This window comes from Chloroflexota bacterium (assembly GCA_015478725.1).
In the GTDB taxonomy this organism is placed as follows: Bacteria; Chloroflexota; Limnocylindria; order Limnocylindrales; family CSP1-4; genus C-114.
Genome location: JADMIG010000001.1, coordinates 288,358 through 519,043, shown reverse-complemented (window position 1 = coordinate 519,043; position 230,686 = coordinate 288,358). Strand labels below are relative to the sequence as shown.

The 230,686-nt window shown below is 70.8% G+C and carries 216 protein-coding genes, 3 tRNA genes and 1 pseudogene (2 of these 220 running past the window's edge); 94 read left to right on the top strand and 126 right to left on the bottom strand.

The window, feature by feature from the left end; genetic code table 11:
- The 41 genes and pseudogenes from rnc to IVW53_02185 all read left to right on the top strand — a co-directional run.
- Window positions 1-261 carry the end of a ribonuclease III gene (gene rnc / locus IVW53_02385; protein ID MBF6604419.1) on the top strand. Its footprint begins 441 nt before the window's first position, so only the last 261 of its 702 coding nucleotides appear in the window; its start codon lies off the left edge, out of view; it ends in the stop codon at window positions 259-261.
- The gene (smc, locus tag IVW53_02380) at window positions 258-3,944 is read left to right on the top strand and encodes a chromosome segregation protein SMC (GenBank protein ID MBF6604418.1); all 3,687 of its coding nucleotides are present in this window, start codon (window positions 258-260) and stop codon (window positions 3,942-3,944) included. The genes rnc and smc overlap by 4 nt, the downstream gene beginning before the upstream one ends.
- A gap of 6 nt (window positions 3,945-3,950) precedes the next feature.
- Window positions 3,951-5,012 (top strand): signal recognition particle-docking protein FtsY, encoded by a 1,062-nt coding sequence (ftsY, locus tag IVW53_02375; GenBank protein ID MBF6604417.1) that lies wholly within the window; start codon window positions 3,951-3,953, stop codon window positions 5,010-5,012.
- Between the two features lie 110 nt (window positions 5,013-5,122).
- Complete coding sequence (ffh, locus tag IVW53_02370; GenBank protein MBF6604416.1) at window positions 5,123-6,454, top strand: signal recognition particle protein; 1,332 nt, start codon at window positions 5,123-5,125, stop codon at window positions 6,452-6,454.
- A 12-nt stretch (window positions 6,455-6,466) separates the two neighbouring features.
- Entirely contained in the window at window positions 6,467-8,245 is a 1,779-nt protein-coding gene (locus IVW53_02365) for a DUF3352 domain-containing protein (GenBank protein ID MBF6604415.1), read from the top strand.
- Between the two features lie 73 nt (window positions 8,246-8,318).
- Window positions 8,319-8,573 carry a 30S ribosomal protein S16 gene (gene rpsP / locus IVW53_02360; protein MBF6604414.1) on the top strand — a complete coding sequence of 85 codons (255 nt, stop codon included), beginning with the start codon at window positions 8,319-8,321 and terminating at the stop codon, window positions 8,571-8,573.
- Window positions 8,574-8,582: 9 nt separating this feature from the next.
- Window positions 8,583-8,816, top strand: a complete 234-nt coding sequence (locus IVW53_02355; protein ID MBF6604413.1) for a KH domain-containing protein — start codon at window positions 8,583-8,585, stop codon at window positions 8,814-8,816.
- A gap of 17 nt (window positions 8,817-8,833) precedes the next feature.
- Window positions 8,834-9,409 (top strand): 16S rRNA processing protein RimM, encoded by a 576-nt coding sequence (rimM, locus tag IVW53_02350; GenBank protein MBF6604412.1) that lies wholly within the window; start codon window positions 8,834-8,836, stop codon window positions 9,407-9,409.
- Entirely contained in the window at window positions 9,409-10,155 is a 747-nt protein-coding gene (gene trmD, locus IVW53_02345) for a tRNA (guanosine(37)-N1)-methyltransferase TrmD (protein ID MBF6604411.1), read from the top strand. Before rimM ends, trmD begins: the two co-directional genes overlap by 1 nt.
- A gap of 135 nt (window positions 10,156-10,290) precedes the next feature.
- Window positions 10,291-10,710, top strand: coding sequence for a 50S ribosomal protein L19 (rplS, locus tag IVW53_02340; protein ID MBF6604410.1), 420 nt, complete (start codon window positions 10,291-10,293; stop codon window positions 10,708-10,710).
- Between the two features lie 11 nt (window positions 10,711-10,721).
- Window positions 10,722-11,516, top strand: a complete 795-nt coding sequence (locus tag IVW53_02335) for a ribonuclease HII (protein ID MBF6604409.1) — start codon at window positions 10,722-10,724, stop codon at window positions 11,514-11,516.
- A gap of 49 nt (window positions 11,517-11,565) precedes the next feature.
- Entirely contained in the window at window positions 11,566-11,967 is a 402-nt protein-coding gene (locus tag IVW53_02330; protein ID MBF6604408.1) for a YraN family protein, read from the top strand.
- A gap of 228 nt (window positions 11,968-12,195) precedes the next feature.
- Entirely contained in the window at window positions 12,196-13,203 is a 1,008-nt protein-coding gene (rpsB, locus tag IVW53_02325) for a 30S ribosomal protein S2 (GenBank protein ID MBF6604407.1), read from the top strand.
- 119 nt (window positions 13,204-13,322) lie between these two features.
- A complete protein-coding gene (gene tsf, locus IVW53_02320) occupies window positions 13,323-13,922 on the top strand; it encodes a translation elongation factor Ts (protein ID MBF6604406.1) in 600 nt (199 codons plus the stop codon).
- Window positions 13,923-13,993: 71 nt separating this feature from the next.
- Window positions 13,994-14,725, top strand: coding sequence for a UMP kinase (locus IVW53_02315; protein ID MBF6604405.1), 732 nt, complete (start codon window positions 13,994-13,996; stop codon window positions 14,723-14,725).
- Window positions 14,722-15,279, top strand: coding sequence for a ribosome recycling factor (frr, locus tag IVW53_02310; protein MBF6604404.1), 558 nt, complete (start codon window positions 14,722-14,724; stop codon window positions 15,277-15,279). The genes IVW53_02315 and frr overlap by 4 nt, the downstream gene beginning before the upstream one ends.
- Before the next feature lie 203 nt (window positions 15,280-15,482).
- Window positions 15,483-16,136, top strand: a complete 654-nt coding sequence (gene uppS / locus IVW53_02305) for a di-trans,poly-cis-decaprenylcistransferase (protein ID MBF6604403.1) — start codon at window positions 15,483-15,485, stop codon at window positions 16,134-16,136.
- A gap of 17 nt (window positions 16,137-16,153) precedes the next feature.
- Window positions 16,154-16,981, top strand: a complete 828-nt coding sequence (locus IVW53_02300; protein ID MBF6604402.1) for a phosphatidate cytidylyltransferase — start codon at window positions 16,154-16,156, stop codon at window positions 16,979-16,981.
- On the top strand, window positions 16,959-18,212 hold the full coding sequence (locus IVW53_02295; protein ID MBF6604401.1) for a 1-deoxy-D-xylulose-5-phosphate reductoisomerase: 1,254 nt from the start codon (window positions 16,959-16,961) through the stop codon (window positions 18,210-18,212). The genes IVW53_02300 and IVW53_02295 overlap by 23 nt, the downstream gene beginning before the upstream one ends.
- On the top strand, window positions 18,209-19,342 hold the full coding sequence (locus IVW53_02290; protein ID MBF6604400.1) for an RIP metalloprotease: 1,134 nt from the start codon (window positions 18,209-18,211) through the stop codon (window positions 19,340-19,342). Before IVW53_02295 ends, IVW53_02290 begins: the two co-directional genes overlap by 4 nt.
- Complete coding sequence (gene ispG / locus IVW53_02285) at window positions 19,339-20,607, top strand: flavodoxin-dependent (E)-4-hydroxy-3-methylbut-2-enyl-diphosphate synthase (GenBank protein ID MBF6604399.1); 1,269 nt, start codon at window positions 19,339-19,341, stop codon at window positions 20,605-20,607. The genes IVW53_02290 and ispG overlap by 4 nt, the downstream gene beginning before the upstream one ends.
- 143 nt (window positions 20,608-20,750) lie before the next feature.
- The gene (gene nusA, locus IVW53_02280; GenBank protein ID MBF6604398.1) at window positions 20,751-21,995 is read left to right on the top strand and encodes a transcription termination/antitermination protein NusA; all 1,245 of its coding nucleotides are present in this window, start codon (window positions 20,751-20,753) and stop codon (window positions 21,993-21,995) included.
- 131 nt (window positions 21,996-22,126) lie between these two features.
- Complete coding sequence (locus IVW53_02275) at window positions 22,127-22,336, top strand: YlxR family protein (protein ID MBF6604397.1); 210 nt, start codon at window positions 22,127-22,129, stop codon at window positions 22,334-22,336.
- Window positions 22,323-24,233, top strand: coding sequence for a translation initiation factor IF-2 (gene infB, locus IVW53_02270; GenBank protein MBF6604396.1), 1,911 nt, complete (start codon window positions 22,323-22,325; stop codon window positions 24,231-24,233). The genes IVW53_02275 and infB overlap by 14 nt, the downstream gene beginning before the upstream one ends.
- Before the next feature lie 28 nt (window positions 24,234-24,261).
- On the top strand, window positions 24,262-24,795 hold the full coding sequence (rbfA, locus tag IVW53_02265; protein ID MBF6604395.1) for a 30S ribosome-binding factor RbfA: 534 nt from the start codon (window positions 24,262-24,264) through the stop codon (window positions 24,793-24,795).
- Entirely contained in the window at window positions 24,792-25,823 is a 1,032-nt protein-coding gene (locus IVW53_02260) for a DHH family phosphoesterase (GenBank protein ID MBF6604394.1), read from the top strand. Before rbfA ends, IVW53_02260 begins: the two co-directional genes overlap by 4 nt.
- Window positions 25,820-26,776, top strand: a complete 957-nt coding sequence (gene truB / locus IVW53_02255; protein MBF6604393.1) for a tRNA pseudouridine(55) synthase TruB — start codon at window positions 25,820-25,822, stop codon at window positions 26,774-26,776. Before IVW53_02260 ends, truB begins: the two co-directional genes overlap by 4 nt.
- Window positions 26,760-27,551: an FAD synthetase family protein gene (locus IVW53_02250; protein ID MBF6604392.1), complete on the top strand. Its 792-nt coding sequence runs from the start codon at window positions 26,760-26,762 to the stop codon at window positions 27,549-27,551. Before truB ends, IVW53_02250 begins: the two co-directional genes overlap by 17 nt.
- 129 nt (window positions 27,552-27,680) lie before the next feature.
- Window positions 27,681-27,950 carry a 30S ribosomal protein S15 gene (rpsO, locus tag IVW53_02245; GenBank protein MBF6604391.1) on the top strand — a complete coding sequence of 90 codons (270 nt, stop codon included), beginning with the start codon at window positions 27,681-27,683 and terminating at the stop codon, window positions 27,948-27,950.
- 110 nt (window positions 27,951-28,060) lie between these two features.
- Window positions 28,061-28,732 (top strand): annotated as a pseudogene (locus IVW53_02240) (polyribonucleotide nucleotidyltransferase).
- A gap of 486 nt (window positions 28,733-29,218) precedes the next feature.
- On the top strand, window positions 29,219-30,646 hold the full coding sequence (pnp, locus tag IVW53_02235) for a polyribonucleotide nucleotidyltransferase (protein ID MBF6604390.1): 1,428 nt from the start codon (window positions 29,219-29,221) through the stop codon (window positions 30,644-30,646).
- A gap of 108 nt (window positions 30,647-30,754) precedes the next feature.
- Window positions 30,755-31,810, top strand: coding sequence for an aspartate-semialdehyde dehydrogenase (locus IVW53_02230; protein MBF6604389.1), 1,056 nt, complete (start codon window positions 30,755-30,757; stop codon window positions 31,808-31,810).
- Window positions 31,807-32,742 (top strand): uracil-DNA glycosylase, encoded by a 936-nt coding sequence (locus IVW53_02225; protein MBF6604388.1) that lies wholly within the window; start codon window positions 31,807-31,809, stop codon window positions 32,740-32,742. Before IVW53_02230 ends, IVW53_02225 begins: the two co-directional genes overlap by 4 nt.
- Window positions 32,743-32,764: 22 nt before the next feature.
- A complete protein-coding gene (locus IVW53_02220; protein MBF6604387.1) occupies window positions 32,765-34,429 on the top strand; it encodes a ribonuclease J in 1,665 nt (554 codons plus the stop codon).
- A 4-nt stretch (window positions 34,430-34,433) separates the two neighbouring features.
- On the top strand, window positions 34,434-36,749 hold the full coding sequence (locus IVW53_02215) for a DNA translocase FtsK (GenBank protein ID MBF6604386.1): 2,316 nt from the start codon (window positions 34,434-34,436) through the stop codon (window positions 36,747-36,749).
- Window positions 36,750-36,852: 103 nt separating this feature from the next.
- The gene (locus tag IVW53_02210; protein ID MBF6604385.1) at window positions 36,853-38,280 is read left to right on the top strand and encodes a helix-turn-helix domain-containing protein; all 1,428 of its coding nucleotides are present in this window, start codon (window positions 36,853-36,855) and stop codon (window positions 38,278-38,280) included.
- Window positions 38,232-38,819: a CinA family protein gene (locus tag IVW53_02205; protein MBF6604384.1), complete on the top strand. Its 588-nt coding sequence runs from the start codon at window positions 38,232-38,234 to the stop codon at window positions 38,817-38,819. Before IVW53_02210 ends, IVW53_02205 begins: the two co-directional genes overlap by 49 nt.
- On the top strand, window positions 38,816-40,393 hold the full coding sequence (locus tag IVW53_02200) for a hypothetical protein (protein ID MBF6604383.1): 1,578 nt from the start codon (window positions 38,816-38,818) through the stop codon (window positions 40,391-40,393). Before IVW53_02205 ends, IVW53_02200 begins: the two co-directional genes overlap by 4 nt.
- A 90-nt stretch (window positions 40,394-40,483) precedes the next feature.
- On the top strand, window positions 40,484-40,975 hold the full coding sequence (locus tag IVW53_02195; GenBank protein ID MBF6604382.1) for a YajQ family cyclic di-GMP-binding protein: 492 nt from the start codon (window positions 40,484-40,486) through the stop codon (window positions 40,973-40,975).
- 5 nt (window positions 40,976-40,980) lie between these two features.
- Window positions 40,981-42,693 carry a hypothetical protein gene (locus tag IVW53_02190; protein MBF6604381.1) on the top strand — a complete coding sequence of 571 codons (1,713 nt, stop codon included), beginning with the start codon at window positions 40,981-40,983 and terminating at the stop codon, window positions 42,691-42,693.
- A gap of 183 nt (window positions 42,694-42,876) precedes the next feature.
- Window positions 42,877-44,259, top strand: a complete 1,383-nt coding sequence (locus IVW53_02185; protein MBF6604380.1) for an alpha/beta fold hydrolase — start codon at window positions 42,877-42,879, stop codon at window positions 44,257-44,259.
- Window positions 44,260-44,289: 30 nt separating this feature from the next.
- Here IVW53_02185 and IVW53_02180 read toward each other — a convergent pair whose 3' ends face one another.
- On the bottom strand, window positions 44,290-44,787 hold the full coding sequence (locus IVW53_02180) for a hypothetical protein (GenBank protein ID MBF6604379.1): 498 nt from the start codon (window positions 44,785-44,787) through the stop codon (window positions 44,290-44,292).
- Window positions 44,788-44,924: 137 nt separating this feature from the next.
- Between IVW53_02180 and IVW53_02175 the strand changes: the two genes are divergently transcribed.
- The 8 genes from IVW53_02175 to IVW53_02140 all read left to right on the top strand — a co-directional run bounded on the left by IVW53_02175 (window position 44,925) and on the right by IVW53_02140 (window position 48,049).
- Entirely contained in the window at window positions 44,925-45,161 is a 237-nt protein-coding gene (locus IVW53_02175) for a type II toxin-antitoxin system Phd/YefM family antitoxin (GenBank protein ID MBF6604378.1), read from the top strand.
- Window positions 45,158-45,535 (top strand): type II toxin-antitoxin system VapC family toxin, encoded by a 378-nt coding sequence (locus IVW53_02170; GenBank protein MBF6604377.1) that lies wholly within the window; start codon window positions 45,158-45,160, stop codon window positions 45,533-45,535. The genes IVW53_02175 and IVW53_02170 overlap by 4 nt, the downstream gene beginning before the upstream one ends.
- A 189-nt stretch (window positions 45,536-45,724) precedes the next feature.
- A complete protein-coding gene (locus tag IVW53_02165) occupies window positions 45,725-45,964 on the top strand; it encodes a hypothetical protein (GenBank protein MBF6604376.1) in 240 nt (79 codons plus the stop codon).
- A 38-nt stretch (window positions 45,965-46,002) separates the two neighbouring features.
- Entirely contained in the window at window positions 46,003-46,497 is a 495-nt protein-coding gene (locus IVW53_02160) for an RES family NAD+ phosphorylase (GenBank protein ID MBF6604375.1), read from the top strand.
- A 71-nt stretch (window positions 46,498-46,568) separates the two neighbouring features.
- On the top strand, window positions 46,569-46,862 hold the full coding sequence (locus IVW53_02155; GenBank protein ID MBF6604374.1) for a helix-turn-helix domain-containing protein: 294 nt from the start codon (window positions 46,569-46,571) through the stop codon (window positions 46,860-46,862).
- Window positions 46,862-47,335, top strand: a complete 474-nt coding sequence (locus tag IVW53_02150) for a hypothetical protein (GenBank protein MBF6604373.1) — start codon at window positions 46,862-46,864, stop codon at window positions 47,333-47,335. Before IVW53_02155 ends, IVW53_02150 begins: the two co-directional genes overlap by 1 nt.
- Before the next feature lie 130 nt (window positions 47,336-47,465).
- Window positions 47,466-47,708: a ribbon-helix-helix protein, CopG family gene (locus IVW53_02145; GenBank protein ID MBF6604372.1), complete on the top strand. Its 243-nt coding sequence runs from the start codon at window positions 47,466-47,468 to the stop codon at window positions 47,706-47,708.
- A complete protein-coding gene (locus IVW53_02140; protein ID MBF6604371.1) occupies window positions 47,708-48,049 on the top strand; it encodes a type II toxin-antitoxin system PemK/MazF family toxin in 342 nt (113 codons plus the stop codon). The genes IVW53_02145 and IVW53_02140 overlap by 1 nt, the downstream gene beginning before the upstream one ends.
- Before the next feature lie 313 nt (window positions 48,050-48,362).
- On the opposite strand, the gene IVW53_02135 is transcribed toward IVW53_02140, so the two are convergent.
- From IVW53_02135 to IVW53_02120, 4 genes are read right to left on the bottom strand one after another with little or no spacing between them, the layout of a single operon-like run.
- Window positions 48,363-48,746 (bottom strand): type II toxin-antitoxin system death-on-curing family toxin, encoded by a 384-nt coding sequence (locus IVW53_02135; GenBank protein MBF6604370.1) that lies wholly within the window; start codon window positions 48,744-48,746, stop codon window positions 48,363-48,365.
- Window positions 48,743-48,967 (bottom strand): ribbon-helix-helix protein, CopG family, encoded by a 225-nt coding sequence (locus IVW53_02130; GenBank protein ID MBF6604369.1) that lies wholly within the window; start codon window positions 48,965-48,967, stop codon window positions 48,743-48,745. The genes IVW53_02135 and IVW53_02130 overlap by 4 nt, the downstream gene beginning before the upstream one ends.
- Window positions 48,968-48,985: 18 nt before the next feature.
- A complete protein-coding gene (locus IVW53_02125) occupies window positions 48,986-49,462 on the bottom strand; it encodes a DUF2442 domain-containing protein (GenBank protein ID MBF6604368.1) in 477 nt (158 codons plus the stop codon).
- Window positions 49,455-49,688: a DUF4160 domain-containing protein gene (locus IVW53_02120; protein ID MBF6604367.1), complete on the bottom strand. Its 234-nt coding sequence runs from the start codon at window positions 49,686-49,688 to the stop codon at window positions 49,455-49,457. Before IVW53_02120 ends, IVW53_02125 begins: the two co-directional genes overlap by 8 nt.
- A 241-nt stretch (window positions 49,689-49,929) precedes the next feature.
- On the opposite strand from IVW53_02120, the gene IVW53_02115 reads away from it, so the two are divergent.
- The 9 genes from IVW53_02115 to IVW53_02075 all read left to right on the top strand — a co-directional run bounded on the left by IVW53_02115 (window position 49,930) and on the right by IVW53_02075 (window position 59,124).
- Window positions 49,930-52,920 carry a DEAD/DEAH box helicase family protein gene (locus IVW53_02115; protein ID MBF6604366.1) on the top strand — a complete coding sequence of 997 codons (2,991 nt, stop codon included), beginning with the start codon at window positions 49,930-49,932 and terminating at the stop codon, window positions 52,918-52,920.
- Between the two features lie 113 nt (window positions 52,921-53,033).
- The gene (locus IVW53_02110) at window positions 53,034-53,318 is read left to right on the top strand and encodes a DUF1778 domain-containing protein (GenBank protein ID MBF6604365.1); all 285 of its coding nucleotides are present in this window, start codon (window positions 53,034-53,036) and stop codon (window positions 53,316-53,318) included.
- Complete coding sequence (locus tag IVW53_02105) at window positions 53,222-53,881, top strand: GNAT family N-acetyltransferase (protein MBF6604364.1); 660 nt, start codon at window positions 53,222-53,224, stop codon at window positions 53,879-53,881. Before IVW53_02110 ends, IVW53_02105 begins: the two co-directional genes overlap by 97 nt.
- The gene (locus tag IVW53_02100) at window positions 53,874-56,504 is read left to right on the top strand and encodes a site-specific DNA-methyltransferase (GenBank protein ID MBF6604363.1); all 2,631 of its coding nucleotides are present in this window, start codon (window positions 53,874-53,876) and stop codon (window positions 56,502-56,504) included. Before IVW53_02105 ends, IVW53_02100 begins: the two co-directional genes overlap by 8 nt.
- A gap of 60 nt (window positions 56,505-56,564) precedes the next feature.
- The gene (locus tag IVW53_02095) at window positions 56,565-57,500 is read left to right on the top strand and encodes a hypothetical protein (GenBank protein ID MBF6604362.1); all 936 of its coding nucleotides are present in this window, start codon (window positions 56,565-56,567) and stop codon (window positions 57,498-57,500) included.
- A gap of 2 nt (window positions 57,501-57,502) precedes the next feature.
- Window positions 57,503-57,928, top strand: coding sequence for a type II toxin-antitoxin system VapC family toxin (locus tag IVW53_02090; protein MBF6604361.1), 426 nt, complete (start codon window positions 57,503-57,505; stop codon window positions 57,926-57,928).
- Complete coding sequence (locus IVW53_02085; GenBank protein ID MBF6604360.1) at window positions 57,925-58,332, top strand: DNA methylase; 408 nt, start codon at window positions 57,925-57,927, stop codon at window positions 58,330-58,332. Before IVW53_02090 ends, IVW53_02085 begins: the two co-directional genes overlap by 4 nt.
- Window positions 58,333-58,420: 88 nt before the next feature.
- A complete protein-coding gene (locus tag IVW53_02080) occupies window positions 58,421-58,684 on the top strand; it encodes an AbrB/MazE/SpoVT family DNA-binding domain-containing protein (protein MBF6604359.1) in 264 nt (87 codons plus the stop codon).
- Window positions 58,681-59,124: a PIN domain-containing protein gene (locus IVW53_02075; protein ID MBF6604358.1), complete on the top strand. Its 444-nt coding sequence runs from the start codon at window positions 58,681-58,683 to the stop codon at window positions 59,122-59,124. Before IVW53_02080 ends, IVW53_02075 begins: the two co-directional genes overlap by 4 nt.
- Before the next feature lie 286 nt (window positions 59,125-59,410).
- On the opposite strand, the gene IVW53_02070 is transcribed toward IVW53_02075, so the two are convergent.
- The 16 genes from IVW53_02070 to IVW53_01995 all read right to left on the bottom strand — a co-directional run bounded on the left by IVW53_02070 (window position 59,411) and on the right by IVW53_01995 (window position 74,407).
- Window positions 59,411-59,608: a helix-turn-helix domain-containing protein gene (locus IVW53_02070; GenBank protein ID MBF6604357.1), complete on the bottom strand. Its 198-nt coding sequence runs from the start codon at window positions 59,606-59,608 to the stop codon at window positions 59,411-59,413.
- 388 nt (window positions 59,609-59,996) lie between these two features.
- Entirely contained in the window at window positions 59,997-60,575 is a 579-nt protein-coding gene (locus IVW53_02065; GenBank protein MBF6604356.1) for a hypothetical protein, read from the bottom strand.
- On the bottom strand, window positions 60,572-61,921 hold the full coding sequence (gene hflX, locus IVW53_02060; GenBank protein ID MBF6604355.1) for a GTPase HflX: 1,350 nt from the start codon (window positions 61,919-61,921) through the stop codon (window positions 60,572-60,574). The genes IVW53_02065 and hflX overlap by 4 nt, the downstream gene beginning before the upstream one ends.
- 32 nt (window positions 61,922-61,953) lie before the next feature.
- Entirely contained in the window at window positions 61,954-62,802 is an 849-nt protein-coding gene (miaA, locus tag IVW53_02055) for a tRNA (adenosine(37)-N6)-dimethylallyltransferase MiaA (GenBank protein ID MBF6604354.1), read from the bottom strand.
- Window positions 62,803-62,951: 149 nt separating this feature from the next.
- A complete protein-coding gene (gene miaB / locus IVW53_02050; protein MBF6604353.1) occupies window positions 62,952-64,568 on the bottom strand; it encodes a tRNA (N6-isopentenyl adenosine(37)-C2)-methylthiotransferase MiaB in 1,617 nt (538 codons plus the stop codon).
- Entirely contained in the window at window positions 64,565-65,512 is a 948-nt protein-coding gene (locus tag IVW53_02045; protein MBF6604352.1) for a PHP domain-containing protein, read from the bottom strand. Before IVW53_02045 ends, miaB begins: the two co-directional genes overlap by 4 nt.
- Before the next feature lie 4 nt (window positions 65,513-65,516).
- Window positions 65,517-66,296 carry a TIGR00282 family metallophosphoesterase gene (locus IVW53_02040; protein MBF6604351.1) on the bottom strand — a complete coding sequence of 260 codons (780 nt, stop codon included), beginning with the start codon at window positions 66,294-66,296 and terminating at the stop codon, window positions 65,517-65,519.
- Window positions 66,297-66,394: 98 nt separating this feature from the next.
- The gene (gene rny, locus IVW53_02035; GenBank protein ID MBF6604350.1) at window positions 66,395-67,927 is read right to left on the bottom strand and encodes a ribonuclease Y; all 1,533 of its coding nucleotides are present in this window, start codon (window positions 67,925-67,927) and stop codon (window positions 66,395-66,397) included.
- 180 nt (window positions 67,928-68,107) lie between these two features.
- Window positions 68,108-68,758, bottom strand: coding sequence for a regulatory protein RecX (locus tag IVW53_02030; protein MBF6604349.1), 651 nt, complete (start codon window positions 68,756-68,758; stop codon window positions 68,108-68,110).
- Between the two features lie 10 nt (window positions 68,759-68,768).
- Window positions 68,769-69,833, bottom strand: a complete 1,065-nt coding sequence (gene recA, locus IVW53_02025) for a recombinase RecA (GenBank protein ID MBF6604348.1) — start codon at window positions 69,831-69,833, stop codon at window positions 68,769-68,771.
- Window positions 69,834-69,900: 67 nt separating this feature from the next.
- Window positions 69,901-70,062, bottom strand: a complete 162-nt coding sequence (locus IVW53_02020; protein ID MBF6604347.1) for a hypothetical protein — start codon at window positions 70,060-70,062, stop codon at window positions 69,901-69,903.
- A gap of 45 nt (window positions 70,063-70,107) precedes the next feature.
- The gene (gene tgt / locus IVW53_02015) at window positions 70,108-71,241 is read right to left on the bottom strand and encodes a tRNA guanosine(34) transglycosylase Tgt (GenBank protein ID MBF6604346.1); all 1,134 of its coding nucleotides are present in this window, start codon (window positions 71,239-71,241) and stop codon (window positions 70,108-70,110) included.
- Between the two features lie 23 nt (window positions 71,242-71,264).
- A complete protein-coding gene (ruvB, locus tag IVW53_02010) occupies window positions 71,265-72,365 on the bottom strand; it encodes a Holliday junction branch migration DNA helicase RuvB (GenBank protein MBF6604345.1) in 1,101 nt (366 codons plus the stop codon).
- Between the two features lie 62 nt (window positions 72,366-72,427).
- On the bottom strand, window positions 72,428-73,012 hold the full coding sequence (gene ruvA, locus IVW53_02005; GenBank protein MBF6604344.1) for a Holliday junction branch migration protein RuvA: 585 nt from the start codon (window positions 73,010-73,012) through the stop codon (window positions 72,428-72,430).
- Complete coding sequence (gene ruvC, locus IVW53_02000) at window positions 73,009-73,629, bottom strand: crossover junction endodeoxyribonuclease RuvC (protein MBF6604343.1); 621 nt, start codon at window positions 73,627-73,629, stop codon at window positions 73,009-73,011. Before ruvC ends, ruvA begins: the two co-directional genes overlap by 4 nt.
- 25 nt (window positions 73,630-73,654) lie before the next feature.
- Window positions 73,655-74,407, bottom strand: coding sequence for a YebC/PmpR family DNA-binding transcriptional regulator (locus tag IVW53_01995; protein MBF6604342.1), 753 nt, complete (start codon window positions 74,405-74,407; stop codon window positions 73,655-73,657).
- A 107-nt stretch (window positions 74,408-74,514) separates the two neighbouring features.
- Between IVW53_01995 and IVW53_01990 the strand changes: the two genes are divergently transcribed.
- The gene (locus IVW53_01990; protein ID MBF6604341.1) at window positions 74,515-76,605 is read left to right on the top strand and encodes an elongation factor G; all 2,091 of its coding nucleotides are present in this window, start codon (window positions 74,515-74,517) and stop codon (window positions 76,603-76,605) included.
- 6 nt (window positions 76,606-76,611) lie between these two features.
- Here IVW53_01990 and IVW53_01985 read toward each other — a convergent pair whose 3' ends face one another.
- The gene (locus tag IVW53_01985) at window positions 76,612-77,349 is read right to left on the bottom strand and encodes a 1-(5-phosphoribosyl)-5-[(5-phosphoribosylamino)methylideneamino] imidazole-4-carboxamide isomerase (protein MBF6604340.1); all 738 of its coding nucleotides are present in this window, start codon (window positions 77,347-77,349) and stop codon (window positions 76,612-76,614) included.
- Between the two features lie 100 nt (window positions 77,350-77,449).
- Between IVW53_01985 and IVW53_01980 the strand changes: the two genes are divergently transcribed.
- Genes IVW53_01980 through IVW53_01945 form a run of 8 tightly spaced genes read left to right on the top strand, consistent with a single transcriptional unit; the run spans window position 77,450 to window position 83,928 of the window.
- Window positions 77,450-77,809, top strand: coding sequence for a hypothetical protein (locus IVW53_01980; GenBank protein MBF6604339.1), 360 nt, complete (start codon window positions 77,450-77,452; stop codon window positions 77,807-77,809).
- Window positions 77,806-78,666: an ATP phosphoribosyltransferase gene (locus IVW53_01975; GenBank protein ID MBF6604338.1), complete on the top strand. Its 861-nt coding sequence runs from the start codon at window positions 77,806-77,808 to the stop codon at window positions 78,664-78,666. The genes IVW53_01980 and IVW53_01975 overlap by 4 nt, the downstream gene beginning before the upstream one ends.
- Window positions 78,663-80,021, top strand: a complete 1,359-nt coding sequence (hisD, locus tag IVW53_01970) for a histidinol dehydrogenase (GenBank protein ID MBF6604337.1) — start codon at window positions 78,663-78,665, stop codon at window positions 80,019-80,021. Before IVW53_01975 ends, hisD begins: the two co-directional genes overlap by 4 nt.
- A complete protein-coding gene (locus IVW53_01965; GenBank protein ID MBF6604336.1) occupies window positions 80,018-81,172 on the top strand; it encodes an aminotransferase class I/II-fold pyridoxal phosphate-dependent enzyme in 1,155 nt (384 codons plus the stop codon). Before hisD ends, IVW53_01965 begins: the two co-directional genes overlap by 4 nt.
- On the top strand, window positions 81,169-81,795 hold the full coding sequence (gene hisB / locus IVW53_01960; GenBank protein MBF6604335.1) for an imidazoleglycerol-phosphate dehydratase HisB: 627 nt from the start codon (window positions 81,169-81,171) through the stop codon (window positions 81,793-81,795). The genes IVW53_01965 and hisB overlap by 4 nt, the downstream gene beginning before the upstream one ends.
- Window positions 81,792-82,493 carry an imidazole glycerol phosphate synthase subunit HisH gene (gene hisH / locus IVW53_01955; protein MBF6604334.1) on the top strand — a complete coding sequence of 234 codons (702 nt, stop codon included), beginning with the start codon at window positions 81,792-81,794 and terminating at the stop codon, window positions 82,491-82,493. Before hisB ends, hisH begins: the two co-directional genes overlap by 4 nt.
- A complete protein-coding gene (gene hisF / locus IVW53_01950; GenBank protein MBF6604333.1) occupies window positions 82,490-83,278 on the top strand; it encodes an imidazole glycerol phosphate synthase subunit HisF in 789 nt (262 codons plus the stop codon). Before hisH ends, hisF begins: the two co-directional genes overlap by 4 nt.
- Window positions 83,275-83,928, top strand: coding sequence for a bifunctional phosphoribosyl-AMP cyclohydrolase/phosphoribosyl-ATP diphosphatase HisIE (locus tag IVW53_01945; GenBank protein ID MBF6604332.1), 654 nt, complete (start codon window positions 83,275-83,277; stop codon window positions 83,926-83,928). The genes hisF and IVW53_01945 overlap by 4 nt, the downstream gene beginning before the upstream one ends.
- 24 nt (window positions 83,929-83,952) lie before the next feature.
- On the opposite strand, the gene IVW53_01940 is transcribed toward IVW53_01945, so the two are convergent.
- Window positions 83,953-85,323 carry a tyrosine--tRNA ligase gene (locus IVW53_01940; protein MBF6604331.1) on the bottom strand — a complete coding sequence of 457 codons (1,371 nt, stop codon included), beginning with the start codon at window positions 85,321-85,323 and terminating at the stop codon, window positions 83,953-83,955.
- Between the two features lie 75 nt (window positions 85,324-85,398).
- Between IVW53_01940 and IVW53_01935 the strand changes: the two genes are divergently transcribed.
- The gene (locus tag IVW53_01935; protein MBF6604330.1) at window positions 85,399-88,179 is read left to right on the top strand and encodes a transglycosylase domain-containing protein; all 2,781 of its coding nucleotides are present in this window, start codon (window positions 85,399-85,401) and stop codon (window positions 88,177-88,179) included.
- On the opposite strand, the gene IVW53_01930 is transcribed toward IVW53_01935, so the two are convergent.
- The 10 genes from IVW53_01930 to IVW53_01885 form a co-directional block, all read right to left on the bottom strand.
- Window positions 88,166-90,571, bottom strand: a complete 2,406-nt coding sequence (locus IVW53_01930; GenBank protein ID MBF6604329.1) for a Smr/MutS family protein — start codon at window positions 90,569-90,571, stop codon at window positions 88,166-88,168. The two genes, IVW53_01935 and IVW53_01930, sit on opposite strands and share 14 nt — an antisense overlap.
- A gap of 17 nt (window positions 90,572-90,588) precedes the next feature.
- Window positions 90,589-91,398: a DNA-3-methyladenine glycosylase gene (locus tag IVW53_01925; GenBank protein MBF6604328.1), complete on the bottom strand. Its 810-nt coding sequence runs from the start codon at window positions 91,396-91,398 to the stop codon at window positions 90,589-90,591.
- Window positions 91,284-91,862 carry a CvpA family protein gene (locus IVW53_01920; protein MBF6604327.1) on the bottom strand — a complete coding sequence of 193 codons (579 nt, stop codon included), beginning with the start codon at window positions 91,860-91,862 and terminating at the stop codon, window positions 91,284-91,286. Before IVW53_01920 ends, IVW53_01925 begins: the two co-directional genes overlap by 115 nt.
- A 132-nt stretch (window positions 91,863-91,994) precedes the next feature.
- On the bottom strand, window positions 91,995-94,475 hold the full coding sequence (locus tag IVW53_01915; protein ID MBF6604326.1) for a phenylalanine--tRNA ligase subunit beta: 2,481 nt from the start codon (window positions 94,473-94,475) through the stop codon (window positions 91,995-91,997).
- Window positions 94,472-95,512, bottom strand: coding sequence for a phenylalanine--tRNA ligase subunit alpha (pheS, locus tag IVW53_01910; protein MBF6604325.1), 1,041 nt, complete (start codon window positions 95,510-95,512; stop codon window positions 94,472-94,474). Before pheS ends, IVW53_01915 begins: the two co-directional genes overlap by 4 nt.
- Before the next feature lie 90 nt (window positions 95,513-95,602).
- Window positions 95,603-95,953 carry a 50S ribosomal protein L20 gene (gene rplT / locus IVW53_01905; protein MBF6604324.1) on the bottom strand — a complete coding sequence of 117 codons (351 nt, stop codon included), beginning with the start codon at window positions 95,951-95,953 and terminating at the stop codon, window positions 95,603-95,605.
- Window positions 95,954-95,966: 13 nt separating this feature from the next.
- A complete protein-coding gene (gene rpmI, locus IVW53_01900) occupies window positions 95,967-96,164 on the bottom strand; it encodes a 50S ribosomal protein L35 (protein ID MBF6604323.1) in 198 nt (65 codons plus the stop codon).
- A gap of 4 nt (window positions 96,165-96,168) precedes the next feature.
- The gene (locus IVW53_01895) at window positions 96,169-96,912 is read right to left on the bottom strand and encodes a translation initiation factor IF-3 (GenBank protein ID MBF6604322.1); all 744 of its coding nucleotides are present in this window, start codon (window positions 96,910-96,912) and stop codon (window positions 96,169-96,171) included.
- Between the two features lie 327 nt (window positions 96,913-97,239).
- Window positions 97,240-99,078: a threonine--tRNA ligase gene (gene thrS, locus IVW53_01890; GenBank protein MBF6604321.1), complete on the bottom strand. Its 1,839-nt coding sequence runs from the start codon at window positions 99,076-99,078 to the stop codon at window positions 97,240-97,242.
- A 102-nt stretch (window positions 99,079-99,180) separates the two neighbouring features.
- Window positions 99,181-99,257, bottom strand: a tRNA-Val gene (locus IVW53_01885).
- A 247-nt stretch (window positions 99,258-99,504) separates the two neighbouring features.
- Between IVW53_01885 and IVW53_01880 the strand changes: the two genes are divergently transcribed.
- From IVW53_01880 to IVW53_01850, 7 genes are all read left to right on the top strand, one after another.
- The gene (locus IVW53_01880; GenBank protein MBF6604320.1) at window positions 99,505-100,170 is read left to right on the top strand and encodes a pilus assembly protein; all 666 of its coding nucleotides are present in this window, start codon (window positions 99,505-99,507) and stop codon (window positions 100,168-100,170) included.
- Complete coding sequence (locus IVW53_01875; GenBank protein ID MBF6604319.1) at window positions 100,167-100,796, top strand: pilus assembly protein; 630 nt, start codon at window positions 100,167-100,169, stop codon at window positions 100,794-100,796. Before IVW53_01880 ends, IVW53_01875 begins: the two co-directional genes overlap by 4 nt.
- A 10-nt stretch (window positions 100,797-100,806) precedes the next feature.
- The gene (locus tag IVW53_01870; protein MBF6604318.1) at window positions 100,807-102,540 is read left to right on the top strand and encodes a hypothetical protein; all 1,734 of its coding nucleotides are present in this window, start codon (window positions 100,807-100,809) and stop codon (window positions 102,538-102,540) included.
- Window positions 102,537-104,057, top strand: coding sequence for a hypothetical protein (locus IVW53_01865; GenBank protein ID MBF6604317.1), 1,521 nt, complete (start codon window positions 102,537-102,539; stop codon window positions 104,055-104,057). Before IVW53_01870 ends, IVW53_01865 begins: the two co-directional genes overlap by 4 nt.
- Window positions 104,058-104,129: 72 nt before the next feature.
- Window positions 104,130-105,020 (top strand): class I SAM-dependent methyltransferase, encoded by an 891-nt coding sequence (locus IVW53_01860; protein ID MBF6604316.1) that lies wholly within the window; start codon window positions 104,130-104,132, stop codon window positions 105,018-105,020.
- Window positions 105,017-105,874 carry an RNA methyltransferase gene (locus IVW53_01855; GenBank protein MBF6604315.1) on the top strand — a complete coding sequence of 286 codons (858 nt, stop codon included), beginning with the start codon at window positions 105,017-105,019 and terminating at the stop codon, window positions 105,872-105,874. The genes IVW53_01860 and IVW53_01855 overlap by 4 nt, the downstream gene beginning before the upstream one ends.
- A 35-nt stretch (window positions 105,875-105,909) precedes the next feature.
- On the top strand, window positions 105,910-107,286 hold the full coding sequence (locus tag IVW53_01850) for an NAD(P)/FAD-dependent oxidoreductase (protein ID MBF6604314.1): 1,377 nt from the start codon (window positions 105,910-105,912) through the stop codon (window positions 107,284-107,286).
- Between the two features lie 60 nt (window positions 107,287-107,346).
- Here the strand turns inward: IVW53_01850 and IVW53_01845 are convergent, their stop codons facing one another.
- From IVW53_01845 to IVW53_01800, 10 genes are read right to left on the bottom strand one after another with little or no spacing between them, the layout of a single operon-like run.
- Window positions 107,347-108,990: an amidohydrolase gene (locus IVW53_01845; GenBank protein MBF6604313.1), complete on the bottom strand. Its 1,644-nt coding sequence runs from the start codon at window positions 108,988-108,990 to the stop codon at window positions 107,347-107,349.
- Window positions 108,987-109,976 carry an asparaginase gene (locus IVW53_01840; protein MBF6604312.1) on the bottom strand — a complete coding sequence of 330 codons (990 nt, stop codon included), beginning with the start codon at window positions 109,974-109,976 and terminating at the stop codon, window positions 108,987-108,989. The genes IVW53_01845 and IVW53_01840 overlap by 4 nt, the downstream gene beginning before the upstream one ends.
- A 13-nt stretch (window positions 109,977-109,989) precedes the next feature.
- Entirely contained in the window at window positions 109,990-111,405 is a 1,416-nt protein-coding gene (locus tag IVW53_01835; protein MBF6604311.1) for a glycosyltransferase family 2 protein, read from the bottom strand.
- Window positions 111,398-112,864: an MFS transporter gene (locus tag IVW53_01830; protein MBF6604310.1), complete on the bottom strand. Its 1,467-nt coding sequence runs from the start codon at window positions 112,862-112,864 to the stop codon at window positions 111,398-111,400. The genes IVW53_01835 and IVW53_01830 overlap by 8 nt, the downstream gene beginning before the upstream one ends.
- Window positions 112,861-113,094, bottom strand: coding sequence for a DUF951 domain-containing protein (locus tag IVW53_01825; protein ID MBF6604309.1), 234 nt, complete (start codon window positions 113,092-113,094; stop codon window positions 112,861-112,863). Before IVW53_01825 ends, IVW53_01830 begins: the two co-directional genes overlap by 4 nt.
- A 14-nt stretch (window positions 113,095-113,108) precedes the next feature.
- Window positions 113,109-113,795: a DUF881 domain-containing protein gene (locus tag IVW53_01820; GenBank protein ID MBF6604308.1), complete on the bottom strand. Its 687-nt coding sequence runs from the start codon at window positions 113,793-113,795 to the stop codon at window positions 113,109-113,111.
- Complete coding sequence (locus IVW53_01815; protein MBF6604307.1) at window positions 113,792-114,589, bottom strand: DUF881 domain-containing protein; 798 nt, start codon at window positions 114,587-114,589, stop codon at window positions 113,792-113,794. Before IVW53_01815 ends, IVW53_01820 begins: the two co-directional genes overlap by 4 nt.
- Complete coding sequence (locus IVW53_01810) at window positions 114,586-115,962, bottom strand: hypothetical protein (GenBank protein ID MBF6604306.1); 1,377 nt, start codon at window positions 115,960-115,962, stop codon at window positions 114,586-114,588. Before IVW53_01810 ends, IVW53_01815 begins: the two co-directional genes overlap by 4 nt.
- Entirely contained in the window at window positions 115,959-117,548 is a 1,590-nt protein-coding gene (locus IVW53_01805; GenBank protein MBF6604305.1) for a hypothetical protein, read from the bottom strand. The genes IVW53_01810 and IVW53_01805 overlap by 4 nt, the downstream gene beginning before the upstream one ends.
- Before the next feature lie 29 nt (window positions 117,549-117,577).
- Window positions 117,578-118,528, bottom strand: a complete 951-nt coding sequence (locus IVW53_01800) for a hypothetical protein (protein ID MBF6604304.1) — start codon at window positions 118,526-118,528, stop codon at window positions 117,578-117,580.
- Between the two features lie 100 nt (window positions 118,529-118,628).
- Here IVW53_01800 and IVW53_01795 point away from each other — a divergent pair, with 100 nt between their 5' ends.
- Window positions 118,629-119,741 (top strand): glycosyltransferase family 4 protein, encoded by a 1,113-nt coding sequence (locus IVW53_01795; GenBank protein ID MBF6604303.1) that lies wholly within the window; start codon window positions 118,629-118,631, stop codon window positions 119,739-119,741.
- Here IVW53_01795 and IVW53_01790 read toward each other — a convergent pair.
- The 3 genes from IVW53_01790 to IVW53_01780 all read right to left on the bottom strand — a co-directional run bounded on the left by IVW53_01790 (window position 119,725) and on the right by IVW53_01780 (window position 122,822).
- A complete protein-coding gene (locus tag IVW53_01790; protein ID MBF6604302.1) occupies window positions 119,725-121,890 on the bottom strand; it encodes an amylo-alpha-1,6-glucosidase in 2,166 nt (721 codons plus the stop codon). The two genes, IVW53_01795 and IVW53_01790, sit on opposite strands and share 17 nt — an antisense overlap.
- Window positions 121,891-121,937: 47 nt before the next feature.
- Window positions 121,938-122,363: a Rieske 2Fe-2S domain-containing protein gene (locus IVW53_01785; GenBank protein ID MBF6604301.1), complete on the bottom strand. Its 426-nt coding sequence runs from the start codon at window positions 122,361-122,363 to the stop codon at window positions 121,938-121,940.
- Window positions 122,364-122,746: 383 nt separating this feature from the next.
- Window positions 122,747-122,822: transfer RNA gene (locus IVW53_01780), tRNA-Arg, on the bottom strand.
- Window positions 122,823-122,908: 86 nt separating this feature from the next.
- Here IVW53_01780 and IVW53_01775 point away from each other — a divergent pair.
- Genes IVW53_01775 through IVW53_01765 form a run of 3 tightly spaced genes read left to right on the top strand, consistent with a single transcriptional unit; the run spans window position 122,909 to window position 124,832 of the window.
- Window positions 122,909-123,202 (top strand): glutaredoxin family protein, encoded by a 294-nt coding sequence (locus IVW53_01775; protein MBF6604300.1) that lies wholly within the window; start codon window positions 122,909-122,911, stop codon window positions 123,200-123,202.
- On the top strand, window positions 123,199-124,101 hold the full coding sequence (locus IVW53_01770; GenBank protein ID MBF6604299.1) for a hypothetical protein: 903 nt from the start codon (window positions 123,199-123,201) through the stop codon (window positions 124,099-124,101). Before IVW53_01775 ends, IVW53_01770 begins: the two co-directional genes overlap by 4 nt.
- Window positions 124,101-124,832 (top strand): redoxin domain-containing protein, encoded by a 732-nt coding sequence (locus IVW53_01765; GenBank protein MBF6604298.1) that lies wholly within the window; start codon window positions 124,101-124,103, stop codon window positions 124,830-124,832. Before IVW53_01770 ends, IVW53_01765 begins: the two co-directional genes overlap by 1 nt.
- 336 nt (window positions 124,833-125,168) lie before the next feature.
- On the opposite strand, the gene IVW53_01760 is transcribed toward IVW53_01765, so the two are convergent.
- From IVW53_01760 to IVW53_01690, 15 genes are all read right to left on the bottom strand, one after another.
- On the bottom strand, window positions 125,169-126,035 hold the full coding sequence (locus IVW53_01760; protein ID MBF6604297.1) for an MBL fold metallo-hydrolase: 867 nt from the start codon (window positions 126,033-126,035) through the stop codon (window positions 125,169-125,171).
- 10 nt (window positions 126,036-126,045) lie between these two features.
- On the bottom strand, window positions 126,046-126,648 hold the full coding sequence (locus IVW53_01755) for a dCTP deaminase (protein ID MBF6604296.1): 603 nt from the start codon (window positions 126,646-126,648) through the stop codon (window positions 126,046-126,048).
- Window positions 126,645-127,133 carry a transcriptional repressor NrdR gene (gene nrdR / locus IVW53_01750; GenBank protein ID MBF6604295.1) on the bottom strand — a complete coding sequence of 163 codons (489 nt, stop codon included), beginning with the start codon at window positions 127,131-127,133 and terminating at the stop codon, window positions 126,645-126,647. The genes IVW53_01755 and nrdR overlap by 4 nt, the downstream gene beginning before the upstream one ends.
- Before the next feature lie 65 nt (window positions 127,134-127,198).
- Window positions 127,199-127,765 carry a hypothetical protein gene (locus IVW53_01745; GenBank protein MBF6604294.1) on the bottom strand — a complete coding sequence of 189 codons (567 nt, stop codon included), beginning with the start codon at window positions 127,763-127,765 and terminating at the stop codon, window positions 127,199-127,201.
- Window positions 127,766-127,784: 19 nt separating this feature from the next.
- Entirely contained in the window at window positions 127,785-128,762 is a 978-nt protein-coding gene (locus IVW53_01740) for an electron transfer flavoprotein subunit alpha/FixB family protein (GenBank protein MBF6604293.1), read from the bottom strand.
- The gene (locus IVW53_01735) at window positions 128,762-129,547 is read right to left on the bottom strand and encodes an electron transfer flavoprotein subunit beta/FixA family protein (GenBank protein ID MBF6604292.1); all 786 of its coding nucleotides are present in this window, start codon (window positions 129,545-129,547) and stop codon (window positions 128,762-128,764) included. The genes IVW53_01740 and IVW53_01735 overlap by 1 nt, the downstream gene beginning before the upstream one ends.
- A gap of 48 nt (window positions 129,548-129,595) precedes the next feature.
- Window positions 129,596-130,717, bottom strand: a complete 1,122-nt coding sequence (locus tag IVW53_01730; GenBank protein ID MBF6604291.1) for an acyl-CoA dehydrogenase family protein — start codon at window positions 130,715-130,717, stop codon at window positions 129,596-129,598.
- Window positions 130,718-130,883: 166 nt separating this feature from the next.
- Window positions 130,884-133,001 (bottom strand): (Fe-S)-binding protein, encoded by a 2,118-nt coding sequence (locus IVW53_01725; protein MBF6604290.1) that lies wholly within the window; start codon window positions 132,999-133,001, stop codon window positions 130,884-130,886.
- Window positions 133,001-133,525: a MogA/MoaB family molybdenum cofactor biosynthesis protein gene (locus IVW53_01720; GenBank protein MBF6604289.1), complete on the bottom strand. Its 525-nt coding sequence runs from the start codon at window positions 133,523-133,525 to the stop codon at window positions 133,001-133,003. Before IVW53_01720 ends, IVW53_01725 begins: the two co-directional genes overlap by 1 nt.
- Window positions 133,525-134,163 (bottom strand): cyclic pyranopterin monophosphate synthase MoaC, encoded by a 639-nt coding sequence (moaC, locus tag IVW53_01715; GenBank protein MBF6604288.1) that lies wholly within the window; start codon window positions 134,161-134,163, stop codon window positions 133,525-133,527. The genes IVW53_01720 and moaC overlap by 1 nt, the downstream gene beginning before the upstream one ends.
- A 38-nt stretch (window positions 134,164-134,201) precedes the next feature.
- A complete protein-coding gene (locus tag IVW53_01710; GenBank protein ID MBF6604287.1) occupies window positions 134,202-135,542 on the bottom strand; it encodes a molybdopterin molybdotransferase MoeA in 1,341 nt (446 codons plus the stop codon).
- The gene (locus IVW53_01705) at window positions 135,539-136,669 is read right to left on the bottom strand and encodes a site-2 protease family protein (protein ID MBF6604286.1); all 1,131 of its coding nucleotides are present in this window, start codon (window positions 136,667-136,669) and stop codon (window positions 135,539-135,541) included. The genes IVW53_01710 and IVW53_01705 overlap by 4 nt, the downstream gene beginning before the upstream one ends.
- A complete protein-coding gene (locus tag IVW53_01700; GenBank protein MBF6604285.1) occupies window positions 136,666-137,373 on the bottom strand; it encodes a DUF1461 domain-containing protein in 708 nt (235 codons plus the stop codon). The genes IVW53_01705 and IVW53_01700 overlap by 4 nt, the downstream gene beginning before the upstream one ends.
- Before the next feature lie 25 nt (window positions 137,374-137,398).
- The gene (locus IVW53_01695; protein MBF6604284.1) at window positions 137,399-138,217 is read right to left on the bottom strand and encodes a DUF4332 domain-containing protein; all 819 of its coding nucleotides are present in this window, start codon (window positions 138,215-138,217) and stop codon (window positions 137,399-137,401) included.
- A 94-nt stretch (window positions 138,218-138,311) separates the two neighbouring features.
- On the bottom strand, window positions 138,312-139,844 hold the full coding sequence (locus tag IVW53_01690) for an amino acid decarboxylase (protein ID MBF6604283.1): 1,533 nt from the start codon (window positions 139,842-139,844) through the stop codon (window positions 138,312-138,314).
- 361 nt (window positions 139,845-140,205) lie between these two features.
- Here IVW53_01690 and IVW53_01685 point away from each other — a divergent pair, with 361 nt between their 5' ends.
- Window positions 140,206-140,673 carry a DUF4395 domain-containing protein gene (locus IVW53_01685; GenBank protein MBF6604282.1) on the top strand — a complete coding sequence of 156 codons (468 nt, stop codon included), beginning with the start codon at window positions 140,206-140,208 and terminating at the stop codon, window positions 140,671-140,673.
- 42 nt (window positions 140,674-140,715) lie between these two features.
- Here the strand turns inward: IVW53_01685 and IVW53_01680 are convergent, their stop codons facing one another.
- On the bottom strand, window positions 140,716-140,904 hold the full coding sequence (locus tag IVW53_01680) for a twin-arginine translocase TatA/TatE family subunit (protein MBF6604281.1): 189 nt from the start codon (window positions 140,902-140,904) through the stop codon (window positions 140,716-140,718).
- Window positions 140,905-141,038: 134 nt separating this feature from the next.
- On the opposite strand from IVW53_01680, the gene IVW53_01675 reads away from it, so the two are divergent.
- On the top strand, window positions 141,039-141,578 hold the full coding sequence (locus IVW53_01675; protein ID MBF6604280.1) for a hypothetical protein: 540 nt from the start codon (window positions 141,039-141,041) through the stop codon (window positions 141,576-141,578).
- Between the two features lie 632 nt (window positions 141,579-142,210).
- Here the strand turns inward: IVW53_01675 and IVW53_01670 are convergent.
- The gene (locus IVW53_01670) at window positions 142,211-142,693 is read right to left on the bottom strand and encodes a hypothetical protein (protein MBF6604279.1); all 483 of its coding nucleotides are present in this window, start codon (window positions 142,691-142,693) and stop codon (window positions 142,211-142,213) included.
- Window positions 142,694-142,809: 116 nt separating this feature from the next.
- On the bottom strand, window positions 142,810-143,343 hold the full coding sequence (locus IVW53_01665; GenBank protein ID MBF6604278.1) for a hypothetical protein: 534 nt from the start codon (window positions 143,341-143,343) through the stop codon (window positions 142,810-142,812).
- 848 nt (window positions 143,344-144,191) lie between these two features.
- On the opposite strand from IVW53_01665, the gene IVW53_01660 reads away from it, so the two are divergent.
- The gene (locus IVW53_01660; protein MBF6604277.1) at window positions 144,192-145,148 is read left to right on the top strand and encodes a proline dehydrogenase family protein; all 957 of its coding nucleotides are present in this window, start codon (window positions 144,192-144,194) and stop codon (window positions 145,146-145,148) included.
- Window positions 145,149-145,363: 215 nt separating this feature from the next.
- On the opposite strand, the gene IVW53_01655 is transcribed toward IVW53_01660, so the two are convergent.
- From IVW53_01655 to typA, 32 genes are all read right to left on the bottom strand, one after another.
- On the bottom strand, window positions 145,364-145,642 hold the full coding sequence (locus IVW53_01655) for a hypothetical protein (GenBank protein MBF6604276.1): 279 nt from the start codon (window positions 145,640-145,642) through the stop codon (window positions 145,364-145,366).
- Between the two features lie 117 nt (window positions 145,643-145,759).
- Window positions 145,760-145,836 (bottom strand) — tRNA-Pro (locus tag IVW53_01650).
- 57 nt (window positions 145,837-145,893) lie between these two features.
- The gene (gene der / locus IVW53_01645; GenBank protein MBF6604275.1) at window positions 145,894-147,516 is read right to left on the bottom strand and encodes a ribosome biogenesis GTPase Der; all 1,623 of its coding nucleotides are present in this window, start codon (window positions 147,514-147,516) and stop codon (window positions 145,894-145,896) included.
- A gap of 11 nt (window positions 147,517-147,527) precedes the next feature.
- Window positions 147,528-148,490 carry a 4-hydroxy-3-methylbut-2-enyl diphosphate reductase gene (gene ispH, locus IVW53_01640; protein ID MBF6604274.1) on the bottom strand — a complete coding sequence of 321 codons (963 nt, stop codon included), beginning with the start codon at window positions 148,488-148,490 and terminating at the stop codon, window positions 147,528-147,530.
- Window positions 148,491-148,512: 22 nt separating this feature from the next.
- A complete protein-coding gene (locus tag IVW53_01635) occupies window positions 148,513-149,268 on the bottom strand; it encodes a 1-acyl-sn-glycerol-3-phosphate acyltransferase (protein MBF6604273.1) in 756 nt (251 codons plus the stop codon).
- 10 nt (window positions 149,269-149,278) lie between these two features.
- On the bottom strand, window positions 149,279-149,986 hold the full coding sequence (gene cmk / locus IVW53_01630) for a (d)CMP kinase (protein ID MBF6604272.1): 708 nt from the start codon (window positions 149,984-149,986) through the stop codon (window positions 149,279-149,281).
- A gap of 5 nt (window positions 149,987-149,991) precedes the next feature.
- Entirely contained in the window at window positions 149,992-150,825 is an 834-nt protein-coding gene (locus tag IVW53_01625) for an rRNA pseudouridine synthase (GenBank protein MBF6604271.1), read from the bottom strand.
- Window positions 150,825-151,502, bottom strand: coding sequence for an SMC-Scp complex subunit ScpB (gene scpB, locus IVW53_01620; GenBank protein ID MBF6604270.1), 678 nt, complete (start codon window positions 151,500-151,502; stop codon window positions 150,825-150,827). Before scpB ends, IVW53_01625 begins: the two co-directional genes overlap by 1 nt.
- Complete coding sequence (locus tag IVW53_01615; protein MBF6604269.1) at window positions 151,499-152,308, bottom strand: segregation/condensation protein A; 810 nt, start codon at window positions 152,306-152,308, stop codon at window positions 151,499-151,501. Before IVW53_01615 ends, scpB begins: the two co-directional genes overlap by 4 nt.
- Window positions 152,308-152,808 carry a hypothetical protein gene (locus IVW53_01610; protein ID MBF6604268.1) on the bottom strand — a complete coding sequence of 167 codons (501 nt, stop codon included), beginning with the start codon at window positions 152,806-152,808 and terminating at the stop codon, window positions 152,308-152,310. The genes IVW53_01615 and IVW53_01610 overlap by 1 nt, the downstream gene beginning before the upstream one ends.
- Complete coding sequence (locus IVW53_01605; protein MBF6604267.1) at window positions 152,780-153,403, bottom strand: site-2 protease family protein; 624 nt, start codon at window positions 153,401-153,403, stop codon at window positions 152,780-152,782. The genes IVW53_01610 and IVW53_01605 overlap by 29 nt, the downstream gene beginning before the upstream one ends.
- 68 nt (window positions 153,404-153,471) lie before the next feature.
- Complete coding sequence (locus IVW53_01600; GenBank protein ID MBF6604266.1) at window positions 153,472-154,170, bottom strand: PH domain-containing protein; 699 nt, start codon at window positions 154,168-154,170, stop codon at window positions 153,472-153,474.
- 26 nt (window positions 154,171-154,196) lie between these two features.
- Complete coding sequence (locus IVW53_01595) at window positions 154,197-155,183, bottom strand: tyrosine recombinase (protein ID MBF6604265.1); 987 nt, start codon at window positions 155,181-155,183, stop codon at window positions 154,197-154,199.
- On the bottom strand, window positions 155,173-156,939 hold the full coding sequence (recN, locus tag IVW53_01590) for a DNA repair protein RecN (GenBank protein ID MBF6604264.1): 1,767 nt from the start codon (window positions 156,937-156,939) through the stop codon (window positions 155,173-155,175). The genes IVW53_01595 and recN overlap by 11 nt, the downstream gene beginning before the upstream one ends.
- A complete protein-coding gene (locus tag IVW53_01585; protein MBF6604263.1) occupies window positions 156,936-157,781 on the bottom strand; it encodes an NAD(+)/NADH kinase in 846 nt (281 codons plus the stop codon). The genes recN and IVW53_01585 overlap by 4 nt, the downstream gene beginning before the upstream one ends.
- The gene (locus IVW53_01580) at window positions 157,778-158,653 is read right to left on the bottom strand and encodes a TlyA family RNA methyltransferase (protein ID MBF6604262.1); all 876 of its coding nucleotides are present in this window, start codon (window positions 158,651-158,653) and stop codon (window positions 157,778-157,780) included. Before IVW53_01580 ends, IVW53_01585 begins: the two co-directional genes overlap by 4 nt.
- Window positions 158,654-158,731: 78 nt before the next feature.
- Window positions 158,732-160,777 carry a 1-deoxy-D-xylulose-5-phosphate synthase gene (locus IVW53_01575; protein ID MBF6604261.1) on the bottom strand — a complete coding sequence of 682 codons (2,046 nt, stop codon included), beginning with the start codon at window positions 160,775-160,777 and terminating at the stop codon, window positions 158,732-158,734.
- A gap of 116 nt (window positions 160,778-160,893) precedes the next feature.
- Window positions 160,894-161,193: an exodeoxyribonuclease VII small subunit gene (gene xseB, locus IVW53_01570; protein MBF6604260.1), complete on the bottom strand. Its 300-nt coding sequence runs from the start codon at window positions 161,191-161,193 to the stop codon at window positions 160,894-160,896.
- Entirely contained in the window at window positions 161,177-161,314 is a 138-nt protein-coding gene (locus IVW53_01565) for a hypothetical protein (protein MBF6604259.1), read from the bottom strand. Before IVW53_01565 ends, xseB begins: the two co-directional genes overlap by 17 nt.
- Window positions 161,311-162,786: an exodeoxyribonuclease VII large subunit gene (xseA, locus tag IVW53_01560; GenBank protein ID MBF6604258.1), complete on the bottom strand. Its 1,476-nt coding sequence runs from the start codon at window positions 162,784-162,786 to the stop codon at window positions 161,311-161,313. The genes IVW53_01565 and xseA overlap by 4 nt, the downstream gene beginning before the upstream one ends.
- A 96-nt stretch (window positions 162,787-162,882) precedes the next feature.
- Entirely contained in the window at window positions 162,883-163,440 is a 558-nt protein-coding gene (gene efp / locus IVW53_01555) for an elongation factor P (GenBank protein MBF6604257.1), read from the bottom strand.
- A 161-nt stretch (window positions 163,441-163,601) separates the two neighbouring features.
- Window positions 163,602-164,969, bottom strand: coding sequence for an endolytic transglycosylase MltG (mltG, locus tag IVW53_01550; GenBank protein MBF6604256.1), 1,368 nt, complete (start codon window positions 164,967-164,969; stop codon window positions 163,602-163,604).
- On the bottom strand, window positions 164,966-165,454 hold the full coding sequence (gene ruvX, locus IVW53_01545) for a Holliday junction resolvase RuvX (protein ID MBF6604255.1): 489 nt from the start codon (window positions 165,452-165,454) through the stop codon (window positions 164,966-164,968). The genes mltG and ruvX overlap by 4 nt, the downstream gene beginning before the upstream one ends.
- Window positions 165,451-167,247, bottom strand: coding sequence for a hypothetical protein (locus tag IVW53_01540; protein ID MBF6604254.1), 1,797 nt, complete (start codon window positions 167,245-167,247; stop codon window positions 165,451-165,453). Before IVW53_01540 ends, ruvX begins: the two co-directional genes overlap by 4 nt.
- A gap of 11 nt (window positions 167,248-167,258) precedes the next feature.
- The gene (locus tag IVW53_01535) at window positions 167,259-168,521 is read right to left on the bottom strand and encodes a rod shape-determining protein (protein MBF6604253.1); all 1,263 of its coding nucleotides are present in this window, start codon (window positions 168,519-168,521) and stop codon (window positions 167,259-167,261) included.
- A 2-nt stretch (window positions 168,522-168,523) separates the two neighbouring features.
- The gene (gene alaS / locus IVW53_01530) at window positions 168,524-171,292 is read right to left on the bottom strand and encodes an alanine--tRNA ligase (GenBank protein MBF6604252.1); all 2,769 of its coding nucleotides are present in this window, start codon (window positions 171,290-171,292) and stop codon (window positions 168,524-168,526) included.
- Window positions 171,293-171,344: 52 nt separating this feature from the next.
- Window positions 171,345-171,518 carry a hypothetical protein gene (locus IVW53_01525; GenBank protein MBF6604251.1) on the bottom strand — a complete coding sequence of 58 codons (174 nt, stop codon included), beginning with the start codon at window positions 171,516-171,518 and terminating at the stop codon, window positions 171,345-171,347.
- Window positions 171,515-171,793: a hypothetical protein gene (locus tag IVW53_01520; GenBank protein ID MBF6604250.1), complete on the bottom strand. Its 279-nt coding sequence runs from the start codon at window positions 171,791-171,793 to the stop codon at window positions 171,515-171,517. The genes IVW53_01525 and IVW53_01520 overlap by 4 nt, the downstream gene beginning before the upstream one ends.
- A gap of 80 nt (window positions 171,794-171,873) precedes the next feature.
- The gene (locus IVW53_01515) at window positions 171,874-173,655 is read right to left on the bottom strand and encodes a hypothetical protein (GenBank protein ID MBF6604249.1); all 1,782 of its coding nucleotides are present in this window, start codon (window positions 173,653-173,655) and stop codon (window positions 171,874-171,876) included.
- 194 nt (window positions 173,656-173,849) lie between these two features.
- Entirely contained in the window at window positions 173,850-174,971 is a 1,122-nt protein-coding gene (gene mnmA, locus IVW53_01510) for a tRNA 2-thiouridine(34) synthase MnmA (protein MBF6604248.1), read from the bottom strand.
- A complete protein-coding gene (locus IVW53_01505) occupies window positions 174,968-176,146 on the bottom strand; it encodes a cysteine desulfurase (GenBank protein ID MBF6604247.1) in 1,179 nt (392 codons plus the stop codon). The genes mnmA and IVW53_01505 overlap by 4 nt, the downstream gene beginning before the upstream one ends.
- A 6-nt stretch (window positions 176,147-176,152) precedes the next feature.
- Window positions 176,153-178,096, bottom strand: coding sequence for a translational GTPase TypA (gene typA / locus IVW53_01500; protein ID MBF6604246.1), 1,944 nt, complete (start codon window positions 178,094-178,096; stop codon window positions 176,153-176,155).
- A 53-nt stretch (window positions 178,097-178,149) separates the two neighbouring features.
- On the opposite strand from typA, the gene IVW53_01495 reads away from it, so the two are divergent.
- On the top strand, window positions 178,150-178,833 hold the full coding sequence (locus IVW53_01495) for an NTP transferase domain-containing protein (protein MBF6604245.1): 684 nt from the start codon (window positions 178,150-178,152) through the stop codon (window positions 178,831-178,833).
- 56 nt (window positions 178,834-178,889) lie between these two features.
- Here IVW53_01495 and IVW53_01490 read toward each other — a convergent pair whose 3' ends face one another.
- The 17 genes from IVW53_01490 to IVW53_01410 all read right to left on the bottom strand — a co-directional run bounded on the left by IVW53_01490 (window position 178,890) and on the right by IVW53_01410 (window position 200,360).
- Window positions 178,890-179,597, bottom strand: a complete 708-nt coding sequence (locus IVW53_01490; GenBank protein MBF6604244.1) for a DMT family transporter — start codon at window positions 179,595-179,597, stop codon at window positions 178,890-178,892.
- A 218-nt stretch (window positions 179,598-179,815) separates the two neighbouring features.
- Complete coding sequence (aspS, locus tag IVW53_01485; protein MBF6604243.1) at window positions 179,816-181,708, bottom strand: aspartate--tRNA ligase; 1,893 nt, start codon at window positions 181,706-181,708, stop codon at window positions 179,816-179,818.
- Between the two features lie 61 nt (window positions 181,709-181,769).
- The gene (locus IVW53_01480; GenBank protein ID MBF6604242.1) at window positions 181,770-183,071 is read right to left on the bottom strand and encodes a histidine--tRNA ligase; all 1,302 of its coding nucleotides are present in this window, start codon (window positions 183,069-183,071) and stop codon (window positions 181,770-181,772) included.
- 136 nt (window positions 183,072-183,207) lie between these two features.
- The gene (locus tag IVW53_01475) at window positions 183,208-184,650 is read right to left on the bottom strand and encodes an ATP-binding protein (GenBank protein ID MBF6604241.1); all 1,443 of its coding nucleotides are present in this window, start codon (window positions 184,648-184,650) and stop codon (window positions 183,208-183,210) included.
- Between the two features lie 4 nt (window positions 184,651-184,654).
- Complete coding sequence (locus IVW53_01470) at window positions 184,655-184,897, bottom strand: hypothetical protein (GenBank protein MBF6604240.1); 243 nt, start codon at window positions 184,895-184,897, stop codon at window positions 184,655-184,657.
- Window positions 184,898-184,945: 48 nt separating this feature from the next.
- Entirely contained in the window at window positions 184,946-185,215 is a 270-nt protein-coding gene (locus IVW53_01465; GenBank protein ID MBF6604239.1) for an AbrB/MazE/SpoVT family DNA-binding domain-containing protein, read from the bottom strand.
- Window positions 185,216-185,290: 75 nt separating this feature from the next.
- Window positions 185,291-187,594 carry a bifunctional (p)ppGpp synthetase/guanosine-3',5'-bis(diphosphate) 3'-pyrophosphohydrolase gene (locus IVW53_01460; protein ID MBF6604238.1) on the bottom strand — a complete coding sequence of 768 codons (2,304 nt, stop codon included), beginning with the start codon at window positions 187,592-187,594 and terminating at the stop codon, window positions 185,291-185,293.
- A gap of 79 nt (window positions 187,595-187,673) precedes the next feature.
- On the bottom strand, window positions 187,674-189,338 hold the full coding sequence (locus IVW53_01455; protein MBF6604237.1) for a UDP-N-acetylmuramoyl-L-alanyl-D-glutamate--2,6-diaminopimelate ligase: 1,665 nt from the start codon (window positions 189,336-189,338) through the stop codon (window positions 187,674-187,676).
- A gap of 12 nt (window positions 189,339-189,350) precedes the next feature.
- Entirely contained in the window at window positions 189,351-190,484 is a 1,134-nt protein-coding gene (locus IVW53_01450; protein ID MBF6604236.1) for a peptidoglycan bridge formation glycyltransferase FemA/FemB family protein, read from the bottom strand.
- A complete protein-coding gene (locus IVW53_01445; protein ID MBF6604235.1) occupies window positions 190,481-191,527 on the bottom strand; it encodes a peptidoglycan bridge formation glycyltransferase FemA/FemB family protein in 1,047 nt (348 codons plus the stop codon). Before IVW53_01445 ends, IVW53_01450 begins: the two co-directional genes overlap by 4 nt.
- Entirely contained in the window at window positions 191,524-193,104 is a 1,581-nt protein-coding gene (gene murJ / locus IVW53_01440) for a murein biosynthesis integral membrane protein MurJ (protein ID MBF6604234.1), read from the bottom strand. Before murJ ends, IVW53_01445 begins: the two co-directional genes overlap by 4 nt.
- Window positions 193,101-194,117 carry a tyrosine-type recombinase/integrase gene (locus tag IVW53_01435; protein ID MBF6604233.1) on the bottom strand — a complete coding sequence of 339 codons (1,017 nt, stop codon included), beginning with the start codon at window positions 194,115-194,117 and terminating at the stop codon, window positions 193,101-193,103. The genes murJ and IVW53_01435 overlap by 4 nt, the downstream gene beginning before the upstream one ends.
- Entirely contained in the window at window positions 194,114-196,600 is a 2,487-nt protein-coding gene (gene topA, locus IVW53_01430; protein MBF6604232.1) for a type I DNA topoisomerase, read from the bottom strand. The genes IVW53_01435 and topA overlap by 4 nt, the downstream gene beginning before the upstream one ends.
- A 62-nt stretch (window positions 196,601-196,662) precedes the next feature.
- A complete protein-coding gene (locus IVW53_01425; GenBank protein MBF6604231.1) occupies window positions 196,663-197,001 on the bottom strand; it encodes a hypothetical protein in 339 nt (112 codons plus the stop codon).
- Between the two features lie 40 nt (window positions 197,002-197,041).
- Window positions 197,042-198,466 carry an Ig-like domain-containing protein gene (locus tag IVW53_01420; protein ID MBF6604230.1) on the bottom strand — a complete coding sequence of 475 codons (1,425 nt, stop codon included), beginning with the start codon at window positions 198,464-198,466 and terminating at the stop codon, window positions 197,042-197,044.
- Window positions 198,467-198,603: 137 nt separating this feature from the next.
- Window positions 198,604-199,893: a DNA-protecting protein DprA gene (gene dprA, locus IVW53_01415; protein MBF6604229.1), complete on the bottom strand. Its 1,290-nt coding sequence runs from the start codon at window positions 199,891-199,893 to the stop codon at window positions 198,604-198,606.
- Window positions 199,893-200,360, bottom strand: coding sequence for an ATP-binding protein (locus tag IVW53_01410; protein ID MBF6604228.1), 468 nt, complete (start codon window positions 200,358-200,360; stop codon window positions 199,893-199,895). Before IVW53_01410 ends, dprA begins: the two co-directional genes overlap by 1 nt.
- Window positions 200,361-200,454: 94 nt before the next feature.
- Here IVW53_01410 and IVW53_01405 point away from each other — a divergent pair, with 94 nt between their 5' ends.
- The 3 genes from IVW53_01405 to IVW53_01395 all read left to right on the top strand — a co-directional run bounded on the left by IVW53_01405 (window position 200,455) and on the right by IVW53_01395 (window position 203,355).
- Window positions 200,455-201,240: a bifunctional DNA primase/polymerase gene (locus IVW53_01405; protein MBF6604227.1), complete on the top strand. Its 786-nt coding sequence runs from the start codon at window positions 200,455-200,457 to the stop codon at window positions 201,238-201,240.
- Complete coding sequence (locus IVW53_01400; protein MBF6604226.1) at window positions 201,237-202,283, top strand: AAA family ATPase; 1,047 nt, start codon at window positions 201,237-201,239, stop codon at window positions 202,281-202,283. The genes IVW53_01405 and IVW53_01400 overlap by 4 nt, the downstream gene beginning before the upstream one ends.
- 574 nt (window positions 202,284-202,857) lie before the next feature.
- Window positions 202,858-203,355 carry a P27 family phage terminase small subunit gene (locus IVW53_01395; protein ID MBF6604225.1) on the top strand — a complete coding sequence of 166 codons (498 nt, stop codon included), beginning with the start codon at window positions 202,858-202,860 and terminating at the stop codon, window positions 203,353-203,355.
- A 131-nt stretch (window positions 203,356-203,486) separates the two neighbouring features.
- On the opposite strand, the gene IVW53_01390 is transcribed toward IVW53_01395, so the two are convergent.
- Together IVW53_01390 and IVW53_01385 are read right to left on the bottom strand one after the other, a co-directional pair.
- Window positions 203,487-203,969 carry a hypothetical protein gene (locus IVW53_01390; protein MBF6604224.1) on the bottom strand — a complete coding sequence of 161 codons (483 nt, stop codon included), beginning with the start codon at window positions 203,967-203,969 and terminating at the stop codon, window positions 203,487-203,489.
- Between the two features lie 3 nt (window positions 203,970-203,972).
- Window positions 203,973-204,176: a hypothetical protein gene (locus IVW53_01385; GenBank protein MBF6604223.1), complete on the bottom strand. Its 204-nt coding sequence runs from the start codon at window positions 204,174-204,176 to the stop codon at window positions 203,973-203,975.
- Window positions 204,177-204,412: 236 nt separating this feature from the next.
- Here IVW53_01385 and IVW53_01380 point away from each other — a divergent pair, with 236 nt between their 5' ends.
- The gene (locus tag IVW53_01380; protein ID MBF6604222.1) at window positions 204,413-205,657 is read left to right on the top strand and encodes a DNA modification methylase; all 1,245 of its coding nucleotides are present in this window, start codon (window positions 204,413-204,415) and stop codon (window positions 205,655-205,657) included.
- A 56-nt stretch (window positions 205,658-205,713) separates the two neighbouring features.
- Here the strand turns inward: IVW53_01380 and IVW53_01375 are convergent, their stop codons facing one another.
- On the bottom strand, window positions 205,714-206,769 hold the full coding sequence (locus tag IVW53_01375) for a DUF4238 domain-containing protein (protein MBF6604221.1): 1,056 nt from the start codon (window positions 206,767-206,769) through the stop codon (window positions 205,714-205,716).
- Between the two features lie 158 nt (window positions 206,770-206,927).
- Here IVW53_01375 and IVW53_01370 point away from each other — a divergent pair, with 158 nt between their 5' ends.
- Entirely contained in the window at window positions 206,928-207,284 is a 357-nt protein-coding gene (locus tag IVW53_01370; GenBank protein MBF6604220.1) for a hypothetical protein, read from the top strand.
- A gap of 241 nt (window positions 207,285-207,525) precedes the next feature.
- Here the strand turns inward: IVW53_01370 and IVW53_01365 are convergent, their stop codons facing one another.
- From IVW53_01365 to IVW53_01345, 5 genes are all read right to left on the bottom strand, one after another.
- On the bottom strand, window positions 207,526-207,852 hold the full coding sequence (locus tag IVW53_01365) for a helix-turn-helix transcriptional regulator (protein ID MBF6604219.1): 327 nt from the start codon (window positions 207,850-207,852) through the stop codon (window positions 207,526-207,528).
- 143 nt (window positions 207,853-207,995) lie between these two features.
- Window positions 207,996-211,250, bottom strand: a complete 3,255-nt coding sequence (locus IVW53_01360; GenBank protein ID MBF6604218.1) for a DEAD/DEAH box helicase family protein — start codon at window positions 211,248-211,250, stop codon at window positions 207,996-207,998.
- Window positions 211,238-215,239 (bottom strand): hypothetical protein, encoded by a 4,002-nt coding sequence (locus IVW53_01355; protein MBF6604217.1) that lies wholly within the window; start codon window positions 215,237-215,239, stop codon window positions 211,238-211,240. The genes IVW53_01360 and IVW53_01355 overlap by 13 nt, the downstream gene beginning before the upstream one ends.
- Before the next feature lie 188 nt (window positions 215,240-215,427).
- A complete protein-coding gene (locus tag IVW53_01350) occupies window positions 215,428-215,661 on the bottom strand; it encodes a hypothetical protein (protein ID MBF6604216.1) in 234 nt (77 codons plus the stop codon).
- On the bottom strand, window positions 215,658-216,611 hold the full coding sequence (locus IVW53_01345) for an ATP-binding protein (GenBank protein MBF6604215.1): 954 nt from the start codon (window positions 216,609-216,611) through the stop codon (window positions 215,658-215,660). Before IVW53_01345 ends, IVW53_01350 begins: the two co-directional genes overlap by 4 nt.
- 310 nt (window positions 216,612-216,921) lie before the next feature.
- Between IVW53_01345 and IVW53_01340 the strand changes: the two genes are divergently transcribed.
- Window positions 216,922-217,506, top strand: coding sequence for a hypothetical protein (locus tag IVW53_01340; GenBank protein ID MBF6604214.1), 585 nt, complete (start codon window positions 216,922-216,924; stop codon window positions 217,504-217,506).
- A gap of 625 nt (window positions 217,507-218,131) precedes the next feature.
- Here IVW53_01340 and IVW53_01335 read toward each other — a convergent pair.
- The 5 genes from IVW53_01335 to IVW53_01315 form a co-directional block, all read right to left on the bottom strand.
- On the bottom strand, window positions 218,132-219,442 hold the full coding sequence (locus IVW53_01335; protein ID MBF6604213.1) for a hypothetical protein: 1,311 nt from the start codon (window positions 219,440-219,442) through the stop codon (window positions 218,132-218,134).
- 366 nt (window positions 219,443-219,808) lie between these two features.
- Window positions 219,809-221,773 carry an endo-1,4-beta-xylanase gene (locus tag IVW53_01330; GenBank protein ID MBF6604212.1) on the bottom strand — a complete coding sequence of 655 codons (1,965 nt, stop codon included), beginning with the start codon at window positions 221,771-221,773 and terminating at the stop codon, window positions 219,809-219,811.
- Complete coding sequence (locus tag IVW53_01325; protein MBF6604211.1) at window positions 221,773-223,050, bottom strand: endo-1,4-beta-xylanase; 1,278 nt, start codon at window positions 223,048-223,050, stop codon at window positions 221,773-221,775. The genes IVW53_01330 and IVW53_01325 overlap by 1 nt, the downstream gene beginning before the upstream one ends.
- Window positions 223,051-223,136: 86 nt before the next feature.
- Window positions 223,137-225,233 (bottom strand): endo-1,4-beta-xylanase, encoded by a 2,097-nt coding sequence (locus IVW53_01320; protein MBF6604210.1) that lies wholly within the window; start codon window positions 225,231-225,233, stop codon window positions 223,137-223,139.
- Between the two features lie 79 nt (window positions 225,234-225,312).
- Window positions 225,313-226,893, bottom strand: a complete 1,581-nt coding sequence (locus IVW53_01315; protein MBF6604209.1) for an endo-1,4-beta-xylanase — start codon at window positions 226,891-226,893, stop codon at window positions 225,313-225,315.
- A 550-nt stretch (window positions 226,894-227,443) separates the two neighbouring features.
- On the opposite strand from IVW53_01315, the gene IVW53_01310 reads away from it, so the two are divergent.
- The 5 genes from IVW53_01310 to IVW53_01290 form a co-directional block, all read left to right on the top strand.
- Complete coding sequence (locus IVW53_01310) at window positions 227,444-228,280, top strand: IS110 family transposase (GenBank protein MBF6604208.1); 837 nt, start codon at window positions 227,444-227,446, stop codon at window positions 228,278-228,280.
- A gap of 85 nt (window positions 228,281-228,365) precedes the next feature.
- A complete protein-coding gene (locus tag IVW53_01305; GenBank protein MBF6604207.1) occupies window positions 228,366-229,139 on the top strand; it encodes a hypothetical protein in 774 nt (257 codons plus the stop codon).
- A 146-nt stretch (window positions 229,140-229,285) separates the two neighbouring features.
- Window positions 229,286-229,681 carry a cupin domain-containing protein gene (locus IVW53_01300; GenBank protein ID MBF6604206.1) on the top strand — a complete coding sequence of 132 codons (396 nt, stop codon included), beginning with the start codon at window positions 229,286-229,288 and terminating at the stop codon, window positions 229,679-229,681.
- Between the two features lie 83 nt (window positions 229,682-229,764).
- Window positions 229,765-230,379, top strand: coding sequence for a hypothetical protein (locus IVW53_01295; GenBank protein MBF6604205.1), 615 nt, complete (start codon window positions 229,765-229,767; stop codon window positions 230,377-230,379).
- Window positions 230,363-230,686, top strand: partial view of an ImmA/IrrE family metallo-endopeptidase gene (locus tag IVW53_01290; GenBank protein ID MBF6604204.1) — the 5' portion only. It continues 768 nt past the right edge of the window; 324 of the gene's 1,092 nt are visible here — the first part of the coding sequence; the start codon lies at window positions 230,363-230,365; its stop codon lies beyond the right edge, outside the window. The genes IVW53_01295 and IVW53_01290 overlap by 17 nt, the downstream gene beginning before the upstream one ends.

Below are 230,686 nucleotides of genomic sequence, written 5' to 3'. Positions count from 1 at the left end.
GAGCTCTCGGACGATGCTCCGTCGGCGAGCCTCAAGAGTCCGAAGAGCCGGCTCCAGGAGCATACCCAGCGGACGGCCGGCGATCGGCCGCAGTATCGCGTGCTCGACGCCGTCGGGCCGGACCACGCGAAGACGTTCAGGATCGAGGTCCTCGTCGGCGGTCGCGTCCTCGGGACGGGCGTCGGGCCGTCCCGTCGCGAGGCGGAGACCGCGGCCGCCGCCGAGGCGCTCGACGCGCTGCGATCCGACGTCCGCTCGTGACGGCCCCGCCGCGCCTCCTCGGCCTCCGGCTCCATGGGTTCAAGTCGTTCGCCGAACGGACGGTCCTCGAGTTCGGCGGCGGGATCAGCGCTATCGTCGGGCCGAACGGCTCCGGCAAGAGCAACCTCGCGGACGCGTTGCGCTGGGCGCTCGGCGAGCAGGGTCGGACGCTCCGGACACGAAAGAGCGAGGACGTCGTCTTCGCCGGATCGGAGCGACGCGCGGCGCTCGGGATGGCGGATGTCACCCTCATCATCGACAACGCGGACGGACTGCTGCCGGTGGAGTATTCGGTCCTCGAGCTCGGTCGTCGCCTCTACCGCTCCGGCGAGAACGACTACCTCCTCAATCGGAACCGGATCAGGCTCCGCGATCTCGTCGACCTCCTCGATGCGGCGCACCTCGCCGACAATGCGTTCCTCTTCATCGGCCAGGGGATGGTGGATCAGGCGCTCTCGCTGCGGCCCGAGGAACGCCGCCCGCTGTTCGAAGAGGTGGCCGGGGTCCGGCGCCACGAGCGGCGCCGGCGGCGAGCCGAGGAGCAGCTCGCCGAGGCGGACGCGAACCTCGCGCGGGTGCTCGATATCGTCGGCGAACTTCGCCCTCGAGTCCGGCGCCTCGCCGCCCAGGCCGAGCAGCAGTCGACACGGGAATCGGCCGGCCGTGACCTCGTCGGCGCGATCCTCCTCGGCGCCCATGCCCGCTGGCACGCGGCGTACCGCGATGCCACGGCGCGGGCAGCCGAGCGCACCGCGGCGACCGACGACGCTGCGGCCGCTCGCTCCGTGCTCCTCGCGGCCGATGCCGAGGCGGCGACCGCGAGCGCCTGGCTCGCGTCGCGCACGACGGCCGAGGTGGACCGCCGAGTCGATCACGACGCGGCCCGGGCGGCCCTCGCGAGGCACGAGCTCGAGGAGGCACACCTGCTCGCCGGGCTCGAGGCGGTGGATCGTGACCGGCAGCGTCAGGAGACCGAACTAGCGGCAGCCCAGGCGGATCTCGACGGCCAGCGCCGTCTCCTCGCCGGCCCCGTTCCACCGCGCGACGCGGACGCGGACGCCCGGGCGTCCGAAGCGGACCGCGAGCTCGCCGATGCGCTCCGCGAGCTCGCCGAGCTCCGGTCGACGACCAGCGCACGCGGCGAGGCGCTCGCCTCGATCCGCCGGGCGGACGCGGCGCGTGCAGCGGAGCTTGAGGCGGCGCGGCGGCGCGGCGCGGACGCCGACCGCCGGCTGCAGGAGGTGCGATCCGCGGGCGGCGTAGCGGGGTCGCGGCAGGCCGCGGAGGAGGCACAAAGCGATTCGGCGCGCCGCTCGCTCGCGGCCGCCATCGGAGACGAAGCCGCCGCGACCTCGCTCAGGGAGCGCGCGCGAGCGGCGGCCGAGCAGGCGGACGGGCTCGCGGAGGCCGGCCGCGAACGCGCGACGGCGGCGGCTGCGCGCGTCGCATCGACCGAGGCGCGGCTCACGGCCGAACGGGCGCGCCTCGACGAGGACGAGCGAAGACCGATCGCCCGCGCGGCCCGCCGGCTCGGTGGCCGCCGAATCGACGCCGGCCTCGATGTGGATCCCGCGTTTCGTCTGGCGGTCGAGCTCGCCCTCGGCGGCGCGGTCCGCGGGTATGTCGTCCCACGGACCGCGATCGGTCCGCTCTCCGCGGAGCGTGGCGTCCTGGCGCCCGAATCGTCGACATCGCGGCTCGAGCCCCGGTCGGCAGCGCTCGAACCGGACGCGGCGGCCGTCGTGGGACGGGCGCGAGCGCTCGGTGGCGGGCCGCTGATCGATGCGATCCGTTCCGACCCGGAGGGGATCGCGAGCCGGATCGTCGCCGCGGTGTGCTGGGTCCCCGACCTTCCGGCACTGCTGGACATCCAGCCGCACCTGCCGGCCGGGCGCATGGCCGTCGTGCGCGACGGAACGGCGATGGCGGATCCCCACACGGTCGTCCTCGGCCGTCCGGACGGGATCGTCGAACGGCGCGATCTCGTGACCCGGCTCGAGACCGAGCTCGCGACGGTCACCAGCGAGCGCGATGCCCGACGCGTGGAGATGGATGCGGCGGCGGCGGCGGCAACCTCCGCGCAGCAGGCGGTAGAGGCGGCCCGCGCGGCCGAGTCCGCCGCCGCGATCGCGAGGCGGAGGGCCGAGGACGAGGAGCGTGCCGCCTCGCGTTCGGTCGAGGCCGCAACCCGGGAGGCGCTCTGGCACGCTGCTCAGCGCGAACGCCTCGAGGCCGAGGACGAGCGTGCCCGATCGGTCGTCGCGGGACTCGTCGCCGCGGGTGCGGAAACGGCGCGAACACCGGGTGACGGTGCGGAGGGCGGCATCGAGACGAACGCAGCCGCACTCGCGACGTGGGAGGCGCGCCTCGTCGAGCTCCGGGAGCGTCGCGACCGGCTCGCTGCCGAGCGCGACGAACGCGACGCGACGCGTCGCGAGATCGAGGCACGTCGTGCCCGAGCCGAGGCGGCGATCGAGCTCGACGAGGACCGCATCGCACGAGGTGCTCGGGAAGCGGACGGACTCGCCGAGCGGGAGCATCGGCTGCGCGAGTCGCTCGGGGAGTTGCGGTCGCATCTCGCGGCGGCCCGCGACCGCGAGCAGCGCGCCGCGTCGGAGCTCGACGGGCTGCGCGCCGCCGCTGCCGAGGATCGACGGCGGCTCGAGTCTGCTGAGCTGGCCGTGGTCGCGGCCCGCGAACGAGCACGGGCCGCGGATGAGCGTTCGCGGGCGACGGAGGTCGCCGAGCTCGAGGCGCGACTCGGACTCGAAGCGCTCCGCGAGAGTCTGCTCGTCGAGCTTGGCAGTCTCGGTGACGTCGGACTCCGGGCCCTCGTCGAGGCGGTGCCACCGGCCGAGCGGAGGAGCGCTGCCGACCCCGACATCGAGGCCGCGCTTGCCACGGTGCTCTCCGCATGGGCGACGGTGGTGACGCCGACCGACATCCCATCCGGCGCGCGGCTCGCCCAGTTGCGACGGCGGTTCCACGACCTCGGCGCGGCGGATCCCTCGGCCGTCGAGGAGTTCGCCGAGGTGCGCTCGCGACTCGAGGCGCTCGAGACCCAGGAGCGCGACCTCCGGGCGGCCATCGACGACACGCGGCGCCTCATCGCGGATCTCGCGACGATGGTGGCCGACCAGTTCCGGACGACGTTTCAAGCGCTCGAGCGTGCGTTCGACGCTCGCTTCCAGCAGCTCTTCGGTGGCGGCTCCGCGCGTCTGGCTCTCACGGATCCGGACGATCTGTCGGCCACCGGTGTCGAGATCGTGGCCCGGCCGCCGGGCAAGAAGGCGGGCACCCTCGCGATCCTCTCGGGTGGTGAGCGCGCCCTGACCGCGGTCGCCCTGCTCTTCGCGATGCTCGAGGTCCGCCCGGTGCCGTTCTGTGTCCTCGACGAGGTCGACGCCGCGCTCGACGAGGCGAACGTCGGCCGGTTCGCGGATGCGCTGCGCTCGCTGGCCGATCGGACCCAGTTCATCGTCATCACCCACAACCGGGGCACGATCGAGGCCGCCGACGCGCTGTACGGCGTGACCGTCGGAGACGATTCGGTGAGCCGCGTGATCAGCCTCAGGCTCGACGAGGCCACCGCGATCGCCGCCCGCTCGGGCGAGGGACGATGGAGCGAGGGGCGGCCTGTCGCGGTCGACGAGCGCGTCGGCGCGGCAGCGAGGCCGGGCTGATCCTCGATGTTCTGGCGACGACGCCCGTCTGACCCGGCGTGGGAGGGATCGACGGGTCCCGACGTGGATCCGACTCGCGAGGGGGCGGATCCGGTCGAAGCGGCCGCTCCTCCCGACACGGCCGACCACGCCGATGGCCCGACGATCCAGCCGGTCGCGAGCGCCGAACGGCCGGAGCCGGGTCCCGACCTTCGGGATGGCGTGGCTCGCAGCCGGGGTGGTTTCGTCGCCCGACTTCGAGGCCTCTTCGCGAGCGGTGAGGACGAGTCGACCTGGGAGGGCATCGAGGAGACGCTCATCGCCGGCGACGTCGGGGCGGCGCTCGCGATGCGGATCGTCGAACGGGCGCGGGCGCGCCGCGACCCTGCCGGCGGGCAGGCCGCGGTGCGGGCCGAGCTCGCGGCGCTCCTCCTGGCCCGCGATCCTGCCTGGGAGCCGCAGCGGACACGGGACGGTGGTCCGGCGGTGATCCTCGTGGTCGGCGTCAACGGGACGGGCAAGACCACGACGATCGGCAAGCTCGCGTCCCGCTATCGCGCCGAGGGCAGATCGGTCATCGTGGCGGCAGCGGACACGTTCCGCGCTGCGGCGACGGAGCAGCTCGGCGCCTGGGCGGCGCGAGCCGGCGCGACGATGATCGCGCATGCGCCGGGCGCGGATCCCGGAGCCGTCGTCTACGACGCCCTCGATGCCGCCGTGGCGCGGGGCGTCGATCTCGTGATCGCGGACACCGCCGGGCGGCTCCACACCAGGTCGTACCTCATGGACGAGCTGGCGAAGGTCCGTCGCGTCATCGATCGCCGCCTGCCCGGCGCGGCGCCGGAGGTGCTCTTCGTCCTGGACGCGACGACAGGTCAGAACGGCCTCGCCCAGGCGGCCGCATTCAATGCCGCGGTCGGTCTCACCGGCATCGTCCTCACGAAGCTCGATTCCACGGCGAAGGGCGGGATCGTCTTCGCCATCGAGGACGCGCTCCGCGTCCCGGTCCGCTTCGTCGGCCTCGGGGAAGGGGTGGCCGACCTCATCCCGTTCGATCCCGCGGCGTTCGTCGCCGCCCTCTTCGACTGACGGTCCGTCACGTTGGAGTACACTCCGCTGACGCCGGTGTCGCCAGAACCCGCGCACCACCCGGTCGGCTGCGCGCCGTCCGGAACCCTCGGAGGAGATCCCAGCCCGGCATGTTCGACAGCCTGAGCGACCGCATGCGCGGCGTGCTCGCGAGCCTCACCGGCCGCGGCCGCGTCACGGAGGCGGATGTCGACGTCGCGATGCGCGAGGTCCGTCTCGCCCTCCTCGAGGCCGACGTCAACTTCAAGGTGGTCCGCGACTTCGTCGCGCGCGTCCGCGAGCGGGCCATCGGAGCGGATATCCTCGAGTCCCTCACGGCCGGTCAGCAGGTCGTCTCGATCGTCAACGAGGAGCTCACGGCGCTGCTCTCGGCGGGGGATCGGACGTTCCACCTCGTGGGCAACCCTGCCGTCGTCCTCGTCGCAGGGCTGCAGGGCTCGGGCAAGACGACGACCGCGGCGAAGCTCGCCCGCCACGTCATCCGCCTCGGCAGACGGCCCCTCCTCGTGGCGGCGGACCCGTATCGACCGGCCGCGGCGGATCAGCTCGAGACGCTCGGTCGGGCGCTCGATGTCCCCGTCCACCGCGCCCCGACCGGCACATCCGTCATCGACATCGCGCGGGGCGGCGTCGCGGCGTCCCGTCGCCTCGTGCGGGACGTCGTCATCGTCGACACGGCCGGGCGACTCACGGTGGACGACGCGCTCATGCGCGAGATCGCGGACGTCGCGGCCGCGATCGATCCTGTCGAGACACTCCTCGTCGTCGACGCGATGACCGGCCAGGAGGCGGTAGCGGTCGCCGAGGCCTTCGCCGCCGCGATCCCGCTCACCGGACTCGTCCTCACGAAGATCGACGGCGACGCGCGCGGCGGGGCCGCGCTCAGCATCGGCGCCGTGACGGGCATCCCGGTCAAGTTCCTCGGGACAGGGGAGAAGTCGGATGCGCTCGAAGCGTTCCATCCGGACCGTCTCGCGGGACGGATCCTCGGCATGGGCGACGTCCTCACCCTCGTCGAGCGGGCGCAGGAGACAATCGACGAGAAGCAGGCGGCGAAGCTGCAGGAAAAGCTCAGCACGTCGACATTCACGCTCGAGGACATGCTCGAGCAGATGGAGCAGGTTCAGCGGATGGGACCCATCGGCCAGGTCGTCTCGATGATCCCCGGTCTCGGTGGGATGGCGAAGGAGGCGCAGGCGGCGGTGGACCGTGGCGACCTTCGCCGGACCGAGGCGATCATCCGCTCCATGACCCCGCGCGAACGACGCGATCCGGCGGTGCTCAATGCGTCGCGCCGGCGGCGCATCGCGACCGGGTCGGGAACGGAGCTGCCCGATGTGAACCGCCTCGTCAAGCAGTTCGATGAGATGCGGAAGATGATGAAGCAGCTCTCGGGCCTGTCGCGCCGCGGTGCGGCGGCGAGCCTGCTCGGGCGACGGTAGGGAGGCACGACGATGGACGAGATCGTGGGTCAGCCCGACGGCGCGGCGCCGTCGCCGACGGTCGTGCCGGTGGTCGTCGTCGGTGGTCCGCAGCGGCGCCTCCGCTGGACGGTCGCCCTCGTCGTGGCGGCCCTCGTCGCCGTCGCCGCGGCTGGCGCGTTCATCGTCGCCGGAGGGGCGAGCGGACCCTCGACCGTCGCCCGCTGGGCACCCGCCGATTCGGTCATCTACGCGGAGGCGCGCTTCGACCTGCCGGGCGACCAGCGTTCGCAGCTCGGCTCCTTCCTCGCCGCGTTCCCCGGCTTCGCCGACCAGTCGACGCTCGATGCGAAGCTCGCCGAACTCTACGACCGGATCATTCGCGCGGCGACGAACGGAGGCCACGATTACTCGACGGAGATCGGGCCCTGGTTCGGTGGCGAGGTCGCCGTCGCCTCGTCGGCGGCGCCGAGCGCCGGCGACGCCTCCGGGACCGGCGGAACATCTGCCGTCCGTCGGGGAGTCCTCCTCGCGACCGTCACCGACGGCGCGAAGGCGGCCAGCTGGATCGCCTCGATCGCCCGTGCGACCGGCACGCCGCCGACCACGGTGACCTATGGCGGCGTCGACCTCACGATCGTCGGTTCGGCAGATCACGCGGTGGCGGCCGGGGTGGACGGATCGATGCTCATCGTCGGGGACGTCGGCACGGTCCACGCGATCATCGACGCCCACGGTGCGGGCGGGCTCGCGATGACGACGCCGTTCATCGCCGCGCTCGCGGCACTGCCGGGCGACCACCTGGCCTTCGGGTTCGTGGCGGTCGGGCGGCTCGCCGGTGGGCTCGGATCGGTCGCGGCGCGGTGCGGCGGCGCTGCCGCGAGTCACATTCCGGCGTGGTCCGCCGTCGCGGTCACCGCGTCCGGCGGTCACCTCGTCGCGGACGCGGCGATGCCGGCACCGGCGACTGCATCGACCGCGGGCACCAGCGGCGGGGCCCCGGCGCTTCCGCCGCCGACCGATCGGGTGAGCAGCCTCGCCTCCCGTCTTCCCGCATCGACCGTGGCCGTCCTGGACGTCCACGACATCGGCGCCGGGATCGAGCGGATGGTGGCCGGCCTGGCGGCGGACCCGGCGTGCGCGGCGGGCGTGGCGACGATCACCGGAGTGCTCGACCGGGTCGGCGGGCTCGCATCGTTCACATCATGGCTCGGTGATGCGGCGGTCGTCGTCACCCACGACGCGTCTGGTACCGGAGGTGGGCTCGTCATCGGCCTGCCCGACACGGCGTCGGCGGATGTGGCGGCCGGGAAGCTCGCCAGTCTCCGCAACATCGTCGCCCTGACCGGCGGCGCCGCGACGGTCACCACGACGGATCACGCCGGCACGACGATCACGACCATCGACTTCGGTGCCCTTGACTCGCTTCTCCCGACGACGGGTCTGCCGACGTCCCTTCCCGCGGGGGTCCATGGGCGTCTCAGCTACGCGATCCACGGCGGTCTGGTGATCGTGGGTCTCGGGGGCGACGCCTTCGTCCCTGCCATCCTCGACACGACGAGCGGATCCTCCCTGGCCGATCAGCCGCGATATCAGACCGCGATGAGCGCGGCCGGATCCGCGAACGTGACAAGCTCGTACGTTGATCTGCGCGCGGCGATCGACGCGGTCGCCGCGGCGCTCCCGGCGGATCGCCAGGCGTCGTACACGCGGGACGTCAAACCGTATCTCGATCCGCTCGGCGGGGCCGCCGTCTCGATCCAGATCGGCGACGTCCTCCACGCGCGGTTCGTCCTCACCCTCGCCAGATGACGACGATGCGGATCGCGCTTCGTCGCGATCGTCCAGCCCGCACAGCGATCCCCAGCAGGAGGTAACCCAGCTCATGGCAGTCCGCATCCGGCTCACCCGCGTCGGCGCGACGAAACAGCCGACCTATCGCGTCGTCGTCGCCGACGGGCGGAGCGCGCGCGACGGTCGCTCGCTCGAGACGATCGGCCACTACAACCCGCGCACGTCGCCGGTCGACGTCTCGATCGACGCCGATAAGGCAAAGGCGTGGCTCGCCAAGGGGGCGACCCCGTCGGACACGGTGGCAAGGCTGTTTCGCGAGCGCGGCATCCTGCCGCTGGCGAAGTAGGAGGACGACGTGCCCGCGAAGGAACTGGTCGAATTCGTTGCCCGATCCCTCGTCGACGATCCCGCCGCCGTGAAGGTCGAGGAGATCCGTGACGCCGAGGGGACCGTCCTCGAGCTCCACGTCGCGGAGGACGACATGGGCAAGGTGATCGGACGCAACGGCAGTGTCGCGAAAGCACTGCGGACGTTGCTCAAGGTGACCGCCGCCCGCGACGGCGAGTCCGTGTCGCTCGAGATCCTCTGACCGCCGACGACCGACTCGTGGTCGCCCTGGTACGGGGCGTCCATGGGCTCCGCGGCGACGTCCGGATCGAGGTCCTCACGGATCGCCCGGACGAACGATTCGTGCCCGGAGCCGTCCTCCATCTCGAGGACGACGACGAGACGCTGACGATCGCCAGCGCGATCGCAATCCCGGACGGCCCGGGATGGCGAGTCCGGTTCGCCGAGGCGACGGACCGGACCGCCGCAGAGCACCTCCGGGGCCGCTACCTTGAGGCGGTCGTCGGCCCCGACTCGGCGTTGCCGCGCGGGGCGTACTACTGGCACGACGTGATCGGGGCGACGGTCCGCGACCTCCACGACCGCGAGCTCGGGGTCGTCCACGACATCTATCGGGTCGCGGGGGCAGAGGTCTTCGTCGTGCGCGGCGAGCCGTATGGTGAGTTCGACGTTCCGGTCGTCCGGGCTGTCGTCCGGATCCTCGCTCCGAAGCGTGGCGAGATCGTCGTCGACGTGGACGCGCTCGGCCTCGGGCCGCCGAGGGCGGCGAAGGCGCGCCGGGAGCCACGCCCGCGACGGGTCCGACCCGCGCCGGACGGACCACCGGCCTCCTGATGCTCGAGATCGACGTCCTCACCCTCTTTCCCGGCATGGTGACGGGCCCGCTCGGCGAGAGCATCCCGGCCCGGATCGTCGAGCGAGGGCTCGCCGCTGTCACCGTCCGCGATCTCCGGGACTGGGGCCTCGGGCGCCATCGGGCGGTGGACGATTACCCGTATGGCGGGGGCGCGGGGATGGTCCTCCGTCCGGAGCCGGTGGCGGCCGCACTGCGCGAGCTCCGGCGCCCGGATTCGTTCGTCATCCTCCTCGACGCTGCGGGCGAACCGTTCCGTCAGACGCGGGCCGAAGACCTCGCCCGGCGATCGCACCTCGTCTTCATCTGCCCGCGATACGAAGGGGTGGACGAGCGGATCCGGACGCTCGCCGACCTCGAGCTGTCGATCGGCGACTACGTCCTCACCGGCGGCGAGCTGGCCGCCCTCGTCGTCATCGACGCGACGATCCGGTTGCTGCCGGGAGCGATCGAGGCCGCGTCCATCACGGAGGAGTCGTTCTCCGAGGGGCTCCTCGAATACCCGCAGTACACCCGGCCGGCGTCATTCGAAGGGGCAGATGTGCCATCCGTCCTCGTCTCGGGCGACCATGCAGCGGTGCGACGCTGGCGGCTCCGCGAGAGTCTTCGACGGACGCTCGCTCGGCGTCCGGATCTCCTCGCCGAGCGGGCCATCTCGCCGACCGAGCGGCGACTCCTCGACGAGATCGCGGCCGAGGGTGCGGCCGACGAGCCTTCGGGTCGCTGAGCGGCTGCGCAGGGCGCCATCGGCAGACCGCCGCAGGTGTGGCTGGCGGCCGTCGACCTCATGCTATACTCCGCCGTCGACCGCACCGCGCGGCCCGTTTCCTCCGAACACAGCGCAGCCTCCGGCTGCCGATCGATGAAGGTGGACCTCCGCGTGAACGTACTCGACGAGATCGTAAGCGACCAGATCCGGACCGACCTCCCGGAACTCGCCACCGGGGATACCGTCCGGGTGAGTGCCAAGGTCGTCGAGGGCACCCGGGAGCGGATCCAGGTCTTCGAGGGCGTCGTCATGCGGCTCCGCGGCGGCGGCATCACCCGCTCCATCACCGTCCGGCGCATCGCGAGCGGCGTCGGCGTGGAGCGAACGTTCAAGGTGAACAGCCCACGGATCGAGAAGATCGAGGTCATGCGTCACGGCCAGGTGCGGCGCGCACAGCTGTACTTCCTCCGCGGTCGCGTCGGCAAGGCGGCGACGCTCCGTGAGCGACGGCCGAAGAGTCCGACGGCGGCCAGCTCGCCGACGGGTGAGGCCTCCGTACCCTCGAAGTCCTGACCGGGAGCGGCGTGGCGCCGAGCCTTCGGCAGCCCGACGCGCGACTTCGCTCCGCGACCCCTGCGCGTTCCGCCGCGCGGCATCGACCGTCATTCCCCTCGCCCGCGGCTCCCGGAGGCCGGGCGTTCGTCGCGCCGTGGCATCGCGAGCGGCGCGACCCGGACTTCGCCGAGGAACTCGATCTCGCCCGGCGCGGTCATCGATTCATCGCCGGCATCGATGAGGTCGGTCGTGGCTGTCTCGCCGGCCCCGTCGCCGCCGGCGCGGTCATCCTGCCTCCGGGATGGTGTCCCCGGGGACTCCGCGACTCCAAGCTCCTCGACCGAGCCGAGCGTGAGCGACTCGCGGTCGAGATCACGGCCCGCGCCGTCGCCTGGGCCGTGGCGTTCGTGGAGCCGGCGATCATCGATGGCATCAACATCCTGCAGGCGACGCTGCTCGCCGCCCAGCTCGCGGCGAGCCGCCTGGCGGTCCGTCCCGACGTGCTGCTCCTGGACGGGACGCTCCACCTGCCGGAGCTGTCGATCCGGCAGCGGGTCGTCATCGACGGGGACCGCCTGTGCGCTTCCGTGGCGGCTGCGTCCGTCGTGGCGAAGGTCGCCCGCGATCGCCTCATGGTGGAGCTCGACGGGCGATATCCGGGGTACGACCTCGCCCGGAACAAGGGATACGCGGCACCCGAGCATCGGGCTGGCCTTCGCGCGCTCGGAGCGTCGCCGATCCACCGACTGACGTTCAACTCCTGCTCGATCGTCGAGACGGCCACGTTGTGGGAGGCCGTCGCGGAGGGGTCGCCCGGCGGCTGATCCGGGCGCCGGTGAGTCCGCGGTGACGGGAAACGGCCATCATCGAGCGATGAGCACCCTGGCCCAGGATCGCGGAGCGGCGGCGGAGGACCTCGTGGCGGCGCGCCTCGAGGCCGCCGGGTGGACGCCGCTCGGCCGGAACGTCCGGCTCGGGCGGGATGAGCTCGACCTCGTCGCGATCGATCCCGGTCCGCCTGCCGCGCTCGTCATCGTCGAGGTCCGCTGGCGCGGCCGTCGCGACTTCGGACTCGTCGAGGAGTCCTTCGATCGGGCGAAGCGGGCCCGCATCCGGCGGGCGATCGGACGACTCATGGCATCGGATCGGCTGGCGAACGGTCGGTCGCTGCCGCATCTCCCGTTGCGGGTGGATCTCGTCGTCGTCGAACCGGGCCTGGACGCGACGCGACCGCCGCGGGTCCGCCACCATCGGGCGGTCCTCGCCGGATCGTGATCTAGGCCTCGGTCCAGGAGCACTGACGATGGTCGGGAGCTCGCCGGACCCTGTGCTACACTCCGCCGGCCGCACGAGCGGCACGCCCGTCGGCGGGATGTTCCCGGTCGGCGGAGCTCACACGCGCGACTGTCACTGCCCGGAGCGGTGCCGCGAGGACGACCCATCGTCCGATCGCGGTCCCGGGACAGAGACGCGCGGAGGTTCGAACCAACAGGAGGTCCACCCGTGCCCACCGTGTCGATGCGGCAGCTGCTCGAGGCCGGCATCCATTTCGGCCACCAGACGCGCCGCTGGAATCCCAAGATGCGCCCGTTCATCTTCGCGGAGCGCAACGGGATCCACATCATCGACCTCGCCCAGACCGTCAAGCGGCTCGACGTGGCCCTCGACGCCGTGCGCGAGACCGTCGGCCGGGGCGAGACCGTCCTGTTCGTCGGCACGAAGAAGCAGGCCCAGGAGCCGATCGCCCAGGAGGCGACGCGCGCCGGTCAGCTCTACGTCAACAAGCGCTGGCTCGGCGGGATGCTGACGAACTTCGTGACGATCAAGAAGCGGATCGGGCTGCTCGAACAGCTCGAGGCACGTCAGGCGGCGGGCGACTTCGAGCGGATGACGAAGAAGGAAGCGGCGAAGCTCACCGAGGAGCTCTCGAAGCTCAACCTCACCCTCGGCGGGATCCGGCGAATGAAGCGCCTGCCCGGCATGATCTTCATCGTCGATCCACACCGCGAGCGGATCGCCGTGACCGAGGCCATCAAGCTCGAGATCCCGATCACGGGCACGGGCGACACGAACGTCGATCCGGACGAGCTCGACTACATCATCCCCGGCAACGACGATGCGATCCGGGCGATCCGGCTCGTGTGCTCGCTCGTGGCGGACGCGTGCATCGAGGGTGCCCGCGAGCGCGCGGCCCGGCTTGCCTCGGAGCCGGACGAGGTCGCCGAGGCGGCCCCCGTCGCCCTCGACGAGTTCGACGACAGCGCCGCGGATGCCTACGTCGCCGCTCTCGCCGGCGGCGCCGCCCTGACGTTCGAGCCGGATGAGGATGACCTCCTGCCCGGCGCCCATCGCGCCGCGGATGTGCCGGAGGTGGTCGCTCCGGAGGCCTCGGCCGACGAGATCGCCGCAGAGCTCGCCCGCGAGGCGGCGGAGAAGGCCGAGGCCGCCGACGGGGCGGGCGATCCAGTGGTCGCGGTCGAGGCATCCGTCGGCGGTGTCGTGGCGGGCTGACCGGAGCACCCCGGCGTGTGCAACCGAGCGCCGGTCCGCGATGACGGGTCGGCTGGCGTGAAGCGACGTTGACCGTCGACCTGACGGGTGGACGGCGAAGACTGGAGAACGAGACGAGCATGGCGGAGATCTCGGCGGCCGCGGTCAAGGAACTGCGCGAGCGGACCGGTGCCGGGTTCATGGATTGCAAGCGAGCCCTCGAGGAGACGGGCGGGGTCGTCGAGGCCGCCGTCGCCCTGCTGCGGGAGCGTGGTCAGGCCGCGGCCGCGAAGAAGGCCGGTCGCGACGCACGGGACGGTCTCGTCGGCAGCTACATCCACACGGGCGGACGGATCGGCGTCCTCATCGAGGTGAATTGCGAGACGGACTTCGTGGCCCGCACCGAGCGGTACCAGAAGCTCGTCCGCGACCTCGCCATCCAGGTCGCCGGACTGCGTCCCGAGTACGTCGACGTCGATCACATCCCGGCAGCGGTCCTCGAGGCGAAGCGGGCAGAGCTCCTCGCCGATGAGACCGTGCAGAAGAAGCCCGAGGCGATCCGCGCCCAGATCGTCGACGGCCAGCTGAAGAAGTGGTACACGCAGGTATGCCTCCTCGATCAGCCGTTCCGCGATACCGAGATGACGGTCCGCGAGCTGGTGACCGACGCCATCGCGACCATCGGCGAGAACATCCGTGTCCGACGCTTCGTCCGCTACGAACTCGGGGAGGAGTTGTGAGCGAGGCCGGCACGGCCGCCGAGACGACGGTGACCGCCGAGAGTCCGGACGATCCGTCCGACGGCGGCCGCATCCGCTACCGACGGATCCTGCTCAAGCTCTCCGGCGAGGCGTTGCTCGGCGATCGCGCCTACGGCGTGGATCCCGCGTTCTGCTCGTTCATCGCCCATCAGGTCGCCGAGGTCCGCGGCCTCGGCGTGGAGATGGGGATCGTCGTGGGCGGTGGCAACATCTTCCGCGGCCTCGCGGCAGCCGCCAAGGGCATGGATCGCGCGACCGGCGACTACATCGGCATGCTCGCGACCGTCATGAACGCGCTGGCGCTCCAGGACGCCCTCGAGCGGGCGGGTGTCCAGACCCGGGTCATGAGTGCCATTGGGATGAACGAGGTCGCCGAGCCGTACATCCGCCGCCGGGCGGTCCGTCACCTGGAAAAGGGTCGAGTCGTCATCCTCGCGGCCGGGACGGGCAACCCGTACTTCACCACGGACACGGCGGCTGCCCTGCGCGCGGTCGAGATCGGAGCCGAGGTGATCCTCAAGGCGACGAAGGTGGACGGGGTGTATGACGCCGATCCGCTGACCCATCCGAACGCGAAGCGGTACGACCGCCTCAGCTATGGCGACGTGCTTCGCGACCGGCTGCGCGTCCTCGACGCCACGGCTGTAAGCCTCTGCATGGAGAACGACCTCCCAATCGTCGTGTTCGACCTGAACCGCCCGGACAACATCACCCGGGTCGCGCGCGGTGAGGCGGTCGGGACCCTCATCGGGGCGACGCCGAGCGGGGCCCCGGCGGCATGAGCTCCGAGGTCATCGGCAACGCGGACCGCAAGATGGGCCGCGCGGTCGAGGCGATGGAGCGCGATTTCGCCGGGATCCGCACCGGGCGCGCCTCGACGGCGCTCGTCGAGCGGATCCACGTCGACTACTACGGCACCCAGACGCCGCTCAACCAGCTCGCCGGGATCAGCGTCCCGGAGGCCCACCAGATCGTCATCCAGCCGTGGGACCGCGGCGTCCTCGGAGCGATCGAGAAGGCGATCCAGAAGAGCGATATCGGCCTCGTTCCGAACGTCGACGGAACGGTCGTGCGACTCAACATCCCGCCCTTGACGGAGGAGCGGCGGCGCGACATCGTCAAGCTCGTCCACAAGCGGATGGAGGAGGCGCGCGTCGAGATCCGCAACCTCCGCCGGGAGGCGAGCGACCTTCTCAAGCGTGAGGAGCGCGACGGGGCACTCGGAGTGGACGATGCGCATCGCGAGCTCGACGCGATCCAGAAGCTCACCGATCGCCACACGGGCGAGGTCGACAGGATCGGTGCCCACAAGGAGCAGGAGGTCCTCGAGGTCTAGTGGCCGGCCCGGAGGCTCGCATCCCGCTCGCCCATCGGACGGATGCGCCCGCCGTCGCCGACGCGCCGACAGCGCCCGCCGCCGAGGCGCCGCGCGCGGCGGAGGACCTCTCCCTCGCCCGACCGGCCGACGCGCCGGCAGCGACGGCGGTCATCGATGTCGAGGCTCGGCCTTCGGAGCTGCCGCAGCATGTCGCGATCATCATGGACGGCAACCGACGCTGGGCCCGCGACCATGACGTCACGGACCTCGAGGGGCATGCCGCGGGCGTCGAGGCGATCCGTGCCGTCCTCCGCCACGCGGTCCGGCGGAGGATCCCGGTCCTCACCCTCTATGCGTTCAGTCGCGAGAACTGGGCGCGCTCCGACGACGAGGTGAGCGGACTCTTCACGCTCCTCGAAGGCGCGCTCCGCGACGAGACCGCCGAGCTGCGCTCGGAGGGCGTCCGGGTGCGACTCCTCGGTCGGATCGGCGAGCTGCCGGTCGGGACCCGAGAGTCCATTGGCGGCGCGCTCGCAGAGACCTCGGGCGGGGACCGGCTTCTCCTCAACATCGCCTTCAACTACGCGGGTCGGACCGAGCTCGTCGACGCCTTCCGGCGCCTCGCCGCCAGTGGGATCCCTCCGGACGAGATCGACGAGGCGGCGATCTCCGGTGCGCTCTACACGGCCGGTCTGCCGGATCCGGATCTCGTCATCCGGACCGGACGCGAGCAACGACTGTCGAACTTCCTCATCTGGCAGGCCGCCTACGCCGAGCTCTACACGAGCGACCTCCTCTGGCCGGACTTCGGCCCCGACGCGTTCGACGCCGCGGTCGCCGAGTTCGCCCGCCGAACGCGGCGGTTCGGCCGCTGACGTCAGGTCGGCAGGGCGTGGAGCAGCGCGCGGCGAGCGCGGCGGTGTTCGTCCCACCGCTCCTCGTCGTCCTCCTCCTCGGCATGCCGTGGATCGCGATCGGCCTCGCCGCCCTCGCGGCCGTCGGGGCGATCGAGGTGTACCGGATCCTCGACCGGGCCGGCATCCCGTCGCTGCCGATCCTCGGTGCGGCGCTCGCCGCCGCGATCGTGCTCGCGGCGGCGGCGCCGGTCGAACTCGCGGACAAGGCGGCCCTTGTCCTCGGGATCGGCGTCGTCCTCATCGCGATCGGCTCCTTCGCCCGGCCGGACCCCGCTGAGGGACTCCGCTCGTGGATCGGGACGCTGTTCGGCGCGGTGTACGTCGGACTGCTCGGCTCGATCGCCCGCCTCGGCCTTGTCGCGCCGACCGTGCCATCGGGGTCGGTCCTCGCCGGCCTCGGAGCGGATCGCGGCTGGATCCTCCTGCTCGTGCTCACCGTCTGGGCGTACGACAGCGGGGCATATCTCGTCGGCCGCTGGATCGGCCGGGATCGCTTCCTCGTCCACCTGTCGCCCTCGAAGTCCTATCAGGGCCTCGTCGGCGGTGTCGTCGCGGCGACGGTCGTCGCTTCGCTCCTGCTCGCGGCGCTCGGTCAGGCCCCGCTCGGCGGTGTCCTGCTCGGACCCCTGACTGCGCTCGCGGCACAGGCCGGCGACCTCGCGGAGTCGATGCTCAAGCGGGCCGGGGGGGTGAAGGACGCGGGATCGCTCATCCCGGGCCACGGCGGTGTCCTCGACCGCCTCGACTCGTTCCTCTTCGCTGCACCGGTCGTGACACTGTATGTCGTCGCCGTCGTCCGCTGATCGTCGGGAACCGATCCGGGTCGCCCTCCTCGGCTCCACCGGGTCGATCGGTCGGCAGGCCGTCGACGTCCTCTCCCGGCTCGGCGACGGATTCCGCGTCGTCGCCCTCGCTGCCGGCCGCGACGCGGCGCTCCTCGGGGAGCAGGCGCTTCGCCTCCGTCCGTCGATGGTGGCCCTCCGCGATCCGGGTGCCCTCGCCGGGCTCGACCTCCCGGCCGGGATCGCGCGGCTCGGCGGCGACGAGGCCCTCGAGGCGATCGCGCGCCGCGACGACGTCGATCTCGTCCTCGTCGGGACGTCCGGCCTCGTCGGACTGCGGGCGACGCTTGCCGCGCTCGCGGCCGGGCGGGTCGTCGCCACGGCGAACAAGGAGACCCTCGTCGCCGCTGGCCACCTCGCGATGCCGCTCGTCCGAGCCCGCGCCGCCGCGCGCGCCGCAGCCGACCCGACCGATCCGTTCGCCTCGCCGCTCGCGTGGCTCCGGCCCATCGATTCGGAGCACTCGGCGATCTGGCAGTGCCTTGCCGGCGAACGGATGGCCGATGTCGCGCGACTGGTCCTCACCGCCTCCGGCGGTCCGTTCCTCGACACGTCCGCGGCCGAACTCGCCACCGTGACCCCCGAACTGGCGCTTCGCCACCCCACCTGGCGGATGGGCGCGAAGATCACGGTCGACTCGGCCACCCTTGCCAACAAGGGTCTCGAGGTGATCGAGGCGCACTGGCTGTACGATGTCGGCTACGACGCGATCGACGTCGTCGTCCATCCGCAGAGCGTCGTCCACTCGGCCGTCGTGTTCGTGGACGGGTCGCTCAAGGCCCAGCTGGGCACGCCGGACATGCGCCTCCCCATCCAGTACGCCCTCACCTTCCCCGACCGCCGCGTCTCGCCTTCGACTGCGCCGGACCTCGTCGCCGTCGGCTCACTCACGTTCCGGCGGCCGGACGTGACCCGGTTCCCCGCCCTCGCGATCGCTCGCGAGGCCGGCCTCATCGGACCCCGTGCGACCGCCGCGTTCATCGTCGCCGACGAGCTCGCCGTGGGCCGGTTCCTCGACGGGACCCTCAGCTTCGGCGGGATCCCTCGGCTGCTCGACGATGCTGTCGAGCGGTTCGGACTCGGCCCGGACCAGCACCCGGACGTCGACGGACTCGCCGCCCTGGAACGAGAGATCCGCGCCGCGTTCGCGGCGCCTCACGCGAACGCGGCCGCTGAAGGAGCCCCTGGGTGACCGTTCTCACGGACCTTGCGCAGAGCGCGATCACCCTCGTCGTCTTCGTCCTCATCCTCGGCGTCCTCGTGATCGTCCACGAGCTTGGCCATTTCGCCATGGCCCGGATCGCGCGAGTCCGCGTCCTCGAGTTCGGGATCGGGTTCCCGCCGCGCGCCCGCGTCCTGCGCTCACATGGCGAGACGCTCTACACGCTCAACTGGCTGCCGCTCGGTGGCTTCGTCAAGCTCGAAGGAGAGGAGGGCGGATCGGACGATCCACATTCCTTCTCGCGAGCCGGACTCCCGCTCAAGCTCGTCATCCTCGTCGCGGGCGTGGCGATGAACGTGCTGCTCGCGGTTGCGATCTTCACCACCATCGGCTGGCTGCCCGGGCAGACCGGGGCGCTCGGCTTCCGCGTCGTGCAGACCGGATCGCCAGCGGCCCTCGCCGGCCTCCAGGGCACCGGGGCGTCGTCCGATCCGGCGGCGGGCGACCGGGTCGTCAGCGTGGACGGTCAGTCGTTCCACGACTTCGACGGCGGTGGCCGGATGATCGATCTTCTCCGATCGCGGGCCGGGCACACCGTGACGCTCGGCGTGCTCCATCCGAGCGGCACGACCGACACGATCGTGGTCAAGCTCCGCTCGCCCGCCGCCCTCGATGCCACGCACGGACCGCTCGGCATCTCGGGAGCCACGTTCACGGCTCTCGCGACGCCGTTCACCCGCTCACCGGCCGACGCCCTCGCCTTCGGCCTTGCCCGAACCGGTGAAGCGTTCGGCCTCATCGCCTCGGGGCTCGGTCAGCTCGGAGACGCGATCGTCAACCGCCCGACGCAAGCGCCGCCCGTTCAGGGCCCGGTCGGCATCGCGGTCGGTGTCGGCGACGTCTTCTGGCAGCAGGGTCCCATCGCGACGCTCTACCTGGCCGGACTGCTGTCGGCGAATCTCGCCCTCGTGAACATCCTTCCGCTGCCGCCGCTCGACGGCGGACGGATGCTCGTCCTCGCCCTCAAGGCGATCGTCGGGAAGCGGCTGTCGCTGCAGATCGAACGGTTGACGTATCTCGTCGGCTTCGGTGTCCTCATGGCCTTCCTCGCCTGGATCACGTTCTTCGACATCGCCCGCCAGATCGGCGGCGGGGGATGAGCGGCGCAGTCGACCCGAGCTCGCTCCGCCCGCGGCGTCGTCCCAGCGTCAGCGTCGACGTCGGCGGCGTCCTCGTCGGGAGCGCCCATCCGGTCGTCGTCCAGTCGATGACGAACACGGACACCGCGGACGCCGACGCGACCGCGATCCAGGTCGCCCGGCTCGCGCACGCGGGCTCGCAGCTCGTGCGGGTGACGGTGAACACGGAGGCCGCAGCTGCCGCCGTGCCGGAGATGATCGCCAGGGTCCGCGGCCTCGGGGTGGACGTCCCGGTCATCGGCGATTTCCACTACAACGGCCACCTCCTGCTCGCCCGCCATCCGGCGACCGCGGCCCTCCTGGCGAAGTACCGCATCAACCCCGGCAACGTCGGCGCGAAGCGGCACGACGAGAACTTCGCGACGATCGTCCGCATCGCCATCGACAACGACCGGCCGGTCCGCATCGGCGTGAACTGGGGTTCGCTCGACCAGGCACTCCTCACCGAGCTCATGAACGAGAACGCCCGATCGTCGGAGCCCGCCGACGCCCGGGAGGTGATGATCCGGGCGATGGTCGAATCGGCGATCCGTTCGGCCGAGCTCGCCGAGTCGGTGGGCCTCCACCATGACCGGATGATCCTCTCGGCGAAGGTGTCCGGCGTCCGCGACCTCGTCGATGTCTACCGCCGCCTCGCGGCCCGCACGGACCTGCCGCTCCACCTCGGCCTCACGGAGGCGGGCATGGGCGACAAGGGGATCGTCTCGTCCACCGCCGGCCTCGCGATCCTCCTCGACGAGGGGATCGGCGACACGATCCGCGTCTCCCTCACGCCCGAGCCCGGTGCGCCGCGCGAGCGCGAGGTGGAGATCGCCCAGCAGGTCCTCCAGTCGCTCGGCATCCGTTCGTTCCTGCCACAGGTGAGCGCGTGTCCGGGCTGCGGTCGAACGACCTCGACGTTCTTCCAGGAGATGGCGCGCGACATCCAGGTCTATCTCCGCGACCGGATGCCCACCTGGCGCCTGTCGCATCCGGGCGTCGAGGACCTGCGGGTCGCCGTCATGGGCTGCGTCGTCAATGGACCCGGGGAGAGCAAGCACGCCGACATCGGGATCAGCCTGCCGGGGACGTTCGAGGAGCCGGTGGCGCCGGTCTTCGTCGACGGAAAGCTCGACCGGACGCTGCGCGGCGACCGGATCGTGGGCGAGTTCACCGAGCTGCTCGAGTCGTATGTCGAGCGGCGCTTCCCGTCCGTGAGCACGGCCGCACCGCTCGCCGGGGCCTGAATCCTGCCGGAGGACGAGGGGGTCGGCCGGAGTCGCCGGTGTATACTGCCGCGGAACCGAATGGCCGCCTTGCGACGTGGGTGACCCCCACGTTTCTTTATGAGCGGCCGGCGTGGACCGTACCGACGACTGGGAGGAGCAACATGAGTCGAGAATTCGTGGGTGCCCTTCTCCAGCTCAACGCCGAGAAGCAGGTCCCGCGCGAACAGCTCATCCACACGATCGAGGACGCCATCCAGGCCGCCTGGCGGCGCACGGAAGGCGACGAGGACATCCAGGTCCGGATCGACGGCGAGACCGGCCGCATCCATGCCTTTCGCGCCCGCACCGTCGTGGCAGATGTGGAAGACCCGGCGACGGAGTTCACCCTTGACGAGGCCCGCCACCACGACCCGGCCGCCCAGCTCGGGGACCTCGTCCAGACCGAGGAGCTCGATCCGCAGCACTTCGGCCGGATCCATGCCCAGACCGCGAAGCAGGTCGTCCTGCAGCGGCTCCGGGAAGCGGAACGGGACGTCGTCTTCGATCAGTTCGCGAGTCGCGAGGGCGAGATGATCACCGGGACGGTGAACCGCGTCGAGCCTCGGGCGATCATCCTCGACGTCGGCAAGGGCGTGGAGGCCATCCTTGCGACCACCGAGCAGTCGACCGTCGAGCACTACCGCATCGGCCAGAACGTCAAGGCCTTCGTGCTCGAGGTCCGGCGCTCGACGCGGGGCCCGCAGATCTTCGTCAGTCGGACCCACAAGGGCTTCCTCCGCCGGCTGTTCGAGCTCGAGGTGCCGGAGATCCACGCCGGGACGGTGGAGATCAAGGCGATCGCCCGCGAGGCGGGCAGCCGCAGCAAGGTCGCCGTCGCGAGCCGGCAGGACGGCCTCGATCCGGTGGGCGCGACCGTGGGCCAGCGCGGCGCCCGGGTCCAGTCCGTCGTCGCCGAGCTCGGTGGCGAGAAGATCGACGTCATCCCGTGGAACGACGACCCTGCCGTCTTCGTCGCGAACGCGCTTTCGCCTGCCCAGGTCCTCGGGGTCGATATCGACGAGGAGCGGCGGATCGCAAGCGTGACCGTCCCGGAGCGCATGCTCTCGCTGGCCATCGGGCGCGAGGGCCAGAACGCCCGGCTCGCGGCCAAGCTCAGCGGCTGGCGGATCGACATCCGGAGCGACGTCTCCGTCGCCGAGGCGAAGGCCGCAGCGGAGGCGAAGGTCACCGACGCCCCGGCCGCTGGCGAGGCCCCGGCCGCCGCGGTTGCTGGCGAGGCCCCGGCCGCTGGCGAGGCCCCGGCCGCCGCGGTTGCGGACGCGCTGCCGGCCGATCCCCCGACGACGCGGCCGGCGAGGGCGAAGCGATCGCCGGCATCGACCGCGGGCGGGGAGGTGGCGTCGTAGGCGCCGTCGGCACGACGCATGGCGTCGCGGCCCGTCGCTCACGGCCGGCCCCGACCCGGACCTGTGTCGCCTGTCGGACGGCTCGCGACAAGCGCGACCTCGTGCGGATCGTCCGGACAGCGGACGGCGCCATGGCCGTCGACCCGTCGGGCCGGCGCTCCGGCCGAGGCGCGTACCTGTGCGTGGACGGCGCCTGTCGAGCGACCGCCCTCGAGAAGGGTGGACTCGGACGCGCCCTCGAGATCTCGCTGTCGGACGACGTGCGCGCGTATCTCGCCGGCGACCCGCCGGCTCATGACCAGATGATCGAAACCCGAGGAGGGACCCATGGCCAGGAGTAGGAGCGGCACCCGCGGCCGTCGAGGCCCCCGCAAACCGCCGCGTCGCGACGGAGCGTTCGTCGCGGCGGTCGTCCAGGTGGCGGATCCGCGCGAGCGTGGCGCGATCGAGCTGCCGTCGACGATCACGGTGAAGGAGCTCGCGGAGCTGCTGTCCGTGAACCCGGCGGACGTCATCCGTGAGCTCATCAAGAGCGGCATCTTCGCGACGATCAATCAGCTCATCGATCGCGACACCGCGTCGCTCGTGGCAGGCGAGCTCGGCTTCGATGTCGCCGAGACCTCCACCGCCAACGGCGGGGCTGTCAACGCCGACGGGACGGCGGAAGAGCCCACGGCCGAAGCGACCAAGGAGGTCCTCTTCGAGGCGGACGATCCGTCGCTCCTCGTGCCGCGGGCGCCCATCGTCACGGTCATGGGCCATGTCGACCACGGCAAGACGAGCCTGCTCGACGCGATCCGGACCACCGAGGTGGCCGCCGGTGAGCGCGGCGGCATCACCCAGCACATCGGGGCGAGCGAGGTCGACAAGGACGGCCGGCGGGTCGTCTTCCTCGACACGCCCGGCCATGAGGCGTTCACCGCGATGCGGGCGCGCGGCGCGCGGGTCACGGACATCGCCGTCGTGGTCGTCGCCGCGGATGACGGCGTCATGCCGCAGACCCTCGAGGCGATCCACCACGCCCGGGCGGCGAAGGTGCCGATCATCATCGCCCTCAACAAGATCGACAAGCCGGACGCCAACCCGGAGCGCGTGAAGACCGAGCTGTCCGAGGCGAACGTCATCGTCGAGGAATACGGCGGCGACACGCCCCTCGTGGCGGTCTCGGCCAAGGCGCGACTCGGGCTCACCGAGCTGTTCGACATGATCCTCCTCGTCGCCGATCTCCAGGAGCTCACGGCCAACCCGAAGCGCCCGGCCGTCGGCACGATCGTCGAGGCGGAGCTCGACAAGGGTCGCGGTCCGGTGGCGACCGCGATCGTCCAGACAGGGACCCTCCGGGTGGGCGACGTCATCGTCGTCGGGGAGACGTTCGGCAAGGTCCGGGCGCTCGAGAACAGTGCCGGCAAGCGAGTGGCGAAGACCGGCCCGTCGAGCGCGGTCGTCGTCCTCGGACTCTCCTCCGTGCCGGCCGCCGGCGACATCCTGCGGGTCGTCGCCGATGAGAAGGAGGCGCGGACGCTCGTCGAGACGCGTCGCGCCGCGACCGCCGCACGTGCGGGGGAGGGGAGCGGGCGAGCTACGCTCGAGGACCTCTACCGCCAGATCCAGACCGGCCAGGCGAAGGAGCTCCGGATCATCCTCAAGACGGACGTCTCGGGGTCGCTCGGGGCGATCACCCACGCCCTCGAACAGATCAGCTCCGACGAGGTCCGCATCAACGTCCTTCACGAGGCCGCCGGCGACATCACGGACAATGACATCATGCTCGCCGCGGCATCCGATGCGATCGTCGTGGGCTTCAGCACGAAGATCACCGAGACGGCTCGCCGGGCTGCCGAGGCCGAGGGCGTCGACGTCCGGATCTACGACATCATCTACAAGTTGACGGACGACATCGACGCGGCCCTCAAGGGCCTCCTCGAGCCGGAAATCGTCGAGGCGGTCGAAGGCCGGGCAGAGGTCCGCCAGGTCATCCGGGTCGGCAAGAACACGGTGATCGCCGGTTCGTACGTCACGGATGGCCGGATGGTCCGCGGCGGGGCCCGGGTCTGGCGCGGTGGCAAGATCATCGCGACCGACCGGATCGAGTCGCTCCGCCGCTTCCGCGACGACGTCCGCGAGGTGGCCACCGGCTTCGAGTGCGGAATCGGGCTCGCCGGGTTCCACGATATCGCGGAGGGCGACGTCATCGAGTGCTTCTCGAGCCAGACGATCAGCCGCGCCGCGTCCGCCTGAGCGGTCGGATCGGCCGCCGGGCACCGCGATGACGCAGCGCACCGAACGGATCGACGAGCTCCTCCGCCAGGAGATCGGCGCGATGCTCGAACGCGAGGTCGCCGATCCGCGGATCGGCTTCGCGACGGTGACCAGTGTCGAGACGACCCCCGATCTCCGCCACGCGAAGGTCTGGGTCAGCGTCATCGGCGGCTCGGCCGAACGGACCGAGACGATTCGCGCGCTCGAGCATGCGATGGTCTTCATCCGTCGCGAGCTCGGGACCCGCCTGCGGCTCCGGCGGATCCCGGACCTCCACGTCCGCCTCGACGACTCCATCGAACGGGGCACCCGCGTCCTCCGGCTCATCGACGCGATAGAAACCGGCGGCGCGACACCGGACGAGCCGGCCGGCGAGTCCCTGCCGACCCCGACGAGAGCGCCGATCGTCCCGGCTGATGCGGCCGCGGATGCTGCAGTGGACCCGCCGTCGCGCCCGGACGGCTTCGGTGCCGCGGCGGCCGAGTTCGCCGCGCTGCGCCGGCCGGCCGCCCGGACGCGCCGTCGCGGCCGAGCCCGATGATCGGACCGCTCGACCTCCGACCGTGGGCGACGGACGTCCCGATTGCCGTCATCGACGCCATCGGCGGCGCGCGGCGCGTCCTCGCGGTCAGCCACGAGAATCCCGATGCCGACACCCTCGGGGCGTCGATCGCGGTGGGCCTGATCGTCGGCGAGCACGGCGGGCGCACCACGCTCGTCTGCTCGGACCCACCGCCGCCCGCCTACGACTTCCTCCCGGGGAAGGACGGTTTCCGGACGGACCCGGAGCCCGGCGTCGAGTACGACCTCCTCGTCGTCTCGGACTGCGGATCGCTCGACCGGATCGGCGAGGTTGGCCGGCGGCAGCGGGCGATCCTCGAGGCCCTGCCGCGGGTCGTCATCGACCACCACATCTCGAATGACACCGCCGGACCGACGGACTGGGTGGACCCGGCGGCTGCCGCGACGTGCGAGATGGTCGGCCTGCTCGCCGCGCGCCTCGGCGTGCCGTTCGAGACCGGGGACGGCGCGCTCGCGACGGCGCTCATGGCGGGCATCGTCATGGACACCGCGACGTTCGCCCACCCGAACGCGACGCCGCGAACGCTCGCCGTCTCGGCCGCCCTCGTGGCGGCTGGCGCGCCGCTCTCCGAGATCTCGCGTCGGCTGTACCGCTCGAAGCCGGACGCGCAGCTCCGCCTCTTCGGCCGCGTCCTCGACCGGCTCGAGACCGTCGACGAGGGTCGGGTCCTGTGGTCGACGCTCACGGACGCGGACGTCGTGGCGAGCGGCGCCGTGCCCGCCCACGCCGAGGGACTCATCGACCTGCTCTCCCAGGCGGATCGGGCTGAGGTGGTCATGCTCCTCAAGGACCACCGCGACACGACGCGGCTGAGTGTGCGGACGCGACCCGGCGGCGTGGATGCGACCGTCCTCACCGGTCGCTTCGGTGGTGGCGGCCACGCCCGGGCGGCAGGAGCGACGATCCCGTTGCCCCTCGGCGCCGCTCGCGACGCGGCGCTCGTCGTGGCGCGCGAGCTGGCGGCACGGGTGGATCGCCGGACGTGACCGAGGCGCTCCGGGAGGCGGACGCGTCCGGAATCCTCGTCGTCGCGAAGCCGACCGGCCCCACCTCGCACGATGTCGTCGCGCTCGTCCGGCGGCTGTCGGGGATCCGGCGCGTCGGCCACGGCGGGACGCTCGACCCATTCGCGAGCGGCGTCCTCCCGATCTTCCTTGGCCGGGCGACCCGCCTCGTCGAGTATCACCTTGGCGACCGCAAGGTGTATCGGGCGACGGTCTGCTTCGGCGCCCATTCGACGACCGATGATCTCGATGGTGAGCTCACCCCGACCGGGCCGGCTCCGGATCGCACGACCGTCGAGCGCGAGCTCGACGGGTTTCGCGGCGAGCTCGAGCAGGTCCCGCCGGCCTTCTCCGCCATCAACGTCGGCGGACGCCGTGCCTACGCCCTGGCTCGGGCCGGACTGACGCCCGAGCTCCGGCCGCGGCACGTGACGGTCCATCGCCTTGAGCTTGTGGCGTGGGACGACGCCGACCCCCACCGTCCACTGGCCGTCCTCGACGTCGAGTGTTCGGCGGGCACGTACATCCGGGCGCTCGCCCGGGATCTCGGCCAACGGACGGGGAGCGGCGCGTACCTCGGCGTCCTGATCCGCCGCGAGAGCGGCCCGTTCCGCCTCGAGGATGCGATCGGCATCGACGAGATCCGGGTGGCCGCGACGAGCGAGCCGTCACGCCTCGCCGATCTCCTCCTGCCAGCCGCGACCGGCCTCGAGCGGTTCCCAAGGGTCGTCCTCGGTCCCGCCGAGGTCGCTGCCGTCTCGCGGGGCCAGTTCATCCGCCCGACGCAGCCGATCGTGGCGCCGGACGAACCGGACGGCCGGCTGCGCCTCGTGGACGACCACGATCGACTCATCGCGATCGCCCGCTGGACCGAGGGTCGTCTCGCTCCGGAGAAGGTGCTCATCGATGCGGTGGCCGATGGATCGCGCGCCTGAACGGACCGCTCCGATGGCGGTCGTCGCGGGCGTCGATGCGCTGACCGCCGAGCGGGGACCGGTCTTCGTCGTCGTGGGCGTCTTCGACGGCCTCCATCTCGGCCATGCCTATCTCCTCCGCCGCCTGGTCCGCGAGGCACGCCATCGCGGCGCGCGCGGGACGGTCGTGACGTTCGACCATCATCCCGACGAGATCCTCGTCGGTCAGGCCCCGGCCCTCCTCTGCGATCCGGCGGAGCGTCTCGAGCGGCTCGCGGCGGCGGCTGTCGAAACCACGGTCGTCCAGCATTTCGACCAGGCGCTCCGCACGACGGAGTACGACACCTTCATCGGCCGGATCGCCGCCCGGGTCGAGATCGCCGGCTTCCTCATGACGCCGGATGCGGCATTCGGGCACGAGCGACGGGGAACGCCGGCGACCGTGTCCGCCCTCGGCGACGAGCTCGGCTTCGAGGTCCTGGTCGTGCCGCCGTTCACGCTGGACGGCGGAGCGGTCCGCAGCACGGACGTGCGCGACGCGATCGCCGCCGGCGATCTCGCCCGGGCGGAACGCCTCCTCGGACGTCCGGTCGCCGTGGTCGGAGCGGCGTCGGCGGCCCCGAACGGCTCGATCGTGTCGTTCGCCCTGCCGGTCGCCCTGCCGCCGGCTGGAGACTACCGTGTCGTGGTGCGGCCTCCCGGGAGGCGGTCCGTTCGCGCCCTGGCGCTCGTGACCAGCGACCGGATCGAGCTCGACCGGTCGTTCGATGGACCACTGCGGATCGTCTTCGCCTGAGCGATCCTGTCTCCCCGCTCGCCGCGCCGGCCGGGGCGCGTTTGCCGCATCGGTGCGGGGCTGGTATCCTCCGCCGGTTCGACAAAGACAAGGAACCATCACCACAGCAGCATCGTGTCGGAGGATTGCGTGCCGCTCGCGCGGGAACAGAAGCTCTCGGTCGTCACCACATTCGCCCGGAGCGAGGGAGACACCGGATCGCCGGAGGTCCAGATCGCGCTCCTGACGGAGCGGATCAAGGGACTCACGGGTCATCTGAAGAGCTTCCCGAAGGACAACCATTCCCGCCGCGGCCTCCTCAAGCTCGTTGGCCATCGCCGTCGCCTTCTTGCCTATCTCATCCGGAAGGACAACGTGCGATACCGAGCCGTCATCGGACAGCTCGGACTCCGCCGCTAAGGGTCACGTCGCCGACCGACCGGGGAGACCGGCGTCGGAACGTCGCCACGCGCGGGTCGGTCTTCGCGCCAGGGCCAGTCGCTCCTCCACGGCAGGAGGTACACATCCCCGTGTCTCAGACATTCGAGACGCAGTTCGGTGGGCGCACGCTCACGATCGAAACGGGCAAGCTCGCCCGCCTCGCCGGTGGCTCGGTCACCGTCCGTTTCGGCGATACGATGGTGCTCGGCACCGCGAACCGCTCGGAGCCACGGCCCGGCCTCGACTTCTTCCCGCTCACGGTCGACTTCGAGGAGCGGATGTATGCGGCGGGCAAGATCCCCGGCGGCTTCATCAAGCGTGAGGCTCGCCCCTCGGAGGCGGCCATCCTCGCTGCGCGGATGACGGACCGGCCGATCCGCCCGCTCTTCCCGGAGGGCTACAAGGACGATGTCCAGGTCGTCCTCACGGTCCTCTCGACGGACCAGGAGAACGACCCGGACGTTCTCGGCACGGTCGCCGCATCGGCGGCATTGACGATCAGCGAGATCCCGTTCCAGGGCCCGATCGGCGCGGTCCGCATCGGCCGGATCGGCGGGGAGTTCGTCGTCAACCCGACCATGAGCCAGCTCGAGGAGTCGGAGCTCGACCTTGTCGTCTCCGGCACCCGCGACGCGATCATGATGGTCGAGGCCGGCGCCAGGCTCCTGCCTGAGGCTGTCATGGCCGAGGCGATCCTCTTCGGGCACCGGGCGATCCAGCCGCTCATCGACCTCCAGGAGCGGCTCCGCGAGGCGGTCGGCAAGGCGAAGGTGTTGCCGTACCTCGAGCCCGGCACCGGCTCGGTCCTCGGGTTCGTCGCGAAGGCTCGCGATGGCGCCGAGTTCGTCGTCGTCGACACCGAGACGACCGGCACGGATCCCAGGATGGCCGACCTCGTCGAGATCGCCGCGGTCAGGATCAGGGCCGGCGCGGTCGTCGACCGCTGGTCGACCCTCGTCAACCCCGGGCGCTCGATCGTCGGTAACCAGATGCACGGCATCACCGACAAGGACGTCAAGAAGGCCCCATCGCCCCGTGAGGCTGCCGAAGCGTTCCTCGTCTTCGCCGGCGATGCCACGATCGTCGGCCACTCCGTCGGCTTCGATCTCGGTTTCATCGAGGAGGCTCGGGGCGACGGCTATCGCTTCGCCCCGGACCGCTACCTCGACACGCTCGTGATCGCCCGGGATGGGTATCCGGGGTTCAGTGAGAGCTACAAGCTCGCCGACCTCACGAAGTTCTTCGGCATCGCCCTCGAGAACAACCACCGGGCGCTGCCCGACGCCGAGGCGACGGCTGCCCTCCTCCTCGCCTTCGCCGCGGACCTCCCCGGCCGCATCGAGACGCTGCACGACGGCATCGCCGCGTCGATCCGGGCGAACCGCACGGGCGGCGACGCCAAGGGCCTGCTCGAGGCCGCTCGACGCCAGGCGCGGGTGAGCAAGGCGCTCTTCGGTCTCGTCCACAAGAAGACGGTCCGTGAGCTCGTCTTCAGCGAGAAGATCCGGATGGACGGTCGCGCCCCTGACGAGCTGCGGCCGATCTCGGTCGAGGTCGGCCTCGTGCCGCGGGCACATGGCTCGGGTCTCTTCACCCGGGGTGAGACGCAGGCATTGACGGTCGCCACACTCGGGGCGAGCTCCGATGTCCAGCGGATCGACACGATCAGCCCGAAGACCGAGAAGCGCTACCTCCACCACTACAACATGCCCCCCTACAGCACGGGTGAGAACAAGCCGATGCGCGGCCCCGGTCGTCGCGAGATCGGCCACGGCAACCTCGCCGAACGCGCCCTCATCCCGGTCCTGCCGCGCCAGGAAGACTTCCCGTACGTCATCCGCCTCGTCTCCGAGTGCGTGACGTCGAACGGCTCGACGTCGATGGCCTCGACCTGCGGCTCCACGCTCGCCCTTATGGACGCCGGCGTGCCGATCAGCGCTCCGGTCGCCGGCGCGGCCATGGGTCTGATCAGCGAGCCGGATGGCCGGTTCGCGGTCCTGACGGACATCCTCGGCAAGGAGGACTCGTTCGGCGACATGGACTTCAAGGTCACCGGGACCCGGGATGGGATCACGGCCCTCCAGATGGACATCAAGGTCAGGGGCATCAATGAGGCGATCATCCGTCAGGGGCTTGCCCAGGCCCTTGAGGCGCGCCTCATCATCCTCGACAAGATGACCGAGGTCATGCCCGAGACCCGAGGCGCGATGAGCGACTTCGCGCCGCGGATCACGACCATCAGGATCAATCCCGAGCGGATCCGCGACATCATCGGCAAAGGCGGTTCGATGATCCGCAAGATCCAGGAGGAGACGGGGACCGAGATCAACGTCGAGGACGACGGCTCGGTGGAGATCGCCGCGGTCTCGGGCGACAACGCCCGCAAGGCGATCCAGTGGATCGAGTCGCTCACGCGCGACGTCGAGGTCGGCTCGCTCTACCTCGGCAAGGTCACCCGGCTCATGGGCTTCGGCGCCTTCGTCGAGATCCTCCCCGGCAAGGAGGGCCTGGTCCGGATCGGCGAGCTCGCCGACTATCACGTGCCATCGGTGGAAGACGTCGTGTCCGTCGGTGACGAGGTGATGGTCGTCGTGATCGAGGTCGACCGCCAGGGGAGGATCAACCTGAGCCGGAAGGCGGCGATGCAGCGCCACCTCGCCACCGAGCCCGTCTGACCTCCGATCTCTCCGATCGCATCGCGCGCCGCCGGGAGCCCGGCGGCGCGCTGCTATACTCCGGGCCGTGCCCGGTCCCAAGTCTCACCGCGCGGAGCCGTGCCGTCGATGACCCGTCAGCCTCTCTCTGTGGCCGTCGTCGGCGCGACCGGCGTCGTCGGCCGGACGATGATCCAGGTCCTCACCGAACGCGGATTCCCCATCCGTGAGCTCCGTCTGCTCGCCTCGGGCCGGTCGGCGGGTCGGACGGTGAGCGTCGAAGGGCGGACGCTGGAGGTGGGCGAAGCGGCCCCCGAGGCGTTTGACGGCGTCGATATCGCCCTTTTCTCGGCCGGCGCCGGCGTCTCGGAGGACCTCGCGCCTGCCGCCGTGGCGCACGGCGCCGTCGTCATCGACAACTCGAGCGCGTGGCGGATGACGGACGGTGTGCCGCTCGTCGTCTCACAGGTGAACCCGGACGATGCGGCCACGCATGACGGGATCATCGCGAACCCGAACTGTTCGACGATGCAGCTTGCTCCGGTGCTCATGGCCCTCCGCGACGCGGTCGGGCTCGAGCGCGTCATCGTGGATACGTATCAGAGCGTCTCGGGGACGGGCGCCGAGGCGATCGCCGAGCTCGAGGGCCAGGTCCGCGCCCACGTCAGCGGCGATGTCGCGACGGCGGCGGTCTACCCGCATCGGATCGCCTTCAACGCCCTGCCGGAGATCGACGTCTTCCTCCCCAACGGCTATTCGCGCGAGGAGTGGAAGCTCGTGACGGAAAGCCGGAAGATCCTCCACCTGCCGGAGCTCCGGATCAGCGCGACGGCGGTCCGGATCCCCGTCTTCGTCGGCCACTCTGAGGCGGTCCACGTGGAGACGCGTGAGCCGATCACGCCCGACCGGGCGCGTGCGCTGTTCGCGGCCATCCCCGGCGTCGTCGTCCGCGACGACCCGGCCGCCCATGTCTACCCACTCGCGACGGAGGCGGCCGGACGCGACGAGGTGTTCGTCGGCCGGGTCCGCCAGGATCCGTCGATCCCGAACGGTCGCGGGATCGCCCTGTGGGTCGTTTCCGACAACCTCCGCAAGGGTGCGGCGACGAATGCCGTCGAGATCGCCGAACTCATCGCGGCTCGCGGCTGGATCAGTCGGGCCTCCTCCCGGGCAGGGGCCGCATGACCGAGGCCGAGCGTCGCTCGGCGCTCGAGGCCGTCGCCGCGGACGTCCGGATCTGCACCCGCTGCCGGCTCCACGAAGGTCGCACCCGAGCGGTCCCCGGCGAGGGGCACCCGTCCACGGAGGTCGTCTTCGTCGGCGAGGGACCGGGTGCCAACGAGGATCGCGAGGGTCGACCGTTCGTCGGGCGGGCGGGTGACCTCCTCGTGAAGCTCCTCGCGACGATCGGCTGGAGGCGCGACGAGGTGTTCATCACGAACGTCGTGAAGTGCCGACCGCCGGAGAACCGGGACCCGGAGCCCGACGAGATCGCGGCCTGCCTGCCGTACCTTCAGCGCCAGCTGGAGATCCTCGACCCGGCCCTCATCGTCACCCTCGGCCGGCACTCGCTCGGCCGCTTCCGACCGGGTGCCCGGATCGGCCAGACGCACGGGACGTCCGCGCCGGTCGACCCGGCGTCGGGCGCGCGCGACGCCCTCGGCTACGCCCTCTATCACCCGGCCGCCGCCCTGCGCTCCACCGACGTGGAACGGCAGACCTTCGACGACGTCGCGGGTATCCCGGGCGCGCTCCTGGCGGCCCGAGCTCGTCGCGACGAGGAGGGGGCCCGGATCGCCGCCGCGAGCGCCCCGTCGGCGCCGTCGGCGGCGGCGGTCGCTCCGTCCGCGTTGGCTGCAGCTCCGTCGGCGGCCCTGGCTCCGTCCGTGATATCGGCGCCACGATTAGCCCACGCGCCGAAGCGATCACCGGAGGGTGTGGAGCACCCTGAGCGAGGTGTCGACGCCGTCGCTGAGGGCGCGTCTGCCGGCTCGCGGAGTCCGGCATCGTCCGCTAATGGTGCGGCCGATATCGAGCGTGCTGCAGCGTCGGGATCCGCGACAGACGATCGGCTCGACCCGCGCGCCGACGAGACCGGCCAGCTCTTCGCCTTCTAACCAGACCACCGTCAGGAGACTCATGCCCGATCCACAGCGACCGCTCCGCATCATCCCGCTCGGCGGGGTGGGCGAGATCGGCAAGAACATGTATGTGTTCGAATACGGCGACGACATCGTCGTCATCGACTGCGGTCTCATGTTCCCGGACGAGGAGATGTTCGGCATCGACCTCGTCATCCCCGACGTCAGCTATCTCAAGGAGCGCCGGGACCAGGTTCGCGCCTTCCTCATCACGCACGCACACGAGGACCACGTCGGCGGCCTGCCGTACATCCTGCCCGAGTTCCCCGGCGTGCCCGTCTACGCGAGCACCCTCGCCCGGGGACTCCTCGGCAACAAGGTCAAGGAGCACCGGCTCCACAACAACCCGCTCCGCGCGCTGAACCCCGGCGACGAGATCACGATCGGTCCGTTCACCGTCATCCCGTTCCGGATCGGCCACTCGATCCCCGACGCGATGGGGATCGCCCTGCGGACCCCGGTCGGGACGGTCGTCCACACCGGAGACTTCAAGTTCGACCACACGCCGGTCGACGGCAAGCTGTCCGACTTCGCGATCCTCGCCGCGCTCGGTGCGGAAGGCGTGATCTGCCTCCTCTCCGACTCCACGCGCGCCGAGAACCCAGGCTACACGCCGTCCGAGCGGACCGTCGGCGAGGCGTTCCGCGAGATCATGGAGCCGCTCCAGGGACGCGTCATCGTCGCCACCTTCGCGAGCAACATCGCCCGCGTCCAGCAGGTCCTCGACGCCGCGGCGACGTTCGATCGCAAGGTCGCCGTCATCGGCCGCTCCATGGAACAGAACTTCCGGATCGCGAGCGACCTCGGCTATCTCACCTATCCCGCCTCGCAGATCGTGGCCAAGGATCGGATCGCCGAGGTCCCGGCGAACAAGCTCGTCATCGCGACGACCGGCGCCCAGGGCGAGCCGATGGCCGGCCTGGCCCGGATGGCGAATCGCGATCACCGATACGTCGAGATCGTCCCCGGCGACACCGTCATCGTGAGCGCGAGCCCGATCCCCGGCAACGAGGAGTATGTAAGCCGCACGGTGGACAACCTCTTCAAGGCCGGCGCGAACGTCTTTTATCACGCGATCAAGCGCGCCCACGTCTCCGGCCACGCGAGCCAGGAAGAGCTCAAGCTCATGCTCGGCCTCACGAAGCCGCGCTACTTCATCCCGATCCACGGCGAGTTCCGGATGCAGGTCCAGCACGGTCGCCTCGCGATCGAGACCGGCGTCGCCGCGGAGAACGTCTTTATCATCGAGAACGGGATGCCGATCGAGATCCTGCCGGACGGCTCTGCCCGACGCGGCACGCCCGTCACCGCCGGCTACGTCTTCGTCGACGGCCTCTCCGTCGGGGACGTCGGCGAAGTCGTCCTCCGCGATCGGCGGGCGCTCGCGAACGACGGGATGTTCCTCGTCGTCGTCACCGTCGACAAGCAGACGGGGACCGTCATCGGCCGACCGGAGGTCATCACCCGCGGCTTCGTCCCGAACGACCGCGATCCGGTCATCGAGTCGGCGACCGAGCGGGTCATCCAGGCGATCGAGAACCCCGGCGATCACATCAGCGAGATCGCGCTCCTCAAGAGCCAGATCAAGGACGCCGTGTCGCGCCACCTCTACGAACAGACGAAGCGACGACCGATGGTCTTCCCGGTCGTCGTCGAGGTCTGAGCTCGTGGCGACCCGGCGTCGACCGACCACCCGCCGATCCTCGCGGCCCGGCAGCGGGCGACGGGGGAGCGCGTTCACCCTGCCGACGCTCAGCCAGGACGTGGCGCGGTCGCTCGTCGGGATCTTCCTGCTTGTCCTCGGGGCGGTGACGCTCATCGCCCTCATGCTCCCAGGGCAGGGTCGGCTCACGGACGTGTGGCGCGACGCGGTCGCGCCATGGTTCGGCTCGGGCCGCTGGTTCCTGCCCTTCCTCCTCCTCGGTGCCGGCGCGTATGTCGAGCGCGTGCCCCGCGGCACGAACAGCTGGCAGCTCACGCTCGTCGGCGTCGTCATCGCTTACCTCGGCCTGCTCGGTGTCATGGCGTTCCTCGGTCCGCATCGCGGCGGGAACATCGGCGGTTGGGAGATGCAGGCGCTCGGCGGACTGATCACCCGGCCCGGGGCGTTCGTCGTCCTCGCCTCGATCGGGATCGCCGGCGCCCTTCTCACACTCGACATGAGCCTTCGCTCCTTTATCTCGCCGCTCGGTCGAGGCGCCAGCGGCCTCGCCGCCCTGCTCGACCGATCGGCGAGAGATGAGCGGCCGGCCCCCGGCGGCGCCCGACGGTCGACGACCACGAGGTCCGCCGCCGAGGCGGCCACGACGACCTCCACGACGGGGTCGACGGAGGAGCGGCCCTCGACTCCGGGTCGGATGCCGTCCCCGATCTCGAGCCCGGCGCCGATGAGCCAGACCGTGGTCTCCGGGCGAGATGGACCTGCGCCCGAGTCCCGCGGCCCCGTGGCCGCAGCGGCCGTCCTCGGCGACGCGGCGGTCGAGCTGCTCTCGGCGGATCACGCCGCCCGACCGATCGACCGGCCATGGGTCCTCCCCCCGATCGAGCTCATCCCGAGCCTTGCCGAGGGGATCGTCGGCAAGGCGGACCACCGCATGAACATCGGGATCATCGAACAGAAGCTCCTGAGCTTCGACATCCCGGCCACCGTGGTGGCGACGAACACCGGCCCGGTCGTCACGCAGTACGAGGTGCGGCCGGAGCGCCACGTGAAGATCTCGCGCATCGAGGGCCTCGCGGACGACCTGGCGATGGCGCTCGCCGCCCGGACGATCCGGATCGAAGCACCGATCCCCGGCCGGGACGTCGTCGGCATCGAGATCCCGAACGTGAAGTCCGAGGTCGTCGGCTTCCGCCGCGTCATGGACGACACGCGGATGCTCGACGCGGAGAGCCGGCTCTCGTTCGCGCTCGGACGCGACGTGTCCGGCAAGGCGTACGCCGTGGACCTCGCCAAGATGCCGCACCTCCTCGTCGCGGGGGCGACCGGCTCGGGCAAGAGCGTCTGCGTCAACGCCCTCATCACGAGCCTCCTCATGCATGCCCGCCCGGACGAGGTTCGGCTCATCCTCGTCGACCTCAAGCGGGTCGAGCTCGCCCCGTACGATCGCCTCCCGCACCTCCTCGCGCCCGTGATCGTCGAGCCGCAGGAGGCGAAGTCGGCACTCGACTGGGCGGTCCGCCAGATGGAGGAGCGGTACAAGGCGCTCGCCTCGAAGGCGGAACGGAACATCGCCGCCTACAACGCGAGCCCGAACGTCCGGCTCGACGAGCGGTTGCCGTACATCGTCATCGTCATCGACGAGCTCGCCGACCTCATCATGCGCGAGGGCCGGAAGGTCGAGGACCCGGTCGTCAAGATCGCCCAGAAGGCGCGCGCGGTGGGGATCCACCTCGTCCTGGCGACCCAGCGACCGAGCGTCAATGTCGTCACCGGCCTCATCAAGGCGAACGTCCCGTCGCGGATCGCCTTCGCGATGGCCTCCATGGTGGACAGCCGGACGGTCCTCGACGCGCCCGGCGCCGAGGACCTCATCGGGCGTGGCGACATGCTCTACCAGCCGGTGGACCTGCCTCGACCGGTACGGATGCAGGGCGTGTTCGTCAGCGACGACGAGGTTCGCAGCGTCACGAAGCACTGGATCGCGCAGGCCCCGGTGCCCCTCTACGACCCGGACGTCCTCGCCTACATCGACACGGACGGCAACGGCGACAGCCAGTTCGGCTGGCTTGCCGGCAAGGTGGACGACGACATGGTGATCGCGGCGGCGGACCTCGTCACGACCCTCGGCAGGGCGTCGACATCGATGCTCCAGACGAAGCTCAAGGTAGGGTTCAGCCGGGCGAGCCGGCTGATGGACGACCTCGAGCGGTACGGCATCGTGGGCCCGCAGGATCCACGCAACCCGGCGGTCCCGCGGATCGTCTACGGCCGGGACAACTGGATCGTCAGCAATGACGAGCTCGACGGCTCCGGTCTCTGACGAACCCGCCGAGCGGAGGATCCGATCCGGTGGGGTATCCTGAACCCAGATCGGACGGCGGCGTGGGCGGCGTCGTCGACACCCCGAGGACCTGCGCACGCCGATGACCACTCGAGATGAGACCCGCCGCCGGAACGACGTCCGCACGGACGGCGCCCGGCCGGTGGTGGCCGCGACCGCGGCCCCGAGCCTGCCCGAACGGCTGCTCGCCGCCCGGGAACGGAAGGGCGTCGACCTGTATCGCGCCGAGCGCGACACGAAGATCCGGTCGCGCTACCTCGCGGCCCTCGAGCGCGGCGACTACCGCGAGCTCCCGGGCGCGGTGTACACGAAGGGCTTCCTCCGCAACTACGCCCTCTACCTCGGCCTCGATCCGGATGAGATCCTCGTGCAGTGGCGACGCGAGCGCGGCGACGGCGGGGCAACGACCGAGCCGGTCATCGTCGTCCCGCGAGCACTCACCGCACCGCGCCAGGGACTGACGTTCTCTCCGGCGGTCGTCGTCGCGGCGCTCATGACCGTCCTCCTCATCCTGTTCGTCGCCTACCTCGGCGTGCAGCTCCTCCGGTTCGCGAAACCGCCGTCGATCGCGGTCACGGACCCGCCGACCGCGGTGATGACCGTGAACGATGCGGCGACAAGCTATCTGCTCCAGGGCACGACGATCCCCCATGGCACCGTGACGATCGTCGGTTCCGCCGGCACGCCGATCCAGGTCACCGCCGGCAGCGACGGGACGTGGAGCCAGGCCGTCCCGATCCGGCGCGGCCGCAACGACTTCCGCATCTCGGCGACGGATCCCGACACCGGAAAGAACTCCGACCAGACGATCCCGATCATCATCGATGTCCCGTTCTCGGTGGTCCAGGCACCCACCCTCGCAGTCGATTCACCGGCGGACGGGGCGAGCTTCGAGAACGGAGCGATCCCGGTGAGCGGGACCGCGACGAATGCGACGCAGGTCGTCGTGAGCGCGGCGTACCTCGGACCGGTCGGTAGCGGCGGGCCGGTCGGGAGTGCGGCGACGCCTGCCGCGACGCCGCGTCCCACTGCCAGTCCGACCGGGACACCCGGCACGACGCCGGTGCCGACGCCGGCACCTCCGGCGAGCGTGACGGTGACGGTGGCACCGGACGGGACGTTCACGACGCCATTCGAGCTGACGAGCGGCCGCTGGCAGCTGACGGTCGCCGCGTCGTCCGCGGAGGGCAAGACGACGACGATCAGCCGGACGGTGACCGTCGCCTACAAGGGCGTCAACGTCGTCGTGACGATCAAGGGTCGAGCGTGGCTCAAGGTCTGGGTGGACGGCCAGGTCGACGCGTCAACCGGGGCGGCGGGGACCGTCTTCGGGGACGGCAAGGTCCTCACCTATACCGGTCAGCAGTCGGTGGAGGTCAGGACCGGCTCGAGCTCCTCGACGTACTTCAGCGTGAACGGCACGAACCTCGGCCGTCTCGGCCTGACGGCGAACCCCGAGACATGGCTCTTCAGCCCGAGCGGGCCGCCGAAACAGACGACCGACCAGTAACGACGATGGTCATGGCCGCCGACCCGGTCGACGATGACCCGCTCGGCGACGACCTGCTCGCCCTCGCCGAGCGACTCCTTGCCCGCTGCCGTGCCACCGGCCTCACCGTGGCGACGGCCGAGTCGTGCACCGGCGGGCTCGTCGCCCACACGATCACCCGGATCCCCGGATCGTCCGCCTGTTTCGTCGGCGGCGTGGTCTCGTACGCGGACTCGGCGAAGATCGAGCTGCTCGGGATCGGCGCGGCGGTGCTCGGCGCCCATGGCGCCGTGAGCGCCCAGACCGCGAAGGCGATGGCGGAGAGCATCCGCGGCCGTCTCGGCGCAGACCTCGGCGCGGCCGTCACCGGCATCGCCGGTCCGGACGGTGGCACGCCGACGAAGCCGGTCGGCCTCACGTACATCGCGCTGGCCTCGACGGCGGGAACCGAGGTCCGCCGGTTCACCTGGAGCGGGGACCGGGCCGCGAACGTGCGATCGAGCGCCAGGGCGACCCTCGAGCTCCTCGTGGCCCACGCCGAACGCGACGCCTCCGCATGACCCGCCCGGCGGCGTCCATCGGCGCCGGACTCGCGCCGGCCCGGACGGCGCGGCCGATCCGAGACGGTGAGCGACTCCACGTCGTCGGGATCGCGGGGGCCGGGGCGAGCGGAGCGGCGCTCGTCGCAGCTCACGCTCGTGTGGTCGTCGACGGTTGCGACTCGGACGGCGAGTCACCGTACACACCCGCGCTCGCCGAGGCGGGGATCCCGGTGCTCCTGGGTCACGATCCCGCCCATGTCGAACGGCAGCCGGCCCCGGACCGCCTTGCGGTCACGAAGGCCCTCACCTCGATCGCACCGGATCACCCGGAGCTCGAGGCTGCCCGCCGGCGCGGCATCCCGCTCGAGCCGTGGCAGCAGGTGGTGGCGGACGCGGCGGTCGGGCGGACCCTCGTCGGCGTCGCCGGCACCCATGGCAAGAGCACGACCGCCGGCTGGCTCGTCGACGTGCTCGTCGCGGCGGGGGAGGATCCAGCAGCGTTCGTCGGGGCGCTGCTCCCGACCGCGATCACGGGCGGCGTGCCGGCCACGGCCCGCCGGGGGAGGGGAGCGGCGTTCGTGGTCGAGGCGGACGAGTACGCCGGGAACTTCGATCCGTACCGACCCGCCATCGCGGTCCTCACGAACGCGGACTGGGACCATCCGGACGTCTTCGCGGACCGCGACGCCGTCATCGAGACCTACGTGGACTGGCTCGCCGCGGCGGCCCTGGGCGGAGACGGACCACGCGACGGGCCTCCGCCGGTCCTCGTCGCGAACGTCGCGGACCGCGGCGCCGAACTCGTCGTCGGCCGCATGGCCGGCTGGCCCGGGACGGTCATCGCGACCGCCCTCCTCGATGGTGCGTCCGCGCCGCGACCTGGCCTGCTCCGCGGGATGGCCGATCAGTACACGACCGGCGGCGGGCCGGCCCGCGGGCTGCTCGGTCGGATCGTCGGCGCGGATCCCTCGGGCACGACCCTCGAGATCACCGGGCTCGATCCCCTGACGGGGTCGGTCGTCGTCCGGATCGCGACGGCTGGTCGGCACAACGCCGCGAACGCGCTCGGCGTCGTGGGCGCGGCACTCGCCCTCGGCCTGTCGCGGTCCGCCGTCGTCGCGTCCATCGGGCGGTTCTCGGGCGTCGGCCGCCGGCTGGAGCGGAAAGGCGAGGCAGGGGGCGTGGTCGTGTACGACGACTACGGCCATCATCCGACCGCCATCCGGGCGACGATCGCGGCCGTCCGGCAGCGTGAACCGGGACGCCCGCTGTGGGCCGTCTATGAGCCGCTCACGTTCCATCGGACCGCGGCCCTCCTCGATCGCTTCGCGTTCGCCCTCGCGGACGCGGACGGGGTGGCGATCGCCGACATCTGGGCCGGCCGCGATCTCGACACCGCGAGCGTCTCCGGGGCGGATCTCGCGGCCGCCATCGCGCAGGTCCGACCCGGCATCGACGTCGTCGCACCGGGCTCGGTCGAGGTGACGGCCGCGTGGCTCGCGGCTCACGTCCGAGCGGGCGACGTCGTCCTCGTCATGGGCGGCGGGCGCAGCTACCGGATCGCCGAACTCCTCCTCGCAACGCTCGCTTGAGCGGGCGGGCTCCGGCTCGCCCGGGTACCATGGCGGCCGGCGCCGGGAGTGGACCGGGCGCACGGGGAGCGGGCAGGAGGCGGAGATTCGATGGCCGGCGAGGTCTCGTTCGACGTGGTGAGCGACTATGACGAGCAGGAGCTCCGCAACGCGCTCGACCAGGTCCGGCGTGAGATCCAGCAACGGTTCGACTTCAAGGGCGTCACCGTCGAGCTCGTCCAGGCAAAGGACGATCTCACCCTGCTCACGGACGACGAGCACCGTGCCGCTGCGGTCAAGGACCTCATCGAGTCCAAGGCGGTGCGGCGGAATCTCAGCCTCAAGATCTTCGATTGGGGCCGCGTCGAACCGGCCGGCGGGAACAAGGTCCGCCAGGTCATCGCGCTTCGGCGCGGGCTGCCGGAGGAGCTCGCGAAGAAGCTGACCAGGCTCATCCGTGACGAGTTCCCCAAGGTCAAGTCGCAGATCCAGGGTGATGCGGTCCGGGTATCGGGCAAGAGCAAGGACGACCTCCAGCGGGTGATCACCCGACTCCGTGAGCTCGACGAGGCGGTCCCGCTTCAGTTCCAGAACTACCGCTGACGTCCGTGACGGACGAACCGACCGCGGCGCCACCCCTGGACGAACCGACCGTGGCGCCACCCCCGTCGGCGGGTCGCTTCATCGCCGACGCCCTCCACCTCGCCGGCGTCCGGGTCGCGTTCACCGTGCCCGGCGAGAGCTTCCTCGGCCTCCTCGACGCCATGGGCGACGCGGGGATCCGCGTCGTGGCGACCCGCCATGAGGGCAGCGCCGCGTTCATGGCCGAGGCGTACGGCCAGCTCACCGGCCGGCCGGCAGCATGTCTGGCGACCCGGGCGGTGGGGGCCTCGAACCTCGCCATCGGGATCCACACGGCGCGCGCCGACTCGACGCCGATGTTCGCGCTCGTCGGCGGCGTCCCGTCGGATCTCCGCGGGCGCGAGGCATTCCAGGAGATCGACGTGGCTGGCTCCATCGGCCGCCTCGCCGTCCACGCCGTCGACGTCGAGGACGTCGCCCGCCTTCCGGCAGCCCTCGCCGAGGCGACGCGCCGGGCGCTCGGGGGCCGTCCGGGGCCCGTCGTCATCTCGGTCCCCGAGGATGTGCTCGACCGCCCGATGCCGGCCGGCGCCGCGGTGAGCCACGTCGTCCGGAGCCGGCCGCCGGACCCGGACCCGGATGTCGTCCGGACCGCACTCCGTCGCCTCATGGCCGCCGACCGCCCGATCATCGTCGCCGGCGCGGGCGTCCTGCGGGCGCGCTCGACGGCGGACCTCGTCAGCCTCGTCGAGATCGTCGAGGTCCCGGTCGTCGCGTCGTGGCGCCGGGCGGACGTCTTCCCCAACGACCATCCGCTCTACCTCGGCATGACCGGCTACGGCGCTCCCGGGACGGTCCGGGAACGGATCGCCGCTGCCGACGAACTCCTCGTCGTCGGCAGCCGCCTCAACGAGATCACCTCGGATCGCTATCGGGTTCCCGGTGGCGGGCAGCGCTGGACCCACGTCGACCTCGAGCCGCGCGAGGCGCGGGCGGGCCTCACGGCGCCCGATCTCGCGATCCAGGCCGATGCCCGGACCTTCCTCCGGATCGCCGTCCGCCTCCTTGGCGGGACCGTCCACGACAAGGCGCGTCTGGATGCCCGACGGACCGCGAACCTCGCGGATCGCGCGGCGTGGGAGGCCGCCACGATCGTCTCCGGCGGGGAGTGGGACGGTCCGGGCGTCCATCCGGGCCGCATCATCGCGACACTCGGCGAGGTCCTGCCCGCGGAGGCGGTCGTGACCACGGACGCCGGCAACCTCTCCGGCTGGCTCGCGCGGGGATACCGCTGGCGGAAGCCCGGCACGTTCCTCGGGCCCACCTCCGGGGCGATGGGTTACGGACTCCCGGCGGCCATCGCGGCTTCGATCGTGCACCGAGAACGGCCGGTCGTGGCCCTCGCCGGCGACGGCGGCTTCGCGATGACGATGGCGGAGCTCGAGACCGCCGTCCGCGAACACTGTCGACTCGTCGTCCTCGTCTTCGACAACCGACGGTACGGGACGATCCGGATGCACCAGGAGGCCCGCGGGACCGGGATCGGCGTCGGGACCGAGCTCGGCCCGATCGACGTCGCCGGGGTCGCCGTCGCCCTTGGCGCACGCGGTGTGCGGGTCGACGACGATCGGACGTTCGAGGCGACGCTCCGCGAGGCGCTCGCCGCGGACGGCCCCACGGTGATCCACCTGCCGCTCGCTCCGGCGTGGATCTCGGTCGACCGACCGGCGATCTCGTGACCCGACGGGTCGGATGAACGGCGGACCGGACCGCTGAGCGGCACGGTCCAACGCCTCCTCGTCGCCGGCGCCGTCGCCACGCTCGTCGCGGCGTGCAGCACGGTCACCCCGTCACAGCCCGCCCCGTCGACGGCCGCCATCCCCTCGTCGTCGGGGCCGCCGCCGGCTCCGAGCGTCCCGCCGGTGCGCTGGAGCGACTGCGGCAACGGCTTCGAGTGCGGCACGGTCCTCGTGCCGCGGGACTATGCGGACCCCGTCGGCGGCACGATCCTGCTCGCCCTCATCCGACTTCCGGCCATCGATCCGGCCCACCGCATCGGGTCGCTCGTCGTCAATCCCGGCGGCCCTGGCGCATCGGGCGTGGACTTCGTCCGGAACGACGCGGCCAGCCTGTTTCCGGGCGCGGTCCGGGAGCGATTCGACATCGTCGGCTTCGACCCGCGGGGCGTCGCCCGGAGCACGCCGATCCGCTGCGTGGACAACCTCGACCATTTCCTCGCCGCCGACCCGAACCCGGACACAGCGGCCGAGCTGGCCACGCTCCTCGACGGGGAACGCTCCTTCGTGGCCGGCTGCGAGCGTCGCGACGGCGACCTCCTGCCGTACGTCGGGACGGTGAATGTGGCGCGCGACGTCGACCTCATCCGGGCGGCGCTCGGCGATCCCGCGCTGACGTACGTCGGCTTCTCGTACGGGACGCTCATTGGCTCGATCTACGCTGACCTCTTCCCGGACCGGGTCCGGGCGCTGGTCCTCGATAGCGCGATCGACCCGACCGTCGATCTCGCCCATCTTCGGGTGGGCCAGGCGGTCGCATTCGAGGGTGCGCTCGATCGCTTCCTCGCCGACTGCGCACGCCGGGCGACGTGCGCGTTCCACAACGGCGGCCGGCCGGGTCCGGCCTTCGACGCGCTGATGCGCCGGATCGACACGAGGCCGCTCCCCGCGATCCTCCTCAGGGACTCGCGCCCGGTCGGTCCCACGTATGCCTGGGATGCGGTCATCGGCTCGCTCTACGCTCCCCAGGGCTGGCCGCTCCTCGCGGAGGCGCTGGCGCTCGCGCAACAGGGCGACGGCTCGTATCTCCTCGCCCTCGCGGATCCGCTCAACGGTCGCAACCCGGACGGCAGCTACTCCAACCTCGTCGATGCGAACAGCGCCGTCACGTGCCTGGACTTCCCGGGGCCGCGGAATGCGGCCGCGTACGAGGCGGAGGTGCCCCGGTTCACGGCACTGGCCCCGCGCCTCGGGGCGCTCTTCGCCTACAACGACGTCGACTGCGCGTTCTGGCCGGTCCCGCCGGCCCGGGTCCCGGCTCCGGCCTCGGCTGCCGGCGCGCCGCCGATCCTCGTGGTCGGCTCGACCGGCGATCCGGCGACGCCGTACGCCTGGGCGGTCGCGCTTGCCCATCAGCTCGTCTCGGGCGTCCTCATCACCCGGACGGGGGAGGGGCACACCGGCTACGCCTTCAGCGCGTGCGTCCGGGCGGCAGCCGACACCTACCTCCTCAGCCTCCGCCCGCCGGCGCCCGGCACGACCTGTCCGACGAGTCCCAGCGGACCGTAGGGGGCGGCTCGGTCCGTCACCGCGTCCCGATCAGGGCTTCCGCTCGGGCACCTCGCCGGCCAGGCCGGCGAGGCCGGCCACGACCGCGGCGTTCGGCAGCGCGCGGAGGATGGCCGGCGGCGCGACGACCTTCCAGGTGCGGCTCCCGCCGCCGAGCACGATCCGGTCGCGTGCCATCACCGCCGCATCGATCCAGACCGCCAGACTCGCGGGCAGACCGAACGGCGTCACCCCGCCGATCTCCATCCCGGTGATGGACCGCGTCTCGTCCGCGCCGGCGAACGACGCCTTGCGGGTCCCGAGGCGGTCGCGGACGGCACGGTTCACGTCCAGGCGATGGGTGGCGAGGACGATGCACGCGGCATACCGTCGCGGCTCGGCCTTGCCGACCACGACGATCGTGTTCGCCGAATCCTCGAGGGCGAAGCCGTATGCCGCGCAGAACGCCGCGGTGTCGGCGAGCGCCGGATCGCAGGCCAGAAGCTCCCAACCCGTGCCGAGGTCCGAGAGTGCCGCCTCGAGCCGCATGCGATCCGGGTCCGAGCTCACGTGGCGAACGATACCGCGCCGACCGGACCCGAGACAGCCGCGCGCCGCTGCGTCGGGAGCTCGCCCCAACTGAAGCGGGTTGACTAAGTCGGACTAGGCGCAGTAGCGTTGACGACGTGCCTGATCCGAGCGTCAACATCCACGAGGCGAAGACCCACCTTTCCCGGCTCGTCGAGCGTGTCGAGGCAGGCGAAGAGGTGGTCATCGCGCGCGCCGGTCGCCCGGTGGCACGGCTCGTGGCGTTCCAGCCACGGTCACAGCCGCGCGTGCCCGGTCTGTGGCGCGGTCTCGTCCGCGTCGCTGCTGACTTCGATCGAACGGATGACGAGCTTCTCGACACGTTCGAGCGATGATCCTGCTGCTCGATGCTCACGCCGTCCTGTGGTGGCTGGCGGACGACCCGCTGCTCGGTGCCCCGGCCCGTCGCGCGATCGCCGATCCGGCGAATGACGTCCTCGTCTCGGCGGGGACCATCTGGGAGATCGAGATCAAGCGGGCACTCGGGAAGCTCGACGCACCGACGAGTCTCGTCCAGGCTGTCGAGGAGGCGGGATTCGACGCGTTGCCGGTGACCGGCACGGACGCGGAGCGGGCTGGCCGCCTGCCGGCACATCATCGCGACCCGTTCGACCGGATGCTCGTGGCCCAGGCCGGCAGGCTCGACGCCGTCATCGTCACCCGCGACGGCGCGTTCGCCGCGTACGACGTGGAGGTGCTGCCAGCCTGAACGGCCTCAACCCTCGACATCACCCTCGACCAGGGTTGACTGAACGCTACAGGTTCGCTACGATCTTGCGACGCAAAGAGGTACGAATTGAGTTCCGCGACCGCGTATGCACTCGAAGTCAGGCGGGTTCGCGCACTTGGCGTCGCGACGGCTGACATCGCCTCTGCGACTGGCGCTGAACAGGGCACCGTGACGGCCTGGGCGCGAGCCAGCCGACGCCCGGCGGGGATCTACCGACAGCGCCTCCTCGAACTCGTGTCGCTCCTGGAGCGACTCGTCACCGTGATGGACCCGGACACGGTCCCGCTCTGGCTACAGAAGCCGCTCAGGGTGCTCGACGATGACAGGCCGCTTGATGCCCTCGCCGCAGGGCGCTACCGAGAGGTCTCGAAGCTCGTCGCAGAGCTGGAGAACGACTCGTTCTCCTGAGCGACCGCCCAACGGCCGCGTCGATACGCGTCACAGGCGTGTGGTGGCGGATCTCTCGCGGCGGCGCTGATCCGTTCGCGTGGACGAAGGATCCGGCCGACGGACGCTGGCAGGATGGCGACAACATCCGGGCGCTCTATCTGGGCGACAGTGAGGAGACGGCCTGGGCCGAGTGGTACCGGCATACCTCGGAGCTCGGCGTGCCACCCGACACCCGGCTGCCGAGAGACTCGTGGCAGATCCTCGTGGACGTGGCAGGCATCGCCGACCTGACCGCACCCGGCGTCCTGGCGACGCACGGCGTGCCTGAACTCTTCCCCTCGCGCCGCCAGTGGCCCCGGACGCAGGCCATCGGCCATGTCTATTGGCGCGATCGTCGCCGTGGCATCCTTGCCCCATCGGCAGCACACGTCGGCGGCCAGGTCCTCGCCATATTTCGACCAACGGATGACCCGATGAGCGGCGTGACGGCATCTCCGCCGCCTGTCCATCACGTCACGCTGCCGCCACTGCCGACCGGCCTTCGAACCTAGCCCTCTCCGCGGCCCGCTCGCTAGGGCTGGCTTGACAAGGACGTTCTGTGAAGTATCGTAGGTGATACCGCATGGAGCAACATACAATGCAGAAGAAGCAGTTCATCTCGCCGGCCGACGTAGCCCGGGAACTGGATATCAGCACGGCCACGGTCCTCCGAATGATCCACGCCGGTTCCTTGCCGGCGATCCGGGTGTCGGCGCGGATCTATCGCGTCCCGAGCGCGAGCTTCGAGATGTACAAGACGGGAATGCTTCGAGTCGCTGCGGCGGCCCCGCTCCGCCGCGTGAAACGACAGCCTCGACTCGGTGATGGCGAGGTTCTGCCGCAGCCGCGCCATGCGTCCGCTGCCACCGCTCGCTGATGGCGACGTTCACGGAACTGAGGAACCACCTCGGCAGACTTGCCGCGATCCTCTGGAACTACGGGGCATCGTTCCCTGTTCCGACGCTCGACCGGTACGAGGACACCTCCAATCTCGGGTTCACGTTCGCCGCGGATCTTGCCGGCTCCGATGTTCCGGGGCCGGCGATCATCAGGTTGTCCGAGATCTGGGTGCCTGGACCATCACCCGATGCGTTCACCCGCGAGGAGTACGAGTACGAGTTCGTGGAGCGCCCGCGCAATCGTCGTCGCGCGTTTCATTCGACCGACGTCGACTTCTACGCCCGAGCGTACGGCGTCCTCGTCCATGAGCACTGCGAGGAGATCCTCGGAGCGCCCGCCTGCGACCACTACTACGGGCTGCCCGTGACCGCCTACGAAGCGATCGATCGGTTCACGTCGACGTGGAGCCAGGCCGGTCCGCTGGGATGCGCAACGCTCCGCTGCATGTAGAAATGTCGGGGATCGCCGCCGTCGCGCCGACCGGCTCGAGCTTCGGCTGGAGCCAGGGGCTTGGCTCGGAGCTCGTACAGACCCTCGTTCCGTCGCCGTCCCGCGTTTGACGGCGGGTTATACTCCAGGTATGAAGACGGCCGTGTCCGTGCCTGATGACGTGTTCGAGCGGGCCGAACGTCTCGCGCGTCGTGAGGGTCGATCGCGGAGTGACGTGTACAGCACGGCCCTGCGCGAGTACGTCGCCCGGCACGCACCCGACGAGCTCACGGACGCGATAGACCGATCGATGGCCGAGCTGGATGACGACGCTATCACCGACACATTCGTCGCGACGGCGGCTGCCCACGTGATGGCGTCGAGCGAGTGGTGATCGCCCAGGGCGATGTGTGGTGGGCCGACCTGCCAGATCCGCCAGGCTCCGCGCCCGGATTTCGGCGCCCAGTCATCGTCGTCCAGTCCGATGCATTCAATCGAAGCGCGATCCGGACCGTCGTCTGCGTACCCCTCACGAGCAATCGGAGATGGGCGACGACCCCTGGCAACGTGGCCCTCTCGCAACGCGACACAAGCCTCCCGCGCGCCTCGGTGGCCAACGTCACCCAGCTCGTGACGCTCGATCGCGCGTCGCTGTCCGAGTCGGTCGGTCAACTCGCACCGCCCAAGCTGGAACTTGTACTCGCCGGGATCGACATCGTGCTCGGCCGCTCGTAGACGGCGCGAGATGACCGTCATCGACTGGTTGCTCGACGCCGATCCATCGGTCCGCGGTGAGCAGCTCCCGGAGGGCGGTTGGAACTGCGAGGTGGAGAACGGCGCGACGGTGTCGTCGTTCGGGACGACCATCAACGTCCTCGAGGGCCTGCTCGAGCACGAGCGATCGACCCCAGCTGGCTCCAGTTCTCGTTCCCGCACTGGTATCACTACGACATCCTGCGCGCGCTGGACTACCTGCGCAGCGCCGAGGTCGAGCCCGACGAACGGACGGGTAGACGGCGTGACGCACGCCGACTGAGCGACGCGCCGCCTACTCGACCGCCGTACGCCACCGCGCCAGGATCTCGGCGATCTGGGGCACATCGCGTCGCTCGCCGCTCGCGACGGAGACCACGAGCTCGAACGCGCCGTCTGACGCCGGTCGGACATCGGCGTCGTTCAGCCGGCAGAAGAGGCGAAGGGCGATCCAGCCGAGCCGCTTGTTGCCGTCGACGAGCGGATGCCCGGCCACGATCGACTGGAGGAGCGCGGCCGCCTTCTCGTCGAGCGTCCGGTACGCCTCCTCGCCGAAGGCGGTGGCCTGAGGTCGGGCGACGGCCGACTGGAGCAGGCCGATGTCGCGGACGTCGGCTCGACCGCCCACGGCGGCGTCGGCGGACGCGAGCAGGTCGTCGAGCTCGAGGTACTCGGTCACATGTTGCCGAGGCGCCGAAGCAGCTCGGCATCCTCGGCGACGATCCGCGCCAGGTGCTCTTCGCGGCGGCGGGTGCGGCTCGACACGTACGCCGCGATCGCCTCGCGCGCGACCTCCTGCATCGAGCGGCGCTCGCGTCGAGCGGTCTCTCGCAGGGCTTCCGTCTCCTCCGGGGTGAGTCGCAGCGTCGTGCCCGCCTGCGCGTCCTGCTGTGCCCGCAGGGGCGCGGGCGTGTTCACCTACCCAACTTCGACCGGCGCTCCACGTTGGATATCGTCCACGACCTCGATGCCGGCCGAGCCGAGCGAGTGCACGCCGAGGTAGCGGCGAAGATTCGAGCGCACCGCGCGCTTGGCAGCCGCCAGCGTGGAGCCGGAGCTCGTCAACCAGGTCCCCCGAACCGACGCGGTCCATCCACCGTCTTGGGGAACGTAGTCGACGGCGTACGAGCGTGCCGACGGGTCGGGCGGCGGCATCTCGCCCAGGCCGAGGAGCCCCGGGACCGATACTCCCTCATCGAGCGTGTCCCACCAGATCCCATCGCCATCGCCCTGGATCCTGAAGTCGCGGCGCTGCTCCTCCGTGCCGGCAGCCAGGAACCCGAACCACTCGATCGGCACGGTCAACTGGCGCCCGTCGACAAGATGGACGTGAACAGCGTCCGAATCGACATGGACGGCGCGGGCCCGGGGCCAGTCCCGCCACCGACTATCCATCAAAGTACTCATGCCAGCGTCTCAGGAACTCTAACTCGTGATTCGTGACGATCTCCTCGATCCGTGCGAGGTGCCGACGAGTGTATCCCTTGGCGCGTTCCAGTCCGGCGGGCGTCAGGTTGAACACCGCCGATCCGTCGGCCGACTCGACGTGGACGTGCGGCGGGTCATGCTCTCGGGAGTGGAAGAAGAACCGGTAGGGACCGATTCGGAGCAGGGTGGGCACGCCGACCTCGCGGATGGGTCGACGGGCGGCCATCATGCGCGCGTGCGCTTTACCACGGCTTACGACGCGCAGCATCAAGGCCGAGTTATCGGCGGAGATCCGCGATGACCGTCATAACCGGTAGCCTCGACGGCCCGCCAGATCACCGGCGAAGTCTGCGGTCCGGTCACGTAAACTCAGGGTTGATCGGACGGTCAGGTCGATGAGCGGGGGAGGGGAGCGTGGCGACGGAGCGGGCGACATGACCGCCGTTCCCATCGAGCACCCGGTTATCAACTCGCCCTACCACGAGCCGGTCCGTCACTTTGCGACGAGCCGGGATGGGGAGATCAGCGGCGAGATCGAACCGCGGCGGCGCCTCTCGGAGTTCTTTGTCCCGGTCGCAAAGCCCAGGAAGGCGTCACCTCAGCTTGCCATCCAGTTCGGCGCCGGCGTCCGCCAGCAACCGAACGAGATCGTCAACGAGATACGCCAATCCGTCGCGCGGTGGCGCGTCCAGGGCTACCCGCACACGACAGCACTCACGAGGGAGTTGCTGGCGCATTGGCAGGCCGAGGACCGCACGCGACGCCTTTTCTTCTGCCAGATCGAAGCCGCCGAGACCGCCATCTTCCTCACGGAGGCAGCCGAGAAGATCGGCGACAGCAAGGCCCTCAACACGATCCGCGCCGAGAACGGGCGCCTCAACGACGGCCTGCCGCGGATGGCCTTCAAGATGGCCACGGGATCGGGCAAGACCGTGGTCATGGGCATGCTCATCGCCTGGCAGGCTCTCAACAAGTTCGCCAACCCGTTCGACAAGCGCTTCAGCAGCCGCTTCCTCATCGTCACGCCCGGGATCACGATCAGGGACCGCCTCCGCGTCCTGCTGCCGAACGATCCCCAGACCTTCTTCCTCGCGATGGATCTCGTGAACCCGGAGCAGCTGGACCGGCTCCAGGGGGCGACGATCGAGATCACCAACTACCACGCCCTCATCCGGCGGGACAAGATCGAGGCGGCGTCGCTGACCAAGAGGATCCTGTCGCAGGGCGACACGGACAGCGAACGCTTCAAGGAGACCCCAGGCGAGATGGTCCGCCGCGTCTGCCGCGTCTTCGGGACGGCGAAGGACGTCGTGGTCCTCAATGACGAGGCCCACCACTGCTACACGCCGGCACCCCGGGACGCAGCGCAGGAAGGCACCCTCGACGCGGACGAGCGCAGCGAGGCCCGCCGCAACGAGGAAGAGGCCCGCGTCTGGTTCGACGGCCTGCGGGCGGTCCGGGACAAGATCGGGATCCGCTCGGTCTTCGATGTCTCCGCCACGCCGTTCTTCCTCAAGGGCTCGAGCTACGCAGAGGGCACGCTCTTTCCGTGGGTCGTCAGCGATTTCGGGCTGATGGATGCGATCGAGTCCGGGATCGTGAAGATCCCGCGCGTGCCGGTGGCGGACGACTCCATGGTCGGCGAGCTGCCGCGCTACCGCGACCTCTGGACGAACGTTCGTGACGCGCTGCCCCGCAAAGGCCTCAGGGACACGACCGTGGGGGAGGGTGACCCGATCCTCCCCAAGGTGCTCGAGGGCGCCCTGGAGAGCCTGTACGCCGACTACGACCGCTCGTACGGCGAGTGGCAGGGCGCCGGCATGGGCCGCCCGCCCGTCTTCATCGTCGTCTGCTCGAACACGAGCGTGAGCAAGCTCGTCTACGACTGGATCGCCGGCTACGACAAGCCGCAGCGGAATGGAACAACGATCTCGGCGCCGGGCCACCTGCCGCTCTTCAGCAACGTCGCGGACGGCGCCTGGCGGCAGCGGCCGGTCAGCCTCCTCATCGACTCGATGCAGCTGGACCGGGGCGACGCCCTCGATCCGGCGTTCAAGAAGGCCGCCGCTCGCGAGATCGAGGAGTACCGGCGGGAGTACGTCACCCGCTTTCCCGGGCGGAGCGCCGACGAGATCGAGGACGAGGACATCCTCCGCGAAGTCCTCAACACCGTCGGCAAGCCCGGGCGCCTCGGCGCGGAGATCCGCTGCGTCGTGTCGGTCTCGATGCTCACCGAGGGCTGGGACGCCAACACGGTGACGCACATCCTCGGCATCCGGGCGTTCGGGACCCAGCTCCTCTGCGAGCAGGTCGTCGGGCGCGCGCTCCGTCGGGCGAACTACGACCCGACGCCCGAGGGCATGTTCGAACCGGAGTACGCGGAGGTCCTCGGCGTCCCGTTCACGTTCCTCAGCACGACCGAGGCCGGCACGCCGCGGAAGCCCAAGCCGATCCTCACCGTCCGCGCGCTGCCGGAGCGAGCGAACCTCCGGATCGAGTTCCCACGTGTCGTCAGCTACCGCTTCGAGATGCCGTCCGAGCGCCTCACCGCGACCTTCGATCCGTCGAGCATCCTCGAGCTCTCGACTCGCGAGGTGCCCACGGAGACGCAGCTCGACCCGATCGTCGGCGAGATGAACCTCCTCCACCTGCCGCTCCGTGAGCAGCGGCTCAACACCGTCGTGTTCGCGGTCGCCAAGCGGACCCTCGACACCTTCTTCCGCGACGAGGACGGCGGCGAGCGGCCCTGGCTGTTCCCGCAACTGGCGTCGATCACCCGGCGCTGGATCGACGAGTGCGTCGTGCCGTACCTCGGCGACGGCGCCTACCCGCAGCTCCTGCTCCTCGCCGAGTGGAGCCACGCCGCTGCCGAGCGGATCCACCGCGCGATCGCCAGGGGCACGTACGGCGAGCCGCGCCTCAGCCCCACCCTCCGGATGTACGACCCGATCGGCTCGACCGACGACGTCGTCTTCGAGACGACGAAGACCTGCTTCGCGACGACGAAGAGCCACATCAACGCCGTGGCCCAGGACTCGAACTGGGAGTCGGAGCTCGCCCAGAAGCTCGAGTCGATGCCCGAGGTCGTCAGCTACGCGAAGAACCAGGGCCTCAACCTCAAGATCCCGTACACGTTCGAGGGCCGGGCAGCCAACTACGTGCCGGACTTCCTCATCCGACTCCGGGACGCCGACTCGACCGGCCCGGACGATCTCCTGACCCTGCTCCTCGAAGTCTCCGGCGAGGCGAAGAAGGAGAAGCAGGCCAAGGTCGCCGCGGCCCGCGACCTGTGGGTGCCGGCGGTGAACCATTGGGGTGGCCTCGGCCGCTGGGCGTTCCTCGAGGTCACCCACATGGAGAACGCCGCCGATCTGATCCGGGAGACGTTCCTGGTCCGGGCATCGACGTCGGCGGGCGCGCCATGACCCCACGTCGCATCGCGCTCCAGGTTGCCGGCAGCTCCAATGAGTGTGGTTGACAAGCGGCATGGCGACCGGCAAAGTACGTACATTAGCCGTACAAGGAGTTGACCGTGGCGCTGGCGCGAACCACCCGCCGCAAAGAGGAACGTCTCGAGTTGCGACTCGAAGCCGATCGTCGACGGCTGCTGGATCAGGCCGCCAAGGCGTCCGGCGTGAGCACCAGCGCGTTCGTGCTCGAGCACGCGACGCTGGCCGCCCAACAGACGCTCGCCGACCGCACGTCGTTCGTCCTGTCCCCGGAGCAATGGGATGCCTTCGTGGAGCTCCTGGATCGACCTGTCCAGCCGGTCGAGGGTCTCGCCCGATTCCTTGCTGGCCCGTCCGTTCAGGACCTGGAGTGAGTCGATACGCCCCCGTCGAGCTTCTCCACGCAGACCATGAGACATCGACGTTCGACTGCGGGTCCGATCAACAGACGATCTGGCTCCGTCGCTACGCACTGATCGCCCAACAGGCAGGCACAGCGCGCGTCTACGTCGCGTGTCGCGTGGGCGAGCGAAAGGTCGCGGCCTATCACGCCCTCGCAGCGGGATCGATGCTGCCCGAGGCGGCCTCCGCCAGGCTTGCCGCCGGTACGGGCCGATACCCAATCCCTGTTGTGATCCTGACCCGCCTGGGGGTCGACACTGCCGAACAGGGCCGCGGGCTCGGCAGTGCCGTCCTGCGCGATGCGATGAAGCGTGCCGCGACCGCGGCCGGGACAATCGGCATCCGAGCGCTCCTGGTCCACGCGGAGTCCTCGACCGCCGCGGCGTTCTATCGGCGAATCGACCCCGCGTTTGAGCCTTCGCCCGTCGAGCCGCTGCACCTGGTCCTCCTGATGAAGGACATCCGTGCCGCGATTCAGCGGGCCGCCGTCGATCAAGCCGCTGAATCCGATGACCCGCGGGTGAGCGATGGCTGAGAAGATGCGCCCGAAGGCCGCGACGCCGGTGCGGGCGATCGACCATCCCCGCGACACTCGCTCGAACATCCCGACCGCCGAGCTCGAGTCGTTCGCCCGCCCGGAGGAGAAGAGGCCCGCGATCGTGCGCTACCCCCGCGACACGGACAGAGATCCGCAGCTCGTCTGGAAGGGCAAGGACGAGCAGGACGCGGCCGACCTCGAGGTCCCGGCCGTCCCGATCTACATCCAGGAGACGATCGACCCGCTCGCGCTCGTCGAGGAGCTCCGGGCCGAGAGCGAGGGCCGACGCGCCGAGCAGCAGCTGGGCTTCTTCGCGCCGTACACGAACCTCACGTTCGAGGAGAAGGTCGACTTCTACCGCCACCCCGGCAAATGGTCGAACCGGATGATCCTCGGCGACTCGCTCCTCGTCATGACGAGCCTCGCCGAGAAGGAGGGCCTCAAGGGCCAGGTCCAGACCATCTACATCGACCCGCCCTACGGCATCAAATTCGGAAGTAACTGGCAGGTCTCCACGCGGAAACGGGACGTCCGCGACGGTAAGGACACCGACCTCACGCGCCAGCCCGAGCAAGTGCGCGCCTATCGCGACACGTGGGAGCTCGGGATCCACTCGTATCTGGCGTACCTCCGCGACCGGCTCTCGGCTGCGCGAGATCTGCTTACCGAGTCAGGGTCGGTGTTCGTCCAGATGAATGTCGAAAACGAACATCTCGTCCGGTCGGTCATGGATGAACTCTTCGGGGCCCAGAACTTCGTGAACACGATCGTCTACCGAAAGACCTCTGGCCTGAACAGCCCGGTTGCTCGGACCAACACGCTCCCTTCGTCAGCTGACATGATCGTCTGGTACGCTCGAGACCTCGAACGAGTGAAATACCGCGCTCTTTACGACCGGAAGACCTTGGATGAGGCCGGAGGGGATCACTATCGTCTCATCCAATTCCCGGACGGGAGCTCGCGCCCAATGACTGAAGACGAGGTCACGGGCCGCGTTCCCATGCCGCGCGGTGGACGGGCATATCAGGCCGACAACTTGATCTCGCAGGGCCACAGTGACGCGTTGTCGGTGGGTTTCGAGTTCGGCGCCAGGACCTTTACGCCGCCGACCGGCAGCCATTGGAAGACGACACCCCAAGGGCTCACGCGCCTTGCGCACGCCGGTCGGCTCCTCGTTGCATCGCAGACTCTTCGGTACCGCCGGTATTTCGACGACTTTGCCGTCATGGGCCTGAACAACGTTTGGACCGACATTGGCACGGATCCTGACAAGATCTTCGCCGTCCAAACAGCCACGGCCGCCGTCGCTCGATGCTTGCTCATGACAACGGACCCGGGCGACTTGGTCCTCGATCCGACGTGTGGTTCCGGTACGACCGCGTACGTCGCTGAGCAATGGGGCAGGCGTTGGATCACGATCGACACGAGTCGCGTCGCGCTCGCCCTCGCGCGGTCGCGGCTGATGGCCGCGAAGTACCCGTACTACCTCCTCGCGGACTCGGAGGCCGGGATCCGCAAGGAAGCCGACGTCACGGGCCACGCGCCGCCGAGCCCGATCCCGGCGACCACCAACGACGTCCGCCGCGGCTTCGTGTACGAGCGTGTGCCGCACGTGACCCTGAAGTCGATCGCCCAGAACCCGGACATCCGCGAGGGCATGACGCGCGAGGAGATCGACGCGGCGATCGCCCGCCATGCCGAGACCGAGACCCTGTTCGATCGGCCCTACGAGGATCGGAAGATCGTCCGCGTGTCGGGTCCGTTCACCGTCGAGAGCCTGTCGCCCCATCGGGTGCTCGTCACCGGACCCGAGGATGCCGCCGCCGGCGAGTCGATCCCGTCCGTCGATGCCGGCGCCTTCGTGACGACCATCCTGGACAACCTCCGCCGGGCCGGCGTCCAGAACACGAAGCGCGAGGAGCGCCTCACGTTTACCCGCCTCGATCCGTACCCGGGCGTCTTCGTCCAGGGAGTGGGGGAGGACACCGTGAGCGGGCAGGCCAGGACCGTCGCGATCGCGATCGGCCCCGAGTTCGGGACCGTTGGCCCGGAGCTCATCCGCGACGCCGCCAAGGAGGCCGTGAAGTTCGCCGATCTCCTCGTCGTGTGCGGCTTCGCGTTCGATCCCCTGGCGGGGGAGGAGGCATCTCAGCTCGGCCGCCTCACGATCCTCCAGGCCCGCATGAACCCCGACCTCGCGATGGGGGACGAACTCCTCAAGAAGACCGGCACCGGCAACCTGTTCATGGTCTTCGGCGAGCCCGACATCGACGTTCGCCCGGCGGGGGACGGCCAGATCAGCGTCGAAGTCCGCGGCCTCGACGTCTACGACCCGACCACCGGTGTGCTGCGCTCGTCGTCCGTCGACGACATCGCCGCCTGGTTCCTCGACACCAACTACGACGGCGAGGCCTTCTTCGTCCGTCACGCCTACTTCACCGGCGCCGACGACCCCTACGACAAGCTCCGCCGCGCCCTCCGCGTCGACATCAGCGACGAGGCCTGGGCCACGGTGAACTCCAACGTCTCGCGGCCGTTCCCGCGTCCGTCAACGGGCAAGGTCGCCGTGAAGGTGATCAACCACTACGGCGACGAGGTCATGAAGGTGTTCGGTGTCTGACGCAACGACGTACGCGGGTACAATCGTCGACCTTTCGCGAATCGGAACCGGGAGGAGCTGATGGAGTTACGCGACAATTCATGGCGCCGCGTTGTGACCCTCGCACTGCGTGGTTCCCGTTTCGACGGGTCCCTTAGGATCAGCGATCTTGAGGAGCTTGAAGCATTTCAAGCATTGCTCACCGAATTGGCTGGATCACTCTGGCGGAAGGGCAACCCGACGCGCATTCGCTTGCCGAAAGGCTTCGAAACAGCCACGCAGCTCCGCTTCGACCACGTCGACGTTGGGAGCTCCGCTGTCCCGCTGGAGGCTCGGACCACTCAGGCGATGCAAGGCGCGCTCTTCGACTCCGAGGAAGATCGTGACGCAATCTATGCGTCAGTAATTGCAGCTGTCGACTTAGCCTCTCGTAGCGTGATCGCCGCGAGCCGAGGCGAACGGTTACCGGATGATCTGCCCGCTACCTCGATTCGCCGCCTTGGCTCGCTCGGAACAACCCTTGGTTCAGCTGAGGAGCTCTCGATCCGCCCCGAGCGGTGGGATGACACAGCCGGCGTGCCCGTCGTGTCGGGCGAAGTCCGAGACCGGATTGCCGCGCTGGTGCCCGGGCGCTACGAGGACGAAATCAACGTGACAGGGCATGTGATGGCGGCGGATGTCGCGAATGGGCGGTTCGTCCTGCACGATCACGACGGCCGAGAGCTGCCAGGAACATTCAATAGTGCTCAGGAGCGTCAGATTACGACCGCCCTGCGGGATCACGACTCACTAACGGTTGAGATCGCGGGCCGAGCTATCTATGAGGCCTCGGGTCAACCCTTCCGTGTGGCCTTGGTAACCCGAATCCGAACCGTCGGGATCGACGAGCCCGGCCCTGAAGACTCTCGAACCCTCTGGGCAGCACTCGCCGATCTCGGGCGGACCAAGTCCATCGAAGGACTCCCTGCTGATGCTAGCGAACTCCTCGATGACTATCTTTACGGGGACCCGCATTGAGCATGGTGTTTGCGGACACGGAGTACTTCGTTGCGCTGATTAGCAAGAGCGACAAGCATCACGAAGATGCGGTCACTTACGCTGACTTGATTGAGCAGGATCGGACAGTGGTTCTCATCACCACGGATGCGGTGTTGGCCGAGGTACTCAACTGGTTCGCTCGCCGGGGCGAATCGTCGCGTTCTGCGGCGGTCTCTCTGGTTAGGCTTCTACTCTCAAGTCCTGCTAGTCGCGTGGAACCTCAGACGCGTGACGTCCTGAACGACGCCATCGGTCTGTACGCAGATAGGCCAGACAAAGACTGGTCCCTGACCGACTGCATCTCGCTAGTGATCATGGATCGCCTCAAAATCGACGAGGCTCTTGCATTCGACCACGCGTTCGTCCAAGCCGGAAAGCGCGCCCTTCTTCGTGGCGATCAGGCATGACCAAGAAGACCGGCACCGGCAACCCCTTCATGGTCTTCGGCGAGCCCGACATCGATGTCCGCCCAGCGGGGGACAACCAGATCAGCGTCGAGGTCCGCGGCCTCGACGTCTACGACCCCACGACCGGCGTGCTTCGCTCATCGTCCGTCGACGACATCGCCGCCTGGTTCCTCGACACCAACTACGACGGCGACGCGTTCTTCGTCCGCCACGCCTACTTCACCGGCGCCGACGACCCCTACGACAAGCTCCGTCGCGCCCTCCGCGTCGACATCAGCGACGAGGCCTGGGCGACGGTCAACTCGACGGTGTCGCGCCCGTTCCCGCGCCCCTCGACCGGCAAGATCGCGATCAAGGTCATCAACCACTACGGCGACGAGGTCATGAAGGTGGTTGCCGCGTGAGCGAGAGGACCCGTCAGCGGCCGTGCGATCATAAGTTGCGAGCATTGTCATGCTTTACAGTGTTGTCCCATGGGATATGGTATCGCCCATGAAGCACGCGACCATCTCGAAGGGCGGGCAGGTTTCGATCCCGGCCGAGGTACGGCATCGGTGGCGTACGAGTCGACTGTTCATCGACGACCGGGGGAATGAACTGGTGTTACGCCCGATCCCGGACGATCCGCTCGCCGCCGCACGCGGCTCGTTGGCCATGCGTTCAGGCGCGCCTGGTACCACATCGGATGACGTTCGAAAGAGCTCTCGTGAAGAAGAGGCGGAGGCAGACGCCAAGCGCAGGGGAACACGGCGCTGACGGTCTTCGATGCACAGGCGATCATCGCGCTGCTGCTGGACGAACCGGCGGCTGGGGCCGTCGAAGACGAGCTGCGTGACCCGACGCGCGGCTCGTGGATCAGCGCGATCAACCTCGCGGAGATCGTGGACGTGATGACCCGGGTGTTCGGGCAGGCGCCGGATGAGGTCCGAGCGGCGCTCCAGCTGCTTGACGCCGGAGGTCTGCAGGTCGTCCCGGTGGACGGTGACCTCGGCCTGGAGGCTGGGCGACTTCACGCACGGTTCTACGATCGGCGGCTGAGCCCGCTCTCGATGGCGGATTGCGTTGCTCTCGCGAGCGCGATGTCGTTGAACGAGCCGCTCGCGACATCGGACCCTGCTCTGGCGGTCGCGGCGCGCGCCGTGGGTGTCGTGGTCCTCTCGCTACCAGACACGCACGGTCGGTCGCCGACCACATGACCCGCAAACCCGTTCGGTCGGCCATGGTGGCGACATAACTTACCTTATCGGAAGTAGTTGGGAAGGTCTCTCCCGGCCATCAGCGCCCGACGAGCTCCTGCGGGGTCGGCATCGCCACGACATGGCCGGCACCGCGCCGCATGCGCTCGTCGATCGTCAGGAGCGGTGCGTCGTGGATCTGCGCCAGGACGACGTACTCGGCGTCGTACGACTTGGCCCAGCCCAGCGATCATGTCGTGCCCTGCCAAGGGACCCAGTGCGCCGCCGGCTATGCTGACCTGGAGGATCACGCTCGCATCGACGACGACTCGGCCGGCAGGTCGACCGTGTCGGCGAACCGGCCAAGGACTTCGTCGAGGTCCTTCTCGTCGAGCACGTGCTGCGTCCCGACCTTCGTCGCACGCAGACGGCCCTCCCGGATCCATCGGCGGATGGTCTCCGGGTTGCGTTGCGCCCGACGGGCGGCTTCCGGAACGGTCATCATCGCCGCACCTCCGCATGATGTCGTTGCATACTACAACGCACCTCCCACAGGGAGCGGTGGCGCGGCGGTCGGGCGGCGGGAATCCAAACGCCCGAAGGAACCGATCGGCTGCCAGCCCAGCGCCACCGATGCAAGCACCTGCGGTCTGGTTCCGACGACCCCGGTCCGGAGCTCCGACGCTGATACAAGTACCTGCGCCTTCACTTCGATCCGTCACGGCCCCTTCGGGCAAGACCTACGATATGCGACGGGCGGGACGGCGGTCGAGAGGGTTATCCACGAGTTTCGGGAAAGGTCGAGCGGATTCGACGGCCTTGTCCACGTCCTGTCCACGACGGCCGTCCACATCGGCCTGGCAGCGCCCGCGACTGACGCCGATCGTGGCCCGTCAGGTCTCGAGCGGCCACTCCACCCCGCCATCGAGCACCGGGATCCCGCGCTCGTCGAGCTCGATCGCCCACTCTCGTCGGGCGCCGAGGTCTGCGATCAGCCAGCGTCGCTCGGCGACACGACGGACGAGGCGGCTCGAGATCTGGACGTCGAGGGCGGCGTCGACAACGATGATCGGCACCGTCTCCCCCTCCCCCACGGCGACCGTCCGCGCGAGGCGTTCCACCATCGCCGCGGTGGGGATCGGCGAACCGTCGACATCGATCGCGGACTCCGGACTCCAGCGCACGCTGACCGGGCGGACACCGGCGGCGTAGACGACGTTCCCATGGAGTGTCCGCTCGTCGCCGGAGGGATGCAGGGTGAGCATCCCGGCCGTGGTCGAATACTCGACCCGGAGGGGACGCCCGCCCCGCGTCACCTCGAAGAGAAGCGCCGCGCCGATCCCGGCCGCGGCCGGCGCCACGGACCGCCATCGCCGGCCGCGATCGCCTTCGGCGACGGACCAGAGGAGGAGCGATCCATCCTCGGCGTGGCCGGCGCCGGCCCGCCGAAGCCAGCCACCCGGCGGTGTCATCCGCGTCCGTTGCGCGACGGAAGGTCGGCGTCCAGCGCAGCATCACCGTCGAGCGTCGCGGCCCACCGTTCGGCGACGGACGTGAGCTCTCCGGCGAGGGACGGCGCCATCCGGCCGTGGACCCGGACGTCGCGTTCCCGGTAGTCGAGCTCCACCGTCGCCCGTTCGCGGACCCGGGCAAGCAGTTCGCCGGCGGCGTAGGGGACGGCGACGTCGAGCTCGACCCACAGCGTCGCAAGGAGCGCCGAGAGCTCGGCTCGCAACGCCTCGAGGCCGAAGCCCGACCGGGCACTGATCGCGACCGAACCGCCGACGACTGGCGCCGGCGCGGTGCCGTCGCGGGCCAGTGCCTCGACGAGGTCCACCTTGTTGTAGACGACAAGTCGAGGTTTCTCCCCCGCCCCGAGCTCGGCGAGGACGGCCCGCACCGTGGCCCGATGTTCGATCGCATGGCGGTCGGACGCGTCGACGACCTCGAGGAGGACGTCTGCCCTGGTCACCTCCTCGAGGGTCGCCCGGAACGCGTCGACGAACTGGTGCGGGAGCTTGTGGATGAAGCCGACGGTGTCGGTGACGATGGCCGTCTGGCCCTCTCCGAGGCGGACCTGCCGGCTCGTCGGGTCGAGCGTCGCGAAGAGCCTGTCCTCCGCCTTCGCGACCTCCGAGCCCACGAGGGCGTTGAGGAGCGTCGACTTCCCGGCGTTCGTGTAGCCGACGATGCCGACGGTCGGCCAGAGCCGGCGATCCCGGCCCCGCGCAGCAGTCGAGCGCTGCTGGCGGACCTGCTCGACCCGCTCCTTCATGCGCTTGATCCGATCGCGGATGATCCGCCGGTCCGTCTCGAGCTGGCTCTCACCGGGACCACGCGTCCCGATCCCGCCGCCGGTCCGGCTCAGGTGCGTCCACAGGCGGGTCAGTCGCGGCAGCTGGTACTCGAGCTGGGCGAGCTCGACCTGGAGCCGGCCCTCGTGGGTCTGGGCGTGCTGGGCGAAGATGTCGAGGATGAGCCGGCTCCGGTCGATGACCTTGACATCGAGCAGGCCTTCGAGCGCCTTCTGCTGGGCTGGACTCAGCTCATCGTCGGCGACGAGGAGATCGAACCCGGTCTCGCTCTTCGCGGCGAGGAGCTCCTCCGCCTTGCCGCGGCCGACGTACCAGTTCGGATCGATGTGGCGCCGGTTCTGCCACTCCGCGCCCACGACGACCGCCCCGGCGGTCACGGCGAGGCTGGCAAGCTCGGCGAGCGAGTCCTCTGCGCTCCAGCCACTGTCGTCGCCGGCATCGACGGCGACGAGGAAGGCCTTCTCGGCGGGAGCGGCGACATCGATAAGCTGGCTGCGCGGCATGACGTGAGGATACCCGGCCGTCCGCGGGATGCTCACGAGGGCCCCCGACCGCGCGAGGGTGAACGTTCGATGAGCGTGGCGACGAGCGCGAGACCCGCGGCGAGAGCAGCCGCCGGATCCGACGCGTCGCGCCACTCGACATCTGGCTCGCGACGGAACCACGTCCGCTGTCGTGCGGCGAAGGCGACGTTGCGGCGGGCGTCGAGATCGACCGCCTCCTCCTTCGAGAGGACGCCGTCGAGGACGCCCCACGCCTCTCGATAGCCGATCGCACTGAAGGCCCGGAGCCCGGGCTCGAAGCGCGTCCGGAGGTCGGCCGCCTCGGCGAGGAGTCCGCCCTCGAACTGGCCGCGCGCGCGAGCCGCGATCCAGCGCCGGTGGCGGTCCGTCTCAAGGGCCAGTCCGAGCCAGGCCACGGGTCCCGGATAGCCGCGCGGCGCCGGCAGTGGTCGGTCGCCCTGGAGTGTGGCGATCTCGAGGGCTCGGGCGACCCGGCGCGGATTCCGTGGATCGGTCCGCGCGGCGAGCGTCGGGGCGAGCGCGCTGAGTCGCGCGACCGCCGTGGCGAGCCCGGCCGTGGCGATCGATCGTTCGATCTCCGCGCGGACGCTCGGATCCGCGGGCAGTTCGGCGGTCGGGATACCGCGGGCCACCGCACGGAGGTACAGCCCCGTCCCGCCGACGAGGATCGCGACGCCGCCCCGCGCGGCGATCCCGGCCAGCGCCGCTGTCACGGCATCCACGTAGGTCGAGAGGGAGAACGGCGCATCGGGGTCGACGAGGTCGAGACCGTGGTGACGGATCCGGGCGCGGTCCGCAGCCCCGACCTTCGCCGTTCCGATGTCGAGGCCGCGGTACACCTGGCGCGAGTCCGCGGACACGATCTCGACGCACCCGCCCTGCGCCGTGAGGCGGTCGGCGATGTCGAGCGAGAGCCCGGTCTTGCCGGTCGCCGTCGCACCGACGATGACGAGGAGCGGCGGGGCCGACGTGCGTGAGACCGCCGGCGACGCCTCGGTTCCGGCGGCCGTCAGGTCCGTGTGAGCGACCCCCGCAGCGCGTACGGGCCGGCGTGCTCGATCCGCACCTCGACGATCCGCCCGATGAGCGTGCTGTCGCCGCGAACGTGGACGAGCTTGTTGCCGCGAGTCCGACCGGCGAGCGACGGGTCGCTCTCCTCCGCCCTCCCCTCCCCCGGCGGCTCGTCGTGATCGTGCGACCGTGGTGGCGTGACGCGATCGATGAGGACGTCGAGCGTGCGGCCGACGAGGGCCCGATTGCGCTCCAGCCCGATCGACTCCTGGAGCTCGAGGAGGACGTTGAGGCGGCGTCGCTTCTCCACCGCAGGGACGTCGTCCGCAAGGTGCGCCGCCGGCGTTCCGGGGCGCGGTGAGAAGGCCGCCGCGAAGACCTGGTCGTAGCGGACTCGACGGAGGAGATCGAGTGTCTCCTCGAACTGCAGCTCGGTCTCGCCGCAGAAGCCGACGATGACGTCCGTGCTCACGGCGATGCCCGGGACCGCCGCCCTGATCGCGGCGAGCCGTTCGAGGTAGTGTTCGGTCGTGTACTGCCGGCCCATCCGCCGGAGGACCGGATCCGAGCCGGACTGGACCGGCAGGTGGAGATGCTCGCAGACGGTCGAACACTCGGCGAGCGCGGCGACGAGGCGGTCGGAGAGGTCCCACGGGTGGGAGGTGACGAACCGGAGGCGCGGGATCGCCGGCGCGCCATCGGCGGTCCGCAGGTGATCGATGGTGCGGATGAGCTCGGCGAGATCCGGGCGGCCGTGGAGGTCCACCCGGCGGCCCGTCGTCCGCTCGGTCGCGATGTGGCCGAATCGCGGCTCGGGCGGCAGGTCGTGGCCGTACGAATTGACGTTCTGGCCGAGGAGGGTCACCTCGCGATAACCGGCCGCGGCGAGGGCGCCCGCCTCGGCGACGATGTCGTCGAACGGTCGACTCCGCTCGGGCCCGCGACTGAACGGGACGATGCAGTAGGTGCAGGTCTTGTCGCAGCCGTAGACGATCGGGAGCCAGGCGCTCATCGTCGATCCACGCGCGATCGTGCCCCCGGCGACGGCCGTGGCTCGGGTTGCCGGCAAGCCATCGGCGATCCCCACGAGGGCCTGGCCGACGATGCCGGTGGTCCCGGTCGTGCCGATCGGCGCCTGCGCGGAGGCGAGGCCGAGGCGCTCGAGGAGCTCCGGTTCCTCGTCGGGCCGAAGGAACAGGTCGACCGCCGGATAGCGGCGCGCGAGACCGGCGCGATCCGCCTCGCGGACTGCGCAGCCGGTGAGGACGACCCGAAGTCCGGGGTTCGCGGCCCGCAGCCGCTGGAGGGCGCCCTGGCGGCCGATCACCTTCTGTTCCGCCGCCTCGCGGATGGCGCACGTGTTGATGACGATGAGGTCGGCCGATTCGAGAGACGGTGCCTCGGGGCACCCGGCGCCGAGGAGGCGACCCGCCATCTCCTCCGAGTCGCTCCGATTCATCTGGCAGCCGAGGGTCCAGATGCTGAACGCCGGCAGCGAGAGCGACTCCGGTCGGTATTCGGTGAGCCGCTCGTCGCCGGGCGCGGCGGGCGCCCGCGGCGACGTCGGAACCGGTGGGACCGGGACGTCGAGGACCGGCAGCGCGCGAATGGTCATCGTCCGCCCCACGCAGTGACGGTCCGCGCCTCGTCGATGTAGGCCCGCTCCTCGAGGGCCGCGTGCAACGCGTCGAGATCGTCGACGGGGACCCAGATCGCCGCGTGGGCCTCGGCATATGTCTCACCGTCGCCGTGGAAATCGCTGCCACCGGTCGGAACGAGGCGGAGGGCCGTCGCCACCGCCGCCACGGAGGCGACCGTCTCGGCGTCGTAGCGGCGGTAGTGGACCTCGAGGCCGCCGAGCCCGAGTGCGCGAAGCTCCTCGATCCGGGGTCGGCGCTCCGCCGCGTCCGCCGTGTGGGCGAGGACCGGGAGGCCGCCCGCCGCCCGGATCGCGGCGATCGCAGCGGCCGGCCCGATCCCGTCGCGCGGAACGTAACCCGGCATGCCGGCGCCGACGATCCGCTCGAAGGCGTCCTGGACGCTTCGGGCGTGGCCCTTCGCGACGAGGAGCCGGGCGACCGTCGGCCTGCCGAGCGCCGTCCGCTCGTCCGGTGGCAACGCCGCAACGAGGTCGTCGAGCGGCATCCCGGCGGCTCGCAGTCGATCGAGCGTCCGGACGAACCGTTCGCGTCGACGGTCCCGCTGTGCGGCGAGAATCGCCTCGAATGCGTCGTCGCCCGGGTCGACGCCGAGGCCGAGGACGTGGAGTTCACCGCCCCACCGTGGCCCGCCGCCGTCCACCACGGTGTTGATCTCCAGGCCGGGGACGAGCTCGAATCCCGCCGCCAGGCCCCGTGGATCGGCGAGCAGTTCGCGCGGCGCGGCGAGGTTGTCGTGGTCGGTGATGGCGAGGATCCGCACGCCGGCCGCGGCCGCCGCCCGGACGAGCTCCGCCGGCTCCACGGTCCCATCGGACCGCGTCGTGTGGCTGTGGAGATCGACGAGCGACGGCCGGGGTGGAACGACCGGCGTTCCGCGATCGTGACGGCTGCGGACCACGGCCTCAGACCTCGACGAGGCGCTGGACCCGCTCGATCGCGAGGGCGCGCCCGGTCGCCGGGTCGATGTCGATCTGCGTGGCATTGAAGATCACCGCTCCGTCGCCGACCTCGAACCGGGTCGGGAGGGCGTTGATGAACCGCGGCAGGACCGTCGAGGGGGCGAAGCCGATGACGCTCCACAGCGGGCCGGTCATCCCCAGGTCCGTCTGGTAGGCCGTGCCGCCCGGGAGGATCCGCTCATCGCCGGTGACGACGTGGGTATGCGTCCCGACGACCGCGCTCACCCGGCCGTCGAGATACAGCCCGAGGGCGTTCTTCTCGGAGGTGAGCTCGCAGTGAAAGTCGACGAGGCGGATCGGCGGGAGCGGTTCGGAGGCGCCGTCGAGAAGATCGTCGGCATCGGTGAACGGGTTCTCGATCTGCGCCATGTACGTCCGCCCCTGGAGGTTGATCACGGCGATCTCCGAGCCGTCGAGCCCGGCGTGGGTCACCCAGCCCCGACCGGGCACATCGTGCGTTCCGTAATTGTGTGGCCGGAGGATCCGATCGCTGCGCTCGAGGACCGGGTAGATCTCCTTCTTGTCCCAGATGTGATTGCCGGAGGTGATGACGTCCACCCCGGCGCCGAGAAGCGCCTCGGCGGTCGATGCGGTCAGGCCCATGCCGCCCGCGACGTTCTCGCCGTTGGCCGTGACGAAGTCGACCCCCCGCTCGGTTCGGAGGTCCGGCAGGGTGGCCTCGACGGCGAGGCGTCCGGGCTTGCCGATGATGTCGCCGATCATGAGGACCCGACACGCCCCGTGCGGCCGGGGCAGGCCCGCGTTCGCCGGGTTGCCGAGGACGGTCCGGCCAACCTGGACCGTCCTGCCGGGCGGCGGTGCTACTTCGCGTACTCCACGGCCCGCGTCTCGCGGATGACCGTCACCCTGATCTGACCTGGATAGGTGAGCGTCTCCTCGATCTTGCGGACGATGTCGCGGGCGAGGCGCATCGACGCCAGATCGTCGATCTCCTCAGGTCGAACGAGGATGCGGACCTCGCGACCCGCCTGGACCGCGAACGAGCGCTCGACACCGGCGAAGCTCGCGGCGATCGCCTGGAGATCCTCAAGCCGCTTCACGTAGGTATCCATCGCCTCACCCCGCGCGCCCGGCCGCGAGGCGCTGATCGCATCCGCGATCTGCACGATCGGGGCCTCGATACAGGCGTATTCGACTTCCTGGTGGTGAGCGGCGATGCCGTTGACGACCTTCATCGGCAGGTTGTGTCGCTGCGCGATCTGGGCGCCGATCGCCGCGTGGGGACCCTCGACCTCATGGTCGACCGCCTTGCCGATGTCGTGGAGGAGGCCGCCCATCTTCGCGATCTGGATGTCGGCCCCCACCTCGGCCGCGATGATCGCCGCCAGACGGCTCGTCTCGACGACGTGGTTGAGGACGTTCTGGCCGTAGCTCGTGCGGTATTTGAGGCGCCCGAGGAGCTTGACGATCTCCGGCGGGAGACCCGGGACGCCCGCCTCGTAGGCCGCCTGTTCGCCGGCCTGGCGGATCACGAGATCGACCTCCGCCCGGGCCTTGGCGACGACCTCCTCGATGCGTCCGGGGTGGATCCGGCCGTCGCTGACGAGTTTCGTGATGGCGATCCGGGCGATCTCGCGGCGGACCGGGTCGAAGCCCGAGATGACGACCGTCTCGGGCGTGTCGTCGATGATGAGGTCGACGCCCGTCGCCTGTTCGAGCGCCCGGATGTTGCGGCCCTCACGACCGATGATCCGGCCCTTCATCTCGTCGCTCGGGAGGTGGATGACGCTCACCGTGTGCTCGGCCGTATGGTCGGCGGCGATCCGTTGTATGGCCGTGACGATGACATCACGGGCCTTGTCCTGGGCCTCGTCTCGAGCGGCCCGTTCGATCGCCCGGGCGATGCGGACGGCGTCATGCTCGGCCTCCTCGCGGACTGCATCGAGCAGGATGGCCTTGGCGTCCTCACCGGACATGCCGCTCACTCGTTCGAGCGCGGCAACCTGCTCGGCGTGCGCGCGGGCGACCTCCTCCCGCGCGCGCTCGATCTCGCGCTCGCGATCGATGAGCTTGCGATCGCGCTGCTCGAGCATGTCGCCGCGCTGGTCGAGCTGGTCGTCGCGCTGGAGGAGCCGGCGTTCGAGGTTGGCGAGCTCGGAGCGTTTCGCTCGCGCCTCGTCCTCCGCCTCGCGCTGGAGTCGAAGCTTCTCGTCCTTCGCCTCGAGGATGAGATCCTTCTGCTGGTTGTACGCCTTCTCGATGATGAGTGCGGCCTTCTCCTCGGCCTGCTTCATGCGGGCGCTCGCGCGCATGCCCCGAAGGACGAATCCAGCGGCAGCGCCGGCGCCGACGGCCACGACGGCCACGGCGGCGGCGACGGTCAGATCAACCATCGATCCGGTCCTCCCATCCGACGGATCACGCCGGACGCGTCAAAACGGTTCAGGTCGGACCCGTTCGTGGGCAGCTCGCCGTCGCCGGCGAGACCGGGGATCGGGTCCCCGTGGCCATGAACGAGTCGCGATGGGCACTCCGCGTCACCCGAGGTGACGCACGATCCTCTGCCGCGTAGCCTAGGGCCCGTCGGACGGAGGGTCAAACCGGGTCACTGGCGTCGCGACGTCCCCGAGTTCGCGATCGACATGGCGGGCGGCCACGCGGGCGCTCACGGACGGATCGAACCCGTTCCGCGCCAGCAGCGCATACGCCCGCTGGCGGCGCACCCGGACGTCCGGGATCCGATCGAGGGTGCGAGACCTGCGCTCGAGCAGTCGCGCCGCCGCGGCCTCGTCCGCTGAGCGCTCCTCAGGCTCGGCAGACCCGCCACCGGACGGCGGGTCCGCGTCCCCGCTCCTTCGGTCGGCGAGGATCGCATCCGCGACATCGCGCCCGACGCCCTTCTGTCCGAGCTCCGCCCGGAGCGCCCGCTCGCCGCGCGGGCGGGCCCGATCGCGGGACTCGACCCAGGCCCGCGCGAAGGACGCGTCGTCGAGATAGCCGAGATCCAGGAGCCGCCCGACCGCGCCCTCGATGAGCGGACTTGGATAGCCGGCCGTGCGGAGACGGCGGCGTACCTCCGCGACCGAGCGCGGGCGGGTCTCGAGGAACCGCACCGCGGCAGCGAGGACGATCTCCGGGTCTGTCTCCTCCGTCCTGAGGGCGCGCCGTTCGGTCGGCGAGGGCCGCTGCCGTCGCTCGCTGCCCGGACCGTCGCGGCCGCTCATCGCGGAGCGGTCACTCGGCCTCTTCGATCCCCTCGACCGGGACCGTGACGGTCGACATCTTCGTCCGGATCTGCCGTTCGACCTCGGCGACGATCTCCGCGTTCGCCTTGAGGAATTCCTTCGCCGCCTCACGACCCTGCCCGAGGCGAGACTCGCCGAACGTGAACCACGCGCCGGTCTTCGTCACGACGTCCATCGCCACACCGACATCGAGGAGGCCCCCTTCCCGGGAGATGCCCTCGCCGTACATGACGTCGAACTCCGCGACGCGGAAGGGCGGTGCCACCTTGTTCTTCACGACCTTCACTCGGACGCGGTTGCCGATCGACTCGGTGCCCGACTTGATCGTCTCGATGCGCCGGATGTCGAGCCGAACGCTCGCGTAGAACTTCAGCGCCCGTCCGCCTGGCGTGATCTCCGGATTGCCGAACATCACCCCGATCTTCTCGCGGAGCTGATTCGTGAACACCAGGGCGGTGTTGCTCCTCGAGACGGCGCCGGTGAGCTTGCGAAGTGCCTGACTCATGAGGCGGGCCTGGATGCCGACGAAGCTGTCGCCCATCTCGCCCTCGATCTCCGCGCGCGGCACGAGTGCGGCGACCGAGTCGAGGACGACGCAGTCGATCCCGCCCGAGCGGATGAGTGTCTCCGTGATCTCGAGCGCCTGCTCCCCGGTGTCCGGCTGGCTCACGAGGAGCTCGTCGACGTTGACACCGCACGCCCGCGCGTAGCCCGGGTCGAGGGCATGTTCGACGTCGATGAAGGCGACGACGCCGCCCCGACGCTGCGCCTCGGCGAGGACATGCTGGCAGACCGTCGTCTTCCCGGACGACTCCGGGCCGAAGATCTCCGTGATCCGCCCGCGCGGGATGCCGCCGACACCGAGCGCAAGGTCAAGGGCGATCGATCCGGTCGGGATCGTGTCGACCTGCTGCCGTTCGGCCGAGCCGAGCTTCATGATCGAACCGCGACCGAACTGCTTCTCGATCGCGAGGATCGCTGCATCCACGGCTCGCCCGCGTTCGGCCGTCGCTCGATCGAGGGTCCGTTCGTCCACGCCGCGCTCGCCTGTCATCGCCATCGTGATCCTCGCTCCTGTGGTGTCCCGGCGGGTGATCGCCGACGGCGGTGCGGCCGTTTGCTCAGCTCTCGTCCGACTCCTCGCGCGGCGTCCGCGGCTTCCGCTCCTTGCGGATGAGCTCGACGTTCTGCGGTGGCTCGAGGAGCGGTTGGAGCTTCTGCTTCGCGCCGCTGTCCTTCGGCTTCTTCTTCGCTTCCCTGGAGGGGCGATCTCGTGAACCCATCTGCTGCTCCTCCACATCGGCTGCTGGATGGTACGGACGGGGCATTCACGCGGACTGCACCGCGACTTCACTGCCGCTCATCCTGCCGGCGCGCAGCCGAAGCTCGGGGAGTGCCGCCGGGAAGGTGCCGGATCTGAGCGCGGTGCGGATCCTCGCGAGGAAGTCTAGGGTGAAGGTGAGGTTGTGACAAGTCGCGAGGCGGTAGGCGAGGAGCTCGCGGGCCCGGAAGAGATGGGCGAGGTAGGCGCGTGAGAAGCCGCGACAGGCGAGGCACGGACAGTCCGCCTGGACCGGCTCCGGGTCGTCGAGGTAGCGGGCGTTCCGGATGTTGAGGTGACCGCCGGGGACCCACAGCTGGCCGTTCCGGGCGACGCGCGCGGGGAGGACCGAATCGAACAGGTCAACGCCGCGGTGGACCGCCTCGAGGATGTCCGCCGGCGACCCGAGGCCCATGAGGTAGCGCGGCCGGGGATCCGCGGCGAGCAGGTCGACCGTGATATCGAGCGTCGCCTCGCGCTGTTCGGCCGTCTCGTCGCCGGCGAGCCCGCCGATGCACAGGCCGTCGAACGGCAGGCCTGCGATCGCCGCCACGGAAGCCGCCCGAAGGTCGGGTTCCAGTCCACCCTGGACGATCCCGAAGAGCGCCTGGTCCGCTCGATCGTGGGCTCGATACGATCGCTCGGCCCAGCGGGCGGTCCGTTCTGTCGCCTCGGCGACGACCGGGCGCGGCGAGGACGGCGGCACCGGCTGATCGAAGGCGACGGCGACGTCCGCACCGAGCGCCTGCTGGACGCCGATCGCGAGCTCCGGGGTGAACCGGTGGACCGACCCATCGAGGTGACTGCGGAACGTCACCCCGTCGTCGTCGACGATCCGCAGGTCGCCGAGCGAGACGACCTGGAAGCCGCCCGAGTCGGTGAGGATCGGGCGGTCCCACGCCATGAACCGATGGAGGCCGCCGAGGCGGGCGATCCGTTCGTGGCCGGGGCGGAGATACAGGTGGTAGGTGTTCGCGAGGACGATCGATGCACCGACCTCGACGAGATCCGCCGGGTGGAGGCCCTTCACCGTCGCGTTCGTTCCGACCGGCATGAACTGCGGGCTCTCGACGATGCCGTGCGGGAGGCTGAGTCGCCCGAGGCGGGCGCGCGTCGTGCCGTCCGTCGGCGGTGGGACGATGACATCGAACCGTGCCGCGCCGGTCACGCGTCCCCGTCCCGTACCACGGCTTCATCTACGACCGACCCATCCCACAGCGACGAGATCCCCGGCTCGGGTCGCCGGGGTGGCGGGATCTCGTAGCCGAGCGACGCGAGATGCTGGCGCGCCGCCTCCGTCGCGATCCTGCCCTGGGGAGTGCGATCGATGAAGGCGAGCCGGAGGAGGAACGGCTCGTAGACGTCCTCGATCGTCTCGACCTCCTCGGACAGGACCGCCGCCAGGGCCTGCACGCCGACCGGTCCGGATCCGAACTTCTGGATGATCGCGGAGAGGAGCTTGCGGTCGGTGGAATCGAGGCCCTCCTCGTCGATCTCCATCCGGCGCATGGCCTCCTCCGCCGAAGCCCTCGTGACGGCGCCGGTGCCGTGGACCTGGGCGTGATCGCGGACACGCTTGAGGAGCCGATTGACGATCCGCGGCGTCCCGCGCCCGCGTCGTGCGATGGCGGCCGAGGCGTCCGGAGCGATCTCCACGCCGAGGATCCCGGCCGACCGCACGACGATCGCGGTCAGGTCCGTCTCGTCGTAGAAGTCGAGCCGGTACGTGGCCCCGAAGCGGTCGCGGAGCGGAGCGCTGATACGGCCGGCCCGCGTCGTCGCGCCGACGACGGTGAACGGCTTGAGGCTGAGCCGCAGCGATCGGGCGGAGGGCCCCTTGCCGATCATGACGTCCAGGGCGTAGTCCTCCATCGCCGGATAGAGGATCTCCTCGACGGCCCGATTGAGCCGATGGATCTCGTCGATGAAGAGGACGTCGCGCTCGTCGAGCGCGGTGAGGATCGCCGCCAGATCTCCGGCACGCTCGATCGCCGGCCCACTGGTGTAGCGGATGTTCACCCCGAGCTCTCGGGCGACGATCGTCGCGAGGGTCGTCTTGCCGAGGCCCGGCGGTCCGTAGAGGAGCACATGGTCCGCCGCCTCTCCCCTGCCGCGTGCCGCAGTGAGGAGGATCGAGAGGTTGCCTTTCACCTCGCGTTGGCCGATGTACTCGCCGAGCGTGTGGGGCCGGAGTGAGCCCTCGACGGCGAGATCCGCCTCGTCGAGGAGCTGTGCGGCGAGGACCTGCGACGCGTCGTCCGTCATCCCGGCGAGGATATCACGGCCCGCGTCATTTAGCACGTCCGTTCTAAGCCCGGCGGCCGGCCTCAGTCGCGGAGCAGGGTCCGCAGGGCGGCCTTCACGCGATCCTCGAGACTGTCGCCGTTCGTGAGATCCGCGCCGGCGGCGCGGGAAGCCTCGCGGGCCTCGATCGCGGAATAGCCGAGCGCCTGGAGCGCCGCGACCACCTCCGTCTCGCCGCCGCCCGTACCGCCGCCTGCGGCGGTCCCCGCAGCGGCGACCTTCTCCTTGAGTTCGAAGACGACCCGTTCGGCGAGCTTCCTGCCGATCCCGGGTATGGCGGTGAGGGCGGCCTGATCCTGCTGGAGGATGGCGAGCTGGAGGTCCGCGACCGGCCGACTGCCGACGATCGCGAGGGCGACTTTCGGACCCACGCCGGTGACGGTGAGGAGGAGGTGGAAGAAGCCGAGCTCCTCGGAGGTCGCGAATCCGAACAGCGCCTGGCGGTCCTCCGCGACGAGGTGATGCGTGTGGAGTCGGAGCCGCGCACCCGGGCGTGCGGCGACGAGAACAGCCGGAGCCGCGTACACCCGGTAGCCGACGCCCCCGACGTCGATGACGACGGAATCGAGGCCGACCGTCCCGACGATCCCCTCGACGGAGGCGATCACCGTCCGCCGTTCCGTCCTGATCTGGACGCGGCGGCGATCCGTTCGGCACCGAGCGCCTCTCGGACGGCACGCTCGTACGGGGTGCTCCCACCGGCGAGCGGCGCGACCGCGGCCCGGTCGAGGACCGCCGACTGGAGCATCTCACCGGCGCGCTCCCGGTTCGCCGCCCAGATCGCGATGGCGAGCGCGTCCGCCGCGTCGTCGGGTCGCGGCGGTGCGTCGAGCCCGAGGATGATCGCGACCATCCGCGCGACCTGCTCCTTGTCGGCACCGCCGTGGCCGGCCACGGCCGACTTCACCTCGCTCGGCGTGGCCTCGCGGACCGCCACATCCGCCTCCGCCGCTGCGAGCAGGACCACACCGCGTGCCTGGCCCACGGCGAAGGCCGTCTGTGCGTTCCGGCTGAAGAAGAGCCGCTCGACGGCAAGGAGCGCCGGTCGGTGGGTCGCGATGAGATCGCGGACGGCCGTATGGATCTGGAGGAGGCGTTCCGGCAGCGGGTCGGACGGGCTCGTCGAGATGCAGCCGTCGTCGACCGCGCGAAGGCGACCGCCCGTCCGCTCCACGACGCCGTAGCCGAGGGCGGCGGTGCCAGGGTCGATGCCGAGGACGATCATCGCGGCGACCCCACGGCGGCGACCGTCACCCGGCGACCTCGGCGAAGACTTCCTCCGGAATGTCGAAGTTCGCGGTCACCCGCTGGACGTCCTCGAGATCCTCGAGCTCCTCGACGAGCCGGAGGGCCTGGCGCGCCTTCGAGGCGTCGAGCTCGACGGTCTGCCGGGCGATCATGGCCGACTCGGCCTGGTCCACCGGGATCCCTGCCCCGTCGAGGGCGCGCCGGACAGCCTCGAGGTCGCCCGGGTCCGTGTAGATCTCGAGCGGGTCCGCCTCCGTGTCGACGTCCGCCGCCCCGGCGTCGATCGCGGCGAGGACGACCGCGTCCGCGTCGATCCCCGAGGAGCGGGCGACGGTGATGAGCCCGCGTGCCTCGAACTGCCAGGCGACGGCGCCCGACGCGGCGAGCTGGCCGCCCGACTTGGCGAACCGGGAGCGGACTTCGGCCGCCGTCCGGTTCCGGTTGTCCGTCGCTGCTTCGACGAGGATCGCCACGCCGCCGGGGCCGTAGCCCTCGTAGACGATCTCCTCGAACTGGTCACTCTCCCCGGCCCCCGCCGCGCGCTCGATCGCCCGCTTGATGTTGTCCGCCGGCATGTTGACGGAGCGTGCCTTCTCGATCGCGAGGCGAAGCCGAAAATTGCCGTCTGGATCGCCGCCACCGGCCCGGGCCGCGATCGCGATCTCCCGGGCGACCTTGGTGAAGACCGCGCCGCGCTTGACGTCATTGACGCCCTTCTGGCGCTTGATCTGAGACCACTTGGAGTGACCGGACATCGCCCGGGAGTATACGCGACTATGATGCTCGGACGGCCTCGCCCGCCCCTGCACGCGTCCCCGCACCGTCCCCCTCCACCGCCCACCACGAGAGGACAGACGAGTCGATGACGACGAAGAGCGTTGACCTCCCCCACCTTCGGAGCGTCGTCCTCGCCGGACACGCCGGCTCCGGCAAGACGACGCTCGCGGAACAGCTCCTCTTCCGCACCGGAGCGACGCAGCGGCTCGGTCGGGTCGACGACGGGACGAGCACGCTCGACCACGAGCCGGAGGAGCAGAAGCGCCACGAATCGCTGTCCCTGGCCGTCGCCACCCTCGACGACGATGGGACCCGGGTGACCCTCATCGACACGCCCGGCTATCCGGATCTCGTCGCCGAGGTGATCGAGGGGTTCGCCGGCGTCGACGGGGCGCTTTTCGTCATGGACGCCTCCGGCGGCGTCGACTCCGGCCTCGAGAGTGCGGTCGCGCTCGGCCGATCGACAGGTCGTGCCGCCTGCTTCTTCATCAACAAGTGCGATCGCGAGAACGCGGATCCCAGCGCGGCGCTCGACGCCCTGCGGACGACATTCGGGACGAAGGTCGCCCCGCTCCAGCTGGCGATCGGCAGCGGAGATGGCTTCGCCGGCTACGTCGACCTGGTCCACCGGCGGGCGTGGCACTGGGATGGCAGCCAGGAGGTCGAGATCCCCGTCCCCGAGGGGCTCGCCGCGGAGGTCGCGAGGCGGCGCGATCAGCTCCTCGAGGCGGCCGCCGAGGCGGACGATGACGTCCTGGCGAAGTACCTCGAGGGTGAGGAAGTCAGCGACCCGGAGCTCGAGGCGTGCCTGCGGAAGGGCGTGAAGGAGTCCATCCTCGCCCCTGTCCTTGTCGGGAGCGCTGTCAGGGGGATCGGGCTCCGCGGTCTCCTCGATGCGTTCGTCCGCTACCTGCCCTCGCCGACCGACGAGGGTCCGGCGACCGCTCGCGAACCGAAGTCCGGGGATGCCGTGAGCGTTCCCCCCGATCCGGCGGGACCATTGCTCGCCCGCGTCTTCAAGACGGCCGCCGACCCCTTTGTCGGGCGCCTCACCTACCTCCGGGTGCTGTCGGGGACGATCCACTCGCAGGGCCACGCGTGGAACGCCGGGCGCGGCGAGGACGAGCGAATCGGCCAGCTCCTGCTCATCCACGGCAAGGACCAGGAGCCCGTGGGCGAGCTCAAGGCCGGCGAGATCGGCGCCGTCGCGAAACTGTCCGTCACCGCGACCGGCGATACCCTCTCGAGCCGCGAGCATCCGTTGCTCCTCGACCCGCTCGTTTTTCCCGAGCCGACCCTCCCGGTGGCGATCGAACCGCAGACCAAGGCCGACCTCGACAAGATGGGTGCCGCCCTGAACCGGATGCTCGAGGAGGAGCCGTGCGTCCGCCTCGAGCGGAGCGCGACGGGCGAGCAGCTCCTCGTCGCGACCGGCGAGGCCCATATCGCGGTGATCGCGGAACGGCTCAAGCGGAAGTTCGGGGCGACGATCGTCACGCGCACCCCGCGGGTCCCGTATCGGGAGACGATCCGGGGACGGACCCAGGTCGAGGGCAAGTACAAGAAGCAGACCGGCGGCCACGGGATGTTCGGGCACGTCTGGCTCGAGATCGAACCGAACCCGGGCGGCGGCGTCGAGTTCGCCGAGAAGGTCGTCGGCGGGTCCGTGCCGAAGGGCTTCTTCCCGGGGGTCGAGAAGGGTGTCCGGGAAGCCGCGGCCGAAGGCGTCATCGCCGGCTATCCGCTATCCGATTTCAGGGCCACCCTCTACGACGGCTCGTTCCACACGGTCGACAGCAACGAGCTCTCATTCAAGATCGCGGCGTCGATGGCGCTCAGGAAGGGCGTCCTCGACTGTCGGCCGGCCCTCCTCGAGCCGATCATGTCCGTCGAGGTCCGGGTCCCGGAGCGGTACATGGGTGACGTGAACCGCGATCTCAACACGCGGCGCGGACGCGTCCTCGGCATGGACGCCGGAGGAGACGGGCTGCAGGTCGTGGCCGCCCACGTCCCGCAGGCGGAGCTCTTCAGCTACGCGACGGAGCTCCGATCGCTGACCCACGGTCGGGGCAGCTTCAGGGCCACCCTGGACCACTACGAGGAGGTCCCGGCGACCGTCGCCGACAAGATCGTCGAGGCGCACCGCCGGCACGTCGAGGCTGCCGGCGGGCACTGAGCGTCCTCAGAACGCTTGGATCGCGGTGATCGCCTCGTCGAGGCGGATCCTGCCTTCGTAGACTGCGCGTCCGACGATCGCGCCGCGACAGCCGATGGCCCGGACCGCCCGGAGGTCGTCGAGCGACGCGATCCCTCCCGAGGCGACAATCGCTCCCCGGTCGAGCAGCACGAGGCGGGCGAGAAGCCCGAGATCCGGTCCCTCGAGCAGACCGTCTCGCTCGATGGCGGTGACGACGAACGTCTCCACGCCGGCACCGGCCAACCGTCGGAGAGCGTCGTCGACGGCGGCGCCGTCCGCTCCCGAGCGCCATGCCTCGCCGATCGCGACGCCGTCGCGAACATCGAGTGCGACCGCGATGGCGTCCGGTCCATGCGCCTCGACGATCCGTGTGCCGAACGACGGATCCCGGAGGGCTGCGGTACCCACGACCACGCGGCTCGCGCCGGAGTCCAGGGCCGAGCCCACGGCCGCCTCCGTCCGCAGTCCGCCGGCGACCTGGATCCGCGCCCGTCCGGCGACAGCATCGATGACAGAGCGGATCGCGGCGACCTGCATCGGCTCCCCCGACCGCGCCCCGTCGAGGTCCACGACGTGGATCCACCGCGCTCCCTCGGCCACGAACGCCCGGCCGATCGTCGCGGGGTCACCGGGATACACAGTCGCCCGATCGAAGTCTCCTTGGCGAAGCCGAACCACCGCCCCACCGCCGAGATCGATCGCCGCATAGAGCTCGAATGGCATCGTTGACGCGGCACCCCTTGACGTGTTAGCGTGCTACTACGTTAGCACAGTAGCATGCTGGCATGTCAGCATGCGGTTCGGTCCAGATCCAGGAGCACCGATGACCACCGGCGACGAGCTCACCCGCCGCGCTTCGACAGCGGACGGGGACGATCTGACGGCGCTCTACGAAGCGATCCTCGGTCTCGACGATGTCGAGGGGGCCGCCCGATTCTTTCGCGACCTCTGCACGGTCGGCGAGCTCCACGACATGGCGCAGCGGTGGGCCGTCGTGCGGCTCCTGGACGCGCGCCTTCATTACGCCGAGATCTCCCGGCTCACCGGAGCGAGCACCGCGACGATCACCCGGATCGCCTCGTGGCTCCACCACGGCGAGGATGGCTACCGGGCGGCGCTCGAGCGACTCGCTGCGACCGCTCGCGACAGCTCGCGTCCGTACCCCCCGGCCGCCGAGCGATGAGGGAGCGTCTGCGGCTGGCGATCCCGAACAAGGGTCGCCTGGTCGAGCCGACCCTGGCCCTCCTCCACGACGCCGGGCTCGTGTTCGAGGAGCACGACCGGAGCCTCGTGGCACGGGTCCAGAACCTTCCCCTCGACGTCCTCTTCGTCCGGACGAACGACATCATCGAGTTCGTCGGCGACGGTGTGGCCGACCTCGGGATCACCGGCCAGGACCTGCTCGCGGAGGCCGGGGCGGAGTTGCCGGTCCTTCGCGCGCTGGGATATGGCCGCTGCCGCCTCGCCGCAGCCGTTCCCTCGGACGCGCCGCAGCGGACGGTGGAGGATCTCGCCGGGCTGCGGGTCGCGACCGCCCACCCGGAGACGACCCGACGCTACTTCGCCGCGCGCCGCATCGCCGTCGACATCATCCCGATCTCCGGCGCCGTCGAGGTCGCGCCCCGTCTCGGGCTCGCCGAGGCGATCGTCGACCTGGTGTCCACGGGCTCGACGCTCGCGATGAACGGCCTCCGCCCGATCGGCGACGTCCTCGCCTCCGAGGCGCTGCTCGTGGCCGATCCCGCCGCCCTGGAGGCACGGCCCGCAGAGCTCGGGGCCATCGATACCATGCTGGCCGCGGTCATCGCCGCGCGCGACAAGAAGTACCTCATGATGAACGCGCCGGCGAGCCACCTTCCCGAGCTCGAGGCGATCCTGCCCGGCCTCGAGAGCCCCTCCGTGATCCCGCTCGCCCATGCCGGCATGATCGCGATCCACGCAGTCGTCGACGCGGATGCCGTGTGGGGCCTGCTGCCCCGTCTCAAGATGGCGGGCGCCTCCGGGATCCTCGTCCTGCCCATCGAGAAGATCGTCCCGTGACCGCGTCGTCGCCGATCCGCCTGGAGCGGCTCGACCTGGCCGCGGCTGCGACCGATCCGACCGTCGTGGCGCGGCGGGACGCCCTCGTGCGCCGCGGCGCGGTCCCCGATCGGGCCGTCAGGTCGGCCGCCCGGGCGATCCTCGACGATGTCCGTCTCCGGGGCGACGTGGCCGTCCGCGAGGCGAACGCTCGCCACGGAGGTGGGCTGCCGGATGGCCGGTTGACGCTCGATCGGAACGAGCTCCTCGCCGCGCGCGATGCCCTCCCCCGCCCCGTCCGGGCGGGACTCGAGACGATGATCGCCAACCTCATGCGCTTCGCGACGACCCAGCGACCCGCCACGGTCCGGACCACGATCGTGCCCGGCATCGAGATCGAACGTCGCTGGGTCCCCCTCGCTCGGGCCGGCGCATACGTTCCCGGCGGAACGGCGGCCTACCCGAGCTCGCTCCTCATGTGTGCGATCCCGGCGAAGGTCGCCGGGGTGGGCGCATTCGTCGTCGCCTCGCCTGCCGATCGGGACGGCCGGCTCGATGCGACGCTCCTCGGCGCTGCCGGCCTTGTCGACGTCGACGCCTTCGTCGTCGCCGGTGGCGCCCAGGCTATCGGTGCCCTCGCCTGCGGCCTGAAGGACGAAGGTCTCGCGCCCGTCGACCGGATCGTGGGGCCGGGCAACGCGTGGGTCACTGCGGCCAAGCTCGAGATCTTCGGGGAAGTCGGGATCGACCTTCCGGCCGGGCCGTCGGAGGTGCTCGTCCTCGCCGACGGCACCGCCGACCCGGAGTACGTCGCGGCGGATCTTCTCAGCCAGGCGGAGCATGGACCGGACTCGCCGGCGCTCCTCGTGACGGCCGACCCCGCGTTCGCCGCCGCCGTCGAGGAGGCGATCGGTCGCCGGCTCGTGAGTGCGGGCCGACGGGAGATTCTCGAGCGAAGCCTCGCCGCGGCCGGCCTCATCGTCCTCGCGCCCGATCTCGATACGGCCATCGCATTCGTCGACGCGTACGCGCCGGAACACCTGACGGTCGTCGTCGAGGACGTCGAGGATGCGGTCGCCCGGATCCGCAACGCCGGCTCGGTGTTCGTGGGACGGTACGCGCCGGAGAGCGCCGGGGACTACGCGTCGGGGGCAAACCACGTCCTCCCCACGGGCGGCCTCGCGCGGAGCTCCGGAGCCCTCGCTGTCGAGGCCTTCGGCAAGTTCATCCAGGTCCAGCGCATCGATCGCCAGGGCCTCGCCGCGATCCGGGAAGCGGTCGGGACGATCGCGGCCGCCGAGGGCCTCGTCGCCCATCGCGATGCGGTGGAGATCCGCTTCGCCGACGCCGTCGGAGTCCCGGGAGCCGCCGGATGAGCCCGACCGCCGTGACGATGACGATGCCGACAGCACCCCCCAGTTACTCGTGGGAAGCGACGAGTGAGGAGGTCGCCGCGCGGTACGGGCTGCCGCTCACGGCGATCGTGCGCTTCGATCTCAACACCGCCCCGGAGCCGCCGTCGCTCGCGGCGTCCGTCATCGCCGCCGGCCGGTTCGAGCCCGGGTTGTCCGAGTACCCGCCGGCCGACTATCGGCGCCTTGCCGAAGCGGCGGCCCTTCGGTACGGCGTCCGTCCCGACGAGATCGTCGTGGGGGCGGGCGCGGACGAGATCCTCGACCTCGTCGCCAAAGCCTGCCTCCGGCCCGGCTCGGTCGCCGTCATCCCGACACCGACGTACGCGATGTACCGCGTCCTCACCGAGCAGCGTGGCGCGACCGTCCGGCGCGTCCCCCGCCTCGGCCCGGACGACGGGTTTGCCCTCGACCTTCCCGCGGTCCGGTCCGCCGCGCGTGCGGCCGACCTCGTCTGGCTCTGCAGCCCGAACAATCCGACGGCCCTGCCCGAGCCCGACGGGGGGATCGCCGGTCTGCTGGCGACCCTCCGCGACGACGCCCGGAGATCCGATCGCCCGGCCCCCATCGTCGTCCTCGATGAGGCGTACGCCGAGTTCGTCGGTTCGAGTCTCGTCGGGCTCCGCGCCGACTACCCCCGACTCATCGTCGTCCGCACAGCGAGCAAGGCGTACGGCCTCGCGGGACTGCGCGTCGGCTTCGCCATCGGCGTCCGCGAGACGCTCGCCGAGATCGAACCGTATCGGCCTCCCGGTTCGGTCTCGGTCGTCTCTGTCACCGTCGTGACCGCCGCTCTCGAGGCGGACGGCTGGCTCGGCCCGCGGGTAGCCGCGATGCACGCCGAACGCGAACGCCTGAGCGCTGGCCTGGCGGACGCGGGCGGGCTCGTCCTGCCGAGCGTGACGAACTTCGTGCTCGTGCGATTCGCCTCTCCGTCCGCGACGGCGGCCGTCGCCGAGGCGCTCCTTCGGCGTGGCCTCGTCCCGCGGACGTTCGGACGGGGGCATCCACTCGCCGATCACCTCCGGATCACCGTCCGCTCGCGCGAACAGGACGATCGACTCCTCGAGGCGGTCCGCGGGCAACGGGTCGCCGCCCCGGGCGGGACGACATGACGAGCCCCATCGGGCAGCTCGTCGTCGACGTGGGCGCTCCGCGTACCGCCGCGGTCAGCCGCGAGACGCGCGAGACGCGTGTCTCCGTCCGGCTCGACCTCGACGGGTCCGGCCTCGCTTCCATCGCGACCGGCGTGGGCTTCTACGACCATCTCCTCGGGTCCCTCGCCCACCATGGCCTCTTCGATCTCGACATCCGGGCGGACGGCGACCTCCACGTCGACGAGCACCACACGGTCGAGGACGTCGCCCTCGTGCTCGGGGCGGCCTTCGCGGCGGCGCTTGGTGAACGGACGGGGATCGTCCGTTTCGGCGAGGCGTCGGTCCCGATGGACGAGGCGCTCGCCACCGCGATCGTCGATCTCGGTGGACGGCCGTACGCTGTCGTCGATCTGGAGTTCCGCGGCGAGCGAGTCGGCGGACTTCCGCTCCAGCTCGTCGACCACGCGCTCGAGGCGTTCGCGAGGACCGCCGGCGCGACGCTCCACCTGCGAGGCTCGGGACGCAACGACCACCACCTCGCCGAGGCCGCCTTCAAGGCACTCGGCCGATCCCTCCGCGGCGCCTGCGCGGTCGATCCGCGACGATCCGGTGTCGCCTCCACGAAGGGGACGCCCGGATGACGATCGCGCTCGGAGGGTCGCCCGACCGGGCGGATCCGGCCGAGACGGCCGTCGCGGTCGCAATCGTGGACCACGGGGCCGGCAACCTCGTGAGCATCGCCCAGGCGCTCGAAATCGTCGGCGCACGCCCTGTTCTCGCCGCAACGCCGGAGGAGCTCGAGCAGGCGGACCTCGTGGTGCTGCCGGGCGTCGGCGCCGCCGCGCCGGCGATGGCCCGTCTCGAGGAACGCGGCCTCGCCGATCCGCTCCGCGACTGGATCGCCGCCGACCGTCCGTTCCTCGGCATCTGTCTCGGTCTCCAGCTCCTGTTCGAGACGAGCGACGAGGACGGCGCCACGACCCTCGGCGTGTTCGCCGGTCGAACGGTCCCCCTCCTCGCCGCGCCGACGCTCCCGCACATCGGATGGAACCAGGTGGAGCGACGGCGCGAGCACCCGATCTTCGAGGGCATGGCGGATGGGGTGGATCTGTACTTCGTCCACTCCTACGTGGTGCGGCCCGCGCCTGAGGAGACCGATATCGTGCTCGCCGAGACCGAGCATGGCGAGCGCTTCGTCAGCGCGGTCGCCCGTGGCCGATGCCTCGGCGTCCAGTTCCATCCCGAACGGAGCGGCCTCGACGGCCTGCGGCTGCTCGAGAACGTCGTTCGACTCGCCGCCGCGAGTCGAAACCGGACCGCAGCCCTCGGGGTCGCCTGATGCTCCGACGGCGGATCATCCCGTGCCTCGACGTGGCGAACGGTCGAGTCGTCAAGGGCACCCGCTTCATCGATCTCGTCGACGAGGGCGACCCGCCCGAGCTGGCCGAGCGGTACGCCCGCGAGGGCGTGGATGAGCTGGTGTTCCTCGACATCGCCGCCGCGCCGGAAGGGCGTTCGACCCTCCTCGGCATCGTCGAGCGGACGGCCCGGCGTGCGTTCATCCCGCTGACGGTCGGCGGCGGCGTGCGATCCGTCGACGAGATGGGCGCCGTGCTGCGAGCCGGTGCGGACAAGGTCGCACTCAACACCGCCGCGGTCCGGGATCCGCGACTCATCCGGGCGTGCGCGGATCGCTACGGGGTCCAGGCGGTCGTCGTGGCGATCGACGCCCGACGGCGCGGTCCGGGTCCGGAGGCGGGCTGGGAGGTCGTCGTCGTCGGCGGGCGGGAACCCACCGGGCGAGACGCGGTCGCGTGGGCGCGCGAGGCCGTGGCATCCGGGGCGGGCGAGCTCCTTGTCACCTCGATCGACCGCGACGGCACGCAGGGCGGCTACGACCTCGAGCTCCTGCGAGCGGTGACCTCGGCCGTCCGCGTGCCCGTCATCGCCTCCGGCGGTGCCGCGGGCCCCGACGACCTCATCGCGGCGATCGTGACCGGCGGCGCGGACGCCGTCCTCGCCGCGAGCATGTTCCACCGCCGGATCCACTCGATCGCCGCCGTCAAGGCGAGCCTCGCCGCGGCGGGACTCCCGATCCGGCGCGTCATGGAGGGCCCGACGTGACGCCGTCCTATGGCCCGGACGGACTCGCGCCGGCGATCGTCCAGGACGCGGCCGACGGGCGCGTCCTCATGCTCGGCTATGTCGACGCCGAGGCGCTCGCGGCCACCCTCGCGACGGGCGAAGTCCATTTCCATTCGCGATCGCGCGGTCGGCTCTGGCGCAAGGGCGAGACCAGCGGCAACACGCTCCGTCTCCGCGATCTCTCCCTCGACTGCGACGAGGACGCCATCCTCCTCACCGTGGATCCGGCCGGCCCGACCTGTCATCGCGGGACGCGGAGCTGCTTCGATGCCGCGGCGACGGTCGACGAGCCGCAGGGCGTGCCAACGGCGCAGGGGTTCGCCTGGCTCGAGACGCTGTGGCGAACGGTCGACGAGCGGACTCGATCGCGGCCGCTCGGTTCCTACACGGGCTCGCTACTCGCGGGCGGGGTGGACGCCGTCGGTCGGAAGGTCGTCGAGGAGGCGACCGAGGTCCTCATCGCGGCGAAGGACGATGCCGCCGCGGAACCCGGCACACGCTCCGCGACGCGGACTGCGCTCGCCGGCGAGACGGCGGACCTGCTCTACCACGCGCTCGTCCTCCTCGCCGAGCGGGGACTCCCGCCGACGGAGGTCATCGACGTGCTCCGGTCACGCCACCGCGCCTGACCCGCGCCCCGGCCGTGTCCGCGGTCAGCGGCGGCCCGCGGGCCCGAGGACGCGAACGACGACGATCCGCTTGCGTCCGACGCGGAGGATGAGCCAGCGGCCCGCGATCGGCTCGGGGATCGGATCGTCCGGCGTGGCGATCCGGATGCCGTTGATCGACAGCCCGCCCTGGGCGATCGACCGGCGCGCCTCGCCGTTGGAGGCGACGAGCCCGGCCGCGACCGCGAGGCGGATGACACCGCCGGAAAGGTCCTCGGCCGCGAGCTCGCTATGGTCGAGGACGTCGTACATCGCGGCGAGGACCGCGGGATCGCGGATGGGCGCGCTGTCGAAGGCCGCTCGGCTGACGGCGACGGCACGTTCCGCCTCGGAGAGGCCGTGGACCCGCGTCGTAAGCTCGAGGGCGAGCGCTCGCTGCGCGGGTCGCCGCTCGGGATGGGCGGCCTGCTCGGCCTCGAGCGCGTCGACCTCGGCGCGCCCGAGCACGGTGAAGCGGCGGAGGAGCCCAGGCACCTCGGCATCCGGGGTGTCGACGAAGAACTGGTAGAACGCGTACGGCGACGTCCGAGCCGGATCCAGCCACACGGCGGTCCCGGCAGCGGTCTTGCCGAACTTCCTGCCGCTCGAGTCGAGGAGGAGCGGATAGCTCAATGCGAACGCGGCGGGCGCGGACCGAGGGTCGCCCGCCTCCCCGCCTCGAGGCCCGGAGCCATCCGCGCCGCCCGCGGTCCGGCGGATCAATTCGAGGCCGGCCGTGATGTTCCCCCACTGGTCGGCGCCGCCCATCTGGAGCTCGACCCCCAGCGACCGGTTCAGATGCCGGAAGTCAGCCGCCTGGAGGAGCATGTAGCTGAACTCGGTGAACGAGAGCCCGCTGTCGAGTCGCGTCCGCACCGACTCCTTGTCGAGCATGTACGGGATCGTGAAGTGCTTCCCCACGTCGCGAAGGAAGTCGAGCATCCGCACTTCGCCGAGCCAGTCGAGGTTGTTGACGATCGACGCGCCGGACGGTCCCGCCGAGAAGTCGAGGAACCGCTCGAGCTGGCTGCGGATCCCGGCGACGTTCGCGGCGATGGTGTCGCGATCGAGGAGGTTCCGTTCGGCCGATGTGCCCGACGGATCGCCGATCATCCCGGTCGCGCCTCCGACGAGGGCGATGGGTCGGCCGCCGAACCGCTGGAGATGGAGGAGTCCGAAGACCGGGACGAGGTGGCCCACATGGAGCGACGATCCGGACGGGTCGAAGCCGATGTAGCCCGAGATCGGCGCGCCCGAGGCGAGCCGATCCGCGAGGCCGGGCGTCGCGTCGTGCAGCAGACCTCGCCACTGGAGCTCCTCGAGGAGCCCCTCGGGGCCGCGGCGCGCCGAGGGCACGGCTGACGTCACAGTGGACATCGCGTGGCCGTCTCGACGGCGGGGCGGTAGGTTCGGAGGGAGGTCACAGCTACCTATGCTATCGTCCGACCCGGCATGAACACCACCCTCGCCCGGCGACAGCGCCATCGGCGGAACGGAAGCGGGCGACGGGGGGGCGGACATTCGGCCCGGACCGTCGTCATCGCCCTGCCGCTCTTCCTCTTCGGGACATTCGTCCTGCTCGGGGTCGTCGGCCTCGTTGCCATCGTCGGCGCCTACAACGTTTACAGCCAGGGTCTGCCGGATCCGCTCCAGGCGTTCCAGAATCTCAGCTTCAGCGAGCAGACGGTCGTCTACGACCGCACCGGCAAGGTGGAGCTCGCGCGGTTCGGATCGACCCAGCGCCAGGTCGTCGGCTCGTTCTCCGCGCTTCCACCGGTCGTCGTGGACGCCACGACCTCCACCGAGGACAAGACCTTCTGGAGCAACGCAGGCTTCGACCCGCTCGGCATCGTGGCCGCGGCAATCGAGACGGCGACCGGACGCGATCGGGGCGCCTCGACCATCACCCAACAGCTCGTCCGGGCCCGGCTCCTGCCGGCGAGCGCGTTCGCCGGCAGTGTGTACGAGCGGAAGATCCGCGAGATCATCCAGTCGATCCGCCTCACCCAGGAGTTCCCGGGGGTCGAGGGCAAGCAGCGGATGCTCGTCGCCTACCTCAATCAGAACTACTACGGCGATCAGAGCTACGGCATCGCCGCTGCCGCCCGCGATTACTTCGGCGTCACGGACCTGAACAAGCTCACGATCGCGGAGGCCGCGATCCTCGCCGCGATCCCGCAGTCACCGAGCACGTACGACCTGCGCAAGAACGCGGTGCAGCAGACCTCGCCGGACGGGAAGACCACGTTCCTCGTCGTGCCGACCGATGCGCCGATCGTCGTACGTCGCAACGCCATCCTCGAACGGATGATCACGAGCCGTCATCTCACCCTGGCCGGGGACCCGCTCGCGGTCCCGAGCGCGCTCCTCACGGACGCTCAGATCCGGGCGGCGGAGAACGACCCGGTCATCCTCGCCCCGACGGCGAATCCCGACTGGCGGGCCCCGCATTTCGTCTGGCAGGTCCGCAAGCAGCTCGGGACGATCCTCTGCGGTGCGGCGAACGCCGACAACTGCCCGGCGATCGACACCGCCGGCTACCAGGTCACGACGACCCTCAACTGGAAGATGCAGCTGTCTGCCGAGAAGTGGGTCAAGGGGGCCGGGATCGCCCCGAACGCACCGAATCCGACAGCCTATCTCAAGGCCCACAACATCCCGAACCAGCAGTGGATCCAGGATCTCGTCGGGCGGGGGATCTTCAATGCCGCGCTCGAGGCCCTCGACTACCGGACGGGACAGGTCGACGCGTACGTCGGCAGCGCCGACTACTACGCGCCGGCACATGGCACGAAATTCCAGCCGCAGTTCGACGTTCTCTCGGATGGCTGGCGTCAGCCGGGTTCGGCGTTCAAGCTCGTCAACTACATCACCGGTATCGATGACCACACGATGACCGCGGCGAGCATGTTCATGGACGTGGTGACCGACTTCGGCGGGAACTACCTTCCGACGGACGCGGACCTCGCCGAGCGCGGACCCGTCCGGATGCGGCAGGCGATCCAGCTGTCGATCAACATCCCGGCCGTCAAGAACGCCATCGAGGTGGGACCTGACCGCGTCTTCGCCGAGGCGCAGAAGTTCGGCATCCACTTCCAGCAACCGACGAACACGGCCGGGGCCTCGATCGGGATCGGCACCCTCGAGCTCCACTACGCCGAACTGCTCGGCGCATACGGCGCCGTCGCGAACGGCGGCGTGCTCATGCCGCGGACGTTCATCCTCCAGGTCCGCGACGGTGCCGGGAAGCAGATCTATCCGGCGCCGGGGAGCACCCCGGCCACGGGCAGCCCCATCGTCAGCCCGCAGGCGGCGTACATCATGACCTCCATCCTTGCTTCGAACACGGACCCGTCCCAGAACCCGTGGTGGGGACTCCGCGCGATCTACGACAAGGGCACGCGTCGTCCGGCGACCCTCAAGACCGGCACGACGAACAACGAGATCGACAACGCGGCCTTCGGCTACCTCGCTCCGCCGAAGGACCCCAACGCACCGGCGCTCGCCGTCGGGGCGTGGATGGGCAACAGCGACAACAGCATCCCGCCCAACGGGACGCTCGCCCTCGAGTCGGCGGCGACGCTCTGGCAGGCGTTCCTGACGGAGGTGACGAAGGGCACCCCGATCGCCGACTTCCAGCAACCGCCGGGCATCGTGGACGTCGCGGTGGACGCGAACAGCGGGATGCTCCCGGGACCGTTCACCACGAGGACGTTCACCGAGCACTTCATCGCCGGAACGCAGCCGACCCAGGTGGACGACACGAAGGTGGCCGTCGCGATCGACTCCGCGACCGGCCTCCTCTGGATGGACGGCTGCACCGGCCCCCAGGTCCAGAAGGGATTCCTCGACCTCTCGAACCAGGACGCGGCATTCCCGGCCTGGCAGGCGGCCGACCAGGCGTGGATCGCCCGAGCGAGGAAGGGTCCGGGCGTCCGCGGCGGTCCCATGCGCAACGTGACAGCGTATTGGGGTTTTGGCTACATCTTGCCCTTCGGTGCAACCTGGGGCGCACCGTTCGCGCCGACCGAGACGTGCGTGCCGACGTTCCCCTCGCCATCGGCCTCCTGTGATCCCATCTTCGGTTGCCCGAGCCCGTCCGCACCGCCGTCCGGAGCGCCGACCGCGCCGCCGCCGAGCCAACCCATCGTCACGCAGCAGCCGTCGCGGAAGCCACGACCGCGCCGCCCGGTCCGCCGGCGACGTCGTCGACCCACGATCAGAGCCGGATGATCGTCGCGCCGTCCCCGCCTTCCCCGCGCTCGCCCGCCCGGACGTCGCGACCCAGCGGGTGAGCGGCGGCCGCGGAGCGGACCGCATCGCGGAGTGCCCCCGTCCCGAGGCCGTGGATGACCGTCACCTGGTCGAGCCCGGCGACCGCCGCGTCGTCGAGGTACCGATCGAGCGCATCGAGCGCCTCCTCCACCCGGGCCCCACGCAGGTCGAGCGACGCCGGGACCGAGCGGACCCGGTCGCGCCGGAGACGGCCGATCGATCCGTCAGCGTCGACCTGCGCCTGCCGGCGCAGCGCGTCGCCGATCGTGCTGCCGGCGCCGGTGGATGCGGTTCCGGATGACCCTCCTGCGGGCTCGAGGGCAGGTTCCAGGTCGTCGACACCGACGGTCACCCGCATCCCGCCCGTCTCGAGCGTGACCCGCGCTCCGCCCCGTTCGAGGGCGCCGATCCGACCCTCCCAGCCGGCCGACCGGCTGCGCGCCCGGTCGCCGAGGCGCCACGAGCGGATCGGCGGTGGCGGCTCCGTCGGACCCGGTGCGAGAGCCTCGGGATCGGCCGCCTGCTCGAGGCGCGCGTCGATCCGGCCGATCGCCTGATCGAGTGCCTGGGTGGTCATCGTCTCCCGCTCGAGCAGGCGCCGCGTCGCGGCCACCTCCTCGCGGACCGACCCGACGATCCGATCCGCCTCCGCGCGGGCGGCGTTCAGTGTCCCTTCCCGCTCCCGTCGGGCACGTGCACGCTCCTCGCGCGCCGCTCGGAGACTCTCGGCGGCGCGCGTCTCAGCCGCGCGCGCCCGCTCGAGGGCCTCCGCCGTCTGGCCCTCCGCCGCCTGGATGCTCGCGAGGGTCGCCTCGAAGGTCCGCTGCGCCTCGCTGAGCCGGGATCGCGCGTCGCTGACGATCGCGTCCGGCAGTCCCAGTCGCTCGGCGATCGCGAAGGCCTGGCTTCCGCCCGGGAGGCCGATCGTGAGGCGGTACGTAGGGCTCAGCGTCTCGAGATCGAACTGGACAGCCGCGTTGCGGGCTCCTGGTGTCGTGTGCGCGTACGCCTTGAGCTCGGCGTAGTGGGTCGTCGCGGCGACGAGCGCCCCGGCTCGAATGAAATGGTCGAGCAGGGCCTGGGCGAGCGCCGAGCCCTCCGTCGGGTCGGTCCCGGCACCGAGCTCGTCGAGCAGGATGAGGACGCCCGGCCCGGCGGCCGCGACGATCGTCGTGATCCGCCGGAGGTGTCCGCTGAACGTGGACAGGCTCTGGGCAATCGACTGTTCGTCGCCGATGTCGGCGAACACATCCCGGAAGACCGGCAGGCGGCTGCCCGCCTCCGCGGGGACGTGGAGGCCCGCCTGGTGCATGAGCGCGAGGAGGCCGAGCGTCCGCAGGGTGACCGTCTTGCCACCCGTGTTCGGTCCCGTGACGACGAGCGCCGAATACCCGTCGCCGAGGCGGATGTCGATGGGCACGACTCCGGCGCCGAGACCTGGATGCCTGGCGCCGAGGAGGACGACCTCGGGTCGCTCCATCGTCTCCGCCCGGACCGCGTCGAGGTCCGCTGCGACCGTCGCCTTGGCGGTCCAGAAGTCGAACCGGGCAAGGGCGTCGAGTGTCTCGCGCAATGGTCCGGCATGGGTCGCCACGAGGCTCGACAGCGCATCGAGGATCCGTTCGACCTCGACCTGTTCGGCGACCTGCGCCTCACGCCACACGTTGCCGAGCTCCACCGCGATGAGGGGCTCGACGAAGAGCGTCTGGCCGCTGCCCGACGCGTCGTGGACGATCCCCTTGACGCGACTCCGCGCCTCCGTTTTCACCGGCACCACATAGCGACCATTGCGGAGCGTGACGATCGGCTCCTGGAGAGCACCGCCGAGCTCCGAGCCCACGAGCGCGTCGAGGCGCCGCCGAAGGCGCTCGTACGCCACGCGGACGGCGGCCCGCAGCCCACCGAGCCGCGGTGAGGCGCTGTCGAGGAGCTCGCCGCTCGGGTCGACGCTGCGAGCGATCGTCGTCCGCAGGGCGGGCAGCGCGTGGAGCTCCCGTCCGAGGTCGCGAAGGAGCGGCCGGCGCTCGCCGGACAGCGCGGTCGCGAGTCGCGCCCCGGCGTCGAGTGTCTCGCCGATCTCGGGGAAGGCGGCCGCCTCGAGCCGGCCGCCGCGGATGGCGCGGGCGACCCACGGACCGATGTCGTGTGCCGCGCCGATCCCGACGCCGGGCCGCTCCGAGAGGAGCGCCCGCGCCTCGTCCGTCTCGTCCAGGGCGCGAGCGACGAGGACCGGGTCGCTCGACGGCGTGAGTGCCTCCGCGAGCCGGCGGCCGGGCCCGAAGGCGGTCGCCCCGGCGACCCGCTCGACGATCGACGGAAACTCGAGGAGGGCGAGCGAACGATCGTCCATCGGCCGGCGATCCTCGCTCAGGAGCGGCTGGTCGGAGTCGCCGCCGCGCGGTCCTCGACGAGGATGAAGCGCCATGGGAGGGAGACCCAGGGCTCGCCTGCGAAACCGATACCGATCCGTGTCGTCGCAGCGACGATCGTGCCCTTCACGGCCGGATCCGGACCGGCGAGCCGGATGGTCGAGCCGGCGTCGCAGAGGTCGACGCCGTCATCGCCGGGGACGATGGAGAACGCGGCTCCGACGAGCCCGGGTCCCTGCGCGAGCCGCTCCCTCGGCAGGGCCGCGATCCGCCGATGGGCAGCATCGCGCACGGCAGGGGTCGCTCCCGCGCCCCGCGTCAGACGGCTTCGCTCGAGATCGTGGTGAACGCGCGCCTCGCGAATCGCCTCGAGACCGGCGACGGGTTCGACCGCTCGGACGAGCACGGCGCCGGCATCGCCGTCGGGACCGGTCACGACGTTGAGACATGTGTACATGCCGTAGACACGGTACACGTAGGCACGGCCGGCGCGCCCGAACATCGTGCTGGTGCGCGGGGTGCGGCCGAAGCGGGCATGCGAAGCGCGGTCCTCGGAGCCACCGTAGGCCTCGACCTCCACGATCCGGCCGATCCGACGATCGCGATCAGGCTCGGCGCGAACGAGGCGGGCGCCGAGGAGGGCGCGGGCGGCGTCGACCGGCGATCCGAGGAGGAGGGCCCGGTCGAACGCGCTCAGACGATCCCGCGTACGTCGGTCGGGACGAGTGCCCCGAAGACCGTGAAGAAGCCGGGGATCAGTGTGTCGCGGAATGCATGGACCGTGCCCGAAGTATCGAATCCCATCCACAGGTCGCGAAGGATGAGGAGCTCGCCGGTGCCCTGGGAGACACCGGGCGCCCGGAAGTAGGAGTCGAGGATGACGATCGCGAAGCCGATGATGAGCATCGCCTGGGTGACGCCGAGGACCCCGCCAAGGACCTGATCGACCACCGTCGCCTTCGCGAACAGCGGTTGATGCTTGTAGAACCCCTGGACGACGAGGCTCAAGGCGAGGCTTGCGATGACGAAGACGACCCCGAACGCGATCATGTAGCTGTACTCGGTCGGGAACTGACGCCAGTTGCTCGCGAAGAACCCCCCCAGGGGGGCGCGGAGATTGGCCGCCAGGAGGAACGAGACGAGGATCGAACCGATCCCGAGGATGCGGCGGATCGTCCCCTGGAAGAAGCCGATGACGAACGCGACGCCGAGGATGAGCAGGACGATGAGGTCGAAGAGCCGAAAGCTCTCGATGAAGCCGACGATGTCCACCCATTCTCCCGATGTGCGTCCGAACCCGCGCCGCGCGACACCGGGCCGGCGGGACGCCGACCCAGCGGCCTAGGGTAGCAGTGCCTCTCGCGCCGCCGCAACCGCCCGGACCAGGCCGGACCGCACCGGGCGTCAGGTACGAAGGCGCGCCCCCGAGGCCACGAGGCCGGTCGCGATCGCGGCGAACGCTCTGTCGATCTCCGGTTCCGTGAGCGTCCGCTCCGCCTGGAATGTGAGCCGGAAGGCGACACTCTTGTCGTCCGCCCCGAGCGGCGCACCCCGATAGATGTCGAACAGCCTGGCGTCCACGAGCAGCGTGCCGGCCGCCGCCCGGATCGTCGCCGCGACATCAGCCACCGGACGATCCTCCGGCACGACGATCGCGATGTCGCGCTCCACCGCCGGGTGGCGCGGCACGGGGCGGATCCGCGGCGAGGTCACGATCCCCCGGGTGAGGCCCGCGATAGCGAGTTCGGCGACGACGATCCGGTCCGCTCTCAGGTCGAGGGCAGCGAGCAGGCTCGGGTGACACTCCCCCACCCGCCCGACCAGGCCTGCGCCCGCGTTCGCCACGGCGGCGCGTCCCGGATGAAAGGGATACCCGTCAGTCCAGGGGGTGAAGTCGACCGGCGGCAGCCCGAGCGCCTCGGCGAGCGTCTCGATGACCCCTTTCGCATCGGCAAGGTCGTAGGTCGTCGGCGGGCGATCCCAGGTCGCCGGCGTCGACGGTCCCGTGAGCGCGAACGCGAGGCGCCACCATTCGTGTGGCGCATCATCGACGCGCCCGTATCCCTTGCCGACCTCGAAGATCGCGATATCCGGCCGTCCCTGGCGAAGGTTCGTGTCGACGACCTCGAGGAGGCTCCCGACGAGCTGTTGGCGGAGGACCGAGTGATCGAGCGAGAGCGGGTTCGTCGCACTGATCGGCGTTCCGGCCGCGTCCGCCTCTCCGTCCGGCGCCCGCCCCGCATCGCCGGGCCAGCTCATCGCGCCCCCGCGCGCGGGCGCGATGAGCGCGTAGGTGACGACCTCGCGGAGTCCCGCCCCGGCGAGGATCGACCGAACCGCGTCCCGGACACCGAGCGGCGCCGGCCGGTGATGCGGCATCGCGGTGTCGGGCAGGACCTCCGCGATCGTCTCGTAGCCGGCCACGCGCGCGACCTCCTCGGCGAGGTCGGCCTCGACCGCGAGGTCATGCCGCCACGTCGGGATGATCGCCTCGAGGACCTCCTCGCCGTGCGCTGCGACCTCGAGCGGGCGGGTGCCGCTCGACACGACGACCGGACGGTCGCCACTCGCCGCCATCGTCGCGATGCCGACCCGGCCGAGGAGCGTCGCCTGCGTCGAGGCGCCGAGGCGGGTGCCGAGCAGTCGATCGACGCGGGCGGGCCGGAACCGGACGCGGTGCTCCTCGGGCTCGACGGGAGTGGTGTCGATACGGCCGGGCGCGACCGAGCCTCCGGCCCAGCTCGAGACGAGCGCCGCGACCCGATCCGCGCCGATCCGCGCGAGGCGAGACTCCTGTCCCTTCTCGAAGCGGAGGCTCGCCTCCGAGCGGAGGGCGTAGCGGTGCCCCGTCCGGCGGATCGCGACCGGGTCGAAGATGGCCGATTCGACGACGACGTCACGCGTGGCGTCGGAGACCTCGCTCTCGGCGCCGCCGATGATGCCGGCGATCGCGAGGACCCGGCGTGCGTCGGCGATGACGAGCGTCGATGGGTCGAGCGTGCGGTCGACATGGTCGAGGGTCGCCAGTCGCTCGCCATCGAGCGCCCGACGGACGATGAGGCGACCACCCTCGATGTGTGCGGCGTCGAAGGTGTGGGTGGGCTTGCCGAGTTCGAGCATGACGAAGTTGCTCGCATCGACGACGTTGTCGATCGGTCGCATGCCGGCGGCCTGGAGTCGCATCTGGATCGCGTCGGGCGACGGTCCGATCCGCACGCCGCCGACGTACCGGGCGACGAAGCGCGGACAGAGGTCCGGCTCGCGGACCTCGACGATGAGCCGTTCCGCCACCCCGGCGCCCACCTCCTCGACAGTGAACGACGGGAAGCGCACGGTCGCCCCGGTCGCCGCCGCGACCTCGCGGGCGAGGCCGACGAGCGAAAGCGCGTCACCGCGATTGGGTTTCACGTCGACGTCGAGAACGGTGTCGCCGTACAGGTCCGCGAGCGGACGACCGACCGGTGCGTCCTGCCCCAGGATGAGGATGCCCTCGGCATCGGCCGTCATCCCGAGCTCTGCACCGGAGCAGAGCATGCCGTTGCTGACGATCCCCATCTTCTCCGTCCGCTCGATCCGTCGCCCGCCGGGCAGCGTCGCCCCCGGCAGGGCGACCGGGACGCGCTGGCCGGGCGCGATGTTCGTCGCCCCGCAGACGATCGAGAGTGGCTCGTCCTCCCCCACCAGGACCGTCGTGAGCGAGAGGCGGTCGGCGTTCGGATGCTTCGCCACGGTGAGCAGTTCCCCGACGACGACGTCCTGCCACGCGGCTCCCCATCGTTCGATCCCCCGCACCTCCATCCCGAGGACGGTCAGCCGCTCGGCGAGTGCCTCCGGCGTGAGGTCGAGATCGACATAGTCGGCGAGCCAGCCGAGCGGGACCCTCATCGGAACTGCTCGAGGAACCGGAGGTCGTTCTCGAGATACGAGCGCAGATCGGCGACGCCGTAGCGAAGGTTGGCGATCCGTTCGACGCCCATCCCGAAGGCGAATCCCTGGTACCGCTCCGGATCGAGCCCGCCGTACTGGAGGACGACCGGGTGGACCATGCCCGCGCCGAGGATCGTCATCCAGCCGCTCCGCGAGCACGCCGGGCAGCCGACCCTGCCGCAGACGAGGCACTCGACGTCGAACGCCACGGACGGCTCCGTGAACGGGTAGTAGCCGGGCCGGAAGCGGGTCCTTCGTCCGGCCCCGAACATCGCCCGGGCGAACTCGTCGAGCAGGCCGCGCAGGTGGCCCAGCGTCGTCCCCTCGTCCACCATGAGTCCCTCGACCTGGAAGAACTCGGTCTGATGGCTCGCGTCGATGGCTTCATAGCGATAGACCCGCCCGGGAAGCAGCGCTCGGATCGGCGGCGCCTCCGCGTGCATGACCCGGATCTGACCGGGCGACGTGTGCGTCCGCAGCAGGTACCCGTCGATGTCAACGTAGAGCGTGTCCCAGAGGTCCCGTGCCGGGTGATCCGGCGGGATGTTGAGCATCTGGAAGTTCGTGACGTCGTCCTCGATCTCCGGTCCCTCGTAGTCGACGAAGCCGAACTGGCCGAAGATCCGGGCGATCTCGCGCGCGGTCTCGACGAGCGGGTGGAGCCGTCCGCGCGCCGGCCGTCGCCCGGGCGTCGTGACGTCCGTCGCTTCCGCCGCGAGGCGACCGGACAGCGACCTCGCCGCAAGCTCGGTGCGACGCTCGGAGATCGTCGCCTCGATCGCCGTCCGGACGTCGTTGGCGATGGCGCCGACGAGCGGACGGTCTGCGGGCGCGAGCGAGCCGATCCCCCGGAGGACGGACGTGAGCTCGCCCTTCTTGCCGAGGAGTTCGACGTCGAGCGCCTCGATCGCGGCGAGATCCTCGGCCGCGCGAGACGCGTCGGCGGCACGCGCGCGGAGACGTTCGAGATCGGCCTGCAGGCTCGGGAGATCCATGCTCGGTGCGGTCACATGCGACGCGAGCGGCCGTCTGGCACGACGACGGGATGCCGGATGGTCCGGCGGCGAACGGTCACGTGCCGGGCGTCAGGCGCCCCTGGCGACGTCGACGATCCGGCCGAAGGTCGCCGCGTCACGAACGGCGAGATCGGCAAGCATCTTCCGATCGAGCTCGACGTCCGCCTGCTTGAGTCCGGTGATGAAGCGGCCATAGCTCAGTCCATGCTGGCGGGCGGCGGCGTTGATCCGGACGATCCACAGCTGGCGGAACTGGCGCTTCCGCTGCTTCCGGTCGCGCGTCGCATACGCCATCGCGTGGAGGAGTGCCTCGCGGGCGGGCTTGACGAGCCGCGACCGCGTCCCGCGCCGGCCCTCGGCGGCATCGAGAAGACGCTTGTGACGCTTGTGGGAGGTGACTCCGCGCTTGACTCGTGGCATGGAAGATTCGCTCCTACAGGTACGGCAGCAGGCGTCGAACCTGCTTCGCGTGCTCGCTCCCAAGGACGCTCTTGCCGGCGTACCGGCGCGTCCGGCGGGATGACTTGATCTGGAGGTGGTGGCCACTCCACGCGCGGACCCGGACGATCTTGCCGGTCCCGGTCGTCCCGATGCGTTTCTGAGCCGCCTTGTGGGTCTTCATCTTCGGCATCGCTTCATTCTCCTGTCGGTGCCGGCGTCGCGGCGGGGGCTGATCTGGTCCGAGGTCGCGGTGTCGCACGAGGCGCTGCCGCCGGCGCTCCGTCGACCGCGGTCACGGGTGCGCCGACTGGCTCCCGGCCGTCCGGCTCGGCCGTCGATGCCGCCGGTTCGGCGGTAGCTGCCACCGCCTCGATCGCCGGGCCGGCCGGCGCGGGGGACGGCTCGCGCGGGACCGCCGAACTCCCTGCCGCGGGCGGTCCGTCGTGTGACGTCGGTTTGTGCGTTGAAGCGACGGTGATATGCATGGACTTGCCTTCGAGGAGCGGCGCCCGCTCGACGACGCCGTGGTCCTTGATCCTGTCCGTGAACCGTTCGATGAGCGCTCGGCCGATCTCCGGATGGGTGAGCTCGCGTCCCCGGAACTGGACGGCGACCTTGATCCGATCACCTTCCTCGAGGAACTCGATCGCCCGCCGGACCTTCGTGTCGAAGTCGCCGCCGCCGATCTTCGGCTTGAGTCGGACCTCCTTGAAGGTCACGGACCGCTGCTTGCGCTTGGCTTCCTTCTCGCGCTTCGTCAGCTCGTACTTGTACTGGCCGAAGTCGAGGAACCGGGCCACCGGTGGAGCGGCCATCGGCGCGACCTCGACGAGGTCGTACCCTCGCTCCTGCGCCATCGCGAGAGCCTGGGCCGTGGGCATGACCCCCAGCTGGGCTCCCTCTTCATCGACGACCCGCACCTGTGGGATCCGGATCATCTGGTTGATGCGCAGGTCTCGACTGATGGTCTATCCCCTTCGTCTGTGGCGGCGCGGCGGTCGTGCGTGGCGCGACCGAGCGGCGGCAGGGCGCGACCGCCCGCGGAGGATAGCATACGGTCCGAATCGACGACAGCGCGCCGGGGACGCCGGCCGCGATCGTGATATCCGCTGCCGTGAGCGTCTGTCCGCAACCCGCCGACCAGCGCGCGCCTGGTGAGCAAGTGACAGGATCCGCTCGATGTCGACTTCGGATCGGCGCGGGCACCGATCGGCGGAACCCGCGGGACGATTCGGACAGCCGCTCCCATGGGACCGCAGACGGCGCTACGGATGGCGGGCTGCCACCTCCGCCGCGAGCCGGTCCGCAAGCTCGTCCCATCCCTCCGCCGGCAGCTGCTCCCCCGACCTGAGGCGTGGCGCCGCCGTCCGCGCCTCCACCTCCCGGTCCCCAAGGACGAGCATGACCGGGACTTTCTGTTCCTGCGCGAGACGGATCTTGTTCTGCATCCGGCCATCTGTCTCGTCGACCTCGACGCGGAGGCCATGCTCGCGGAGGAGCGCGGCGAGCTCCCTGCCCGGCTCGACGTGCCGGTCGGCGATGGGAACGACGACCGCCTGCACGGGCGCGAGCCAGAGTGGGAACGCACCGGCGAAGTGCTCGACAAGGATCCCGATGAACCGCTCGAGCGAGCCGTAGATGGCCCGATGGATGGCGATCGGCCGCTGCGGCCGCCCGTCCTCGTCGATGTAGGTGAGGTCGAAGCGCTCGGGTAGCATGACGAGATCCACCTGGATCGTCGCCATCTGCCACTCCCGGCCGAGCGCGTCGTCGATGTAGATGTCGATCTTCGGGGCGTAGAACGTCCCGTCCTTCGGCTTCACGACATACGAGACGCCCGATCGATCAAGGGCCGCCCGGATGAGCCCTTCCGCCCGCTCCCAGATCGCCGGGTCGCCGAGCGCCTTGTCCGGCCGGGTCGCGAAGGCGAACCGCGGCGTGAACCCCACCCACGAGTACGCCTCCCGGACTTCGCCGAGCAGCGCCTCGACCTCGTCGGCGAGCTGGTCCGGGCGGACGTAGATGTGGGCGTCGTCCTGGACGAACTGGCGCACCCTGGTCAGCCCGGACAGCGTCCCGGATCGCTCGTTGCGGTGGAGGCGGCCGTACTCGGCGTACCGCAGCGGCAGATCGCGGTACGAGCGGAGATGGGTTCGATAGACGATCGACGATTCCGGGCAGTTCATCGGCTTGAGGCTGTAGGTCAGCCCCTCCGACTCGATGAGGAACATGTTGTCGCGGTACAGATCCCAGTGGCCGGACTGTCGCCAGAGCTTCTCGGATACGACGATGGGCGTGCTGATCTCCTCATAGCCGCGGCGGTCCTGGAGGCTGCGCATCGCGGCTTCGAGGGTCCGCCAGAGCCGCTGGCCCTTCGGGTGCCAGAAAGCCGACCCGGGCGACACATCATGGAAGCTGAACAGGTCGAGCTGGACGCCGAGCCGGCGGTGGTCGCGCTTCTTCGCCTCGGCTCGCCGCCAGAGATACCGGTCGAGCTCCTCCTGCGTCGGCCAGACCGTGCCGTAGATCCGCTGGAGCATCGGCCGCCGCTCGTCGCCGCGCCAGTACGCACCGGCCACGGAGAGCAGTGTGAACGGCCCGATCCGTCCGGTCGAGGCGACGTGGGGGCCCTTGCACAGGTCGACGAACGGACCGTGCTCGTAGACGGACGTGGCCGGCATCGGCGTCCCGTCGGCCTCGGCACGCGCAGCGAGGTCGTCGAGGATCTCCACCTTGAACGGCTGCTCGCGTGCGACGAAGAACGCTCGTCCGTCCGCCGGGGACAGCTCGCGCCGCACGAACGGATGGTCAGCGGCCACGCTCTCCGACATGCGCGCCTCGATGGCCGCCAGGTCCTCCGGCGTCAGCGGCCGCGACAGAGCGAAGTCGTAGTAGAACCCGTCGTCGATCGCCGGCCCGATCCCGAGCTTGGCGCCGGGGAAGAGCGTCACGACGGCCTCCGCCATGACATGGGCCGTGCTGTGGCGCATCGCATCGAGCTCGGTGTGGGCGCCGGCGTCAAGGAGCTCCTCCGCCGAGCCGCGGACCGAGTCAGCGACCTCAAGAGCCTCGTCGTCTGTGATCTGGGATCCGACCTTCTCCACCGGGCGCGCGTCCTCCACCATCGACCTCCGGAATCGCGAAACCTCTCGTCCGTCAGGAGGACGAGAGGTCATCGGGTCCTCCCGCTCGCGCGTGCGACCGCGTGGTGGGCGACACTGGACTCGAACCAGTGACCTCTTGCATGTCAAGCAAGTGCTCTAACCAGCTGAGCTAGCCGCCCATGGGGTGCGACGCGGTTCCGTCGCGCCGCCGCTGGATGATAGCGCATGCCGAACCGCCGGCCGCGGATCGCCGCCCGGCGGGATGTCCGGCGGGACGCCCGGCTGGTACGGATGGCGGGTCGTCCCCGTACGATCGGCGCCCGCGAATGTGTCGATTCTGCAATGTGCGCCGCAAGGTCCGGCCGGGACAATCCACGTCCGGTCGGCCTCTCGTCGAGGGGCCCAGCCTTGAGGCACTGCACATCGATGAGCCCACAGAACGCAGCGAACCGCACGCGACTGGGTCGCCGGCCCGTCCGGTCACATCCCGTCCGTCTGTCGCGGCGCCACTCGCGCGGCCAGTCGCTCGTCGAGTTCGCCCTTGTCGTGCCGCTGTTCCTCGTCGTCATGACCGCGGTCATCGAGTTCGGCTTCCTCTTCAACGCGCTCCTCGCCTCGACGTTCGCCTCGCGCGACGCGGCGCTCATTGCGGCCGAGGCGGGCGACACGTCCGGCGGCGACTGCGTGATCCTCCAGAAGGTCGAGCAGGACGTGACCGCGCCGGCCGATGCCGCGCAGATCAAGACGGTGGAGATCTACTGGGCGAACCAGACGACGGGCCAGCCGATCGCCGGGGCGATCAACACCTACACGCGAGGCGGTACGAAGAGCTGCACGGTGAACGGCGTGAACATGACCGTCCCGTACACGGATCCCCCGGTCCCGGCCGGTTACCTCGAGAAGGATCGCTGCAACATCCTCGCCGGGTGCGGGACTGACAGCGTGGGCCGGAATCACCCGGGCCTCGATACGATCGGCGTCCGGATCACGTACGACTATCCATGGCACACGCCGCTCCAGAATCTCACCGGGCTGCCGTTCACCTGGACGTTCACGCCGTCCAACGCGATGCGCATGGAGCCGGTCCTGTGAACGGGCCCCACGGGTGCCGGCGCCGCGAGCGGGGTCAGGCGCTCGTCGAGTACGCCGTCCTCGTCCCGATGTTCCTCCTCATCCTTTTCGGGATGCTCGAGTTCGGCCTCATCTTCCAGCACAACCTCACCCTCGAGTACTCGACCCGCGAGGGCGCCCGGACCGGCGCCGCACTGGCGAACGGCGGATCGTCGAACTGCCCGAGCGGGACGTTCGACCCGGATCCGAACATCATCGCCGCCGTCGAGCGGGTGCTCACGAGCCCCGGCTCGCCGATCGCCGGCAACATCTCCTCGGTAAGCCAGATCCAGATCTATTCGGCGACGGCGAGCGGCGCACCGGTGAGCGCGGCCAAGACGAACACGTGGACGTACACCGGACCGGGTACCGGACCAGTCGTGGACGGCCAGGCGCTCGTCTTCAGCCAGAGCGGCGCGCAGAACTGGACGGCGTGCGCCCGGAACAACTCGACTCCGCCGGTCGACTCGATCGGCGTGAGCATCAAGTACACCTACACGCTCGTCACGCCGATGTCCGCGATCTTCGGGTTCTTCGGCGGGGGTGGCGGTCCCGCCACGCTGCCGATGAGCGATCTCACCGTCATGGCCCTCAACCCGACCAACTAGAGGTCGCCCGATGTTCATCCTCGGATCAGCCGAGCGTCACGGATCCGGCCGCAGGCATCGTCCGCGTTCGCGCGGCCAGGTCATCGTCATGTTCGCCGGCGGCCTCATCTTCTTCATCGGGCTCATGGCGATCGTCGTCGACATCTCGTGGTACTGGGCGAACACGCTGCGGGTCCAGCGGGCCGCCGACGCGGCGGCCCTCGCCGGGGCGGTCTACCTGCCGGGAGACGTGAGCTCGGCGAAGTCGTACGCCATCGCCGAGGCGACGAAGAACGGCTACACCACCGGCGGCGGCATCGCCGTCACCCCGGCCCAGGACACCCTCGATCCCCGCCAGCTCGATGTCACGGTCTCGGCGCCGGTCGGGACGTTCTTCATGCGCGTCTTCGGGATCGACACGATCACCGCCAGCCGCATGGCCAAGGCGGTCTATGTCCAGCCCGTCCCGATGGGCAGTCCCGAGAACTACTACGGCATCTACTGCCTGACGACCCCGGCGGACAGGAACTGCGACTCCACGACAGCCGTGCCGAACGCGACGGGTGTCGGGACGCTCGCCTCGAAGGGCTTCTGGGGGGCCTTCCAGTCCTCCGGCGACGTCCACAATGAGGGCGACGCGTTCATGCCGTACAACGACACGTTGAACCCCGGGACCAATCCCGCCGGCGGGACGAACCCGGACTACACCGGCAAGGGCTACGACTACGCGGTCGAGGTCCCGGCGAACGGCGGCTCCGTCTACGTCTTCGACCCGACGTTCTGCCCGGTCGGTGGCAGCTATGGATCGGGCGACCACTACAACACCGACGCAGGCCGCCAGTGGGGCCAGCCCGGCCAGAACTACTCGATGGGCAGCTTCTACTCGCTCTACAACACGAACAACACCCTCTTCACGACCGGCGACGACACGCTCGTCGCCTCATCCGGGAGCCTCTTTGCGAACGAGTACCAGTTCGACTACAGCGGCAAGTACGGCTCGCCGGGCTTCAAGGTGGCGCTCGGGACCAAGAGCATCGACGGCGTCGCCGCGATCGACTGCTCGGACGGCAAGATCACGAACCCCGCGGTCGGCGGCTACTGGCACGATCGCTGGTGGCCGATCGCGACGAACCTGCCCGCCGGGGTCTACCGCCTCAACGTCCTCTCGGCGACGGTCAAGGTCGCGACGAACTGGAAGGCCCAGGCGGAGAACGACTTCGGGATCGAGGTCACCGGGCCCACGGGCACCGGCGGCGCTTCCCCGCGCGTCTATGGCCTCGGCAAGATGGCCGCCTACAACATCCTGCCGAGCGGCATCCAGAGCTTCTACCTCGCCCAGATCGACAAGACCGCGGCGGGCAAGACGCTGGAGATCGACCTGTTCGATCCGGGCGACGTCGGCGGCAACGCGTACCTCCGCATCCTGAGCCCGGACGGCAACGCGTACAACTACGCGGAGTTCAACTACACCACGTTCAACCTCAACACGACCGGCTCGAACTGCATCGCCGGACGGAGCGACGCGTGCTCCGGAACGAACCGGACGACGCTCCAGACCGCGAAGAGCGGCTCGAGCAGCTTCAACAACACCTGGGTCCGGATCCTCATCCCCCTCGACTCGACCTACGGTGCCGGGGGCTTGACGCCGCCCGGAGAGACGCAGCCCGGCTGGTGGAAGATCGAATACAACGTCCAGGGAGGCAACGACACAACGACATGGATGGTCAACATTCGCGGCAACCCGGTCCACCTGGTGGTCCCGTGAACGCCGCCTCCGTCGTCGCGACCCGCTCGCGGCGGACCCACCGCACCAATGGTGAACGCTCGCGCGGCCAGGTCATCGTCATGTTCGCCGGCGGCCTCATCTTCTTCATCGGGCTCATGGCGATCGTCGTCGACATCTCGTGGTATTGGGCGAACACCCTGCGGGTCCAGCGCGCCGCCGACGCGGCCGCCCTCGCGGGGGTTGTCTACCTGCCAGGCGACCCGATCACTGCGGACACATTGGCGAAGGCCGAGGCAAAGAAAAACGGTTACGTCAGCGGCACGGGCGGCGTCGTCCTGACGGACAGCCCCAATGTCACGAACCCACGCCGCCTGGATGTCACGCTCAGCGCCCCGATCGACACGTTCTTCATGCGGGTGTTCGGCATCAGCACGATCACCGTGTCGCGCAACTCGAGCGCGGAGTACGTGCTCCCCGTTCCGATGGGCAGTCCGCTGAACTACTTCGGCGACCCGAACGCCACGGACCTCAACGGGAACAAGCTCAATTTCTGGGCGGCCATCCAGGGCACGAACACCGCCAAGGAGAACGGCGACCCCTACGCCACCAAGGTGATGACCCCGAGCGGCGTCGCCAATCCCGAGTACATCGCCCCGTCACCGGGCGTTCCCGGCGCCTACAACTATGGCATCAAGGTCGCGGCGGGCAGCGGACCGATCACGGTCTCCCTGTACGACCCGGAGTTCTGCGGACGAAGCTCGCAGTTCAACGACACGGGCGACGTTTCCAACCTCTACCCGGGAGGCGGGGGCAGCCAGGTGGACACGACGTTCACCCTCTACGACGTCTCCCCGACGCCGCTCACCTACGCCGATGACGTCGCGCTGCAGTCCACCACGTACCCGGCATCGTGCAGCAGCACGTATGTGAGCATCGACCCCGTGACCGGCGACTACGTCGGCAAGTGGATCTCGTTCTACACGATCGCGGCGCCAAAACCCGGCCTCTACAGGATCAACGTCCAGACCACCCTCGTCGGCAACCTCTCGAACCAGTTCTCGATCCGCGCCGTCGCGTCGAGCGGGCCGCAGCCGGAGCTCTACGGTCTCGGATCGATGTCCATCTACGCGAACATGAACTCGGGCATCACGAACCTGTACCTCGCCCAGATCGCCGCGAACTATGCTGGCAAGACCGTCGAGATCCGCCTCTTCGACCCGGGCGATGCGAATGGGAACGCGTCCCTCGGCGTCCTGATCCCCACCGGAGCGAATACGTACGCGCCAGTCAGCTTCACCTACTTTGACGCCGGCGTGAACGGCACCGCAACGCCCCCACAGAGCGGCCCGACGACGACCCTCGTGACCACCTCGAGCGGCACCCGCTACTACAACGGGCACTGGGTCGTCCTTCGGGCGGTCATCCCGAGCGCGTACACCGCGCCGGGAAACGGCTGGTGGAAGATCCAGTACAACTACTCGGGCGGCGCGGCGCATGACCGCACGACCTGGCGGGTCGACATCCTCGGCAACCCGGTCCACCTCGTCGTCCCGTAGGCCCTCGCGCCCGGCGCGCCCTTTGCGACCGGCCAGCCTGCGTCATCATCGCCATCCGGCGATGATGACCGGGTGCAGACGACGCCGGACTACGCTCTCCTCGATGCCGGCGACGAGCGCCGGCTCGAGCGGTTCGGGGGGGTCGTGCTCGACCGACCGGCTCCGACCGCCATCGGACCCCGGCGCGAAGCCGCCGCCTGGGCCGCCGCCGACGCCCGATTCGAGCGGGAGGCTGGTGGCGATGTCATCCATGCCCGCTGGATCACGCGGAACGGCGAGCCGATCGAGCCGATCGAGCCGTGGACGCTCAGCGAGGACGCCCTGACGTTCGAGCTCCGGCTCGCCCCGTCCGGCCAGGTGGGCGTCTTCCCCGAGCAGGCACCGAACCGGCGCTGGATCGCCGGTCGCCTTGATCGCGGTCCACGCGAGAGCGAGCCGACTGAACCCTCACGGATCCTCAACCTCTTCGGGCACACCGGAGGGAGCACGCTCGCCGCAGCGCACGCGGGCGCCGTCACGACGCATGTGGATGGGTCCCGGCCGGCGGTCGCCTGGGCACGGCGGAACGCCGAGCTGAGCGGGCTCGGCGATCGGCCCATCCGCTGGATCGCCGATGACGCCATCTCGTTCGCCCGGCGGGAGGCGCGCCGCGGCCGTCGCTACGACGGGATCGTGCTCGATCCACCCACCTACGGACACGGTCCGGGCGGCACGGAATGGCGCCTCGAGCGCGATCTGCCGGACCTGCTCTCGATCTGCGCCAGACTGCTCGCCGACGGACCCGCTGCGTTCCTCGTCGTGACCACCCACACGCCGGGGATCGGCGCTTCCGAGCTCCACACGTGGCTGGCATCGACGGTCGGTCCGGGTCATCCCGATGTCCGTGAGATGGAGCTGACGAGCGCGTCCGGAGTGAGCCTCTGGCTCGGCTGGTCCGTGTTCTGGACACGGGAGCGGCCGTGATCGACGACGGCCATCCGATCACAAGCCTCGCCAATCCCCGCATCAGGGAAGCGGTCCGCCTCCGCGACCGACGGCATCGCGACGCGACCGGCCTCACGATCGTGGACGGAGCACGCGAGATCGGCCGTGCCCTCGACGCCGGCATCGAGATCGTCGAGGCGTACGTGTGCGACCCACGCGTCGAGAGCGACGACGCCCGCGACGTCCGGACGCGCCTCTCCGCGGCGCGAGGCCCGCGGCTCACGCCCGTCAGTCGCGCCGTCCTCGACAAGCTCGCGTTCGGCGACCGGAGCGACGGCATCGTCGCGGTCGTCCGGCCGCGCGTCCAGCGGCTCGCCGACATCGAGCTGCCGCCCCGGCCACTCGTCGCGGTCGTCGAGGGCGTCGAGAAGCCCGGCAACCTGGGGGCGATCCTCCGCTCGGCGGATGGCGCCGGCATCGACGCGGTCATCGCGGCGGACCCCGCCACCGACCTCGTCAATCCGAACACCATCCGGGCCAGTATCGGGACGATCTTCGCCCGGCCCGTCGTCGCCGCGACGGCTCTCGAGACCCTCGCCTGGCTGCGGGATCGCGGGTTGCGGATCGTCGCCGCCCGAGTGGACGGCACGGCCGATCCATGGGACACGGACCTCCGCGGAGCGGTGGCCGTGATCCTCGGTTCCGAGTCGGCCGGGCTCACTCCGACCTGGCACGGAGCCGATGTCGTCGCCCTACGCCTGCCGATGCGCGGCGCGGCGGACAGCCTCAACGTCTCGGCGGCCGCTGCCGTCCTGTTCTACGAGGCGCTCCGCCAGCGGAGCGCAACCATCGCCGGACGGCCACACCGCGACCTGCCGGTTGCGGCACCATAGGCGGCAGCGCGCGAACGGCGTTCATGGGGTCGCTCATGGAGTCATACGACTTCGTCATCATCGGCGCCGGCCCGGCCGGCGAGGCCGCCGCCCACGAGGCGCGGCGGCGGGATGCATCCGTCCTCATCCTCGATCGCGAATGGTTTGGCGGGTCGTGTCCCCACATCGGTTGCGTCCCCTCGAAGGCGCTGCTCAACTCGGCCGCCTGCCACCTCGCGGAGGGTGCCGCCTACGACTGGCCGCGAGCGTCGGCGCGACGCGACTACATGGTGAATCGTGCTCCGGAGGCGAGCGAGCCGGACGACTCCGGCCACATTCGCGCCCTCGAGGCAGCCGGCGCGGCCACGATCCACGGATCGGGACGGATCGTCGCACCGGGACGCGTCGAGGTCGCGAGCGGGACCACGACCCGCGAGTTCACGGCGCGCCACATCGTCGTCGCCGTCGGCTCGACCACGGCGATCCCGCAGATCCCGGGCATCGACGAGGTCCCGACCTGGACGAACCGGGAGGCGACGCTCGCCCGGGAGCTTCCGGGAAGTCTGCTCGTCCTCGGCGGCGGTCCCACCGGTTGCGAGCTCGCTCAGGTCTATGCCCGGTTCGGCGTGCCGACCACGATCGTCCAGTCCGGGGCACGGATCCTTCCGCACGACGATCCGCGCAACGCGGTGGCGGTCCGCTTCGGGCTGGAACGCGACGGGGTCACGATCCGGACGGGGGTCCGCGCCGTCGCGGCGCACGCCGGGGCAGGCAGCGCTGGCGCCCACGTCATCGACCTCGACGATGGGACGACCGCCGAGGGAGCCGCCGTCCTCCTTGCCGTCGGCCGGACGATCCCCCTGGCTGGGCTTGGACTCGAGGCGTACGGGTTCGACGTGAGCCGGCGGACCAGCGTGCCATCCGACGGCCGCCTCCGCATCGCCGACGGGTTGTGGTTGGTCGGTGATGCGGCGGGTCCGGAGCTCCACACGCATCAGGGGCACTACCAGGGCGAGCTGGCGATCCGGATGGCCCTCGGCGAACCGGTCGCACCCGACTACCGCGCCCTGCCGCGCGCGACGTACACGGATCCGGAGGCCGCCTCGGTCGGCCTCACGCTCGACGAGGCGCTTGGGCGCGGGCTCGAGGCGCTCGAGTTCACCGTCGACTACCCGTCCACCGCGAAGGGCTACTCGATCGAGGCGGAGACGGGCCACGTGACGATCGTCGTGGACCGCGCCACCCGCGAGCTCGTCGGTGCCGCGATCGCATGCCCCGATGCATCGGCGGCCATCCACGAAGCGGTCCTCGCGATCCGCGCCCGCGTGCCGCTCGAGATCCTCGCCGACACGATCCACGCCTTCCCGTCGACCTCGAGGATCTTCAACGGCCTCTTCAACGACGCGGCGCGAGCCCTCGCGACGGCCGGCTGAGGAGCGGCGCCGGGCGACCCGTCGGGCGTCGGCTCGCTGAGCGCCTCGACCCCGCCGCGGTCATCGTTCGTGGGCGACCACCCCATCGAGGAGGACGAGCCGAGGTCGGACCTCGCGGAGCGCCTCCGCGTCCTCGAGTGCCTGCCGCGGGATGACCATGAGGTCCGCCCGGGCACCCGGGCCGAGCGTCCCCCGATCCGCCTCTCCGGCCGCAAGCGCCGCGCCGGAACACGCCGCCCGGAGGGCATCGACGATCGTGAGGCGTTCGTCTGGCCCGAACGTCGGCACCGCAGCATCCCATGACGGGTCGCGACGGGTCACGGCTGCCGCGAGACCGGGCCATGGCGACGCGTCCGCCGTCGGAGCGTCCGTGCCGAAGGCGATGGTCGCCCCGGACGCGACGAGGCGCCCCCACGGATAGGCCAAGGACGGACGAGTCCCCCACGAGCGCCGAGCGCCGGCGGCGTCGTCACGGAGATCACCCGGCTGGACGGAGGCCACGATGCCGGACCGGGCGAATCGCGGCAGGTCCGCCGGGTCGACGAGCTGGACGTGCTCGATCCGCGGCCGGAGGGGCAGCCGGTCGGAGATCGGCTCGAGAGCGTCGAGCGCCGCCCGCACCGCTCGATCCCCGATCGCATGGATCTGGGTCGCGATCCCGGCCGCCGCCGCCCGTGCGGTGAGATCGCGGAGTTCGGCAGGATCGGTCACGAGCAGTCCCGCCGGGCCACCCGGCGGGGCACCCCGATCCGGCTCCGCCGCGTACGGTGCGAGGAGCGCGGCGGTCCGCGAGCCGAGCGTCCCGTCCGCGAAGAGCTTGAGCCAGCCGACCCGCGCCCGCCCGCTCGCCGACCCGAGGGGCGCGCCGCTCCGGAGCCCTCGCGCGATCGCGACGTCGAGCGCGCCCGAGCGGAGGCCGGCGTGGACGCGGATCGGGAGGGTGCCCAGCGTCGCGAGCCGCTCGATCGCGGCGAACCCCTCGCTGAGGGTGCGGTCCATCTCGAGCTCGCTCGGGTCGTGGATCGCGACGAGACCGAGGGCGAGCAGGCGATGCGCCATCCGCGCGATGAGCGCGGCAAGTCGGTCGCCCGTCTCTCGTGGCGCGAGCCGCGTGACGAGGCCCGTCGCGTCCTCGTGGAGGACACCCTCGGGCGATCCGTCAGCGAGCCGTCGAAGCCTACCCCCAGGCGGATCGGGCGTCGTCGCGTCCAGGCCGGCGATGGCGAGCGCGGCGGGGCTCACCCACACCGCGTGCAGGTCGTGCGACCAGAGGAGCACGGGACGGCCCGGTGCGACACGGCCGAGCTCGTCCGCCGTCGGCCACCGCCCCCAGGCCCGGATATCCCACCCACCGCCCCGCAGCCACGCCGCTGGATCGTCGAGCGCGCGGTGGGCGGCGCCGACACGCTCGAGGCCGTCGCCCACGGTCGTCGCGGCGGCAAGGTCGAGGCGGACGGTCGCCAGTGCGGCATCCGCGAGGTGGAGATGGGCATCCGTGAGCCCGGGGATCGCGACCTCGTCGGGCGCGAGGCGAAGGTGTCGCGTCCCCGGACCCGCGAGATCGGCGATGGTCGCCCACGGACCCGCGGCGATCACCCGGCCGGCGGCGATCGCGATGCCGTTCACGAGGCCGAGACCGGTCTCGGGACCGCCGCTGCGTGGCAGCGTGGCGATCGAGCCACGGACGACGAGATCGGCGATCACCCCACGGCCACCGGATCCGCGAGGAGATCGGCGAGCCCGCTCCGATCGAGGGCGGCACCCAGGCCGAGGGCAAGGACGATGCGCGCCTTGGGACCGCTGAGCGAGCCGGCGAGGAACGCACCCGCCCGGAGCCACGTCGCACCACCTCCCGGGAAGGCGTACCCGGTCCCGGCCCGGCCGGCCGGCACCCTCGACACGAGAACGACCGGGATCCCGGCGTCGATGGCCCGCCGACCCGCGGCGAGCAGCTCCGGGCTCGTGTTCCCGGCCCCGGTCGCCGCGACGACGATGCCCCGCGCTCCCGCGACGACGGCAGCGTCGAGGAGGGAGCCGTCCATCCCGACGGTCGCGGTGATGAGGTGGACCGGTTCGACGGCGACCGCCGCATCCACGGAGCGACGCCCCGCACGCCGCCGGCGGACGATGACCGCGCCCGCCTCGACCCAGCCGAGCGGCCCCAGGTTCGGGCTCTGGAAGGCCGTGAGCGACCAGGTGTGCGTCTTCACGACATCGTCGGCGGCGTGGATCGACCCGGCCAGGGTCACCACGACACCCTCGCCGCGCAATGCCGGTGCGGTGGCACAGCGGACGGCGTCGATGAGGTTCGCGGGTCCGTCATAGCCGGCTTGGCTCGACGAGCGCATGGCGCCCGTCACGATGACCGGTGTCGGAGCGCGGTGGAGGAGGTCCCAGCAGAGCGACGTCTCCTCGATCGTGTCCGTCCCCTGCACGACCACGACGCCGTCCACCGCAGGATCGTCCGCCGCCGCGCGGATCGCCCGTCCGATCTCGAGCAGGCGCGGCAGGGTGAGATGGCTCGCCGGCGTCGACCCGAGGTCGACGGCCTCGACCTCGGCGATCGCCTCGAGCCCGGGGGTCCGGGCGAGGATCGCCGTGCCGTCAAGACTCGGCACGTTGCCGCCGGCGACCGGATCGACCGCCATCGCGATCGTCCCGCCGGTGAAAAGCACGGCGACATGGCTCACAGAACGAGCTCGCTCACGCGGCGCGTCCATCGCGAACGCCCGTGACCAGGGCCACCTCGATGAGACCGTGTCGCGTCTTGTCGTAGCGGACAGGGCCTCGCCGGACGGCGAGCCGGACGAGCGCAGCCGGAACGGCGGCGAGCCACAGGGCGCCGAACAGCGCCGTCGCGCCTGCCCGCAGGAGCCGATCCGCGCCGACCGGGCGAGTGGGGCTCGCGATGGATGCTGGACCGGGCGCCGGGCCCGAGCCATCGAGGCGGAGGGCGTCCCACGTGAGCAGGGCGGCAGAGCCGAGACACGCTCCGAGCATGGCCCCCGCCGCCCACGGACGGTGCCAACGGAGCCCGCCGACGATCGCCCCGAGGACGACGGGCGGCCCGGCGAGCTGCGCGGCGCCGGCGACGAGATCGAGCTTCAGCCGGAGCGGCAGGTGAGACGCATGGACCACCCCCGGGCCGTGCTCGAGCGTCCGCCGGATGGAGCCCTCGGCCCAGCGGACCCGCTGGCGCCAGAGATCGCGCCAGGCGAGCACCGGTTCCTCCCACACCTCGGCCGCGGCCGTCCAGCCGACGCGGATTCCAGCCGCCACGGCAAGCCGCGTGGACAGCTCGAGATCCTCGGTCAACGCGCTTGCCGACCAGCCGCCGACCCGCGCGAGGAGATCCGTTCGGATCACCATGCCGTCGCCCCGCAGCTCCGGGCAGCCGCCGATGGCGGATCGCGCGGCCTGGATCGTGCCGTCGACGGTCTGCTCGTCCGCCTGCACCTGGGCGAGCCGACTGCCGTTCGGGACGAGCATCCGGCGCCGGGTTGTCAACACCGGTTCGCCGGCCGCGATGAGCCCCGCGACGATCGAGAGATACCGTTCGTGGATCCGCGCATCCGCGTCGAGGACCACGATCGCCTCGCCGCGACACGCCGAGAGCGGGACGCTCGCGAGGGCGGCTCCCTTCCCGTCGACGAGACCGCTGCCGACACGCTCGACCACCGCGACGCTTGCGGACAGGCCATGGCGGGCCGCCGCCGCGTGGGCGACCCGTGGGGTTCCATCGGTGGATCGATCGTCGATGACGATCACCTCGAATCGTGGCCGTCCGTCGCGATCGCGGTGGTCCTGCGCGGCGAGGTCGCCGAGGAGTCCGCCGATGACGGCGGCCTCGTCGCGCGCCGCCACGACGACGGTGAGCGGCGGCAGGGCGATCGGCCGCGGGTCCGTCGCGTGTGGCGATCCCGCCCGCTTCCGCGATCCAGCCGCGACCAGCGCCACCACCGCCGTCGTGGCTGCGATCGCCCCGAGGGTGGCCGCCCGCGGTCCCGTCCGACGTGCGAGCCCGCGCCCGGCGCCGAGCCCGCCGACGAGGATGGCGACGCAGGCGAGTCGCCACCGCAGCGGCGTCGTCACCGGGGCCACCGCCCCGCGCTCAGCCACCGCGCCGGGCATCGGGCCGGCCGCGCGCGCCGCCATCTCGTCGGGCCGGTTCGCCGTGGGGCACCGGCGAGTGCGGCGTGAGGACGAGTGGCTCGGCCGGCGCCGGCGGACCGAGGTGGGCCGCCTCGCGGGGCGCCCGCCGGGTTACGATCGAGACGAGCCCCACCGCCCCGACGCTCGCCGCGACGCCGAGCAGCACCGTCGTCGTCCCCACCAGGTCGGCGATCGGTCCGACCACGATGACCGGGATGAAGCTCGCCACGGAGATGAGGCTGAACAGGACGCCGTAGACGCGTCCGCGGATATCCTCCGGCAGCTCCTCCTGCAGCTGCGTCTGGGCGGAGATCGCGACGGCGGCATACGCGATGCCGGCGAGGAAGGCCACCGCGATGACCACGGACAGGACGCTCACGACGCTCGACGGGCCGAGCGAGGTCGCAGCCGCTGCGGCGTCGACGGACCGCGTCAGGTGGCCCACGACGGCGAGCGTTGCGATGAGCCCACCGAGCACGACGAGGCCCGTCTCGATGAGCCGCCGCCGAGCGACACGCGCGCGGAGGTTGTTGAGGACGAGGATGCCGACGACGACCCCGAACCCGAGTGGCAGCACGATGACGACGAAATCCTTGGCCGCGAGTCCGAGGGTCCGTGTCGCGAAGCCCGGACCGAGGACACCGAGGACGCCGACCAGCGACGCGGTCGCACCGAGATAGACGATGCTCCAGGCGATCGAGGGGTTCGCCCGGATATAGGCGAGGCCCTCCCGAAGCTGGCCAAACGTCGACGATACCGCCCGCTCGGCGTCCGTCACCACCTGGCCAGGGCGCATCCCGCCGGGCCGCACCGGAGACCGCGGCAGGGTGAAGCAGAAGGCGCTCGCCACGAGGTACAGCGCCGCGACGGTGACGAGCAGGCCGGTCGGCCCGGCGAGCGACACGGCGAGCGACCCGAACAGGGCGAACCCGAGAGCGAACGCGGCGTTGAGCGTGATCGTGAAGATCCCGTTCGCGGCGACGAGCTGACCACGCGGGACGATCCGCGGGATCATCGTCGCCTCGGCCGGAGAGAAGAACGTCGTCACCGTGGAGACGAAGATATTGAGGAGGTAGATGAGTCCGAGCTGACCGCTGGCGAAGACCATGGCGAAGATGGCGAGGCCGCGGAGGAGGTTCGTGACCCACAGGACGAGTCGCGCATCGAACCGGTCGACATACACGCCGGCGACGGCGGACAGGAGCACCGCCGGGACGAGGAACGTGAGGATGAGCCCGCTGACCGCCGCGTTCGACTGGGTCGACTCGAGAACGATGACGGTGAGCCCGTAGAGCACCATGTTGCCGCCGATCTGCGTGGCGGCCTGGCTGAGCCAGAGGAGGAGGAACGAGCGGTTCCGCAGGACGGCGAGCGCGCCGCTCGCCGGCGGGATGCGATCGCTCGACGGGGTCTCAGCGTCGGTCACGCGGCCGGGCCGGGAGTGCCGGGCGCGCCGTCACCCCGCCGGACGAAGTCGACGATCCGCCGCTCGAGGGCGGACCGGGCGACGAGGACGCGTCGCCCGCACGTCGAGCAGCGAAGTCCGATGTCCGCCCCGAGGCGGTCGATCGTCCAGTCGAACCCCCCGCAGGGATGATGACGGCGGAGACGGACGACATCGTCGAGGTACAGCGTCAGCACGGGTTGGCTGCTCATCGCCCGCGAGCCTATCAGAGCCGTGGACTGCCGTGACTCGGGACGAGGTCGCGGGTCGTCGCCGGCAGGACGATCCTCGCCACGGGGGACACGAGCAGGGCGACGTCCGAGAACGTCGCCGTGAGCTGGGCGACGATGCCGCCGGCCCGGGTGAGAGAGCCCGTGAGCGTCTCACTGTCGCCGATCGCCGAGATGGTGAAGGGGTTCGACAGGATGGTGTTCTCGAGCGAGATCGATCCCGGGTCGCCGGCGACGACGCTCGCTGGGACGACCCGGACCGCGCCCACCTCGATCGCCTCGGCGCCGGCGTTCCGGAGCTCGTCGATGAGGTCGTCCACGGCCGATCCCGGGATCGGTCCCGAGACGGAGATCTGGACCCCGGGCCCACTCACCGGGAGGAGTCCTGACCAGGCCTGGACGCGGGCGAGATCGGCCTGCAGCTGTCCCACGGACGTGACCCCCCGCTGCTGCGCCGAGACGAGCGCATCGAGCTCCGCCTGCGTCGAGCCAAGCTCGGTCCGGAGCTGGTCGTTGCGCGTGTTGAGGTTCGCGACGAGGACGGTGAGCTCGGGAGCGGTGAGGGCGTCGAGACCGGACCCACCGCCCTGCGCGCGGAGCTGGACGACGACGAGCAACCCGAGGAGCGCCGCGACCGCGGCGAGCGTCAGCTGGTTCCGGCCTGCGTAGAGCGAGCGGCTCACGGGACGACCGACGACGGTGACGGACTCGGCGGCAGAGACGGGGATGCGGGCTGGGCGTAGCGGAGGTTGACCGTGCCGGCGAACGCCGGGATCGTCACGTCGGACGGTTCGGCGAACGAGACCCTGATCCCGAACGTCTCTGCCCGAGCCCGGATGAACGCGACGAACGATGGCGCGGCGGACATCGTCCGGTACAGGTCGGGCGGCCCGATCGCCGCCACCTGGTAGGGCGGGGCGAGATAGGCGGAGTTGACGAGCACCGAGCCGCCGATGTCGAGGATCGCCGTGGAGACGGTCACCCGCTCCCCGTTGACCGCGACGGCCTCGGCGCCGGCGAGCCACAGCTCCCGGACGATGGTCCGGACATCGCTGCCGCTGACCCGATAGTCGGAGCTGTTCGCCCCCGGTGGGATCGGCGCGTCGGAGTCCGCAAGCTGGATGACGAGGCCCGGTCCGTGGATGGCGATGAGGCCGGCGCCGATCCGCGCCCGCTGCAGCGCGTCGTTGAGCTGCGTCACCGTGGCGGCGCTTCCCGCGCTCTGCGCCTCGATGCCGCTGATGCGCGTTCGAAGGTCGAGGAGCTGCTGCTTGAGGGCATCCTGCTGGGACTGCAGCTCGAGCGCGGTCTGGACGAGCGGCGCCCGCTCCTGGCTCGTGTACGACGTCCGCGGTGTCTGCGACTGGAGCTGGGCCGCGATGACGAAGCCGAGGACGAGGAGCGCCGCGCCGAGCGTGATCTGCCAGGTGGCGAAGCCGAAGGTGCGGGCGATCGAGGTCACGCGCAGGCGGCTCATCGGCGCGGCCTTCGCTCGCGCACCCAGAGGCCCAGGAGGAGCGCGGCCCCGGCCACCATGGCCGCGAGGGCGATAAGGAGCCTCATATCGATCGCGACCGGAGGGCCGGTCGCGATCGTCAGCGCCGGTGCGCCGGCCGACGGCTCCGCACCCACGGATCCAGGCGCCGGTGCAGCGGCAGTACCGGACCCTGACCAGCCGGGAGCGATGGGCCCCGCCGGCGCCGGCTGTGGTCCCACCCTGACCGGCACGGTCGCCCCGAGCGACGCGAGCCACTGACGATCGAACACGGTGGCGGCCATCCCGATGGCGGCCGTGAACGCCTCGTCATCCGTGACGCCCGTCGCGTACGAGCGGATGAGGGCGACGAGCGTCGCTCGACCGTGGGTCCGGACGAGGTAATCAACGGCGGAGACACTCTCCGCATACGCGAGCGAGAACTGATCCAGGGTCGTCGGGAACTGACCCACGAGCCCGGCGAGCGGGATGAGCGTCCTGCCGGACGCGGCGCTGGCGACGAGGGCTCGATCGGTGGCGTCGTAGCCCTGCGACAGGTAGACCGCGAGCCCCTCGTTGAGCCAGCGGGGTGGGAAGTGATATGGGTTGTTCACCGCCGTGTCGAAGACCAGATGGGTGAGCTCATGCGGCAGGACGGTGCTCACCCAGGACGCATTCACCTCGGCCGGCGTGATGAGCGCGAACAGCGTTCGGATCCCGGTCACCGCCTCTCCGCCCACGTTCTCGCGGGTCCCCGGACCGAGCGCGTCGTAGAAGGGAGCCTGCGCCGCATAGACGAAGAAGTCGATCGGCGCGGTCTCGGTGACGCCGAGGAGCTGCTCGGCGGTGCGGACCCCGCTTTCCGCGATCGCGAGGGCACGGGCGCCGAACGCGCCGTCGCCGTCGTACCAGTGGATCCGGATGAGCGAGCCGGTCAGGGTCCGCCACGCGAACCGCGTGTCGGCGTAGACCACGGCGACGGCGGGCCCGATCTCCACGCGGGTCCCGTAGGTGAGGCGCCAGCGGGCGGTCAGCGTCGTGTTCGGGAACAGGTGTCCGCCAGCGAGCGGGAGGGAGAAGCGGAGCGTCCGGGCGCCGCTCGGCGGCAGCGGCACCTCGGTGACGTTCGGACCGATCGAGCCGGGCGCATCGATGAGGATCTCGGCTCGATCGGGAGCCGTCGCGAGGGCGACCGGCTGGGTGAAGACGACACTCGTGCCGAACGTCGAGGCCGCCGTCGGCGTGCCGAACGTCGCCCCGGCCGCGGCGACGTTCGCGGCCCCGGCGGGCAGGAGTCCACTCGAGATCGCCAGCACGATCGCGCCGACGATGCGGAGAGCCGGCGTCACGCGGCCGGGGCGCGGCGGCCGTCTCATGGCCCCCACGCCAGGCCGGCGAACCGGATGAACCCGACCCCGCCGTCTGCGGCACCCAGAAGGCCCGACCGCGACAGCGCCCAGCCCGAGCCATACGAGATCGGGATGACCGGCGCCGCATCGTGGACGATCGTCTGGGCACGCGCATAGGCGTCCTTGGCCGCCGCCGCGTCCGTCGCGGTCGCCACCGCCGCGATCGCCGCGTCGAAGGTCGCCGAGCTCCAATGGCCGTAGTTGTTCGCCTGCCCGGTCCCGAGCAACAGGCCGAGGAAGTCGTTCGATCCCGGGTAGTCGGCCGACCATCCGAGCGACCAGATCGCTGGCGGGGCCGAGGCGAGCCGGGCGAAGTACGAGTTGAAGTCCATCGTCTCGTAGCCGATCGTCACGCCGAGGACATCGTGCAGCTGGCGGACGATGCCCGCGTCGATCGGTGTCCCGCCGGACAGGTAGGTGATGCTCGGGAAGCCGGCCCCGCCCGGGTAGCCGACCGCCGCGAGGAGCTGCCGCGCGGCGGTCGGGTCGGCGTGCTCGCTGAAGTCGCCCGGCGGACGCCCGGGGATCCCCGGCGGCACCATGCTCGTGGCGGGAACGCTGGTCCCGGTCGATGCAAGCGTGACGAGGCGGGCCCAGTCCACCGCGAGCGCGAATGCCTGTCGGACGCGAACGTCGTCGAACGGATGCTGGCGGACGTCGAACCCGAGGTATTCGACCGAGAGCGATGGGACGGACCGCAGGGACGGTCCGAGCGCCTGGTCGTAGGCGATCCAGGCGGCATCCGTGTCGTCGATCGGTGTGTAGTCGACCGTCCCGGCGGTGAACGCGTCGACCGGGCTGCGGCCGCCGAGGGTGGTGAGCAGATGCACCGTGCCGATGACCGGCCGGCCGGCCCAGTACCGCGGATTCGCGGTGAGCGTGAGCTCCGTCGCCGAGGTCGCGGTCACGACGTATCCGCCGCTGCCGACACTGCCGTCGAGGGGGCCGCTCGATGGGACGACGCCGAAGGTTGGGCTGGCGATGATCGCGGCGACATCGGCGGCCGGCTGGACGAGGTCCACCTCGACGTCCGAGCCGTTGGCCCTGAGGCCGACGGTGGACGGGTCCGTCGAGCTCCCGCGCAGGAACGCCGACGCGCCGACGACATCGGCGAGGAGCGACGCGAGCGGCGAGGGAGCCCGGGGATCGATGACCCGCAGCCAGCTCCGGACGACATCGGCGGCCGTCAGGGGCGTCCCGTCGGAGAAGGTCAGGTTCGGTCGGAGGTGGAAGACCACGCGACGGCCGCCCGGCGCGACGTCCCATGACGCCGCGAGCGCCGGCCGCAGGATGAGGCCGGGATCGAAGGCGGTGAGACTCTCGTAGATCTGGGCGGTGACGGCAGCGCTGGCAACGTCGCCCTGGGCCGCAGGATCGAGTGTCGTCGCGGCGCCGCCGAGGATCGTGACGCTGTCCGGCGCAGCGCCTCGAGCCACCCCGCCATACGGCCAGGCGAGAGCGATGGAGATGCCGGCGACGGCGAGGACGAGACCGATGACCGGCGCCCTTCCGCGACGGCGTTGTCCAGGGACCACGAACGCCGGAGCCGCCATGGGCGGGAGTATAGGCGGCGTCTCCTTCGTCAGGGTCGGTCGACCCCCGCGCGGTGATGTTCCGGGAGGAGATCCGGGCGGTCCCGGAACCGGTCGAGGAAGCGGTATCCGTCGCGCTTCGCGCCGCGCGGATCGAGCGCGGCCTGCCGGTCGCCTCGTCCGTCCGGGACCGCGACCGCCCGCCGCGAAGCTCCCCCGCGACCGGCGTCGCGGAGGACGACGCTCCACCAGATGTCCAGCCAGCGTTCCGTGCGGTACAGCTCGTCGAACGGCCCGTGGCGCTCGAACTCGTCGCGCCGGAACGCGATCGCCGCACCGCTCACGGCGACGGGATCGACCTCGGCGATGCCCTCGATCGGATCGAAGCGCCGCAGGTCAGCGGATCGAAGCCCGAGCGTGCCGACGATGGCGACCTCGGGGTCGCCGAGACCGGCGATGAGGCGATCGATCGCGTCCCGGCTGACGGTCATCGCGACGACGACGACGACGGTCCCGCGCGCCCGCCGACAGCCCGCGTTCCGCAGTGCCCCCGGGGTGGGCCGACCGGCGAGCCGGATCGTCTCGATCGAGCCCGAGGAAGCCGAGGGCGACTGCTCCATGACGACCGCGACGATCCGGCTCGGGTCGACGTCGGGGAGCCAAATCGCGGTCCCGGAGGCCGCCGATCGACGCTCCGCGCCCTCCTCCGCCGAGGGCGGCGCGACGACCGGGACGACGACCGTGTACGGCTCGCTCGGTGGGTCGGCGAGGCGCGACGGGACCGACTCGGACGAACCATGGATCGTGGTCCCGTCGCGGACGACGTCGGCTGGGCGGAGCGGTCGGAGATCGAAGTCGACGCCGGCGTCGATGACCGTCCAGCCGGCAGCCGCGATCGCCGCGTGGAGCGCGTCCGCGCGGGACCAGTCGTGGGCGAGCCTCGCCGTCCGTCGCGCGTGGGCGAGGTCGACGATCGGTTGAGGGACATGGGGGCGCGACATGCCCGGACAGGATACCGGCGGGACCGCGGCTCGGCAGGCGGGACCGCAGGCGCGCCCATCGGCGGCACCGTGGACGGCCAGCGGATAGGCTTCGTCGACGATGAATCGTCGCGGAACCATCGCTCGGACGTCCCCGCGCCCGGGGGCGCCGATGCGGATCGCCCAGGTCGCGCCGCCGGTCGAAGCCGTGCCTCCTCCAGGCTACGGTGGCACCGAACGGATCGTGGCCGCCCTGACGGCCGAGCTCACGCGTCGCGGCCACGACCTGACCCTGTTCGCGAGTGGCGATTCGACGGCACGAGCACGCCTCATCCCGACGGTCGCCCGCGCGCTCCGGGGGAGCGGCGTCGCGGCCGACCCCTGGCCGTACGTGGTGAGCACCATGCTCGAGGTCCTCCATCACGAGGGTTCGTTCGATGTCATCCACGCCCACCTCGAGGGGGCTGGCCTGCTCCTCGCACGCGCGACTCGATCGCCGGTGGTCGTCACCTTCCATGGCCGTCTCGACCAGCCCTGGGCCGCCCGGACCCTGGCCGACCCGGCTGCGCAGCTCGTGGCGATCAGCGCCGCCCAGGCGTCGACACGACCGTCCGCCGCGTGGACCGCGGTCATCCACAACGGGCTCGATCTGACAGCGTCGCCATTCAGCGAAGCGCCCGGCGAGGATCTCTGCTTCGTCGGCCGGATCGCGCCCGAGAAGGGCATCCTCGATGCGATCTCGATCGCGCGCCTCAGCGGTCGGCGACTCCGGGTGGCAGCCAAGGCCGGCTGGACGCCCACGGAGCTCGCCTATCACGAGGCGGTCTTCCTGCCTGCGCTGCGAACCGCGGACGTCGAGTATCTCGGCGAGCTGTCCGGCGCGGAGCGGGATCGGCTCCTTGCGACGAGCTATGCGACGCTTATGCCCGGTTCCTGGCCCGAACCGTTCGGCCTCGTGGCCATTGAGTCGCTCGCCTGCGGGACGCCCGTCGTCGCCCGACCGGTCGGCGCCCTGCCGGAGATCGTGCGGGAGGGGCGCGACGGCTATCTCGCCTCGCGCACGGCCACCCTGGCCCGCCGCCTTGCTGACGTCGCCGGGCTCGATCGGCGCGAGATCCGCCGATCGGTCCTCGAACGGTTCTCCGCGACGCGGATGACGGACGCCTACGAGCGGATCTATCGGACTGTCGTCGCCGACCGCGAAGGACGGGCCGACCTCAGATCCGGATCGTAACCGAGAGATCGCCCCGCTTGCGGAGGACCTCCGCGCTCGTCGTGCCGCGCCAGCGGTGGAACAGGAGGTCCACGGAGGCGGACCCGACTCGAAGATCGCTGATCGTGACACTCGTCAGCCACGATGGCAGCTGCGGGTTGACGAGCTCGAGCTCACGACGGTGCGCGTTCGGCCGCAATCCCAGCAGCGCGGTGAGGAACAGCAGCGGAGCCCCCGCCGACCAGGCCTGCGGGGAGCAGGCGACCGGATACGGGACGGGCACGCCGACCTCCGCGCGCGAGAAGCCGCAGAAGAGCTCCGGCAGCCGGAAGTCCGGGAATGACTGGGCGGCCTCGAGGACCTTGCCGGCGAGGACGTCGGCGACGTCGCGGAAGCCGTAGCGCCTGAGCCCGTCGACGATGAGCGCCGTGTCGTGCGGCCAGACGGAGCCGGTGTGGTATCCGATCGGGTTGTAGCCGGGCTGTCCGGCCGCGTACGTCCGGATCCCCCATCCCGAGTCGAGGCCTGGACTGGTCGCCATCGCGACCACCGCAGCCGCCCGATCGGGATCGACGATCCCCGTCCACAGCGCCTGTGCGGGATTCGAGGTGATGGCGTCCGCGAGCCGACCGTCGCGACCGATGGCCATCGCGTAGTAGCCGCGATCGGCGACCCAGAAGGCGGCCTCAAACCGCCGCCGCAGCGTCTCGGCCTCCTGTTCGAGCCGTGCGGCGAGTGCGTCGTCGCCGCGCACGCGGGCGAGGCCGGCGATCCGCCGTTTCGCGTCGTAGACATAGCCCTGGACCTCGGCGAGAGCGATCGGCGCGTCCACGAGTCCCCCGGCCCGGTCGCGGACCGAGTCGCCCGAGTCCTTCCAGCCCTGGTTGATGAGGCCCTCCGGGGCCCGTCGCTCGTAGACGAGGAAGCCGTGCTCGTCGGTCCCGTAGCGATCGATCCAGTCGAGCGCGGCGATCGCATTGGGCCAGAGGCGGTCGATGAGGGCGCGATCGCCGGTCCAGTCGTACGCCGCGCAGAGGAGGATGAGCCACAGCGGGGTGGAGTCGACACTGCCGTAGTACGGCGTGTGGGGCAGCTCGCCGGCGCGAGCCATCTCCCCGGTTCGCAGCTCGTGGAGGATCTTGCCCGGTTGCGCGTCGCGCGAATCGTCGACTGAGGTGGCCTGGCGGGCGGCGAGCACCTCGAGCGCCTCGATCGCGATCGATGGTCGGAAGGCGAGCGCCTCGTAGCCGGTGAGGATCGCGTCGCGTCCGAACAGGGTCGCGTACCAGGGCACGCCGGCCGCGACATAGCGTTCGCCCGGGCCCGGTCCCTCGTTGAGCAGGAAGCGGAGATCGGCGAACGAGCGGCGGATCGTGAGGTCGAAGAGCTCATTGTCCGACTTCACGGTCGTCCCGCCGTCGAGCCAGACGCGGTATGCCTCGGCGCCGGGCGCGGGATCCACCTTCGGAGCGATGGGGATCGCGGTCGCCGCGCGAGCGCGCCGACCTGTGCGGACGACTCGCGGCGGCGAGAGCCTGCTCCAGATCGACCAGCCGAGCTCGGCGCGCGCTCCGGGGGCGAGGACGCGATCCCACGTCAGCATGACCGATCCCTCGCCCTCGTCGACGCTCGTCGCCCGCGCGGGCCCGTGCGGATGCACGAACACCGACCGCAGGCGCGCATCGAGGCCGACGTAGCCGAACCTGAGCCGTCCTCCATCTCCGATCACGATCGGCTCGAACTCGCCGCGGCTGGGCCTGCGCCTCCCACGGACTTCGAAGATGTCCGCCGCGTCGAAGGCGATGCGGAGGTCGATCCGGAGGTGCTCCCGGTGGGGGCTGAAGTTCGTCAGGGTGATCCGTTCGCGGAAGCCACGATCGAGGACGCGCTCGCGGGTGATGCCGAGCGATTCGCGAGCCAGGGAGAGCCGGGGGTCCACCTTCCTGCGCTGGTCGGGCAGGGTGTCCGGATTCGTCATCTGGATCACGCCGCGGTGGTTCGCCCCGGTATCTCCGCGAAGGAGGACGGGGCGCTCCCCGTTCAACCGCAGGAGGAGGCACGACAGGATCCGCGTGTCCCCCTCGTAGAGGCCGAGACCGCGGCTGTCGACATGGACGTCGCCGAGACCGTCCGACAGGAGGAACAGGTCACCGTGCTTGAGGACCTTCACTCCGCCGAGGTCGGTCGCGGGGACGATGCGGGGAACCGCGGGCGTGATCAGAGACAGCTGACCGGCGACGTGGCCGGGATGACGCCCGGCTGGCCGAGGGCGATCGGCAGAGGGCCGAGGGTGATCTTGCCCGTATCGACTGTCAGGACCCCCTTGGCGTCGACCGTCGAGGCGAAGCGGTCAAGGCTCCGCGGTGCGGGCCCCAGGCCGAGGATCTTGATGCCGAGGCGGTCGTAGCGCGATCCATGGCAGGGGCACTCGAACCAGAAATTCGAGGGGCAGAAGTTCGGCGTGCAGCCGAGATGCGTACAGCGATGCCAGAGCGTCCGCACGTTCGTCGCCGCACCGTCGCCCTCCGGGCTGGCACCCGGGATGAACTTGTAGACGTCAGGGTTGATGAGCATGACGAATGCCTGCGCGGCAAGGAAATGGGCTGGCGCGCCGTCCTTGAACTGGGTCCCGATCGTGTCCATCGTCCTCGCAGCGTCGTCGATGGTGCCGAGCGTGAAGACCCCACCGAAGCCACCGGCCAGGCTCGGCCAGAGGAAACCGATCGTGCCGGCGCCGAGTTCGAACAACCAGAGGGCGATCCCGCCTCCGAGTGAACGACGGAGAAGCGTCCGGCGGGAGATGCCCTGGACCTGCCCGTCGCGACGGGCCTTGATCGCTGCTTCCGTCACCGCCTGCGGGCGAGATGCGGGTTCGACCTGGTAGTTGCTCATCGTGCTTCACGAACTCTCGAGCGATGCCTGGCGGGTGGTTCAGATCCTCGACGACCCAGGCGCCTCCATAGTCTGCACCTCATCCGCGCAACTGTCTGTGCGAAGACCGTGTGGCTGGACACACGGATCGTTCGTGGCGCCCCCGGACGGACTCGAACCGCCGACGCAGGCCTTAGGACGGCCTCGCTCTATCCACTGAGCTACGGGGGCGCGGACCGCCATCGTACCGCGCAGCGACGGCGGACCCGAGTCAGACTGCCGGGCCGGTCCGTTGGCTCGCGACTAGAATGCCCGCGATGCCGGCACCGATCCACCCGACCGACCCGAACCCGACGATCATCCTCTACGGCAAGCCCGGCTGCGGCCTCTGCGAGGAGACCCGGGAGTTCCTCGAGACCCTCATGGCCGAGCGGCGCTCCGCAGGCCGGAGCGTCTCGCCGATCGAGGATCGCGACATCACGACAGACGATCGCTGGTTCGCCGCGCATGCGGAGGAGATCCCCGTCCTCGAGATCGCCGGGCGCCAGCTCCGGCTCGCCACCTCCGGGGCGGCGATCCGCCGGTTCGTCACGGAGGGGCTGGGCGGATGATCGCCGCGCTGTGGGCGCTGCCGTCGGCGGCGATCCAGGCGGCCGCGGGTGTGGCGGCGAGCGGGCCGGACGGGGGGACCGACCTCTCGTTCGGCGTCGCGGTCGTCGCGGGTCTCATCAGCTTCCTCTCGCCGTGCGTCCTGCCGCTCGTACCGGCGTACCTTGCCCAGCTGACGTCCGTGGCCGTCGCCGGTCGCGACCCGTCGGTCCCGCCATCGCGCTGGCTGGCCCTCGGGAGCGCGGCCGCCTACGTGGCCGGATTCGGCGTCGTGTTCACCCTCCTCGGGATCACCGCGACCTATGCGGGCGGGCCGCTCGTGGCCATCCTTCCGGAGCTCCGCCAGGTCGGCGGGATCGTCCTCATCGTCATGGGTCTGTCCCTCGCCGGGATCGTCCGCATCGGCTTCCTCGAGCGGGTCTGGAGACCCCTCGACGCCGGAGCGGCGGCCTCCGTGGCCACGTCGACAGGGACGCTGTCCCTCGCGGCGACCGCGGTTGGGCGGGAGCCCGGCGCGGCCCGTCTCGATCGGCTCGGCGGTCGCCTCGTGGACCGCCGTGGCGGCGCGCTCGCCTCCTTCGGCCTCGGAGCCATCTTCGCGATCGGCTGGACGCCGTGCATCGGGATCATCCTCGGCGGGATCCTCACGATGGCCGCGACCTCCGGCTCGGCGGGGCCGGGCGCGACGCTCCTCGTCGGCTACACCCTCGGGCTCGGCATCCCGTTCCTCGTCCTCGGAGCGCTCTACGATCGGGCGCCCGGACTCCTGCGGCCACTCGTCGCGCACGGTCGGATCGTCTCGCTCGTCGGCGGGCTCCTCGTCGTCGGGATCGGCGTCGCGATGCTCGCCGGATGGCTCGCCCTGCTGCCGCGGTACTTCAACTTCAACACGGCGATCTAGTGTCCCGCGAGCGCCCGACCTTCGAGCACCGCCCGCCGCGCCACGGGCTCATCGGACCGTTCGGGGCGCGCCAGCTCGCCGCCGGCCTCGTCGTGGTCGTCGTGGCCATCATCCTGCTCCTCGGCGTCACGGCGCCGCTCGGCACGACGGGAGCCATCGGGGCCCGCGATCCACGGGCCACGCCGTACCTCATCGGCTCGCCGCCTGCCGTGGGCCTGCGACCGGGCGATCGCGCTCCGGACTTCACCGTGACCCGCGCCGACGGATCGACGTTCACCTTGTCCGACCTCGCCGGCCGGCCATTGAGCCTCGCGGCGCTCCGCGGCCGCGGCGTGTGGATCGACTTCTGGGCGACGTGGTGCCCGCCGTGCCAGGCGGAGACCCCGGTCCTCCGCGACACCTATGCCGCCTACCGCGATCGCGGCCTCGCGCTCGTCGCGATCAGTGTCCAGGAGACGAGTGTGGCCGACGTCGCGGCCTACGCCGCCCGCTACGGCCTCCAGTACACGATCGCGGCCGACATCTCCGCCGACATCTTCCACCGCTACGGCGTCTTCGCCCTGCCGACCCAGTTCTTCGTCGACCCGAACGGCATCATCCGCGCTGTCATCCAGGGCCCGATGACGATGGCGTCCGCCGCCGCGGAGGTCGAGGCGATCCTGCCCGCCGCCCCGCCATCCGCGCCCCCGTCCGCGCCCCTCGGCGTCCCCGCCGGGAGCGCTATGCCATAGCCGTGATTCCCGCGGACGTTGTCGACAACGCAGACCTGGCCGGCTTCCACCGGATCCGACGACCGGCCGTGGTACGTCGCGACACGTCGCCACACGCGTTCCTGACAAACGACCACCACGCGGGCGACGGTCATCGACTCCCCACGCGGCGCTGGCAGACCTGAGCGTGGGCCGGGCCGGGCCGGGCCGGCGTCTGGATCCTGCCAGATGCCCGGGTGAGGGCCACCTGTCAGCGATGTGCAGACCAGCGCCCGCCTCATGACCATCTGGCGGAATCTGGCCCGGCCGCCTCTATCCGATGGGCATCCTCGTCAACGACGTGTCCGGGGATCCCCGCTAGACCGGCTCGAACCGGTAGCGATCGCGATCGGCGACGAGCCGCCCGGCGGGCGTGTCGCGCTCGTGCGAGAGGACCACGAGCCAGCCGCCGCCGGCCGCCTCCGCGAACAGCCGGGCCTTGACGTCCACCGAGTCGAGCGGGAAATCGTCGAAGGCGGTGATCCAGCGCGGGTTCGCGCTCCACGGCCGCATGGCGAGGTCGCCGAAGAAGACCAGCGTCCGGGCGCCGGCACCGGCACCGCGGACGACGATCGCCTGGTGGCCGGCCGAATGTCCGCCGGTCGGGACGACGGACACCCCCGGGAGGAGCTCGCGCTCCCCTTCCGCCCAGTCCGCCTCGCCCCACGCCCGGACGAGCGCGAGCTCCGGCTGCACGTAGCTCGCGACGACCCGGCTGTTCGGGGAGGCGGCGATCTCCCACTCCGCCCGCTGGGCGACGATCCTCGCTCGGGGAAACGCCCGCTCCCCGTCCGCCGCGAGGAGCCCGCCCGCGTGATCGAAATGGAGATGGCTCATGACCACGAGGTCGATCGATCCCGGGTCGATCGAGGCGGACCGGAGCGCCGCAAGGATCGGCGGTCCCTCGTACGCTCGCATCCTCCGCGTTCGCTCGTCGATCCGCTCGCCGATCCCGGTCTCGACGAGGACCCGTCCCGAGGGCGTCTCCACCACGAGGCAGTTGAGGGCCTGGAGGAGACGGTGGTCGGCGTCCAGCTCGTCGACGACGTGACGCTCCCAGAGCAGTCGCGGGACCGGACCGAAGAGGGCACCCGCGTCCGATCGGAATGTCCCGGCCCGGATGAGCCCGACGCTCGTCCCGCCGCCGAGATCCGCGCTCCAGGCAAACGCGTCCGCCATGCCCATCGATCGCCCCTCAGTCGCGGCGAACCGGGTCCGAGGGGCGGCGATCGGCGGCGAAGTCCTCGTGGTACGCCGACGCGGTGGGCTCGGACTGGCCCTGGTACTTCGAGCCCAGGCCGCGTGAGCCGTACGGTCGCTCCACCGGGCTCGACATCCGGAAGAAGCTGATCTGGCCGATCCGCATCCCGAAGTACAGGGCGATCGGCAGGTTCGCGACGTTACTCAACTCGAGGGTGAGATTTCCCTTCCAGCCCGGATCGACGTAGCCGGCGGTCGAGTGGATGAGGAGGCCGAGCCGCCCGAGCGAGCTCTTGCCCTCGAGACGCGCGACGAGATCGTCCGGGAGCTCGACCCATTCGACGGTCTGGCCGAGCACGAACTCGCCGGGATGGAGGATGAACGCCTCGTCGTCCGCGACCCGCAGCAACTCCGTGAGATCGGGTTGCGGCGAACGGACGTCGATGAAGGCGTAGCGATTGTTGCGGAATACCCGGAAGCTGCGGTCGAGGTGGAGGTCCACCGACGAGGGCTGCAGGTCGGCGGGATCGTACGGGTCGATCCGCACGCGGCCCGACTCGAGCTCGATCCGGATGTCGCGGTCGGCGAGGACGCTCACGCCCGCTCGCCACTCACGACCCCGGCCACGCCGCGCGTCGCGTACAGGGTGTCCACCTCGCGCTTGAGGTCCTCGAGGTCCTCGAAGCTCTGGTAGACCGACGCGAACCGGATGTAGGCGATCTGGTCGATGCCGCGGAGCTTCTCCATGGCCGCCGCGCCGATCCGTGAGCTCGGCACCTCGGTGACGCCCGCTGCCCGGAGCTCTGCCTCGATCGCGTCCGCCGCCTCGTCCGCCGCGCCCTCGGGGACCGGCCGCCGGGTGAGCGCTTTGTCGAGCCCCTCGGCGAGCTTGTCGCGGTCGAATTCCTGGCGCGTCCCGTCACGCTTGATCACCACGAGCCGGGCGGCCTCGATGCGCTCGTACGTCGTGAATCGCGTGGCGCACGTCGAGCACTCCCGGCGGCGCCGGATCGTGGCCGAGTCGTCCAGATCCCGCGAGTCGACGACCCGCGTCTCGTGTTCGCCGCATTGTGGACAGCGCATCGAGGCTCCCGTCGCCGACCACTACCGATAGTGGTGTCCCTCGAGGATACCACTACATCGTGTGGTCAGGCCCAGCGATCGCTCGTCGCCGAGGTGCCCCGAGCGTCCGTCGGCGAACGTCGCGCACCGGTGGTCGCATCGACCGCCAGCTGGGCGATCGCCTCACGAGCGTGGATGAGGTTGAGATAGCCGCGCTTGATCGATGTCTGCGCCTCGAGCTCGCCGTTGCGGCCCTGGCCGCCAGCGATGAGCGTGCAGCCGTGAGCGACCATGTCGAGCGCCCGCGCGGCCCGCCCGATCTCGGTCGCGAGCCCGGTGCGCGGGTCCGGTCGGCCGTCGCTCGTTGGCAGGCGCCGCGCGGCCTCGATCTCGCGCTCGAGGATCTCGCGGACCGAGCCCAGGTCGCCGGCGATGTTCCCGGCATCGACCTGGTGCCGTCGCACGCCGTCGACCCGAGCCACGACGGCGCCGATGGCACCGTCGATCCGGACGGCGAACTCCGCCACCGCGCCCTGGAACGCCGCGTCGCGCCGGGCAGCGGCGAGCAGTGTCCCCGTTCGGCGCAGGACGGCGACGAAGACGACGGCGAGGGCGACGAACGCGACGAGCGGGATGACGACCGCGATCGGCACGCTGCTCCCCGGGGGCCCGTCAGCTCGACCGGGCGCGGACTTCGCGGGCGATGGCCGGGGCGATCTCGAACAGGTCGCCGATGACGACAAGGTCGGCGAACTCCGCGATCGGCGCGTCGGGGTCGCGATTGACCGCGACGATCGTGGCGGCCGTCTGCATCCCGACCTTGTGCTGGATCGCACCCGAGATCCCAAGCGCGAGGTAGAGCTCCGGCTTCACGATCTTGCCGGTCTGTCCGATCTGCTGGCTGTACGGGATCCAGCCGGCGTCGACCGCCGCACGGGTCGCCCCGACCACGCCGCCGAGGGCGGCCGCGAGGTCCTCCACGACGCGGAACCCGTCCGGTCCCCCGACGCCGCGCCCGCCCGAGACGACGATCCGCGCCTCGTCGATGGAGACCGCCGAGGCGCTCGCCTGGACCCGCTCGACGACCGTTACCTCCGGGAGCGATGCCGTCGCCGGGGCGATGGTCTTCTCGACGATGCCGGCGCTTGCCGCCGCCTCGGCGACCACGCTGTTCGGCCGGACGGTGACGATGCCACGGTCGCCGGTGAAGCCGCTCGAGACGATGAGCCGGCCGCCGAAGACGCTCGCCTCGACGAGCGGGCCGTGCCCGTCCCACGAGACCGCCGAGGCGTTCACGAGGACCCCCCGATCGAGCAGGACCGCGAGGGTCCCCGCCAGATCGCGACCGTCCGGCGAGGCGCCAAGGAGGATCCAGGCGGGATCGTCGCGCGCGGCGAGGGCCGCGATCGCCGGTGCGCTGGCGGCGACTGCGGTCGTCGCGGCGGCTGCGGGCACCTCCACCTCGAGGACCCGCGGGAGGTACGCGGCGAGGCCGGCGGCCGCTGCACCCGGGGTGACGCCGGCGACGATCCCGACGACGTCCCGACCGGCGGCGGCGCCGAGCGCGCGGCCGAGCGTGGCGACCTCGGCGGAGATCCGGGCGAGGCCGTCCGCCGCCGCCTCGCCGACGACCCAGATCGCGCCCGCCATCAGACGATCCTCCGCGCGACGAGGAAGTCGACGACCTCCCGCGCGACCTCCGCGGCGGGGCCGCGCACGACCCGCGTCGCGCCGCGCGCCGGCGGCGTTCGCGTTGTGACGATGGCCGTCGTGGAGGCCGCGCCGCCGACCGCGGCCGGGTCGATGCCGAGGTCGGCGAGCGATCGGACGGCGATCTCCTTGGTTCGTGCGCCCATGATCCCCTTGAGCGACGGGTATCGCGGCTCGCCGAGCGCCTGGGTCGCGACGACGAGGGCCGGGAGCGGCGCCTCGAGGACGTCGTAGCCGAGCGGCGAGATCCGCCGGACGTGGACCCGCCCGTCGTGGACCTCGAGCCCCGCCGCGTATGAGAGGTACGGCAGGCCGAGCCGGGTGGCCACCCCGGCGGCGACCACGCCGCCGCCGCCGTCCGACGTGTCCGCACCGGCGAGGATGAGGTCGTAGGTCAGCGTCCGGAGCGCAGCGCTGAGGATCGTCACGGTGGACCGGACACACGACCCGGCGAGGACCGGGTCGGTCACGAGGATGCCGCGCGTCGCCCCCATCGCGAGCGCCTTGCGGAGCGTCTCCGGTGCGTCCGGCGGGGCCATCGCGAGGAGGGTCACCTCGCCGCCATCGGGGTGCCCCTCGACGAGGCGTAGGGCCGCCTCGAGGGCGTACTCGTCGTTCGCGTTGACGACGGTTGGGACGGCCGCCCGGTCGAGCCGGCCATCCGGCCCGAGGCGCTCCTGTCCGGTCGTGTCCGGGACGGGCTTGGTGAGGACGACGATGTGCACCGCTGAGCGGTCCTCCTGTATGGGCGGACGGGCTCCGCCGGATCGTCGTCAGTCGCGCCTCCCGAGCAGGGAGCGTGCCACGACGAGCCGCTGGATCTGCTGCGTGCCCTCGTAGATCTGGGTGATCTTCGCGTCGCGCATCATGCGTTCGACGGGGAACTCGTCCGTGTAGCCGTAGCCGCCGAGGACCTGGACCGCGTCCGTGGTCACCCGCATCGCGGCGTCCCCGGCCACGAGTTTACACATCGCGGACCAGCGGGCGGCGTCCGGCGCGCCATCGTCGATCGCCGCGCACGCCGCGTAGAGGAGCTGGCGGGCCGATTCCGTCGCAGCGTCCATGTCGGCGAGCATCCCGGCCACGAGCTGGAACTCGCCGATCGAGCGGCCGAACTGACGGCGCTCGGTCGCATAGCGCGCCGCCACGTCGAGCGCGCCCTGGGCGATCCCGACCGCCTGGGCGGCGATCGCCGGCCGGGACCGGTCGAGCGTCCGCATCGCGATCGAGAACCCCTCCCCCTCCGCGCCGATCCGGTGGTCCGACCCGACCCTGACCCCGTCGAAGGTGAGCTCGGCGGTCGTCGAGCCGCGGATCCCCATCTTGTGCTCGACCCGTGGCGAGCTGAAGCCCGGCGCCCCGTGCTCGACGACGAAGCACGACAGGTTGCGATGGCGCGCTGCCTCGGGCTCGGTGACGGCGAACACCACGACGAGATCGGCGATATCGCCCTGGCTGATGAAGCGCTTGCTCCCGTCGATGACATAGTCGGCGCCGTCCCGAACGGCACGTGTGCGGGCGGCCGCCGCGTCCGAGCCCGCCTCCGCCTCCGTCAGGGCGAACGCCACGAGCTGCTCGCCGGTGGCGAGGGCGGGGAGCCAGCGTGCCTTCTGGTCGTCGTCGGCGGCGAGCAGCAGCGGCAGCGCGCCGAGCTCCTGGACCGCGACGATGAGCGCCGACGTGGCGCAAACGCGGGCGATCGCCTCGATGGCGAGGCAGACGGAGAGGAGATCGCCGCCGACCCCTCCATACTCGACCGGAAACGGGAGACCGAGGATGTCGTGACTCGCGAGCAGGTCCCGGACGTCCCACGGGAAGCTGGCTGAGCGGTCGATCTCCGCGGCGCGCGGGGCGATCCGCTCATCGGCGAGGAGGCGGACCGCGTCCCGCAGCATGAGGTGCTCGTCGGTGAGGCGGTACGGCCGGGGCGGCGAGTCGTCGATCACTGGGCGGCCTCCGGCCGCATCCTAGCACCGGGCGGTCGCGCCACCGGCGGTACCTTCGGGGACCCGCGACGAGCCGGACGTTCCGGTGAGGCTCGGCGGCCGATCCGCCGCCCGGTCACTGGATGACGGGCAGCTGACGGCCGCCGCCCTGACCCGTCGGGGCGAGGCTTGCGGCGAGGAGTTCGGCGATGTCGGCCGAGGCGATCGGCTCGCTCGTGCCCGGACCGTGGCCCGCATCGGCGAGCCCATCCTTGAGCATCGTCATGCAGAACGGACAGCCCGTCGCGAGCGTCCCTGCGCCCGTCGCGAGCGCCTGGCGCGTCCGCTCCGCGTTGATCCGCGTCCCGCGCGTCTCCTCCATCCACATCCGACCCCCGCCCGCCCCGCAGCAGAATGTGTCCCGACCGCTGCGCTCCATCTCCCGCAGCTCGATCCCCGGCACGGCGCCGAGGACGTCACGGGGCGAGGCGGCGACGCCGTTGTAGCGGACGAGGTAGCACGAATCGTGGTACGTCACGGACCGTGCCGTCCCGTCCGCGGCCCAGGTCCGGAGCCGTCCGCTGGCGAGGAGTTCGGCGAGGTACTGGCTGTGATGGACGACCCGATAGCGACCACCGAACTGGCCGTATTCGTTGCCGATCGTGTTGAAGCAGTGCGGACAGGCGGTGACGATCGTCCGCTTCCCCATCGCATACCGTTCGAGCGTCGCCACGTTCGCCGTGGCGAGGAGCTGGTAGACGTATTCGTTGCCCATCCGACGGGCCGGATCGCCGGTGCACGATTCCTCCTGTCCGAGGACCGCGAACCGGACGCCGGCGGCGTCCAGGCAGGTCGCGAACGCCCGGGCGACCCGCCGGTTCCGCTCGTCGAAGGCCGCGGCGCAGCCCACCCAGTAGAGCACCTCGAGGTCATCGAGCCGACCGTCTGCGGCGACCTCGGCGACGGTCGGGACGTCGAACGGAAGGTCGGCGGCCCAGTCGAGTCGGGCCGCTCGCGACTGGCCCCACGGGTTGCCGGCGACCTCCATGTTGCGGAAGGCCGCCGTGAGCTCGCTCGGAAAGCGGCTCTCCTCGAGGACGAGGTTGCGGCGCAGACCGACGATCTTGTCGACGTGCTCGATGAGGACCGGGCACGCCTCGACGCAGGCGCCGCACGTCACGCAGTCCCACACCGCGTCATACGGGATCGCGGTGTCGACGATCGGCTGCCCGAGGGCCGTGGGCGCGAGGCGATCGTCGAGGCCATAGGCCTCGCGGACCGCCGGGTTGTTCGGGATGAGGTTGAGGCCGTGCTCGGCCTCCACGGACATCTCCCGGATGCCCATGATGAACGCCTTCGGGTCGAGCGGCTTGCCGGTGAAATTCGCCGGGCAGGCCTGGGTGCAGCGCCCGCATTCGGTGCACGTGAACCCGTCGAGGAGGTCCTTCCAGCCGAGATCCTGGAGGGTCCGCAGGCCGAACGTCGCGTCCGCCGCCTCGAGATCCATGGCCGGCAGCTCGCCCCGCGGAGCGAGCTTGCGGAAGTAGATGTTCGGGAAGCTCGTGACGATGTGGAGGTGCTTGCTGAAGGGGAGGTAGACGAGGAACGCGGCGACGAGGAGGACGTGGGCCCACCAGAAGGCGAGGAACCCCACCTCGAGGATGCCCGGATCGAGGAACCGGAATGGCGAGCCCACGGCATTCGCGACGAGCGCGCCCGCGATGTCGCCGAAGCGCGCCGACTCGGCCGCCTGGGCGAGGAGCTCGGTCGCCACGACGCCGCCGATCATGGCGAGGATGACGAGCGCATCGCGCGTGTAGGTGAGGCGCGCGGGCCGCGCGATGAGCCGCCGTTCGAAGGCCCAGGCGATCGAACCCAGGACGACCACGGCGACGACGTTCTGGAGGAGCGTCAGCGCGGTCCAGAGCGCACCGCCGAACGGCGCTCGGAGGATCGCCTCGACGATCCCGCCGGTGACGATGTTCGTCGTCCCGATCGTGAGCAGCACGAAGCCCCAGAAGATCCCGGCATGCATGACCGCCGCCCGTGGATCCTTGAACATCTTCCGCTGGGCGAAGGCGTACTGGACGAGCCCGCCGATCCGCCGCGGGACGGCCGCGAACGGCCGCACCGGCCGGGCCACGGCGAAGATCCGGAGGTGGCGGGCCATGACGAGGGCGAACCCGGCGAGCGCCCCGTAGAAGAGCGGGAAGACGAGCGGGTACCCGGCGACATGGTCGAAGGCGGACGGCATCAGCGACTCCTTCGAGCAGACCGAGGGCCGACAGCCGCGGACCCGTGGTCGAACGGACCGGCGAGCGTCTCGAGGGCGTGATCGAGGAGCGGGACGATCGTCTCGAGCGACTCGGCCGCGCCTCGAGGACTCCCCGGCAGGTTGACGATGAGCGTCCGGCCGAGCACGCCGACGACGGCCCGGCTGAGGGCGGCGAACGGCGTCGACCGCCTGCCCTCGGCGCGCATGAGCTCGGCCATCCCCGGCACCTCGTAGTCGACCACCTCGCGCGTCGCCTGTGGCGTGACGTCGCGCGGCGTGAGACCCGTGCCGCCGGTCGTGACGACGAGCGGATGGCGCGCCGCCGCCGCGCGGAGCGCCGCCGCGATCGCCGGCCGGTCGTCGGCGACGACCGCCCGCTCGACGCTGAACCCGAGGTCGATGAGCCGGGCCGCGACCGCGATGCCTGAGGCGTCGGGGCGCTCACCGGCGGCGCTGCGGTCGCTCGCCGTGAGGACGAACGCCGTGCGGACGGACCCTGCCATCAGCCGGTCGCGGGTCCGCCGCCCGTCCGGCGGCCCGGCAGTCTGCCGGCCATCCGATCGCCCGGCCGATGTTTCGGCCCGCCGGTGGACGGACGGGAGGGCCGCGAGCCGGAGGCGGCGCCGCCGGGCTGACGATCGCGCGTCCACGTCCCGCTCGCGCCGCCGCTCTTGCTGACGAGGGACACGGACCGGATCTCGACGCCTCGTTCGACGCCCTTCACCATGTCGTAGACCGTGAGGGCGGCGATCGCGGCGGCCGTCATCGCCTCCATCTCCACGCCGGTCTGGCCGGTCGTCGCCGCCTCGGCCCGGATCCGGAGCGCGCTCGCGGCTCGATCCGGCGTGATCTGGACGACGAGGTCCGTGAGGGTGAGCGGATGGCACAGCGGGATGAGCTCACTCGTCCGCTTCGCGCCCATGACGCCGGCGAGCTCGGCGACTCCGAGGACATCGCCCTTCGGCCCGCCACCATCGATGACGAGGCTCAGGGTCTCCTGGCTGAGACCGACGATCGCCTCGGCGACCGCCCGGCGCGCGGTGGCGGGCTTCGCGCTGACGTCGACCATCCGCGGCCGGCCCGAGCGATCGACGTGGGTGAGCCGCCGGCGGTCGACGCGGGTCGACGACGGGGTGTCCATCCGTCCTCCTCTCCGATCCGGCCGCGTGGCGTCGTCCGTCATCGCGATCCGAGCCACCAGAGTGCCACGTCCGCGCCTGCCGGGAGCGACGTGACGGTCTCCGGGACGATGGCGAGCGCATCGGCCGCCGCCAGTGCGCTGAGGACGTGGCTTCCCTGGCCGCCGGCGAGCCTCACGCCGATCCGTCCGTCCGCATCGCGGATCACCTCGCCCGCCGGCGTCCGTTCGACGAGGACGCGGAGGAAGCCCCGCCGGCCCGGACTCTTCGAGACCGGTTCGCGGAGGACGCCGCGGTCGGCCGGCCGGCCGGGCTCCGGGTCGCCGGCGAGGAGGGCGAGCGCCGGTCGGACGAAGATCTCGAACGTGACGGCTGTGGAGACCGGGTTGCCGGGCAGGCCGAAGAGCAGGACCGCCCGACCGCCGCCGGGACGCTCGGCCACGCCGAACGCGAACGGCTTGCCGGGCTGGACGGCCACCCGCCACAGGTCGATCATCCCGACGGTGGAGAATGCCGCGCGGACGACGTCGTACGGGCCGACGGACACGCCGCCGCTCACGATCACGACGTCCGCGGCCGCCACCCCCCGACGGACCGCGGCGACGACATCGGTCAGCTCGTCGCGTGCGACACCGAGCCCGATGGGTTCGCCGCCCGCCTCCGCGACGAGGGCCCGCAGGCCGGGGCCGTTCGCGTCGGGGATCCCTGCCGGACCGAGCGCCTCGCCCATCGCCCGCACCTCGTCGCCGGTCGCGAGGACCGCGACCCGTGGCCGGCGACGGACGCTCACGGTCACCGACCCGACGCCGGCCGCCAGCGCGACCGCCGCCGCAGTCATCCGCCGGCCCGTGGCGAGCACGGTGGCACCCGCACGCACATCGCCACCCCGGCTGCGGATGGACCCGCCGGCCGCGATCGACTCGTGGACAAGGCACGCTGCCGGGAGCGGGCCGACCGCCGCACCGCCACGCGGACCCACCGGTGTCCCCCCCGCGCCGAGCGGCGTCGTCGCCTCGACCGGCACGACCGCGTCGGCACCCGGCGGGATGGGGGCGCCCGTCGCGATCCGGACCGCCGTCCGGGCCGCAACCTCGACCTCCGGCGCCTGACCCGCTCGCACCTCGCCGACGACGTCGAGGCGGACCGGAGACATGACGCTCGCGCCGGCCGTGTCGGCCGCTCGGATCGCATAGCCGTCCATCGCGCTGTTGTCCCAGGGCGGCAGGTCCGTGGTGGCGACAACGGGCGCGGCAAGCCACCGGCCGAGCGCCGCCTCGGGGGTGGCGGACTCCGCTTCGAGCGGCCCCGGGATCTTCGAGCGGATCCCGGCGATCGCCTCCTCGACCGTCCAGAGGCGGCCCGGCCCGGCGTCGCCGCTCATCGAGTGGCTGCCTGGCTCGTCGCGCGGTCGCGGATCGCATTGACGACCGCGCGCCGGGTGAAGAGCCCGACGAGGGTCCGTCCCGCCATGACCGGGATCCCGTCGAGGCCCGAGCGGCGGAGGAGCTCCATCGCCACCCACGCCGCATCGTCCGCGGCGAGGGCGGGCAGGGTCGGCGGTGCGATCATCAGGTCCGACGCGCGCAGGTCGGCCCACCGGCGGCGGGTGATCCGGCGCAGCTGGACGACGCCGATCACCCCGACGAGGCCGTCGCCGTCGACGACGGGGACGCTCGTCCGCTCGCCGTCGGCGAGGAGCTGGTCGGCGAACGTGTCGACGGTGAGCGTCGGTCCCACGCTCGTGAGGTCGCGCTCCATCACCTCGCCGACCCGGACCCCGGCGAGGAGCGCCTCGATCGCGAGTCGCCGCTCCGTGACCCGTGAACCCTGGACGATGAACCACCCGCTCACGAGCACGACCAGCCCGGTCCACGCATCGCCGACGAGGCTGATGAGGATCCCCAGGCCGAGCGCCGCTGCGCCGATGAGTCGTCCGACGCGCGCCGTCCGCCGTCCCGCGGTCGCCGCGTCGCCCGCGGCCTGCCAGAGGACGGCGTGGAGGATCCGGCCGCCGTCGAGCGGCAACGCGGGGACGAGGTTGAGGATGCCGAGGAAGAGGTTCACCGAGCCGACGACGGCCGCGCCGAGACCGATCACCGAGCTCGACGGACCGAGGAGGACGCCGAAGGCGAGGACGATCGCGCCGACGACCGTGCTCACGAGCGGTCCGCTGGCGGCGACGGCGAGCTCGTCGCGGGGATCGCGGGCCGCGTCCTCGATCGTCGTGACGCCGCCGAAGAAGACGATCGTGATCGAGTCCACCGGGAGCCCCCGGCGGCGTGCGACGATCGCATGGGCGAGCTCGTGGAGCACGATCGAGGCGAAGAACAGGGCGGCGAGGACGCCCCCGGCCGCGAGACGCGCCGCATCCGGCCAGGCGGCCGGGAACGCCGTCGGCTGAGCCGCCGCGCCGAGGGTGACGACGGCGATCACGAGGACCCAGCTCACGTGGACCCGGATCTCCACGCCGGCGATCCGGGCGATCGCGAGGATGCGGCTGCCGCTCACCCGACGGCCACCGGACGATCGCCGCTCCGGGCACGGAGCGCCGCCGCACCCCCTGGACCGAACGCGGCGATCCGACGGCCGGCATACCAGCGGGCGAGCAGGCCGATCCCGAGGAGGACAGCCCCGAGGGCGATCGAGGTTTCGAACCAGAACCGATCCGGGAACAGCTGGACGAGCCGCTCCGTCCGCGGATCGAAGGTGTACGAGCCGCCGGCGAAGAAGAGACGGTGGAACACCTCGAAGAGCGCATCGAATGCGACGACGGCGAGGACGCCGAGGGCGACGACCGCGATGACGAGGACCGACGCGCCGGCCCGCACCGCTCGCCAGTACGACGCTCTGCCGCGGGTCGCGACACGACCCACGAGCAGGACCGCCAACGAGCCGATGACCACCGCTCCGAACTCGACGAACACCGCCCGCACATCGCGCATGTGGGCCTGTTCCCGGGCGTCGAGGACCGCCACCCCGCCGACGCTGACGGCGAAGTCTCCCGGCCCCACGTACAGCTCGGAGAGGATCGAGTCCGTGACCGTCCGCAGCTCCGCGGGCGTGAAGCCGGTCCATGCCGCAGCGTCCGCGCGACCCTGTTCGAACGATACCCAGATCGGATTGAAGAGGACGGCGACGGCCACGCCGACCGCGACGACGATCGTCGCGAGGCCGATGACGACGGACCCGATGCGGGTCGCGAGGACATTCACCCGGCCATCGTAGCCGGACGACCGCTCAGGCGGTCCGATGGCCCACCGTCGCGAGCGGCGGTGCCGTCCGCCGTCGGGCACCCACTCGCCCGACGAGCCAGCCGGCGATCACCGCCGGCGGCCCGGCTCCGAGGCCGAGCGTGAACGAGATCCCCTGGTCCGTCCAGAGCGGCGTGTTCGGCAGCGCCACGAGGACTCCCCGTCCGAGCAGGAGCGCGAAGACGAGGGCCGATCCAGCGAGCAGGCCGAGGAACCCGCCGACGCCGGACAGGGCGACCCCGGCGACGGCTCCGCCGATCGCGCCGATCGCGACGATGACGGCGATCGCGCCGAGCGCCGAGTCGGCCGGGGCGAGCGCCGCGGCGACGGTCGCCGTCCCGACGCCGATGGCCAGACCGAGCACGAAGCGAAGGACGATCCCGCCGGCATCGACGGTTGGCAGCGTCTCCTCCTCCGGCGGCGTCTCGAGTGTCCGCGCCTGCTCCCACCAGCCCGTCATCGTGAGCTCGGTCGGAGGCTCCGCCCTGAGATCCCGGGCCGCGCGCAGCACCCGTTCCTGGAACCTTGCCAGGTCGACCCGGAGGACGGCATCGAGCCCCCGGAATCCGGCCTGCGCGAGGAGGACATGCTCGGCCGGACCGAACGCGGCGAGGTTGAGGAGGAGTGCCTCGTCGCGCCAGGTGAGCACCTCGAGGATGGAGGCCCCCGTGTGGTCGGCGAGGGATTGCCGGCGCGTCGGCGTCTCCGAGACCTCGAGGAGGATGCCCGTCGTGAACACGCCCTCCTTCTCGAGACGGCCGAGGTAGACGGGCTCGATGCGGCTCAGCTCGGCGATCGGCGGCACCGGTCGGCGGTCCTCCCGTGGATGGCAGTGTGTCCGCGCCATGATGCCACGGCTGGTCGTGACCCCGCCGTCCGTGCGACGCCTGCTGGCGAGTCTAGCGCGCTGCCGCGGTGAGCCTCGCGGCCTCCCGGCGGAGCAGATCCCACGCCCGGCGGACGTGCCGTTCCTCCGTCCGGACGTTGCCGATCGCGAGGCGGATCGTGAAGCGTCCGTCGAGCCGGGTGTGGGACAGGAACACCTCGCCGCTGCGGTTCACCGCATCCATGAGCGCCGCGTTGTGCGCATCGAGCGCGACGTGACCGCCGCCGCCGTCGCCGCCGTCCGCCGCAACGCCGTCACGCGCTTCCGGCACGTGCCGGAAGCAGACCGTCGAGAACGGGACGGGAGCGAGACGCTCCCATCCCGGCTCGGCATCGATCCAGCCCGCGAAAGCCGCCGCGAGCTCGCAGTGCGCGATGAGCCGGCGGCGCAGCCCGTCGAGTCCGAAGGCGCGGAGGAGCATCCAGAGCTTGAGCGCCCGGAAGCGGCGACCGAGCTGCGGGGTGTACTCGTTGTAGTCGTGGACCGCGTTCGTCCGGTCGAGCGTGCGCAGGTATTCCGGGACGAGGCTGAACGCGTCGCGGAGGACGTCCATCCGGCGGCTGAGGAGAAGCGAGGCGTCGAGCGGCGTGAACAGCCACTTGTGCGGGTTCACGACGATCGAGTCGGCGCGCTCCCAGCCGGCGAACGGGCCGCGGCGATCGGGGATCAGGGCGATCGGACCGGCATACGCCGCGTCGACATGGAGCCACAGCCCTTCGCGCTCGGCCACCGCGGCGATCGCGGCGACGGGATCGATGGCGGTCGACGAGGTGGTCCCGATCGTGGCGACGACGGCGATGGGACGGCGCCCACCGCCGCGATCCAGGGCGATCGCCCGCTCGAGCGCCTCGACGTCCATCGCATATCCGGCGTCCGTCGGGATCCGCTCGAGGCTGGCCCGGCCGAGGCCGAGGGTCATCAGTGCCTTCTCGATGGACGAATGCGCCTCCCGTGACGCATAGACACGGAGCGCGGGCACCTCGCTCCGACCGGCGAGTCCCGCCGCGGCGACGTCGAGGCCGGCCGCCTGGCGGGCACCGGCAAGGCCGATGAGCGTGGAAGTGGATGCGGTGTCCGTGAGGAGGCCGTCGAACGTGGCCGGGAGGCCGAGCGCGTCGCGCAGCCAGCGGACGACGACTTCCTCGAGCTCCGTGCCGATCGGCGAGGTCCGCCACAGCATCGGGTTCTGGCCGAGGGCCGCGGTGAGCATCTCCCCGAGGATCCCCGGCCCGGACGCGGTCGTCGCGAAGTAAGCGAGGAATCCGGGGTGCTGCCAGTGCGTCGCGTTCGGCTCGACGAGCCGGCGGTAGTCGTCGAGGATCGCCTCGATCGGCTCCGGCGCGTCGGGCGCGGCCGGCGGGAAGAGCGGTGCGAGCGTTCCCGGCTCGATCGACGGGAAGACGGGATAGCGCTCGACGCCGGCGAGGTAGTCCGCCATGAGATCGACCACCGCGTGAGCGGCGGCGCGGAACGACGCCGGGTCCATGTCGCCGGTCCCGTCCGTCCAGGAGGCAGGCGCGCCGGGCCGGGTGCCGTCGCTCGTCATGCCTGCATCGTATCGGGCCACCTATGCACCCGTGCGTCCGCGCGCCCGTCGGGTTGACGGCCGAGCTGACCCCACCTACGCTTCGCGCTGATCCGATGACGACCGACACCGCCGACACCGCCGACACCGCCGCCCTGGCGCCACGCCTTCGCTCCTCCGCAACCCGACGGAGTCGAGCGATGTGGGCGATGGGCGCCGACCGGCGCGGCACACACGGCGGGCCGTGCTCCTGTCCGGAGCGAGCCGCGACGCGCTGATCAGACGGTCGATCCGACCGCCAGCGACGAACCGGCTCGCGGACCAGAGCACCCACCTCGGCCCTGAGGGCCGACGGTCTCCCCTCGCATCCTGGAGTCGTCCCGTGTCCATCCCTGCCCGGACCCCCATCAGGCTCATCGATCCGCGCGGCCAGCGCTTCGGCGCGGGCGCGTCCGCGATCGTCCTCGTCGCATCCATCGCGGCCGGCCTTCCCCTCGTCGTCGCGGGCGTGGCTGTCGCGCTCGGCGTGAGTTCCGCGTTCGGCACGCGCCGCTTCCTCTTCAGCCGGCCGTGGCTGTTCGTCAGATCCGGCCTCCGGCTCGGGCCTCCCGCCGTCCTGGAACCGGAGGTCGGGCCGCGGTTCGCCCAGGCCCTCGGGACGGCGACCCTCGCCATCGGCCTGCTGGGCCTCGCGGCGGGATCGTCGCTCGGATGGATCCCGGTCGGGATCGTCGTCGCCCTGCAGGCGACGCTCGCCGTCACCGGCTTCTGCCTCGGCTGCCGGATCTACGGGCTCCAGTGGTGGCTGCCGGCCCAGTTCGACCGCTTCGTTCTTCGTCGCTCGTCCTGACCGTCCGAACGCGTGGCCCGGCCCGAACGTGTGGCCCGGCGGTCAGGAGGCGGCGGGCGGATCCCCCGGTCCAGCGGTCCCGGTGTCCGAACCCCGGCCGCCGATCGCGTCGCGGAACTCGCGGATGCTCTTCCCGAGCGCCGCTCCGGTCTCCGGAAGCTTGCCGGGTCCGAGGATGAGGAGCGCGACGACGAGGATGATCACGAGATGGATCGGTGACAGGGCACCCACGATGACCTCCAAAGTGTCGACGGTTGAACGCGCCTGCGGCCAGCGTACTCCGCCGTCGGTGATTCGTCCGCGCTTCGTCCGCGGATGAGCCCCGGCCAGGCTCGATCCGGAGCAACTGGCGTACCCTTGGCCGGATGGCCCGCATCTTCCTCGTCCTGGCGCTCATCGTCACGATGGCCGCGTGCAGCAGCAGCCCCACGCCGCCACCGAGCGTCGCGACCCCGAGCGCGGCCCCACCGGCGTTCTCGACGGTCATCGTCACCGCCGTCGGGTCCGTCCCGCGTGGCGGATCGTCGGGAACCACCCTCGTCCTCTCGTTCGGCGAGGCGGGCCCCGCGGCGTTCGGGAGAGGCCCCGGATCCTTCGAGGTGACGATCTCCGATCACGCCGGCTCCGGCGCGACGGTGACCTTCACCGGTTCCCCGTCGACGGCGAAGTCGCCCGGCTCGCTCGGGGCGACCGCGACCATCGCCGCCAACGTGCTGACGATCCACATCCTCGACTCGGACACGGTGAACATCGAGCCGATCATCGTGACCGGCATCGGCATCGCCGCGTCGCCCTCGGCCGCGGTCGGCTCGATCGGCGCCGTCATGGGCAGTTTCAGCGGTTCGCTGGCCGGCGGGGCCACGAACGACGTTCTTGCCGCACCGGGGGTCATAGCCGGTCCGTAGGCCGGGGCGGCGCTGACGATCGGCCCAGAGGACGTGCCTCCGCACGTCGGTCGCCGATCGTTGGGCGGGGCGGAGCGATTCGCATGCTCGGCCTCCTGAACCCCATGTACTTTCGGGGTGTTCAGACCCCTGCTTTCGTGCTCCACAGCCGTCCGCGGCGTCCACTTGTGACCCCCATCGTCCGCGGCCTTGTGGGTCAACTTGTGGGTCAAAGGGGAGCCCTGCCGTCAGTGACGACCCAACAGCAGCGGCCGGTTCTGCGTCGATCTCAACCGGAACGACGCAACCAGCATGCCGTCCGGCTGGCGAGGAATCGGTCCGGGGGTCGCCTCCCCCGTTCGAAAAGGGCATCTCCGCGCTGGTCCCTTATTCGATCGGTGGCGTGACACGGAGCGGGCCGCGTCCGGACCGTCCCACAAGCAGGTCATTACGCACGATCAGTCAGATCACGTCCCATCGCTCTCTAGCAGGCGCCTTTCAGCCCCCGGCTGACTCCCGGGCTTGCACCCACACATCGGCTGCCGCTGCCAGTGGCGCCTGCTGTCGGGACCGGGTTGCGATGCTTCGCTCATCGATCGGAAGCGCCGCTGCAAGGCGATCGAGGCCTCAGACCGATCCCGACACGTCGCCGCTCACACCTCGGACTGTGCGATCGCAGTTGCCATGAGATCGTACGTTCGGGCAGCGCGCTGTCGGCTCTGCAGCGCGACGGCGAGGTTCCTCTCGACGGATTGGCCCCACGAGGGGAAGATGCGGCCCGCGAGCCCTGCGTTCCGCGGCCATCGCCCGAGGAGCCCGTCCAATTTCTCCTCGGCTGCGTGCCGTTTGGCAGCAAGCGCGTCCAAGCGCTGAAGGCGCTCCTGCCCACCGGATGGTGCCGCCACAAGCTCGGCGAGTTGCTCACCCAACTGGAAATAGGCACCAAGAGCGTCCTGAAGCTCCCAGGTCAGCGTGCCGAGACCTCTTCCCCACCGTGCCCAGAGGTAGAGCAGACCCAGGCCTGTGAGGCCCGCGTAGATCGGCCCCACGGGTGAGTCAGGTCCCGTGCCGATCGCGACCACTGCGAAGGCCATGAACCAGGCCACGAGCCAGCGCCACTCCCAGAGCAGCCTCATTCGACCTCCTCCGTTCGCATTCCTCATCCGGAGGAGCCCGTCGTATCAAGCCGCAGGTCCGTTCGGAGGCTTGAGCCGTTCCAGCTCTTCCAGGGCCCGCTCAAACAACGATCAGCTCAGCGGTAGGCCTTGCATACGAGATCGCCCCAGTGGTGATCGCCGGAGTCCCAGACGTCGAACGGGATCGCCGCGTTGCCGAAATAGCCCCGGCATACGAGTGAATCGGCGAGCGGTACGTCGAAAGCGATCGACCAATTGCCCCCGATGGCCAAGTGTGTGTTCTCCGCTAGGTAGTTGCAACTGGCGCGGTCCGGCTCGAGCGGTTCGTGCAACACGACTACGGTGTCGCCCCGCTCGAGGCGGACCGCGCAGATGCCGGCGATCAGCCCTGGGGTCGGCCCGGGAGGCGACGAAGTCGGGACGAAGGTCAGCTGCGCCGTCGGGCTCGGGCTTCCAGCAGTGAGGTCTTCGGTGGCTCGTGGCGTTGATGGGGGGACGGTCACGGTCGTAGGCGAGCGCGATGCCGGGGTGGTGGGCACCACGATGGTCACGGTGGTGCAACCTGCGGCGACCAGGGCGACCGCGATCAGCCGACCGATGAGCCCTCGCGACTTGGCAAGCTGCCTGGCCAGCGGCCACCGCCACGCCATCAGACGGCACCTCGCAAGGCCGCGTCCATGCATTCGGGAGAGGCCACGGCCACGTCTGGGACGCACGTTGCCGCGCGGTCAGACACGGGACCCTCCGTCGCCCCATTGATCGGGAGTCGCGGTTGGGCGAGGCTCAGCGACAGGGGCTTTGCCGGGTGGGCCGGTCCCCTGCCCGCGATGGCTCCCCAACGCGCGACGGAGGCGGTCGCGTTCGCGCCACCACGCGTACCAAGCGTCCGCGTCTTCCTTGGTGGCAGGTTCCCGGTGCCACTCGCTCCCACGACGGAAATGGAATACGTACTCCCACCCTTCGGGGGTGCGCGTCAGACTCACCTTCCGCGGTCGTCCGGCGGATCGGTATGCCTCGCTGATGATCCGGCTCCGTTCGCGGGCGAGTTCGTAGATCGGCCCCGAGCGCTCCTGCATCTGCTTGAGCGCCTCCATCTGTCGCCGAAGAGCTGCGATCATGTGTTCGCGAAACGATCTGTTCCCTTCCTCCTCTTCGTGAGACAGCGGGGCGAAGCCGCACCCATCGCAGTCCACCGGGTTGTCGCTCGCGAAGAACCGGACGCACCAGCCGCAGTCGGCGCAGATGCCGAGCGGGCGGCCGCAGTCGGCGCACTGGAAGCGATCTTCATCGCGGGGAGGGCCGCCGCACGAGGCACAGCGGTACTCGGTCGGCGTCATCGCGCCAGCGCCCGAAGCGGCGGAGCTTCGGGGTCGACACGGCAGGACTCGATCTTGGTCACCCCCATGGGCGGAATCTACCGCACCCCGGGCCGCCCCGAGAGAACCTCCTTTCCGGATGTACCATCTCGCCCGCGTCAACCGCAGGAGACCGCCCCACGATGGGACTCTGGCAGCGCGCGATGATCGCGCTGGCACGAAACGAGCCATTGACCATGTTCATGCACCGTCGTTCCGCGCTGTCCGCGCTCGCCCGGCGCTTCGTCGGCGGCGACAACCTCGCCGAGGCGATCCAGACGGCGGCAGACCTGCGGCAACGCGGCCGCCTCTGCTCCCTCTTCTACCTCGGCGAATACGTCGACGACCCTGCCACCGTCGCCCGGACGATGAACGAGCTGAAGGCGGCGGTGTACGAACTCGCCCGGGCGAGGCTCGATGTCCATGTCTCGGTTGATCCAACCGCTGTGGGCTTGATGATCGACGAGGCGACCTGCCGGGCGAACGTGTTCGAGCTCGGTCGCGCCGTTGCCGCAACAGGCGGTGCGACGGACGTGCAACGGCGCTACCTGATGCTCGACATGGAGGATTCGTCGGCGACCGACGCGACCATCGGGCTGTACGCGGATCTGCGGGCCGCTTCGCTGCCGGCGGCCATCACGCTCCAGGCATATCTGCATCGCTACGAGGCCGACGTGCGCCGCTGCGTGACTCCCGGCGGAGCGGTTCGCCTCGTCAAGGGCGCCCTGGGCGAGCCGCCACGGCTCGCCTCGACGCGCAGGCCGGAGATCGGTCGCCGGTATCTGCGGGCGGCGGGCTTGATGCTCGCGCCCGAAGCGCGCGAGGCAGGCTTCTATCCGATCTTTGCCACCCACGATGTGCGACTGATCCGAGAGATCCGGGCGGCAGCGAGGCGAAACGGATGGCCTGCCGGCGGTTACGAGTTCGAGATGCTGTACGGCGTGCGGCCGCCGCTGCAGGACGCGCTCGTGGAGCGGGGTGAGCGGCTCCGACTCTACCTGCCGTTCGGCAGCTCGTGGTGGCCCTACGCGATCCGACGGGTCGGCGAAACGCCGCGGAACGCCGGGCTCCTGCTCCGAGCGGTCCTCGCGTCCGCGTGACCAGCTTCCGCCGCAGGCGGTGCCGCAGTGGCGTGCCTGGAGACCGGTTGCGGACTGGAGCGCTCGATCGCGGGGCCGCTCGACAAGGACCACCTTCTCGAGCGGATCAACAAGGGGCTCTCCGCGACACTCATCAGGGGTCGGCGCGGCGCTCCTCTCTTGGAACGGGGCCAGTGGACTCCCTCGGCGACCTGAACGTCGTCAACGCGGTCGGTCTAGGGAGCGGCAGTTCGGCTTCGCCGTGTCAGCGCCCGACCAACGACGCCGAGCAGGACTCCCACGAGCCAGATCAGCGGAATCCCGAAGAAGGCGAAGTCCAGTTGGACGAGGTCAGGATCCCCCGCCTGCGGACAGGGACCGACCTGGAAGTAGCACGCCTCGTCGGCTCGGAGGAGCCCGATCACGGCGTCGAGGGCAACCAGCACCGCCGCGGCCAGGAGCATGACGGTCCAGACAAGGAATGCACGAGTCCAGGGACTTCTCAGCATCCGCATCGCGATGCCTCTGTCTGCCGTGCCGGTCAGCCACGCTGGGTTGATCGTGCGTCCGGTCTCGCTCCGCGTGCAGGCCTATCCGGGACGCTCGGAAAGGCCGTTGCGTGCTCAGATCGCTGGTCGGGGCGGAGCGATTCGAACGCTCGGCCTCCTGAACCCCATTCAGGTGCGCTACCAGGCTGCGCCACGCCCCGACAGGCCGGCAGTCTACCACCGCCCGACGGTCGCACCGCTGGACAGGATCGCCCGGTTCAGCGGTCCGCGCGACCGGTATCGCGGGGAGACGGTAAGCGGCCGGGCGTCGGCCGACCGCCGGCTGCGCGTCGTCCGGGAGCGCGTGCGGGCCGACGACGCGGCAGCTTCACCGAGCTTCGGTCGCGGAACACGAGGCGCACGGGAGTGCCGAGGAAGCCGAAGGCGTCGCGCAGGCGGTTCTCGAGGTAGCGGCGGTAGCTGAAGTGAACCGACGCCGCGTCGTTCGCGAAGAAGACGAACGTCGGCGGCGCCACGGCGGCCTGCGTCGCGTAGAAGATCTTCGGTCGTCGACCCTTGACGACCGGCGGGAGCTGGCGATCCGACGCGGCGGCGACGAGCCGGTTGAGCTCGGCTGTCGGCACCCGACGACGGCGCTCGCCCCAGACGTCCACGGCGGCCTCGAGGACGCGGCCGACTCGCTGGCCGGTCTTCGCACTGATGCTGAGGATGGGCGCGAAGTCGAGGAATGGCGCCTCGTGATGGATCCACTCGACATACTGCTCGAACGTCTTGTCCGTCTTGTCCGCGACGAGATCCCACTTGTTCACCGCGACGACGAGGCCCTTGCCCTCCTCGACGACGTACCCCGCCACGTGGGCGTCCTGGGCGGTGATCCCCTCGACCGCATCGATGACGAGGATCGCGACGTCCGCCCGGCCGATCGCCCGCAGCGCGCGCAGCGTCGAATAGCGATCCGTCGCCGACCCCGTGGCCACCTTGCCACGGCGGCGCATCCCGGCCGTGTCGATGAGGACGACTTCGCTCCGACCCCAGGCGAGGCGGGTGTCGATGGCATCCCGCGTCGTGCCCGGGATGTCGGTGACGATCGCCCGGTCCTCCCCGAGCAGGGCGTTGAGGAGACTCGACTTGCCGACGTTCGGGCGCCCGACGAGGGCGATCGCGGCGGGACCCGAATCGGCGTCGGCAGCCATCGCGGCGTCCCAGCGACGGGCCTCGATCTCGTCGCCGCCGACGTCGTCTCCATCGTCGTCCACCATCGGCGTCGCACCGTCGGGCCCCTCGGCGAGGATCGGTTCGAGGTGGCCCGCCGCGACGTCCCGCGCCCACCGATCCGCCTCCGCCTCGCGGGACTTCCGGGCGAGCTCCTCCGGCGTCTCCGGCGGGAGTGCCCAGACGACGGCGTCGAGGAGGTCGCCGGTCCCCCGGCCGTGCGCGGCGCTGATCGGATAGGTCTCGTCCCAGCCGAGCGCGTAGAACTCCGCGCCCTCGAGCTCGCGACGCTCGTTGTCCGCCTTGTTGATCGCGACGAGGACGGGCGCCGTCGCCCGGCGAAGAAGGTCGGCGGTGTCGACATCGGCCGGGGCTAGCCCGGTCGCGGCATCCACGACGAACACGATGACGTCCGCCTCGGCGATCGCGAGACGGGCCTGCTCCTGGACCTTCGCTTCGATCGGGTCGCCCGGGTCCGCCTCGAGGCCCCCGGTGTCGACGACGATGAACCGCCGACCGTTCCATTCGGCGTCACCGTACAGCCGGTCGCGTGTCGTCCGCGCCCGATCCTCGACGATCGCCGTCCGTGCGCCGAGGATCCGGTTGAAGAGCGTGCTCTTGCCCACGTTCGGGCGGCCGACGATGGCGACGATCGGCAGGGCGGCCATGGACCGGCCGCCTATGCCGCGCCGGCGGTGGCGCTCGGGAGCGAGGTGGTCCGGCCGGCAGGGGTCGCCGCCGCGGCGAGGGCCGCGAGGGCGAGCTCGTCCGCATGGGCGATCACGTCTGGCGTGCCGGCGAGCTCGAGGACCCGCCGGGCGACGGCGCGGAGGTCCTCGATCGGGGTGCTCGTCCCACCGGTGATGCCGACGATCCGGGCGCCGACGAACGGTGCCGGGTCGTCGAGATCGCGGACGCCTTCGACCTGGATCGCCGGCGTGCCGACGATGCCGCAGAGTCGCGTCAGCTCCTTGGTGTTCGCGCTGCTCCGCCCGCCGACGACGACCATGAGGTCGACCGCCCCGGCGGTCTCGAGCGTGTCCTCCTGGCGCCGGATCGTCACCGGGCAGACGGTGTTGACGATCTTCAGCTCGTGGCTGCGGCCGACCATGTAGGCGGCGAGCTTCTCGAACTTCCACGGCGGCTGGGTGCTCTGGCTGATGAGCGCCATCTTCTTGCGCCGGGGGATCCGCGCCCAGTCGTCCTCCTCGTCCACGACGATCGCGTCCGGCGCGAAGCCGAGGAGGCCGACGACCTCGGGGTGCTTCGGCGTGCCGAGCAGGACGATCGTGTAGCCCTCCTCGACGAGGCGGACGAGCTCGCGCTGCTCCTGGATGACCCAGGTGCAGGTGCCGTCGATGACGTCGAGGCCGCGCGCGGCAGCCCGCTCCATCACCCCGGGTCGCACCCCATGCGCGCGGATGACGACCGCCGCGCCGTGATCGACGTCGTCGAGCGAATCGACGGTCCGAATCCCGAGCGCCTCGAGCTCGGCGATGACCCCTTCGTTGTGGACCACCTGGCCGAGGGTCGACGTGGTCCGGCCGGCCGCCGAGGACTCCTTGGCCCGGTCGATCGCCTCACGGACGCCGTAACAGAAGCCGGTCCGCTTCGCGATCGTGATCCCGGTGACGCTGCCCATCGTGGGGCAAGTATCGCACGGGTCAGGTTCCCGACCGCCCGGGCTCCTCCACCCGGACGCCGTAGACGCCCCGATGACGGGGCGCGACGAGGGCCGCGATGCGGGTCATGACGGCCTCCGTCGCGAGCCGCTTGGCGGTCCGCCGGTCGGCGTCCGCCGGAAGGACGTCCGCGAGCCGGAAGACTTCACCCACCCGCAGGGCGATCCGCCCGCCGGGCCGGAGGAAGCGACCCTTGGGCCAGAACCGGTCCGTGCCGGAGATCCCCACCGGCAGGATCGGTGCCGCCGAGCGGAGGGCGAGCAGGGCGAGGCCGTCCTTCGCCTCATGGAGCGCTCCGTCCGGGCTTCGCGTCCCCTCGGGAAAGACGAGGAGGACATGGCCCTCGGCGAGGATCCGTTGCGCGAGGCGGAACGCCTCGACGTCCGCTGACCCCCGGTCGACGGGATGGATCGAACCCGCCCGGGCAAGTCGCCCGAGGAGCGGCCACTCGACCATCTCGCGCTTGCCGAGCCAGTGGATGCGCCGTCCGAGCGCGGGCGTGAGCCAGCCGCCGACGAGGACGCCGTCCGCGTTCGAGAGATGGTTCGCCGCGATGATGAGCGGTCCCTCCGGCGGGATCCCGGAGAGGTCGCCATCGACGCGGACCCGGGTGAGGCAGCGCAGGGCGGTGCGGGCGACGAAGGCCGTCCCGCTGATGAACGGGGTGAGGTGGTCGGGGAGCCGGTCGGCGGAGCGGCCCGCTGGTCGGCCGGCGCCCTCCCCCGTGGAGCGGCTCACCGCGCGGGCCTCACGGCGCGACCGTCGTCCGGCCGTCCGCGAAGGATCGGATCGCGCTGATGACCGTGGCGACGGTCTCCTCGAACGAGTTCCCGTCCGTCACGACGTGGCGGGCGTCGGTGGCCGCGCGCAACGGGGCGACCGACCGGTTCCGGTCGACCTCGTCCCGGCGCCGCAGCTCGTCGAGGATCCGTTCCGCGGCGGGTCCTTCCGGTGGCTCGCCGCGCTCCGCCGCCCGTCGCCTGGCCCGCTCCTCGACGGAGGCGTCGAGGAACAGCTTGACGTCCGCGGACGGCAGCACGACCGTCCCGATGTCGCGACCGGCGACGACGATGCCGCCGCGCGACGCGAGTCCGCGCTGGACGGGAAGGAACGCCGCCCGAACCTCCGGCGTCCGGGCCACTTCTGACACGCTGCGATCCACCCGCGCCGTCTGGACCGCCGCCGTTCGGTCGATCCCGCCGACGACGACGCGTGCGTGCCGACCGGCGCCGTCGAGCGCGAGCTCGATCTCCGGAATGAGCGGCACGAGGGCGCTCCCGTCGGCGAGTGGGATCCCTCGATGGAGGGCAAGCCACGTCAGGGCGCGGTAGAGGAGACCGGTGTCGATGAACCGATAGCCGAGTGCCTCCGCCGCGGCCGCGCCGACGCTGCTCTTGCCCGATGAGGCCGGCCCATCGAGCGCCACGACGAGCCCTCCGAGCCGCTCCGCATCCATCGCCGTCACGATAGCGGCTCGGATGGTCCGCGTGGTCTACGGCCCGGTGGCCCGGCGCTCGGGGTCCCGGCACCCGCCCGCAGCGCCCGGACTTCCGCCGGCGTGAGGACCCGTACGTCGCCGCTCCGCAGCCGCTCGAGACGGACCGGCCCGAAGCGGACGCGGACGAGGCGGACGACGGGCACGCCCACGGCACCGAACATCCGGCGGAGCTGTCGGCGCCAGCCCCCGCGGAGCGTCGCCCGGTACCAGGCGAGCGAGCCCGGCCGCGGGTCGAGGAGTCCGTCCAGCCGGGCGGTCTCCGGGCCGCTCGCGGCGCGGAGGTGGAAGAGCTCCGCGAGGCCCTCCTCGAGCGGGATCCCACCGCTGAGTGCGGTGGCCTCGGCCGGGCCGAGCGGACGGTCCAGGCCGATCGCGTACTCGCGCTCCACGCCGTACCGCGGATGAAGCACGCGCTCGGCCCATGCCCCGTCGTTGGTGAGGATGAGGAGACCGTCCGAGTCGCGGTCGAGGCGCCCGACCGGATAGAGGCGGCCGCCGTCCGGGCGGAGTTCCCGCGGGACGAGGTCGAGGACGGTACGCTCGGCGTGGCGATCGCTGACGGTGGAGGTCACGCCGAGCGGCTTGTTGGCGACGAGATGGACGAGCGTTGCCCGATCCGGCGGGTGGATCGCCTGCCCGTCGAGGGCGATCGCCGCGATCCTCGGATCCGCCGACTCGCCGACCGTCGCGACCCGGCCGTCGACGGTCACCCGCCCGGCGGCGATGAGCGCCTCGCTCGCCCGGCGGGACGCCACGCCCGCCGCCGCAAGGATCTTCTGGAGCCGCTCGGGCGCCATCAGGCCGGCGCGGCCGTGGACGCGGCAACGGACCGCTCCGTGTCATCGTCGGTGACGATGTCGATGCCGCTCTCGGTGCCACCATCGTCCGCGGCATCGGTGAGGCGGCCGGCGATCTCCGCAGCGAGGACCGGCAGATCGTCGAGGCTCGTCAACCCGAACCGCTCGAGGAACTCGAAGCCCGTGCCGTAGAGATACGGCCGGCCCGGCGCATCCGCCCGGCCGAGCTCGACGACGAGGCGACGGTGGAGGAGGATCCGCAGGGCGTAGTCCGAATCGACGCCGCGGACCCGCTCGATGACCGCTCGCGTCGCCGGTTGCCGGTAGGCGACGATCGCGAGTGTCTCGAGGGCGGCCGGTGAGGGACGGGCACCGTCGTCGCCGACATAGCGCGCGATGAGCGATCCGGCGGCCGGGCTCGTCGCGAGCTCGACGCGGTCGCCGCTCACGACCAGCCGGATCCCGCGGCCGGCGAGCGTGATCTCGAGATCGCCGAGGAGCGCATCCACGGTCGCCCGATCCGTCCCGGCGATGGTCGCGATCTCGCGTCGCGTGAGCGGACGGACGGCCACGAAGAGGAGCGCCTCGAGAGCGGCCTCGGTGAGCGGCGCGGCCGATGGCGGCGCGGCCGATGGCGCCTCGTCGGAGGCCGCCGCGGATCGGAGGTCCTCGCTCACCGTGGGTCGCCGATCGGGCGCACGACGATCGGGCCCCACGGCACCGTCTGCTCGACGACGACCTCGCGCCGCTTCACGAGCTCGAGCAGGGCGAGGAACGTCACAGCGGCGACGACCCGGTCGCGAACGTCGCGGAGGAGGTCCTGGAGGACGATCGAGCCGGCGTCGCGGATGGCCGCCCGGATGACCGCCGACCGCTCGGCGATGGACACGGCTCGGCGGAGGGTTCCTGGAGGAGGCGGCGACGACGGAACGACGCTGATGAGATCGGCCAGGGCCCCGACGAGGAGCGCCGGATCGAGCGGTGGCGCGTCGGACGGAGCAGCGCCGGCGAGGGCGGAGGCGTGGGCGAGCCCGGGCTCGCGCCGGAAGAGTCTGCCGATCGCCGCCGCCCGGTCCGCGAGGACCGTTCCCGCGTCGCGGAACGCCCGGTAGAGGATGAGTCGGGCGCGGAGCTCCGCCTCGGGATCGGGCCCCTCGTCGGGCGGGAGTCCCTCCGCGGGTCGCGGATCTTGGCGCGGCAGGAGCGCCCGGCTCTTGATGACGATGAGCTGGCTCGCGACGCCGACGAAGGCCGAGATGTTGGCCAGCCGGTCATCCTCGAGCCCCGCGAGCGCTTCGAGATACGCCCCCGCGAGGGCACCGAGCGGGACGGTGAGGATGTCGAGGCGTTCGCTCTCGATGAGGGCGAGGAGGAGCCCGAGCGGGCCGTCGAAGTCGGGCAGGCGGATCCGGGTTGAAGCCTCCGGGCCCCGTCCCTCGCCGAACTCGACCGTCGGAACCGCGCGGACCGCAGCCTCGAGCATCAGTTCGCCTCGTCGGCGAGATGGAGCCGTCCGCCGGCGTCAGGATCGACCGGATGATCCTGGTGCCGGATGAGCTCGACCGTCCGCTCCGGACAGCCGGCCGCGGCGGCGAGTCGCGCGGAGAGTTCCGCGTGGTCGTCCAGCCGTCGCAGCGCGAGCCTGAAGCCCGGCACCCGGTCGGCGACGCGACGGACCGCCGGCCCATACGCCCGCCCGAGCGACCAGGCGACGCGCGGCCAGACGCCGACATCGGCTCCCTTCGCCGCATCGTGGAGGAGCCCCGCCAGGAGGAGCTCGCGATCGGCCGAACCGCCCGCGGCGAGCGACGCCGCGACATCGAGCCCGTGGCGGCGATCCGCGATGTGCATGCGGTCGAAGACCTCCAGCTGGGCGGGCGTGAGCCAGGTCGCCAGCTCCGCGCGCTCGGCCGCCGTGACCCGCGCCCCGACGTGCGCCCGGAACTGGCGGACCTTAGAGCCCCACCAGGATGCGCGTGGCATTGAAGATCAGGGTTCCGAGCGGATTCGCGGCCACCAGGATCAGGAGGATCAGGATGAGGAACCCATACTGGCTCAGGACCGGGCGGAGTTGCCACGCCGTCCGTGGGTCGAGGACCCGGAACAGGAGCGTGGAGCCATCGAGCGGCGGGATCGGGATCATGTTGAAGAGCGCCAGAGCGACGTTGAACTGGACAAAGAGGATGAGGATCTCCGCGACCGCAGCCGGCAGGTGGACCTGGGTCGCGAGGATGACCCGCACGACGACGGCGCCCGCGACCGCCATGAGCAGGTTCGAGGCTGGTCCGGCGAGGGCGACCCAGACCTCTCCGTTGCGGCGGTCACGCAGGTTGGATGGGTTCACCGGGGTCGGCTTCGCCCAACCCATGATGAACGGGGAGGTGATCGCCGTGAAGGCGAGGAACAGGCCGCCGATCGGGTCGAAATGAACCGCCGGGTTGAGGGTGAGACGCCCGAACATCTTCGCCGTCGCGTCGCCGAGGCGGTAGGCGACGTAGGCATGAGCGAATTCGTGGACCGGGAACGCCACGAGCAGGAAGATCGCGATGAGTGCGATACGGCTGGGGTCGATCGCCACGGGGGCCTCAGGTTCGGTTCGAAGGTCCCGCGTATCGTACCCGGGCCGACCTCAGGGGCGGGCGGCGCTCAGAGTCGGGCGAGCAGCTCTGCCTTCTTCGCCTCGTATTCCTCGGCGCTGATCGCCCCCCGGTCGCGGAGGTCGGCGAGCTTCGCGAGCGTCCCCGTCACATCGTCCTGGCTCATCGGGGACGATGCCGCTGCGGTCTGCGGCGCGGCCGGGGCGACGGTCGGCGCCGCCGCACGGAATGGCGGCGCCGGCACAGTTCGCATGTCCATCTCGAGGGCGTTCTTCTGGTCGAGCATCTCCTTCTTGAACCCGGCCGCATCGGCGAGCCACTTGTAGCGGTCGACGGAGTCCTCGTTCGCGGTGAGGATGTCCAGGTCGCCGAAGCCGAAGATCCGGCCGATGACGCTCTGGTCGAGCACGGCGTCGTTGATCTTCTCGAGCGAGCTGTCCGCGGAATGCTTGTTGAGGATCCCCTCGACCTTGATGACGCGCCGGTTCGTCACGAGGTAGTCCTGCGACGACCAGCCCCAGACGATGAGCCCGATCCAGAGGAGCCCGACGATGACCCCGGCGAGGCTCGCGTACGCGAGCACGTCGTGGATCGCCGGGAGCTGACCGGCGGCGAACAGGAGCACGATCGCGATCACGACGATGACGATCGGGCGGAGCGCGTCGCGGACGACGGCCAGCCAGTGCTGACGGGCGCGCAGGACGATGACCTCCCCGGTCGCGAGGAGCGTATCGGCGTAGCGGGTCATCGGTCCCCTCCGTTGTTGCGCGTCGATCAGGCGCGCGGGTGGGCGCGGGCGTACACCTCCCTGATCCGCTCGCCGGTCAGGTGTGTGTACAGCTGTGTCGTGCTGATGGTCGCATGGCCGAGCAACTCCTGGACGATCCGCAGGTCCGCTCCGCCCTCGAGGAGATGCGTCGCGAATGAGTGGCGGAACGTGTGTGGGGAGACGCGGTCGCCGAGTCCGGCAGCCGAGGCCGCGCGCTTCACGGTCGCCCACGCCGCCTGGCGGCCGAGCCGCCCACCCCGGTCCGTGACGAAGACCGGTCCACCATGGACAAGGTCCGCTCCACCCACGAGCCAGGTGGGTCGGACCTCGGCGAGATATCGGCCGAGCCAGGAGATCGCGACCTCGCCGACCGGGACGAGGCGCTCGCGGTCGCCCTTGCCGACGACCCGGACGTAGGCACCGTCGAGGGACAGGTCGTCCGCGTCGAGCCGCAGCGCCTCGCTCACCCGGAGGCCGGCGGCGTAGAGCAGCTCGACGAGCGCCCGGTCGCGGACGGCGCGCCTCGCCTCGAGCGCGGCTCGGCCATCGCCCGCCTCGCCGGACGGGGCCGCCTCGCCGCCCACGACCTCGAGGAGCCGGACGACCTCGTCGCTGCTCAGGGTGTGCGGAAGATAGCGAGCCTGGCGCGGCAGGTCCAGGTGTGTCGCCACGTCCGCCGTCGCCCGGCCCTCGCCGTAGGCGAACCGATAGAACCCCCGCAGCGCGGCAGTGCGGCGTCGCCGGCTCGACGACGCAAGGGCCGGGCGGATCGCCCCGCGCGGCGGCGTGCCGAGCGAGGCGAGGTAGCGGACCGCCTCGTCGGGCGTGCTCCCCCAGCGGTCGGACGCGAACGCCGACGTGGCGAAGGCCGAGAGATCGTTGCGGTAGGCGACGATGGTCGCGCCGGACAGGCCGCGCTCGACCCGGAGGTGGTCGAGATACTCGTCGATCGCCGCGTCCAGCGAGGGAGGCGCGCCGAGCTCAGCCGGCATCGGACGGCCGCACGCGGGCTGCCTCCGCACGATCGAGGAGCTCACGGGCGCCGGCGAGTGCGGCTGCGCCGCCGCCCGGACCGGCGAGCATCGCCGCGAGCTCCACGATCCGACCCTCTCGATCGAGCCGCTCGATCTCGGTCACCGTTCGACCGTCGCGTTCACGCTTGAGGATGCGGAAATGCTCGTCGGCGTGAGCCGCGATCTGCGGCAGGTGGGTGACGCAGACGACCTGGTGTCGACGGCCGAGCGCCCAGAGGCTCCGCCCGACCGGGTCCGCGCCGCGGCCGCCGATCCCCGTGTCGATCTCGTCGAAGACGAGTGTCGGCGTCTCATCGGCACGGGCGAGGACGGTCCGGATCGCGAGCGCGACCCGGCTCGCCTCGCCCCCGGACGCGATCCGCGCGAGCGGCCGGGCTGGTTCGCCCGCGTTCGGGGCGAACCGGAACACGACGAGGTCGACGCCCGACAGGTCGAACGCGACGGCGTCCCCGTCGAGCTCGACGGCAGCCTCGTCCGGTGCCGCGACGCGCCTGCCGATCGCGATCTCGAACGCCGACGGCGGGAAGCCGAGCGCCTCGAGCGCGCGACCGACCTCCGGTGCGAGTCGGTCGGCAGCAGTTCGCCGGCGGACGGAGAGCTCCGCCGCGGCGGCGGCCACCGCGGCGAGGAGTCCGGCATCGTCCGCGACGCGGCGCGCCCGCTCGATCTCGACGCCGCGGAGCCGTTCGAGCTCGATCATCGCGCGCGATCCGTGGGCGAGCACTTCCGCCTCGTCGCCGCCGTAGCGTCGCTCCAGGCGATAGATGAGCGATCGGCGTTCCTGGAGCGCGTCGATCGCCCCTGCGTCGTTCACCGCCTCGTCGGCGAGGAGCGGCAACTCCCGGCCGAGGTCGTCGAGGTCGGCGACCGTCCCCTCGAGCCGCTCGGCGACCGCGAGGAATCGCGCGTCGACTCGACCGAGCTGGCGGGCCTCGCGAGCGGCGACCGCCAGTCCCTCGCGGGCACCGCTGCCATCGCCTGCGATCGTCTCGCGGAGGGCCGCCACGCCGCTCGCGATGGTCTCGCCGTGGCGGGCCAGGTCGAGCCGGGCCTCGAGCTCGGCGGCTTCGCCAGCCCGGAGGTGCGCGGCCGCGATCTCCGACGCCTCGTGCTCGGCGATCTCGAGACGGCGGGCGAGCTCGGCGGGTTCGATCGCGAGATCCGCGATCGCGGCGCGGTTCTCCCGCCAGCGGAGCACCGCGGCGGCCAACGCCGCCCGAACGTCGGCGTGACCGCCGGCCGCATCGAGCAGCTCCCGCTGCCACCGCTCGTCGAGCAGCCGCTGCTGGTCGTGCTGCCCGTGGATCTCGACGAGCGGACCCACCGTCTCGCCGAGCCGTGCCGCGGTCACGGCCTCGTCGTCCAGGCGGGCGGTGGAGCGACCCGCGGCGGTGACCTCGCGGACGACGATGAGCGGCTCCGGCAGCCGGTCGAACAGCGCCTCCACCCGGGCCACGCTCGAGCCATGACGGACGAGCCCGGGATCCGCGCGGGCACCGAGCACGAGTCCGAGCGCGTCGATCACGAGGCTCTTTCCGGCGCCGGTCTCGCCGGTGACGACATTGAGACCGGGGCCGAGCTCCAGCCTCAGCCGCTCGAGGAGGGCGAGGTCAGTGACGGTCAGCTCGAGGAGGCGACCGGCGGCCGCCGTCGGACCATCCTCGACCTCGGCGACGCTCGGGTCCGGCCGCCGTGACCGCGCGCCGGAGTTCACGACGGGAGGAGCTCGACCTTGTGCCGCAGGAGGTCCCAGAACGGCTGGGCGCCCTTCGGTTCGATGAGCCGGATCGGCCGCTCCATCGCCCGCACCTCGACGACATCGCCCACGGCGAGCCGACGATCCTCGCGGCCGTCGATGCTCACGAGCGCCTCGATCGCGTCGACGACCCGGCAGCGGACCGTCTGTCGCGGGCTGACGACGATCGAGCGGATCGCGGCGAGATAGGCGGCGATCGGGGTGACGATGAGGTTCCGGTTCGAGGGATCGACGATCGGTCCGCCGGCCGAGAACGCATACCCGGTCGATCCGGTCGGGGTCGACACGACGAGACCGTCCGCGATGAACGTCGCGACGTGGGATGGTCCGACCGCGACATCGAGCCGGCAGACCCGGGCGAGCTCACCCCGGGCGACGACGACGTCGTTGAGGGCGACGAATCGCTCGCCCCCCTCGGTCAGGCCGCCGGGCAGGATCCGCGCCTCCACCGTCATCCGCTCGTCGAGGCGATATTCGCCCAGGGCGATCTGGCCGAGCACCGTCTCGAGCTCGTTCGCCTCCACCTTCGAGAGGAAGCCCACCTTGCCGAGATTGACGCCGAGGATCGGCACGTCCACCTCGGCGACGGCCCGAGCAGCCCGGAGGAACGTCCCGTCGCCGCCGAGGACGACGACGACATCCGTCGTCGGCAGGTCGGCGAGGAGGACGTCGAGCTCCCCCGAAGGGGCCGACCAGGCCTCGATGGAACGGTGCCGGCACCACGCGATCGCCCGATCCCGGAGCTCCACGGCGGCCGGATTCGTCGGGTTGAAGGCGAGTCCGATGCGGCTGAGGCTCACGCTCCGGTCACCGCGGCGATCCGATCGCGGAACGTCGGCGAGATCATGGCCGCGACCGCGGCCGGCGGCGGTCCACCGGTCTGCCGACTCGCAGGGGCCGGAGCGGTCCACGCGACCGGGACGCCGAGGTCGAGGAGGAACTCGCGGTTCCCCTGCGGGCCGAGGATCGGCGAAGCCACGAGTCCGCGCGGCGTGAGGCCGAGAGCGATCGCGAGGCCCGTGACCCGCTCGAGGACCTCTCGATGGAGCGCCGGGTCGCGCACGACGCCGCCGACCGTCCGTCCCTTCCCCACCTCGAACTGTGGCTTGACGAGCGGCACGATCCGGCCGCCGAACTCCGGATCGATACAGCCGGCGATCGAGTGGAGGACAGCACCGAGCGAGATGAACGATATGTCGACGACCGCGAGACGGACCGGCTCGGGCAGCACGCCGCGATCGAGCGTCCGGGCGTTCGTCCGTTCCATCGAGATCACCCGGGAGTCTGTCCGGAGCTGTTCGGCGAGCTGCCCGCGACCCACGTCGAGAGCATAGACACGGCTCGCCCCGCGCTGCAACAGGAGGTCCGTGAAGCCACCGGTGGACGCTCCGACATCGAGGCAGACGAGCCCATGCGGGTCGATCGCGAACGCGTCGAGCGCGGCGACGAGCTTGTGGCCACCGCGGCTGACGTATGGATCGCGCTCGACGAGCTGGAGCGCGGTGGCCGGCTCGACGAGGTCTCCGGGCTTGCGGTCCAGCCGCGCCCCGTCTCCCTCCCCCACCCGGACCCGACCCGCGAGGAGCAGCGCAGCCGCCCGGCTCCGCGTGGGCGCGACACCGCGCTCGACGAGGAGCTGATCGAGCCGGAGCCGGGGCCGACGATCCGCGATGGTGCGCACCGGACCATCGTCGCACACGGCCTCGGGCACGTCCGGGCGCCGCACTGACGGTCCGCAGGTCGCAGTGGGTCAGCTCGCGGCCGCGGCCTCCGCCGCGTGTCCCGGCGTCGCCCCGAGGACGGCGAGTGTCTCCCTCGTCTGGGCGGCGAGACCGGCCGCATCGAGGCGCAGGAGCCGCCGCAGATCGGCCACCGATCCGTGGTCCACGAACCGGCCGGCGGGGATGCCGACGACCTTGACGACGACGTCGCGATAGGCCGGATCCACGATCCGAGCCTCCTCGAGCAGCTCGAGGACGCCCGAACCGAACCCGCCGACGACGACGCTCTCCTCCACGGTCACCACGAGCCGCTTGCCACGCGACTCGTCGAGGATGAGCTGCCGGTCCAGCGGCTTGGCGAACCGGGCGTTGACGACCGCGACGGACCAGCCCTCCGCGGCAAGGGCCTCTGCCGCCTCGCGAGCCCGGGCGACGATCGGCCCGAAGGCCACGATGAGGACGTCCGTCCCGGACCGCACGAGCTCGCCGCGCCCGATCGGCAGGATCGCCGGCTCCGCCGGGGGGAGACCGAAGCCCGGGTCGCGCGGATAGTGGATCGCGAACGGATGATCCTGGGCGAGCGCGGTCCGGAGGAGCGAGCGGAGCTCCTGCTCGTCCTTCGGGCTCGCGATGACGAGGTTCGGGAGCTGGCGCTGGGCCGGCAGGGTGAACATCCCCTGGTGACTCGTGCCATCCTCGCCCACGAGTCCCGCCCGGTCGACGGCGAGGATCACCGGCTGGTCGTTCTGGCACACGTCGTGGACCGTCTGGTCGAAGGCGCGCTGGAGGAACGTCGAGTAGATCGCGACGACGGGACGGGCACCGCCCATGGCGAGCCCCGTCGCGAGCGTCACCGCGTGCGGTTCGGCGATCCCGACGTCGAGGAACCGGTCCGGGTATTCGGCCTGGAAGCGGTTGAGGCCGGTGCCGGTCGGCATCCCCGCCGTGATCGCGACGATCCGGCGGTCGTCGCGAGCCGCTGCGATGAGTTCGCCGACGAGGACCGCCGTGTAGTTCGGCGGCTTCACGGCCTCGACGACGGGCGTCGGCGGCGCCGCATCATCCATCATCGACTCGGTCGGCATCGCGGACCAGGCTCGCGGTCGTGTGGCGACGGCGGCGACCTCCGCCCGCGCCACATCGCCCATCGGCGGGAGCGCCGCGCCATGGAAGCCGACCTGGTCCGTCTCCGCCGGTCGATAGCCTCGCCCCTTCTGGGTCCGGACGTGGACCAGGACCGGCCCGCGCAGCTCGAGCGCGCGCCCGAGCGTGTCCTCGAGGACCCCCAGATCGTGACCCGGGACGACGCCGATGTAGGTGATGCCGAGGTCCTCGAACAGGCTGCCCGGCTGCTGCACGAACTGGACGACGGAGCGCCGGACCCGCTTCGAGAGATCGAGCGCAGTCTCGCCGATGATGGGCAGCCGCTCGATCGCCCGGTCATAGGCCGACTTGCTCGTCTGCCAGGCGGTCGAGAGCTTGATCGTGGAGAGGTACTTCGACAGTGCGCCCACCGTCGGGCTGATCGACATCTCGTTGTCGTTGAGGACGATGAGGATCCGCGTCTGGCGCTGGCCGACGTCATTGAGCGCCTCGAACGAGAGTCCGCTCATGAGGGCCGCATCACCGACGACGACGGCGATCCGCTCGCGGCCGTGGCGAAGATCGCGTGCGGTGGCGAGGCCCTCGCCGATCGAGAGACCGGTGCCCGCGTGGCCGCCGTCGAAGACGTCGTGCTCTGACTCGCTCCGACGCGGGAAGCCACCCACTCCATCGAGCTGGCGCAGGGTATGGAACCGCGCCACGCGCCCGGTGAGGAGCTTGTGCGGATAGGCCTGATGCCCGGTGTCCCAGACGATCCGGTCCCGCGGCGAGTCGAGCAGGCGATGGAGGGCGATCGTCAGCTCGACGACGCCGAGCGAGCTGCCGAGATGGCCGCCCGTGCGGGCGACGGTCGAGACGATCGTCTCCCGGATCTCCGCGGCGAGCTCATCGAGCTGCTCGCGATCGAGTCCACGGAGGTCGGCGGGCGCACTCACGCGCTCGAGGATCGACACGTCGGCGATGCTCCTCATGGTCGGTTCACGCGCGGTCGCCATGCGGCCGGGCCGGGGATGGGTCCGGCGGCGAGCGGAGTCTACGCCGACCGGCCGCGAGCGTCCCGAGGACGGGCCGGCCGACCGGGGCACAGTCAGGCGCCGGGCTCGGTCGCCGCGCGGTCCTCGATGGCGACGGTCTCGAGCCGGCCTCCGCTCCGCTCGACGAGACGTTCCATCCGCAGCCGCGCCTCCGCGAGCAACGCGGAGCAGCGGGACTCGAGCGCGACCGCGCGCTCGTAGAGCTCGAGCGTCGTCTCGAGCGGCGCGCCACCGGCCTCGAGGGCGGCCACGATCCGCTCGAGCTCCGCAAGGGCCGCGTCGAACGTCAGCCCGTCATCGGCAGCGGCCACGGACGGCGACCGGCTCAGGGCCGCGTCATCGGGGCTCGTCATCGTCTCGCTCCTCTCGATCGGTCGACCGCATGAGGCGCGGCGCGATGAGCTTACCGATGACGAAGCCGATCGCAGCGGTCACGACGACGATCACCGCGAGCATGAGGAGATCGCCGATCATGGATCGGCGATCTCGCCCGCCGCCCCGGATCGAGGGCGGAATCGTGGCCCGGCGGTCGCCGCAAGGTCGCCGTGGGCAAGGCGGATCGTCAGGCCGGTGCCGGGAGGGGCATCCGTCGGGACGCGGAGGATCCGCGCATCGTCGATCCGCCGGACGATCGCGTAGCCGCGCTCGAGGGTGGCCTGCGGACCGAGTGCGCCGAGCGCTGCCGCCGCCACCATGAGCCGGTTCTCGGCGCCGCCCAGCTCCCGTCGGACGACGATCGGGATGAGCGACACGGACCGGGCGAGTCGTGCTGCGGATCGCTCGACCCGCATCCCGGCCGCGGCGGTGGCACGGTCGAGGAGTGCCCCGCTCCGCTCTCGATCGGCAGCGATCCGGACCGCGGGATGGAGACCGGCAAGCACCCGCCGCTCATTGCCGAGAACGACGCCGAGCGTGCCGATCCGGCGTTCCGCGGCGAGCTGCCCGCGACGGTCGAGTGCCGCGACACGTCGGAGCGCCTCCGCGCGGTCGGGCACGACGAGCTCGGCGGCCGCCGACGGTGTCGGGGCCCGCACGTCTGCCGCGAAGTCCGCCAGCGTCACGTCCGTCTCGTGGCCGATCGCCGCCACCACGGGCCGTCCGTGGCCGACGACCGCCCGCACGACCGCCTCGTCGTTGAAGCTCCAGAGATCCTCGAGCGACCCGCCCCCGCGAGCCAGGATCGTGACCGTGGGCGTCTCCACGCCCCGACCGTCCGCGGTGAGGCGGTCCGCCCAGCGGTCGATCCGCTCGAGGGCGTGGACGATGCTCGGGACCGAGCCGTCGCCCTGCACGAGGCACGGCGAGAGGATGACCCGTGTCAGCGGCCAGCGGCGCTCGACGACGCGGACGATGTCGTGCCACACCGCGCCGGTCGCGCTCGTCACGACCGCGACGACGGCCGGGCGTCCGGGCAGAGGACGCTTCCTTGCTGCGTCGAACAGGCCGGCGGCGGCGAGCCGCGCCTTGAGCGCCTCGAAGCGGATGGCGAGATCGCCGAACCCGGCGGGCTGCACGGCGTCGACGTAGAGCTGGTACACCCCGCCCGGCTCGAAGACGTCGAGGCGGCCGTGGGCGACGATCCGCAGGCCTACCCGTGCCTCGAACGGCGACGCGAGGCGGTCCTCGCGGAACCAGATGCAGGCGAGCTGGCTCCGCTCGTCCTTGAGGTTGAAATACCCGTGGCCGGCGCTGGAGATCGTCACCCGCCCGACCTCGCCTTCGACCCACAGGTCGCGGAGGCGCTCGTCGCCGCGGACCGCGTCCCGGACGGCGCGGGTGACGTCCGTGACGGCGAGGATGCGCAGCGACGGGGGTTGTCGGTCGGCCGGCGATCGTCCCTCGGCGCGCTCGTCCCGGTGCGGCCCGCCGACGCTCGGGCGGGTCGCGGACCGATCCGCGTCCCAGGCGGGCAATGCCCAGTCCGGGGGATCGAGCGGATCGCTCATCGATCCGTGCCCAGCGAGACGCCCCGGGCCATGCGGCGCGCCACGGCGCGAGCGGACACCCGCGGGCCGACCGCTCCTGAGCGGATGGCGACGAGCTCAGACGCGGGTCTGGTACTCGCCGGTCCGGGTGTCGATCCGGATGGTGTCCCCCTCGCTCACGAAGATCGGCACCTGGACAACGAGGCCGGTGTCCGTGGTCGCCGGCTTGCGCGCGCCGGTCTGCGTGTCGCCCGCGAACCCCGGCTCCGTCTCGGTCACCGTGAGGTCGACGGTGACCGGCAGCTCGACGCCGATCGTCTCACCCTGGTAGCTGGTCCGGTCGAGGGTCATCCCGTCCCTGAGGTAGAGGGCCGCGTCGGCGAGCTGCTCCGCCGTCAGGTGGAACTGGTCGTACGTCTCGTTCTCCATGAAATGGAACTCGTCGCCGTCCCGGTAGAGGAACTGGACGGGCCGCCGGTCGAGTTGGGCGCGCGGCCATTTGGTGCCGGCCTGGAAGCTCCGCTCGACGGTCTGGCCTCGCTTGATGTTGCGGAGGGTGATCCGGACCTGGGCCGAGCCACGGCCCATCTTGATGTGGTGATAGTCGAGGATCTGCCAGAGATCGCCGTCGAGCTCGATGGCGACGCCCTTGCGCAGTTCGCCGGTGCTGATCATGGGTGGGGCTCCTGGGCTGGCCATCGGTCGCCGGAGGGCAACGCGCGAAGGCCGGCGGAACGTGACGGTGTGGTGGAGCGGATTGTAGCCGAGGCTCGCCGCCCGAGCCTCAATCGCGGACCCGCCCGCGGCGCTGCGTCAGCCGACACGGAGGACGCCCGTCAGGGCGCGCTGCTGTACTTGCGGACGTTGATCTCGTGCTGGGCGAGCGTCCTCGCGAACGCGGTGGTGTTCGAGCCGTCGTTCCTGGCCACGAAATAGAGGTAGCCGGTCGCGGTGTCCGGATGGAGCACGGCGTCGATCGATGCAAGCGAGGGCGAGCAGATCGGCCCCGGCATGAGTCCCGGAGCCGTGTACGTGTCGTACTTGGCGAGCGCCGGTGAGACGCTCGAATCCTTGATCGGTGCCGTCAACGGGCCCCAGAACGAGTACTGGGCCCACGCCGCGAACGGGATCTTCGCGAGCTGGACGGTGTCGTTGATGTAGAAGATCGTCGTGTCCGACTGGAGCAGGCGGGTCGGGAAGAGCTTCGGGTCGAGCCGGTTCTGGAAGACGCCGGCGATGAGCGGCCGTTCGGCGTCGAGCCTCGCCTCCTGCTCGACGAGCGAGGCCATCGTCACGACCTGGTAGAACGTGAGGCCGCGGCTCGCCGGGACGGCGACGCGCGCCTGTCCGACCTGCGTGTAGAACGCATCGAGCATCTTGCCGATGAGCTGCTCCGGCGTGATCGAGGGAAGCACCTGGTACGTCGCCGGGTAGAGGAACCCCTCGAGCGAGGCGCCCTTCGGCAGCTGCAGCCATGGATGGGCGGCGAGGATCGAGGCGGTCGGGTGCATCGCGAGGTCGTAGAACTGCTTCGGGTCCAGCGTGACTGGCAGCGTCTCGAGCTTGGCGGCCATCTGCTCGACCCGGAGACCCTCGCGGAACGAGATGTCGATGGCGAGGCTCTTCGCCTGGAGGAGCGCCGTGACGAGCTGGTCGGGCGTCATGTTGCGGCGCAGGATGAACGTTCCGGCCTCGAGCTTGCTCGTCAGACTTCGCTCGATCGCGGTGAACACGAAGGCTCGGGCATCGATCAGGAGGCCCTGGGTCTGGAGTCGCGCCGCGATCCCGCGGGCCGTGTCGCCGGGCGCGACGATGAAGTCGACCTCCGTCGCGTCCGTGCTCGGGGCCGCCGTGAGGGAGGCGCCGAGATCCTCGCGGACGAGATCCGCGACGAACGGGATGCCGAGCGCGGTCGGGTTGTCAGACGCCCAGCCGACGATCGCTCCCGCCGCGACCGGTCGGAGGACCGTGACGAGGCCGACGAGGACGACGGCGCCGAGGACGAGGGCGAAGGCGACGAAGCGGACCAGCCCGCCGAACCCACCGCGACCTCCGCCACCCGTCGGTCGTCGGCGATCACGCCGGTCCCGGGCGGGCGGGCGTTCGATCGTGCGGTCGACGCCGTCGACGCCACCGACGACGTGCGCCTGGTCGGGGGCCGCATCCGCGCGGCCGCGGGGCGGGCCGCCCCGTCGGATCGTCATCGCTCGGTGCCTCCCACCGGGGCCGGGGCCGGGGCGGTCCCGGCGCGGGCGCGGAGCTCGGCCTCGAGGATGATCGCCGCCGCCTCGCGGTCGACGCGGGCCCGGTACCGGTTGCGCTGCGTCGCCGTCGGCGGACCGCCGGACCGGCCGCGCGGCATTGGTCCGAGGCGCTCCTCGGCGATGCGGCTCGAGAATCGTTCGTCCCGGAAAGCGATCGGGCGGTCGAGATCTGCCGCGACGGCCGCCGCCCAGCTGCGGGTGCGGTCGGCCTGGACACCCTCCGTGCCCGCGGTGTCGATGGGCAGGCCCACGATGAGCTCGTCGATCCGTTCCCGCTGGACCACCCGGCCGAGCGTGGCGACGTCGTCGGCGATGGAGCGTCCGCGCGCGACCGTCGTCAACGGAACGGCTCCGCCGCGCAGATCGTCCCCGACGGCGAGCCCGATGCGGCGCTCGCCGAGGTCGATGGCGAGCAATCGGGTCACGGTGCCCCGCTCCCCGCCGCGCTCGGCGACGGACCGCTCGGCGTCATGCTCGGTGCTGGACTGTTCGTCGGAGGCACCTTCGTCGGAATCCCGTTCGGCGCGCTGCCCCCGGACGGCCGGTCCGTGCCGGCGGGTGGCTGAGAAGCCGGCGTCGCGCCCCCACCGCCTGGCCCGGCGGGACCCGAACCGGCCGCGATGCGGAGGTCGATCCGGAAGTCGTAGCCCGGAACGCGGTCCGTGAACCCGGGCCAGAGCGTGATGCTCGCGGTCCCGTAGGGTCCGAGGGCGACCTCGGCTTCCGCGACAGACCTGCCCTTCACGAGAGCGAGCAAGTCGACTCCCGTCAGCGTCCGCGCCTCCTGCGCCGTCGCCCGGACCGGAAAGACGATCGTGCCGGACTGGAGGCGACCCTTGCCGACCGTCACCTGCGCCGATCCGGCGACCAGCGTGTGGTCCGCCGCGACGCTCGAGCTCAGCTGCGCGGTCGCGAGTGCCTCGACCGCCGCCAGATCGACGGCGGTCACGCTGCCGGTGGCGGTCAGCCCGTAGCTGAACGAGGTCACCTGCTGGCCGACGAGCGTCGTCGGATCGACCGTCGGTGTCGCAGCCGTCATCGCCTTCGTCTCCGGAAAGACCGTCGAGCCGGGCAGAACCTGGGATGGATCGGCGATCGTGGCGTCGAGCTGGGTCGCGAGCTGGGTCGCGAGTGAGGCCGTCGCCGCGTCGATGTCCTTCTGGGCGATGATGAGCGCCTCCGTGTGGGACCCACCGCTCGTGGGCGCCGGGTTGCGGACCTGGATCTTCCGTGCATTCTGGTCCGGCGGCGGGATCCGGATCGCGCCGGCCCCCACGTTCCCCGCCGTCCCGCCCGCCACCGCGGTCACCGGCGAGCTGCCGGTCGTCGGCACGATGACGATGTTGCCACCGGAGTCCACGAGCTGGGCCGGGTTGAGGATGACGACCCGCGTCGTCGCGAACCCGATCCCATCGGGCGTCGAAACGACGCTTCCGGCCGCGATCGTGTGCTGGGCGAACGGATCGATGTTCGAGAATGTCACCGAGCCCGTGGCCGCCGTGTTCGTCACCTTCTTGCCGCTGGAGGGGAACGTGCCCGACGCGGTCAGCGGAAACGTGGGGACCGTCGCCGGCACGACACCCGTCGCCGCGTCAGGCGCGGACGCGGTCGGGTCTGCGCGGACGGTGAACGTAAGGGGTCCGAGCGGATCGATCCTGGGCGTGACGACGATGGTGGCGGCCGGCAGGAAGACGTATCCGATGATCGCGAGCAGGAGGATGGCGACCCCGACGAGGACCGCGGCGATGCGGCCGGACGAGACGCCGACTCCCGGCCGTCGCCCACCTCCCACGACCGGCAGTGCCGGGGCCGTGCTCCGAGCCGTGATCGGATGCGCGTCCGCGCTCGCGCCGCCGGCGCGGGGGGACGGCCCGCCGACGTATGCCTCGGCCGACGCCGCATCGCGGCTCCCCGCGATCGCGGCGTGCCGCTCGATGCCGTCCGGCTCATCAAGGTCCCGCACCGCCGCGTACGCGTCGATCCCGGCTGACGCCGCCAGAGCACGCGTCGCCGCCTCCGGCGCCACGATCACGAGCTGCCGGCTCCGCGCCTGCGCCTCGCGAGCGAGGAGCCGGAAGTTGATCCGCGACGTGGCGAGCCGCGATCCGGGCGGCAGGACGAGGGCGATGCGCGGCGCCTCCGCACTCCGGATGCGGGTGGCCGCCGAGGTGATCTCGTCGTCAACGTCGAGGTAGACGATCGCCGTGTCGTTCGCCACGTGCCCGGACCTCAGACCTTCATCGCCCGGAGCACCCGTCGAAGCGCGGCATCGAGCGGATCCTCGTCGGCCTGGAGCTCGATCGCCTGGTAGGCGAGCCCGAGCGGCGTGACGTCCTGCTGGTCGACGAGGAGCGCCGTGCCGTCGCGGATCGTCGTCACCTGGTCCGGTGACATGATCGTCACCTCGGGCGGACGGCTGAACGGCAGGCGTGCCCAGAACGGTTCTGCGGCGAGGGCGGCCCGGACCTCTGGCAGCCTCGATCCTCCGCCGCACAGGTAGATTCGGGCCGGCAGCTGCTCACCTGCCGCCAGCTCCTCCGTGACGAGCTCAACGCCGGCTGCCCAGACGGTCACGTCGTCCGCGATGACCGCCGCGACCTGATCGCGATCGGGGACATCGAGGCCGCGGGCGTAGTCCACCTTGAGCGATTCGGCGCGCGGGAACGGCAGATCGAGTCGATCGGCGATCGATTTCGTGAAGGCCCGACCGCCGAGGGCGAACATCCGCGTCCCCTCGATGCCGCCCTGGCGGACGAGTGCGACGTCCGTCGTCCCACCGCCGACATCGATGAACAGCGCTCCGGACTGGTGGACGCCGTCCGCGCCGAGTACCCGGGCGACGGCGTACGGCTCGGCGACGACCTCGAGGAGCTCGAGGTCGAGCTGGCTCGCCACGCTCTGGAGTGCGCCGAGATGGACGAGCGGCGCGAACGCGTTGAAGATGCTGATCCGGACGTGCCTGCCCTGGAAGCCGACCGGGTTCGTGAGCGCGTATCCGTCGATGCTCGCCCCGGTGATCGCCGCGTGGACGAGGCGGACGTCGACGTGCGGCAGGCCGGTCTCCCAGGTGATCGCCCGTTCGGCCTCCCGGAGCGCCTCTCGCTGGACGCCGTCGATGAGCCGCTGGAGCTCGGCCTCCGTGATCGGCGAGTCGGGTTTCCGGCGCTCCTGGCTGTGCGTCGTCGTGAAGCCCTTGACGAGCTCGCCGGCGATGCCGATGACGACCTGGGTCGGACGGAAGCCGGCCATCTCCTCGGCCTCCTGGAGGGCGACCGAGCAGTTGTCGACGACGGCCCCGATGTCCGCGACCGTACCCGACTGCATGTGCGAGAGTCCCTGCCGCTTGCGACCGACGCCGCGGACGGTGCCATGACCCGCATCGTCGATCTCGAAGACGAGCGCCTTGGCGAACTCCGTGCCGACGTCGAGGGCGGTGCAGGCAGCGAGCGCCGGCTCCCCATCGCGCTGCCAGATGCGGCGCCAGAAGGCCATCGTCAGCCGGAGGTCCGGAGGCGTTCGCGGACCGCATCCCAGGCTCGCCCGACGGCGGTCGGGTCGCCGCCCTTCGCCTGGCCCATCCGGGGGCTCCCGCCACCGTTGCCGCCGATCTTCGTGGCCGCCTCCCGGACGAGGGCGCCGGCGGCGATCCCACGGGCGACGAGGTCGTCGCTGACGGTGATGAAGAGCTGCGGCTCGGGCCGCTCGTCGGCGAGCGCGATGACGCCGGACGGGAACACGCCGCGGAGCTCCTTGGCGAACGCCTTCATCGCCTCGATCGACTCCCAGCCGTCCTGTCGGGCGATGAGGCGGAGTTCCGGGCCGATGGTCTCCGCGCCGGCGACCGCCTCGGCGATCTGCGGGCTGCCGGCGCCCTCGCCGGACCGGAGTCGGCGGCGCGCTTCGCGGAGTTCCCCCTGGAGGGCTCCGATCCGCTCGACGATCACGTCCGCCGCCTGGGCCCCCAGGGCATCGGCCGCACGGTCGAGCGTCTCGAGCCGCGCACCGATCCAGGCGTCGGCACCGTCGCCCGTGAGGGCCTCGATCCGCCGCACCCCGGATCCGATGCTCCGCTCGCCGACGATGACGAAACTCCCGACCTGCCCCGAGTTCGCGCAGTGGGTGCCGCCGCAGAGCTCATGGCTGTAGCCCTCGACCCGCACCGTCCGGACACGCTCACCGTACTTCTCGTCGAAGAACGCGTCCGCGCCGGCGGCGATCGCGTCGGCCATCGAGAGATACGTCACGCTCACCGGGCGTGCGTCGCGGACGATGCCCCGGACCTCCGCCTCGATCGCCGCCCGTTCCTCCGCGGTGACCGCACGCTCGAACGGGAAATCGAAGCGCAGGCCGTCCGGCGTCACGAGCGAGCCCGCCTGTCGCGCCCGCTCGCCGACGACGTTGCGCAGGGCGCGATGGAGAAGGTGCGTGCCGGTATGGTTGCGCATCGTCCGCTCGCGCGGCTCGCGATCCACGGCGGCACGCACGGTTTCGCCGACCCGGAGCCGTCCGTGGAGCGTGCCGCGGTGGACGACGAGGCCGCCCCCCTGCGCGCCGACGGGCCGCTGCGTATCGGCGACCGTCATGAGCGACGAACCGCCCCCGGCCTCGAGCAGGACGCCACGGTCACCGACCTGGCCGCCGCCCTCCGCGTAGAACGGGGTTCGGTCGAGCACGACCTCGACGGCCGCATTGCCGGTCAGCTCCTCGTACTCGACGTCCTCACGGACGATCGCGACGACCGTCGCCTCGGCGCTCGTGGACTCGTAACCCGTGAACAGCGTCTCGCCCCGCGACCGGAGGATCGCCTCGTAGAGGCTCGTCCGCTCGGCGTGCCGGGCGAGGTCCGCCTTGCGCCCGCTCCGGCTCCGCTCGCGCTGCTCGGCGAGTGCGGCCGCGAAGCCCGTCCGGTCCACCGCGACGCCGTACTCCGCGGCGAGCTCCACCGTGAGGTCGATCGGGAAGCCGAACGTGTCGTGGAGCCGGAAGGCGAGCGCGCCGTCGAGCTGCGGCGCGTCGGGCGGCAGGTCCTCGGGCCGTCGCCCGACCGTCCGCTCGGTCGTCGGGACCGTCGCGAGCGCGACCTCCAGATGGCTCGTCCCGGCGTCGAGCGTCCGCGCGAACTGGGCCTCCTCGCGTTCGATCGCGGCGAGGATCTCCGATCGTCGCTCGACGAGGATCGGGTACGCGTCCGCCATGACCCGGATGACGACATCGGCCATCTCGGCGAGGAACGCCTCGCGCCGGCCGAGGAGCCGGCCATGCCGCACGGCGCGCCGGACGAGCTTGCGCAGGACGTAGCCGCGGCCCTCGTTGGAGGGCAGGACCCCGTCCGCGATGAGGAAGGTCATGGCCCGCGCGTGATCGGCGATGACCTGGTAGCTGAAGCGCTCCGCCTCGAAATCGGCCGGGTCGTGTCCGAGGAGCTCGCGAAGGTGAGCGTGGATCGGCGTGAAGAGGTCCGTGTCGTAGTTGCTCGGGACCTGCTGGAGGACGCTCGCCAGGCGCTCCAGGCCGAGCCCGGTGTCCACGCTCGTGAACGGCAACGGGACGCGACCGTCCGGCCGCTGGTCGAACTCCATGAAGACGAGGTTCCAGATCTCGAGCCAGCGCGGGCAGTGCTCGCTGTGATCCGGGACGCACTCCGGGCCCTCCGAGAGGTGCGCACCGCGGTCGAAATGGATCTCGCTGCACGGTCCGCACGGCCCGGTGTCCGCCATCCGCCAGAAGTTCTTGTCGTCGCCGCCATCGACGTCGCCCCAGGCGGCCATCCGCTCCGGCGGGAGCCCGATCTCGTCCCGCCACACGTCGCGCGCGACGAGGTCATCCCGGTAGGTGGTCGCCGCCAGGCGGTCGCCCGGGATCCCGAGCTCGACGGTGAGGAACTCCCACGCCCAGTGGATCGCCTCGCGTTTGAAGTAGTCGCCGAAGCTCCAGTTGCCGAGCATCTCGAACAGGGTGTGGTGGCGCGGCGTCCGCCCGACCTCCTCGAAATCGTTGTGCTTGCCGGCCACGCGGAGGCAGCGCTGGTAGTCCACCGCGCGGTCGTAGCTCCGTTGCTCCGCGCCGGTGAAGACCTCCTTGAACTGGACCATCCCGCTGTTCGTGAAGAGGAGGGTCTGGTCGCCGGCCGGGACGAGGCTCGCGGAGGGCACGACCTGGTGGTCTCGCGGGGATCGGGCAAAGAAGTCGATGAAGCGGCGGCGGATCTCCGCGGCGGGCAGGCTGACGATCCGCGAGTCGTGCGTCATGACGGGGGTCGGCATCGCGGCCAATGGTACCGAACCGCACTCGCCGGCCGCGAGGACCACGCGGACGCTACGGCGCGGCGTCCTTCGCGGCGGCGGCAGGTGGTTCGACGTCGCGGCGGGCCGCATCCCTGAGGTGTCGCCAGATCGCCGAGCCGGCGACCGCCGCGCCGACGAGGGCACCGGCGCTCAGGCCGCGAAGGAAGACGGAGACTCGCGCGTCGTCCGCCGCTGCGCGCTTCATGTCCGACGCCGCGCCGGCCCGAGGATGGCGAGGATCGAGACGACCCCGATCCCGATCCAGGCGACGACGATCGCGCTGAGGAGGCGGAAGTCGCCGATCCGGAGAAGGTCGAGGCCGAGTCGCCCGCCGATCGCGTCACCCGCCCACGCGCCGAGGACGGCGGCGACGAACAGGAGCGGCAGCTGCCCTCCCCCGCTGCCCCGCAGGAACACGAACAGGGCCGCGTTGAACGTGCCGACGAGGAGCGCGAGGACGGGCGCGGGACCGATGCTCATCGCCGCCGAGTATAGGCGGCGAACATGGACGGGCCGGACCTCGCGGTCCGGCCCGTCCATCGCGAGTGCCAGGGTCAGCGTCAGTCCGAGACCCTGCTGATGAACGTCCCCCAGTTCGCGAGGAGCGTCCGGGTGCCGCCGGGGATGTACTCGGCCGCCATCCAGACGTTGCCCTGCGTGTCCGTCACGGCGGCGGAGTAGTCACCCCAGCGGGCGATCCCGTCACCGCCGAACGCCGCGTACCCGGTGAAGCCGTCCTCCGGGGCGGCCCCGGAGGCGACGATGCGTACGGGCCCCGCGGATCCGCGACGGAGAGAGGCGTAGGCGGCACTCGGGAAGTAGTCGGGGCCGACGAGCGTGAACGCCACCGTCGCTCGCCCATCCGGGGTCACCCCGACGGACGGGAACAGGACGCTGTTGTTCGCGACGCTGACGTACCCCTGGCCGCTCAGGCGCGGCGCGAACGATCCATGGCGCCACTTCGGCGTCACGGTGAAGTACGCGATCGCGGACCGCGTCCCGTCCCCCACCGCCGTGTTGAGCGCGGACCACAGCTGGCCGTTCGCGTAGACCACCTGGTTCATCCGATCGTCGTTCGCGTTGAGCTGCTCGAGACCCTCCCCGAGGGCGGTGCCGAGCGGGGTCGGTCCGGGTCGCTGGGTCACGCCGAACGCGACTGGGCTGCCGTACGGCTCGCTCTGGAGGACGGCCGGCGCCTGCATGGTGACCGCCGGTGTCCCTGAATCGAGCGACGCCGTGTTCGTCAGAGCCCAGGCGGCGATCCGCTGATCCCCTGCCCCGAAGAAGTCGAGGGCGCTGAGGAAGTACTCGGTCCCGCTGCTGGAGTCTCGGGAGTCACCGGACCCGCCCGACCCGCCGGAGTCACCGCCCGGCGACGTCGCCGGCTGGACGCTGTACCAGGTGCCATTGATGTCCGGGGTCGCGATCGACCCGAGGTTGATGGCGACGAGGGTCGGCAGCGTGCCGACCGCGCCCGTCGCTGCTTCGGCGAGGAGCGACTTCGACACGGCGTAGAGCTGCGCCCCGTTGAAGCCCGCGCTGAAGACCGGGAACTCGTTCGTCGAGATGTAGATGCCGTGGGCGTCCGCTCCGAGGAGGGGCTGGTCGCCGAGGCACGGGCAGCCGGGGTGACCCGCCAGGGTACCGTCGCCGTTCGTCGTGCTGAAGCTGAAGATCGTCCAGGCGCCGGTCGGATCGCCGCCCTGGGACACGGCGATATCGACGTGCGTCGTCCCGATGGGGTCACCCGTGGCGGGATCCGTGTCGAGGGTGAGGACGGTCATGTAGAAGCGATTCGTCGCCGCGTCGTACAGGCACTTCGGATCCGTGACGAAGGGCCCGAATGTGCCGCTCGTCCGATCGATCGCGTATGCGTACCGGTAGAACGCGTTGAGCGCCATCGGTCCGGACTGGATCCGGCCGCGCGTGTCATACACGGCCATCACATCGTTCACCGTCTCGACGACGTGGCCGTTCCCGACGCACAGGCCCTGGTCCGGCGGCTCGAGGCTGAACTGATTGCCGCCGCTCGCGGTGCGCGAGTCGACATGGCTGAGGCCGACGAATCCGGAGACGTCACCCCGCCGCGAGTCGACGCCGATCGATGACGGGACCGGGATCCGGACCTGGCCGCCGGCAGCGACCGTCGACCGAGGGCTGCGCTCGAGGACGTCGGCTGCGGGCGACCGCTCGCTCGAAGCACTGAGACTGCCGGTGCCCGCCGGCGCGGTTCCGGTCGCGACGATCACGGTCGTGCCGACCTTGTGGAAATGCGCGTCGCCCGCCTCCGAGCCGGACGACGACGCCGCGGTCACCGCTGGCAGGAGGGACACGAGCAGCACCGCGGATGCCGCTGCGGCGGCGATCCTGCGCGCGAGACCGGCGCGACCGGGGGATCGAGTGCGCCTCGACGGCGACGACACGGACATTGGGGTCCTCCGCGGCGGCTGGATGGGCTGGATACCGACTCATATAGCATCCCGCCGTCGTGGGCGCAAGGTTCGGATCGTCTCGCGCGCCGGGACGCGTCGAAACGTCACCGCTGCGCGATCCGTCCCCCGCCCAGGACGACCGGCCCGTCATAGAGGACGGCCGCCTGGCCGGGAGCGACCGCCCACACCGGCGTATCCGTCTCGACGGTCCAGCGCCTCTGCGGACGCGCCGTTCCGTTCGCGGGCTCGGACTCCGGCACCGGCCGGACGAGGGCCGGCACGGGCGTCGCCCGGTGGCGGATCCGGACGCTCGCCCGGAAGCCCGTCTCGTCGGTTCCGGGCGCCTCACCGCCGATGAAGGAGACCTCGTCGAGGGCGACCGTCGTCGTCTCGAGGTCGGCTCGGCGGCCGATCGTGATCGTGTTCGTCAGGGGATCGATGCGGCTCACGTAGCGCGGCTCGCCGAGGGCGACGCCGAGGCCCTGTCGCTGGCCGATCGTGTACCCCGCCGCGCCCCGGTGCCGGCCGACGGGCGCTCCCTCGCCATCGAGAACCGGTCCCGGCTCGGGGACCCAGCCAGCCCGATCGCGGAGCGCGGTCCGGTAGTCACCCCCGGGCACGAAGCAGATCTCCTGGCTCTCCGGCTTGTCCGCGGTGACGAGCCCGAGCGAGCGGGCGATGGAGCGGACCTCCGGCTTCGTCAGGTCGCCGAGCGGGAACCGGGCGTGGGCGAGCTGGTCCTGGCGGAGGCCATAGAGGAAGTACGTCTGGTCCTTGTCCGCGTCGGCCGCGACGAGCAACCGGGCGGCGCCGCCCGGGCCGCCGTCATCGCGGCGGGCGTAGTGCCCGGTCGCAACGGCCTCGCACTCGTACAGCCGCCGGGCGCGCCCGAGGAGTGCCCCGAACTTCACCAGCGTGTTGCAGTCGACGCAGGGGCTCGGCGTCTCGCCACCGAGGTACGCGGCGAGGAACGGCCGCAGGACGCCGGCCTCGAACTCGCGCTCGAGATTCATGATGGCGAACGGGATGCCGAGCGTGGCCGCGACGCGGCGGGCATCGTCGGCCGCGTCGAGGGTGCAGCAGCTGCGGCTCGATTCCGAGGAGGAGTCGGCGCCGTCGTGGAGGCGCATCCAGACCCCGACGACCTCGTGTCCCTGCTCGTGGAGCAGGGCCGCGGCGACGGAACTGTCCACCCCGCCCGACATCGCGACGAGGACCCGACTCACCGGGCGAGAACCTCCGAACGCTCGGCGACGGACGCCGGACCGGCCCGATGACGGGCGAGGACGCGCGGCACGATCTCCACCGCGGCGGCGATCTCCTCGTCCGTCGTCGCCCGGCCGAGCGAGAGGCGGAGCGTGCCGCGGGCCTCCTCGTCGGGATAGCCCATTGCCCGCAGTACGTGGCTCGGCTCGGCCGAACCGCTCGTGCAGGCGGAGCCGATCGCCGCCGCGACGCCCTCGAGGTCGAGGCCGAGGACGACATCGTTGCCGTCGGCGTCCCGGACGACGATCGAGAGCAGACCCGGCAGTCGATCCTTCGGATGTCCGGTGAGCTCGGTCCCGGGCACGGCCAGGACGGCCTTCTGGAGTCGCTCGCGGAGGCGCCGCAGCCGGGGTGCGGTCGTCGCGAGCTCGTCGCGGGTAAGCTCGTAGGCCCGCGCCATCCCGACCGCGGCGGCGACATCTTCCGTCCCGGCCCGACGATGGCGTTCCTGGCTCCCCCCGTGCTGCTGGGCGAGGAGGTGCGTCCCGTGGCGGACGTAGAGGGCGCCGATCCCCTTCGGGCCCTCGAATTTGTGGGCGGCGACGCTCACGAGGTCCGCCCCGAGGGCCTCCAGATCGAGCGGGATGTACGGCGCGGCCTGGACGGCGTCCACGTGGAGGAGGACGCCCCGGTGGCGGTGGACCCGCTCGACCACCTCGGCGATCGGCTCGATCGTGCCGACCTCGTTGTTCGCATACATGACGGAGACGACCGTCGTCCGCTCCGTGATCGCCGCGTCGAGCTCGTCCGGGTCGATCCGTCCATAGCGGTCCACCGGGAGCTCGACGGTCTCAAAGCCGAACTTCTCGAGATAGCGGACGGTGTGGCCGACGGCGTGATGCTCGACGGAGGTGGTGACGATCCGGTGGCCCCGGGCCTTGGCGGCCCAGGCCGCGCCCTTGATCGCGAGGTTGTCCGCCTCCGTGCCGCCGGAAGTGAAGACGATCTCCCGCGGGTCGGCTCCGAGGCGGGTCGCCAGCCTCGACCGTGCATCGTCGAGGTACGCCCGGGCCGTCCGACCGGCGGCGTGGGCACTGCCGGGATTGCCCCAGCCGTCCTCCAGCACTGGGAGCATCGCCTCGAGGACCTCGCGCCGGAGTGGGGCCGTGGCGGCATGGTCGAGGTAGATCGTCATCGCGGCCTATGGTACGGCGGGCATCGGCTCCCGTCGGAGGTCCGCCTCCCGGCCGCGCTCGCGCCGCCGATCGTGCCCCGAGAGACGCCGCTTGCGGAGCCGGATCGAGGCCGGAGTCACCTCCACGAGCTCATCGTCGGCGATGAACTCGAGCGCGGATTCGAGCGTCAGCGGGCGGGGCGGCGTGAGGCGGAGCGACTCGTCGTGCGCGTGCGTCCGGATGTTCGTGAGCTTCTTCTCCTTCGTCGCGTTGACGTCCATGTCGCCGGGGCGGGTGTTCTCGCCGACGATCATCCCCTCGTACACCTCGACGCCGGAGCCGATGAAGAGCTCGGCGCGCTCCTGGAGATTGAAGAGGCCGTACGCGTTCGAGGTTCCCGCCCGGTCGGCGACGAGGACCCCGCTGGTCCGATGCGTCACCTCCCCGGCCCACGGGCCGTAACCCTCGCCGATCTGGTGCATGAGCGCCGTCCCCCGCGTGTCCGTGAGGAGCTGGCCGCGATAGCCGATGAGGCCGCGGACCGGAAGGACGAACTCCATCCGGACCCGGCCGTCCGTGTCCGTCGTCATCTGCTCGAGCTGCGCCTTGCGCCCGGCGAGCGCGTGCTGGATCTCGCCGATGTAGTCCGGCGGAATGTCGATCGTGATCCGCTCGTACGGTTCGAGCGTCGCGCCGTTCTCCTCGCGGAGCAGCACCTCCGGACGGCTCACCTGGAGCTCGAATGACTCGCGGCGCATCTGTTCGATGAGCACGGCGAGCTGCAGCTCACCGCGTCCGCGGACCTCGAAGGTGTCGCCCGACTCCGTCGCCCGGACATCGATGCTCACGTTGCCGAGCAGCTCGCGGTCCAGGCGCGCCCGGATCTGGCGGGACGTGACGTAACGACCCTCGCGTCCCGAGAGCGGCGAAGTGTTGACGCTGAACGTCATGCGCAGAGTCGGGGCGTCCACGTCGAGCCGGGGCAGCGGTCGCGGGTCGGCCGGATCGGTGAGCGTGTCGCCGATCGTCACGTCCGGCAGGCCGGCCACGGAGACGATGTCACCGGGACCCGCCTCCTCGATGTCGATCCGCTCGATCCCGTGCGCGGTCTGGAGACTCGTGACCGTTCCGCTCAGGGTGACCGTCCGCCCGGGCTCGACGGCGCCCGCCGTGTCGTCCGGCTCCTCGCGCACGACGACGATCCGCTGTCCCGTCCGGATCCGCCCGTTCCAGATCCGACCCACGGCCATCCGGCCGACGTAGTCGTTCGCGCTGAGGTTCGTCACGAGGAGCTGCAGCGGGTGGTCGGGGATGTACGTCGGTGCTGGCGTGACGCGGACGAGGAGGTCGAAGAGCGGTCGCAGATCCGTGCCGGGCTCGGCGAGCGCGAGCGTGGCGGTGCCGGCGCGGGCGTTCGTGTAGGCGACCGGGAACTCGATCTGGTGCTCGTCCGCGCCGAGGTCCATGAACAACTCGTAGACCGCGTCGAGGACCTCCGCCGGCCGCGCGTCCGAGCGGTCGATCTTGTTGATGGCGACGATGACCGGCAGGCGGCGGGCCATCGCCTTCTGGAGGACGTAGCGGGTCTGGGGCAGCGGGCCTTCCGCGGCATCGACGAGAAGGAGCACGGAGTCCACCATGAGGAGGCTTCGCTCCACCTCGCCGCCGAAGTCCGCGTGACCCGGCGTGTCGACGATGTTGAGCCGCATCTCCCCGACATCGATCGTCGTCTGCTTGGCGAGGATCGTGATGCCCTTCTCGCGCTCGAGGTCCATCGAATCCATGACCCGGTCGACGAGCGCCTGGTTCGCCCGGAAGGCTCCCGTCTGGCGGAGCATTGCGTCCACGAGGGTCGTCTTACCGTGATCGACGTGGGCGACGATGGCGACGTTGCGAAGGTTGCGGCGGGTCGCGGCGGCGGCGGAACGGGTGGCGACGTGAGGCGCGATGGCCTGCGGAGTCGGGTCCATGGGCCGCCGGATTGTCGCACGTCCCTCGTCAGGTGTCGCGTAGCATGGCGTCCGTGACCGTCGCCGCCATCATCGTCGCCCCGTCCGCCGAGGCCGCCCTTGCGGACACGGAGGGCGTCGCCGCCGTCCGACGCCTCGCGGACGTCGCCTGGTCCGGTGGCGCGATGCCGATCGTCGTCGTCGGTTCTGCCGCGGGCGACGACACGGTCGCCCGGACACTCGCGGGCAGCCCGGTCACCCTCGTGGGAGCCGCCGTCGCGGAGAGCCCGGACCTGAGCGCGTCGATCGTTCGCGGCGCCGAGATCGCGGCCGGGATGGTCAGCGAGACGGATGCCTGGCTCATCTGGCCGGTCGCGATGGTCTGGGTCGGCCCGGAGACCGTCACCTCGCTCATCGAGGCGCACGGTACGTTCCCTGATTCGGTCCTGCGGCCCACGTTCGACGGCGTCGCCGGTTGGCCGATCCTCGTGCCGGCCGCGTCGCTCGACGCGATCCGCGCCCGCCCCGGACAGGGGAACCCGGACGACCTCATCGCTGGGGCGTTCGGGCCCGGCGACGTACGGGAGCTCGGTCTCGGCGATCCGGGCTCCACCCACGACGTGCGCACGCCGCGCTCCTCGTTGCCGGCGTACGTCGGCCCGCCGGAGCCCGCGGCCGGGCACACCCACGAATGGGGCGCGGCGGTCGCCGACCGCGACGACGACGCGCCGCTGCGGGAACCGCACCGAGCGTCCTGAGTCTCCGCCGGGTTCGGCGGGCGCGACGCGCGGCCCGGCTATCGACACTTGACCCCTCAGGCCGGTTCGACGACCCCGCTCGCCAGGGCCGGCGCGCTCCGCCGACCGGCGGCGATGACCACGCCGGCGAGGATGAGCAGCACGCCGCCCCCTTGGAGGATCGACGGCACCTCGCCGAGCAGGATGAAGCCGAGCACGAGGGTCGCGACCGGCTGGGCGAGGAGGAGGACGGAGGTGACCACCGCGGGCAGCCGAGGCAGCGCCACGTTGATGAGGCCGTAGCCGGCGACCTGGGAAACGAGGGCGAGCGCAAGGAGCCAGCCGTGGGCGGGCCATGACGGCACGAGGTTCAGGTCGCCCACGATCGCGCCTGCCACCGCGGCGATGACGACCGTGACGGCCGAGGCGTCGAGCAGCGTCCCGAACGGTCGCCGTCCCTCGCGATCGCCCTGCCGGATGACGAGCAGATAGCCCGCGTAGCTCGCTCCTGCCCCGAGCCCGTACAGGACACCGAGCGGTGGATCCGCCCCGTACGCACCGCGCTCGAGGAGGCCGGCGACGAGGAACGCCCCGAAGGCCACCACCGGCAGGGCGAGCCAGGTCCGTCGATCCGGTCGCTCCCCGAGGAAGAGCCACGCGGCGATCGCCACGAGGACCACCTGAAGATTCGGGATCACCGTGCCCAGCCCCGCCCCCACCTCCTCGACACCGTGATGGTAGAGAAGGAGGTCCGCGGCAAAGAACGCTCCGGCGACGCCTGCCACCAGCCGCGAGCGACGCGTGCGCGGTCCGAGCCGCCGACCCTCACGGTGGGCGAGGAGCCAGAGGAACGGCAGCGCGTACAGGCAGCGGAAGACCGTGACGGTGGACGGCGAGACCCCGGAGAAGCGGAAGAAGATGCCGCTGAACGCGATGCACAGCGCCCCGAGCAGGGCCGCCTGGCGCGGGCGCTCGCGGAGCGCGTCGAGTGGCGACCGGCCGATCAGGGCTTCGGACGCTCCGAGGCGCCCACCAGGCGGAGCCCGAGCTCGGCGTACTGGCCGGGATCCGGGGCGGACGGAGCGTCGAGCATGAGGTCCGAGCCTGACTGCGTCTTCGGGAACGCCATGACCTCGCGGATGTTCGCCTGCCGGGTGAGGATCATCGCCCAGCGGTCGATGCCGAGGGCGATCCCACCGTGCGGCGGGGCCCCGTATTCGAAGGCGTCGAGCAGCGCCCCGAACTTCGCCTGCATGCCCTCGACGGATTGGCCCTGGAGGGCGAAGCTCCGCTCGAGGAGCTCCCGCCGATGGATTCGGATCGATCCGCCGCCGAGCTCCCAGCCATTGAGGGCGATGTCGTACTGCTGGGCCCGGGCGCGGCCCGCCGGATCATCCGGCGACGGACGCGCGAGATCGCCGGACCGCGTCGCGAGGAGCGGCAGGTCGTCCGGCATGACGCCGCTGAACGGATTGTGGGTCGCGTCCCAGCGCACGTGTTCCGCGTCCCACTGGTACATCGGGAACTCGTCGACCCAGCAGTAGGCGAGCTCGTCCGGATCGCCGAGGCCCAGCCGCGCCCCGAGCTCGACCCGGAGACGACCGAGGACATCCGCGGTCACCGCGGCATCGTCGGCGACGACGAGGATGAGGTCGCCCTCCCCCGCCCCGGCGGTCGAGAGGACGGCCGCCTGCGTCTCCGGCGACAGGAACTTCGCGACCGGTCCGTGGAGCTCGCCCGCGGCCTCCACCGCAAGATGGACGAGCCCCTTCGCGCCGAAGCGCTTCGCCGTCTCGGTCAGCTCGTCGATCTCCCGGCGCGTCAGGCCGGCCATCCCGGGAGCGACGATCGCCTTCACCCGGCCACCCGAGGCGATCGCCTCGTCGAAGACGCGGAAGCCCGAGGCTGGAGTGCCGCTCGCGTCGACGAGTGCCGGCGCGAGGTCGATGAGTTCCATGCCGAATCGAAGGTCGGGCTTGTCCGAGCCGAATCGCTCGATGACCTCCGCGCAGGTGAACCGCGGGAACGGGACCTGCCGGATCGGGCGGTCGGGGACCGTCCTTCGCGTGACCTCGAGGATCATCGCCTCGACAAAGGCCATCACCGTCTCCTCCGTCACGAAGCTCATCTCGAGGTCGAGCTGGGTGAACTCGGGCTGGCGATCGCCACGCAGGTCCTCGTCGCGAAAGCACCGCGCGATCTGGAAGTAGCGGTCCATCCCGGCGACCATGAGGAGCTGCTTGAGCTGCTGGGGGCTCTGCGGCAGGGCGTAGACCGTGCCCGGCTGGAGCCGCGACGGGACGATGAAGTCGCGGGCACCCTCCGGCGTGCTCTTGATGAGATCCGGCGTCTCCACCTCGACAAAGCCGTTCGCATGGTGGACGTCGCGGATCGCCTGGACGAGCTGGCTGCGGAGGATGAGGCGCTGCTGCATCGGTTCGCGGCGGAGGTCGAGATAGCGGTAGCGGAGGCGGAGGCTCTCATCGATCGGGGCGTCCGGATCGTTGATGTAGAACGGCGGCGTCTTCGCCTCGGAGAGGATCTCGAGACCTGTCGCTTGGACCTCCACCGCGCCGGTCGCGAGGCGCACGTTCTCGGTGCCGGCCAGCCGCGGCGCGACGGCCCCATCCACGGTGACGACGAATTCGTTCCGCACGCGGGTCGCCGTCTCGTGGGCGAGCGGCGCCTCCTCCGCATCGATCACGACCTGGGTGATCCCGTGACGGTCCCGCAGGTCGAGGAACACGAGGTGGCCGTGGTCGCGGCGACGATGGACCCAACCGGACAGGCGGACCGTCGTCCCGGAATCGGCCGTCCTGAGCTCGCCACAGGTATGGGTCCGGTACGGGGTGGCAAGGCTGGCCGGCGTGGTCGACGCGTCGTTCGGGTGGGTCATGGCCGGCTTATCGTAGCCGGCCGCGGGCACCGACTGCCGTGCCGGACGGCCTCGATTCTGGTCAGCCCCGGCCGCCGACCCCGTGGTGGTGGCTCGCGGTGGCCCGCTTCAGCTCGCGGGCGAGGTCGTCGAGGGCGATCGGGCGTTGCGTCCCCGCTTCAAGGTCTCGCAGCTGGACGTCACCGGCCGCGAGCTCGTCGCCGACGATGACCGCAAAATGCGCGCCGTCGCGCGACGCGCCCTCGAGCTGCCGGCCGAGCTTGCGGACGGCGAGGTCCGCCCGGGCGTGGATGCCATCCGCCCGGAGGAGGGTGGCGATACGGAGCCGCTCGAGCGTCGCGGCCGGATCAGCCCCCACGACGACGACGAGCGACGCCGGGGTGGTGGCCGGCGGACCGCCGAGGGCCTCGAGCGCGAGGACGACCCGGTCGAGGCCGAGCGCGAACCCGATCCCCGGCGTCGGGCGCCCGCCGAGGAGCTCGATGAGGCCGTCGTAGCGGCCACCCCCGCCGAGCGCCTGCTGCTGGCCTTCCGCGCCCCGGCGGTAGAACTCGAAGGCGGTCCGCGTGTAGTAGTCGAGGCCGCGGACGAGGGCCGGCTCGACCCGATATCCGACGCCGAGGCCGTCGAGGTGGCGCCGGACGGACGCGAAGTGCTCGTCGCACGGGTCGCACAGGTGGTCCACGAGCCGAGGCGCGGTCGCGATGAGATCGGCCATCGCGGGGTCCTTGGAGTCGAGGAGTCGCAGCGGGTTCGTCTCGAGCCGCCGCCGTTCGGTCGGCGGGAGCGCGGCCTCCTCCTTCTGGAAATGCGCGCGAAGCACGTCGATGTACGCCGGCCGGCAGACGGGGTCGCCGATCGAGTTGAGGAGGATCTCGACGTCGGGCAGGCCGGCCTCGCGGTAGAAGCGAGCGCCGAGCTCGACGATCTCGGCATCGATCGCCGGGCCGCCGTCCCCGATCGCCTCGACGTCCCATTGCCAGAACTGGCGGTAGCGGCCCGCCTGGGGCCGGTCGTAGCGGAACATCGGACCGCTCAACGCGAGCTTCACCGGGGGCGGAAGGACGTGCATCCCGTGCTGGAGGTACGCTCGGACCATCCCCGCGGTCGCCTCCGGCCGGAGCGCCCAGCTCTCCCCTTCCTCGGTCCGAGGCGCGATCCGGAACAGTTCTTTCTCGACGACGTCGGTGACCTCGCCGATGCCGCGCTCGAACACCGCGCCCTGCTCGAAGAGCGGCGTCTCGATCTCGCGATAGCCGTATCGCCCTGCCAGATCGCGGGCGATCGCCTCGAGACGTGCGAACGCCGATCGCTCCGCGGCCAGGAGATCTCGGGTGCCCCGGGGAGCGCGGAAGGATGGCACGCCCGTGAGTCTACCGGGCGCGGGTAAGGAGCCGCAGCGAATCCCTGAGTGCTTCGTCCGGCTCTGCGGCGCGCGCCCAGCTCCACAGCGGGTTGATCGAGTCGCTGTCGTACGTGACTCCGCGCCGAGTCGCCCGTCAGGCCCGGAAGGCTACTTCGCCCAGGCCCCCCGCGGCTGCCGAGGCCGTGACCCTCGACTCGATCGCCGCCGCCGTTCGGTGAGGGCCAGGGACACGACCATCAGCTCGTTCACCTTGCGCTCGAACTCCGGGACGGTCGCCTCGGGGATCGTCACGCACACCTCGCGGAGTGCCGTCTCGAGCTGGTACCACAGGTCGCCCTAGCGCACCTCGTAGAGGGGATAGCGGGCGTTGATGATCACCCGCCGCACGCCGTCCTCGATGACCATGGCGCTCCGGAGGCGCGGATCGAGCGCCCGGACGACGATCTCGGCGATGCCGCGACCGGCTCCCGTTCCCGAGGCTCGCGGCGGGCGTGGCCGGCGCGGCTCGTCCGCCTCCGGTCCCGGCCGACCCGGCGTCGCTCTCGAACAGCCTCCCCGACTCGAGCAGCCGCAGGGCCCGGGCGAGGATCCCGCGGACCTGGTCAGCGGTGCGCAGGGCACTCGGGTTCACGGCGGTCGCACCCTCCCGGGCCAGGCGCCGCACGAGAGGGGCGACCAGCCGGTGGAGGCGGGCTTCCACGGCGAGCCATTCGGCACTGTCGCGATCCACGTCCGTCTTGTTCATCGTGACCGGGACGTGCGACAGCTCCACCTCGCCGACGAGCCGGTTGAGGCCCGGATGAAGCGCCGGACCAGGATGGCCGAGCCAGTCTGGAGGGCCCACCAGTCGGCCCAGGTGGTAGAGACGGATGCCCGGTTCGAGCGACGGAGGTGGTGGGTCTGGAAGCAGCCCGTACCAGCCGGCCACCATCCGGCCCCCACCCCTGACGTTGAAGTCGCGCCGCTCCTCCAGGGGCCACGGCGCCGGAGTCACCGGCCCGCGATTGACCGAGACGATCAGGTCGCCGGTCCCGAGGAGAGGGCGGTAGACCTCCGCCAGTCTGGCCCGGAGGCGGCGCGGATCGACAGTGCGATCCACCTCGCCGATCTCGATTCGGACATACCCGAGGTCGGCCGCGACCGGCTTCGCCCGCTCGCGCAGCTCGTACGTGCGCAGGCGGCTGCGATCGCGGTACGCATCGTCCTCGAACTCGTATGCCCGGTCGTCACCGCCCGGCGAAGCCACGACCGCGAAGCGGTTCCCGAGGTGTCCGATCGCCGCCTTGCCCCCCTGCCCGTAGCGGCCGATCCGTTCGCCGGCCCGCTTGCGCGACCCCCCCCAGCGCAGGTAGTCGCGCTCGAGTTCTGAGGGACTCATGCCGGTCCCGCCCACCGCGAGCAGCGCGATCGACTCCGGCCGGATCGTGAGATCGACGCGGAGCGGTCGACCAGGGAGACGCGAGTCGACCGCGTTGTCGACGAGCTCGAGGATCGCGTCGGTGGCGTTGCGGTAGTTGGCGAAGAGCGACGCGGTCAGGCGCGGATCGATCCGCTCCCGGACGACACGGTGGGTCACCGGCTCATGGCTTCCCGAAGATGTCGTGGGTGCCGACACGCCGCCAGATCACGTGTGGCCCCGATCCGTGGCTCGGTCCGTATTGAAAGGTCGCCCGACCGTTCGGCGCCCAGGTCATCTCGAGGATTCCCGGCGCACCCTCCACGCCTCGAACCCGCAGTCCGGGCCGGAACGTCCCATCGGCGAGGTTGCGGACGAGCCTGCGGACGGCTTCTCGAAACCGTGCGCCTTCCGCGGCATCGAGCACGGCCAGATCACGGTCGAACCGCCCGGTCCGCTCGTAGGTCGGCACGGATCACTCGAGCGAGCGGAGGAGCTCGTCGCCGGACTCGTAGCGCGTCACCCGGCCGGCATCGATGTCGGCACTGGCCTCCCGTTCGCCGGCCTGCCAGGCATCGGTCCAGAACCATGCCTGGGACGCCTCGATCAGCCGCTTCGGGCGGAGGACGATCGAGCCGTCCTCGATCACCACCTCCACGAGGTCGCCCTCCTCGAGGCGGAGCGCGCGCCGGACCTCCTCGGGGATGGTGATCTGGCCCTTCGGGCGGACGCGGGTAAGTGTCATCGTTGGCTCCGGTCAGAAAGTGCGACAGTCGGAGTCTCCCACTGGCCCGTCGACCCGTCAACTGGTCGCTTGGCCCTACCCGAGGTCGCGCTGGACCGAGATGACGTCCTTCAGCTGCTCGATCCGGCTCATGACCCGGGCGAGCTGGGCGACGGACGCGACCTGGAGGGTGGCGGTGACGATCGTGCTGTGATCCGGTGAGACGTTGACCGAGGCGGCGAGGATGTTCACCTTGTTCTCGGCGACGACCTGGGTGATGTCGGACAGGAGCCCGGTCCGGTCATACGCCTCGACGCGGATCGCGATCGGGTAGGTCTGGGTCGGCGCGGCCTCCCATTCGACCTCGATGAGGCGGCTCACCTCGCGCTCATTGACGACGGTCGAGCAGGTCGTGAGGTGGACCGTCACCCCTTTGCCACGGGTGATGAACCCCGTGATCGGGTCGCCCGGGATCGGGTGGCAGCATTTCCCGAACCGGACGAGCAGGTCGCCCACGCCCTTGACGCGGACGCCACCCGTCCGGACCGGCAGCGACAGCGGGGCGACCGCCGGCACGTGGAGCTCCGCGTCGTCGACGACGCCGAGGCGGGTGACGACCTGCTGGGCGTTGATCGCCCCATAGCCGATCGCGGCGTAGAAGTCGTCGACCGTCTCGTGGCTGTACGCCCTGGCCATCTCGGCGACGCGGTCGACCCCGATCGCCTGGATGGACGTCCGGGCGAGGCGCCGCAGCTCGCGCTCGAGCGATTCGCGCCCGTGGACGATGTTGTCGTCCCGCTCCTGGCGCTTGAACCACGAGCGGATCTTCTCCCGGGCATGGGTCGTCCGGACGATGGTGAGCCAGTCACGCGACGGACCGTGCTCCGCCTTCGTCGTGACGATCTCCACGATGTCGCCGTTCTTCAGCCGGTAGTCGAGCGGCACGAGCCGGTTATTCACCTTCGCCCCGATCGTCCGGTGTCCGACGTCCGTGTGGATCCGATAGGCGAAGTCAATCGGCGTGGCGCCGGCGGGCAGATCCTTGACGTCGCCGCGCGGCGTGAACACGAACACCTGGTCCTGGAAGATGTCGAGCTTGATGCCCTCGACGAACTCCGTCGCGTCGGACACGTCGCGCTGCCAGTCCATGAGCTGGCGGAGCCAGGCGAGCTTGGCGTCGTACTCGCGGTCCGAGCGGCTGCCCTCCTTGTAGCGCCAGTGGGCTGCGATTCCAACCTCGCCCACCTGGTGCATCTGGTGGGTCCGGATCTGGATCTCGAGCGGCTTGCCGTCCAGGGCGATGACGGCGGTGTGGAGGCTCTGGTAGAGGTTGTTCTTGGGGACCGCGATGTAGTCGTCGAACTGGCCGGGGATCGGCCGCCAGAGCGAGTGCACGACGCCGAGCGCGGCGTAGCAGTCCTTGAGCTCGGAGACGAGGAGGCGGATCGCGTAGACGTCGTAGATCTCGCCGAACTCGGCGCCCTTGCGGAGCATCTTCTTGTGGATGCTGTAGAGGTGCTTGGGACGTCCCTGGAGCTCGGCCTCGATGCCCGCTTGCGCGAGCTCCGGCCGGAGCGTCTCGATCGCCCGGTCGATGTACGTCTCACGGCTCCGACGACGAGTGTCGAGGAGGCGGGCGAGATCGCGGAAGGCGTCCGGCTCGAGCGTCTTGAAGGCGAGGTCCTCGAGCTCCCACTTGACCTGCCAGATCCCGAGCCGCTCGGCGAGCGGGGCGTAGATCTCCATCGTCTGACGGGCGATCCGCTGCTGCTTTTCCACGGGCAGTCCGGCGAGGGTTCGCATGTTGTGGAGCCGGTCGGCGAGCTTGATGAGGACGACCCGGATGTCCTCCGCCATCGCGAGGAACATCTTGCGGATGTTCTCGGCCTGCTGCTGCTCGTGGCTGTGGGTGCTGAACTTGCTGAGCTTGGTCACCCCGTCCACGAGGCGGGCGACTTCCGGCCCGAAGCGCTCCTCGATGTCGACGAGGCCGTACTCGGTGTCCTCCGGGACGTCGTGGAGGAGCGCCGCGGCGACCGCCGTCGGATCGATGCCGAGGTCGGCGACGATCTGCGCGGCCGCGATCGGATGGGTGACATACGGCTCGCCGGACGCGCGGCGCTGGTCCGCATGTGCCTCGGCCGCGAGGTCGCAGGCACGCTCGACGAGGGCGAGGTCCGCCTCCGGATGGTGCCGTCGGACGGACTCGAGGAGGGCCGCCCGGAGGTGCTCGAGCGATGCGCCGGGTCGGGCGGAGGACGACGGACGCTCGATCGTGCGGCGGGCCCGTCCGCTCGCGGGCCGCCGCGGTGCCGGTCCGGCGGGCAACGTTGCCGCTGGTGCGTCCTTCGCCGCGTGGGGGACCGCGTCCGACGAGGACGCGCTCGGTTCGATCGCCATGCCTGGCAAGGATAGCAGTGGGTCGCGCGGGAACCTCCGGGCTGGAGCCTCGGGGAGTCGGGGCCCGCGCGGTCGGTGTTCAGCCCCCTGAGCGCGGTCCCGCCGTGAAGCCGGCCTCGGCGAGGGCGGCGAGGACCGCGACGCGCTCGTCCCAGGGCAGCGGGCCGTCCGGGCCGATGATCGATCGCTCGTGCCCCTTCCCGGCGAACAGGACCGTGTCGCCGGGCCGTGCCCGCTCGACCGCGGCCGCGATGGCCGCCGCGCGATCGCGGATGAGGAGGAGGTCGCGACCGCGATGACGTCCGGCCTCCTCGGCCCCGCGCGCGATCTCGTCGAGGATCGCGTCGCCGTCCTCGCCGCGCGGATCCTCGTCCGTGACGACGACGATGCGGCACCGCTCGCCGGCGATCCGGCCCATGATCCGGCGCTTCGCGACGTCCCGCTCGCCGGCCGATCCGAACACCGCGATGAGTCCCCCGCCCCGCGCCGCCGCGACCGGGGCGAGCAGGTCCAGGACCGCGGCGAGCGACGCGGGGCTGTGGGCATAGTCGACGATCGCCCCGAACGGCTGGCCAGCGTCCACCCGCTCCATCCGGCCCGGGACCCCGGCGAGGCCCTCGAGGCCGCGGCGGACCGCTGCCGCGTCGAGATCCCAGGCCTCGCCGAGGGCGACGACGGCGAGCGCGTTGTGGACGTTGAATCGACCGCCGAGTCGCAGTCGGATCTCCGCCTCGCCGCGCGGCGTCGCCACGGCGAACCGAAGGCCGTGCTCGTCCTCGGCGACGTGGGTCGCGCGGACCTCGGCGGACGGATCGGCGCCGTAGGTGACGAGGCGCGCCCCAGCCTCCCGAGTGACCGCCTCAAAGAGCGACGCCGCGGGATCATCGCGATGGACGATGCCGGCGCGGGGCCGGATCGCGGGTGTCCGCTCCGCGAGCCGTTCGAAGAGCGACAGCTTCGCCGCGCGATATGCCTCGAACGAGCCGTGGAGCTCGAGGTGCTCGTGGCTGAGGTTCGTGAGGATCGCTGCATCGTAGGCGACCTCCGCGACACGATCGAGGGCCAGGGCGTGCGAGGTCGTTTCGAGGACCGCGGCCGTGTCGCCGGACATGACCATCGCCGCAAGAAGCGCCTGCAGCTCGGGTGCCTCCGGTGTCGTGATGTGCGCCTCGTTCGCCTCCCGGCGACCGCCGATAGACGTATCCACGGTCCCCACGAGGCCGGTCCGCAGGCCGGCCGCCTCGAGGGCCGCGGAGGCGAGGAAGGACGTCGTGGTCTTGCCGTCCGTTCCGGTGACCCCCACGACCGCGAGCCGCCGGCTCGGGTCGCCGTACCACCAGGCTGCCGCGGCCGCGAGGGCGCGGGAGGGTCGCCCGACCACGAGCTGCGGGATCGGTGCCTCCGGCACCGGACGCTCGACGACGGCGGCGACCGCGCCGGCACGAGCGGCGTCCGCGACGAAGTCGTGCCCGTCCGCGTGGAGCCCGGCGATCGCCACGAACAGGGAACCTGGACGGACCCGCCGGGAGTCGGCGGCGACGCCGCGGACGGCGAGATGGCTCAGCGCCGCGGACCCGATCGCCCGACCGTCCGCCCGGGCCCCGCGCAGGCCGGCGGGCCCGAGATCGGCGAGCCGATCGATGAGCGACCCGAGACGGCGAGGGGACCCCGGCTCGGCGGCAGCGACGAGGGCCGCGATCCCCTCCTCTGTCGAGGCGTCCGGTGCCGGTCGTCCTGTCGTCATCGCGGCTCGATCCTACCCGCGCCCGGCTCGACCGGCCGCGGCGAGCCGCCCGCTCACCCGGCCGAGGAGATAGCGCGCCGGTCGGATGACCCGTTCGTGGTTCCCGGCGAGCTCCACCCACTCCGCGCCGAACGACCGCTTGAACGCATAGAGGCCGTACATCTCCTCACCCTCGACCGGTCGCCGGCGACGCCCGGGCACGTCGACGCCGGCGAGGTCGACCTCGCCGAGGCCATCGCGGATGGCGAGCTGGATCGCCCGCCACACGAGGAGGTGGGGGACGCCGGGCCGCGCGCGGCGGAGATCCGCCCGATCGCCGGAGTGCGAGTAGGTGAGACGCCCTCCGTGACGATAGAACGTCGCCCCGCCGAGTCGGACGCCGTCGGGATCCACGACCTCGAGGAGCACGACGTGACCGGCCAGGAGCGCGGCGATGGACCAGTCCACGAACGGGGCTCGCGGCAGGAGCCGGAAGTGGCGGCGGTCGGCCGCCGCGGCGAGGAGGTCGTACAGGCGGTCGAACGCGTCCCGGCTCGCGGTGCCGAGGGGCGCCTCGGGCGCCTCGAATCCGTCCCCGACGGTCGCGCCGTCGCCATAGCCCGAACGGATATCCCACCGGACCACGCGCAGACCGGCCCGTTCCGCATAGCGGACGCTCTGGCGGGCGGATTCGCCCATCGCCCGGAACGCGGACCCCTCGGTCGTGCCGGCCGGGAGGCGGAGGGCGACCCGATGGCGCGACGGCTGGACCTCCTCGATCGGGCGGAAGCCGCTCGCCTCGATGAGGGCACCGTAGCCGGTCGCGGCCTCGATCTCCGCATCGCTTGCGACGACGTCGACGCCGCTCGCCGCGAGATGCTCCGTAGCGGCGACGAGCCGCTCGCCGGCGGCCTGCACCGAGCCGCTCCCGAGAACGGGCCCGCGCGGGATGTACGCGCCCGCGCCGCCGATGCCTCGCCACGGCCGGACGAGGGCGAGGAGTCGCGAACCGTCCGCCGACACGAGGAACCGCGGCCGCCAGCCGAGACGTTCGCGATGGCTTGCCCAGGCGAGCGACTGGTAGACGTTGCCGCCCGGGACATCGACCGTCCGGGAGTCCCAGTCGAGAAGCTCGTCCGGTGTCGCGTCCCGGACCGGGACCGTCACGGACGAGGCCTCCGTGCCCGATCCCGGATCGTCTCGGCGAGTCGGTAGGCCGCCCAGCCGAACCGGTCGAGCGGCAGGTCGAAGGCGCCGATGAGCTCCACCTCGCGCCCGCCGAAGCCGGCCTTGAACTGTCGGATCCCCGGGTGCACGAGCCCCCACATGTCGTAGGACGTCGCGCCGGCCGCACGGCTCGATCGCATCGCCTCCCACTTGAGGAGGTAGTTCGCCCGGTCCCGGGCACCGCGCCCCGTCATCCCGCCATATGGCTCGACGACGCGGTCACCGACGCGGAGAAGGAAGAGGACCGCCTCGGCCGCGCCGTCCGTTCCATCGGCGAAGAGCAGCCGTGCGCCGCCGGACGGCGAGAAGGCTTCCCAGACGTCTGCGTACGCCGATCTGGCGCGGATCCGCGTCCCCGCCCGAGCGGCCGTCTCTCGCATGACGGCGTGGAACTCGTCGAGGCGCGAGCCGTCGCCGTCCACGACACGGAGTCCGGCCCGTTCGGCGAGCCGGACATACTGACGCCACTTGGTCCGCAGGTCGGACCACAGGGCCGCCTCGTCCGCTCGAAGATCGACGATCCGGGTGATGCGTGGCTGGACCGTCGGGGCCGGACGCCAGCCCGCCGAGCGGAATGCCGCGCCGAGCGTCCCGCCGGGATCGGCCGGTCCGCCGGCCTCGACCTCAGGATCGATCCTGACGTGGCTGACCCGCTCGCCCCAGCGCTCCCCGCGGAGCGCGGACGACCATGCCTCGATCGCCTCCGCGTCCCATCGCTCCGTGAGCGGGCCGCGCGGCGCATAGCCGAACGTCCACGGGACGCCAGCCGGCCGACGGAGGAGGAGGATCTGCGCGCCGATCGAGCCGGAACCGTCCGATCGAGCGGCGACGACCAGCCGCGATCGCCAGCCGTTCGCCGCCTTGACCCGTGCCCATCCGGAGACCTGGAGATAGGTCGCGAGCGGCGCGTGCGCGACGAACGCGTCCCAGGTCGCCGCATCTCTCGCGTCCGGCACCGCGTCGCCGCCGTCCGGCGTGGTCATGCCGCACCGTCCGAGGAGCGGACGGCCGCGATCACGAGGCCACCGACGGACCTGAGCTCGGGCAACCGGAACAGGCGCACGATCGCGAGGTACACGAGTCCGCCCGCGCCGGTCGCGACGACGAGGACGACGAACGTCAGCGCCTTCGTCGAATCCCCGCCCACGATGGTCCCGAGGGCATTCCGCACGAGGAGGCCCGTCACTCCCGCTCCGACCGCGCCGATGATCGACGGCACGGCGAGCGCGCCGATCGGCCGGAGATGGAACTCCGGGACGCGCCCGGCGAGGACGACGGCGAGGTAGCCCGCCTCGGCGGCGGACCCGAGGACGATCCCGAGGGCCACGCCCTGGAGCCCAAGCGGCCCGACCAGGGCGACCGCGAACACGGTGTTGATCACCACCGCCACCACCGCCGCGACCACCGGCGTCCGCGTGTCGCGCATCGCGTAGAACGCCCGGGCGAGGATCCCGATGAGCGACTCCGTCGGGAGCGCGAGGAGGAGGATGAGCAGTGAGGCCGCCGTTCGCGAGATGGCCTGGTCGTCGAACTTGCCGTAGTCGAAGAGCAGCTGGAGGACAGGCAGCCGGAGGACCATCCCGAGAGCGACAAGGGGGAGCATGACGAAGAGCACGAGTCGCGATGCCCGGGTCACGAGGTGGACGAACCGGGCGACATCGCCCCGGGCGAGCTCCGCGGCGAGCGTCGGAAACGCCACGATGCCGATCGGGACACCGATGACGCCGAGCGGGATCTGGAAGACGTTGAACGCGATCGAGAACGCCGCGAGGGAGCCGACCGGCAGGCCCGACGCGAGCGTCGTCGCGACGATGAACGTCAGCTGGCCGGCGGCGAGTCCGAGCGCCCGTGGGGCGAGCAGGACAAGGGTCTGGTGCGCCTCCCGGTCGGACAGGTCGACGTGCGGCCGATAGCGAAACCCGACCGCGCGGAGCTGCGGGATCTGGACGACGAAGTTCAGGGCCGCCCCGAACACGACCCCGATCGCGAGCGCCGCCACGCCGAAGGTCGGAGTGAGGAAGACGGCCGCGAGGATGATCGCTCCGTTGTAGGCGAGCGGCGCGAACGCCGCAGCCGCGAACCGGCCTCGAGCGTTGAGGACGCTCGTGGCGAGCGCCGCGAGGGCGAGGAAGAGCGGGCTCAGGATCATGATCCGGGTCAGCTCGACCGTCTTCGCCGTACGCGAGGGGTCGAAGCCGGGAGCGATCACCGGGATGAGTACCGGCGCGCTGAGCCAGACGAGCGCAGCGAGGAGGGCGAGGGCACCCATCATGAGATTCGTGACCGTCGAGGTCACCCGCCAGGCGCGATCGTCCTCGTCCGTGGCCGTCAGCCCCGCAAGGACCGGGATGAGCGCTGAGCTCAGGGCACCCGCCGCGACGAGCTGGAAGATGAGGTCCGGGATCCGGAAAGCCGCGAAGAAACTGTCGAGGTCCGCCCCAGCCCCGAACGTCGTCCCGATGACGGCGAGGCGGACCCAGCCGAGCACGCGTGACGCAAGATAGGCGCCCGTGACGATGAGGCCCGCGCGGGCGAGCGTGCGGCCCGATCCGCGGGTCACGGAGCGAGATCGGGGGCCGTCCCCCGGCCGATCCTCGCTCGCGGGTGGCTGGCCTCGTACGCCGTCCGAAGTCGCGTCGGGGAGACGTGCGTGTACACCTGGGTCGTCGCGAGACTCGCGTGGCCGAGGAGCTCCTGGACGATCCGCAGGTCCGCCCCGCCGTCGAGCAGGTGCGTGGCGAAGCTGTGTCGGAGGGTGTGCGGCGACACGCCAATCGGCAGGCCCGCCCGCGCCCTGAGCCGTTCCAGCCGATACCGCAGACCACGAACACCGAGCGCACGCCCGAGGTGATTGACGAAGATCTCCGTCGGCTCGATCGTCGCGCCGGACCGTGCGACGAGCAGCGGTCGTGCGGCGGTCAGGTACGCCGCGAGGGCAGCCCGGGCCGGACGGCCGAGCAGGCCGATGCGCTCCTTGCGGCCCTTGCCGAGGATGCGGATCTCGCCTCGCCGCAGGTCCAGGTCGGCGACCAGGGCCGTCGCGAGCTCGCCGATCCGGAGCCCGGCCGCGTAGGCGGTCTCCACGATGGCCCGGTCCCGGAGCGCCAGCGCATGGCGAACCGTGGACGGAGTGCCGAGGGTGTCCGTCGCCTGGTCGCCGGATGCGTCCGGATCTCCGTCACGCTGCGGCTCGTCGATCGCGTCGAGGAGGCGCTCCACCTGGGCGATGTCGAGGACGCGCGGCAGGCGGCGCGGCAGTCGGGGCGTCTGGAGGGCCGCCCACGGGTCGCCAGCCGTGAGGCCGGCCCGGGTCGACCAGCGATAGAAGGAGCGGATCGCCGCGAGGCGCTGGGCGACCGATGAACGGGCGTGACCGTCGGACAGGATCGAAAGATACCCGCGGAGGGCCGCGCGCTCGGGGCGTCGCCAGTCGAGTCCGCGCTCGTCGAGCCACGCGAGGTACGTCCCGACGGCCGTCCGGTACGCGCGGACGGTGTTCGGCGAGGCATCGCGGGCGGCGAGCGAGCGGAGGAAGCGCTCGAGGACGCCGTCGGCGTCCGGTCCGTCCGTCACGCGCCGGCGGTCGGCTCGGCCCGGCGGGTCGGGCGGCGTCCCGGACGCCGCGCGGGACCATGTGCTGCGCCCGCTCCGCCGCGGCCTCGGCCGGTCCCACGCGCGTCCGTCGCGCCCCGCGACCGGCGCGCCGATCGAACGAGGGCCGCCGGATCGGGCGGTCCTCCGGCAAGACGAGCTCCCGGAACGATGGTCGTCGCGGGCGCGTCGACCCGCGCGCCGCAGGCGAGGCAGATGACCCCGTCGTCGCCGTCGCGGGCGAGCGGCCCGCCGTCCGAGTCGTGGAGCCCGCCGAGCGGCTCCCGCGACGTGGTGAAGTCGCACTTGGGATACCGCGAGCAACCCCAGAAGAGCGTCCCGGTCCGCCGTGCTCGCCGCGTCACGAGCTGGCCGGTCGAGCAGGTCGGGCAGACCACCTCGAAGCCGAGCGGCGCGGGTGGCGGCGGGCCGTCCTTGTGGATGTATCGACAATCCGGATAGCGGTCGCAGCCGACGAATGCCCCGAAGCGGCCGTGCTTCGCGACGAGCGTCCCTCCGTGCTCGGCGCCGCATTCCGGACACGCCTGACCGACACCCGGCAGAGGCGGCGCGCCGTCACCACTCGGCGACTCCGGCGTGCCGCCCGCGATATCGCCCGGCAGCGGTCGCGTCTCCTTGTGCTCCGGGTAGAGCGAACAACCGAGGAACGCCCCGTTCCGGCCGAGCCGGATGACCATCGGATGGCCCTCCGAGCAGACCTCGTCCGACGGCAGGGTCCGGAATTCGCCGGCCGGGATCTCCGCCGACTTCCGATCGACGAGCGCCCCGAACGGCTCGTAGAAGGCCCGCACGACCGGGACCCACGCCCTCGTTCCGTTGGCGACCTCGTCGAGATCCGCCTCCATCCGGGCAGTGAACTCGAGATCCACGAGGTCCGCGAAGTGACCGACGAGGAGGTCGGTGACGATCTCGCCGACGGGCTCGGGGTGAAGCCGGCGATCCCGGACACGGACATAGCCGCGATCGAGGATCGTGGAGATGGTCGCCGCGTACGTGGACGGCCTCCCCACGCCGTGCTCCTCGAGTGCCCGGATGAGGGTCGCCTCCGTGTACCGTGGCGGCGGCTCCGTGAAATGCTGCGTGGCGGCGACGGCGTCCACGGCCGTCACGTCGCCCTCGCGGAGCGCCGGGAGGGTCCGCTCGATCTCGTCGGCCGCATCGTCCTGGCCTTCTGTATAGACCGCGGCGAAGCCGTCGAAGACCGTCCGCGTCGCGGAGGCGCGCAATGTGTATGAACCGCCGATCAGCTCGGCCGTCGTGGTCTCGAGCTCCTTGGCCGCCATCTGGCTCGCGAGGGCTCGCTGCCAGATGAGCCGGTAGAGGCGTCCTTCGTCCCGCGGGAGCGTTCGGGCCAGCGTCTCCGGATCGCGGCCGAACGCCGTCGGTCGGATCGCCTCGTGGGCCTCCTGCGCCCCGCGCGACTTCGTGCGGTACTGGCGGCCCTTCGGCATCGTGTACCGCGGACCGAAGCGTTCGCCGATGACCGAGCGGGCCTCCCCGAGTGCCTGACCGGACAGGGCGACCGAGTCCGTCCGCATGTACGTGATGAGGCCAACCTGCCCCTCCGCGGTCTCGATCCCTTCGTACAGTCGCTGGGCGACGGACATCGTCCGCTTCGGGCTGAAGCCGAGCTTCCGGCTCGCTTCCTGCTGGAGCGTGGACGTCGTGAACGGCGGGGCCGGGCTGCGGGTGGACCCCTTGACCGCCATCGACGCCACGACGGGCGTCGTGGTCGCGATCGCCTCGCGGTGGGCGGTTGCCGTCGCCTCGTCGGCGATCTCGGGCTTCGTCCCATCGATCCGGACGATGTCGGCGGTGAACACGGCGCCGTCCGGGGCGGCGAGCGTCGCCTCGAGTGTCCAGTACTCCCGCGCGACGAAGGCCCGGATCTCGCGCTCGCGATCCACGACGATCCGCACGGCGACGGACTGGACACGCCCGGCGGAGAGTCCGGTCCGCACCTTCTTCCAGAGGAGGGGGCTGAGCCGGTAACCGACGAGGCGGTCCACGACGCGACGCGCCTGCTGGGCGTCCACGAGATGGGTGTCGATCTGCCGCGGGTGGGCGAACGCCTCGCGGATCGCCGGCTCGGTGATCTCGCTGAAGGTGACCCGTCGCGTCCGTGCCGGATCGAGCCCCGCCGCCTCAGCGACGTGCCAGGCGATCGCCTCGCCCTCGCGATCGAGGTCCGTCGCCAGGTAGACCATGTCCGCCTTTTTCGCCGCCTTCTCGATCGCGCCGACCTGGCGGCGGCGGTCCGCGACGACCTCGTACACCGGGGCGAAGTCGTGGTCGACGTCCACGCCGAGCTCATTCCGACCGAGCTTCTCGGGCAAGTCCCGGACGTGGCCGTACGAGGCGAGGACGGTGTAGTCCGGCCCGAGATAGCGTTCGATGGTCTTCGCCTTGGCCGGCGATTCGACGATCACGAGGTTGTGCGGCATCGCCGGGGAGTCTAGCACCGGGTCGCTGCACGTCCGCTCACCGGTCGTCCGCGCCGCGTCGATCAGACGTCGCGGATCCGCTGCAGGAAGTCCTCGTCGATCTCGAGCTCCGGTTCGACGGCGGGCGCGACCCGATCGACGTCGCTCGGCGCCGGCAGTCCCCGCCTGGGTTCGAGCGGCTCGGCCGACGGCCGTGCCTCGAGCGGGATCTCGACGAACCGGATGAACTGCAGCGGGAAAACGAAGCGCGACGACGAATGATCGACGAACACGGGACGCTTGCCGTTCATCGTCCGAAGGTTCGTACAGACGATCGAGACATCGCTCGCGGTCGGCAGCTCGTACAAGTCCGCGATCATCGGCTGCTCGTTGTTGAGGTGGAGGACGACGTCGCGGATCATCCGCGGGCCCGCCTGCGATCCGCCATCGACGAACGCCCGGTCACGGGTGGTAGAAGTCCACCACGAGCCGGATCCGGCCGTGGTCGATCCAGACGCCGATCCCGCATCGCGTGTATGCCGGGTTCATGAGGTTCGCGTAGTGGCAGTATCCGCCGCACGGTTTCTCATCCTGGAAGAAGATCTGGGTGAAGACCATCGATTCGTACGCGGTGGGCGCCGAGCGGCAGCCGATGTTCTCCGCGGCCCAGCCGCTGTAACCCGCCCGGTGGAGGCGATCCGTCGGCGTCCCGTTGATGAAATGGTCGCAGGCCCCGGACGTGGCGAGGAGCTTCGCGTATGGCCGCGAGACCCGGTTGGACAGGCCGGCGTCGAGGACGAGCGGCGGCGTGGAGAGACCGCCGGGACTGCTGCACCCACCGGTCGAGGTGACCCAGCCGCCGGTCCGCGTGCAGTTCATGAGCTTGAGGTAGTACGTCTCGACGGCGTACCACGTCGCGCTGCCGGCAGAGCCGCCCGCGGCCGGGACGACGGGCTTCGACGCTGTCGGCTTCGATGGCGGCGGTGTCGATGGCGCGGGCTTCGGCGTCACGGTGGCGGTCGGGCGTACCGTCAGTGTCGTCGCGACGATCGTCCGTGCTGTCGCCGTGACCGCCGCTCCCAGGACGGAGCCGGCCGCCGCGCGGGCGGTCGCCGAAACCGACATCCGGATGAGGGCTCCAGCCGGCAATGCCGTCGACGGCGTGAGGACGAGCACTGTGTCGCCTTCCGCCCAGCGGATCGAGCCGACGATCGGCCGACCGTTCGCCGTCGCGCTGAATGCCGGGGCGGTCGCGGCGCGGTCCATCGCTGTCGAGAACCGGACCGAGAGCGTCGCCGCCCGAGCGACGGAGGACGCCCCGTTCAGTGGGCGGAACCGGACGATCGCGGGTCGTGCCGCTCGCACCGTCTGGGTGGCGACCCGCGCCACGGTCGCGACGCTGGCCGGCGCGGTGATGAACGCCAGCCGGGTCGTCGCGCCGAGGGAGCCACCCACGCTGTCCAGGGCCGTCGCGCCCACCGTGATCGTGTAGCACGTCGAGGACAGCCAGGCCCGGGTCGGCATGACCGAGACGCTCGTGCCCGCGGCGTTCCACGACACCGCGATCGGGGTGGCCGGCACGACGCGCAACGCCTCGACGACGGAGGCCTCATCCATCCGTCGGCTGAACGTGACGGTCAGCACTGCATCCGAGGCGAGGCCGGCTCGGACTGCCGGCCCGAACGCGGCGGCGGTCAGCGGTTCGATGGCCGCCGGCGGCGTCGCGGCCGCAGGACGGGCGCCGGGACCGTCGAGCGCGACGACGGCGAGGACCATCACGGCGAGGACCACGATCCCGGGGAGCGCGATCCGCGGTCGGCGAGCGAAGGGTGCGTAGAGCCCGAGGAGGACGGGGACGGCCAGCACGGCCGCGGCGAATTTCCGCAATAGTCGATCTCCTGGCGCGCGGCTCGCGAGCCGACGGCGTCCCGCGGCGGATCCGGCTGGCGGCACCGCGGTCGCCGACCGCCGCCTACCCTACCACCACCCCTCTCGAGGGGGCAACCGCACGCCGTAATCCCATCTCAGGCCACCTCGGACCCGCTGAGTCGTCCGGCGAGTCGGTAGCGGCCGTAGGCACTCGTGAGCAGACCGCGCATCTCGAGCAGCGTCAGACCGCCGAGGATCGTCGCGACCGGCTCGCGGACGATCTGGAGGATCTCGTCCGTCGTCGTCGCGCCGTCCACGAGCGCCGCGACGATCCGCCGCTCGATCGGTCCGAGCTCGACCTGCGCCACGGCGACGGCGTGCCGCGGACCGGGATCGATGAATCCGAGATCGTCGATGAGATCCGGGACCGTCGCCACCGGGTGGGCCAGGCCGGAGTTCTCACGGAGGAAGGCGAGGCAACCCGCGGACATCGGCGCGTCGATCGGCCCGGGCACGAGGTGACACTCGCGCCCCTGTTCGAGGGCCCATGCCGCGGTGATGAGCGCGCCGCTCCGCAACGGCGCCTCGACGACGACGGTGGCGTCCGCCAGACCGCTGATGAGCCGGTTGCGACGCGGGAACGTGCCCTTCGTCGGCCGCTCGTCCGGAAACAGCTCGGCCACGACCGCACCGCCGGCCGCGACGATCTCGTCAGCGAGGCGCTCGTGCGCTCGTGGGAACAGGTGCCCGTGGCCGCCGCCGAGCACCGCCACGGTGGGTGCCCCCGTCGCCACGGCGGCGGCGTGGGCCGCGCCGTCGATCCCGATCGCCAGGCCGGAGACGACCGTCCCGCCCGCATCCGAGATCGCGGCCGACACCCGGGCGGCGATCCGGCGACCATACTCGGTTGGCCGTCGAGTACCCACCACGGCGACGGCCCGCTGCCGCGACATGGCGGCCACGTCGCCGCGCACGAACAGCAGATGCGGGGGCATCTCAAGCTGGAGGAGACGATCCGGGAAGGTCCGTTCCTCGAGCGTGACCACCGTCAGATCGTGCCGTCGGACCACGTCGAGGAGTGCTTCCGTGCGAGCGGCCGCGAGCACGATCCGCTCGGCGAGCTCCGCATCCGCGGGGCGCTCGGCGATCCCCTCGTCCGCCCCGCCGCGGAGGGCCGCTGCGAGCGCCCGCCCGCCCCTCGCACCACTCGCCGTCGCCAGCACCGAGCGCCCGTTTCCGAACCGTCTGAGGAGCCGTCCGAACCCGATCGGGCCGAGCCCGTGCACCGAGGCGAGGACGATCCACGCCTCGCGCTCGGCATCGTCCGCGGCGCGAGCGGCTCGGTCGTCGGACCTTGCGGCCTGATCGTCCAGGAACCCGTCTGACCGCCGGGCGTCGTCGGATCGGTCGGACCCGGTCGGACCTGCGGTGCCGATCCCCAGCATCAGCCAGCCGCCCGCGCTTCCGCGGGTCGCATCGGTGGACGGAATCGCGCAGCCTCCTCGAGCGCGCGCGTCTCGACCACCTCGTCGCCGGCAAGGTCGGCGATCGAACGCGCGACGCGGAGGAGTCGCTCCGTCCCGCGGGCGGACAACCCGTCGAGCTCGGCGAGGGCGATCGCCCGCTCCTCGGCCTTCCGATCGAGACGGCAGGCGGTCCGGAGCGAGTGACCAGAGAGCCGCCCGTTGAGTGCGCTGGATCTCGCCCGTTGCGACCGGCGGGCTGCCTCGATCCTTACGGCGACCGCGGACGACGGCTCCGGCTCGGCGCCACTGACAAGGATCGCCGGGGCCACCCGCGGCATCGTCACCCACAGGTCGATCCGGTCCCGGAGCGGTCCCGACACGCGGGCGGCATACCGCTCGGCGGCCCGCTGCGGGCAGATGCAGACCGCTCCGTCCGTCCCCGCCATGCCGCACGGGCATCCGTGAAGGTCTGAACTACACCATCCTCCGCCGAGTCATCGAGTTTCCGGTCGGTCGGCGACGCAAGGTGCCGGTCGCGTCGTGAGCGAGCAGCCGACCACCGCTCGGGAGTGGGCGCTCGTCTACGGGCGTCTCGGATGGCGCGTGTTCCCGGTCGTACCGGGCGGCAAGCGGCCGCTGTATCGGGGCTGGCAGCGGGACGCGACGTCCGACCCTGAACAGATCGGCCGGTACTGGCGGTCCGAGCCGGGGCCGAACATCGGCGTCGTCACGGGTGAGGCATTCGACGCCTTCGACATCGAAGTCGACCACCTGGACGCCATCAGGACGTTCATGCGCGAGGGCGGCTTTAGCCTCCCCTTGAGCCCGATCGCGCGGACGGGCCGCGGCGGGATCCACATCCTGGCCGCACCGACTGGTCTGGGCGGTGGCCACGATCTCTACCTCCGCGGCGTTCACATCGGCGAGTTCAAGTCGGTGGGCGGCTTCATCGTCGTCTGCCCCTCGGTGACCGTCGGCGCCTATGTTTGGCGCGTGCCGCCCGACGACGCGCCCGTCGCGGCTGTGCCCGCCTGGCTGGTTGACTTTGCGAAGCGACCATCGGGTCTGCCCCGGCGGCCGGCGGCGAGGATCGCCAGCGTCGCGGAGGGCGAACGCACGCTCACGCGACTCGTGGGCGCCGTTCGGGCGGCAGGCGAAGGTCGGCGCAACAGCCTCCTCTACTGGGCGGTGCGCCGGGCAGTCGACGAAGGCGTCCCGTCAGGTCTCGCCGGGCGGGTGTTGGCTCGGGCGGCACTCGCTGCGGGGCTCACGGAGTCGGAGATTGGCGCGACTGTGCGCTCGGCGAGGGGGGGCGGCCAGTCGTGAGGGTGTTGGGTGCGGCCGAACGCGCCGGATTGCAGTCCGAATACGATGCCGAGCCGCTCGCGGGCGTCGACCTGGCCACGATCCACCCTCGTCGGGTCGACTGGTTGTGGCGCGGCTACGTGCCCCTGCGCAAGCTGACGATCCTTGACGGCGACCCAGGCTTGGGCAAGTCGACGCTGCTCATCGATCTCGCGTGCCGCGGTTCCATCGGCGGTAACGCGCCGACGGGCGAGCCGCTGGGCGATGCGTTCACGACGATCTACGTCTCGATCGAGGACGATCCCGAGGACACGATCGTGCCGCGGGTGCTGCGAGCCGGCGGTGATCCCGCACGGTTTCGCCTGGTCCGTGATCTGACCCTGCCCGACGATGTCGAGCGCCTCCGCCAGTACAGCCTGGCCAACAAGGCACGCCTGATCATCGTCGACCCGCTGGTGGCCTACCTTGGCGACGAGGTCAGGACCAACGACGACCACCGCGTCCGGCGTGCCCTCGAACCGCTGGCCGCGATGGCGCAGCAGGTCGACGCCGCGGTCGTCGCGATCCGCCATCTCAACAAACGCGCCGGCGACGACGCGATCTATCGTGGCGGCGGCTCGATCGGCTTCACAGGTCTGGCCCGCAGCGTCCTGGCCGTCGGCCGTGACCCGGATGACGCCGACCGGATCGTCCTTGCGGCCGTCAAGCTCAACGTCGCGCGGCGCCCTGCGTCACTCGCCTACCGAATCGTCGCCGATGGCCCATACGAGGCGGCGACGATCGCCTGGGAAGGCGAGAGCGACCACGACGCGGAAGATCTCATCGGCCGGACCCGCGACGCCGCCGGGCAGGTCTCGAAGACGGCGCAGCTCGCAGAGGCGATCCGCCGGCTCGTGGCGCTCAACAGCGGCTCGATGCGTGCCTCGGATGCCTATCGCGCGCTCGAGGCCGACGGCATCGACACGAGCTCCAAGGACAACATGACCCGAGCCCGTAGTCAGGCCAGGGTCGTCTCGATCAAGGACGGCTTTGACGGTCCCTGGCTGTGGAGGTTCCGGCCGTGATCTCCGTGCAGCTGTCGGACCCTTCGGACTCTTCGATGGGACGTTTCTCCAAGAGTCCGACGAAGGGACCGAAGAGTCCGACCAAGAGTCCGAAGAGACCGATTTTCCTGGATAGAAGCAATGGTCGGGGCGGCAGCGCACAGGCCGTCTACCTGTCCGGCAGGTCGCCCGGGTACCGCCGCGTGACCCGCCGCAACTCGTCCTCCGTCAACCCATGGCCGGTGTTTCGTCGCGATTGCTCCTCGGCACCGGCGAGGAATACCGCCCTGAGCCGTCGGTTGAGCTCGCGGCGGTGCTCCGCGGTGTCGGACGATGGCCGAGACGAGCTCCTCATGGCGTCCATCGTAGCCGCCGGGCGGGCGGAACGATTCGCTCCTCCCCTTCCCTGCCGCCGGTGCCCACGTCCGGGCGGCCGACGTCGACCACGAGCCTGTCTCGATCGAGCAGCGGCGGAAGTCGGGATGATCGATCTGGGCAACAAAGGGAAAAGCGACCTCGTTGTGTACCGCGGTCTCAGGGCCTCTCACGCGTCCCCAGGTTTCGCCTTTTCCGTCACGGACGGGGAGGGCCGCTGATGGGCGCCCGCGGTCCGGCTCCCAAGCCGCTCGCCCTCAAGATGCTCAACGGCTCGGCCGCCCACCATCCCGAGCGGACCAACCCGAACCCGGCCCAGCCGGCGCCGCACCCCCCGGAGCTACCCGCCGACCTCTCCCCGGCGGCGAGGGCCGTCTGGGAGCGGACCCTGCGCGAGCAGGCGCCCGGGATCATCCTCGCCGCCCACACCGACATCCTGGAGGTGTACGTCGAGGCGGTCGTCCGTCACAAGGCGGCCGTCACGCTCCTCTCGGGAAGCGGCCTCCTCATCCGGGGGAGTCGCGGCCAGGAGCTCGTGCGCAACCCGCTCCTCGCGATCGTCCATGCCGAGGCCGATACGATCCGGCTGTACGCCCGCGAGCTCGGCCTCACGCCCTCGTCGGTCTCGGCGTTCAGCAACGTCCGGCCGGCGGTCCCGGAGGACGATCCGATGCTGCGGCTCCTCACCCCGATCCGCTCGAGGAGGAGGGCCCGATGAGGGCACCTTCGCCCACGCCCGCCACGGTTGGCCCACGTGCCGCGATGACGACGATGTTGGCCACCCGCGCCACCGCACGAAGAAGGGCCCCGGGCGTGCGCCCGGGGCCCGAGGGTCGGCGGCGGGGTGGTCTACGCGATGCTCGTCTCCTCGACGGTGAGGGGTTCAGACATCGCCAGCAGCAGTCCGGAGGCCCTCGCGACGTCCGCGTCCTCGAGGATCTGCTGACCGGCCTCGGTCCCGGCACCGCCCGCGGCGGCGAGCTCGGCCTCGAGCTTCGCCCGCCGACTCTTGACGGCCGCGGACTCGCTGGCTGGCCGGGCCGGCTCCGGCGCGACCCGCGCCGCCTTGGCCCTCCGGGCGTCCCGTTGCACGATCCGGCTCGTCTCATCCACCGCCGCTTGGAACTCGTCGGCCTGAGGGCCCTTCGCGACCGCCGCGCGGCGAAGCGCCCGGGTGTACTCGGTCCAGTGCGGCCGACACATGGTCCCGAGGCCGTCGCGCCGGGAGGGCTGGACCGGGAAGTCCTCGATCGCCGCCTCGTGGCTCTCGATCCCGAAGGTCTTCGATCCGATGCAGGTGCGGGTGGCCATGCTGGTGGTCTCGGTCGTCATGATCTACTCCTTCTCGATCGGGTTCTCGGGGGCGTACTCGCCCTCGGCGAAGAGGCGGTCGGAGATGATCTGCAGCTCGTGGCGGGTCAGGGCCATGTCTCCGACGTGGCCCCAGTGCAGGTCGTCGCCCGCCGGTGCGTCGTCGTGGTTCTCGAGCGCCTCGGTGATGCGGGCGAGCAGGGCGAGCGCGTCGGCCCGGAGCGCCATGTAGGCGTCAAGAGCGGCTCTGCCTCTGGTGCTCGTGATGTCGGTTCTCCCTTTCGTTCGTGGCCGCCGGTCTGGCGACCGGCTAGGTGCCGACCGGAGGCGGGAGCTTCCCGCCAAGCGGGGTCGAGGTCGGTACTTGACCGTGGGTCGTTCCCTTCCTGCCGCCTCCGTATCGGCATGACCATCACTCACTCCGCCGAGCATGGAAGTCAAGGCCGAAGATGCGAGGTCGCCGCATGAGCGCGAAGGCCGCCGCCGCCGCGCCTTCCGCCTGGCGCAACCGGATCGTCGGCACCGGCGAGGAGGCGCCCGACCAGCTCGTCGCCAACCCGGCGAACTGGCGGACCCATCCGGCCGCCCAGCGGAACGCCCTCCGCGGTTCGCTCGACACGGTCGGCTGGGTCCAGCAGTGCATCGTCAACCAGCGGACCGGCTTCGTCGTCGACGGCCATGCCCGCATCGAGGAGGCCCTTTCCCGCGGCGAGCCGACGGTGCCGGTGCTGTACGTCGACCTCAGCCCGGAGGAGGAGGCGCTCGTCCTGGCGTCGCTCGATCCGATCGGGGCGATGGCCGACCGCGACGGAGCGAGGCTCGCGGCGCTCCTCGCGGGGGTCACCGTCACCGATGCCGGTCTGGCGGCCCTCCTCGACAGCATGCGGCCGCCGCGGGCCGGGCTCGTCGATCCCGACGACGTGCCGGACGTGCCCGAGGAGTCGTACGTCAAGCCCGGCGACCTGTGGGCGCTCGGCGACCACCGTCTGTTGTGCGGCGACGCGACGAGCGCCGACGACGTGGCGCGCCTGTTCGCCGGCGAGACCGCCGTCCTCATGGCGACCGACCCGCCCTACCTCATGGACTACCGGGCCGACAACCACCCGCAGTCCTGGACGAACAAGGGACCGGCCGCGAACAAGCACTGGGACGACTATCGGGATCCGGCCGCGTCGGTGGCCTTCTTCGCCTCGTTCATCCGGGCGGCCCTGCCGCACCTGGCGGCCGATGCGCCGATCTACCAGTGGCACGCCGACCTTCGGCGCCAGCTCGTCGTCGCGGCGTGGGAGGAGTGCGGCCTCCTGTTCCACCAGCCGCTCGTGTGGGTCAAGGCCCGCTCGATCCTCACCCGGAGCCACTTCATGTGGCAGCACGAGGTCTGCGCGTACGGCTGGCTCACCGGGCATCAGCCGAAGCGGCGGCCGCCGGCCAATGCGACGACAGTCTGGCAGATCGATCAGGTCGGGGAGTCGGACGGCATCCATCCGACGCAGAAGCCGGTCGAGGTCTTCCGCCGGCCGATGGAATGGCACACCGTCCCGGGCGACCTCTGCTACGACCCGTTCCTCGGCTCGGGGACGAGCCTCATCGCCGCCGAGATGCTTGGCCGGCGTTGCGCCGCCATGGAGATCGAGCCGCGCTACGTCCAGGTCGCGCTCGAGCGCTGGGAGGCGTTCACCGGCGAGACGGCGGAGCGGATCGATGGCTGAGGCCGGCACGATGACCGTGGATCGTGACGAGGGTGAGCGACCGCAAGGGTGTGCCGCTACGGTTCGACCGACTCCACGTCGAACCCTTCCGGCAGGTAGCGAACCCACTCCTTCGGCATGCCTGTCACCCGGATCTTCGGGCTCTGCCCGCGGAGGGTTGGATCAATCGCGAGCCGCACGGCCTCGAGATCGCCTTGGCTACGGCCGAACACATAGCGAGTGGCGGACAGGACGGCGAGGATGTTGGCGGGCAGACTCCAGTCGTGTTTGAGCGACGGGGTGACCGGCCGGTCGTCCGGTGCAAAGACGCGGAGACGGCCATCGTGAGGTTCGTGCGTCGCGACGAGCAGGGCGTCCGGGCTGAGCGGAGCGAAGATCTCGACGCCTGGGGTGGCGAAGCCAGCCGCGCGATAACCTGGGAGGTCCTTTGGCGGGGAAATGGTGACCGGCTGGTCCCCGAGAACGAAGTACGGAAAGCGCCCTCGCCGGTAGATATCCCAGCGCATGCCGGCGAGGATCGGCCGGATGCCATCGACAGCCACCCCCAAGGCGGCGAGACCGGCCTCGGGCGGTGGCTCGATGACAAGCCGTCGGGCCTCGTAATCCGCGAGCATCGCGAGCCGCTGTCGCTCGAGGTCCTCGTCCGTGTCGGTCGCGCCGACCGCGCGCGAGCGTGCGCGGTAGTGCTCGGGATGGCGCAGCAGCATGTCGGTCTCAGCGGCAACCGTCACGGCGGCCATGGCCCAGGTCTGATCCCGCGTGGCGGGCACCCGCGCATATTGGAGGGCGAGATGCCCGGCAATGGCGTCACGGGCATCGCGCGCCAGCTCATGGACCTCGGGTTCGAGCCTGGCGAGCTGCTTGATGAGCGGTGCAATCCGGCTCTCGTGGAGACCGAAGACCCGCTCGAGTTCCACATCGCGGCCGCGGGCCGGGTGGTTGATGGCGTAGTAGTCGGGGGCCACGGCGGACTTGCGGACCGAGCCGACGGTGATGCGGTCAGTCGTCTTGTCGTAGCGCCACACGAGGCCCTGTCCGGGACCATGGCCGAACAGCCGCAGAACGAACTGCGGGATGTAGTGCTGGTTCTCGGGACGGTCCGGCTTGGTCATGACATCAAGGATGCGCGAGAACCAGAAGCGAGGGGCCGGCGCCTTCCGCTGCCGGGAGTGCGGCCAAGACGGTCCTCCTCTCCTGGACGGCCTCGAACGGACGATCCGACGACCGTCGACGCCGATCCGATGATCGCCGGACTTGGTATCGTCGAGCGGTGACCCTCGCCGACAAGCTCGCGCCTGAGCGCTTCACCGCGATGAGCGGGAGGATGACCGCGATCGTCGCCTACATCCTTGGTGAGTCGTGGACCGAGCCGCCGATCGCTGCCCTCTCGGTCACCTCCGACGGCTACGTCACGACCGAGGCTGACTTCATGGGCGAGGCCGCCGACCTTGACCGGAACCTCCTCGACCTCCTCATCGCCGCTGACCTGACCGACGACGAACGGGCCGACTTCGAGCGACGGTATCGGGAGCGAGTCGACGACTGGCGACCGGTCCTTTCTGGGCCGGCACCGGCATCAGGTCGGCTCACCCGCCCCGACTTCGGGGCGGACCCCATCCGCGCCTAAAAAGCCCGGAGCGCAGCCGGCGTTCGAGGCTACCTGGTGCCGCGCTGGGCCCCACACCATGAAACCATCGTGTCGGTGCGGAATGTGCGCCGCGCAAGCGACGCGGGCTCCACGAGGCAGGCCTTCGGACACTCGACAGAATGCTGCAACTCTCTGCCTCTTTGCCTCCGACGGCCCAGCGCCGTCGCGCTTCGAGCGAATGGCGAGCGCGTCATCAATCAATAGCAGGGGCCTTCGTCACCTACCCCATCGTGCGAGCGGCCGTCTTCGTCGCGACGAGCATCTCGTCGACCTTGCGTTCGAGGCGCCGAGCCCACGCTGGCGTCGTCAGGAAGCCGCCGAGCTCGAGAGCTTCAACAGGGTCAGCGTCGATGGCCACGGCGATGAGGACCAACTCGAGCTTGGAGGGTGCGGCCTGGGCGTTCTCCAACTGGCTGAACCATGGCTGGCTTCTGCTGAAGCGGATTCCAGCTTCAAGCTTGACTGCCAAATCACCCTGAGTCAGGTTCTTCCCCACTCGGTGGTCGCGAACCCACTCCCCAAGACGGACCGACTCTTCGTGCGCCATGTCTCCGCCTTTCGTGCTCTGAAACGCTGCGCGCTATTGAGGCTCCCCCAACCTGCCCTCCCGATGTCGCGAGCACGCCAGAGTCTGCCCGGAGGCTGGCAGTTCGCGCCCGTCTCGCCACCCGCGTCCTGATCACCCCTCGCCTATGCCGTGACGACTTGGTAGCACACGAGATGGATGTCGTCGCGCCCGACGGCCGGTTCCACCGGAACGCGCGGCGCCCGCAGACCCTCGCCCTCGACATAGGCGACGATCTGGTCGACCCTCGCTGAGTCCGAGGCATCCGGGCGATCAAGGATCCCCCGCAGGGCTCGACTGACCGTCAAGGGCCACGGAGCCTGGAGCGCCTCGATGACGCGTTCCTGGACGGCGGGCTCGATCATCATCGCGGCGAACAACAGCGACACGGCGTCGCGCTGGGCCTTCGGCACCGCGGCGGCACGCGTCGCTGGATCGAGCTCGGCCTGGCGATCGGCGAGGATCGCATCACGGGCAAGATCCCACAGTTCGAACAGTCGGGCGCGAACGTCATCCGGCAGATTGCGTGCCGTCATCTCGGAACAGCGAGCGAGCCCGAGCAGCGCGAGACGGTCGGACGATAGATCGCCCGCGTCGAACGGCACGAACCGCCACTCGACGCGCGAGCCGGCCCGGGCGGCGAAGACGACACCGCTGGGCCGCGCGGCTCGGAACCCGGACCCGATGCCCCACGGCAGCGACTTGAGCTCGCCCTCGCGAGCCTGCATGAGCGCCTGCCGCAGCTCCTCACGGAAGACCTCCCCGCTGAACGCGTCCAGCTCGGCCTCCTTCTCGTCGATGAAGCCCGCATCCTCTGCGGCGATCCGCTCGATCTCGGCACGGGTGTCATCGAACACGCGCTCGACTGGGTCATCGCCCGGAATGACGACGGTCTCGACCCCGACCGCGGCGTTCGCCTGGGCGATCTTCCGCCGCAGGTTGGCTTCCAGATCCAGCAGTCGATCCAACTCCTGGTCGGGGAAGAACGTGTACAGGTGAACGACGTCGTGCTTCGATCCGATCCGGTCGACGCGGCCGTTCCGCTGGACGAGGCGCATCGGGTTCCAGGGCAGGTCGAAGTTGATGACCGTGCCGGCCTGTTGAAGGTTCTGGCCCTCGGCAAGCACGTCCGTCGAGAGCATCAGATCGATCTCCTCGGCGGTTCCGGGCGGGGCGCCCGACGACAATGGGACGAAGGACCAGACGATGTGTTGGCGGGTCTCGGAACTCGCCGCTCCCGTGGTAACGCCGATCCGGCTGCGGTAGCGAGCCATCCGCGGATCGGAAGTCGTCTCGAGGAACCGGTGGAGGTAGTCAACGGTGTCTGCGAAATAGCTGAACAGGACCACCTTGCGCTCGTCCGCATGCGTGGCGGCTCCGTCGATCCGCGCCAGCGTGTCGAGCAATGCGTCGAGCTTTGGGTCGTGGGCCGCGTCAATCGTCGTCGCACGCGTCAGCAGCGTCCGCAACAGATCGCGGTCCGCGACAACCCTCGCACGCAGATCGGCGGCGAGGTACTCGCTGGTCGGCCGCGCGTTCGGGTCTTCGACGAGGAGCATGTCGAGCTCCGCGTCGTCGAGCCCCGCGTCGAACGCCTCCGGTGACACCCGGGGAACCGCAACGTACCCGCGATCGAGAATCTCGAGGAAGCGGTCGTGCGACCCGATCATCTTCCCGAGCGTTCGCCGGAAGGCCTCGAGACTCGACTCGAACCGCTTGAGGAGCTGGCTGAGCAGTAGAGCGCTCGTGACCTGCTGGGCCGGTGCGCCTTCGCCACCGAGGCGGTAGAGGTCTGGCTGATAGCGGGCCATCGACAAGCCGCCGCCAATCGCAGTCGCGACCTGGTCGAAGAACTCACCGGCGTTCGCCGCGTCGGCGGGACGGGCGGAGTCGTAACCAACGCGATGGAGCTTGGGCGTTGGGAAGATGAGCGGGACGGGTCCCTCGGGGGTGTTGAGCGTCGCACCCGGGAAGAACCGCTTGATGTGTGTTCGGGTCCGGCGCACCGATACGGCGTCCAGGAGCGGGAAGAGATGTGCCGGGGTCAGCGCCTCGAGGTCAAGCCCCAGCGCTCGAACGATGTACTCGCGAAGGTTCGCGATGCCGATCTCAGCGAAGCGGCTCTCGGTCCTGGCGAAGAGCAGTAGCTGCCAGTAGAGGTCCCAGAGGCTGTTGTTCACCGGGGTTGCGGTGAGCATGATGAGCCGCTTCTCGACCCCGCCCGCGGCCATCAGGCGACGCAGCGCCCTGTAGTAGGTCGTCTCGGACGAACGGAAGGCGTGCGCCTCGTCGATGACGATGCAGCGGTACTCCGACGCATCGAGCTTGAGGTGCGCCTTACGCCCGTCGGCACGTCCCGGCTCCGGCGGGTCGCCGACCTGGAGGTCGTTGGCGAGTTCCTGGTAGGACACCACCTCGACTGCGTACTTCGTGTGGGCGGCGAGAAAGCCTTCCCAGTTCGCGTCGCGCAGGCTGGCCGGGGCCACGACCAGCACGCGCCAGCCTTTCGCTTGCAGGTGGAACTCGATGAGCCCACCGGCGGTGAAGGTCTTGCCAAGGCCGACCCCGTCGGCGATCAGCACGCCGCCCCAGCGGTCGAGGATCCGGAGCGCCCGAGTCACACCGAGTCGTTGGAACTCGGTCAGTTGGAGCGTCGCGCCGGGCGTGCGCGGCAGCTCGTCAACCTCCTCGGCCAACTCGGCGCCGTACAGCTCGTAGAGCATCCGCAGGTAGATGGTGTGCGGGTCGTAGTCGATTTCGAGGGCCCGGTACACGCCGGCTAGATCGAACGGCTCGGCTTGCTCCCAAAGATCGTCGAACCAGGCGCGAGCAGCCTTGACCTGGTGCGGCGCATAGGCGCCGAGATCGAGTTCGAGATTGTGGAGGAGGCCCGCCGCGGTGAAGTTGGCGGAGCCGGCGAGGACGCCGGCCTCGTCGCCGAAGATGAACGCCTTTCCGTGCAGGAACTCGCGTCGGTAGATCTTGACCTCGGTCGTCGGGCGGTCGAGGAACGCCACAAGGCGCTCGACCGCATTGACGGCATCGGGCGCGAATGGGACCAGGTCGCGATCGGCTTCCAATGATGCCCGCAGCTCGCCGAGCCGCTCCCGGAGCGGCTGCTCAGTAGGCGGTGTCCCCGGCAGGACCGTGCGGCGTGGGCGCGGCGGTTCGGGCTCGGAGCCGAGAAGGATCCGGACCCGCGGGGCGGCCTCGAGCGCGTCGGCGATGACCGAGAAGCCGCCGAGATTGAAGTAGCCTGAGGCGATTGCGATCTCGCGCGAGTGGCCGTAATACGCGCCGGCCTGGCGGATCGCCTCGGCGACGGTATTCGCGTCGCGGTTGTCGATGAACTCGCGGCGCTCGCCGGTCACGTCGTCCACCGATCGAAGTTCTCAAGGACCACGGCCCGCCGGCCGGGCGAGACGCCCGCCTCGGTCGCCGGGAAGTCCTCGAACATCAACTCGAGTTCATCGTGATCGAGCCCGTAGAGGCGCGCGACGACCGCGTCCAACTCGGCGATCATCGCCGCCTTCTCCCGAGGCTCAACGGGCCCGACGGGGACACCGACGGCGGCAGCAAAGTCAGCGTATCGCTCGTCGACGCAGGCAAGCCGACCGGCCAGAGTCACGACGCGCTCGCGGAGTGGATCGTCCCGCGGCGGACGAGGCACCGGCAGGCTGTTGAGGATGAAGTAGTTCATGTTCAGTTCGACCCTGCGACGGGCGAACCAATCGAAGGGAACGGACGCCATGACGCCCAACAGGTACGCCTGATCGCGTTCATCTCCCTTCGGCCACAACAACGAAGGCGCCTTGTTGTGCGCGAACACATGGGGCGGCGCCAGGCATGCGATCGCGGTCCGGGAGTTGGTGCGGTTCGTGATGTCGCGAAACAGGATTCGCGGGCCATGGTGCGGCATCGTTTTCGGGTCGCGGAGGACGTCGGGAAGGAAGTAGGCTCGCCAGACACTGGACCCTTGGCGCTTTCGCTGAAGTTCAGGAAGGCCGACCTCCGGCTCGAGAACAAAGCCGGGTTCGCCGTCCCGTTTCCAGAGCTCGGGTTCCCAGAGATCGAACGACTTGCCACCGTATACGGGCCAGACCTCGCCGGCTACTGCCCCGGGTTCCTTCAACAGGCCGGACTTGCGGTCGTTGGTGACGTGGAGCTCAGCCCAAGGCACGGCGCGCCAGCCGCCCTTCCCAGAGTCGAAGCGAGGATGGCTCGTCACGACCCGCTGGTAGAGGCGGGCTGCGGCGGCCGACGGCAGCAGCGGAACCGCTAGGTCAGGATGCGGGACACGAAGCTGCTCCAGCGTCCACTCGGTCCGCTCGGTATCGATCCGCAAGAAGGCTTCCCGGTCGGCCGCGACCGCCGACACCGACAAGGTCCGTACATCGGCCTGCCCGACCTTCGCGGCGACCAGGACGATCGTGTACCGATGCTCTGCGTCAGGAAAGACCCAGCCCCCGCTGTTCTGGAGGACATCGAGCAACGTCTTTCCAGCGCTGCCAAGGAGGCGTTCGCGGAACGGGGTCGTGCCATCTCCGGCAAAGGCGCTTCGTGGAAGGACGACGCCCAGTTGCCCTCCGTCGCGGACGAGGTCGAGGAACCGCTCGGCGAACGCCTTGTACAGGTCGGGGTCGCCGCTCTTCGTGAGCGTGTACTTCGCCGCCAGGTATCGACGGAGCGCCAGCTTGTCGACCACCTCAGCTTCGTAGCGCTCTCGGACGGTCGTATAGGTCGCCTCGAACTCCGCGATCCGGCGCTCCTGCTCGGCCTGCGACTTGACGCTCTTGATCCCGGGCAGGTGCCGAGCGTAGAAGCCGAGTCGCTCGACGGTCACCTCTTCCCACGGCGGATTACCCACGATGACGTCGAAGCCCGGACGATCTCGGCGCAAGAAGACGGTTGGGAACGCGAGCCGCCAGTGGAGCGCGGTCTGGTCTCGCGCTGCACGCCGGGCCCGGCTGAGCACGGGCTCCATGCCGGTCGTGAGCTTGCCCTCGATAATCTGCTCGGCATAGAGCTGCTCGAGCGTACTCAGGCTCTCATCGAGAAGCGGCCCGGCCGTCGCGACGTCGTAGTAGTCGTGGAGCCCGGCCGTCGCCTGTGCGAGCTCGAGTTCGAGCTCGCGCCCACGAGCGATGTCGCCCAGTTCAAGATCATCGATCGATGCGACCTCGGCGGCGCGCCCTCGCGCCTCTTCCTCATAGACCAGGGCAAAGAGCCCGATCATCGGAACGTCGCCGCCGACTCCGACCAGCGAGTTGCCGTGTTGGAGGTTCGCTCCCAGATAGCTCAGCGGTAACCCCGGAACGAGGCTGTGGAGCCACAGCCCGAGCCGCGCCAGCTCGACGGCCATCGCGTTGTAGTCGACGCCGTAGATGCAGCGCTTCAGGACGATCCGGCGAAGGAGATCAACGTCGGCGACCCGATCCCCGAGCTGCGGGGCGCCATAGCCATCGCCCACGATGTTGAGCCGCTCACGGGCCCGCTCGAGCTCTGCACGGACTGCTCGGTTCGGATGCGCCGCGAGATAAGCGGCGTACCGCTCGGTCAGCGCGTCGAGCCCGGCCACGAGGAAGTGGCCGGAGCCCATCGCGATATCGGCAACGCGGAAGTCGAAGAGCGTCGCGGCCGGCAGATCGAGATCGTCGCCGACGCGACCCAGGTGCTCATCGATCGCGGGCCGAAGGGCCTTGTCGATGAGCCGATCGACCGCGAACACCGGGGTGTAGTAGGAGCCCGTCGCCTTGCGCCCACCCTGTGGCGAGCGGATGTGCGGCGCACCGACCGGGACGTCGACCGCCTCTCCGGGCCCCGCCGCCACGTACGGCTCCCCTTCCGCGCGGCGGTCGATGCGCAGGTTCTGAGTGGCGAACGCGACCTCGTAGCTGAGGAGTCCCTCGTAGATCGTCCCGATGTGGCGGACGCCGAGATCGCCGAAGTCGACCTTGCCCGCCTGGCCGTCCGGACCGACATCCCAGCCGAGCGCGACGAGTGCCGGGCCGACGACGGCGTTCGGTAGCTCGATCCGGCGCAGGAGCCCACCATCGAGGCCGTCGTCCGCGAACAGGCCTCCGTCGTACGGCGGAACGCCCCAGTCGGCATTCCCGTGCGCCACGGCCGCGAAGAGCTGGTTCAGCTCGGACCAGAGACTCGTGGCTGTGGGATCGAAGGCCTGGCCGGACCGCTGGCGTTCGGCGGATGAGATGACCATTCGGGTGATCGAGTGCGTCCCGTACTCGGCGTTCCCCATCGGGAGGAGGTCGCGATCCTCGGCGTAGAGGAGAAAGAGGAGCCGGAAGAGCACGACGAGGGTCGCCCGGTACAGCTCACCCTCGTTGGGGCGGGGATCGACGCGTGCCCGTGCCGCCGCATCGATGCCGCGCACGAGTCGGTCGACGACATCCTCGTAGAGGCGCTCGGTGAACCGCTCGCGGAGGCCGACGGCATATCGGCCCGATCCTGACCGGATGCGTTCGAGGCGGCCATTCGGTCGGAGAGCGTCCGGGGCCGCGAGGGCGCCGAGCAGTGGCGCCCAACTCGCCGGCAGAAGGCTCGTGTCGAACTCGACATACGCGGCCGAGGCCGCGCCTTCGTCGAGCGACTCCTCGCCGCGCAGCGAGTAGATCCGCAAGAGCGATCCGGCGACGAGCAGCGCATGGTCGAGCCCAAGTTCGCGGGCGCGCTTGAGAGCGATCGCTGATGGCGGTGCGGCCTGGCCGGCCCCGACCCGGTCGAGGCTCGCCCCGTCGTCGTAGACATGCGCCAGCGCGACCGCGGTGCCACCGTCCTGGACCCGGTACTCCTTCGGGCCGGTCGTCTCGAGGCGATACCCGAGGGCGCGGATCAGCGCCTCGCCGACCTGGCCGAGGGCTCGATCCCCCCCCTCGGCCGCCTCGGTCCAGTCGGGCCGCGCCTCACGGCGGATCACCTGGGTCACGTAGTGGGTGCTGACGAGACCGCGGTTGCGGAACCCCGGAACCTGTCCGCTGCCCTGGGCGCGGTTGATCAAGTCGATCGCTCGCCGAGTCGCCGGGACGGGCAGCTCGTTGAGGACGCTCGCGAAGATGCGCTCGGCGAGGCTCAGGGGGATGGTCGCGACCGGAGGCGGTGTTCCCTCTGGACCGCAGACGAGGACCTGATCCGGGCCCAGCATCGTGAACACGATCACGGGCCGAGCCTGACCGGCGCGACGCGCGAGCCAGACCTGCCGCATGCGAGGGGGCGTCGGATTCTGGTCGAGCGCGACCTCGGCGATCTCGATCCCGACGCCCGCGGCGTTGAGTTGTCCCTGCCAGATCCGCGTCGCACGGCCACCGACGACGGAAACGTCGCGGAGGAGCGGCTCGCGCCCGAGATCCATCAGTCAGGATCTGTCTGGCGCGAGTAGCCGTCGCGGTTGCTGTTGAACGGCGGATCGAGGCAGACGAGGTTCATCGCCGTAGTAGAGGACGGTCGTCTTCACGGCCCGAGATTAGCAGGGCTTCCGCCCCCCGGATCGTCCACCACGAACACGGCGCCGAACGACACGACACGGACATGGCGGTGCGTCTAGAGATCTGGGCCGAAGTCCTCATGAACTTGCCGGACGAGCGCGTCCCAGGTCCCGTCGAGCAGCACGAACCCGAAATACTCGACCAGCTCGGCAACAAGTTCCAAAGCGATCGCGTGCCGCTCCTCGATCGAGCGAACCTGTTCGGTGGCGACCTCGCGGGTGACCCAGAGATCCACCCCGGATGTTGCCCGATGCGCCCGGGTGAACGGCATGAAGTGGGCTGGGTTCATCCACAGCCTCCGGCCAAGAGGCGCCACGAGAACGAGCCCAATGTGAACGCCGCGAGACTCTCGATGTCCACGGCCTGGCCGCGGAGGCCCGGGATGTTGCTCGCGTCCTCCCATAGACTCTCGCGGATGCGAAGCTTGAGCGTTCTCGAAGCCTCCGTGACGCTCAGTATCCGTCGGTCGTCCTCCCCGATTCCCGCTTCCCCGATCTCCGCTTCAAAGATCACGCGGCTCGGCTGACGGATCATGACCCCTTCACCGCCGCCGAGTCGATTGAGGTAGCGGGGAATCAGTGCGTCGCCCGATCGGGCGAGGATTGCTGCATTCGAGAGCAGGGTCTCAAGCTCGCGAATCCGTCGCGCAGGTGGTTCGGGAACGGGTCGCAGATCCGCTGCCTGAAGGGTCGGGTACCGCTGCAGAGCCGGCGACGCGATCGGATGCGAATCGCTGGACGCCTGGGCCGCCGATAACCCGGACGACGGCGCGAGCATGAGGCGGATCGCCTCACCTGTTGCCGCGACCGCTCGGATGATCAGCGACCGCATCTCTGGTCCGCGAGCGCGCCGACAGTCCATGGCATCCGACCTGACGTACACATCGCCGTTTCGGACGATGAGCTCCTTCTCCTCGTCCTGTCCGTCCTTCGAGCAGATGTGCGGCTCGCGCGCGAAGGGAGGGACCGCGATCACCCCGTAGGGAGTCCCGGCCACGTCGATGATCCGGATTTCCGCGGGGATCGGCGGATCGAAGTACTGCTGGACGAACTCATTGAGCTGCGTGACATCGGGGAGCACATCGTCATCAGCGAGCCCAACGCCTGCGATCGTCGGTTTGTCCGGAACGCCGATAACGAGGAGACCGCCGTCCCGGTTCGCCAGACACGCGATGTCTTTGGCGGTCTCGAGCTTGTTCCGCCTCGACTTCGACCAGTCGAGTCGCAGCTTGAAGTCCACGGACAGTGTTTCAACGCCGGCTTCCAGAACTTTCGCAAGCTGCTCCGAGCCGATCACTGCTCCAGATTAGCTCACGATACCGCGCGTCGAGTTGGCGTATTTCCGGCGACCTCGACGTGGTTCGGTCGCCTCTCATCCTGCGAGGGGTGATCTATTCTCAGGACGCGGCGCGGTGGGTCCTGCTGGTCTGCAAGCGAGCCAGAGTCCGAGGCGGCGGCAAGTCAGCGACCAAAGCCCAAGGACTGACCTCGCTCGCACTCCGGCGCAGGGACCGCGCCTCTCAGAAGACCGAAGAGGGCAGATACTCGCCATGGACCGTTCTGTCGTCGTCGGTCTGACGATCAGCGTTCTTGCACTTGCGGTCTCACTGACGACCTACTGGCGCACTGAGCTCCGTGGTCCGCGCACCGCCTGCTTATCCGTCCCCGGCTCGACGGTCGTCGCGATCGGCCGGGTGGATGATCCATCCCCCCGACTGCTGGTGAATGTCTGGCGGGACCTCCTTTTCACGAACGATGGCCACCGGCCTGCGTACATCTCGCTCGTGGAGTCCAAGATGCCAACTCTACCCGCCGGGTTGGCGGTACAGCGCGCAGACGTTGGGGTAGTCGACCACCTCGCGCCGGTCGCATTCCATCGGCTCGAGGCGCTCGTGGATCGCGACAAGCCCTTACGCCTCACCGTGGCGTGGTGGCTGGTTCTCTCCCTCGATGATGAGGGCCGGCTCCGAGACATCGTTCGCGATCCCAACGGTGCCCTGTCGATGGTCGTGGGCTGGACCGCCCTCGAGTCACTTTTCATCTGGCCGAGGTTCAAGCCGCGGGAGATAACTGTCCGCCCGATTGCATTCGCGGGCGAACTCATCGCCTGGAGAGAACGTCCCTACGGAATGTGAGTGGCTAACCCCGTGCGGACTGGGCCTTCAAACACCATGCGGACATCGCGGCGCGGTGATCTCAATCGTCAACACGGGCGACGATCGGGTTCGGGCGGGTCGGACTGCCCTGTTGGGAGCAGACAGTACGGCATTGGCCGCATCTCGTAGCCGTTCAGCTTCAGCGCCTGCTACGACCCGCTCGCCCGCGCGCCGTCACGCGGCAAGCCCAGCGTGAGTGGAGGCGGCAGGCTCGCCGCGTTGCCTGCACCGGATGGAGAGTGTGCCGCGAACAGGGGTCGTGCTTCACGTGCAGGAGACGACCTTGGGCGACGGCTGGGCAGCGGCGTGGCTGGCCGGGCCCGCAGTCACGAGCGTCGAAGCGACCAGGAGGACAGGAGAACCCACCTGGCCCTCTCCTGTCTGGAGCCAGAGTTCGGGACTCGTGGCAGCCCGCGGTCCGCCGAGAGCATGACCGTTCGTAGCGTCGACGTGCCGATGGACCGCGGTGATCGAATACGTGAAGAGCCAGTCGGCACTTCGTGTAGACCTCGACCTTCATCCCGATCAGGGCCTTGCCGTTGTTCACCTGCGAGGCCTGCAGGAGGGGGAGGAACATGCCTGGCCCTGTCGAAGACACGACACGCTACCGATGGGTTGTCCCGTCCGGCCCAACCCAGATGACCGAGGTGGAAGTCACGACGTACAGGCCGCCGCCCGGGGAGAGCGTGACCCATGGATAGGTGACGGTGCCCGGGATCGTGTAGGGCCATCCCGGGCGGAGGTGACCGTCCGGGACCAGTGCGGTGATCGTGTTCCCGGACACAAAGTAGGCTGTCCCGTCCGGCGCGAAAAGCTGAGCCCAGAGCGGCCCTTCCACCGTCGTTGGCCAGCTCGGGAGGACCCGGCCGTCGGGGCCGAGGCCCACCAGGCGGTTCGACCCGGTCTTGCCAGGCGGCGGCGCGACCGTGACGTATACGTCGCCGGTCGCTCCGATGTCGAGACCCACGATGATGCCGCCGCTCACCGGCACCTTGTAGACGCTCCAAGCGGCCCGCGCCGAACCGTCAGAACCGAACGCCAAGATCCGCTCGGCCGGATTCCCGCAACAGCCCTCTGCGGCATACAAAGTGCCGTCGGGTCCGAGCCCGAGGGTCGGGTTCCCGTAGATCGTCGGCGAGCGCCAGCCGCGTTTCGGGCTCCCATTCTGGTCGAGAGCGACAATCGTGCTCAAGACTGCCGGGCCACGAGGTCCGGTTCCGATGTAGATCGTCCCGTCGGCGGCGAAGACCGGCCTGTTGTACCAAGCCGATGCCGCGAACGGCCAGCCCGGCTTCACCCGGCCATCGGCATCGAGCGCGACGAGACCCGGTGCCCCTGTGACGTACACGGTCCCGTCGGGACGAACGGTGACCTGATGGTCGACAGGGATCGTTTGCGACCCGAACTTCACCGTCGTTGCCAGTCGATACGGCCAGCCTGACTTGAGCCGACCATCGGAGTTGAGGGCCAGCAGGCTGTCGCCGTCGGTCTTGGAGGAGAGGAGCGCGTAGACGGTTCCGTCGGGACCGACGAGCAACTGCCCAGTCGAGCCCGTTGTCGGATACGGCCAGCCCGGCCGTATCGCGCCGTCCGGACCGATCACGACGAGGTGGCCAGCCGTGCCGTCCTTGGTTATCGTCGCGACGTAGATCGAGCCGTCCGGGCCGAACGCGACGGTGCTCATGTAGGGATCGGGAAGGGCGACCGGCCAACCAAGTTTCGGCCGTCCGTCAGGCCCGAGTGCAAGGAGCGCATTCGGTAGAGTCGAACTCGTCGGGCTCGTGTACACGGTGCCGTCGGGACCGACCCAGACGCCACCGAGTGTCGTGCCCGTCGGCGCGTTGTACGTCGTCCAGGTCGCGCTCGGAGTCGCGGCCGCACCTTGGCTGGCTGCCGGTGGTGCGCTGACGGTCACGGGCGCCGTCGATGCGGCTCGGCTGGGTGTCGGCTGTTCAGGTCTTGCGGTTGGTGCGCTCGTGCCGCATCCGGCGACCAGCGCTGCCACGCAAAGGGATGTCAGGACCCCACGTCGATCAGCGGCAAGCACGACGCGCTTCTCCTTTCGGCGGCTGGTAGGGCGGCGCCTTAACTCTGACGGCACCATGTCTTCGTCGCGCAGTCACAGGTGCGACGAATCGCTTGTCGCCGATTGCAGCCCACCGACGATACTCGTCTGTCGCGCGCCCCTGCGGGAAGAACCAGCAGCGACCTGTCCCCACCATCCGCGCTTCCTGCGGGCAAGGGCCCAGCAGGCAGCTGCGGCGAGATACGCGCGCCGAGTTCACGACATTCCTTTGAGCAGTGCCGAGAAGAAGGGCTTCGGCCGGAGCTGGCCGTCGAACGGCGTCGCTGTCGGCGCCGGCGCGCCCGGACGCTGGAGCCACCTGTCGGCCACGCCATCACCGATCCCCCAGACGCTGAAGTCGCGGCACACGCCGGAGTCGCGCGCGGCCCGCAGCATCGATGCCGCGATCTTCGCCTGAACAGCGTACCGGTCAGCGAGCGTGCCGGGCACGTCGGAGAGGTCGATGTCGAGCGAGGTGACGGCCACCGGCAAGCCGTACCGGCGCATCGTGTCGCGCACGTCCGTGGGATCGGGCGGGTTGGCCCCGTCGAGGTGCATCTGCAGGCCCACGATGTCGACCAGGCCCTTCGCCTCTAGCCTGGTCACAGTCTGCATGGTCAGGTTCGTAGTGATGCCCGCCGCCGTGTGGTTCGCGGTGTCGCTGAAGTTGAGCACGGCCGACGGGTCGGCCTTGCGGGCGGCCGCGAAGGCCACGTCGATGTAGTCGTAGCCGAGCGCCTGATAGAAGAGATCGTCGGTGGAGTAGGGCGCGACGTACGGCTCATTCACCACGACCCACTCGGCGATGACGCCGCGGTACTGGCTGACAACCGCGCGCACGTGCGCCTGCAGGATTGCCGTCAGCTGCGCAGCGGAGAAGTGGCCCTGCACGAGCCACGATGGCAGCATCGACGTATGCCCAAACACGACGGAGTCGGCCCGCACACGCATACCGTTGGCCTGCGCGAAGGCGACCAGCCGATCCATGACCGAGAAGTCGTACTGGCCGCGGGCGGGCTCGACCTCGTTCCAGTCGAGCCCCCAGGAGAGGAGACCCTGGTTGAACTGGGCCCGCACGATCGACTGCCAGTGCTGGTCATTGAACTCCCAGCCCGTGAGCTCGACCCCCACCCGCCAGCCGATCCGATCCGCCAGCTCGCGGAGGGTCCAATCAAGCCCATCCTTGCCCAGCCAGCTCCAGGGCGTCGCGCCCCCGATGTACTGCGCCCGCCCGACCGCCGTGCCCGCGGCGTTGAGTGCCAGGACCCGGCCGTCGGCGGCAGGCGCAACACGCGTGGCGCCAGTCACGACGCTCGGGCCCGGCGCCGGCACGTAGGGGTCGACCGTGAGGAGCGGGGTCTTCGCCCCCTTCGGCTGGAGTGGCACCCGATCGACGAAGAGGACGCCCGCGGCAGCGGTGAGGCGGTCGGCGAGGCTCGCCGTGAGCGGCCGGAGCGTGACGCCCGTGCCATCGGCGAGGACGACCGCGCCGCTGGCGGCGTCGAGCCGGGCGCCGGCGACCGCGAGGAGCGGGCTGAGCGCCGCGGCGGGCACGACCCCGAGCTCGAGCCGCGGATTGCCGTCGATCGGCCGGGCCGGATCATCGATCGCGATGAGATACGTCCCCTCGGCGAGGTGGCTCACGACGAGGAGGGCTGCACCGGTCCGGACGGTGAGCCCCGCCGGGAGGGCAGCCGCGATCACCGTCGTCGGTCCCCCGTCGGGCAGGCGGGCGAGAGGGAGGCGGACGAGCGGGAGCGAGAGGTTCGGGAAGAACCGGCCGAGCTCCACCGCGCCGGTCACGCCCGACCAGTCGACCGCGGCGAGGAGGTAGCCGAGCGCCGCGACCGGGTCGCGCTCGGGCAACCCGCCCGAGCCGCCGGCCCTGGCCACGGCCTCACCCGCCGCCTCGAGGTCGATCACCGCGAGGGCGACACCACCGGGAACGGTGAGTGTGTCGGCCGTCCCGAGGGCGGACACCGCGTCGGTGAGCGCAGCCCCATCGAGCGGCGGGATCGACGAGGGGGCCGGCGAGGCGGGCGACGGGGTGAGCGGACTCGCGCTCTCGGCCGGGCTCGGCAGCGGAGCCGTCCCGCATGCCTCCCCGAGGAACAGCGCCACCGCGCCGAGCGAGCCGGCCTGGAGCAGCTGGCGGCGGGTGAGGAGCACAGCGGGCTCCATCAGCCCAGGCCCGCCTTCTGCTTCAGGACATCGAGCAGCGCGAAGTAGGCAGGCTTGGGAGAGTAGTTCGCGTCGAGGATGAGGCCCTGCGCGTCCGGGATGTGGATGTTGTTACTGTCGAACAGCGAGACGGCGTCCGTGAACCCGAACATGCAGAAGACCGACCCGGTGTCGATGCACGCCTGGAGCGCGTTCCGGTATAGGTTCGCCTGGGCGGTCAGCCGGTTCGGCACGGATGGCAGTCTCTTGGGTCTTCCGCTCCAGAAGGGGTAATGCTCGCTCATCGCCACGGTGGTCTCGGTAGCCATCGCGCGAAGTCCAAGACCATGCACCTCCCTGATCAACGTCTCCATCGACGCCAGCGTCGGGGGATCGTAGATCCAGAGGTGGTTCTCAAGACCGGCGACCGAGACCGGGACACCGCCGCTCTTCAGCTCCGATAGCAGGCGAATGAACCCGGCGGCGACCGGTGCGTAGGTCGGGTTGTCGAGCTCGACGACGTTGTTCTCGTTCAGCAGGAGCGCTGCATGTGGATCGGCCGCATGGGCCCATTCGAACACGCTGCGGATCAGCTCGTCGCTGAACGGGCTCCCGTACCAATACTTGTAGCGGGCGTCACCGTACAGGCGCCCCCCGGCGACCTCGTTCACCGCGCTCCACGATTGGATCCGGCCCTTGTAGCGGAGCACCCGCGCCTGGACAAAGAATCGGACCACCTTGAGGATGGCGTCGGGCGAAGCCGCTCCCGCAGTCAGGTCCGTCGGCATGTCCTGCGGCCACAGCAAATGCTGGGCATGCACCCGCATGCCGTTCCGTTCGGCGAAGCCGATGAGCGCATCGGCGGCCGAGAAATTGAGCTGGTCCTCGTACGGAATCCGGCCGGCCGACAGCGCGGCGGACACCTCCGGCCAGTGCTGCGGAATGGTCCGCCAGTCAAGCCCCGAGAAGACCCGTCGTATGTCCAGTTCCCCGTCGATGGCGAGCAGGTTGGCTATTTCGGGGGCCGCACGTCGGTAGCGATCCGAACTGTCGAGACCGTAGGTGACGACCTGTGAGCCGATCGTGACGTGGGCGCGATCCGCCAGCTCCCGTAACGTGGGTGTGGGCAGCAGCGGGGGCGGGCTCGCGGGCTCGACCGACGGAGCGACCGACGAGGTAGAAGGGGGCGATGCGCTGGCAGGCGTGGCAACTGGCGTGGCGGTCGATGCAGGGACTGCCGTTGCAGGCGGCGTGTCCTTGGCTTGCGTCCCGCACGCCTCCCCGAGGAGGAGCGCCACCGCGCCGAGCGAGCCCGCCTGGAGGAGCTGGCGGCGGCTGAGGGGGCGGGCGAGAGCCAGTCTCGGTTCCGGGGCGCCGGGCGGCCTCACGCGAGCCCAGCTCGCTTCTTCAGGACGTCGCGGACGGCGAAGTACGCGGGCTTGGGCGAGTAGTCGCCGTTCAGCATCAGGGCATCGGCGTGCGGCCTGCCTGTGAGGTTGTACCAGGACGTGGTGTCCGTCAGTCCGAAGATCGTGAAGTTCGTGATGCCGGCGTCGAGGGCCGCCTGCAGGTAGTCGCGGTAGTAGCTCGCCTGCCATGCCTCCTCTTCCGCCTTCGTGCCCGGGAACCCGGTCATGTCGACATCGAACTCTGTCACGTAGACCTGCAGGCCGAGCGCCCGGTAGCGCTTCACCCACGACGTGAAGATCTCGGGCGACCATTGCCCGCTGATGCTCGCGTCGTGATAGGCGAGGTGCATCTCCATGGCCACGCCATCGAGCGGCGCCTTCTGGGCGAGCAGGTACTGCACGAGCTGGTAGAAACCCGCGCTGGTAGTGTCCGTGCGCCCATCGTTGGCCTGGTCGTTGAGGATCAGGCTGGCGTGAGGATCCGCTGCTCGCGCCCAGGCGAACGTCTGCGCGATGAAGGGCCAGAAGTCGGAGCCGAACGTGTTGGCCCAGAAGTGCTCTGCCGGCGTGGCGCCGTAAAGGGTGGCGGACACCGGTTCGTTGAAGACGATCCAGGTCCCGATGTCCCCCGCGTAGCGGCTCGCCACGGTGGTGACCCATTCCTTCGTGAACGCCGCCATCTGTCGTGCGCTGTAACTCCCGGCGAGTGCCCATGTCGGCACCCCAGGCGGCGTGCCGACCAGGTAGCCCAGCGCGCGCATGTGATGTGCCGGGGCGAACGAGACGATCATGTCTCCCCACCCGAAGTTGAACTGCCCCGGTGCCGGGTTACGGTCTCGCCAGCCGCCGATGTCGTTGGAGTCCAGGTTGAAGTACTTGCCGATGAGCGCCAGGTACGCCGTGTTGTTGGCGTTGAACTGTGCGCCGTCGGGTGCAACGCCAATCCGGATCCCGAGACCGTCCGCCAGTTCGCGCAGGAAGTAGTCGAGCCCAGCCGCCTTGTCGGGGCCCACCCACTGCCAGTCGCCGCCGAGGTTGGCGGCTCGCGCGATCGCCTTCCCGGTCGCGTCGAGCGCCACGATGCGACCGTCCTTGAGCTGGGTGATCCGGCTGCCGGCGGGCGCGAGCGATGCCGGCAGCGCCGGCACGTAGGGGTCGACCGTGAGGAGCGGGGTCTTCGCCCCCTTCGGCTGCAGGGGCACCTCGTCGACGAAGAGGACCCCGGCCCCCGTGACGAGGCGGGTCCCGAGGACCGGATCGATCATGGCAAGGGGGACAGGGCTGCCACCGGCCAACGTGACCGCGGTGCCAGCGGTATCGAGGGAGGCCCCGGCGAGGGCAAGGAGGGGTGTCAGGGTGGCAGCCGAGAGGAAGGCCAGCTCCAGGCGCGGATGGCCCGCCACCTTCCGGCCCGGATCGGCCACCCCGAGCACGATGCGCCCGTCGGGCAGAGTGCCCGCCAGGAGGAGCGCACACCCCGGGCGGAGGGTGAGCCCGGGCGGAGTGGCAGGCGTCAGCGTATCGGCGGGCTTCCCGCCGGGCAGGCTCGGCAGGACGAGACGGACCGGCGTCAGGGGGAGCTTTGGGAAGACCCCTGTCAGATCGATCGCGCCCTGCTGCCCGGACCAGTCGGCGACCGCCAGCGCGAGACCGAGTGCAGCAATCGGGTTCCGATCGATGCGCGCCGCCTGGGGATCGGCGACCGCGAACGCAGCGGCTGCAGCGATGAGGTCAGTCGCCTCGGCCGAGGCACCGCCGGGGAGGGGCATGGCTCCGCTCGAGGGCAGTGCGGCGGCGGCCGTGGTCAGCTGGTCGGCACCGAGCGGGGTGGGCGAAGGCGAGGGCGTCGCAGCTGACGGCGTCGGTGCCACCGTCCGCGCTGGGAGCAGGCTCGGCGTGCTCGGCGCACACGACTCACCGAGCACCATCGCCGCTGCCAGGGCTCCGGCGCCCTGCAGGAGCCGGCGGCGCGAGAGGGGGCGGGCGAAGGGTGAGGGGGGCTGGAAGGTGACATCGGCCACGCGGTCCGCCGTATCGGCCGGCTGGTCTCGCCCCATGGTCTCCTCCCTCACGCGCCCGATGGGACGCTGGCTCGCCCATGATGGCGTGCAGCGCGCCCCGGTTCGGCCCGTGAGGCCAGCTCGGTCACGCCTACACGCCGAGGGACAGCGACGCGAGCAGCTGCCTGCGCAGCGCGTAGACCGCGGGCTTGGGGTCGCCCGCAGTGTCGTACATCATCGCGTGGGCTTCCGGGTGGCCGATGGAGTTCTGCCAGGCGATCTCGTCCCACACTCCGCCTGTGCCGAATGCGCCGGTCCGGTGGCGCAGGTACGCGGCGACCGTCTCACCGTAGAGCAGCGCCTGGACGGCCACTGGATCTCGCACGGTCGCGACCGTCTTCGGCCGGCTGGGCCAGCTCGGGAAGAGCGGGGAGACGGTGACCGTCATCTCGGAGGTGATGGTCTTGATCCCGAGCGCCTTGATCTGGCCGAGGACGCGATCGATCTTCGCAAGATCGGGCGGGTCGTAGACCCAGAAGTTGTTCTCGATGTCCGCCCATCCGATCTCGATGCCCTGATCCTGGATCTGCTGCAGGTACGTCAGGTACCACCGGGAGAAGCGCGGGTCGGGGAACGTGGCCTCAAGGGGCATGTCCTCGGTAACGACCAGGATGGCCTTGGGATTGACCTCGCGTACGATCTTGCCCACGAACGCGACGATCTGGGGCGCTCCGAAGAGTTGCGGCCACAGCCCGCCGGTGGCGTCCTGCAGATAGAGGCTCCGGGCGAGGATCTCGTCCCCGATGTTCCACACCGAGATGTCGGGGCAGTACAACAGCCGCACCCGCACAGTGAACTCGAGGATCTTCTTGAGGTCAGACGCACCGTAGCTTGTGATCGTCGACGGGATGTCGTCACCCCAGACGAGGTGGAAGGCCCGAAGGGGCAGGTTACGGGCCGACGCGAACCCCCTCAGCCGATCGATGCCTTGCCAGTTGTACGGGTATCCCGAGGGAATGGCGCCATCGCGGAGCTGCGCGAGGACGCGCGGCCAGTTGGCGAGGATCTGGTTCCAGTGGGCGGTCGTGAACTCGCCAAAGACCCAGATCATGTCGAGTTCGCCCGAGGTGTAGATGTGGTTCGCGTTGCCCGTGATGAGGCCGACGTACGTCGAGTTCATGGTGAGATCGACCCAGGTGCCGTTCTCCTGGCGGGTGACCTGCATCATCGTCTCGAGGATGACGCCGGCCTTGGTGGCAAGCGGCGCAAGCGTTGCCTCGATCCAGCCCGCCTCGGCGTCGCGCAGGAGGAGGGGCGTGCCGTCGGGTGTGACGAGCGCAGTGAACGTGGCGCCGGAGGTCTCAGTGATGATCCGGCTGGCGACCTGGACTCCGTTGGGCAGCACGCCCATCGCCTTTGCGTAGCTCGCCAGGGCGCTCTTGAGCATCGTGTCGGGCGGTGACGAGTTCGCTGGCGTCGGCGTCGGCGTGGCAGCCGGCACCGGCGACGGCGGGGTGAAGGTATTGGCTGGCGTCGCGGCGATCGACGGCTCCGAGGTTTGCTTTGAGGTGGCCGATGGCCCACATGCCTCGCCGAGGACCATCGCCGCCGCAAGGGCGCCGGCCCCCTGCATGAGCTGGCGTCGGGAGAAGCGGCGGGAGAAGGGGGACGAAGAGTCGGTCGGGCAATCGCGCGTGCGGTCCGCCGTGTCGGCCGGTTGATCTCGGCCCATGGTCCCCCTCCGTCACACGCACGAACCCGCCCGATGGGACGCTGGTCGGCCCATGATGGCGCGCACTGGGCCCCGGTTCAAGGTGTCGCCTCTCGCGCAGGATGACCGCAGCCGTCCCGCCCCCACACGACGTGTGCGTCAGAGTGACCCGACCATCGTCGGGGTGCGGTGGTTCGATCCGGGACGCGGATGGCTCCTCACAACGTAGCCAGGCTCGTGGCCGTGGCCGCATGACCAAGTGCCTCCGTCTCCCGTCGAGCGGACCGGACCGTGGCTTCATAGGAGCATGTCCCGCTGAACGCACACCTGCCCGTCCGGCCCGCGTCCACCCCACGGTCGGCACGGAGGGCAAGAGTCATGACGGCAATCGGCATCGACACCCACAAGGCGACCCTCGCCGCCTGCGCGGTCGACGATCTCGGACGTCCGATCAGGGAGGCAACGTTCGCCAACGACCCACCGGGCCATGTGGCGTTCATCGCCTGGGCTCGCGCGATCGCTTCCGACGTGATGATCGGCATCGAGGGCTCGTCCTTCGTTCGGCGGACCGCTGGCGTGGTCAGTCCAGCACGCTGGGTTGGCCGTACGCGAGGTACCGCCGCACCTCAGCCGCGCCGAGCGCGGACGCACCCGCCGACCGGGCAAGAGCGATCCGGGCGACGCCCTTGCGATCGCCCGGGTGACCGCACGGGAGACGAACCTGCCGCCGATCCGGCTCCCCGATCGGACGACCGAGCTCCGGCTCCTCCTCGAAGCGCGGGAAGACCTGGTGGCCGAGACGACACGTGCCCGGAACCGCCTGCATGCGCACCTGCTGGCGCTCGTGCCTGGCTACGGGGCGAAGGTCGCCAATCTCGTCGCGGCCCGCAATCGAGCCACGATCGGGCGCCTACTGCGCGGCTACCCCACCGTCCAGGCAGAGCTCGCGCGCGGGCTCATCGTCCGCCTCGCGCGGCTCGAGCGCGAGAGCACGGCTCTCACTGCCCGGATCGATCAGCTTGTCGCCGGTCATCCGCTCCTCGCCCTGCCGGGCGCCGGACCGATCACGGTCGCCCGGCTCATCGCGGAGGTCGGCGACGTCCGTCGCTTCCGCTCCGCCGACGCGCTCGCGGCCCTAGCCGGCGTCGCACCTATCCCGGCCAGTTCAGGACAGATCCAGCGGATGCGCCTCAACCGGGGCGGCAACCGTCAGCTCAACCGAGCGCTCTATGTCATCGCGGTGAGTCAGTCCCGCTTCCATGCGCCCGCGATGGCATACATGGCTCGACGCATGGAGACCGACGGGAAGACCTGGCGGGAGGCGATCCGCGCCCTCAAGCGTCTGCTGGTCCGGCCGGTCTTCAGGCTGCTGGTGGAGGGCTCGATCGTCTCGGCCGAGGCCGCTTGACTGATAGGAGCTTGGTCATCGTGGTGAGTGGCCACCCATGGTCCGGACAGTGTCGCAGCCTTCAACCATGTCACGAACCGCCACGGTGCTGTTGGTCATCGCCACGATCTGTCTTACAGCCGCGGTAACCGTCGCCTTCGCACCAGCGACCCCGAACACGCTCGGTTCCAACCTGACGCCTCTGTGGCTACTGGGGGTCGGCGCCATTCTCGCAGCCGTCGTTGTCGATACGGACACCGCCAGGAATCGACTACCGTTCCTTCGACCTGCACACATCGAAACGCAGCGTGAGCTGAGCGCGGTTTCGCTTGAAGGGCAGAGGCTTCTCGGTCGCCTGAATGCTTACGCGGCGAGGGAGGGTGACGACGTCGCGGAGGGCTTCTGGCGCGACCAGGTTCAGCAGTGGACTGACTGGCTCGACCGGATCGTTCAGTGGCGTCTCCCCCATCTTCGATCGGCCATTGCGAACGAGGCCGATCGAGACCAGGCGGCGTTCATCGGGGTGTCCTGGCAGCATCATTTGCAGACCTGGATGCAGGTCCGCATGAAGCGGATCAACGAGATGGTCCTGGATGCCGACCGCCTCCAGCATGCTCTCGGCCCAAAGCCGAGCGAGGACGGACAGGACGGACGCCGGCCCCCGAAATGGACTGACCCTCCGCCGCCATCGGGACTCGATCCTCGCGAAGGTGCGCGCCAGCAGGAGGTCCTGCGACGCATCTGGGCCGAATACTTGGCCAGCCACGACGGAATCTCACCGACCCAAATCGCCGGCTTGGAGCCACTGCCCAAAGAGTTCGTGGAGTCGCGCCTGGACCAGCTCGGCGAGACTTGGCGCCGTTCGGAGTACTGGCTCTAGGTGTAGGGTCCAGGCTTGCGACCATCGGTCGCTGACCGGGCCACGATCCCGGCATGGTGTCGGCCCGGCTGATCCACCTGGAGATGGCCGATACTGGCCACGACACCGCCCAGACGCATCCGAGCGGCGGTGATGAGGTGCGACCCATGAGCTTCAACGAGGACATCGTCGAGCGGGCGAAGCGCAACACATCCTTCCGGGAGGTCCTCGCGACCAGCCCCCATGCGCAGGTCGTCGTGATGAGCGTCCCACCCGGCGGCGAGATCGGCGAGGAGGTCCATGAGAACGTGGACCAGGTCCTCGTCTTCGTCGCGGGCGAGGGCGCTGCCATCCTCGATGGCGATCGTCGCCCGGTCGGCCCGGATCGCCTCGTCCTCGTCCCGGCCGGCACGCGCCACAACTTCGTCAACACCGGCGCCTCTGACCTGCGGCTCTACACGGTCTACGCTCCGCCGGAGCATGCCCCCGGCACGATCCATCGGACGAAGGCGGACGCCGACGCGGCCGAGGCGAGCCACGCGGGTGAGGCACCCAGGTCCTAGCAAGACGGCTGCTCGGGGGCTGCTGGTCATAGAGTCAGAATAATCAGATTGACATCTGCAAAGGACGAGCCGATACTTGCCCTGTGTTCCGACCACTCGACGAAGTCCAGGCGGATCTGCAGCATCTCGAGGATCGTTGCCAGACCGTCGTCGCCAGCGCATGGGCGGACTATGCCGAGCAGCACCGGGCTCTCCGTTGGCAGTACAACGTGCCGAGGGTCCAGGCAGTGTTGCTGCACCAGTACATGGAGAACTGGGCGAGATCACTCTTCGTCGATGAGCCGAGCATCACGATGCCGCCACCCGGGTCGCAGCTCTTCTTCCTGGACTACAGGCACAAGTACATCATCAAGCCGAGGAAGCTGAACCACGACTTCACCGTGGCGAACAACAGCACCCGCCTCGCGCTCGACTTCGTAGAGCAGGACGACGGGCAGCTGGCCCTCGATAGCATGCCGGAGCCAGTCACCAACCTCCATCTCGGCTACCTCCTCAATGCGACCCGCTCGGCGATGATCAGCGCTCACATCGTCTGCCCGAACGGCGTGGCGGGTTATCGCTGGGAGTGGACGCTGCGGGCGCCGGACGTGGGGTCCGAGCCGATCCGACTGCCGGCGCCCGATACTGGGCCGCGCGCGCGGCCCAAGGAGGTCGAGCCCCCTGCCGCCGAAGAGCGTCAGGATGCATCCGGCAGCTGAAACCGACGGTCGGCCGAACCCGCAGATGGTGGCCCTCGCGCGGGAATCGCGTGGGCTCACGCAGAGCGAGTTAGCGCGCTTCCTGATCGTCTCGCAAGGCTATCTGTCGAAGGTCGAGGCCGGGCTGTTGGTCCCAACCGACGACATACTTGCTCGCCTGTCGAGCGCGTTGGACTATCCGGTGTCGTTCTTCTATCTCGCTGATCCGACCTATGGACCTGGGGTGACAGAGTTCTGGCATCGGAAACGACAGGCTGCGACGAGTCGCGATCTGCGACGCATCTACGCCGAGATCAACAAGCGGGTC

Bases quoted from the DNA above. Each gene is read 5' to 3' on its own strand.
- ftsY (MBF6604417.1), top strand. From the start codon at position 3,951: ATGTTCTGGCGACGACGCCCGTCTGACCCGGCGTGGGAGGGATCGACG.
- ffh (MBF6604416.1), top strand. From the start codon at position 5,123: ATGTTCGACAGCCTGAGCGACCGCATGCGCGGCGTGCTCGCGAGCCTC.
- IVW53_02365 (MBF6604415.1), top strand. From the start codon at position 6,467: ATGGACGAGATCGTGGGTCAGCCCGACGGCGCGGCGCCGTCGCCGACG.
- rpsP (MBF6604414.1), top strand. From the start codon at position 8,319: ATGGCAGTCCGCATCCGGCTCACCCGCGTCGGCGCGACGAAACAGCCG.
- trmD (MBF6604411.1), top strand. From the start codon at position 9,409: ATGCTCGAGATCGACGTCCTCACCCTCTTTCCCGGCATGGTGACGGGC.
- rplS (MBF6604410.1), top strand. From the start codon at position 10,291: ATGAAGGTGGACCTCCGCGTGAACGTACTCGACGAGATCGTAAGCGAC.
- IVW53_02330 (MBF6604408.1), top strand. From the start codon at position 11,566: ATGAGCACCCTGGCCCAGGATCGCGGAGCGGCGGCGGAGGACCTCGTG.
- tsf (MBF6604406.1), top strand. From the start codon at position 13,323: ATGGCGGAGATCTCGGCGGCCGCGGTCAAGGAACTGCGCGAGCGGACC.
- frr (MBF6604404.1), top strand. From the start codon at position 14,722: ATGAGCTCCGAGGTCATCGGCAACGCGGACCGCAAGATGGGCCGCGCG.
- uppS (MBF6604403.1), top strand. From the start codon at position 15,483: ATGGACGGCAACCGACGCTGGGCCCGCGACCATGACGTCACGGACCTC.
- IVW53_02295 (MBF6604401.1), top strand. From the start codon at position 16,959: ATGTCGTCGCCGTCGTCCGCTGATCGTCGGGAACCGATCCGGGTCGCC.
- ispG (MBF6604399.1), top strand. From the start codon at position 19,339: ATGAGCGGCGCAGTCGACCCGAGCTCGCTCCGCCCGCGGCGTCGTCCC.
- nusA (MBF6604398.1), top strand. From the start codon at position 20,751: ATGAGTCGAGAATTCGTGGGTGCCCTTCTCCAGCTCAACGCCGAGAAG.
- IVW53_02275 (MBF6604397.1), top strand. From the start codon at position 22,127: ATGGCCGTCGACCCGTCGGGCCGGCGCTCCGGCCGAGGCGCGTACCTG.
- infB (MBF6604396.1), top strand. From the start codon at position 22,323: ATGGCCAGGAGTAGGAGCGGCACCCGCGGCCGTCGAGGCCCCCGCAAA.
- rbfA (MBF6604395.1), top strand. From the start codon at position 24,262: ATGACGCAGCGCACCGAACGGATCGACGAGCTCCTCCGCCAGGAGATC.
- IVW53_02260 (MBF6604394.1), top strand. From the start codon at position 24,792: ATGATCGGACCGCTCGACCTCCGACCGTGGGCGACGGACGTCCCGATT.
- IVW53_02250 (MBF6604392.1), top strand. From the start codon at position 26,760: ATGGATCGCGCGCCTGAACGGACCGCTCCGATGGCGGTCGTCGCGGGC.
- IVW53_02230 (MBF6604389.1), top strand. From the start codon at position 30,755: ATGACCCGTCAGCCTCTCTCTGTGGCCGTCGTCGGCGCGACCGGCGTC.
- IVW53_02225 (MBF6604388.1), top strand. From the start codon at position 31,807: ATGACCGAGGCCGAGCGTCGCTCGGCGCTCGAGGCCGTCGCCGCGGAC.
- IVW53_02220 (MBF6604387.1), top strand. From the start codon at position 32,765: ATGCCCGATCCACAGCGACCGCTCCGCATCATCCCGCTCGGCGGGGTG.
- IVW53_02210 (MBF6604385.1), top strand. From the start codon at position 36,853: ATGACCACTCGAGATGAGACCCGCCGCCGGAACGACGTCCGCACGGAC.
- IVW53_02205 (MBF6604384.1), top strand. From the start codon at position 38,232: ATGGCTCTTCAGCCCGAGCGGGCCGCCGAAACAGACGACCGACCAGTA.
- IVW53_02200 (MBF6604383.1), top strand. From the start codon at position 38,816: ATGACCCGCCCGGCGGCGTCCATCGGCGCCGGACTCGCGCCGGCCCGG.
- IVW53_02195 (MBF6604382.1), top strand. From the start codon at position 40,484: ATGGCCGGCGAGGTCTCGTTCGACGTGGTGAGCGACTATGACGAGCAG.
- IVW53_02180 (MBF6604379.1), bottom strand. From the start codon at position 44,787: ATGCGGCTCGAGGCGGCACTCTCGGACCTCGGCACGGGTTGGGAGCTT.
- IVW53_02170 (MBF6604377.1), top strand. From the start codon at position 45,158: ATGATCCTGCTGCTCGATGCTCACGCCGTCCTGTGGTGGCTGGCGGAC.
- IVW53_02155 (MBF6604374.1), top strand. From the start codon at position 46,569: ATGGAGCAACATACAATGCAGAAGAAGCAGTTCATCTCGCCGGCCGAC.
- IVW53_02150 (MBF6604373.1), top strand. From the start codon at position 46,862: ATGGCGACGTTCACGGAACTGAGGAACCACCTCGGCAGACTTGCCGCG.
- IVW53_02145 (MBF6604372.1), top strand. From the start codon at position 47,466: ATGAAGACGGCCGTGTCCGTGCCTGATGACGTGTTCGAGCGGGCCGAA.
- IVW53_02125 (MBF6604368.1), bottom strand. From the start codon at position 49,462: ATGGATAGTCGGTGGCGGGACTGGCCCCGGGCCCGCGCCGTCCATGTC.
- IVW53_02115 (MBF6604366.1), top strand. From the start codon at position 49,930: ATGACCGCCGTTCCCATCGAGCACCCGGTTATCAACTCGCCCTACCAC.
- IVW53_02105 (MBF6604364.1), top strand. From the start codon at position 53,222: ATGGGATGCCTTCGTGGAGCTCCTGGATCGACCTGTCCAGCCGGTCGA.
- IVW53_02100 (MBF6604363.1), top strand. From the start codon at position 53,874: ATGGCTGAGAAGATGCGCCCGAAGGCCGCGACGCCGGTGCGGGCGATC.
- IVW53_02095 (MBF6604362.1), top strand. From the start codon at position 56,565: ATGGAGTTACGCGACAATTCATGGCGCCGCGTTGTGACCCTCGCACTG.
- IVW53_02090 (MBF6604361.1), top strand. From the start codon at position 57,503: ATGGTGTTTGCGGACACGGAGTACTTCGTTGCGCTGATTAGCAAGAGC.
- IVW53_02085 (MBF6604360.1), top strand. From the start codon at position 57,925: ATGACCAAGAAGACCGGCACCGGCAACCCCTTCATGGTCTTCGGCGAG.
- IVW53_02080 (MBF6604359.1), top strand. From the start codon at position 58,421: ATGAAGCACGCGACCATCTCGAAGGGCGGGCAGGTTTCGATCCCGGCC.
- IVW53_02070 (MBF6604357.1), bottom strand. From the start codon at position 59,608: ATGATGACCGTTCCGGAAGCCGCCCGTCGGGCGCAACGCAACCCGGAG.
- IVW53_02065 (MBF6604356.1), bottom strand. From the start codon at position 60,575: ATGACACCGCCGGGTGGCTGGCTTCGGCGGGCCGGCGCCGGCCACGCC.
- hflX (MBF6604355.1), bottom strand. From the start codon at position 61,921: ATGCCGCGCAGCCAGCTTATCGATGTCGCCGCTCCCGCCGAGAAGGCC.
- miaB (MBF6604353.1), bottom strand. From the start codon at position 64,568: ATGACCATTCGCGCGCTGCCGGTCCTCGACGTCCCGGTCCCACCGGTT.
- IVW53_02040 (MBF6604351.1), bottom strand. From the start codon at position 66,296: ATGATCGGCGACATCATCGGCAAGCCCGGACGCCTCGCCGTCGAGGCC.
- rny (MBF6604350.1), bottom strand. From the start codon at position 67,927: ATGGTTGATCTGACCGTCGCCGCCGCCGTGGCCGTCGTGGCCGTCGGC.
- IVW53_02030 (MBF6604349.1), bottom strand. From the start codon at position 68,758: ATGAGCGGCCGCGACGGTCCGGGCAGCGAGCGACGGCAGCGGCCCTCG.
- recA (MBF6604348.1), bottom strand. From the start codon at position 69,833: ATGACAGGCGAGCGCGGCGTGGACGAACGGACCCTCGATCGAGCGACG.
- IVW53_02020 (MBF6604347.1), bottom strand. From the start codon at position 70,062: ATGGGTTCACGAGATCGCCCCTCCAGGGAAGCGAAGAAGAAGCCGAAG.
- ruvB (MBF6604345.1), bottom strand. From the start codon at position 72,365: ATGACGGACGACGCGTCGCAGGTCCTCGCCGCACAGCTCCTCGACGAG.
- ruvC (MBF6604343.1), bottom strand. From the start codon at position 73,629: ATGATCGTCCTCGGCATCGACCCTGGCACCGCCGCCCTCGGCTACGGC.
- IVW53_01995 (MBF6604342.1), bottom strand. From the start codon at position 74,407: ATGTCCGGTCACTCCAAGTGGTCTCAGATCAAGCGCCAGAAGGGCGTC.
- IVW53_01990 (MBF6604341.1), top strand. From the start codon at position 74,515: ATGACGACGAAGAGCGTTGACCTCCCCCACCTTCGGAGCGTCGTCCTC.
- IVW53_01985 (MBF6604340.1), bottom strand. From the start codon at position 77,349: ATGCCATTCGAGCTCTATGCGGCGATCGATCTCGGCGGTGGGGCGGTG.
- IVW53_01980 (MBF6604339.1), top strand. From the start codon at position 77,450: ATGACCACCGGCGACGAGCTCACCCGCCGCGCTTCGACAGCGGACGGG.
- IVW53_01975 (MBF6604338.1), top strand. From the start codon at position 77,806: ATGAGGGAGCGTCTGCGGCTGGCGATCCCGAACAAGGGTCGCCTGGTC.
- IVW53_01965 (MBF6604336.1), top strand. From the start codon at position 80,018: ATGAGCCCGACCGCCGTGACGATGACGATGCCGACAGCACCCCCCAGT.
- hisB (MBF6604335.1), top strand. From the start codon at position 81,169: ATGACGAGCCCCATCGGGCAGCTCGTCGTCGACGTGGGCGCTCCGCGT.
- hisH (MBF6604334.1), top strand. From the start codon at position 81,792: ATGACGATCGCGCTCGGAGGGTCGCCCGACCGGGCGGATCCGGCCGAG.
- IVW53_01940 (MBF6604331.1), bottom strand. From the start codon at position 85,323: ATGTCCACTGTGACGTCAGCCGTGCCCTCGGCGCGCCGCGGCCCCGAG.
- IVW53_01935 (MBF6604330.1), top strand. From the start codon at position 85,399: ATGAACACCACCCTCGCCCGGCGACAGCGCCATCGGCGGAACGGAAGC.
- IVW53_01930 (MBF6604329.1), bottom strand. From the start codon at position 90,571: ATGGACGATCGTTCGCTCGCCCTCCTCGAGTTTCCGTCGATCGTCGAG.
- IVW53_01915 (MBF6604326.1), bottom strand. From the start codon at position 94,475: ATGAGGGTCCCGCTCGGCTGGCTCGCCGACTATGTCGATCTCGACCTC.
- pheS (MBF6604325.1), bottom strand. From the start codon at position 95,512: ATGGATCTCCCGAGCCTGCAGGCCGATCTCGAACGTCTCCGCGCGCGT.
- rplT (MBF6604324.1), bottom strand. From the start codon at position 95,953: ATGCCACGAGTCAAGCGCGGAGTCACCTCCCACAAGCGTCACAAGCGT.
- rpmI (MBF6604323.1), bottom strand. From the start codon at position 96,164: ATGCCGAAGATGAAGACCCACAAGGCGGCTCAGAAACGCATCGGGACG.
- IVW53_01895 (MBF6604322.1), bottom strand. From the start codon at position 96,912: ATGATCCGGATCCCACAGGTGCGGGTCGTCGATGAAGAGGGAGCCCAG.
- IVW53_01880 (MBF6604320.1), top strand. From the start codon at position 99,505: ATGAGCCCACAGAACGCAGCGAACCGCACGCGACTGGGTCGCCGGCCC.
- IVW53_01870 (MBF6604318.1), top strand. From the start codon at position 100,807: ATGTTCATCCTCGGATCAGCCGAGCGTCACGGATCCGGCCGCAGGCAT.
- IVW53_01850 (MBF6604314.1), top strand. From the start codon at position 105,910: ATGGAGTCATACGACTTCGTCATCATCGGCGCCGGCCCGGCCGGCGAG.
- IVW53_01825 (MBF6604309.1), bottom strand. From the start codon at position 113,094: ATGAGCAGCCAACCCGTGCTGACGCTGTACCTCGACGATGTCGTCCGT.
- IVW53_01815 (MBF6604307.1), bottom strand. From the start codon at position 114,589: ATGAGCCGCCTGCGCGTGACCTCGATCGCCCGCACCTTCGGCTTCGCC.
- IVW53_01810 (MBF6604306.1), bottom strand. From the start codon at position 115,962: ATGAGACGGCCGCCGCGCCCCGGCCGCGTGACGCCGGCTCTCCGCATC.
- IVW53_01805 (MBF6604305.1), bottom strand. From the start codon at position 117,548: ATGGCGGCTCCGGCGTTCGTGGTCCCTGGACAACGCCGTCGCGGAAGG.
- IVW53_01800 (MBF6604304.1), bottom strand. From the start codon at position 118,528: ATGTCGCGCCCCCATGTCCCTCAACCGATCGTCGACCTCGCCCACGCG.
- IVW53_01795 (MBF6604303.1), top strand. From the start codon at position 118,629: ATGAATCGTCGCGGAACCATCGCTCGGACGTCCCCGCGCCCGGGGGCG.
- IVW53_01785 (MBF6604301.1), bottom strand. From the start codon at position 122,363: ATGGACACGATCGGGACCCAGTTCAAGGACGGCGCGCCAGCCCATTTC.
- IVW53_01775 (MBF6604300.1), top strand. From the start codon at position 122,909: ATGCCGGCACCGATCCACCCGACCGACCCGAACCCGACGATCATCCTC.
- IVW53_01770 (MBF6604299.1), top strand. From the start codon at position 123,199: ATGATCGCCGCGCTGTGGGCGCTGCCGTCGGCGGCGATCCAGGCGGCC.
- IVW53_01760 (MBF6604297.1), bottom strand. From the start codon at position 126,035: ATGGGCATGGCGGACGCGTTTGCCTGGAGCGCGGATCTCGGCGGCGGG.
- nrdR (MBF6604295.1), bottom strand. From the start codon at position 127,133: ATGCGCTGTCCACAATGCGGCGAACACGAGACGCGGGTCGTCGACTCG.
- IVW53_01740 (MBF6604293.1), bottom strand. From the start codon at position 128,762: ATGGCGGGCGCGATCTGGGTCGTCGGCGAGGCGGCGGCGGACGGCCTC.
- IVW53_01730 (MBF6604291.1), bottom strand. From the start codon at position 130,717: ATGCTGCGGGACGCGGTCCGCCTCCTCGCCGATGAGCGGATCGCCCCG.
- IVW53_01725 (MBF6604290.1), bottom strand. From the start codon at position 133,001: ATGCCGTCCGCCTTCGACCATGTCGCCGGGTACCCGCTCGTCTTCCCG.
- IVW53_01720 (MBF6604289.1), bottom strand. From the start codon at position 133,525: ATGGCAGGGTCCGTCCGCACGGCGTTCGTCCTCACGGCGAGCGACCGC.
- moaC (MBF6604288.1), bottom strand. From the start codon at position 134,163: ATGGACACCCCGTCGTCGACCCGCGTCGACCGCCGGCGGCTCACCCAC.
- IVW53_01710 (MBF6604287.1), bottom strand. From the start codon at position 135,542: ATGAGCGGCGACGCCGGGCCGGGCCGCCTCTGGACGGTCGAGGAGGCG.
- IVW53_01690 (MBF6604283.1), bottom strand. From the start codon at position 139,844: ATGACGAGCGACGGCACCCGGCCCGGCGCGCCTGCCTCCTGGACGGAC.
- IVW53_01675 (MBF6604280.1), top strand. From the start codon at position 141,039: ATGGCCCGCATCTTCCTCGTCCTGGCGCTCATCGTCACGATGGCCGCG.
- IVW53_01670 (MBF6604279.1), bottom strand. From the start codon at position 142,693: ATGAGGCTGCTCTGGGAGTGGCGCTGGCTCGTGGCCTGGTTCATGGCC.
- IVW53_01665 (MBF6604278.1), bottom strand. From the start codon at position 143,343: ATGGCGTGGCGGTGGCCGCTGGCCAGGCAGCTTGCCAAGTCGCGAGGG.
- IVW53_01660 (MBF6604277.1), top strand. From the start codon at position 144,192: ATGGGACTCTGGCAGCGCGCGATGATCGCGCTGGCACGAAACGAGCCA.
- IVW53_01655 (MBF6604276.1), bottom strand. From the start codon at position 145,642: ATGCGGATGCTGAGAAGTCCCTGGACTCGTGCATTCCTTGTCTGGACC.
- der (MBF6604275.1), bottom strand. From the start codon at position 147,516: ATGGCCGCCCTGCCGATCGTCGCCATCGTCGGCCGCCCGAACGTGGGC.
- ispH (MBF6604274.1), bottom strand. From the start codon at position 148,490: ATGGGCAGCGTCACCGGGATCACGATCGCGAAGCGGACCGGCTTCTGT.
- cmk (MBF6604272.1), bottom strand. From the start codon at position 149,986: ATGGATGCGGAGCGGCTCGGAGGGCTCGTCGTGGCGCTCGATGGGCCG.
- IVW53_01625 (MBF6604271.1), bottom strand. From the start codon at position 150,825: ATGGCGCCCGAGCGGCTCCAGAAGATCCTTGCGGCGGCGGGCGTGGCG.
- IVW53_01615 (MBF6604269.1), bottom strand. From the start codon at position 152,308: ATGCTCGAGGCTGCGGTCCGCGCGGTTCCGACGGTCGAGTTCGGCGAG.
- IVW53_01610 (MBF6604268.1), bottom strand. From the start codon at position 152,808: ATGCCACGCGCATCCTGGTGGGGCTCTAAGGTCCGCCAGTTCCGGGCG.
- IVW53_01600 (MBF6604266.1), bottom strand. From the start codon at position 154,170: ATGACCCGCTACGCCGATACGCTCCTCGCGACCGGGGAGGTCATCGTC.
- IVW53_01595 (MBF6604265.1), bottom strand. From the start codon at position 155,183: ATGCCGGCTGAGCTCGGCGCGCCTCCCTCGCTGGACGCGGCGATCGAC.
- IVW53_01575 (MBF6604261.1), bottom strand. From the start codon at position 160,777: ATGAGGAGCATCGCCGACGTGTCGATCCTCGAGCGCGTGAGTGCGCCC.
- xseB (MBF6604260.1), bottom strand. From the start codon at position 161,193: ATGACGAGCCCCGATGACGCGGCCCTGAGCCGGTCGCCGTCCGTGGCC.
- IVW53_01565 (MBF6604259.1), bottom strand. From the start codon at position 161,314: ATGATCGGCGATCTCCTCATGCTCGCGGTGATCGTCGTCGTGACCGCT.
- xseA (MBF6604258.1), bottom strand. From the start codon at position 162,786: ATGAGCGATCCGCTCGATCCCCCGGACTGGGCATTGCCCGCCTGGGAC.
- efp (MBF6604257.1), bottom strand. From the start codon at position 163,440: ATGATCAGCACCGGCGAACTGCGCAAGGGCGTCGCCATCGAGCTCGAC.
- mltG (MBF6604256.1), bottom strand. From the start codon at position 164,969: ATGACGATCCGACGGGGCGGCCCGCCCCGCGGCCGCGCGGATGCGGCC.
- IVW53_01535 (MBF6604253.1), bottom strand. From the start codon at position 168,521: ATGGCCTTCTGGCGCCGCATCTGGCAGCGCGATGGGGAGCCGGCGCTC.
- alaS (MBF6604252.1), bottom strand. From the start codon at position 171,292: ATGCCGACCCCCGTCATGACGCACGACTCGCGGATCGTCAGCCTGCCC.
- IVW53_01525 (MBF6604251.1), bottom strand. From the start codon at position 171,518: ATGAAGCGCGCAGCGGCGGACGACGCGCGAGTCTCCGTCTTCCTTCGC.
- IVW53_01520 (MBF6604250.1), bottom strand. From the start codon at position 171,793: ATGAGCATCGGTCCCGCGCCCGTCCTCGCGCTCCTCGTCGGCACGTTC.
- IVW53_01505 (MBF6604247.1), bottom strand. From the start codon at position 176,146: ATGACGATCTACCTCGACCATGCCGCCACGGCCCCACTCCGGCGCGAG.
- typA (MBF6604246.1), bottom strand. From the start codon at position 178,096: ATGGACCCGACTCCGCAGGCCATCGCGCCTCACGTCGCCACCCGTTCC.
- aspS (MBF6604243.1), bottom strand. From the start codon at position 181,708: ATGACCCACCCGAACGACGCGTCGACCACGCCGGCCAGCCTTGCCACC.
- IVW53_01465 (MBF6604239.1), bottom strand. From the start codon at position 185,215: ATGACACTTACCCGCGTCCGCCCGAAGGGCCAGATCACCATCCCCGAG.
- IVW53_01460 (MBF6604238.1), bottom strand. From the start codon at position 187,594: ATGGCGATCGAACCGAGCGCGTCCTCGTCGGACGCGGTCCCCCACGCG.
- IVW53_01455 (MBF6604237.1), bottom strand. From the start codon at position 189,338: ATGACGACAGGACGACCGGCACCGGACGCCTCGACAGAGGAGGGGATC.
- IVW53_01445 (MBF6604235.1), bottom strand. From the start codon at position 191,527: ATGACCACGCCGGACGGCGGCGACGCGGTGCCGGACGCGAGAGATGCG.
- topA (MBF6604232.1), bottom strand. From the start codon at position 196,600: ATGCCGCACAACCTCGTGATCGTCGAATCGCCGGCCAAGGCGAAGACC.
- IVW53_01425 (MBF6604231.1), bottom strand. From the start codon at position 197,001: ATGATCCGCGACGTCGTCCTCCACCTCAACAACGAGCAGCCGATGATC.
- dprA (MBF6604229.1), bottom strand. From the start codon at position 199,893: ATGCTGGGGATCGGCACCGCAGGTCCGACCGGGTCCGACCGATCCGAC.
- IVW53_01410 (MBF6604228.1), bottom strand. From the start codon at position 200,360: ATGGCGGGGACGGACGGAGCGGTCTGCATCTGCCCGCAGCGGGCCGCC.
- IVW53_01395 (MBF6604225.1), top strand. From the start codon at position 202,858: ATGGGCGCCCGCGGTCCGGCTCCCAAGCCGCTCGCCCTCAAGATGCTC.
- IVW53_01390 (MBF6604224.1), bottom strand. From the start codon at position 203,969: ATGACGACCGAGACCACCAGCATGGCCACCCGCACCTGCATCGGATCG.
- IVW53_01385 (MBF6604223.1), bottom strand. From the start codon at position 204,176: ATGGCGCTCCGGGCCGACGCGCTCGCCCTGCTCGCCCGCATCACCGAG.
- IVW53_01380 (MBF6604222.1), top strand. From the start codon at position 204,413: ATGAGCGCGAAGGCCGCCGCCGCCGCGCCTTCCGCCTGGCGCAACCGG.
- IVW53_01375 (MBF6604221.1), bottom strand. From the start codon at position 206,769: ATGACCAAGCCGGACCGTCCCGAGAACCAGCACTACATCCCGCAGTTC.
- IVW53_01365 (MBF6604219.1), bottom strand. From the start codon at position 207,852: ATGGCGCACGAAGAGTCGGTCCGTCTTGGGGAGTGGGTTCGCGACCAC.
- IVW53_01355 (MBF6604217.1), bottom strand. From the start codon at position 215,239: ATGGATCTCGGGCGCGAGCCGCTCCTCCGCGACGTTTCCGTCGTCGGT.
- IVW53_01350 (MBF6604216.1), bottom strand. From the start codon at position 215,661: ATGAACCCAGCCCACTTCATGCCGTTCACCCGGGCGCATCGGGCAACA.
- IVW53_01340 (MBF6604214.1), top strand. From the start codon at position 216,922: ATGGACCGTTCTGTCGTCGTCGGTCTGACGATCAGCGTTCTTGCACTT.
- IVW53_01330 (MBF6604212.1), bottom strand. From the start codon at position 221,773: ATGGAGCCCGCTGTGCTCCTCACCCGCCGCCAGCTGCTCCAGGCCGGC.
- IVW53_01315 (MBF6604209.1), bottom strand. From the start codon at position 226,893: ATGGGCCGAGATCAACCGGCCGACACGGCGGACCGCACGCGCGATTGC.
- IVW53_01300 (MBF6604206.1), top strand. From the start codon at position 229,286: ATGAGCTTCAACGAGGACATCGTCGAGCGGGCGAAGCGCAACACATCC.